The organism is Pseudomonas coleopterorum (genome assembly GCF_900105555.1).
GTDB classification, from domain to species: domain Bacteria; phylum Pseudomonadota; class Gammaproteobacteria; order Pseudomonadales; family Pseudomonadaceae; genus Aquipseudomonas; species Aquipseudomonas coleopterorum.
Window position 1 is genome coordinate 4,095,001 of the sequence record NZ_FNTZ01000001.1, and the last position, 230,686, is coordinate 4,325,686.

Genomic DNA, 230,686 nt, shown 5'->3' on the forward strand with positions numbered 1-230,686 from the left:
GGATCGAGGTAACTCTTTGACTTCTCGTGGAGTCGTTGTGATGCTGATAATCTTGCTGACTAACAGTCTTAACTCACAAGCACCCACACGAATTGCTTGATTCAATTGTTAAAGAGCGTTGGGTTGATTCTTTCGTCTCAACCGAGGCGCGCATTCTACGCTGGCCTCATATTCTGTCAAGCGTTTATTTCGAAGTATTTTTCCAGAAACCTGAACAACTTCAAACACTTGACTCGCTTCGATCACTCGTCAGCGGGAGGCGAATTCTACAGCGTTTCAAACCGCTGTCAACTTCCTTTTTCACCGCTTCCGACCTTGAAGATCGAAGCACTTCCTCACTACCTGAACGACTAACTCATTGATTAACAAGGCGTTTATCGTTTCGGCTGCGCCGGAAGTGGGGCGAATTATAGACACTTCGAATTCGCCGTCAAGCCCTTGCTTTGAATTATTCTGTTTTTAGCGTAATACGGGCGAAAGCCTTCTTGCCGGCCTGTACGACATGGGTTGCGCCCAGCGGGAAGATGAATGCGCGGTCTACCACAGCACCGTCGACGCGGACACTTCCGGCATTGAGAAGATCGCGCGCGCCTGCGGCGTTCTTGACCAGCCCTGCTTTATTAAGGATAGCCGCGATGGGCATGTCTTCAGTGGCTGCTACATCCACTTCGGGCAAATCCTCTGGCAGCTCACCCTCCTTCATGCGGTTGCCCGCCGCCTTGTGGGCGCTCTGTGCCGCTTCCTCGCCATGGAAGCGCGCAACGATCTCTTCGGCCAGCTTGATCTTGATGTCACGCGGGTTGGCGCCGGCTTCCACATCCGCCTTGAAAGCGTCGATCTCATCCATGCTGCGGAAGCTGAGCAGCTCGAAGTAACGCCACATCAGCGCATCGGGAATGGACACCAGCTTGCTGTACATGATGCCGGGCGCTTCCTGAATGCCCACGTAGTTGCCCAGCGACTTGGACATCTTCTTGACACCGTCCAGACCTTCCAGCAACGGCAAGGTGACGATGCACTGGGCATCCTGACCATAAGAGCGCTGCAGCTCACGCCCCATCAACAGGTTGAATTTCTGATCGGTACCGCCCAGCTCGACGTCTGCCCGCAGGGCGACGGAGTCATAACCCTGGACCAGGGGATAGAGGAACTCGTGAATCGCGATCGGCTGGTTGCTGCTGTAGCGCTTGTCGAAATCATCGCGCTCGAGCATGCGGGCCACGGTGTACTGGGAAGCCAGGCGAATGAAGTCAGCTGGGCTAAGGACGTCCATCCAGGTCGAGTTGAACGCCACTTCGGTTTTGGCAGGATCCAGGATCTTGAATACCTGAGCCTTGTAGGTTTCGGCATTCTCCAGCACCTGCTCACGCGTCAGCGGTGGACGTGTAGCGCTCTTGCCACTGGGGTCACCGATGGAGCCGGTGAAGTCACCTATAAGGAAGATGACCTGGTGACCCAGCTCCTGGAACTGCCGCAGCTTGTTGATCAGCACGGTGTGGCCCAAGTGCAGATCCGGGGCGGTGGGATCGAAGCCTGCCTTGATACGCAGGGGCTGACCGCGCTTGAGCTTCTCGACCAGTTCGGATTCGACCAGCACCTCTTCAGTGCCGCGCTTGATCAGCGCCAGCTGCTCTTCAACAGACTTCATATAAGGTCCTACAACGCTCGGATTCAAAAGGCTCAACGATACAAGATCACGGGTCAAATACAAGGCGCGGGCACAGATGTGACTCATTGGCGCCAAGCAAACGTCTGCGAGCTTGCTTTGGAGGGGTTTTGGTTATATTTTATACAGTTATTTCATCTTCATCATGTCATTCATCTCATCTTTCCATCTTTAAAAGTCAAAAAATCACCTATGACCAAGCAACCGCCTAAAGCGCCGCCGCTTTATCCGAAGAGCCACCTCGTGGCTGCCAGCGGCCTGGCCGCCCTCCTCAGCCTTGCCTTGCTGGTGTTTCCTTCCAGCGATGTAGAAGCAAAACGTACGAACATGAGCCTGGAGATGCCGGCTCCCGTCGAACAACTCAAGGACGCCGAACAAGACACCCCGGTTGCCCCGATCGCCGAACAGGCAGCCCCTGCACCCTTCGCCCAGATTGAAACGCCTGCCTCGACCGACACCGAGCACGCTGCACAGCCATCCGAGCATCCAGCCCCCCACGTTGCTGCAACCAAGGAAGCACCCGCTGCCAAGGAAGTCGCTGCCGCGAAGAAAGAGCCGGGACATCGTCAGGTGGTGGTTGCCAAGGGCGACACGCTTTCCACGCTGTTCGAGAAGGTCGGTTTGCCGGCGTCGACCGTGGCCGAGGTCATGGGCAGTGACAAGAAGGCCAAACAGTTCACTCAGCTCAAGCGTGGACAGCTGCTGGAATTCGAACTGTCGCCAGAAGGCGAATTGCTCAGCCTGCACAGCAAGGTCAGCGACCTGGACACCATCCGGCTGACCAAGGCGGGCACGGGTTTCGCCTTTGAGCGTGAAACCAGCAAGCCGGTGACTCGTGAAGCGTATGCCCATGGCGTGATCAAGAACTCGCTGTCGCAGTCAGCCGCGCGTGCCGGACTGTCCCATAGTCAGACCATGGATATGGCCAGCATCTTCGGATATGACGTGGACTTCGCTCAGGATATTCGCCAGGGCGATGAGTTCGACATCATCTACGAGCAGCGCGTACTCAACGGCAAGGTCATCGGTACCGGCGGCATCCTCGCTGCGCGCTTCACCAACCGCGGCAAGACCTATACCGCAGTGCGCTATACCAACAAGCAGGGCAACAGCAATTACTACACCGCCGATGGCAACAGCATGCGCAAGGCGTTCATCCGTACCCCGGTGGACTTTGCCCGCATCAGCTCGCGTTTTTCGATGGGCCGCAAGCATCCGATTCTGAACAAGATCCGTGCGCACAAGGGCGTTGACTATGCTGCGCCGCGCGGTACGCCGATCAAGGCGGCCGGTGACGGCAAGATCACCTTGGCCGGTCGTCGTGGCGGCTATGGCAACACCGTGATCATTCAGCATGGCAATAGCTACACCACGCTGTACGGACACATGCAGGGCTTCGCCAAAGGCATCAAGACCGGCGGCAGCGTCAAGCAAGGCCAGGTGATCGGTTACATCGGTACCACCGGCCTGTCGACAGGTCCGCATCTGCACTACGAGTTCCAGGTAAACGGCGTGCACGTCGATCCTCTGGGCCAGAAGCTGCCGATGGCTGACCCGATCGCCAAGTCCGAGAAACAGCGCTTCAACCAGCTGAGCCAGCCGCTGATGGCGAAGATGGACGTAGAGCGCAGCACCCTGCTGGCGAGCAAGCGCTGAGCCATGGCGTACTACCTTGGGGTCATGTCCGGCACCAGTCTCGATGGGCTGGACATCGCCCTGATCGAGCAGGATCAAGCCACTCGGCTCGTGGCAACACACTACGTGCCCATGCCCGCGGCATTGCGCAGCCAGCTACTGGAACTTTGCGCCAGCGGGCCGGATGAAATCGCTCGAGCTGCCGTCGCCGAAAACCAGTGGGTAGCACTGGCAGCCGATGGCATCTCTGCCTTGCTGGCCTCACAGCATCTTGCACCTTCCGACATCCGAGCGATTGGTAGCCACGGACAGACCGTGAGGCACGAGCCAGCTCGGGGCTTCACCGTACAGATCGGCAATCCGGCGTTGTTGGCAGAGCTGACGCAGATCACCGTCGTGGGCGATTTTCGCCGACGCGATGTGGCCGCCGGCGGTCAGGGTGCACCCTTGGTTCCGGCCTTCCACGAAGCGCTGTTCGGTGCCGAAGGCGAGGCGCGTGCAGTGCTCAATGTGGGCGGCTTCAGCAATCTCAGCCTGATCGGCGGCAATCAGCCAGTAAGCGGTTTCGACTGCGGACCTGGCAACGTGCTGATGGATGCCTGGATTCAGCTCAAGCGTGGCCAGGACTATGATCGAGCAGGCGCTTGGGCAGCGACCGGTACGCTGCAACCGCATTTGCTGAGTGCTTTGTTAAGCGATCCATTCTTCGCTGGCAGCGGCCCGAAAAGCACGGGGCGCGAGGTGTTCAACCTGAGCTGGCTGCAACGACAACTGGACAGCCTTCCTGCGTTCGATGACGCCGACGTTCAAGCAACGCTTCTCGAGCTGACCGCGCAAAGCATCGTGCAGTCGCTGGGTGTCGCCCAGCCGAGCACTCATGCACTGCTGGTGTGCGGTGGCGGCGCTCACAACCAGGCCTTGATGGCGCGACTGCAAGCCTTGCTGCCGGGAACTCGGGTCGAGAGCACGGCAGCGGCGGGTGTCGATCCGGACTGGGTCGAAGCCATGGCTTTTGCCTGGCTGGCTGATTGCTGCCTGCAAGGCGTTGCGGCCAACCGGCCTAGTGTGACCGGCGCGCGAGGCCTGCGCGTGTTGGGCGCCATCTACCCGGCGTGAAACTAGATACCTGAAACGCAAAACGCCGTGCAAATGCACGGCGTTTTTCATGGGTGCTGGATCAGATCGAGAAGGACTGACCGCAACCGCAGGTGGTGCTGGCGTTGGGGTTGTTGATCACGAATCGCGAACCTTCCAAGCCTTCCTGGTAATCGACCTGTGCACCGGCCAGGTATTGGAAGCTCATGGGATCGACCACGAGACTGACGCCTTCGCGCTCGACGATGGTGTCGTCTTCGGCGACGTCTTCATCGAAGGTGAAGCCATACTGGAAGCCCGAGCAGCCGCCACCGGTGACGAAGACGCGCAGCTTGAGACGATCGTTACCCTCTTCATCGACCAGGGTCTTGACCTTGATGGCAGCCCCTTGGGTGAATTGCAAAGCCATGGGGGTAAAGGATTCGACGCTCATGTAGAAGTTCTCCCGGCGTACGCCGTCATAATGCTCAATGGCGGCATTATCCTCTTCTCCTACGAAAATGGTCAAGAATTAGCCAGTGGCTAAAGCAAAGAGGCCCGCAATGCGGGCCTCTAGGCGATGCTGCGGAAATGGTCAGGGCAGCATGCCGGCGTGGGACAGACCGAAGCGTTCGTCCAGACCGAACAGGATGTTCATGTTCTGCACGGCCTGGCCCGACGCGCCTTTGACCAGGTTGTCGATGACCGAAAGCACGACCACCAGATCGCCACCCTGGGGGCGGTGCACGGCGATGCGGCAGACGTTGGCGCCGCGCACGCTGCGGGTTTCGGGGTGGCTGCCGGCCGGCATGACGTCGACGAAGGGTTCATCGGCGTAGCGCTCTTCATACAGGACCTGCAGATCGACCGATTTGTCGACGACCGTGGCATACAGTGTGGAGTGGATACCGCGGATCATGGGCGTGAGGTGGGGGACGAAGGTCAGACCCACATCACCACCGGCGGCGCGACGCAGGCCTTGGGTGATCTCGGGCAGGTGACGGTGGCCCTTGACCGCATAGGCCTTCATGCTTTCGCCAGCTTCGCAGAACAGTGAACCCACGCTGGCGCCGCGACCCGCGCCACTGACGCCTGACTTGCAGTCGGCGATCAGACGCGTGTTGTCGGCCAGTCCCGCCTCGAGCAGCGGCAGGAAGCCCAGCTGCGTGGCCGTCGGGTAGCAGCCTGGCACGGCGATCAGGCGGGCCTGGCGGATCTGCTCGCGGTTGACCTCGGGCAAGCCGTAGACCGCATCGGCCAGCAATTCCGGCGCACCGTGCGGCTGACCGTACCATTTGGCCCATTCATCGGCGTCCTGCAGGCGGAAGTCGGCGGACAGGTCGATGACCTTGGTACCCGCAGCCAGCAGCTCGCCGGCCAGGGCGTGGGCGACGCCGTGGGGGGTGGCGAAAAACACTACGTCGCAGGCACCCAGGGTCTTGATGTCCGGGACGCTGAACGCCAGGCCGTCGTAGTGACCGCGCAGGTTGGGGTACAGGTCGGCAACCGGCAGGCCAGCCTCGGATCGGGAGGTGATGACCTCTACCTGCGCCTGCGGATGCTGCGCCAGCAGACGTAGCAGTTCGACCCCGGTGTAACCCGTGCCGCCGACGATACCGACCTTGACCATACACTGCCCTCTTCACGATGCGACTGGAAAGCCTTCGATGATAGGGGCCTGAGGCGTGAGTCACAACCGTTGAGATGACGCGAACGCCGACAGACTCTACTATCGACGCTACCGTGAACCTGAGAAGACCGAAAATGCTTTATCTATGGATCAAGGCCCTGCATATCGTCAGCGTTGTCTGCTGGTTTGCCGGGTTGTTCTACCTGCCTCGTCTGTTCGTCTACCACGCACAGAGCGAGGACACCGTCAGCCGCGAACGCTTTGCCGTCATGGAGCGCAAGCTTTACCGCGGCATCATGACCCCGGCGATGATCGCCACGTTCGTCTTCGGTATCTGGCTGATTGCACTGTCGCCGGGCTGGATGAGCCAGGGATGGATGCATGCGAAGCTGACCCTGGTCATATTGCTGACCGGCTACCATCACGTGTGCGGTGCGCAGATGAAGCGCTTCGCACGTGGCGAGAACAAACGCAGCCATGTGTACTACCGCTGGTTCAACGAAATTCCAGTGCTGATCCTGCTGGCCGTTGTGATCCTGGTGGTGGTCAAGCCGTTCTGAGGTCACGCACAAGCTGTGAGCCCAAACGTGAACGCGCGCGGTAGAATGTCCATATGAAACCGCGCCAGCTTGGCTGGCGGGGGTATGGAGAATTCGATGACCCGTTATGCCATGATCACAGGCGCGTCGGCAGGCTTGGGCCTGGCCATGGCCGAAGCCCTGGCCAGGCGTGGGCGCAGCCTGCTTCTGGTAGCGCGCCAGCGTGACCAGCTTGAAATCATTGCCGCTGAACTGACGCAGCGCTTTGGTGTGGAAGTATTGTTTCGTGCCTGCGACCTGGGCGAACCCCTGCGGCTCTCGGGGTTTCTGTTGGAGCTTGAAGAAAGCGAACGCCAGATCGACCTGTTGGTGAACTGCGCGGCCGTGCGCTCCTATGGGCACTTTCTGGCTCAGGACTGGAGCCAGGAACAGGATCTGATCGAACTGAACGTTCTAGCCCTCACCCGCCTCTGTCACGCCTTGGGCAATGCGATGGCCGTGCAGGGTGGTGGGCAGATCCTGAATGTCGCCTCACTGGCCGCCTTCCAGCCCGGCCCATGGATGAGTAGCTATGCGGCGAGCAAGGCCTATGTGCTGCATTTTTCCGAAGGGCTGCGCGAGGAACTCAAGCAGACCGGGGTGAAGGTTTCGGTGCTGTGTCCTGGGCCGGTACGCTCCAGCCAGCGGCGCATTCCGCGCCTGGCGAACAGTTCGCAGGTGCTGGACCCTGAGCAGGTAGCGCTGCAGACGGTGCGAGCGCTGGCCCGCAATCGCGCGGTGATCGTGCCTGGGCGGCGCAATGCCTGGCTGGCCAGGGCTCCGCGCCTGGGCTCACGGTGGCTGACGCGCATCGTGAGTGGATGGATCAACAAGGCTTTCGCCCCCCATTGAAGCCGGCAAGGCTGGGCGCTGGGCACAAGCCTCAGTACACTGAACCTTCGACTGCCATGGAGATGCATTGTGGATACTTTGTTTACCAAGATCATCAACCGGGAGATTCCGGCCAAGATCATCTACGAGGATGACCAGGTACTGGCCTTCCACGATATCGCGCCACAGGCCCCGGTGCATTTTCTGGTCATCCCGAAAAAACCCATCCGCACGCTCAACGACTTGACCGAAGACGACAAGGGCCTGGCTGGACATATCCTGTTCACCGCCCAGCGGTTGGCCAAGGAGCTGGGTTGCGAAGAGGGCTTTCGAGTGGTCATGAACTGCAACGAACTGGGCGGTCAGACCGTCTACTACATACACATGCATGTACTGGGACAGCGCCAGATGAACTGGCCGCCCGGTTGAGCGGCATTCATGCAGGCCAGGTTTTCAACGGAGGTGCCCATGGCTACCCAGCGTCACTACTCGCCCATTGATCGTTTGCTGCTGCAGGCCGATACGGCCATGCGCACGCTGTTACCGTTCAGCGGCCATCCATCGCGCCCCTCGCCGGCGCTCGTCCAGCCCGAGGTGACGATGGACAAGCAGCAGAGTCGGCACGTGGCCGGCCTGATGCGCATCAATCATACCGGTGAGGTCTGCGCTCAGGCGCTGTATCAAGGACAGGCCCTGACCGCGAAGCTGCCTCAGGTGCGCAAGGCCATGGAGCATGCGGCCGAAGAGGAAGTGGACCACCTGGCGTGGTGCGAGCAGCGCATTCGGCAATTGGGCAGCCATACCAGTGTGCTCAATCCGTTGTTCTACGGCATGTCGTTCGGTATCGGCGCGGTAGCAGGCGTCATCAGTGATCGGGTGAGCCTGGGTTTCGTGGCAGCAACCGAGCATCAGGTGGTCAAGCATCTGGATGAGCACTTGCTGCAACTGCCCGCCGAAGACGTCAAGTCGCGGGCGATCCTGGGGCAGATGCGCAGTGATGAGCAAGCCCATGCCGAATCGGCGCTCGACGCAGGCGGGGCCAGGTTTCCGGCGCCGTTGCGCTTTGGCATGAGCCTGTTGGCCAAGGTCATGACCAAGAGCACCTACCGGATTTGATTGTTTGCGGCAGGTAGAACAGGGGCGCTCGATGAGCGCCCTTTTCGCATGTTCTTGAAGTCAGCCCAGCTCGACGATTTCGTAGTCATGAGTGATGTCCACGCCGGCGCGACCCAGCATGATGGATGCCGAGCAATACTTCTCTGCCGACAGCTCCACTGCACGCTTGACCTGAGCTTCTTTCAGGCCGCGGCCCTTGACCACGAAGTGCAGGTGGATCTTGGTGAAGACTTTCGGGTCTTCGCTAGCACGTTCGGCTTCCAGAAAGGCTTCGCAGCTTTCGATGGGCTGGCGCGATTTCTTGAGGATGCTGACCACGTCATAGTTGCTGCAGCCGCCCAGACCCAGCAGCAGCATTTCCATGGGGCGCACGCCGAGGTTGCGGCCGCCGCTCTCGGGAGGTCCGTCCATGACCACGACATGGCCGCTACCTGACTCGCCCAGAAACATGGCCTCGCCGGCCCACTGAATACGCGCCTTCATCTTTCCGGACTCCCGTGTTCATAAAGCGGGTGAGCTTAACACAGCGCACCTGTAACAATTCGCGAGGTCGAAACGGTCAAATCCCACGTTCTGCAGTCAAATGCCGTGTGACCCCACTATGTGTCTGATAAGCTGACGCCAATGTACTGGCGTATTGCCGTGATTCATGCAAGATCGATTGCCCTTTCCGGAACCAAGCCATGACTGCTGCCGCGCACAAGATCAAGAACCTCGAAAAGCTGCTCGCGCAAGGTCAGCGCCATCGATTTGCCGCGAAGACCACGCTGATCGCGGCCGGTGCACGGGATGACACCCTTTCGTTGATTCTCAAGGGCTCGGCAACGGTGATGATCGAGGCCGAGGAAGGCCGGGAGTTGGTGATTGCCTACCTCAATGCCGGAGACTTCTTCGGTGAGCTGGGTCTTTTTCAGTCACCCCATGGCGCACAGGCACACGATGCCTGGGTACGTGCCAGGACCGAATGCGAAGTGGTGCAGATCAGCTACACCGCGTTTCGCGAATTGGCTCAGCAGGAGCCGGACATGCTCTATGCAGTGGGTGGGCAAATGGCGCAACGTCTGCGCGACACCACGCGCAAGGTGGGCGACCTGGCGTTCTTCGATGTGACTGGGCGGGTAGCTCGTTGCTTGCTGGATCTGTGCAAGCAGCCCGACGCGATGACTCACCCCGACGGCATGCAGATCAAGATCACGCGTCAGGAAATCGGCCGCATCGTGGGCTGTTCACGGGAGATGGTCGGACGGGTTCTCAAGGACCTGGAAGAGCGCAGCGTGGTCCACGTGAAGGGCAAGACCATGGTGGTGTACGGAACCCGCTGACCCGTCAGGCTCAGGCCAGTGCTGTTAGCATTTGGGTATAGGCCACCTGTAGCTCGTCGATCAGATCCGGTGCGGGATGACGCTCGTGCAGTGCTATATGGCTGGAGGCCTTGACGCGCTGCTCCAGCCCACACTGCTGATTGAACAGATTGACGGCAGCCGCCATCGATTCGCGTTCGTCCTCCATCAACATCGCTCCGTGAACCAATACCACCGGGCGCGTGCCGCTCAGACCCTGGCGCCAGCGCTGTGCCGTGCCCACCCATTTGCGGCCGTCGAGATTGACGTTGAAGCGGCCATCGCAGAAGGCGCCTTCTATTTCGCCAAGTGACGCGCTGCCACCCAGGCGCTCGAGGGCGTCGAGCAAGGGCTGGCACAGGCGGCGGTAGGCCGTTTCGATACGGTGCTGGTCACCTTCCTGCTGCGGAGCCACGTATACCAGCGCAACGTTGATGGTCGAGGGCGACTGTGGCACCGGCTCCCCGCCAGTCTCGCGCAGCAGCACAGGCCAGCCGCCGGCAGCCGATGCGAGGCTGGCCTGCTCGAAGCCATCAAGGCGGCTCATGCGTCGCGGCATCACCAAGGTGCGATCGGTCGGGCACCAGAACAGCAGGCCCCAAGCCTGCTCGCCCTTGCAGACGCTGCCGAGCAGATCCTGCTCGGCGCGCAACCCCTGTTCCGTAGGCAAATGCTCAAGCATGAGGGGTGATACTCGTGTGAGGTGAAGGTCAGGAAGACCGTTGGCTCAGGGGAAAAACAGTCGCTGCAGCTCAAGGCCTGGATCTTCGGCCCGCATGAACGCCTCGCCGACCAGGAACGAGTAGACCCCGTTGATTTCCATTAACTGGACATCGGCGCGGTTGAAGATGCCGCTCTCGGTGATCACCACGCGATCACGGGGAATACGCGGCAGCAAGTCCAGGGTGGTTTCCAGGCTGACGTCGAAGGTGTGCAGGTTGCGGTTGTTGACGCCGACCAGCGGGGTGTCCAGGGTGTTCAACGCGCGCTCCAGTTCATCGCCGTCGTGGACTTCGACCAGCACGTCGAGGCCAACGCCCTTGGCGACAGCGGCCAGCTCGGTCATTTGCGCATCCTGCAGCGCCGAGACGATCAACAGGATGCAGTCCGCCCCCAATGCGCGCGCTTCGACCACCTGATAGGGGTCGATCATGAAGTCCTTGCGGATCACCGGCAGCTGGCAGGCAGCGCGCGCCTGTTGCAGGTACAGGTCGGCCCCTTGGAAATAGTCGATGTCGGTCAGCACCGACAGGCAGGTAGCGCCGCCTTTCTCGTAGCTGGCGGCGATGTCGGCGGGTACGAAATGCTCGCGGATGACACCTTTGCTGGGCGAGGCTTTCTTGACCTCGGCAATGACCGCTGGCTTCTTCGAAGCGGCCTGGGCGATCAAGGCCTGGGCAAAACCACGCGGCGCATCGGCTGCGGCGGCAAGGCGCTCGAGTTCGGCCAGGCCGACTCGCTCGCGACGCTCGGCCACTTCCTGCGCCTTGCGCGCCAGTATGTTCTCTAACACCGTAGGCACGCTCATGCTTCGTTCTCCTGCTTGAATACAGCGGTAAAGGCACCCAGCTCCTCGAGCTTTTCGCGGGCCAAGCCGGTGTGCAAGGCATCGTGCGCCATGGCCACGCCCTCTTTCAGGCTGCTTGCCACATCGGCCGCGTACAACGCCGCACCGGCATTGAGGACGATCATTTCGGCGGCTTTCTCGCCATGTTCGGTCTTGCGTCGACCCAGCGCATCGCGGATCAATTCGAGCGAAGCCGCCGGGCTGTCGACCACCAACCCGTGCAAGCTCTGGCTCTTGATGCCCAGGTCTTCGGGCTCGACCCAGTATTCGGTGACTTCGCCATCCTTGAGCTCGGCGACGAAGGTTGGAGCGGCCAGGCTGAACTCGTCCAGACCGTCGCGCGAATGCACCACCAGGACGTGTTTGCTGCCCAGGCGCGCCAGCACTTCGGCCAGCGGTCGGCACAGGGCCTGGGTGAACACACCGACCACCTGATGCTTGACGCCTGCCGGATTGGTCAAGGGCCCGAGCATGTTGAACAGGGTCCGCAGGCCCAGGTCACGGCGCGGGATGGCTGCGTGTTTCATGGCGCTGTGATGAGCCTGGGCGAACATGAAGCCGATGCCGACGCTGTCGATGCAGCGGGCGACCTGAGTGGCGTCCAGGTTGAGGTAGACGCCGGCAGCTTCGAGCAGGTCAGCGCTGCCGCTCTTGCCCGAGACCGCACGGTTGCCATGCTTGGCCACCGTGCAACCGGCCGCTGCGACGACCAGTGCCGAGGCAGTGGACACGTTGAAGATGTTGGCGCCATCGCCACCGGTGCCGACGATGTCGACCACCTTGTCCAAGGTCCGCAGTTCGACCTTGCTCGCCAGCTCACGCATCGCCGACACGGCGCCGACGATCTCGTCGATGGTCTCGCTTTTCATGCGCATGCCCATCATGAAGGCGCCGATCTGCGCTTCGCTGCATTGGCCGGTCATGATGTCGAGCATCACCGTGCGCATTTCCTCGGTGCTGAGGTCCAGCTGGCTGACGATACGGGTCAGCGCGCTTTTGATATCCATGGGTATTCCTTAGCCCTGGCGGCTGCCGCCGGTCTGCTTGAGAAAGTTGGCGAACAGCTCGTGGCCTTGCTCGGTCAGAATCGATTCGGGGTGGAACTGCACACCCTCGACATTCAGGGTCTTGTGCCGCAGGCCCATGATCTCGTCCACCGTGCCGTCTTCGTGTGTGGTCCAGGCCGTCAGCTCCAGGCATTCGGGCAGGGTCTGCGCCTTGACGACCAGGGAGTGATAGCGGGTGACGGTCAATGGGTGGCTGAGGCCTTCGAATACACCCAGGTCGGTGTGTGTGATCGGGCTGGTCTTGCCGTGCATGACCTGCCGAGCACGCACCACGTCACCGCCGAAGGCTTGGCCGATCGACTGATGGCCCAGGCAGACGCCGAGGATGGGCAGCTTGCCGGCGAAATGGCGAATGACGTCGAGGGACACACCGGCTTCGTTGGGCGTGCAGGGTCCGGGCGAAACGACGATGCGCTCCGGGGCCAGGGCCTCGATTTCGGCGATGGTCAGTTCATCGTTGCGGATGACCTTGACGTCGGCGCCAAGCTCGCCCAGGTACTGGACGACGTTGTAGGTAAAGGAGTCGTAATTGTCGATCATGAGCAACATGGTGCTTAACCTCTCGAATCTGCTGACGGGTCACCGGTCGTCTGGAACCGGTGAACACTGGCTTGCCGGGTCCGGTATCAGTCTGGCGATTGCTCGGCCAGGGCCACGGCCTTGAACATGGCGCGACGCTTGTTCAGCGTTTCTTCCCATTCCAGGGCAGGCACCGAGTCGGCCACGATGCCGCCGCCAGCCTGCACATGCAGTTCACCGTTCTTGATGACCGCGGTACGGATGGCGATCGCGGTGTCCATGTTGCCGTTCCAGGCGAAGTAGCCGACCGCACCGCCGTAGACACCGCGTTTGACCGGTTCCAGCTCGTCGATGATTTCCATGGCGCGGATCTTTGGGGCACCGGACAGGGTGCCAGCCGGCAGGATGGCGCGCAGGGCGTCCATGGCGGTCAGGCCCTGCTTGAGGTGGCCGGTCACGTTGGACACGATGTGCATCACGTTGGAGTAACGCTCGATGACCATCTTCTCGGTCAGCTTCACCGAGCCGACTTCCGATACCCGCCCCACGTCGTTGCGGCCCAGGTCGATCAGCATCAAGTGCTCGGCGATCTCCTTGTCATCGGACAGCAGGTCGACTTCCAGCGCATGATCGGCTTCTTCGGTCGCGCCGCGCGGGCGGGTTCCGGCAATCGGCCGTACCGTGATCAGGTCGTCCTCGACCCGCACCAGCACTTCGGGCGAGCTGCCGACCACGTGGAAATCGCCGAAATTGAAGAAGTACATGTAAGGCGTTGGGTTGAAGCAGCGCAACGCGCGGTACAGATCGATCGGCGCGGCCTTGAAGTCGATGGACATGCGCTGCGAAGGGACCACCTGCATGACGTCGCCTGCCAGGATGTATTCCTTGATGGTGTCGACGGCGCCTTCGTAGTCGGACTGGGTGAAACTGGAACGAAACACCGGGTCGGCAGCTTGCGGACGATTGAAGTCCAGCCCGCGGCGCGGCGCGATGGGCTGGCGCAGGCGGTCCATCAAGGCTTCGAGCTGGTCGCGGGCCTGCTCGTAGGCATCGGCCTGCGCAGGATCGGCCAGGACGATGGCGTGCATCTTGCCAGCCAGGTTGTCGAACACCACCACGGCATCGGAGACCATCAACAGGATGTCCGGAACGCCCAGCGGATCCGGGTTCGGGCACTGGCCCAAACGCTTCTCGACGTAACGCACGCAGTCATAGCCGAAATAGCCCACCAGGCCACCGTTGAAGCGTGGCAGGCCAGCGATGGTCGGCACGTTGTAGCGGGCCTTGAAGGTCTCGACGAAGGCCAGCGGGTCTTCGACATCGCAGGCTTCGATCTCGACGCCGTCGCAGGTCACGCTGGCATGGTACCCGTGAACACGCAGGACGGTGCGGCACGGCAGGCCGATGATCGAGTAGCGGCCCCATTTCTCGCCGCCCTGCACCGATTCCAGCAGATAGGAATTGGGCTGGTCGGCCAGTTTCAGGTAGATGGACAGGGGTGTATCGAAGTCGGCCAGGGTTTCGTGGGCCATCGGGATACGGTTGTAGCCTTCGGCGGCCAGGCGCAGAAATTCTTCGCGGGTCATGATTCAGCCTCGTGATGGAGGGGTCGAACGGTCTGTGGGCAAACGCTGGAACGGGAAAGTCAGGCGCGCCAACGCCAGCGGGCCAGGGCCTTGATGACTTTCATCCAGAGTTTGCGAGTGACCACCACGATGGAATCTCTATGAGCGGGGGAGTTGCCGTGGGCCAACGTTATCCCAGTGGCCGGATCGAAGCAACCAGGCATCAGTGCGCGCAGATCGTCGATCACCAGTGCCGGTGATTCCTCGGCGATCGGCCGGCCATGGTTGTAGCCGTAGCTGAGCGCGATACAGGCAACGCCCGCAGCCTTGGCCGCTTGCACGTCACTGCGCGAATCGCCGACAAACAAGGCGTGCTGCGTCTTGACCTTGGCCATTTTCATGACGAACAACAGGGCTGCCGGATCGGGCTTCTGCTGGGGTAGCGTATCGCCGCCGATGATCCACTTGAAATAGCGTCCCAGGCCCATCTGATCCAGCAGAGGCGCGACGAAGCGTTCCGGCTTGTTGGTGATCAGGGCCATCTTCACGCGCTTCTTGTGCAGCCATTTGAGGGTTTCGTGAACCCCCGGGTAGACCTGGGTCAGGGCATGGCTTGCAGCATAGGCTGCTGAAAACAGCTCGAGGGCGTGTTCGGTTTCCGCCTCGCCGACATGCTGGTGATCGATACCGCCCGCCAGCGCACGGCGAACCAGCACGCGGGCGCCGTTGCCGATCCATTCGCGCACGGCTTCGATTCCGGCCGGCTCACGGCCCAGCTGGGCCAGCATGGTATCGACGGCTGCGGCCAGGTCAGGCACCGAGTCCACCAGGGTGCCGTCCAGGTCGAACATCACCAAACGCGGAAGGCTGCCGGGAAACAGCCGCTCCAAGGCGCTCATGAGCGGGCCAGCGTCAGTTCCGTGCGCATTTGCTCGATCACATGGCGGTAGTCGGGCGCGTTGAAGATGGCCGAGCCGGCGACGAAGGTGTCGGCACCGGCTGCGGCGATCTCGCGAATGTTGCCCACGTTGACGCCGCCGTCGATTTCCAGGCGGATGTCGCGCCCGCTGGCGTCGATCAGAGCGCGTGCTTCACGCAGCTTGTTCAGGGTGCCGGGAATGAACTTCTGACCGCCAAAACCGGGGTTGACGCTCATCAACAGGATCATGTCGACCTTGTCCATGACGTATTCGAGCAGGTTCAGCGGGGTCGCCGGATTGAAGACCAGACCGGCCTTGCAGCCGCCTTCGCGGATCAATTGCAGCGAGCGGTCGATGTGCTGGGTCGCTTCGGGGTGGAAGGTGATGTAGCTGGCACCCGCCTCGATGAAGTCGCCGATGATGCGGTCGACCGGGCTGACCATCAGATGGACGTCGATGGGCGCACTGATGCCGTACTTGCGCAGCGCCGCGCAGACCATCGGGCCGATGGTGAGGTTGGGGACGTAGTGGTTGTCCATTACGTCAAAGTGGACGATATCGGCGCCCGCGGCGAGTACGTTATCGACTTCCTCGCCCAGGCGGGCGAAATCCGCAGAGAGGATGGACGGGGCAATTGCGAAGGGCTGCATGGCGCACCTATTCAGGCTGGAATCACGGTGGCGCGCATTGTAGCTCAGGTACGATGGGCGGGCGAATCACGCTGGAACGCATTGCAGAACCGGGGGCGGAGCAAAGGGGGAACATTCGCTGTGAACGACCTTTGCGTGGATGGCACTAAGCTATAGGCTTGGAATTTCAACCGGTGTCGAACACAAGAATCATTGATCTGGACGGAAAGTACCGATGAAAGCTGTTCACATCAGAGCGGTCTGCCTGGCATTGCTCGTTCCGCTGCACGGCTTTGCGCTGGCCGAGGACGCCGCACCAGCGAAGGATGCGGCGGATGTTCGTCAACCTTTGCCTGAGCGCAGCGTCGAGGATGCCCAGGCACTGGAACGTCAACTGCCTGCCAGCGAGCAGCAACAGTTGCAGGCCGGCAGCGACGAGTTCCTGTCGCTGTGGCGTCCGGCGAATACTGCCGATGCACAGGGTACGGCCATTATCGTGCCAGGTGCCGGGGAAACCGCAGACTGGCCACAGGGCGTGGGGCCGTTGCGGCGCAAGTTGCCGGACGCTGCGTTCAACACCTTGAGCCTCAGCTTGCCGGACCTGGTCAGCCAGATGCCTTCAGCCAGGCCAATGGAGAAGCCGCCCCTGCCGGTGACGACCGAAACCCAGGCGACGCCGCCGGACGCCGGCGCCGGGGTGGAAAAGGCTACAGCGCAGGATGCCGGAGCGGCCAGCCCCGAGGTGCAGTTGCAAGACCCGATGAAGGTGGACGCCGAGCGCATCTTTGCGCGCATCGAAGCAGGCATCGCTTTTGCACAGCAACACAACTCGCGCAGCATCGTATTGGTAGGCCATGGCAGCGGTGCCTACTGGGCGACCCGCTACATGGCCGAACGGCAACCTGCACACGTCCAGCGACTGGTGTTGGTGGACACGCGCACGCCGGACAATGCACCCCAGCAGATCGACGAGTTGGCCGCATTGCTCAAGGTGCCGACCACGGACATTTTCTACAGCGATCGTCAGGCGGCGGCCGCTGCTGCGCAACAGCGTCTGCAAGCCAGCAAGCGCAACAAGGGCGCGGCGTATTCCCAGGTTTCGCTCAAGTCGCTGCCGGACAGGGATGCACAGGCGGAGCAGTTGTTCCGCCGGGTCAAGGGAGCCTTGAGCGCGCAGTAGATGACTGCTCGCTCGCCGGCGGACCGGCCCATCAACGCAGATCGCGGCGCTCGCGGATCAGGCTGTAGGCGTTGTGCAGCTCACGGGTGCGGTCGGTCGCCTCGCGAATCTGCGCAGGTGTCGCGCCACTGCCTACCAGCTTGTCGGGATGATGTCGGCTCAAGAGGCGCCGGTAGGCGCGCTTGATCTGATCCGGCTCGGTGGTCGAGGACACTCCCAGCAAACGCATCGCTTCTTCGTAGGCACCGCCACGCTTGGCCACCGGCCTGTGGCGCGGCTCGTAGTCCTGCCCAAGCCCCTGCACGCGCGCCGACGACCAGCCCAGCCACTTGCCCCAGGTGACCACCAGCTCGCGCTCGGCGGTTCCGGCGCGACCATCGGCCCAGACCATCCGCCAGCAGGCACGCAGCATGCCTTCGGCGGAATTGGGTTGATGCTTGAGGCGCAGCAGGTGCCCGCGCAACTGATCACCCCCCGCCTTGCCCCGATTGAATGCACCGATGGCGCGGCGACGTGCCTGCTCGTTGAGGTTCAAGGAGCGCATTTCCAGGCGCGCCTGCTGGATATGCGCCGCGAGCACCTGCCCTTCGGCCTTGGCCACCCGGCCCAGCAGGACGAACAACAGCTCTTCGTCGCGCAGCACCGACTTGCCCTTGAGCCGATCCAGCAATTCCCCCCAGGTCTTTAACCTGAGATGGCGATCCAGCGCTTGACCAAGCACCAGGCCCAGCAGCGCGCCTGGGATGTCGGCAATGGCATAACCTGCCGCTGCGCCGACTACCGTTGCGGGCCACAGCATATCAACCCCGCTCGGCCAGGAGCCGATCCAGGTCGCTAAGCCGCTGCGGCGTGCCGACGTCGATCCATTGACCCCGGTAGTGCTCGCCGGTCACCTGCCCCACGTCCATCGCACGACGCAACAATGGCGCGAGCTTGAAAGCGGTTTCGCCATGGCCGTCGAACAGCTCGGGGTCGAGCACGGCGATGCCGCTGTAGGTCAACCCGGGCTGGTCGCGCACCTGGCCTTCGAGCAGGGTGAAATCACCTTGCGGATGCTGGGCCGGGTTGTCGACCAGTACCAGATGAGCCTGGCCCGCCAACGGGCCGCGCAATTGGCTGAAATCGTAGTCAGTCCAGATGTCGCCATTGACCACCAGAAACGGTGCATCACCCAGCAGCGGTAGCGCCTGACGAATGCCCCCGCCGGTTTCCAGCGGTTCGGTCTCGCGCGAATACTCGATGGCCACACCGTAGCGCGCGCCGTCACCCAGGTAGTCTTCGATCTGCTGGCCCAGCCAGGCGTGATTGATCACCACGTCGCTGAAGCCCGCCTTGGCCAAGGCGAGCAGGTGGTATTCGATCAACCGTTTGCCACCGACGCTCAGCAACGGCTTGGGCGTGGTCAGGGTCAGCGGACGCATGCGCTCGCCCTTGCCTGCCGCCAGGATCATGGCTTTCATGAGGACACTCCAAGGCTTTTGAACAGTTGACCCAGTTCAGCCAGCTCGGGACGCCGCGCCAGTACCGTTTCTATATAAGAGAAGAAACGCGGTACGTCGGCCAGGTAACGGGGTTTGCCGTCACGATGGCAGATACGGGCGAAAATGCCGATCACTTTAAGGTGGCGCTGCACGCCCATCAGGTCGCTGGCACGGCAGAACTCGGCGAAGTCCAGCTGCACCGGTATGCCCTGCTGGCCCGCCTGCTCCCAGTAGCGCTGCAGCCAGGCCTGCACACGCTCCTCTGGCCAGCTGAGAAACGCATCCTTGAACAGGCAGGTGATGTCGTAGGTAACCGGACCATAGACTGCATCCTGAAAGTCCAGCACGCCTGGATTAGGCTCGCTGACCATGAGATTGCGCGGCATGAAGTCGCGATGCACCAGTACCTTGGGCTGCGCCAGGGCGCTGTCGATCAGGCGCGTGCTCACGCGTTGCCAGGCCGCCAGTTGCTCGGCGTCCAGCTGTTTGCCCAAGGCCTTGCCAACGTACCATTCCGGAAACAGTTCCAGCTCGCGCCGCAGCAGCGCCACGTCGTAGCTGGGCAGGTCGCCGCTGGCCGGTAGTTTCTGCAGCGCCAGCAAGGCATCGATGGCGTCGGCGAACAGCGCATCGGCGTTGTCCGCATCGATCACGTCCAGGTAGGTCTGGTGGCCAAGATCGCTCAACAGCAGGAAGCCACGCTCCAGGTCCTGGGCATGAATCTGCGGCACATTGAGGCCGGCGCTCGCCAGCAATTCGTCGATTTTCACGAACGGTGCGCAGTTTTCCTGGGGCGGTGGCGCGTCCATGACGATAAAACTGCGACCCTGGCCCTGCCAGCGGAAGTATCGACGAAAACTGGCATCGCTACTGGCCGCAGTCAACGTGGCCGGGGGTACGGCGCCCCATTCACGAGCCTGGAAGAGCTTATCCAGTTGCTCGTCGAGCCATGTTTTGAGGTGTTGCAGGCGTACATCTTGATCAGGCATTGCAAGGGTCTCCGACGGCGCTAGCCGTCAAGCGGGTCATGCTTTATTATCCAGCATCTTTTTCAGACCATCGAGAGGCGTGCGGCCCCCGCGCGGGCAAGATGGCACGCAGGAAGCCCGGACTAATAAGATGGCATTGAAATCCCCCGCGTTTCGTAAAAAATTTCCGTTGCTGGTCACTGGCGGTTTGCTAGTGATGCAACCCATGGCCACCCAGTTCGTCTTTGCTGCAGAGCAATTCGACTGCCAAGTCTCCGCTGCCGGCGCCTGGGACTGCAACCCCAAGGCTCCGGCTGCGCAGTTGCCACCACGCCCCGTCCACGACGGCGCGGCGGTGGCAGGCAGTGGCGGCGGCTCTTCGCGTGAAGAGAAGACCGTCGGCCCGGTGGCCGTCACCCAGAGCAAAGGCCGTGGCCTGACCTCGCGCAGCGCCGACTACAGCCATCTGGACTGGGTGCCGCGCAGCAAGCTGACCGCCGCCCAACTGGCCGAAACCGGGCCGTACTGCTCCGGTGCATACATCGAGCCTGTACGTCCTGGCATGAACGACAGCACGCCCAAGAGCGAGTCGCCGACCTTCATCGGCGCCAAGGCTTCGCGCTACCAGACCGAAGAGCAGATCGCTTCGCTGGCCGGTGACGTGGTGATGCGCCAGGGCAGCATGCAGATCGAGGCCGACGAGGCCAGCCTGCATCAGGCCGAGAACCGTGGCGAGCTCAACGGCAACGTCAAGCTGCGCGACAACGGCGCGCTGGTCGTGGGCGACCACGCCCAGGTCCAGCTCGACACCGGCGAAGCCCAGGTCGACAACGCCGAATACGTGCTGCACAAGTCGCGCATCCGCGGCAGTGCGCTGTACGCCAAGCGTGCCGAAAACGCGATCATCCGCCTCAAGGACGGTACCTATACCACCTGTGAGCCGGACAGCAACGCCTGGCAGCTCAAGGGCAACAACATCACGCTGAACCCGGCCACCGGTTTCGGCACCGCGACCAACGTCACCCTTCGCGTGAAGGATATTCCGGTGCTGTACACGCCGTATATCTACTTCCCGATCGACGATCGTCGCCAGTCCGGCTTCCTCCCGCCGTCCTTCGCCACCGACAGCGACAGCGGCTTCACCCTCGTCACGCCGTACTACTTCAACCTGGCGCCCAACTACGACGCCACGTTGTATCCGCGCTACATGGCCAAGCGCGGCGTGATGATGGAAGGCGAGTTCCGTTACCTGACCAAGACCAGCGAAGGTCAGTTCGGCGGTGCGTACCTCAACGACGAGAACGACGATCGCCGCCTGCAGTCCGACTATGACAAGACCCGCTGGATGGTCAACTGGCAGCACAAGGGTGGCCTGGACTCGCGCCTGACCACTGAAGTCAACTACACCGACATCAGCGACCCTTACTACTTCCAGGACCTGCAATCCGACCAGATCGGTGTCGAGCGCACCGACTGGATCAACCAGCAGGGCGCCCTGACCTATCGTGGCGATACCTACACTGCACGCTTGAACGCCCAGGCGTACAAGCTGGCAACCGTGGCCGACATCACCCCGTACAACCGCATGCCGCAGATCACCTTCAACGGTGCGCTACCGTACCATCCGGGCGGTTTGGACTTTACCTACAACAGCGAGATCGTCCGTTTCGAGCGTGATCTACGCACCGGCACGTTCATCAATGAGGACGGCTTCGGCGAACGTCGCATCGACAACAACGTGACAGGTTTGGCCCGTGCCAACGGCAACCGCCTGAATCTGGAACCTGGCGTGTCGTTGCCGTTGAATTGGAATTGGGGCTTCGTACGTCCGTCGCTCAAATACATGTACACCCAGTACGATCTGGACCTGGACAGTCAAGGCAAGAACAGCCTGCTGGCCGACGAGCGCTTCAGCAGTTCGCAGAACCGCGGCGTACCAATCGCCAGCATCGACAGCGGTCTGTATTTCGACCGCAACACGCAGATGTTCGGCACCAACTTCCGCCAGACGCTGGAACCACGCCTGTTCTACCTCTATGTACCCGAGGAAGACCAGACCGACATCCCCGTGTTCGACACCTCGGAAACCACCTTCAGCTACGGCTCGCTGTTCCGTGAAAACCGCTTCACCGGCTCTGACCGCGTGGGCGACGAGAACAAGCTGTCGCTGGGTGTGACCAGCCGCTGGATCGAAGAGAACGGTTTCGAACGTCAGCGCGTGAGCGTTGGCCAGGCCGTGTACTTCAAGGATCGCGAAGTGCAGCTCCCGGGCGTTGACTTCAAGACCCGCGACGATGCACAGGCCAATGTTTCGCCGTACGCCCTGGAATACGAATACCGCTTCAACCGCGACTGGCGCTTCAGCTCGGATTTCAACTGGGATCCGGACAGCCGCAGCACTCGTTCGGGCAGCGCGATGTTCCACTACCAGCCTGAAGACAACCCCAACAAGGTGGTCAACCTGGGCTATCGCTACCGCGACGACACCGTGCACTACGATTCGGCGACCGGTCGCTGGACCTTCGGTGGCGACTACGGCCAGCCGGGCGATGCGAACTACGTGAAGGACTACTACAAGATCCAGCAGCACGACTTCTCGGTCATGTGGCCGATCGTGCCGCAGTGGACCGTCATCAGCCGCTGGCAGTTCGACTACAACCGCAATCGCACGCTGGAAGCTTTCGGCGGTTTCGAATACGACAACTGCTGCTGGAAGATGCGTTTGATCAATCGTTACTGGGTTGACTACGACGAGTACAGCCAGGCCGCCCCGCAGAACGAAAAAGGCGACCATGGCGTATTCCTGCAAATCGTGCTGAAGGGCCTCGGTGGCGTGGTAGGCAAAAAAGTCGACAGTTTCCTCGACAAAGGCATTCAAGGTTATCGTGAACGTGAAGACCAAGCTATGTGATCTGCTGCGCCCAGTCGTGCTGGGCGCCATGCTGCTGGGCACCACGGCGCACGCCGCGGTGCAACAGCTGGACCGTGTCGTGGCCATCGTCGACAACGACGTGATCATGCAAAGCCAGCTGGACCAGCGCGTCAAGGAAGTGCAGCAAACCATCGCCAAGCGTGGCGGTAGTGGTGGCGTGCCTCCAGCCAGCGTCCTGCAACAGCAGGTGCTGGAACGCCTGATCGTCGAGAACCTGCAACTGCAGATCGGCGAGCGCTCCGGTATTCGCATCACCGACGAAGAACTCAACGGTGCCATCGCCACCATCGCCCAGCGCAACAACATGTCGACCGAGCAATTTCGCGCCGCACTGGCGCATGACGGCTTGTCGTATGACGATGCGCGCGAGCAGGTGAAGCGCGAGATGATCATCAGCCGCGTGCGTCAACGTCGCGTGGCCGAGCGCATCCAGGTGTCGGAGCAGGAAGTGAAGAACTTCCTCGCCTCGGACCTGGGCAAGATGCAGCTGTCCGAGGAACTGCACCTGGCCAACATCCAGATCCAGGTTCCGGAAAGCGCCAGTTCGGCGGCTATCCAGGCAGCGGCCGCCAAGGCCGAAGACATCTATCGCCAACTCAAGCAGGGTGCCGACTTCAACAAGCTGGCCATTGCCAGCTCGTCGAGCGAAAACGCCCTCGAGGGCGGCGACATGGGCTGGCGCAAGCCGGCGCAATTGCCACCGCCTTTCGATCGCATGCTGAGCACCATGCCGGTTGGTGATGTGACGCAGCCAGTGCGCACGCCTGTGGGCTTCATCATCCTCAAGGTGCTGGACAAGCGCGGCGGCGGCGTCCAGACCGTCGACGAAGTGCACGTACGCCACATTCTGCTGAAGCCGAGCGAGATTCGCAGTCCGGCGCAGACCGAAGAGCTGGCGCGCAAACTGTACGAGCGCATCGAGAACGGCGAAGACTTCGCCACCCTGGCGAAGAATTTCTCGGAAGATCCGGGCTCGGCACTCAACGGTGGCGACCTGAACTGGGTCAACCCGCAGTCGCTGGTCCCCGAGTTCCGCGAAACCATGGCGTCGACCCCAGTGGACTCCGTCTCGCGTCCATTCCAGACGCAGTTCGGCTGGCACGTTCTGCAGGTACTCGGCCGCCGCGCGACCGATAACACCGAGCAGGCCCGCGATCAGCAGGCAATGAACGTGTTGCGTAACCGCAAATACGACGAAGAGCTGCAGACCTGGATGCGCCAGATCCGCGACGAAGCCTACGTTGAAATCAAGCTGCCTGGCGCCGACCAGGCCGCACAGTGACACCCAAGCGTTTCGCGTTGACGCCCGGCGAGCCGGCGGGCATAGGTCCTGACCTGTGCCTGCTGCTCGCCGCGCAGCCCCAGCCTCATCCCCTGATAGCCATCACCAGTCGTGACCTGCTCGCCGAGCGGGCCGCGCAACTGGGGCTGGCCGTCAGTCTGCTGGAAGTCGATGCCGACGCCCTCCCCGACCATCCTGCGCCCGCTGGCAGCCTGTACGTATGGGATACGCCGCTGGGCGCGCCTGTGCGCACAGGTGAGCTGGATGCGGCCAATGCCGCGTTCGTGCTGCAGACCCTGACCCGTGCGGCCCAAGGCTGTCTCGACGGCCGGTTCGCAGGCATGATCACCGCGCCGGTGCACAAGGGTGTCATCAACGACGGTGGCATCGCGTTTTCCGGACATACCGAATTTCTCGCCGACCTCACCGCGACCGAACAGGTAGTGATGATGCTGGCCACCGGCGATCTGCGCGTGGCGCTGGTGACCACTCACCTGCCGCTGCGCGACGTAGCCGACGCAATCACCGCCGAACGCCTGGAGCGGGTCACGCGCATTCTGCATGCCGACCTGCAGGGCAAATTCGGCCTGGCTCGCCCGCGCATCCTGGTCTGCGGCCTCAACCCGCACGCCGGCGAGGGCGGCCACCTGGGTCGCGAAGAAATAGACATCATCGAGCCCACCCTGGAGCGTCTACGCACCGAGGGCATGGATCTGCGCGGGCCGCTGCCCGCCGATACCCTCTTCACTCCCAAATACCTGCAGCATTGCGACGCGGTGCTGGCGATGTACCACGACCAGGGCCTGCCCGTACTCAAGTACAAGGGCTTTGGCGCAGCGGTCAACGTCACCCTCGGGCTGCCGATCATCCGCACCTCCGTGGACCATGGCACCGCCCTCGACCTGGCCGGGACCGGCAAGGTCGATACCGGCAGCCTGCGCGTCGCCCTCGACACCGCCTATCGAATGGCCGAGACACTTTAATGACCGAGCAATACCAACACCGGGCGCGCAAGCGCTTTGGTCAGAACTTTCTTCATGACGCCGGCGTTATCGACCGCATCCTTCGCTCGATCCATGCCAAGCCTGGTGAACACCTGCTGGAAATCGGACCGGGCCAGGGTGCGCTGACCGAAGGACTGCTGGGCAGCGGTGCGCAACTGGACGTCGTGGAACTGGACAAGGACCTGGTGCCCATTCTCAATCAGCAGTTCGCAGGCCGTGACAACTTCCGTCTGCACCAGGGCGACGCGTTGAAGTTCGACTTCACCAGTCTGGGTGCCGAGCCCGCTACCCTGCGCGTAGTCGGCAACCTGCCGTACAACATTTCCACACCGCTGATCTTCCATCTGCTGCACAACGCCCATCTGATTCGCGACATGCATTTCATGCTGCAGAAGGAAGTGGTCGAGCGCATGGCTGCAGGGCCTGGCGGTGGCGACTGGGGTCGTCTGTCGATCATGGTTCAGTACCACTGCCGCGTCGAACACCTGTTCAACGTCGGACCCGGTGCGTTCAATCCACCGCCCAAGGTCGATTCGGCCATCGTGCGACTGGTGCCTCATACCACCCTGCCTCACCCGGCCAAGGATCACCGCCTGCTCGAGCGTGTCGTCCGCGAAGCGTTCAACCAGCGCCGCAAGACCTTGCGCAATACCCTCAAGGCATTGTTGCCCAATGAGGCAATCGAAGCCGCTGGCGTCGATGGCAGTCTGCGTCCCGAACAGCTGGACCTGGCGGCTTTCGTACGTCTGGCAGACCAACTGGCCGAACGAAGCGACGCCCTCTGACCTCTAACGTGGACCACCCGGTGGTCCACAGGCCCTCTATTTGACCTAGACTGACCTGAACCGGCCGACGCCGGCTACATTCGCTCTCGCTTTCAAGGCCTTTTGCATGTCCGATCCTCGCTATCAGATCGACGTCAGCGTCGTAACCCGTTTCCTGCCCGAACAGTCTCAACCCGAGCAGCACCGCTTTGCCTTCGCCTACACCGTGACTGTGCTCAACAACGGACAACTGCCGGCTCGCCTGCTATCACGTCATTGGGTGATCACTGATGGCGACGGCAAGGTCGAAGAAGTCCGTGGGCCTGGCGTGATCGGCCAGCAACCGCTTATTGCTGCGGGTGCGAGCCACACCTACTCAAGCGGTACGGTCATGGCCACCACCGTGGGCAACATGCAGGGCAGCTACCAGATGCAGGCCGAGGACGGCAAGAAATTCGACGCTGTGATTGCGCCGTTTCGTCTTGCGGTGCCAGGAGCCCTGCACTGATGGCGGTGTACGCAGTCGGTGACTTGCAAGGCTGTCTGGAACCCCTCAAGTGCCTGCTGCAACGGGTCGCCTTCGACCCGACGAAAGACACCTTGTGGCTGGTGGGTGACCTGGTCAACCGCGGACCGAGTTCGCTGGAAACCCTGCGCTATCTGTATGCCATACGCGAGTCGGTGGTCTGCGTGCTGGGCAACCATGACCTGCACCTGCTGGCGGTAGCCCACAACGCCGAACGACTCAAGCGTGGCGATACTCTGCGCGAGATTCTCGAAGCGCCAGACGGCCCGCAACTACTGGACTGGCTGCGCCGCCAGAAGCTGCTGCACTACGATGAGCAAAGCAATACCGTTCTGGTTCATGCCGGGATTCCGCCCCAGTGGTCGCTGCGCAAGGCGCTGCGTCTGGCTGCCGAAGTCGAGGCAGCCCTGGGTGACGACAACCTGTTCCAGCCCTATCTGGATGGCATGTACGGTAACGAACCGAACAAATGGGACAAGTCATTGCAAGGCGCCGCTCGTCTGCGTGTGATCACCAATTACTTCACCCGCATGCGCTTCTGCACCGCCGACGGCAAGCTCGACCTCAAGGGCAAGGAAGGCGCCGACACCGCGCTGCCCGGTTACGCGCCCTGGTTCGCGCACAAGGAGCGCAAGACCCGCGACCTCAAGATCATCTTCGGCCATTGGGCGGCCCTGGAAGGTCGTTGCGACGCGCCGGGCGTGTTCGCGCTCGACACCGGTTGCGTATGGGGCGGCGCGATGACCCTGCTCGACGTTGACAGTGGCGTGCGCCTGTCATGCCAATGCACCGACCAGGGCGAGGCAATGGCGCCCGAATCGACGCCTGCGGTGGATTTCCCTCCCCCTGGCGACAAACGCTAGAATGGATGCCCAGCCCAGGAGCCTGCCCATGACCGAATTCCAACGCATCCCTCCGCAACAAGCCCACAGCCTGCGCGAACAGGGCGCCGTGGTGGTCGACATCCGCGATCCCCAGACCTTCGCGGCCAGCCACATCACCGACTCCACGCACCTGGACAACCACTCGCTGCACGATTTCATCAAGGCGGCCGACCTGGACAAACCGCTGGTCGTGGTCTGCTACCACGGCAACTCCAGCCAGAGCGCCGCCGCCTATCTGGTCAGCCAAGGATTCTCCGACGTCTACAGTCTGGATGGTGGCTTCGAGCTGTGGCGCACTACCTTTCCGGGCGAAACCAGCCAGGCCTGAATCCTCGGCGGCGGGCAAGGCGCGACGAATTTTTTTTCGTGCGCCGACGCCGCGCCCCACGGGCCTTCCCGGCATCAGCGCAAAGCCTTGCCGACACTTAATTGCGCATCCGCCCTTGAAGTCCCCGATTACCAACTATCCTTTAGCTCAGGCCATCCATAACAGGGGAGAGCCGGTACACCGGCGCGCGGGTCAATCGGTAAAGACTACATGGGTGTTCTGGGGGGTATACGGCCACCAAGGGGTTCAGGTGACCGCCAGCATCAACTGAGTGATCCGACGTCGGCTCCACGTATCGAGCGAGGTGACGTCATGAGTATTTTTAGCCACTTCCAACAACGCTTCGAATCCACACGCCAGGAAGAGCTCTCATTACAGGAGTACCTCGAGCTGTGCAAAAAGGACCGTAGCACCTACGCCTCCGCCGCCGAGCGGATACTGATGGCGATCGGGGAGCCCGAATTGCTCGATACATCGACCAATTCCAGGCTGTCGCGCATCTTTTCCAACAAGGTGATCCGGCGCTACCCCGCCTTCGAAGACTTCCATGGCATGGAGGAATGCATCGACCAGATCGTGTCGTACTTCCGCCATGCCGCGCAGGGTCTGGAAGAAAAGAAACAGATCCTGTACCTGCTCGGACCGGTCGGTGGCGGCAAGTCATCGCTGGCCGAGAAGCTCAAACAGTTGATCGAGAAGGTGCCGTTCTACGCCATCAAGGGCTCACCGGTGTTCGAGTCGCCCCTGGGGCTGTTCAATGCCACCGAGGACGGCGCGATCCTGGAGGAAGACTTCGGCATTCCGCAGCGCTACCTGAGCACCATCATGTCGCCTTGGGCGACCAAGCGCCTGGCTGAATTCGGCGGCGACATCAGCCAGTTCCGCGTGGTCAAGCTCTACCCTTCCATCCTCAACCAGATCGCCGTGGCCAAGACCGAGCCGGGGGACGAGAACAACCAGGACATTTCCGCGCTGGTGGGCAAGGTGGATATCCGCAAGCTCGAGGAATACCCGCAGAACGACGCCGACGCCTACAGCTACTCCGGTGCCCTGTGCCGGGCCAACCAGGGGCTGATGGAGTTCGTCGAGATGTTCAAGGCACCGATCAAGGTGCTCCATCCGTTGCTGACCGCCACTCAGGAAGGCAACTACAACAGCACCGAGGGCCTGGGCGCGATCCCCTACTCCGGCATCCTGCTGGCGCACTCCAACGAATCGGAATGGCACAGCTTCCGCAACAACAAGAACAACGAGGCGTTCATCGACCGGATCTACATCGTCAAGGTGCCGTACTGCCTGCGGGTGAGCGACGAGATCAAGATCTACGACAAGCTGCTGTTCAACAGTTCGCTGTCCAAGGCTCATTGCGCGCCCGATACCCTGAAGATGCTCGCCCAGTTCACCACCCTGTCGCGGCTCAAGGAGCCGGACAACTCCAACATCTACTCCAAGATGCGCGTATACGACGGCGAAAACCTCAAGGACACCGATCCCAAGGCCAAGTCGATCCAGGAGTACCGCGACACAGCAGGTGTGGACGAAGGGATGAATGGTCTGTCGACGCGCTTCGCGTTCAAGATCCTGTCCAAGGTGTTCAACTTCGATCCACACGAAATCGCCGCCAACCCGGTGCACCTGCTCTATGTGCTGGAGCAGCAGATCGAGCAGGAGCAGTTCCCCGCCGAGGTGCGTGAGCGCTACCTGCGTTTCCTCAAGGAATACCTGGCCCCACGCTATATCGAGTTCATTGGCAAGGAGATCCAGACCGCGTACCTGGAGTCCTACAGCGAGTACGGCCAGAACATCTTCGACCGTTATGTGCTGTACGCCGATTTCTGGATTCAGGATCAGGAATACCGCGATCCGGAAACCGGAGAAATCCTCAACCGTGTGGCTCTCAACGAAGAACTGGAGAAGATCGAGAAGCCGGCCGGCATCAGCAACCCTAAGGATTTCCGCAACGAGATCGTCAACTTCGTGTTGCGCGCCCGCGCCAATAACAATGGCAAGAACCCGACCTGGCTCAGCTACGAGAAGCTGCGCGTGGTGATCGAGAAGAAAATGTTCTCCAACACCGAGGACCTGCTTCCGGTCATCAGCTTCAACGCCAAGGCCAGCAAGGAGGACCAGCAGAAGCACAACGACTTCGTCACTCGCATGGTCGAGCGCGGCTATACCGACAAGCAGGTGCGCCTGCTGTCCGAGTGGTATCTGCGGGTCAGGAAGTCGCAGTGATCGCGCGGTAAGCTTCAGGCAGCGAAGGGCCCGGACGGACAGGACCGTCCGGGCGCCTCGCCGCTCTCGACTTGTGGCTTGCAGCCAGGCTGCCCGGAGGCCTAATGAGCTATGTGATCGACCGACGCCTCAATGGCAAGAACAAGAGCACGGTGAACCGCCAGCGATTTCTGCGGCGTTACCGTGACCACATCAAGAAGGCTGTGGAAGAAGCGGTCGGCCGCCGCTCCATCACCGACATGGAACACGGCGAGCAGATCAGCATTCCCGGTCGAGACATCGACGAACCGGTGCTGCATCACGGCCGTGGTGGCAAGCAGACCGTGGTGCACCCCGGCAACAAGGAGTTCACGGCCGGTGAACACATCGCTCGCCCCCAAGGCGGTGGCGGTGGCGGCAAAGGGCCTGGAAAGGCGGGCAACTCCGGCGAGGGCATGGACGAGTTCGTGTTCCAGATCACCCAGGAAGAATTCCTCGAATTCATGTTCGAAGACCTCGAACTGCCCAACCTGGTCAAGCGCAACCTCAGCGGTACCGACACCTACAAGACGGTGCGCGCCGGGATCAGCAACGAGGGCAACCCCTCACGCATCAACATCATCCGCACCCTGCGCTCCGCCCACGCGCGGCGCATCGCGCTCTCGGGCAGCAGCCGCGCCAAGCTCAAGGCGGCCAAGCTCGAACTCGAACGCCTGAAGATCGAAGAGCCAGACAACTTTGGTGACATCCAGGCCCTGATGGGGGAAATCGAGAAGCTCAGCGCCCGCATCCATCGAGTGCCCTTCCTCGACACCTTCGACGTGAAGTACAACCTGCTGGTCAAACACCCCAACCCAAGCTCCAAGGCGGTGATGTTCTGCCTGATGGACGTGTCCGGCTCCATGACTCAGGCAACCAAGGACATCGCCAAGCGGTTCTTCATCCTGCTGTACCTGTTCCTCAAGCGTAACTACGACAAGATCGAGGTGGTGTTCATCCGTCATCACACCAGCGCCCGCGAAGTTGACGAAGAAGAATTCTTCTACTCTCGCGAGACGGGCGGCACCATCGTTTCCAGCGCGTTGAAACTGATGCAGGAAATCATGGCGGCGCGCTACCCGACCAACGAATGGAACATCTATGCCGCCCAGGCCTCGGACGGCGACAACTGGAACGACGACTCGCCCATCTGTCGGGAAATCCTCACCAAGCAGATCATGCCGTTCGTGCAGTACTACACCTATGTGGAGATCACGCCGCGCGAACATCAGGCGCTGTGGTACGAATACGAGCGCATCAGCGAGTCGTTCGCCGATACGTTCGCCCAGCAACAGCTGGTGTCGGCCGGGGATATCTATCCGGTCTTCCGTGAACTCTTCCAGCGCAGGTTAGCGACATGACCGCCAGAGAGCAGAAGCGTCAACCCATCTCCACGGGCTCGGAATGGACGTTCGAGCTCATCCAGACCTATGACCGGGAAATCAGCCGCATCGCCGAGCGCTATGCGCTGGACACCTACCCCAACCAGATCGAGGTGATCACGGCCGAGCAGATGATGGATGCGTATGCTTCGGTCGGCATGCCGCTGGGCTATCACCACTGGTCCTACGGCAAACACTTTCTCAGTACCGAGAAGTCCTACACGCGCGGTCAGATGGGGTTGGCCTACGAGATCGTCATCAACTCCGATCCGTGCATCGCCTACCTGATGGAAGAGAACACCATCTGCATGCAAGCGCTGGTAGTGGCTCACGCCTGCTATGGGCACAACAGTTTCTTCAAGGGTAACTACCTATTCCGCACCTGGACCGACGCCAGCTCGATCATCGATTACCTGGTGTTCGCCAAGTCCTACATCATGAAGTGCGAGGAACGCCATGGGATCGATGCCGTGGAAGACCTGCTCGATTCCTGCCACGCCCTGATGAACTACGGCGTCGACCGCTACAAGCGTCCGTATCCGATTTCCGCCGAGGAGGAACGTCGCCGCCAGGCCGACCGCGAAGAACACCTGCAGCGCCAGATCAACGATCTATGGCGCACCATCCCCAAAGGCGCCGACAAGAACCGCGAGGAGGACAACGCCCGGTTCCCGGCCGAACCGCAGGAGAACATCCTGTACTTCATCGAGAAACACGCGCCGCTGCTCGAGCCGTGGCAACGCGAGATCGTCAGGATCGTGCGCAAGATCGCGCAGTACTTCTACCCCCAGCGCCAGACCCAGGTGATGAACGAAGGCTGGGCGACGTTCTGGCATTACACCCTGATGAATGACCTCTACGACGAGGGCCTGGTCACCGACGGCTTCATGATGGAATTTTTGCAGTCGCACACCAGCGTAGTGTTCCAGCCGGGTTTCGACAGCCCTTACTACAACGGTATCAACCCCTATGCGCTGGGTTTTGCCATGTACCGGGACATACGGCGCATGTGCGAACACCCGGACGACGAGGACCGCCGCTGGTTTCCCGAGATTGCCGGCAGTGACTGGTTGTCGACGATCAAGTTCGCCATGAGCAGCTTCAAGGATGAGAGTTTCATCCTGCAGTACCTGTCGCCCAAGGTCATCCGCGACCTGAAGCTGTTCAGCATCATGGACGACGACCAACGTGACGAACTGCTGGTGCCCGCGATCCACGACGAGAACGGCTATCGCACGATCCGCGAGACCCTGGCGGCGCAATACAACCTGGGCAACCGCGAGCCCAACGTGCAGATCTGGAGCATCGATCGACGCGGTGACCGCTCATTGACCCTGCGCCATCAGCAACACGACCGCAAGCCGCTGGGTGAATCCACCGAGGAAGTGCTCAAGCACCTGCACCGTTTGTGGGGCTTCGACATCCATTTGGAGACGCTGCAGGGCGATCAACTGGTCAAGACGCACCACGTGCCGCCGCGCAACGAGCACACGGACGGCAGCCATGGGCGGGCGGACCTCAACGTCGTGCACCTCTGAGGCCGGTGCACTGGGCAAACCTTCGGTGGCTAGGTGTTATCCTTCGCGGCCATCGGAGGTGTTGCAATGAAGATCTATGAAGTGGGCGGCGCGGTGCGCGATCGCCTTCTGGGTATACCCGTCACCGACATCGATCGCGTGGTCGTGGGTGCCAGCGCCGAGCGAATGCTCGCTGACGGGTACCGGCCAGTCGGCAGCGATTTCCCGGTGTTTCTGCATCCGCAGACCGGCGAAGAATATGCCCTGGCGCGTACCGAGCGCAAAAGCGGCCGCGGCTACGGTGGTTTCGTGTTCCATGCCAGCCCGGACGTCACCCTTGAAGAGGACCTGTCGCGGCGCGACCTGACCATTAATGCCATGGCCGAGGACGACGAAGGTCGGATCATCGACCCCTACGGTGGCCAGCAAGACCTGCATGACCGCCTGCTCAAGCACGTCTCCCCCGCCTTCATCGAAGATCCCCTGCGCGTACTGCGAGTCGCGCGTTTCGCTGCCCGCTATGCCGGACTGGGTTTTCGAGTGGCCGAACCGACCTTGCAACTGATGCGTCAGCTGAGCGAATCGGGCGAGTTGCTGGCCCTGACAGCCGAACGCAGCTGGAAGGAAATTTCCCGGGCGCTGTTGGAAGCGCACCCACACGTGTTCATTCAGGTGCTGCGCGACTGCGGAGCGCTGGAACAATTGCTCCCCGAAGTGGACGCGTTGTTCGGCGTACCGCAACCGCCTGCTCATCATCCGGAGATCGACACCGGGGTGCATACCTTGAGCGTGCTGGAACAGGCCGCGCGGCATGAGCAACCACTGACCGTGCGCTGGGCGTGTCTGTTGCATGATCTGGGCAAGGGCACCACGCGACCCAGCGAGTGGCCGCGGCATATCGCTCACGAGCAGCGCGGCGTGAAGTTGATCAAGGCGGTCAACGAGCGCTTCAAGGTGCCCAAGGATTGCCAGGAGCTGGCGGTGCTGGTCGGTGAATACCATACCCATGGGCATCGGGCTCTGGAGCTCAAACCGTCGACCTTGCTGGAACTGTTGCAGAACTTCGACGTGTACCGGCGTCCCCAGCGCTTCGAGGAGTTCATCATGGCGTGCGAAATGGACGCGCGTGGACGGTTGGGATTCGAGGGGCGAGAGTACCCTCAGGCGGATTATCTGCGCGGTGCGGCTGCGGCGGCGCGGGGTGTGGCGGTTCAGCCGCTAGTTGCTCAAGGGTTCAAGGGGCAGGCGCTGGGTGAGGCGTTGAAACGGGCACGGTTGGAGGTGTTGAAGGAGTATAAGGCGGGCGTTTGAATGGGGATGGTTGAGGGTGGCTTTGCGGGCCTCTTCGCGGGCAGAGACCCGCTCCCACAGGGACGTGGGATCACTTGGGGTTCCCATGGGAAAGTGGGATCACCTGTGGTTCCCATGGGGAAGTGGGATCACCTGGGGCTCCCATGGGGAAGTGGGATCACCTGGGGCTCCCATGGGGAAGTGGGATCACCTGGGGTTCTCATGGGGACGTGGGATCACCTGGGGCTCCCATGGGGACGTGGGATCACCTGGGGCTCCCATGGGGACGTGGGATCACCTGGGGCTCCCATGGGGACGTGGGATCACCTGGGGTTCTCATGGGGACGTGGGATCACCTGGGGTTCCCATGGGAAAGTGGGATCACCTGGGGTTCTCATGGGGACGTGGGATCACCTGGGAGGCCCACTCTTACAGGTAAGTGTGATCACCTGTGGGAGCGGGTCTCTGCCCGCGAAGAAGGCGCAAGCGATCTAAAGCGTGGCAGGGGTCAACTGCTGTCCGCGCCATTCGAAGGGGACAGGCGCCAATACCTGGTCGATACTCGCCTCGCGCCACAACCGGCCAAGACTCACACCTGTACCCGGATGCACCAACTCTGGTGCAATCAGCGCCAATGGCCACAGGACGAACGCGTTTTTCAGAATTTCGGCACGCGGCAATATCAGCCCATCGAAGTTGCCGACCAGGTCGGCGTACAACAATACATCGATATCCAGCGGCAGCCCCTTGCGGTCCGGGGCGTAGCGGCCATTGTCGGCCTCGATGAATTTCAGCCGGCGGTCCAGCTCCGCCAACGGCAGATCGGTCAGCGCGGTGACCACCAGGTTGAAGAACGGGCCGCTCTTGATGCCCACCGGCTGGCTTTCGAATACGGCCGAGCAACGCAGGTCCACGAGGAAGGCGGCCAACGCGTCGAGGCCGGCGCACAGATGACGCTGGCGATCGACGTTGCTGCCCAGGCCCAGATAAATTCGATTCAGCGACATCCGCGCTCGATCTCCACGCCCACACCCTTCGCCGCCGCGACGGCACCGGGCTTGGTGACTTTGAGCCGCAGCCAGGGAATACCGAATTCGCTCATCAGCAATTGGGCAAGGCGCTCGGCGAAGGTCTCGACCAGCTCGAAGCGCGCCTGGGCGGCAAAGGCCTGGATGCGCTGCGAGACGGTCGCGTAGTCCAGCGCGAGCGTCAGGTCGTCGCCCGCGGCAGCCGGACGGTTGTCCCAGGCGAATACCAGGTCCAGACGCAGGCACTGACGAATGTCACGCTCCCAATCATAGGCGCCGATCACCGTGTCGACTTCCAGGCCTTCGATAAACACTCTGTCCAAGCACTTCACTCCGCAGCACGACAAGGGCGCCTGGCGCCGTTAGAATCAAGGGTTTCCCTACCCGGAAATAAAGCATGTTCTGGTTGCTGGCGCTTGGCGCCTACCTGCTCGGCTCGCTGTCCTTCGCTATCGTGCTCAGCCGCGCGACGGGCACTCCCGACCCGCGAATGAGCGGTTCGGGCAACGCCGGCGCGACCAACATGCTACGCCTGGCCGGTAAAAAGCTCGCCATCCTCACTCTGCTGGGCGACTTGTGCAAGGGTTTGCTGCCGGTACTGATTGCCGCGCAAGCCGGGATGACGCTCGCACAGCAAGCCTGGATCGGGCTCTGCGCGGTGATCGGCCACCTGTTTCCGCTGTATTTCCGCTTCAAGGGCGGCAAGGGCGTGGCCACCTCCGCCGGCCTGCTGCTGGGCCTGTACCCGCCTGCCGCGCTGCTGGCCATGGCTGCCTGGGCGCTGACCTTTCGGCTCACGCGCACCAGTTCACTCGCAGCCCTGATCGCCACGCCACTGACTTTGCCGCTGCTGGCCTGGCAACGCCCAGAGACACTGCTGCCCCTGAGCGTGCTGACCATCCTGATCATCTGGCGTCACCGCGGCAACCTGCGCGATCTGTTCGCTGGCCGCGAGCGGCACTTCTGAGCAGGCTGGCCGGCGCGTTCAGAGCGCTGGCAATTGCTCCATCGGCCAACGTGCCTGGACACTGATGGCCAGGGTTTCCTGCTGCCCGACCAACAGACGCTGACATCCAGCATAGGCGATCATGGCACCGTTATCGGTGCAGAACTGCGGGCGGGCGTAATAGACGTTGCCACCCAGCTCGCCCAGCATCTTTTCCAGGCCCTGGCGCAACGACTGGTTGGCACTCACCCCACCGGCGATCACGAGGCGCTTGAGGCCGGTCTGCTTCAAGGCCCGGCGGCATTTGTAGGTCAGCGTATCGACCACCGCCTGCTCGAACGCCAGGGAGATATCGCAGCGAGTCTGCTCACCGTCGTCGCCAGCGCTGCGGCACTGCTGCCAGGTGTTGAGCGCGAAGGTCTTCAGACCGCTGAAACTGAAATCCAGGCCAGGGCGGTCGCACATCGGCCGCGGGAAGGTGAAGCGCCCGGCTACGCCCTGTCTGGCCAGGCGGGCAATCTCCGGGCCGCCCGGGTAGTTCAGGCCGATCAGCTTGGCAGTCTTGTCGAAGGCTTCCCCGGCCGCATCGTCCAGGGTCTCGCCGAGCAAGGCGTACTGGCCAATGCCGTCGACCTGGACCAATTGCGTATGGCCGCCGGACACCAGCAGGGCAACGAACGGAAACTGCGGCGGCTGCTCTTCCAGCATGGGTGCCAGCAGATGGCCTTCCATGTGGTGAACGCCCAACGCCGGTATGTCCCAGGCGAATGCCAGCGCCTGGGCGCAAGAGGCGCCGACCAGCAGCGCGCCGACCAGGCCGGGGCCGGCGGTATAGGCGATGGCGTCGATCTCGGTCACCGCGCAGTCGGCCTCGGCCAAGACCTGACGGATCAGCGGCAGCATGCGCTTGACGTGGTCGCGCGAGGCAAGCTCGGGCACCACCCCGCCATAGGCGCGATGCAGGTCGATCTGGCTGAACAGCGCATCGGCCAGCAAGCCGCGTTCACTGTCGTATAATGCGACACCGGTTTCGTCGCAGGACGTTTCCAATCCCAGTACTAGCATGGCCAGGCCTTGTGGAGCTGTATTCGAAGGCGCGCATGATAGTCGTCGAACAGAGCACCGACCAGCGGTTTTCGATCAGAGGCTTTGCATTCCTGCTGGGTAAGGGTTAACATCCGCAACCCTTAAAAACCGACGTACTTATGCGCGCTTTTGCCATGAGATGTCGACCCCGGTAATGAATGAAGGTAGCTCTGGATGCCAGCCGTCAAAGTTAAAGAGAACGAACCCTTCGACGTAGCTCTGCGTCGTTTCAAGCGCTCCTGCGAAAAAGCCGGTGTACTGGCTGAAGTTCGTAGCCGCGAATTTTACGAGAAGCCGACTTCGGAGCGTAAGCGCAAGGCAGCAGCCGCTGTCAAACGTCACGCCAAGAAAGTCCAGCGCGAACAGCGCCGCGCCGTTCGTCTGTACTAATACACAGACGTTCGTCGCAAGCTTCTGCCTTGCCCGGCCCACAGCCGGGCTGCCGGCAGTTGCCGCAGTACCCCGCCTCAAACGTCAGAACTGGCTTCATTGCCAGATCGTGCACGTCATCCTGACGAGCCTTGCAAGGCTGCAGACGAGCACACTTATTCCGTTGGTAACGCCCTCCTTCGACTGCTGCCCAAGGCGCCGTTGAACGCAGAGACGTTTCCGACATAGAAATCTGCGCTGCAAAACCTGCCAGACCGATTTCCAATGGGTACACTTCCGCTCCTGGGCTGCTGATAAAGAGAACGCCATGGCCGGGCTGATTCCCCAAGGCTTCATCGACGACCTGCTCAACCGTACCGACATCGTCGATGTGGTGCAGTCACGTCTGCAAATGAAGAAAGCCGGCAAGAACTACACGGCCTGCTGCCCTTTCCACAAGGAAAAGACCCCCTCTTTCAGCGTCAGCCCCGACAAGCAGTTCTATTACTGTTTCGGCTGTGGCGCCGGTGGCAACGCCCTTGGCTTCATCATGGACCATGACAACCTGGACTTTCCCCAGGCCGTCGAGGAACTGGCCAAGGCCGCCGGTATGGAAGTGCCGCGCGAAGACAGCGGGCGCAACAGCAAGCCGCGCCAGCCCACCGACTCACCGCTGTACCCACTGCTCGAAGCCGCCGCAGAATTCTATCGCCTGGCGCTCAAGGGGCACCCGCAACGCCGGGCGGCCGTCGACTACCTCAAGGGCCGCGGCCTGTCCGGCGAGATCGCGCGCGATTTTGGCCTGGGCTTCGCACCGCCGGGCTGGGATAACCTGTTCAAGCACCTGAGCAGCGACAGCCTTCAGCAGAAAGCCATGATCGATGCGGGCCTGCTGGTGGAAAACGCCGACTCGGGCAAGCGCTACGACCGTTTCCGCGACCGCGTGATGTTCCCCATCCGCGACAGCCGCGGGCGGGTCATCGCCTTCGGTGGCCGGGTGCTGGGCGACGACAAGCCCAAGTACCTGAACTCCCCGGAAACCCCGGTGTTCCACAAGGGCCAGGAGCTGTACGGTCTGTACGAAGCACGCAAGCACAACCGCAACCTTGACGAGATCATCGTCGTCGAGGGCTACATGGATGTCATTGCCCTGGCTCAGCAAGGCTTGCGCAACGCCGTCGCGACCCTGGGCACGGCCACCAGCGAGGAGCACCTCAAGCGTCTGTTTCGCGTGGTGCCCAGCGTGCTGTTCTGCTTCGACGGCGACCAGGCCGGCCGCAATGCCGCCTGGCGCGCGCTGGAAGCTGCGCTGCCGAGCCTGCAGGATGGGCGCAAGGCGCGCTTTCTGTTTCTGCCCGAAGGCGAAGATCCGGACACCCTGGTGCGCGCCGAAGGCACCGACGCCTTCCGGGCTCGCATCAACCAACACGCGCAGCCGCTGGCGGATTATTTTTTCCAGCAACTGACCGAAGAAGCCGATCCGCGCTCGCTGGAAGGCAAGGCGCACATGGCGACGCTGGCAGCGCCGCTGATCGACAAGGTACCGGGCGCGAACCTGCGCACCCTGATGCGCAATCGCCTGAGCCAGATCACCGGCTTGAGTGGCGAGGCCGTCAGCCAGCTGGTGCAAAGCGCGCCCGCAGCGCCGACGCCCAGCCACGACCCGATGGCCGATTACGATTCGATGCCGGGTTATTCGCCGGACTTCAGTGACTTTCATGCGCCGCCGGCCTTCGAACCACAGCAACAATGGACATCGGCCAAGACGTCCGGCAAGAAATGGGAAGGCAAGCCGTGGAAAGGCAAGGGCAAGCGTGATTTCGAACCGCGTCCGCAGCCGCGCACGCCGGTGACGGTGGAGCCGCCCACGCTCAGCGCACTGCGCACCCTGCTGCACTATCCGCAACTGGCGGAGAAGGTGGAGGATGTCAGTCATTTTGCCGACGAGGAACAGCTGCACGCACAACTACTGGTGGCACTGCTCGAAGCCCTGCAGAAGAATCCCAAGCTACGCTCTCTGCAGTTGATCGCGCGGTGGCACGGTACCGAACAAGGCAAGTTGCTGCGCGCATTGGCCGAGAAAGAATGGCTGATCGATGCCGATAACCTTGAACAACAGTTTTTCGACACTATAACTAGCTTGTCCGCTCGCCAACGCGAGCGTTGTCTCGAGCATTTGCTCAGGAAATCAAGACAGAGTGAACTGAGCGCAGAGGAAAAGAATCAACTGCGCGAGCTCCTCAGCCGCAATGTTCACGCACAAACCCCGACCTCAACTGGCGCGTGAGGTCCTAGCTCGGGTATAATCCTCGGCTTGTTTTTTGCCCGCCAAGACCTTCAGTGGATAGGGTGTTATGTCCGGAAAAGCGCAACAGCAATCTCGCATCAAAGAGTTGATCACCCGTGGTCGTGAGCAGGGCTACCTGACTTACGCGGAGGTCAACGATCACCTGCCCGAGGATATTTCAGATCCGGAGCAGGTGGAAGACATCATCCGCATGATCAACGACATGGGGATCAACGTATTCGAGAGTGCTCCGGATGCGGATGCCCTTTTGTTGGCCGAAGCCGATACCGACGAAGCGGCGGCCGAAGAGGCCGCTGCGGCGTTGGCAGCGGTCGAGACCGACATCGGTCGCACGACCGACCCGGTGCGCATGTACATGCGCGAAATGGGTACGGTCGAGCTGCTGACGCGTGAAGGCGAAATCGAAATCGCCAAACGTATCGAAGAGGGCATCCGTGAGGTGATGGGCGCGATCGCGCACTTCCCCGGCACGGTCGAGCATATCCTCAGCGAATACGACCGCGTGACCACCGAGGGTGGTCGCCTGTCCGACGTGCTCAGCGGCTACATCGATCCGGACGACGGCATCGCGCCGCCGGCCGAGGTGCCGCCGCCGGTCGAGAAACCGGCCGACAAGGCCGACGCCAAGGATGACGACGAAGAAGAAAGCGACAGCGACGACGAGGAAGAGACCGAGAGCGGTCCCGATCCGGTCGTGGCCCAGCAGCGCTTCGGCGCCGTGTCCGATCAACTCGCCGTTACCCTGAAAGCGCTGAAGAAGCATGGCCGTCACAGCAAGCAAGGCATCGCCGAGATGCTCGCGCTGGCCGAGCTGTTCATGCCGATCAAGCTGGTGCCCAAGCAGTTCGAAGGCCTGGTGGAGCGTGTTCGTGGTGCCCTGGATCGCCTGCGTCAGCAGGAACGCGCCATCATGCAGCTGTGCGTTCGTGATGCCCGCATGCCGCGCGCCGACTTCCTGCGCCAGTTCCCTGGCAACGAAGTCGACCAGACCTGGAGCGATGCACTGGCCAACGGCAAGGCGAAGTACGCCGAGGCCATCGGTCGCCTGCAGGCCGACATTCAGCGCTGCCAGCAGAAGCTGAGCGCGCTGGAAGCGGAAACCGGTCTGACCATCGCCGAGATCAAGGACATCAACCGTCGCATGTCGATCGGCGAAGCCAAGGCTCGCCGGGCGAAGAAGGAGATGGTCGAAGCCAACCTGCGTCTGGTGATCTCGATCGCCAAGAAGTACACCAACCGTGGCCTGCAATTCCTCGATCTGATCCAGGAAGGTAACATCGGCTTGATGAAGGCGGTGGACAAGTTCGAATACCGTCGCGGGTACAAGTTCTCGACGTACGCCACCTGGTGGATTCGTCAGGCCATCACCCGCTCGATCGCCGACCAGGCGCGCACTATCCGTATTCCGGTGCACATGATCGAGACCATCAACAAGCTGAACCGCATTTCGCGGCAGATGCTGCAGGAGATGGGTCGCGAGCCTACGCCGGAAGAGCTGGGCGAGCGCATGGAGATGCCCGAGGACAAGATCCGCAAGGTCTTGAAGATCGCCAAGGAGCCTATCTCCATGGAGACGCCGATCGGTGACGACGAAGACTCCCATCTGGGTGACTTCATCGAAGACTCGACCATGCAGTCGCCGATCGACGTGGCCACCGTGGAAAGCCTCAAGGAAGCCACGCGCGAAGTGCTGGGCGGCCTGACGGCACGTGAAGCCAAGGTGCTGCGCATGCGCTTCGGCATCGACATGAACACCGACCACACCCTTGAGGAAGTCGGCAAGCAGTTCGATGTCACCCGTGAGCGTATTCGTCAGATCGAAGCCAAGGCGCTGCGCAAGCTGCGTCATCCGACGAGAAGCGAGCACCTGCGCTCCTTCCTCGACGAATAAGCCTCAGCGACGAGCACCACCAGAACCCCCGGCCTTGCCGGGGGTTTTGCGTGATGGACCCATGACCCCAAAGTTTGTTCGCCCCCCTCTTCCCGCTGGCTGCCGCGCCCGACTACACTGGCCCTTCCTGCGATGGTCCAACGAGGCTGCCATGCATCGACTGCCGGCACTTGTGCTGCTGACTTCGCTCGCCGGGGCAGCCATCGCCGACACTTTTTCTCCCGCTGGTTACCCGTCTGGGCTGGTTGAACATCCGCCCCTGCTCGCGAGTGTGGCCGAGGCGCGCCCCCTGCTTGCCGCGCCGCCAAACGGCGGTGTGCCAGCCACGCAGCAGACCTCGTCGGCCGATGCTGCGCCCACCCGTGACTGGTACACCGCCCTGATCTACGGCCTGCCCGGCCTGGTCATGCTGGTCATTGCCCTGGGCGTGGTGATCCGCATCAACCGGCGTCTGACGTCGGAAATCAGCCAACGCATCGCTCTGGAACGTGAACTGCGCAGCAGCGAATACCATTACCGCGGCCTGATCGAGAGCCTATCGGCTATCGCCTGGGAAGCCGACACGACCGACTACACCTACAGCTACGTCTCACCCCATGCCGAGGCGTTGCTGGGCTACCCGTTGCAGAGCTGGCTGGAGCCCGGTTTCTGGCTGCGCATCCTGCACCCGAAGGACGCCAGCTGGGCGCGCGAATACTGCGCCGAGCAAACCGCTGCAGGTGTGGGGCACTCCCTCGAATACCGTGTAATTACTGCGGACGGTCGCAGCCTGTGGGTGCGCGATATCGTCAGCCTGATCAAGCATGACCAGCGACCGGTGATGCGCGGCCTGATGATCGACATCAGTGAAACCAAGAAGATCGAAGAAGCCCAGCGCCTGTCCGAACAGAAGTTCGCCTCGGTGTTTCGACAGTGCCCTGACATTCTGGTCATCGCGCGGCTCAGCGACGGCTGCCTGCTGGAGGTCAACGAAGCCTTCGAGGAACAGATCGGCCTCAAGGCGGCACAGGTGGTCGGACGGCGTGCAGCGGAGCTCGACATCTGGGGTGTGGACGGCGTCGCGCCGCGACTGCTCAAGCGCCTGCAGGGCGGCAGCATCCGCAACCTGGAGATGACCTTTCGCCGCGACAACGGCCAGCGCTTCACCGGCCTGCTCTCGGCCGAACCGCTCCAGCTGGAAACCACGGCGGCGATGGTCGTGGTGGTGCGCGACATCAGCGAGCTCAAGCAGACCCAGCAGCGCCTGCAGATTTCCGAGGAGAAGTTCGCCAAGGCGTTCCACGCTTCGCCCGATGGCATGCTGCTGACCCGTCAAAGCGATGGGCTGCTGATCGAAGTCAACGAAGGCTTCAGCATCATGACCGGGCACAAGAGCAAGACGTCCCTGGATCGCTCGACCCTCGAACTGGGCATCTGGGCCGATCCCAACGAGCGCAAGCGGCTGCTGGACAAGCTGCAGCGCCAAGGCTTCGTTCGTGACTTCGTCTGCCGCATCCGTCGTATCGATGGCCAGGTGCGCCTGTGTGAGGTGTCGGTGCGGCCGCTGCCCATCGGTGGCGATGCCTGCATGCTGACCATTGCCCGGGACATCACCGAGCGCCAGCAGATGCAGCACAAGCTGACCCTGGCCGCGACGGTGTTCGAGAGCACGGCCGAAGGCGTGCTGATCACCGACACCCAGCAACGCATCAGCATGGTCAACCGCGCCTTCACCGAGATCACTGGTTTTTCCGAACAGGAAGTGCTGGGCGAAACCCCTCGCCTGCTCGCCTCGGGCCAGCACGACAGTGCGTTCTACATTGCCATGTGGCATCGCCTGGCCGCCGAAGGGCATTGGCAGGGCGAGATCTGCAACCGGCGCAAGAACGGCGAGCTGTACCCCAGTTGGTTGACCATCAGCTCGGTACGCAACAGTGAAGAGGCCATTACCCATTTCGTCGCCGTGTTCGCCGACATCTCCAGCCTCAAGCACGCTCAGGCGCGGCTGGACTATCAGGCGCACCACGATCCGCTCACCGGCCTGCCCAACCGAACCCTGTTCGAAAGCCGTCTGGCCGCCGCCCTGGCCAACCAGACCGAAGCCGGTGGCCAAGGCGCGGTGCTGTTCCTGGATCTGGATCGCTTCAAGCACATCAACGACAGCCTCGGTCACCCCGTAGGCGACCTGCTGCTCAAAGGCATCGCCCAGCGCCTCAAGGAACAGGTGCGCGACATCGATACCGTGGCGCGCTTGGGCGGCGACGAGTTCATCATTCTGCTGCCGGGCCTGGCCCACGCCAGTGATGCGGAGCACATTGCCGCCAAGGTCCTGGCCTGCTTCGCTGCGCCCTTCCAGGCCGGTGACCATGAGTTCTTCACCAGTGCCAGCATCGGCACCAGCCTGTATCCCCAGGACGGCACCGACGTCGCCACCCTGGTGAAGAACGCCGATGCCGCCATGTACCGCTCCAAGGCCAAGGGCCGCAACCGTGTGGAGAGCTACACTCGCGACCTCACCACTCAGGCGACCATGCGCATCGCGCTGGAGCACGAGCTGCGTCGGGCGATCGAGCGCGACGAACTGAGCCTGAGCTACCAGCCCAAGTTCAGCATCGACTCGGATCTGCTGGTCGGTGCCGAAGCGTTGATCCGCTGGAAGCACCCCAACTTCGGCGACGTGCCGCCCGAGCAATTCATTCCGCTGGCCGAAGAGAACGGCATGATCCTGCAGCTCGGCGATTGGGTGCTGGAGCAGGCCTGTCGGCAGCTGCGCGAGTGGAAACAGCTCTACCACGAGTTTGGCCCGCTGTCGGTCAACCTGGCCGGCGCGCAACTGCGCCAGCCCAACCTGCTCAAGCGCATCGAAGGCCTGCTGGCCGACAGCGATCTGCGCCCGCAGTCGTTGCAGCTGGAGATCACCGAAAACTTCATCATGAGCCAGACCGAGGAAGCGCTGGTGGTGTTGCATCAGCTCAAGCGCCTGGGGGTGCAACTGGCCATCGACGACTTCGGCACTGGCTACTCATCGCTGAGCTACCTCAAGCGCCTGCCGCTGGACATCCTCAAGATCGACCAGTCCTTCGTCCGCGGCCTGCCCGACGACCCCCACGACGCCGCCATCGTACGCGCCATCATCGCCCTGGGCCGCAGCATGCAACTGACCGTCATCGCCGAAGGCGTGGAAACTGCCGCGCAGCAAGCATTCCTCGCCCGCGAAGGCTGCGAGCAGATCCAGGGCTACCTCGTCAGCCTCCCCCTGCCCCCCGACCGATTCGCCGCGACCTTTCTTCGTATGCGCCTTACGGATTTTTCGGATAGCACTCCCTGCAATCCATCGCTATAATCGGCGGCCTTCTGGGGCCTATAGCTCAGTTGGTTAGAGCAGGGGACTCATAATCCCTTGGTCGCAGGTTCGAGTCCTGCTGGGCCCACCAAGATTCGAAAGCCGCGCTTTGCGCGGCTTTTTTTATTTCTGGCGAGATCATTCCAATACGGTCCCGTAGTGCAACGCTGCAAGGTGAATTCTCGACCCCGCATGGAGGAGGATTCATGAAAGATTTTCGACTTGTGATCCCTTGATCAAATCGGCGAACGCAGCTTTCGACACGACTGAAACATCCTGAACCAATTTATCCGTTGACTCCTCTATCTGGACTGTAACGCCAGCAAATGTCCTGTTACCTCAAGGACGCGGCTGCCGATGCGATCTCATAGACCATTTGGATAAATCCCCATGACACAGACACCTCTGCTCATCGGCTTCGTCATCATGTCGCTTGCCTCCTTGGCTATCTATGCCAAAGGTGCTCACCGCGGGCCGCTGCGCGGCCATACGCTGATCCATGCAGCTGTGCCCTTCATCGCCGCTACGGCGTATCTCGCCATGTACCTGGGTGTCGGCAATCTGATCAAGCCGGACGACAGCATCACTTATGTCGCTCGCTACTTCGATTGGCTTCTGACTACGCCCTTGCTGTTGGCAGGCGTTGTCAGCTCGGCGTATCTGGGGGCTCGCGAGCGTGATGGTCAGGCCGGTTTCGTGGCGTCCATCGTGACCTTGGACGTGATGATGATAGTGACAGGCCTGGTTGCCTCCCTGGCGCTCTATGGCACCATCAAATGGGTCTTCTTCGCTTGGTCATGCGTCGCATTCGTCGGCGTGCTCTATCTGATCTGGAAGCCATTGGCGGCGCTTTCGGAAGCGTCTCCGGCAATCGGCGCGGCCTATCGTAGAAACAGTGGTTTTCTCACCGTGCTCTGGCTGATCTACCCCGTTGTCTTTGCCGTCGGACCGGAAGGCATCTGGGCGATCAGCGATGCAGCGACCCTCTGGATCATTCTGGTACTCGACGTGCTGGCCAAGGTTGTCTATGCCTTTACCTCCGAGCGCAATCTGCGCGCGGCGCTTGTTCATTCCGGCGCCTGAGAATGAACCGCAGCGGCTGGTTGGCATTGCTGTTGACCGCCGCAATGGCCAGCGTAGACGGGGGAATGGGACAGCTGACGTTTGCGCTGGCCGTAGGGCTGGGCTTGGGGCTCCTGCACGGCGTCAGCGACCTACACCTTGTGGCACCGGCCCGGCGCTGGGGTTTTTTGTGCGCTTATCTGGCGGTGGCTCTGGGCTGCCTGGTCTTTTGGCAACTCGCAAGCGGGACGGCACTGCTGCTGTTCTTGCTGCTCTCGGTCTGGCATTTTGTCCACGAGGATGAAGTGTTTTCCGATCGGCTGACTTCGCTGGCATTGGGCGTTTTCATCGTCGGTGGCCCGGCGGTGATGCACGAGGCAGAGGTCACTCGGTTGCTGGCGTTGAGCATGGGCTTGGGCGAACCCAATGCTCTTGCAGAGTGGCTGACGTGGTCACTCACCGCAGGTGGGAACGTGGCGCTGCCGATACTGCTGCTGGCTTCATGCCGACTACGCTGTCTTTGGTTGGCGATCACCTTGCTTGGGGTAGTGCTGGCACCACCGCTGGTAGGCTTTGCCCTGGGTTTCTATCTATTGCATGCCGCGCCCCAGACCCGGGTTCGTCAACGGATGCTGGGCGTACCTGATTTAGCGGCCTATCTACGGCTCACCTGGCCAATACTATTGGGCGCAGCGCTGTTCACCTTGGGTGGTGGCCTGCTCTTCCTCCTCCAGGAGCACACTGGCATCCGTGCCTTGTTCGCTGTGCTGACTGCCTTTGCAGTGCCGCACATGCTTGTCCTGCCGCGCTTTTTGCCCGCAACGGGCACTGCTGGCCAATCCGGTGAGGGAACTCGACTCGTTGGGAGATAACTTTCCGAGGAGCATTAAAGGCATCATCGACTACTTCGATCACCCCATCAAAACAGCCGATTGGCCTTTTCCCACCCCGCTCCGTAACGTAACCACCCGGTGCGACAGATGCGCGCACCGCCTGAGCTTGTCGTTCCCCCTGCTCAGCCCACGATCACGCACGAGCCCGCCATGTCTTTGAATACCCCGCAGCAAATTGCCGAAATTGCCGTTGAAAGCGGCGTCAAGAAAGCGCACCTGAGCCTCTCTTCGTTGATGATCCTTGGATTTCTGGCGGGCGCTTTCATCGCCTTCGGATTTCTTCTCGACATTCATGTGAGCACCATGATCCCCAGTGATTGGGCGTCGCTGGGTAACCTGCTGGGCGCTGTGGTGTTTCCGGTGGGGTTGATTCTCGTGGTGCTTGCCGGCGGCGAGTTGTTGACCGGCAACATGATGAGCCTGCCCATGGCGCTGTTCGCTGGGCGTATCGGTTTGAGCCGGCTGGTACGCAACTGGGCGCTGGTGACGCTGGCCAACCTGATCGGCGCGCTGTTCGTCGCCTACTGTTTCGGGCATCTGGTCGGGCTGACCGAAGGCGCCTTCATGGGCAAGACCGTGGCTATCGCCAATGCCAAGGTGTCGGCCAGCTTCGAGCAGGCGTTCATTTCCGGTATTGGCTGCAACTGGCTGGTGTGCCTGGCGGTGTGGCTCAGCTACGCGAGCAAGGATGTAGTCGGCAAGGTGGTGGGCATGTGGTTTCCGGTGATGGCTTTTGTCGCGATCGGCTTCCAGCACGTTGTTGCCAACATGTTCGTCATACCGGCGGCGATCTTTGCCGGGGCGTTGAGCTGGGCGCAGTTCGCCGATAATTTCGTGCCGGTATTCCTGGGTAACGCCGTGGGCGGCGCGGTCTTCGTCGGCTTGGCCTATCATGTGGCGTACTTCAAGACGGCAACCGGCTCCGAAGCGTCGTCCACGGCCAGTGGCGCGCAAACGCCGAAATAATCCAGCCAAGCTGGATCAGTACTGTCATCAAGGTTGAGAAATGGACTTCACACCTGTCATCGCCCAGCTCTGGGGAACGCTGAGCTGGGCGCTCCCGCTGCTGTTGCTGATCACGTTGTTCAAATCGCCATGGGCCAAGCTCCGCATCGAGAAGCGAACTACCCAAATGTTTGCCTGAAGGGATCGGCACTTTTCTGTATTGCGGTGACCACGTGCTGCGCTTGCTCCGTCACCTCACCCGAGCTCGCCAGCACCTGCTCCAACGCCTGCAGTTGCGTGCGGATAACTTCTTGCGGCTGCTCTACAGCACAGAGCTGGGCGAACTCCAGCAGCCCCTGCCGCGAGGCAAACATGGATTTGTTGCCGATCAGGTTCAGTGCCAATACATCGTCAGGGATATAGGCTGTGGTGTTGACGATGTCGTAGGCGGGTGCAAGTCGTGCATCGCCTAGGGCGGGATTGGCGTAGAGCAGTCCGAAGTTTTTCAGATGAGCATCGCCGTTGCCGACGATGCAGCTGAGAGTCACGATAGCGAATAGCTGAGACAGTGAATGCTCTATCCGGTCAGGGGCGCAGAACATCCGGATAGCTCTGGCAATGGACGAGTAGCTCTTGCTGTACTTCTGTTCGGCAGCCAGGCCCATGAGGGCTGTCATGTCCTCGAAGCCAATGGGGTGGAGCTGCTCGTCCCGATCGAAGCGGCGCATGACGAACAGTTTGGTGTTATCGGACAAGTAGAATTCCGGCACGACGATGCCGGCTGCTTTGGCCACGGACATGCAGAGAAACTCGTTGATCGCCAGGCCAGGGAATTCATCTCGGCCGCTCTTGATGATCAGTTCCGACGTTTTCGAAGTGAATCGCTGCGGAGCGTGGTTTTGATGCTCGGGTACCAGCACCTTGGGTTGCACCCCTGAGATGCCGGCACGTAGGATGTACCGATCAACCAGGCTGGCGAAGATGTCCTCGGCACCATCCCAGGCGAGGATCTCATCCAGCCTTTCTCCGGGGAACTGTTGGCGTTGCAACAGCGCATCGACTTCCGGCGATTTGACTGCGACTCGCCCGATGGGCGAACTGCTGCCTGAAAGTGCCAGGAGTAGCATTGGATCGACGTTTGTCACCTTGGCCAGGCGATTACGCAGCTGCTCCAGCACGTAACCCTCGGGCAGATTCATCTGGAAGATGGGATGAAGTTCGCGATGGCGGTATTCATCCATCCGCGGGGGCATGAGCAGACTGATCGCGGTGTGCGCGGCGGCGTCATCGCGATAGCGGAAGATGTAGTCATCTTCGCTGCGCATCACTCTTCCGCTCTCTCCTTCCGGGGTTGAAACCTGCAGTAAGGTCGGCATCAGTCGAATATCCCGTGAATTTCATCCAGCGTGGGCAGCACGGCAGGGATGACCGTAAGTTCGCAATTCAGTGCAGCGAGCACGCGTGCATAGGCGGTCATGCCGACCGAGTGGTCGCCCTTCTCGATCGCAATGACCTTCTGCCGTGTGACAAAAGCTAATGCGGCAAGCCGGGCTTGAGTCATGCCGCGATTGAGGCGGCGTTGTCGGATTTGCGCGCCCAGACGGGTAGCAATGAGATCGTAATCCATGTTCTGTATACGTGACAAATTGAGATCAATGTAACGTATACCTAACCCTCGCGAAAATAAAGCTTCGCCTGACACAAAGTGCAGCCTTTAATTTTTTCTAGAAACACTCACTTGGCCTGCAGGCGAAACCCCAGCAAATTTTCCTGCAGCCGGTACTGCTCGCCAATGTTCCCGCAAAAGCTGGTGCGTGGCAGGAACGCGCCGGCGCCGTTCAGGTAGGGCGGGATGTTGTTGCTCTGTTCGCAACCTTGCAGGATGCGGCCGCGTAGCGCGCCGTTGGCCTGGGCCGAGCGCAGGGCGCCCAGTGGGGTCGGGTCGGCGACGACCAGGGCGCCGGGGGGCACCAGGGTTTCGTAGGTGCGGGCGAACTGTTCTGCAGAGCGGTCCTGCAGATAGGGCACGAGGTAGTAGCGGATGTCGTTGCGAAACGGCAGCGCTTCGGTGTGAGTCGGCAGTTTGACCCAACCGTTGGCGTACAGCCCCCACATCGACAGCATGGCCGCCGGCCCGGCCACGACCGAAAGGTAGAGCGCGGCGACGCCGACGCGATTGCCAGGCAGGTACCTGGCCAAGTGAACGACGCCCAGGATGCTGGCCAGGGCGATGCCGGGCAGAAACAGGGTGAAGCGATCGAATACGCCGTAGGACACGGCGAACAGGAAGTTGAGCAGCAGCGCGGCCCACAGCACTTGCAGGGCGCGGGTTTTCGGCCACACGAGCGGGCCAATGAGTTGCGGGCCGATCAGTGACAAACCCAGCAGCACCACGGCGTTCTTTTCGTGCCACATGTCGTCGAATCGCCACAGCGTGTCGTTGCGGCCGCCGGGGATGATCGCCAATTGGTCGGGACCGGCCAGGTAACGGCGAGCGATGTCGAACAGGCTCATGCCGCTGTCCAGGTCGCCGATGACGGCAGGCAAAGCGGGTGCAAACCCCAGCGCAATTGCAGGCAGGACCAGCAGCAGGCGCACTCTGTCCTGCATGGCCAGATGCACGTACATCGGCAACAGCACCACCAGCGTCAGCGGGTGTATCGCCAGGGCCAGGCCACTGAGCACACCGATGGCCAGCAGGCGCGCTGTGGCGCCAAGCCGCGCGTGTGTGGCGAAGCACAGCCAGTAGGCCCCGATGATCAGCACGGCATGCAGCACATAGGGCTCGGCCTTGGTGGACGCCCAGAACACGGCGTGGGCCAATACCGTTGCCGTGGCTGACAGCAGCGCCAGGTGGCGCGCAGCGCCGACGCTGACCGCCAGGCCATGCACGACCAGCGCCAGTGGCAGCAACAGGATGGCGTTGAGCAGGCTGAGCAGGTGCATGCCCAGCAGCGCGTGGACGACACGGCTCACCAGTGCGTGGAACGGGTGGCTGACCGGCCCCAGGGAGGTGCTGAAGAACGAGCCGTGGGCGGCCTCGGCAAGCATCAGGCCGTTGTCCATCCATTGAATCGGGCCGCTGCTGGCCAGGAAGCTGGCGATCACGGCGCAGGCCAGCATCAGACCGGCCACTACGGTGGGCAGGTGCATGCCACGGGTTGAACTCATGTTCCTTGCTCTCCATGGCCGCGAGCAGCGGACTGTTTGGTCAGGGGATGAAAGGGGCGTTGTCCGGCAGGCGAACTATAGAGGGATTAATTGTTTTGCCACTTCAATTTAATCAATCCACTGCACTCGGCCTGCCGTTCGCCTGACGCCAGAAACAGCCAGTTGCAGCGGACTTTTCATCCGTTGCGTCAAACTTTCCATTCAACTAACACAACGCCGAGCAACAGCGGTTGAAAGACCTGAAGGATCGCCCTTGGCAACATTGCTTTGAGCCGGGCGTCGATAAGTGGCCTAATGCGCCGCACTGACTTGCCTATGGAGCCCCCGCCTTGTCCGACCGCCACCCGCTTGCACTGGATGCCATAGATCGCCAATTGATTGCCGCGCTGCAGCTCAATGCCCGCGAGAGTGTGGCGATGCTCGCGCGCGGATTGGGCATCGCGCGCACGACGGTCACGGCGCGGCTCGCTCGGCTGGAAAGCTCCGGGGTCATCAGCGGGTACGGTGTGCGGCTCGGCCGGCACGCGTTGGACGGGGGACTGCAGGCCTACGTCGGCATCACCGTGCAACCGCGCTCGGGCAAGGACGTGGTGCGACGCCTGAGTGGCATGGCGCAGGTGCAGCAACTGTGCGCCGTGAGTGGCGAGTTCGATTACGTGGCCTGGCTGCGCACCGACTCACCAGAGCAACTGGACCAACTGCTGGACCAGATCGGCAGCGTCGACGGGGTGGAGAAAACCACGACGTCGATCATCCTCAGCAACAAGGTCGACCGCCGGGATTGAACCCCCGATTTGCACAATGCAGCGCCGACACGTCTTTTCGACCGATAAAACGTCAGATCGACGACACTTTGTGTCTTATTAACCTCATCACCCTTGCCTAGAATGAACCTGCGTTTTCCTCGTTCAGCCAAGGTCCCGCCATGAGCCCAACTTCGCGTCACCCCGCCGACGGCAAGAAGCCCGTCACCGTATTCGGTCCGGATTTCCCCTTCGCCTTTGATGACTGGATCAAGCATCCGGCCGGGCTGGGGGTGATTCCCGAACACCACCACGGTGTCGAAGTGGCCATCGTCGGCGCCGGGATCGCCGGGCTGGTGGCGGCCTACGAGCTGATGAAGCTGGGGCTGCGGCCCGTGGTCTATGAGGCGTCGAAAATGGGCGGACGGCTGCGTTCGCAGAAGTTCGAAGGCACCGAGGATATCGTCGCCGAATTGGGCGGGATGCGTTTCCCGGTGTCGTCTACCGCGTTCTACCACTACGTCGACAAGCTCGGCCTGCAGACCAAGCCCTTCCCCAACCCGCTGACCCCGGCCTCGGGCAGCACGGTGATCGACCTGGAAGGCGAGACCTACTACGGCCAGACCTTGGCCGACCTGCCTGCGCTGTTTCAGGAGGTCGCGGACGCCTGGGCCGACGCGCTGGAAGAAGGCGCCCGGTTCGGCGATATCCAGCAGGCGATCCGCGACCGCGACGTGCCGCGCCTCAAGGAGCTGTGGAACACCCTGGTGCCGCTGTGGGACGACCGCACCTTCTATGATTTCGTGGCCACGTCCAAGGCCTTTGCCCAGCTGTCGTTTCATCACCGGGAAGTGTTTGGCCAGGTGGGTTTCGGTACCGGCGGCTGGGATTCGGACTTTCCCAATTCGATGCTGGAAATCTTCCGCGTGGTGATGACCAACTGCGACGATCACCAGCATCTGGTGGTCGGTGGCGTCGAGCAGGTGCCATTGGGTTTGTGGAAGCATGTGCCCCAGCGCTGTGCCCACTGGCCTGCCGGCACCAGCCTGGCGTCGCTGCACCGCGGCGCGCCGCGCGGCGGGGTGAAGAAGATCGCCCGGGCCGCCGATGGCCGCTTTGCGGTTACCGATCACTGGGACGACACGCGGCATTACGCGGCCGTGCTGACCACCTGCCAGAGCTGGTTGCTGACCACTCAGATCGAATGCGAGGAAACGCTGTTTTCGCAGAAGATGTGGATGGCGCTGGACCGTACCCGCTACATGCAGTCCTCGAAGACCTTCGTGATGGTCGACCGGCCGTTCTGGAAGGACAAGGACCCCGAGACCGGCCGCGATCTGATGAGCATGACCCTCACCGACCGCCTGACCCGTGGCACCTACCTGTTCGACCACGGCGACGACAAGCCGGGGGTGATCTGCCTGTCGTACGCCTGGATGAGCGATGCCCTGAAGATGCTTCCCCATCCTGTGGAGAAGCGCGTCAAGCTGGCCTTGGATGCCTTGAAGAAGATCTACCCGAAGGTCGACATCGCCGCGCGCATCATCGGTGATCCGATCACCGTGTCATGGGAAGCCGATCCGTATTTCCTCGGCGCCTTCAAGGGCGCCCTGCCCGGCCACTACCGCTACAACCAGCGCATGTATGCGCACTTTATGCAAAGCGCGTTGCCTGATGCACAACGCGGTATCTTCATCGCCGGTGACGACGTGTCATGGACGCCGGCCTGGGTCGAAGGCGCGGTGCAGACGTCGCTGAACGCGGTGTGGGGCATCATGACCCACTTCGACGGCTACACTCACCCGGAAAACCCCGGGCCTGGGGATGTTTTCGATGAACTGGGGCCCATTGCCCTGTCGGATTGACCGCTTCCTTGATCGCAACAGGAGCCCGCATGCGCATAGCCTTGTACCAATGCCCGTCCCAACCGCTCGACGTCGAGGGCAACCTTGCCCGCTTGCAGGCGCGCGCCCGTGAAGCTGCACAGTGGGATGTCGAACTCTTGGTACTGCCGGAGATGTTTCTGAGCGGCTACAACATTGGCGCGGGCGTGGCCCGCAATCTGGCCCAGGCCAGCGACGGTGCCAACGCCGAACAGGTCGCGCAGATCGCTCGGCAATTCGGCCTGGCCATTGTGTACGGCTACCCGGAGCTGGATGAACAGGGCAACGTGTACAACTCGGTGCAGTTGATCGACCGCACCGGTGAGCGCCTGGGCAACTACCGCAAGACCCACCTGTTCGGCGATGCCGACCGCGCCATGTTCAGCGCAGGCGAACAGGCCCCTGCGGTGCTCGAACTCAATGGCTGGAAGCTGGGCCTGCTGATCTGCTACGACCTGGAGTTTCCGGAAAACGCGCGTCGATTGGCGGCAGCAGGGGCGGAGCTGATTCTGGTGCCCACCGCCAATATGGTCCCCTACGGTTTCATTGCCGAGGTGACCGTGCGCAGCCGGGCATTCGAGAATCAGTGCTACGTGGCGTATGCCAACTATTGCGGTAACGAGATGGAGTTCGAGTACTGCGGACTGAGCAGCATTGCCGGTGCCGATGGGCAGCAGATTGCCAAGGCAGGTCGGGATGAGGCGTTGATCGTCGGCACCTTGGACAAGACTTCACTGACGTCGGCGCGCAGTGCGTTCACCTATCTGAACGATCGAAGACCTGATCTTTACTGAAACAGCCGATCAACGGCAGAAATGCCCGTGCCTTTGGCTGTTGCTCAGTGATGTCAATAAACCATCATAGGGACGTCTTGTGCCCCATGATGGTTTTTTTTTGACGACATTAAATAGTCAGCGCCTGTGCGAATCTTCCTGCCGCGGACGACTTGCACAACGCTTGAACCCTGTGATTCTGCGGGTTTGCGGCTTGTTCGGAGGGACAATGTCAAGAAAACCCGCAAAAGCCTGAATTTGACAGCAATATGCCAGCGCCAAAAATAAATCATTATATTAATCAATAAGTTATGAAAAATTAAGTAGGGATTTCGAGCACCTACAGAATTTTTGACGAAAGCAATTGACACTCCTCCCGCCAAAGCCGATATATCACCCCATCTGCCGCCAACACAGCAGTTGCAGCGACGCCGAAGAGTGTCGCGCAGACCCGACGACTACCCCATTGCCCTGTAAGCGCTGACCTCAATGAGCGGTCCGCGCCGTGTGCTCTGGCCTATGCAGTCCGTCATGTTCATTGCAGTACGCGAAGTTGGAAGTTGCACATTTCAAGGATCGTCGAGTACGAACCGGGCGGTAGCTTTGCCCAAACACAGAGAACGTTAGTTATGGCGTTCAATCAACCGCGTGTCCAAGGAGGGTTCTTCCTCATGTCACATTTGTTCAACCTGGATGAAAACACGTCGAACCGCCTGGCGGCCGACATGAATGAACAGGGCTATGCCGTACTGGAAAACGCTTTGGCGCCCTACGTGCTGGAAGAACTTCGTGCTTATGTGGATGACCAGGCTGCGCGCCATAACCAACAGTACTTCGCCTATCACGGCAATGCGCCGCTGGTGGGCAGCCGCTTGGCCGCCACGGCGATGTCGAGTGAGTTTCGCCAGCACCTGGCGCGCCTGCACGAGCAGGGCCAGGGCCATGCCGCACCCAGCGACCAGGTGTTCCCGGTATTGCGTTGCGTGCAAGGCCACAGCGGCCTGAAGGAATCCAACGCGTTTCACTTCGATGCCACCCTGCTGACCATGCTGGTGCCGATCTTCATCCCCGAGCAGGGCAAGCATCGCGGCGACCTGGTGCTGTTTCCCAACCTGCGCAAGGTGCGGGGCAGCGTGCTGTTCAACGCTGCCGAGAAAGCGGTGTATCAGAACCCGCTGTGCCGGCGCCTGATGGGTTGGTGCATCGAGCGCGGCTGGCTCAAGCCGCTGTTGCTGCGCATGAAGCCTGGCAACGTGTATTTCTTCTGGGGCTACCGCTCGCTGCATGCCAACCAGCCGTGCGATCCGGCGCACCGGCGTGCCACTGCGTTGTTCCACTACGGTGACCCTCACGCCGGCAGCCTGACCACACGAATGATCCTGCGGCTCAACCAGCACCGCGCCCGACGCGCAGTCGCCCGCAGCAAAAGTCAGGCGTCCTGAGCGGACAATAACGTGTTGGATACCACGGGAATGGCGAGCCGCCAGGGAGCAGCGAATGATCAACGTAACCAAGGCCTATCTGGGCGACATCGACAAGTTCAAGGCCTATGTGGACCGTATCTACGCGTCCCACTGGCTGACAAACCACGGTCCGCTGTGCTGCGAGCTGGAGGAGCGCCTCAAGGATTACCTGGGCGTGCGCCACTTGATCCTGACCAATAACGGCACGCTGGCGCTGCAAGTGGCCTACCGCGCCCTGGGCCTTTCCGGCAGCGCCGTGACCACGCCGTTCAGCTTCGTGGCCACCAGCAGCTCGCTGCACTGGGAAGGTATTCGTCCGGTGTTCGCCGACATCGATCCGCATACGTGGAACCTGGACCCGGAGCAGATCCCAGGCAGCCTGCAGGCCGACACCAGTGCCATCGTCGCCACCCATGTGTTCGGCAACCCCTGCGCGGTGGAACGCATCGAAGCGATCGCTCGTCAGTACCGCCTCAAGGTGGTGTATGACGGCGCCCACGCCTTTGCCGTGAAGCACGCTGGTCAGTCCGTGTATCACTGGGGCGATGCCAGCACCCTGAGTTTCCATGCCACCAAGTTGTTCCACACCATCGAGGGTGGCGCGATCGTCACCAACGACGATGAGGTCGCGGCGCGGGTGCGCAAGCTGTGCAACTTCGGTATCACCGACGTGGACAAGATCGAGGGCCTGGGCACCAACGCCAAGCTCAACGAATTCTGCGCCGCCATGGGGCTCAGCGTGCTCGACGACATCGACAACATCCTCGAGCGTCGCGCCGAGATGGGTCATTACTACCGTCAGCGCCTGAGCGGCTACCTCGACCTGCAACGCCAGGCCGACGACAGCCAGATCAACTACAGCTATTTCCCGGTGGCCTTGCAGAACGAAACCCAAGTGCTGGCCATGCGCACCGAACTGCAAGCCGGCGGCATCAATCCACGGCGTTATTTCTACCCTTCGCTCGACACCCTCGAATATCTGCAGCCGCAAGCGGTCCAGTACCAATCGCGCAGCCTGAGTGAGCGGGTGCTCTGCCTGCCCATCTACCCCGGCCTGGCGCGGACGACTCAGGACCAGGTCATCGACACCCTGCTGCGCGGCCACGAACTGAGTTACCCGCAATCCGTTTCATGGGCCACCGCTGTATGAAAAAGGGCATGAATTCGTTAAACCAAGGCACGCGTCGATGAAGAAGCTTTCGGTCATCCACAACACCGCCCTCAGCTACCTGGGCCAGGCCTATGCGCTGGTGATCGGCATCTTGATCATGCCGTTCTACCTCAGCCATCTGGGCGCCGAGGCCTATGGCTTGATCGGCTTCTACGCCGTGATGCAGGCCTGGCTGCTGCTGCTCGACGCCGGTGTGTCGCCCTCGCTGGTGCGCCAGATCGCTCATCACCAGGGCAGCAGCGACAGCGCGGTGGCCAAGCGGATCGGCGGCTGGTTGATGCGTTCCTTCGAGCTGGTGTTTCTGCCCATGGCACTGGTGTGCGCGCTGGGTGTGTACCTGGCCAGCGACTGGATGGCCGCCCATTGGCTGCAGGCCCAGGCACTGGCGCCGCAGACCATCGTCAACTGCGTGATTCTGATGGGGGTGATGGTTGGCCTGCGCCTGTTCGCCACGCTGTACAAGAGCGGCCTGCAAGGCCTGGAAATGCACGCCTGGTTGAACAACGCCAACGTGGTCATCGCCACGCTGCGCTATTTCGGCGGCCTGGTGCTGGTGACCTGGGTGTCGCAGGACGCGCAGGTGTTCTTCGAATTTCAACTGTTCGTGGCGCTGGTGGAGACCTTGATCTTCGCTGCCAAGGCCTACCGCCACCTGCCTGCACCGACCCTGCTGAGCGGGTTCAACTGGGCGCTGGTCAAGCCGATCCTGCCGTTCGCGGCCAGCGTATCGCTGACCGCCGTGGTGTGGATCGTGCTGACCCAGCTGGACAAGGTGCTATTGTCCAAAGTGCTGCCGCTGGCCGAATACGGTTACTTCTCGCTGGTCGCGCTGCTGACCACCGGGATCATGATGATGATCAACCCGCTGGTACAGACCCTGCTGCCGCGCATGACGGTACAGGTCGCCGAAGGCCGTGAAAGCGACATGCATGCCCTGTACCTGGGCGCCAGCCGCTTCGTCAGCACCTTCCTGTTCCCCCTGGCAGCGATCATCGCGTTCCATGCCGAGCCACTACTGTTTGCCTGGAGCGGTGATACACAGGCCGCTCAGTGGGGTGCGCCGATTCTGTTCTGGTACGCCTTGGGCAGCGCCATCCTGGCGGTCAGCGCGTTCCAGTACCACCTGCAATACGCCTACGGCGAAATGCGCCTGCACATCGGCTACAGCGTGGTGTCGGCCGTGATCAGCGTGCCGGCGATGATCATCGCGGTGTACGGCTGGGGCGCCCTGGGCGCGGCCGTGACCTGGTTCATGCTGCGCCTGGTGTCGTTCGCGCTGTGGCCACAAGTGGTGCATCGGCGTCTGGCGCCGGGCCTGCACCGGCCCTGGTTGCACGACATCCTGCGCATCAGCCTGAGCACCGTGCTCGGCGTGCTGCTGACCCATCCGTTGTTCAAGGCCATTGCCGGCGGCTCCAGCGACCGCCTGGTGATCTTCGCCGCCCTGGCCGTGTGTGGCGTGCTGACCCTGGCCCTGGTGGCCGCCACCTACAAACCACTGGCCCTGCGGGTCTTCCTCAAGTTGAGCAGAGCGAGCGCCGAACGATGAAACGGACCGAACAACAGATCATGCAGGCCTGGCCACAGGGGCAGGAGCCGTTGCTGTCGATCACTTGCCCGGCCTACAACCAGGTCGACTACATCGAGCAGACCCTGGACAGCTTTCTGGCGCAACGCACCACGTTCGCCTTCGAGATCCTGATCAACGACGACGCCTCCAGCGACGGCACGACGCAGATCATCGAGCGCTACGCCGAGCAGTACCCGAACCTCATCAAGCCGGTGATTCATCAGCACAACCAGTACCAGTTGGGGCGCTGGTGTTTTCCGGCGCTGTTCAACCGGGCCCGCGGCAAGTACATCGCCTATTGCGAGGGCGACGATTACTGGATCGACCCGCTCAAGTTGCAGAAGCAGGTGAACTTCCTCGAAGCCAACGCCGATTACGTGCTGACCTACCACGACGCCATGGCGTTCGACAGCAAAGGTGAACAGGGCATCCAGCTGACCGGCAAGTATCAGGCCGACGCCAGCGCCATGGACCTGCTCAAGGCCCGCCCGATCTCGACCTTGACCACCTGCTTTCGCAACGTGCTGCACGAGCTGCCCCGCGAGCTTGCGCAAGCGCCGGTGCTGGACCTGTGCTGGTGGTCGATGCTCGGTGCCCATGGCAAGGGCAAGTACCTGGCCGACATCGCCCCGGCACGCTACCGCCTGCACCCTGGCGGGATCTTTTCCCAGCGCCCGGGCCAGAACAAATTGCAGATGACCCTGCACACCTACGCGTGCCTGGCCAACTACTACTTCCGCCAGGGCGACCGCGTGCTCTACGAGCACTTTCTGGTGCAGGTGTCCGGCATGTGTGTGGCGGCGATCCGTCCGGTACAGAAATTCCGCGCCCTGCTGCATGTGTCGGGCAACGTCAGCCGCAACCTGATACGGCGCCTGACGCCGGCCGCAGCGAGAGGCTGAAGACGAGATGATCAACAAGGTTCTGGTGATCTGCATCGGCAACATCTGCCGCAGCCCCATGGCAGTGGCGCTGTTGCGTCACCACGCGCCGCACCTGCAGGTTGAATCGGCGGGCTTGAGGGCCTGTGTCGGCGAAGACATGGACAGCCTGACCGCACAGGTACTGGCCGACAACCAAGTGCCACGGCCGGCGCACGCCGCCTGCCAGCTGACCGACGAGCAGGTGCGTTGGGCCGATCTGATTCTGGTCATGGACCAGCGCCAGTTGCGCAGCATCACCGACACGGCCCCGCACACGCGCGGCAAAACGTTTCTGATCGGCAAGTGGCTCGACAATTTCGAAATCGACGATCCCTATCGCCGCCCCATTGCCGCCTTTCAAAGGACCTACACCGAATTGACTCGGTGTATCGAAGGCTGGCTGCCCTACCTGAGTTCCGAGGATCGACAAAGATGACCGCGATGAACCGTTCAAACCTGGAGTACTACAAGGACACCCAGATCGATCTCGCGACGATTCTTCGGACCTTGTTCGATCACAAGAAACTGATTGCCGGAGTCGTGGCCCTGTTCACGCTGCTGGGTGCTTTCTACGCCGTGGTCGCCACGCCGGTGTACCAGGCCAACGCCATGATCCAGATCGAACCGAAGAAGGTCGGTCTGGATGCTACCCCGCAGCTCAACACCAAGCCGTCCTCGGTATCGGAAGCGGTGACCGAGATCGAGCTGATCAAGTCGCGCACCGTGCTCGGCCAGGTGGTCAGCGACCTCAAGCTGGACGTGGTGGCCACGCCGCGCTACTTCCCGGCGATCGGCCGCTACATGGCGCGCGAATTCACCCCGACCGGCAACCAGACACTGGCCGCGCCGCTGTTCGGTCTGGAGGCGTTCGCCTGGGGCGGCGAGAAGATCGACGTGTTCAATCTGGACGTGCCGGCAAACCTGCTGGGCGAGCGCCTGACCCTGATCGCCGGGTCGAACGGCACGTATCGCCTCGTGGGTACCGACGGCGCGCCACTGCTCAGCGGCCGTGTCGGCGAGGTCAGCCAGGGCAACGGCGTGACCCTGCAACTGGCCGAGCTCACCGCTCGCCCCGGCACTGAATTTCGCCTGGTGAAGAACCGCCTGCTCAACACCTCGCTGGACTATCAGCAGCGTCTGCGCGTGGCCGAGTCGGGCAAGGATTCGGGCATCGTCTACCTGAGCATCAACGACACCGACCCGGTCCAGGCCAACCGCGTGCTGGATGAAGTCAGCCGCCTGTACGTGCGCCAGAACGTGGAGCGCAGTTCGGCCGAAGCCGCCCAGCGCCTGGATTTCCTGCGCTCGCAACTGCCCGTGGTACGCAAGGAACTGGAGAAGTCCGAAGAAGCCCTGCACGCCTTCCAGATGCGTACCAAGTCGGTGGACATCACCCTCGAGACCAAGGCCCTGCTCGACCAGATGGTTGCCTACGACGCCCAACTGTCGGAGCTGCGCCTCAAGCGCACCGACCTGGATCGCCTGTACACCCGTCAGCATCCCGCCTCGGCAGCGTTGAGCCAGCAGATCAGCCAGATCGAGTCGCAGAAGACCTCCCTGCAAGCGCAGATCAAGGGCCTGCCCGAGACTCAGCAGGAATTGCTGCGCCTGACCCGTGACATGCAGGTGACGACCCAGACCTACACCCTGGTTCTGAACAAGAGCCAGGAGCAGGACATCATCCGCGCCGGCAACATCGGCAACGTGCGCATCATCGACAAGGCCGACAGCAACATCGAAGAGCCGGTCAAGCCGATGCGCGCGGTCATCGTTCTGTTGGCGATGCTGTTGGGCACCCTGGTCGCCGTGGCCATCATCTTCATCCGCCAGGCGTTCTATCGCGGCGTGGAAAACCCCGAGGTGATCGAGAGCCTGGGCATGCCGGTGTACGCCTCGCTGCCGCTGTCGCGCCAGCAGGAACGTTTGCAGAAGAAGCGTGGAAAGGGTGTGACCAACCGCGAATCGCGCTTGCTCAGCGTGGCCGCGCCGAGCGAGCTGGCCATCGAGTCGTTGCGCAGCCTGCGCACCAGCCTGCACTTCGCGATGATGGAAGCACGCAACAACGTGCTGATGATCACCAGCCCCATGCCCGGCGTGGGCAAGTCGTTCGTCAGCGCCAACCTGGCGGTGATCATTGCCCAGGCCGGCAAGCGCGTGCTGCTGATCGACGGCGACATGCGCAAGGGCTACCTGCACCGGTCGTTCGGCCTGCAGCCCAAGCACGGGCTGTCCGACGCCCTGGCCGCGCGCCTGGGCAACACCGAGGTGATCAATGCCACCGAAGTGGACAACCTGCACCTGATCGCCTGCGGCTTTGCCGCGCCCAACCCTTCCGAACTGTTGATGCATGACAACTTCAGCAAGCTGCTGCGCGAGCTGTCGCCGCATTACGACCTGGTGATCATCGACACCCCGCCGGTGATTGCCGTGACCGACGCCAGCCTGATCGGGCGCCAGGCCGGGACCACCCTGCTGGTCGCTCGTTTCGGCCAGAGTTCGGTCAAGGAGATCGAGGTCAGCAAGCGTCGTCTTGCGCAGAACGGCGTGCTGGTCAAGGGCGCGATATTCAACGGCGTGATCCGCAAGGCGTCCACCGCCGAGTACGACTGCGCTGCCTACGGCTACGACTATTCGCCGAGCAAGAAGTGATCGCCGATCCAGGCAGGAGTCTCCCGATGCCCCGCACCGTTGCAATGATGCAGCCTTACTGGTTTCCCTATTTCGGCTATTTCCAGCTGATCGCCGGCGCCGATGCCTTTGTGCTCGGCGACAACCTGCAGTACGTACATCCGGGTTGGGTCAACCGCAACCGGCTGCTCAGCTGTGGCGCACCGGCCCTGTTCACCTTGCCGCTGAAGAAGGACCGCTCGGACCTGGCGATCAACCAGCGCGAGCTCAGCGACAGTGCCCCGCAGGTGCTGGGCAAGCTGCTCAAGACCATTGCCATGAGCTACTCCCGCGCGCCTTACCGCGACGACGTGCTGGCGCTGCTCGAGCCGCTGATGACCTGCCCGGAACGCAACCTGGCGCTGTACCTGGAGTACTCGCTGCGCAAAGTCTGCGAATACCTGCAGATCGACACGCCGATCCACGTTGCCTCCACCCTGCCGGTGGACGAGCGCCAGGTGCTGGACAAGCAGGACCGCGTGGTGAAGCTGGCCCGCCACTTCGGCGCGCAGCGCTACCTCAATCCTATCGGCGGCACGGCGCTGTACGACGAAGAGTACTTCGCCCGTCACGACCTGGAACTGCGTTTTCACCGCATGGACGAGCTTTGCTACACGCAGTTCAAAGACCCGTTCGTGCCCAACCTGTCGATCATCGACGTACTGATGTTCAACCCGGTATCACGGATTCGCCAATGGCTGCCGTGCTACAGCACGCTCAAGCCGAGCGCTGCACAGGACACCCGCAGGGTGGCCACCAGTCCTTCCGTCCACGCCATCGAGATGCGCTCATGAACGACTTCGACAGCAATGCCAACTGGTACCTGATCCAGACCAAACCGCGGCAGGAAGCCCGTGCCGAAGAACATCTGCTGCGTCAGCAATACGAGTGCTTTCGCCCGTTGCGCGCCGCCCCTGCCCTGACCCGCAGCCGCCGCGTGGCCGACGAGGACTTGTTCCCCGGCTACCTGTTCATCCGCCTGGACTGCAACGACAACTGGTACCCGATCCGCTCCACCCGTGGCGTGTGCCGCGTCGTCGCCTTCGGCGGCATGCCGTGCCCGGTACCGGACAGCCTGATCGCCAGCATTCGCCAGCGCACCCAGGCAAGCGCCGCGAACGCGGTGCGTTTCACCGAAGGCGAAGCGGTGCGAGTGCGCACCGGCGACAGTGAAGTGCAGGCCATTTTCCTCTGCGAGGACGGCGACGAACGCGCCGTGATCCTGCTCAACCTGCTGCAACGCGAGCAGCGTATCAGCCTGCCGCGCAGCAGCCTGCAGCGGCTTACCGCGCACGCCTGCTGAGCGGCGCACCGACATACGATGCTTCAGGAGAGCAGTTCGATGAATGCCAAGACCACCCTGGTGACACTGACGTACGGCGACCGCCTTTGTTACCTCGAAGCGCTGATCGAGCGTTCGCTGGCCTCCGCACACATCGAACGGGTGGTGGTGGTGAGCAACGCGTCGCGCGCCGATCTGAACTCGCTGCGCACGCAATGGCCGACCCGGATCACCGTGATCGAGCTGCCCAGCAACACCGGCTCGGCCAATGGCTACAAGGTCGGTATCGAGGCGGCGTTGCAGCAGGGCGCTGAATACCTGTGGCTGATGGACGACGACAATGCACCTACCCTCGGCGCTGTCGAGACCCTGCACCAGCGGCTGCACGAGTGCGAGCGCATCGTGGGCGTGGACAAGGCCGCCGTGATCGGTTTTCGACCCAACCACCAGGCCGACATCGCCGCCGGGGTGCCGCATCGCTATGCGATCCAGTTGCGCTCCAGCTGCTTCGGTTTCCACATTGCCCAATTGCCCTACAAGCTGTGGCGGCGTACGCCCTGGGGAAAACCGGCCGGGCGCAAGGCGGCCAGCAAACCCTTGGTGCAACTGCCCTTCACCACCTACGGCGGCCTGCTCGCGCACCGCAGCGTGTTCCAGCGCATCGGCCTGCCGCTCGAAGACCTGCTGCTGTATGCCGATGACACCGAATACACCTGGCGCATCACCGCCAGCGGCGGGCAGATCTTTCTGGTGACCGAGGCGCTGCTCGACGACCTGGAAGAGTCGTGGAATGCCAAGGCCCGCACCAACAACATTTTCGAGAGCTTCCTGCTCGGCAACTCGGACCTGCGCGCCTATTACACCGCGCGCAACCAGGCCTGGTTCGACAAGCACGTGTGGGCCGGCTCGACGCTGCTGTATCGGCTCAATCGCTCGGTGTTTCTGCTGTTGCTGCGCTATTTCGCAAAAAGGAGCGGTTCGGACCGACGCCTGGGTTTGCTCGAACAAGCCATGCGTGACGGGGAATCGGGTCGTCTGGGCATTCATGAATCCTACCCACTATGAAGATATTGTTCCTGAGCAGCCTGTACTCGCCGCACATCGGCGGCGGTGCTGAAATCGTCCTGCAACGCACGGTCGAGGGCATGCAGCAGCGTGGCCACCAGGTCTGCGTGCTGAGCACCGGCCCCGATGCGGGTCTCAAGCATGAATACGTCAAGGGCGTGAAGGTCTACCGCGCCGGGCTGCTCAACACCTACTGGCACTTCAGCGAGCAGCGCCCCGGCGCGCTGGCCCGGCTGGGCTGGCACCTGCGCGACAAGTACAACATGGGCATGCGCACCTACCTGCGCGAAGTGCTGGCCGCCGAGCACGTCGACCTGGTGGTGTGCCACAACCTCAGTGGCTGGTCGGTGTCGGCCTGGGACGAGATTTCCGCCTCCGGTTTGCCGCTGGTGCAGGTGCTGCACGACATGTACCTGATGTGCCCCAGCAGCAACATGTTCAAGAAGAACGCCGCCTGCAAGGTGCCCTGCACGCTGTGCAGGCACTTCCGCCAAGGCCATGCCGAACGCTCGGCCCAGGTCGACGCAGTGGTGGGGGTCAGCCAGCACCTGCTGGGCAAGCTCACCGACGCACGCTTCTTCCGCAACGCTTCGCAGCAGGTGATCTACAACGCCAGCCCGAAGATCGACCCTGCACCGTCGCGTTTCACCCGCATGGCCCAAGGCGAACCGTTGCGCTTCGGCTACCTGGGCACCTTGTCCGAGCCCAAGGGCCTGCGCTGGCTGATCGATCAGTTCAAACGGTTGCCGTTCAACGCCACCTTGCAGATCGCCGGGCGCGGGCAACTGGACTACGAGCAGGTGCTCAAGCTTGAAGCCAGCGGCGAAAACATCCACTTCGTCGGCTATCAGTCGCCGGACAGCTTCTATCGGCAGATCGACGTGGCCATCGTGCCTTCGATCTGGAACGAGCCATTCGGCCTGGTGGCGGTGGAAGCCTGCGCCCACTCGGTGCCGGTGATCGCCAGTGCCCGCGGCGGCCTGCCGGAGATCATCCAGGATGGCGTCAACGGCCTGCTGTGCAACCCCGACGAGCCACAGACCCTGGGCCTGGCGATGCTGCAGCTGTACCGCGACCCCGAGCTGCGCGAACGCCTGGGCGCCCAGGCGCGCAACAGCGTCGAGCACCTGCTCGACCAGGAACGGATGCTCGACAGTTATCAACAGCTGTTCCTCGATGTTCTGCAAAGAAGAAATGTCCATCATGAAATCAGCCCTGTCACTCAGTCGCTTTGAGGCCCCGGCGACACGACTTGCGGTGAACAAGTCGACGCTGGTGGTCTGGACCGCGATCGCCCTGCTGCTGGTCGAGACGTTTTCCGGTGCGTTGCGCTATTACTTCGATCAGGCCGGCATCTCGGCCTTGCTGTACCTGCCCAAGGTGCTGTGCGTGGTGTTGTTCGCCCTGGAATTGACCACGCTCAAGACCCACCGCCTGTTCTGGATCCTGTTGCTGGGCCTGGTCGTCTCGGCCGGGTTGGGCATGCTCCACGGCGCGGCCCTGGTGAACCCGCTGTTCGCCCTGTTCGGCTATATCCCGTTACTGTTCGGGCTGGTCTGCGGGGAGCATCTGGAACAGCGCCGCAAGCTGCTGGGCTGGGCGATCGGCCTGTGCCTGCTGGCGACCATCGTCGGCGTGTACGCCGACAGTCTGTTTTCGGTGCCGTGGAAAGGCTACAGCTACAACTTGGGCGACCAGGAGCTGACCGGCAACATGACCTGGGCAGCCGACGGTATCGACCGCCCGGCAGGATTCGCGCGGATGTCGACCACAGCCGCCACCCTGACCGCGGTCTTCACCCTGTACCTGTGTGCCTTCACCCGCTCCAAGGTGCTGCTGCTCGCTTTGCTGGGCGTGGCGTTCGTGACCATTCTGGTGACCACCAACAAGTCCACCGCCGTGGCGCTCATCGCCGTGTTGCTGGTGATGCCGTTCTACAACCAGCGCCTGCTCTGCCGAGTGGCCTTCGTCGTACTGATTGGCATGGGCGCCGTGCTGCCACTGGTTGGCCTGTGGACGCCGCTGGATCCGAGCCTGGCCGCCAGTGGCGCCGAAGGCAGCCTGGTGTCGCTGTACGACCGCATGATCAACACCTGGCCGCGCCTGGCCGATGAAGTGGCCCGCCGCGACTGGAGCTGGACGGGCGGCGGCCTGGGCATGGTCGGCAGCGCGGTGAACATGTTTCCCGTGGACAACGTCAAGTACCCGGCCGTGGCCGACAGTCTGTTCATGTACCTGTGGGCCAGTTTCGGCGTCATGGGCCCGGTGCTCTACGCGCTGCTCCTGCCGCTGCTGATGACACTGCGCAGCAAGAACAGCTGGATGGCTCGCGCCCTGTTGAGCATTTCCCTGTGCGTGGTGGTGGTGGGCTGGACGACTGACGTGCTGGAAGTGCCGGTCTGCGGGATCTTTCTGGGCATGGCCATCGCCCATGCGCTGCGCCGCAAGGCCATGCCCGTGCAGTGGTTGATTACCGAGCGACGTCGCAGCAACCGTGATGACTACCCCGATGGCCTTCAACTGACGTGAACCTTTTTATGCCCAGATTGCTGCAACGTATGGTTTGGTTACTGCTGGGGCTGTTCACCCATGCGAACACCAAGGCCGCCGACACTTTCATCGTCGGGGTCGGTACCCATCTGCTTCATTCGAGCGCGCCGGTGGCACGGCCGACCTTGCTCATGAAAGAGGCTGGCATCACCTCGGCCCGCGATGACCTGTTCTGGTCAACGGTAGAACTGGAGCCCAAGCGCCTGAACTTTCCGATGGGCTGGCAGCGCTATCTGCAGGCCCTGCGCGAACGGCAGATCGGCAACATGCTCATCCTGGGCTACGGCAACCAGTGGTATGAAAAAGATGCGAAGCCACGCAGCCCTTTCGTGCGCGATGCTTTCGCCAACTACGTGAACTTCATCAGCCGGCGCCTGCGTGGCCAGGTGGACTTCTACGAGATCTGGAACGAATGGGACCTGGAAGACCCGACCAGCGAAGCCTTCAGCCAGGACTACGCCACGCTGATCAAGGACACCAGCGCGCTGGTGCGCAGCAACGACCCAGACGTGCGCCTGGTGGCCGGCGCGGTGACCACTCAGGGTCTGCAGGAAGGCTTCGCCGACCGACTGGTAGAGGCTGGTGTGATGGACGATCTGGACGGCTTGTCGCTGCACCCGTATGTCCACTGCCGCAAGGACCATGCAGGCAACACCCCGGAAAGCTGGATCAAGTGGCTGAGCGACATCTCCAGCCGCCTCGACGCCCTGGCCGAGCGCCCAGTGCCGCTGTACCTGACGGAAATGAGCTGGCCCAGCGCCGACGAGCCTTGCGGGGTCAGCGAAACCACCCAGGCCGCGTACCTGGCGCGAGGGTTTTTCCTGGCGCGCATTCATCCGGCGATCCAGGGCATGTGGTGGTACGACCTGCTCAACGACGGTCGCGACCCCAAGGAGCGCGAACACAACTTCGGCCTGCTCGACAACGATCTGAACCCCAAGCCGGCGTACACCACGCTCAAGGCGATTGCACCGTACCTGACACAGTACCGCTACGACGCCAAGCACAGCGTGATCAGCGACACGCTGTACCAATTGCGCTTCGCCAAGGGTGATGAACAGGTGCTGGTGGTCTGGGCGGTGGGTCAGTCGCGGCCGGTACGGATCCAGTCCAGCGCCCTGCTGCAGGGCGGCGCGCGGCTGATCGACACACGCCAGGCCGGGGTGGGCATGCGCGAAAGCGAGAACCCATGGGATTGCGGGGAGCACTACTGCACCACGGTGGTGACCGCCTCCGAGTTCCCCAAGATCATCAGCCTGGGCAAAGCCAATTGGCTGTTCACCCAGTAGAAAACGCGACGCCCGCAGGAGCGGGCCGTAATTGCGGTGCATCTTGCGCCGCCTTCGACCGCGACCGTTGGACGCGGCACTACCTCTAGCAAGCGCGTGAGCCAAGGATGTTCCGATGATTGTCATCAATGCACGTTTTCTGACCCAGGAGCTGCGCGGGGTGCAACGGTTCGCCGAGCAGACCTGCCTGGCCCTCAAGCGGCAACGTGACGACCTGGTGTTCGTCACCTCACCGGGTGTGCGCATGCACGAGACCGCTCGGCTGCTGGACGCCCAGGTCGTGGGCACTCGCACTGGCCACCTGTGGGAACAACTGGACCTGCCGCGCTACCTGCGCAGCCAGGGCAACCCCTTGTTGCTGTCGTTGTGCGCCACCGCGCCGCTGTTCTATGGCAATCAGATCGCCACGCACCACGACATCACCTACGTGCGTCATCCACACAGCTATACCTGGCAGTTCCGCACGGCCTATCGGCTGATGACGCCGCTGTTGCTCAAGCGTCTGAAGACACTGATCACCGTCAGCCAGTTTTCCAAGCGCGAGATCGGCGAGTTCTACGATTTTCCGGCGCAGAAGATCCTCGTGGTGCCCAATGCCGTGGGCGAAGAATTTCAACCCGGTGAACCGTTGCAGGCCGGTCCGCGCTATCTGCTGGCAGTGTCCTCGCCCAGCGCGCACAAGAACTTCAGCCGCATGATCCAGGCGTTCCTGCAGCTCAAGGGCTTCGAGCAGGTGGAGTTGCGCATCGTCGGTGGCGGCGGCGCGGTGTTTTCCGACCCGAACCTGGAGGCTCTTGCCAACAGCGATCCACGGGTGCGCTTTCTCGGGCGCCTGACCGACGCCCAGCTGATCGAGCAGTACCAGGGCGCGGCGGCCTTCGTGTTTCCTTCGCTGTACGAAGGCTTCGGCATTCCGCCGCTCGAAGCGCAGGCCTGCGGTTGCCCGGTGCTGGCGGCCAATGCCGCCTCGATCCCCGAGGTGCTGCAGTCCAGCGCGCTGTACTTCGATCCACTGGACGTCGAACACATCAGCCGGGCCATGGCGCTGGCCTTGAACAGCCTGACCATCCGCCAGCACCTGCGCACCCTGGGCCTGCAGAATGTATCGCGGTTCAGTTGGGACGCATCGGCACGGCTGATCAGCGACCGAATCGACACGGTCCAGATGCGACGTCCGCGCAGTGCCGCATTGACCCAGCCGTCGCCCGGCAAGGAGCACTCATGACTCGCCTGGGGTATCTGGATGCCTTGCGCGGCATCGCCGCCCTGCTGGTGGTGGTCTGTCACTTGTGGCAGCCGTTGCTGGGCCCCGGTGCGCTGCCGCATTTCTGGCTGGACATCGGCAAGCTGGGCGTCATCTGGTTCTTTCTGCTCAGCGGTGTGGTAATCCCGTTCAGCCTGCAACCTGGCCCCGGCGGCGCACGTCGCTTCATCGTCTCGCGGGTGCTGCGCCTGTACCCGGCCTATTGGCTGTCGCTGGCCCTGTACATCGGCATGCTGGCACTGACCGGCGAAACCCTGCCGACCTGGCAGCGTGTGGTGGCCAACGTCACCATGCTGCAGGCGGCCATGGGCGTCGAAGACGTGATGGGGCTGTACTGGACGCTGTTCATCGAGTGGCTGTTCTATGCGCTGTGCCTGGGCCTGATGCTGATCGGTCGCCTGCGCAGTACCGGCTTCCGTGCCGCCTGCGCCCTGGCCCTGCTGGCCGCTGCGGTGGGCATGGGCATGATGCGCATGCTGCTCGAACGCAAGCTGCCGGTGGCCTTGCCGCTGGGCCTGTCGCTGATGCTGTTCGGTTCGATCTGGCGCGACTGCCTGCTCGGCCAGGCCGATTACCAGGTACGGCGCTGCGTGAAGGGCCTGCTGCTGGCCTATGCCGTGGCCCTGCCGTCGACCTTCTACGCCGCCTACGGCTTCGATGCCGGCAACGGCGAGTACTGGTTTCGCTACTGCTTCACCTACCTGTTGGCCATCAGCAGCTTCATGTTGCTGACCCAGCGCATCCGCCTGCATCAACCGTTGTTGCTGTGGCTGGGCACCATCAGTTATTCGCTGTACCTGCTGCACCCGAGCATGGAGCTGTTGTGCCGTTACCTGCTGGGCGTTCCCGGTCGTTCGTTGTCGGTCACCTTGCTTGCCACCGCGCTGTCACTGCTGGCCGCGCACGTGAGCTATCGCCTCGTCGAACTGCCTTTTATCCAGTTGAGCAAACGACTCAACACCCGTGCTCGCCCGAGCGCGCCCCTCATTCCCGAACTGCAGGTGCCCTATGAAAATAGCAATCGTCCATGATTGGCTTGTCACCTACGCCGGTGCCGAAAAGGTCCTGGCCTCGATGCTCAAGATCTGGCCCGACGCCGACCTGTTCTCGGTCATCGACTTTCTCAGCGACGAAGATCGCGTGCACCTGGGCGGCAAGCGTGCCACCACCACCTTCATCCAGCGCCTGCCCAAGGCCCGCACGCGCTACCAGAAATACCTGCCCTTGATGCCCATGGCCATCGAGCAACTGGACCTGTCCGGCTACGACCTGATCCTGTCGAGCAGCCACGCGGTGGCCAAGGGCGTGCTGACCGGCCCCAACCAGTTGCACATCAGCTACGTGCATTCGCCCATCCGCTATGCCTGGGACCTGCAGCACCAGTACCTGCGCGAGGCCAATCTGCTGGCCGGTATCAAGAGCAAGGTGGCACGGATGATCCTGCATTACATGCGCATGTGGGACCAGCGCACCGCCGCCGGTGTCGACGAGTTCATCAGCAACTCGCAGTTCATCGGCCGACGCATCGACAAGGCCTATCGCCGTCCCTCGACCGTCATCTATCCGCCGGTCGACACCACCGGCTTCAACCTGCAGACCGAGAAGCAGGACTTCTACCTGACCGCCCAGCGCATGGTGCCGTACAAGAAGGTGCCGATGATGGTCGAGGCGTTCAGCGCCATGCCCGACAAGCGCCTGATCGTCATCGGCGACGGCCCGGAAATGGACAAGTGCCGCGCGGTGTGCGGCCCCAACGTCACGCTGATGGGCTACCAGTCGTTCGAAGTGCTGCGCGAGCACATGCAGAACGCCCGCGGCTTCGTCTTCGCTGCCGAAGAGGATTTCGGCATCAGCCCGGTGGAAGCCCAGGCCTGCGGCACGCCGGTGATCGCCTTCGGCCGCGGGGGCACCCTGGAAACCGTACGCGGGCTCAACGAAGACAACCCTACCGGGGTGTTCTATTACCAGCAGACCGTGGCGGCGCTCACGGCCGCCATCGAGACGTTCGAGAGCCAGGCCTCGCGCTTCAACCCCCGCGCCTGCCGCGAGAACGCCCTGCAATTCGCGGAAAAGCGCTTCGAACGGGAAATGCGCCAGTTCGTCGAGAACCGCTGGAACGAGGCGCGCCTGGGCGATGCCTTCGATTGCAACCCGGTACTGGGCCTGGCCGACGCCGGTCTGCTGCTCGCCGCAGCCCAGAAACTCTAGGCTCCACGAAAAGACTTCACCGCCACACCGCTGTTCCGAACCTCCCAAATACCGTGTGAGAAGTCCGATTCTCCAAGGAAGATTGCAATGAAACGAACTGTATTCGTAGTCGCGTTGTTCGCCGTGCTGCTGCAAGGATGTGTGTTTTCCCCAGGGCAACACATGACGCCCGAGGATGCCGCCGATGACATCGGCGAAACCGGACCGGTCACGGTCCTGCCGATCAACGCGCAGACCGTCGCCCAGCATCAGAACCAGTACCGGCCAGAACCCGTACCGGCCGCGCTGTATGCCTACAAGCCAGGCGACTACCGCATCGGCGCCGGCGACGGTCTGCAGATCACCGTCTGGGACCACGTCGAGTTGAACTCGCCGACCAACCAGGAACCGCGCGCCCAGGGCACGCAGATCGTGCGCAACGACGGCACCGTGTACTACCCGTTCATCAACTCCATTCAGGCCGAAGGCAAGACCGTCAGCGAACTGCGCAATGACCTGCAACGCGCCCTCTCGCGCTACCTGACCGACACCCAGGTGGACGTCAACGTGCAGAACTACGCCAGCCAGCGCGTGGTGTTTTCCGGCTCGTTCAAGAACGCAGGTCCCCAGGTGCTGAACAACGTGCCGTTGTCGCTGATCGAAGCGGTCAGCCGTGCCGGTGGCGACGATGGCAGCGGCAACCTGGCCGGGCTGATCCTCAAGCGCGACGGTCACGAGTACCTGCTCGACATCGACACCCTGAACCGCAAGGATTCCAAGCTCAACGGCATCTACCTGAAGAACGGCGACCAGCTGCACCTGGGCAACAACCGGGCGAACAAGGTCTACGTGCTCGGCGAAGTCAATTCGCCCCAGGTGATGACCTACGGCACCAGCACCTTCACCCTGCTCGAAGCGCTGGGCAACGCCGGCGGCCTGTCCCAGGAAACCGCCAACGCCGAGGCCATCTACGTGATCCGCGGCGCCCAGGAGCGCGCCCAGCAACCCGCCACGGTGTTCTACCTCAACGCCAAGAAGCCAACCGCTTTCCTGCTCGCCCGCCAGTTCGACCTGCAAGCCTCGGACGTCGTGTTCGTCGGCCCTTCGGACATCACCCGCTGGAACCGCTTCATCAGCCAACTGCTGCCCTCGGCGTCCGTGGTCGCTACTGGCAATGCGCTGAGTCAGTGATCTGACCTGAAGCGGCACTGAACGCTTGGGCAAGCGCTCCACTCCAAGTCTTGCCCGGGCGCTCATTGCCAGCGTTTCGCGTCGACGGGTATTCGAATCATCTGCCCACACCAGGAATTCCCATGACTGACCCACGCAACGTTGCCCACGACAAGAAAGTCCAGCAGGAAAAGAAGAACCACGGCGAAGAGATCGCACCCAACGCCGAGCACGCGCCACAGCCAGGCATGAAGCCGGCGCTCAAGCACGACGATGAGCAGCAGGACGAGCAGGATGACAAGGCTTGAGCCTGTCTGTGAGCTGAGTTGAAGACCGTGGTCTGGCGGCGCCGATTCATGTCGGCGGCCGCCACATCGCCTCCCGAGATGTGCATTTCTCCGCAATCCGCAAAAAAGCTCGTTTTGCCTGGAAAATCCCTGTGCGAACGGCTCCCCCGCCTACCCCCAAATCCGCTACGATTACGCCCTACAGCCTGACCGCTCAAAGGGAATTGACATGCCTCAACCTTCACTGCCGGCCGCCGAACATGTGGTGCTGGACAACGGCCTGCACGTGCGCCTGCATCATGAGCCACGTCTCAAGCGTGCCGCCGCCTTCATGCGCGTTGCCGCAGGCAGCCACGACGTACCTGCCGCCTGGCCGGGTCTGGCTCATTTCCTTGAACATCTGTTCTTTCTCGGCACCGAACGCCACAGCGGCGACCACGGGCTGATGGCCTTCGTGCAGAACCACGGCGGGCAGATCAACGCCAGCACCCGCGAGCGCTGCACCGACTATTTCTTCGAAGTGCCGGTGAATGCCTTCGCCGGTGCGCTGGAACGTCTGTGCGACATGCTCGGTCATCCGCGCATGACCCAGGCCGAGCAACTGCGCGAACGCGAAGTGCTGCACGCCGAATTCGTCGCCTGGTCACGCGACCCCGAGGCACGCCACCAGCAATGGTTGACCAGCGCGCTGGACGCCGAGCATCCGCTGCGGGCCTTCCACGCCGGCAATCGCTACAGCCTGCCGGTACCGCGCGATTCGTTCCAGCAGGACCTGCGCAGCTTCTACCGGCGCTTCTACCAGACCGGACAGATGACCCTGTGCCTGGTCGGCCCGCAACCGCTGGAGCAGCTGCGTGCCATGGCAGAAAAAGCGGCGGGTGCGCTGCGCCCCGGCGACACCGCCGAACAGATCGCCCCGCCACCGCTGGTGGGCACGCCGAGCGAAGCGGTCGAGCCGCCCGACAAGGGCCGGTTCAACCTGCTGTTCGCCTGCGAAAACCTGCCCCGCGGCGCCACCCAGGCCCTGGAGTTTCTCGCCACCTGGCTGGGGGCCAGCCAGCACGGCGGCTTGTTGGCCGAGTTGCGCCGTCGGCAACTGGTGCATACCCTGGAACTGAGCACGTTCTATACCTTCGCCGACCAGGCCCTGATCAATATCGAATTCAAGCTCACGCCGGCCGGCGAAACGGCGACCGCGCTGATCGGCCAGCTGTGCTTCGATTGGCTGGAGTTCTTCCAGGCCCACGACGACTGGCAAGGCCTGCGCGAGGAATTCCGCCTGCTCAACGAGCGCCGCTTGCAGGTCGCCAGCGCCTTGGAGCTGGCTCGCCATCACAGCGATGAAACGCCGTGCGAGTTGAGCCGCCAAGCCTTGCAGGCGTTGCGCGAGATTCTCGAACACCTGCGCCCCGAGCACCTGTTGCACCCGGTGGCAGCCGGTCCGGAACGCGACCTGGCCGGTCGCTGGCGACTGCCGCCGCGCAACCGCTTTCTGCGCCCCAGCCGCCGCCCGGACCATCCCGTACCGGATCCGCAAGGTCTGGCCTATCGGGACGGCGCTTCGGCGCACAGCCATGAAGCCGCTCTGTACTTGCGCTGGCGCGTCAATGCCTCGCGCCATCAGGGGCTGTTCCGTACGTTGCGAGACAGCCTGCGCAAACTCACCGAAGAAGCACGCCAGGCCGGTGTGCAGATGGTCTTCAGCAGCCTGGGCGACGACTGGCAACTCAAGCTGAGCGGCGTGCAGGCGCCCATCCCGGCGCTGCTGGAGCAAGCCCTGGAGCTGCTGGCCATACCGGCCCCGGAGGTCTGGCACCAGGCCGGGCAGGAATCCACCAGTACCACTCTGACCCCCATCAAGGAACTGCTCAAGCGCCTGCCCGACCACAGTCTGGGCTATTTCCACAGCCGCACCTCCGACGAGGACCTGCACCCCCTGGCCTTGCAGAAGCTGTGGGGCGCGGCGCGCTGGGACGGCCTGGCCGTCGGCATCAACGACGGTGAACGCAGCGCCCTGAACAATGCCTTGCGCAAGATGCCCGGCACCGCCAGCCCGCAGCGGGCGCAACCGCATCCGGCTCAATCGGGGCGTAGCTGGAGTCATGTGCCCTGCCAGTCGAGCGAACAGGCGCTGCTGTTGTTCTGCCCGGTGCCAAGCCAGAGCATCGCCGACGAAGCCGCCTGGCGCCTGCTGGCGCAGTTGTGCCAGACCTCGTTCTACCAGCGCATGCGCGTCGAGCTGCAATTGGGCTACGCCGTGTTCAGTGGCCTGCGCCAGATGGCTGGCCGCACCGGTCTGGTGTTCGGCGTGCAGTCACCCCAGGCACCGTTGGCCGATATCCTGGGCCATGTGCAGACCTTCATCGAAACCCTGCCAACCCTGATCGAAACCCTGAAACCCGCTGCGCTGGACACTCAGCGCGAAGAACTCGCCAGTCGCCACGAGCGCTCGCAGATGGACCTGCTGCCCCTGGCCGAGCTGCTCTGGCAAGCCTGCCAGGCCGGCCATGGTGCCGACTACCTGAATGCCCTGCAGCGAGCCGTGCGCGAGCTACGCCCCGACGACCTGAACCACGCGGCGCAGCAACTGGCCAGCGGCACCGGTGGTTGGCTGTGCCTGGCAACGGGCCCTGCACTGGAGCCTTCGTGGGTGCCGGCCCAGCGATCGTTACCGGGCAGGTAACGGACTTTATCGAATAAATACCCATAGGCGGCTTTCTTATTTAGTAACATAGCGCCCCAAGGAGCATTGAACGTCCTACGGTCGGGGCGGACTAATGCTACAAGCCCATCAACCCAGAAGGAGATCTCTTATGTGGACCAAACCTGCTTACACTGATCTGCGCATCGGCTTCGAAGTCACTATGTACTTCGCCAGCCGCTAAGCTTCAGTTGCAACGCAACGCCTCGGCCAGCCAATGACCGGGGCGTTTTCATTTCCAGGCTTGATGCTGCGAGTTCTCCATGCATATCCAGATTCTCGGCTCCGCCGCCGGTGGCGGCTTTCCCCAGTGGAACTGCAACTGCACCAATTGCAGTGGCTTTCGCGATGGCAGCCTGCGTGCCCATGCGCGTACGCAGTCGTCCATTGCCCTGTCCGACGACGGGGTGAACTGGGTGCTGTGCAACGCCTCGCCGGACATCCGTGCGCAACTGCAGAGCTTTGCGCCCATGCAGCCGGGCCGTGCCCTGCGTGACACCGGGATACAAGCCATCGTCCTGCTCGACAGCCAGATCGATCACACCACCGGCCTGCTCAGCCTGCGCGAAGGCTGCCCGCATCAGGTCTGGTGTACGGACATGGTGCATCAGGACCTGAGCACCGGTTTTCCGCTGTTCAACATGCTCAGCCACTGGAATGGCGGATTGGACTGGCAACGCATCGAACTGACAGGCAGCTTCGTGATTCCGGCCTGCCCGAACCTGCGCTTCACCCCCCTGCCGTTGCGCAGCGCCGCGCCGCCCTACTCGCCCCACCGTTTCGACCCGCATCCGGGCGACAACCTGGGTTTGATCGTGGAAGACACCCGTACCGGTGGCACGCTGTTCTATGCACCGGGCCTGGGCCAGGTGGACGATGCCTTGCTCGAACGCATGGCAGGCGCGGACTGTCTATTGGTAGACGGCACCCTCTGGGATGACGATGAAATGCAACGACGCGGCGTCGGTACCCGTACCGGGCGCGAGATGGGCCACCTGGCGCAGAACGGCCCCGGCGGCATGCTCGAAGTGCTCGAAGGCCTGCCGCGCCAGCGCAAGGTGCTGATCCACATCAACAACACCAACCCGATCCTGGACGAAGACTCGCCACAGCGGGCCGAACTGGCCAGGCGCGGCGTCGAAGTGGCGTTCGATGGGATGAGCATCGAGTTGTAGTGGTGTGTCAGGGAGGGCCTCTTCGCGGGCAGAGACCCGCTCCCACAGGGTTCAATGCAGCCCTTGTGAGAGCGGGCCTCTGCCCGCGAAGAGGCCCTCACCTACAACACATTCCCCACAGGGTTCAATGCAGCCCTTGTGGGAGCGGGTCTCTGCCCGCGAAGAGGCCGGCACTGCGAACACATTCCCCGGGAGAACCACAATGTCCGACACCCCCATGACCCCCGCCGAGTTCGAGCGGGCCTTGCGTGCCAAGGGTGCGTATTACCACATCTACCACCCCTATCACGTGGCGATGTACGAAGGCCGCGCGACTCGTGAGCAAATCCAGGGCTGGGTTGCCAACCGCTTCTACTATCAGGTCAACATCCCCCTCAAAGATGCCGCCATCCTGGCCAACTGCCCGGACCGCGAGATTCGTCGCGAGTGGATCCAGCGCTTGCTCGACCACGACGGCGCCCCCGGCGAAGACGGTGGCATCGAAGCCTGGCTGCGCCTGGGCCAGGCCGTGGGCCTGGATCCCGACCAATTGCGCTCCCAGGAGTTGGTCCTGCCCGGTGTGCGTTTCGCCGTGGACGCCTACGTCAACTTCGCGCGGCGGGCCAACTGGCAGGAAGCGGCCAGCAGCTCGTTGACCGAACTGTTCGCACCACAGATCCATCAGTCGCGCCTGGACAGCTGGCCCGCCCACTACCCGTGGATCGATCCGGCCGGCTACGAATACTTCCGCACTCGCCTGGGCCAGGCCCGGCGCGATGTGGAGCACGGCTTGAGCATCACCCTGCAGCACTACACGACGGTCGAAGGCCAGCAGCGTATGCTGGAAATCCTGCAGTTCAAGCTCGACATCCTGTGGAGCATGCTCGATGCCATGAGCATGGCCTACGAGCTGAACCGCCCGCCCTATCACAGCGTCACCGACCAGCGCGTCTGGCACAAGGGGATCGCCCTATGAGTTTCGACCGTCAAAGCACCCCAAAATGGCGCCAAGGCTACCGCTTCCAGTACGAGCCCGCGCAGAAAGGCCATGTGCTCCTCTATCCCGAGGGCATGATCAAACTCAACGAGAGTGCCAGCGCCATCGGCAGGCTGATCGATGGTCAGCGCAGTGTGGCCACTATCATCGCCCAGCTCGAAGAACAGTTTCCCGGCGTGCCCGAACTGGCCGAGGACATCGAGCAATTCATGGAGGTCGCCCGTGCACAGCACTGGATCGAACTTGCCCAGCCTGCCACCCACGCCTGAAGTCGGCCTGCCGCTTTGGCTGCTGGCGGAGCTGACCTACCGGTGCCCGCTGCAATGCCCGTACTGCTCCAACCCCCTGGACTTCGCAGCCCAAGGCAAGGAATTGAGTACCGAGCAGTGGTTCAAGGTGATGGCCGAAGCCCGCGAGATGGGCGCGGCCCAGATCGGTTTTTCCGGTGGTGAACCGCTGGTGCGTCAGGATCTTGCACAACTGATCGGCGAAGCCCGGCGGCTGGGGTTCTACACCAACCTGATCACCTCGGGCATCGGCCTGACCGAGCAGAAGATCGCTGACTTCAAGACCGCCGGCCTGGATCACATCCAGATCAGCTTTCAGGCCAGCGACGAGCAGGTCAACAATTTGCTGGCCGGCTCGAAGAAAGCCTTCGCGCAGAAGCTGGAAATGGCCCGTGCGGTGAAGGCCCATGGCTATCCGATGGTGCTCAACTTCGTCACTCATCGGCACAACATCGACAAGACCGACCGCATCATCGAGCTGTGCGTGGCTCTTGAGGCCGACTTCGTCGAACTCGCCACCTGCCAGTTCTACGGCTGGGCCGAGCTGAACCGTGCGGGCCTGCTGCCTACCCGTGAGCAACTGGTACGCGCCGAGCGCATCACCAACGAGTACCGCGCCAAGCTGGAAGCGGCCGGCAGCGCCTGCAAGCTGATCTTCGTCACGCCCGACTACTACGAAGAGCGCCCCAAGGGCTGCATGAACGGTTGGGGCAGCATCTTCCTCACCGTGACCCCCGACGGCACCGCGCTGCCCTGTCACGGCGCGCGCCAGCTTCCGGTGGAGTTCCCCAACGTCCGTGATCACAGCCTGCAACACATCTGGTACGACTCCTTTGGCTTCAATCGTTTCCGTGGCTATGCTTGGATGCCCGAGCCTTGCCGCTCGTGCGACGAGAAAGAGAAGGACTTCGGCGGCTGCCGCTGCCAGGCCTTCATGCTGACCGGGGATGCTGCCAATGCCGACCCGGTGTGCAGCAAGTCACCCCACCATGGCGTGATTCTGCGGGCTCGCGAAGAAGCGGAACACGCCACCCAGACGATCGAACAACTGGCCTTCCGCAATGAACGAAACTCTCGCATCATCGCCAAAGCATGACCGCTTCAGCGCCTCCCAGGCCGTCGCCGCAGGGACCGATTTCGCCGAACTTCGGGTAGGCCCCGCCGGCGTGTTCTGGAACGAGTTCCGCCCCCAGGATGGCGCTTGCCGTGTGTGGACCGAGCGCGACGGCGTGGCAACGTGCCTGACACCCGACGGTTACAGCGTGCGCAGCCGCGTCTACGAGTACGGTGGTGGCTCGTTCTGCCTGGCGAATGACGAACTGGTGTTCGTCAACGAGGCCGACCAGCAGCTGTACCGTCAGCCGGTGACCGGTGGCCTGCCGCAGCCTTTGAGCTTCGGCCAGATGCGCTACGGGGGGCTGGAATATGCCGCAGGCCAGGTATTGGCGGTGGAGGAAGACGGCGACACGCATCGTCTGGTGGCCATCGACCTGGCCAGCGAGCGCCATCGCGTGCTGGCCGAAGGCGCCGATTTCTACGCATCACCGGCGCTGAGCCCGGACGGCACCCGCCTGGCCTGGATCGAATGGGATCGGCCCCATCAACCCTGGACGCAAACGCGCCTGATGTGCAGCGAACTGGCGGCTGTCCCGGAGTGCGTGGCCAGTGGTTTCAGCCTGCAGCAGCCGCGCTTCGACGAACAGGGGCGGCTGTACTGCCTGTCCGACGCGCACGGCTTCTGGCAACCCTGGGCCGAGGTCGACGACGACTGGGCGCCATTGCCCGCCGCCAAGGCCGATCACGCCGCGGCCCCTTGGCAATTGGGTGCCTGCACCTGGTTGCCGACGAGCGACCAAGGCTACCTGAGCAGCTGGTTCGAAGCAGGTTTTGGCCGTCTGGGCCTGTGCGATGGGCAAGGCCAATGCGTGGACTATACCGGCGAATACACTCGCTTTCGCGCGCTGGCCATGGACGCCGATCACCTCTACGCCATCGCCGGCTCGCCGGTGCAGCCATCGGCGGTAATTGCCATCGATCGCCACGACCACAGTGTACGCACCCTGGCGGGCGGCTATTCGCCATTGCCGGCCGAGCAGGTCAGCCTGCCGCACCCGCTCAGCTACCCCAGCGGCGGCGAACAGGCACACGGCTTCTTCTACACGGCACAGAGCGACGAGCGGCATCCGCCTCTGGTGGTATTCATCCACGGCGGGCCGACGTCGGCGTGCTATCCGGTGTTCGATCCGCGCATTCAATACTGGACTCAACGCGGCTTTGCCGTCGCCGACCTCAACTATCGCGGCAGCAGCAACCATGGCCGCGCCTATCGTCACGCCCTGCATCTGCGCTGGGGCGAAACCGACGTGCAGGATGCGTGTGCTGTGGTTGCGTACCTGGCCGCTCAAGGCCGCATCGATCCGCACCGTGCGTTCGTGCGTGGCGGCAGCGCGGGTGGCTATACGGTGTTGTGCGCTCTGGCGTTCGCCAAGGTGTTCCGCGCCGGCGCCAGCCAGTACGGGGTCAGCAATCCGGCTGCCCTGGGGCGCGTCACCCACAAGTTCGAGAACGATTACCTGGACTGGCTGATCGGCGACCCGGACATCGACCACCAGCGCTACGCCGACCGCACGCCGCTGCTGCATGCGGACCGAATCACCGCGCCGGTGATCTTCTTTCAGGGAGAGCTGGACGTGGTGGTCGTGCCGCAACAGACCCGCGACATGGTGGCTGCGTTGGAGGCCAATGGCATACCCGTCGAGGCGCACTACTACGCCGAAGAACGGCATGGCTTTCGCAACGCTGCGAACCTTGCACATGCGCTGGAGCATGAATGGCGGTTCTATCTGCAGGTGATGCAGGAGGATGACCGCGGACTGGTCGACCTGCTCTGAACGGGTGCCGGTGCGGTCGTCGAGTAGACGAACGCACCGGCAACAACGTCGTTACTTTCTGCTGGCGATGATGTACACCGCGTGGATGATGCCGGGGATGTAGCCCAGCAACGTGAGCAGGATGTTCAGCCAGAAAGCGCCACCGAAGCCCACTTGCATGAACACGCCGACAGGCGGCAGGAGGATGGCGAAAATGATGCGAATGATGTCCATGGTGCAGCTCCTTGAGGTCGATGCATAACAGACCTCGGGTCGCCCACGGCGTTCCGCGTGGCGCTAAAGCTTGGCGTCGAGGGCATCGAGCAGACGCTTCAACGCGCCTTGGTTGGCGCGCATCACGGCCAGCCCGGCCTCTCCGCTGCGCACCGCATCACGCGGCAGTTCTATCCACTGTCGCACTGCCGTTGCCAGACCCTGTGCGTCGTCGACCTCGACCAATGCACCAGCCTCGCGCAGCATCGCGCCGATCTCGAGAAAGTTGAACATGTGCGGCCCGCTCAGCACCGGCTTGGCCAGCGCGGCAGGCTCCAATGGGTTGTGCCCTCCATTGGCCACCAGACTGCCGCCGACGAACGCGATGTCCGCCAGGGCATAGAGGAACAGCAACTCGCCCATGGTATCGCCCAGCAGCACTTGGGTTGCCGCCGTGACCGGCTGATCGAGCGAGCGCTGCACCGTGGTGAAACCCTGAGCCCTGCACAGAGCACGCATCGAAGCGAAACGCTCCTGATGCCGCGGGACCAGAATCAGCAAGGCATCGGCATGGCTGGCGAGCAACTGGCGATGGGCGGCCAGGATCACCTCATCTTCACCCTCGTGAGTACTGGCAGCGATCCAGACCGGACGTTCGCTGGCCTGCCACTGTTCGCGCAACCGAGCGGCGCGGACAGGCACGTTAGGGTCGACGTTGAGATCGAACTTGATCGAGCCGGTCACCTGCACGCACTCGGGGCGCGCACCCAATGCCAGAAAACGCTCTGCCTCGACTTGTGTCTGCACCGCTAGCAGGCTCATTTCCGCCAGCATTGGCGCGGTCAACCGAGAGAAACGTGCATAGCCCCTGGCCGAACGCGCGGAGAGCCGGCCATTGGCCAATGCGACCGGAATGCCGCGCCGGGCGCACTGGTGAATATGGTTGGGCCACAGCTCGGTTTCGATGATCACGGCCAGGCGCGGACGTACGTGGTCGAGAAAGCGGCCAGATGCCCAAGGCAGATCGTACGGCAGGTAGCAATGCTGGATCCGCGGCTCATCGGCGAACAGCGCCTGGATGCGCTCCGACCCGGTCGGGGTCATGCAGGTCACGGTGATGGGCAGCTCGGGATGGCGCAGCAGCAACTGGCGGATCATGGGTGCGGCGGCAATGCTTTCTCCCACCGACACGGCATGCACCCAGATACCCCCCGGCTGCATCGGCGGCAGCCGGTAGGCGAAACGCTCGCCCAGGCGTTGCCCGTAGGCCGGCGCCTTGCGCGCGCGCAACCATAGACGCACGGCCAGCAACGGCAGCCCCAGGTGAAACAGCAAGGTGTAGAGAGTTCTGTTCATGGCGGCGAAGTGTACTCAGGTCATGATCCTTGACCAAGTGCCCGCCGCAGCCCTGCGAACCGATTGCCCGGCGGTCACTCGAAATGGGCGAACCCTCTGCAGCCGTGCATCGCCTAGAATGCCTGCATCGAACAGGAGCCCCACCATGAACGCCTACGCTTTTCTTGCCATCGCCATCTGCGCCGAAGTGATCGCCACTGTCTCCATGAAGGCGGTCAAAGGACTCAGTACACCGCTGCCGCTGTTTCTGGTGGTGGCCGGCTATGGCATCGCGTTCTGGATGCTGACCCTGGTGGTGCGCACGGTGCCGGTGGGCATCGCCTACGCCATCTGGGCGGGCATGGGCATCGTCATGGTCAGCATCGCCGCCCTGTTCATCTATGGGCAGAAGCTCGACCTGCCGGCCATGCTCGGCATGGCGCTGATCGTGCTGGGCGTGGTGGTGATCCAGCTGTTCTCGAAAACCACCGGGCACTGAGGCTGTATACTCCTCCGCCTGTCCTAGCCTGCGAGGTCTGCAATGCCGTCTGAACTGTCCACTGATATCGTCATCGTCGGCGCCGGTGTCGCCGGGCTCTGGCTCAACGCGCGGCTGCGCGCCCTGGGCTATTCGACGGTGCTGGTGGAGAACGCGCGCCTGGGCGGCGGGCAGACCTTCAAGGCCCAGGGGATCATTCACGGCGGTGCCAAATACGCCCTGCACGGCGCGCTGACCGGCGCCTCCGAAGCCATCGCCGACATGCCGCGCCGCTGGCGTGAAGCGCTGGCTGGCCAGGGCGAACTGGACCTTTCGGGCGTGCGCCTGCTGTCCGAGGCGCATTATCTGTGGTCGCCGGGCACCCTGGCAGGCAATCTCACCAGCTTTTTCGCCAGCAAGGCCGTGCGTGGCCGGGTCGATCAGGTCAAGGGCGAGCAACTGCCGCCCGCTCTGCAGGACCGCGCGTTCAAGGGCAAGGTCTATCGCTTGGCCGAGCTGGTGGTGGATGTGCCCAGCCTGGTCGCTCGGCTCGCCGAGCTGGCCGGCGATGGGCTGCTGGCGGGTGAGCGGATCGAGCCGCTGTATGACCAGAAGCAGCTGGCCGGACTGATCGTCGACGGTCGGGTGATTCGCGCCCAGCGCGTGGTGCTCAGCGCCGGCGAAGGCATCCAGGCCCTGCTGGCGGAACTGGGCGTCGAACAACCCACGATGCAGCGGCGGCCACTGCACATGGTGCTGGCCAAGGGCGCCAACCTGAAACCCTTGTACGCCCATTGCCTGGGCGGCGGGCCGAAGCCGCGCATCACCGTCACCACCCATCCGGGGGCCGACGGCCAATGGGTCTGGTACCTGGGTGGCGAGATCGCCGAAGCCGATGGCGTGGCTCGCGATCCGGCGCAGCAGATCGCCGCTGCCCAGAAGGAAATCGGCCAACTGTTGCCCTGGGTCGATCAAACCCAGCTGCGCTGGGCCACCCTGCGCGTCAATCGCGCCGAGCCCGCTCAATCCGGGCTGGTGCGTCCGGACAACGCATTTCTGGCCGATCAACCCGGCTTGCTGGTGGGTTGGCCGACCAAGCTGGCCCTGGCGCCGGATTTCGCCGACCGCGTCATCGCTGCCCTGCAGCGCGATGGCATTGCACCGCACAGCCATGCTCCACTGCCCGAGCTGCCCAAGCCGGCATTGGCCACACCTGTCTGGGATGAACTGCTGCCATGAGCCTGCCCACCCTGCACGATCTGCACCGCCCGCTGGGCGACACCGGCCTGCGGGTTTCCCCCCTGGGCCTGGGTACGGTGAAACTGGGTCGCGACCAAGGGGTGAAATACCCCAACGGCTTCACCATTCCCGACGACAGCGCCGCGCGCATGTTGCTGGGCCAGGCACGCCAGTTGGGCATCAACCTGATCGACACCGCGCCGGCCTATGGCATCAGCGAAGAACGCCTGGGGCCGCTGCTGCGGGGTCAGCGGCAGGACTGGGTGATCGTCAGCAAGGTCGGTGAAGAATTCGAATCGGGCCAGTCACGCTTCGACTTCAGCGCCGAGCACACGCGCTTCTCGGTGGAGCGCAGTTTGAAACGCCTGGAAACAGACTTCATCGATCTGCTGCTGGTGCATTCGGACGGCAGCGATCTGGATATTCTCCAGGGCTGTGAGGTGTATGAGACGTTGGCGGCGCTGAAGGCCGAAGGCAAGATTCGCGGCTTCGGGTTTTCTGGCAAAACCGTGCAGGGCGGGCTCAAAGCCCTGGAAACCGGAGACTGCGCCATGGTCACCTACAACCTGAACGAGCAATCCGAGCGCCCGGTGCTCGACTACGCGGCCGCCCATGGCAAGGCCATTCTGGTGAAAAAGGCGTTAGCCAGCGGTCATGCCTGCCTGGCGCCGGGCGTGGATCCGGTGCGCGCCAGCTTCGAGCTGCTGTTTGCTCACCCTGGGGTGGCCAGTGCTATTGTCGGAACGATAAATCCGCTGCACCTGTCCCACAACGTAGCGACAGCCGCTGCCGTGCTACTCAGGAATTGACGCCGCCGACGCGGCCGACCCCGACGCAAGAAGGAGCCGTAATGCCGCGTACCCTGACTCGAAAGAACCCAGGCAATTTCAAGACCCTGCCCCTTGCCGTCGATGCCACGCCCGAGGCCCTGAGCTATGAAGCCGTGGGCATGCCGTTGAATTTCGCCCAGACCCTGGAGCGGCGCAAACCGGTCGAGGTGAGTGACAGCGAACGCTTTCGCGTGGAACTGGCCAACCTCGGCGTGTCGGTCCGGCTGACCCTCAACTGGCGTGGGCGCGACTACTGGGTGCTGGTGCGCCAGCGCCGCGAAGACCGCGGCGACGTGGTGCTCAAGCTGATCTCTGGCTATGTGCCGGCCCATGAAGTGAACCTGCCGCTGCACACGGCCATTCAGGAAATTGCCGAGGAATGCCTGCTGGAGACGTCGGAAGGCTGGCTGGGTGGGCGTTTCAACGACACCTGGCTGCCGACGCCGTATGACCAGGTCTTGCGCTATCAGGAGAAGCTGCCCTTTCGCTTGAGCACCCGCTCTGGTGCAGCGCGGCCGGTGAAGTGTGGCAGCCTGAACCTGATCGAGCGGCCCCGAGCGTATGTGCACGTACCGACGGCTTCGTTGCAGCTGGTGTACGACCTGCGTCTGGAAGTGCCGCCCCAGGCCAAGGGGCTGAGCCTGTTCCACGTCGAGGAGCGGCTGGAAAAGGGTGAATTGATCACCCGCCTGAGCCGCAGCAAGCCTGACCTGTATCTGATTCCTTTGAGGGACGGGCAGCCGGTCGCAGAGCTGTACACGTTGAAGAAGGACAAGCTGCACGCCGCCAGTACACGGGGCGTTTATCTGGCCGAAAGCTTCGCCGCACAGGATGGCTGGCTGGTCCGCGACGAACGCGTGCGCTGGCGCAACTGGGTAGCGGAAAAAGGCCTCGCCATCCCGAAGAAGCCCCGCACCAGCCTGGAGAAATTCAAGGTAAAGGCGCGAGTATTGGTGCGCAAGGTGCGCAGTGGTCTGCACAAGTAATCCCATTGTCCCGACCGGCTACCGTCGTGCGGTGTGCCTGGGAAACTGCGCAATGGCCAGACACGGCTTGCGCCGCTGCTACAGGGGTGGGCGGTGGATGCGGTCTCTGTAGCAGCGGCGCGAGCCGCGTCGGCGGTGGACGCGGTGCATTTGCGGGAACGCGGTAAAACCCGACGCTCTAACGGCTGCGGATTTTCTCGACGATGGCGGTGGTTGAGCTGTTTTCCACCAGGCCCAGCACTTTCACCGTGCCGCCATAAGCACTGACGATGTCGGCGCCTACCACCTGATCCACCGAATAATCACCGCCTTTGACCAATACATCCGGACGCACATGGGTCAGCAGGTTCTCCGGTGTACCTTCGGCGAAACTGATCACCCAGTCCACCGCCCCCAGCCCCGCCAACACCGCCATGCGCCGGTCGACGCTGTTGATCGGGCGTCCCGGCCCTTTCAAGCGGCTTACCGAAGCATCATCGTTGACCGCCACGATCAAACGATCACCCTGGGCACGGGCCTGCTCCAGGTACGTCACATGACCGGCGTGAAGAATATCGAAACACCCATTGGTGAACACGATGCGCTCGTTGTGCGCCCGCGCATCGTCGATCGCCAGCAGCAACTGCTCCAGGCTCAACACGCCACGCTCCGAACCTTCCTCGCGCTGGATCGCCCGGCGCAATTCAGGCGCGCTGATCGCCGCGGTCCCCAGCTTGCCGACCACGATACCCGCCGCCAGGTTGGCCAGCGCCACGGCGTGGGGCAGTTCTTCGCCCGCTGCAATGGCCGCCGCCAGCGTGGAAATCACCGTATCCCCGGCGCCGGTCACATCGAACACTTCACGGGCCCGTGCAGGCAAGTGCAAGGCCGGATGCTCGGGGCGCAACAGGGTCATGCCGTGCTCGCCACGGGTCACCAGCAAGGCGCCCAGCTCGAGGTCGCGCATCAGCGTGGCGCCCTTGGCCACCAGGTCCGCTTCATCGGCACAGCCGCCGACGATGGTTTCGAATTCACTGAGGTTGGGCGTGATCAGGCTGGCACCGCGATAGATCGAGAAGTCCTTGCCCTTGGGGTCGGCCAGCACCGGGATATCGCGTGCACGCGCCGCCTGGATCAACGCCTGGTGGTTCCTAAGGGCGCCCTTGCCGTAGTCCGACAGGACCAGCACTTTGACGCCGTCGAGCAACGCGTCGACCTCAGCGGCCAGCGCCGCTGGGTCGGTGGCGAACGCTTCTTCGAAATCGATGCGCAGCAGTTGCTGATGGCGGCTCATGACCCGCAGCTTGACGATGGTCGGCTGGTGGGCAATGCGCTGGAACACCGCGGTGACGCCGGCGGCCTTGAGGCTGTCGCTCAGGCTGTCGGCGGCTTCGTCGGTCCCGGTCACGCCAACCAGGGAAGCCGGTGCGCCCAAGGCAGCGATGTTCAACGCGACGTTGGCAGCACCACCGGGACGGTCTTCGATCTGCTCGACCTTGACCACAGGCACCGGTGCTTCCGGGGAAATGCGCGAAGTACCGCCATGCCAGTAACGGTCGAGCATGACATCGCCGACCACCAGTACAGGGGCCGATTCGAATCGCGGCATGGATAACTTCATGGGCAACCCACATACAAAATGAACAGGGCGGCGATATTAACACGCAAGCTCCCGATAGGCCCGCCCCCGCCCTCCATGTGGGAGCGGGCTGCCCGCGAAGAAGGCGACACGGTATGGCAGGCAGATCGCGGTGAGGCCTTCGCGGGCAGAGACCCGCTCCCACAGACCGGATGCCGTGCTCCGCCCCCTCTTGTGGGAGCGGGGCGGGCGGCCGAGCCCTCTGCCCGCGAAGAAGGCAACGCGGTATGGCAGGCAGATCGCGGTGAAGCCTTCGCGGGCAGAGACCCGCTCCCACAGCTCTGGTCCCACAGACCGGATGCCGTGCCCCGCCCCCCTCTTGTGGGAGCGGGGCGGGCGGCCGAGCCCTCTGCCCGCGAAGAAGGCGACACGGTATGGCTGGCAGATCGCGGCGAGGCCTTCGCGGGCAGAGACCCGCTCCCACAGTTCCGCTCCCACAGACCGGATGCCGTGCTCCGCCCCCTCTTGTGGGAGCGGGGCGGGCGGCCGAGCCCTCTGCCCGCGAAGAAGGCGACGCGGTATGACAGGCAGATCGCGGTGAGGCCTTCGCGGGCAGAGACCCGCTCCCACAGTTCCGCTCCCACAGACCGGATGCCGTGCCCCGCCCCCCTCTTGTGGGAGCGGGGCGGGCGGCCGAGCCCTCTGCCCGCGAAGAAGACAACACGGTATGGCAGGCAGATCGCGGTGAAGCCTTCGCGGGCAGAGACCCGCTCCCACAGTTCCGCTCCCACAGACCGGATGCCGTGCTCCGCCCCCTCTTGTGGGAGCGGGGCGGGCGGCCGAGCCCTCTGCCCGCGAAGAAGGCGACGCGGTATGGCAGGCAGATCGCGGTGAGGCCTTCGCGGGCAGAGACCCGCTCCCACAGACCCGCTCCCACAGTTCCGCTTCCACAGCTCTGCTCCCACAGGCCAGATGCCGTGCCCTGCGCCGCAGAGCAGACAGGGGGTCAGGTGATGTCGGTTTTCGCCGGTTCGTCCAGGCCCATCGCGTGCAGCCGGGCGTAATAGCCATTCTGCGCCAGCAGCTGCGTGTGGGTGCCGCGCTCGACGATGCGGCCCTGATCCATCACCAGAATCTGGTCGGCCTTCTCGATGGTCGACAACCTGTGCGCAATGACCACGGTGGTACGCCCCTTCATGACATGGTCCAGCGCTGCCTGGATATGCCGCTCAGATTCGGTGTCCAGCGCCGAAGTCGCTTCGTCGAGAATCAGCACGGGCGCATTCTTGAGCAGCGCTCGAGCGATCGCCAGGCGCTGGCGCTGGCCACCGGACAACAGCACGCCGTTCTCGCCGACCTGCGTGTCAAACCCCTCGGGCAACCGGTCGACGAACTCCTTGGCGTAGGCATCGGCTGCGGCCGCCACCACGTCCTCGCGCGGCGCGCCGGCCAGATCACCGTAGGCAATGTTGTTGGCTACGCTGTCGTTGAACAGCGTCACGCTCTGGGTGACCAGCGCGATATGCCGACGCAGATTGCGCAACTGATACTCGGCGATCTCCACGCCGTCGAGCAGCACTTCACCTTCATTATGATGATAGAAGCGTGGAATCAGCCCGGCCAGGGTCGACTTGCCGCTGCCAGAACGTCCAACCAGCGCGATCATCTGCCCAGGCTTGGCGGTGAAGTTGATGTCGCTGAGCACCTGGCGCTCGGTGCCGGGGTAGGTGAAGTTCAAGTTGCGCACTTCCAGCAGGCCGCTGACGCGCTCGCGCTCCACCGTACCGGTGTCCAGCTCGGGAGCCACATCCAGCTGTTCGAAAATGCTTTCCGCACCGGCAACGCCCTTCTGCACCGTGGAGCTGACTTCGGACAGCTGGCGTATCGGCTTGGGCAGCAACCCCGCTGCGGTGATGTACGCCACCAGATCACCGGCGGTGGCATCGCCACGCATGTACAGCACCAGGAACATCAGCACGGCCATCGCGGTGTAGATCACCAGCTGCAGCATCGGTGTGTAGATCGCGCCGGTCTTGGTCATGCGCAGCTGCTTGTCGGTATTGCCTTGGCTGGCCTTGGCGAAACGGGTCTGTTCGTAGCCTTCGCCACCAAAGCTGCGGACCACCCGGTAGCCCTGGATGGTCTCGGACGCCACGTGGGTCACGTCGCCCATGGCGACCTGAATCTTCTTGCTCTGCTTGCGAAATTTCTTGCTCGTGCTGCCGACCATGACGGCGATCAGCGGCAGGATGGCGAGCATCACCAGAGTCAGTTTCCAGTTCATCCAGATCAGGTAGATGAACAGAAACACGACCGTCAGGCCCTCGCGGATCACCACCTTGATGGCATCGGTCGCAGCGCCTGTGACCATGGTCACGTTGAAGGTGATGCGCGAGATCAGGTGGCCGGAGTTGTGCGTGTCGAAGTAGCGGTTGGGCAACACCAGCAGTTTGTTGAACAGCTCCACGCGCAGGTCGTGGACCAGGCCCAGCGATACCTTGGCCAGGAAGTAGTTGCCCAGGTAGGAACCCAGCCCCTGCCATGCAGCGATCAGCACGATCAGAATCGGCACCGCCTGCAGCAGTTGCAGGTCGCGCAGGTAGGGCACGTTGGGGAACAGCACCACTTCGGGATTGCTCAGGCCGTCGACGAAATACTTCAGGATCCCGGCCAGCATGGGCTGGGTGGAAGCGAAGATCACGAAACCTAGGATACTGATCAGAAACATGCCCACGTAGGGGCGAACGTAGCTGAGCAGTCGCAAATAGATTTTCAGGCTTGAATCCTGTTCCGCTGGACGCGGTGAATCACTCATCGTCTCACTCACTGTTGGCGTAGAACGGGAACTTTATCACAGGGGCGGATCGGGGATCGCGGTGCAGCAGGAACACAGCGCCGCGCCGTTCGCGGGCAGAGCCCGCTCCCACAGCTCAGTCCCCTGTGGGAGCGGGGCGGGCGGCCGAGCCCTCTGCCCGCGAAGGGCACACCTCGGTTGGCCTGGCGGTAGAACATGCCGCCGCTTTTGGGCATCATGCCTTCCGCCCTCTTCAATCAAGGCTTTATCACGATGCGATGCACCCGCCTTCCTCAGGCCGCTTTTGACACGCTGACCGCCGGCGCCAAGGTATTGGAGGCCGACAGCCATGGCGCGAAAGTGTACCTGCTCGCGGACGGGAACATCCTCAAGCTGTTCCGCCGCAAACGTCTGTTTTCCTCGGCGCTGTTGCGTCCGTACTCGGCGCGTTTCATCGCCAATGCCCAGCGTCTTCAGCAGTTGGGCGTGCCGACCTTGAAGGTGCTGCAACACTACCGTCTGGACAAGCCTGGCATGACGGCCGTGCTGTACGAACCCTTGCCTGGCAGAAATCTGCGCCAGTTGATGGACACCGCCGAGTTCACCTGGCAACAGAGCCTGGAACCGCTGATCGCCTTGATTCGCCGCCTGCACCGGTCGGGGGTGTATTTCCGCTCGCTGCACCTGGGCAATGTGATCGTCACGCCCGAAGGGGAACTGGGCCTGATCGACATGGCCGACATGAGCTTCACCCGTGGGCCTTTGTCCAAGCGCTTGATCAAGCGCAATCTGGAACATTTTTCCCGGTACCTGGAGCGTGAGCAACTCACAGCCTGCTTTCCCCTGGCCGAATTGAACAGGGCACTGCTCAAGTAGCACAAACCCCGCGGCGGTGAACCCGACCCATCGCGGTGCGACCGGACGCGCCTCGCGATGGCAAAAGATCGCCAGGCCCGCCACATTGCGCGAAAAAAGGGGGGTTGCTATCCCTGTAGCAGCGGCGCGAGCCGCGTCGGCGGTGCAGGTGACGTCCCTGCAAGAACACGGTGCGGCCGGGCTTGGTCAGATGGGCAAGGCCAACCGCAGGCGTTGCCACGCCGTCAGTGGCGGATGCGGGCGCAGCACGGGCTGCATGGCCTGCACGATACGCTCGCCGATCCGGTCGAATCCATATTCCCCCAAGACCAGCGCCTGCCCCGCCGCCGCGATACGTTCAGCCAGGGCCGGCTCGCGGCGCAGCTGCGCCAGCTTGGCCTGCAAGGTCGCCACGCTGTCGTAGAGCACCACCGTGCGCATGTCCTCGAACCCCAGCGAACGATTTTCCGCCTCGCCCTGATCGAAGGTGAACAGCACGCAGCCGCATGCCATGGCTTCGAAGTTCTTGATCATGTACTCGCCCATGCCCACATCGGCACTGACGAAAAAGCGAATACGGTTCAATGTATCGCCATACTCCTGCCCGCTGTTGGTTCGCGTCACCAGCAGCGGCTCCACCTGAGCAATCGCATCGAGCATCTGCTTGCGGCCACTGTAGGCCACACTTTTGGTGCTGCCCACGAAGGCCAACTCGATGTCGCGCTCGCGGGTCTGCGGTGTCAGCAGCGTCTGGTCATAGCCCTTGGGCACGAAATGCGCATCGAAACCCTCGGCGCGCAGCCGCTCGCTGACCATGAACCCCGAACTGATCACCCGAACCCAAGGCAACTGCCGATAGTGCGCACTGAACTTGCCGGTGTACTTGCAGGGGATGTAATTCTGATAGGCGTCATGCTCCAGAATCACCAGATTGGGCACGGAACGGATGAACGCTACCTGACGAATTTCCTGCTTGAAGCGCAGGAAGAACAGAATGCGATCGTATTGGGCGACGTCCACTTCACGCTTGAAATACCCTTTCAGGTCACGCTGCTGAGCGCTGTCCAACCAGCGCAGGTCGCACTGGCAGTGCGCGGCAATGCCGTCATACAGACGATCGAGAATGGCGCGCTGCTCTTTCTGCACCAGGAACAGAACTTTCATCATTGTGCTTACGGCACCTTATAAGTCTTTGCGCCAGAACAGTTCATGGCGGCGCACCGCCTTGCGGAAGAATTCGTTTTCGCCCGTGGCGGGCCACCGCCGACCGGCCAGCACCCCTTGCAGCCAACGGCGCACGCGACGCTTGAGCGGTGCAGGCGGTTGCAGGTCGTGCATCATGCCAAGCGCCATGGCCTTGTCCATCTGCACTGCGGCGCTGACCGGCAGGCTGCACGGCACCAGCCGCTCACGGGCATCGAAAAACGGTGGCAGCGCTACACCCTCGCCCGCGTTGCCCATGGGCCAACGGTCGTTATCGTGCAGATGATTGGCGTACCCCAACAGGAAGCGCGGCTTGTCCACCAGCCCTTCCAGCGCCTGCAATACCGCCGCCTGGGCGCAGATATGGTCAGGGTGCGGATCGATGCTCGCGTGCGGCATCACCAGCACCTCCGGTCGCGCACGTTGCAACAGTTCGCGCAGGTCCGCCACCAGGTTGTGCCAGGTCGGCGCGCCATCGGCGTCGGCTGGCAAGACGAAAGGGTTGAGCTGGCGGAACAGGCGGATATCCGTCATGTCCGCCTCTCGCGACCCACACGGCTGCGCAGGCGCCGCCTGCATGGCAGGCAATTGCAGGCAGAAATACCCCAACTGCACGCACTGCTCGGCCGGCACTCCGGCCCAGCGCGGCACGGCCAGGCTGTCCCAGGCCCGCAGACGCCCCTTCAAACGTGCCGCCTCAGTCGACGGCAGACCCATGGCCTGATAATGCTCGGCTTCGATCTCCCCTGCGGTCACGGTCACGATCCAACTGCTCGCCGCGCGGCTGTACAAGCCATAAGCCGCCAACTCGGCGTCGTCGGCATGGGGCGCGATGACCATGACGCTGTGCCGGGTAAAATCCGGATGCTGGAAACGCCACAACCTTGGCTCGCCAACGATGCGGCAGAACCGCCCACGCACCCGCAGATGCCCTTGGTTGAGTTCGTCGGCAAAGCCGCTCAGGTTCAGATAGCGCAAACCGTCGACACCTCGCTCGAAGGTCTGCCGGTCGCTCAGCTCGGCACCGAGCAGTTGCACGCACGGATCGAGCAAACGCCCTAGCCAGGACGCCTTTATATCCACGGCCAGAATCAGCGTATCCGTCGCTTCCAGGCGCTCCGGGACCTGCAGCAGATCGCCGCTCAGGCTGACCCCTGCAAGCTCGGCATCGCTATCGAAGCTGTAGGCGTAATCGTCGCTGGGGGAGTAGAACAGATGATCGGCGAACCACGCCTCGTGGGCTACCCAGGCCAGCAACAGCAGCGGCAGCGGCAACCACCAGGCGACCAGTATCCCGGCCAGCAGCAGCATCACCAGTCCAGCCAGCAGCACGCGACGCTTGTGGCGCCGGTGCCGCGCGAGCAACGCCTGCTTGCGGCTCATGCCTGGAACACCGGGACGGGGTTGCACCAGCGGTCCTTGTACTCGCGGTCGGCCCGGCCAAACGAGAAGCGCAGCGGCTTGTCCACCGTGCGGGCCTGCTCCCAGGCACTTTGGGTATTGAGGAAACTGAGCACGCTGCCGGGGCTGAATGCACGCGACTGCGGATCCACACCACCGTTGATGTACTCCACACTGACCCATTCCGGGGCCTCGACGCGATACACCAATTGGATGGCAATGGGCGCATCGTCCAGCAGCAGCACCGACCCGATCATCAGCTCGCGCAGCAGCTCGATAACCTCGGCCATGCGCTCCGCACCGGTTGCGGCAAAACCCCAGCGCCGATGAAACAGATCGCAATAGATGGCCGCCAGCTCGCCGCTGCCGAACTCGGTGACAGGCTTCACCACCCCGCCCGCCTCTTCCAGCAAACGCGACTCGCGGCGCTGGTTGTAGCGAAATTTTTTCGACAGGTCTTCCGGCGTACGCGCCATGGCCAGGCTTTCGGCCTGCGCTTTCAGACCGCTGAAACGACCCTGATTCAGTTCGGACAGATAGCGCCCATGATGGCGTAACGGTGCCTGAGCATCGCTGGCCGCCGGCAGGATCAACTCGGCATTGCCCAGATCGTACAGGCCCTTCTTGCCCCGTTGCTTGAGCACGTCCTTGGACAACGCCAGGTGACGACCCCAGGTCGGTATGGCCGCGACCAGCTCACCCGCCTGCTCCCAACCCAGGTAGCGCACCGGTATACCGGCCAACGCGGCCAGCCGTTCGACCACCAGAGGGTGCGTCGCCACACTGCCCCCAAAGCGTGTCCAGGCCTGGGCATAGGTGGCCGCATCGACCGCTTGCCACCCCCGTTCGCGCACGCCTTGCAGCCGGTTGAGCATCATGTGTGCGCCGTCAGTGCGGTGACCATCGGCAGTTGCCAGAAGGCCTTGCGCACCGCGTAGTCACAAAAACGTGCTTCAAGACGCTCGGCCATCAGCACTTCATACTTCACTCGCTCGTAATCGTCCCGTGAGGCCACGATTTCCAGCCCCTGGGCCAGACGCTCGGCGTCACCCAACGGGAACAGGATACCGATGTTTTCCACGATCTCAGGCGCGCCGCCGCACGCGGTCGCCACCAGTGGCACGTTGGCTACCATGGCTTCGAGCAGGACCATGCCGAAAGGCTCGTGATCGGAACTCAGGGCGAACACATCGAACGCCTTGAAATACAACCGTGCCTGGGGCACCTGACCAAGGAAGCGCACACGTTCGGCGATGCCCAGCTCCACGGCCAGGTCTTTGAGGTCTTGCTCCAGGCGTCCGGAGCCGATGATGACCAGCAGGGCTTGCTCGGGCAGTCTGGCCGAGGCCAAGGCAAAGCCACGCAGCAAGGTGGCCTGATCCTTGTCAGGGTGCAGACGGCCGACGTTGCCGACGATCCACGCATCCGGCGCCAAGCCCAGGGCCTGGCGCGCCTCGGCTGCGGGCAGCAATTGTTTCTGCAGAGTGAAGGTGTTCAAGCGGTTGTACAGCGTGGCGATCCGCTCCGGCGCCCAACCGGGCAGGCAGCGGCGCATGTCGTCGCGCACCGCATCGGACACGCCCAGCAGGCTCAAGCGCTTACCGAACAGCTGCGCGAACAGCCGGCGCGACCGGCGCTGATAGTCACCGAACGCATGATGCACGCCGATCACTGGCAGCGATGTGCCCAGCAGGGCGATGTAGATGGGCTTGAACCGGTGCGCGATGCAGAAGGTGAACGTGCGCGCCGCGACGATCTTGCGCAGCGCGCGAATGGCGTCCAGCTTCAGGCCACGAATGGCCTTGGAGCTGAACTCCATGAACAGCACCTCGTCACTTTCACAGCCGGCGGCCACCTGGGCATCGGCCGCACCGGTCAGGAACACGGTGGTCACCCGGTAGCCGCGGCCCATGAACAGGCTGGCGTACTGACGGGCACAGTCGAGGAACGGCCCGTCATAGCCGTGGCAGAACTGCAGCACATGACGCTCAGTCGAGCGTGTCATAGGCTTTGGCACCCTCTTTGACCACCAGAATGTCTTCCATGATCAGGTACTGCAGATCCGAACCATAGAACATGTTCAAGGCATCGGTCGGCGAGCAGATCATCGGCTCGCCACGACGGTTGAGCGAGGTATTGAGCGACACACCGTTGCCTGTCAGTTCTTCCAGGGCCTTCATCATGTCGTAGTAGCGCGGGTTATATTCGCGCTTGAGCACCTGGGCGCGTGAAGTACCGTCTTCGTGGACCACTTCCGGCACTCGGGTCTTCCATTCTTCGGCCACCTCGAAGGTGAACGTCATGAACGGGGCCGGATGGTCGATCTTGATCATCTGCGGCGCGACGGTGTCGAGCATCGACGGGCAGAAAGGCCTCCAGCGCTCGCGGAACTTGATCTGATGGTTGATGCGGTCGGCCACGCCCGGCACGCTCGGGCAACCGATGATCGAACGACCACCCAACGCCCGCGGGCCGAACTCCATGCGCCCCTGGAACCAGGCCACCGGGTTGCCGTCGACCATGATCTGGGCGATCTGCTTGGGCATGTTGCCCAGCATGCGGCCCTTGGGTTTGTTCGGATGGCGCGCGCAGGCGGCGATCACGTCTTCGTTGGTGTAGGACGGGCCCAGGTACACGTGTTCCATTTTCTCCACGGGCACACCGCGGGCATGGGACACATAGGCCGCCGCACCCACCGCCGTACCGGCGTCGCCGGAAGCGGGCTGCACGAACAGCTCTTTCACGTCCGGGCGGGCGATGATCTTCTGGTTCAGCTTGACGTTCAGCGCACAACCGCCGGCGAAGGCCAGCTTGCCGGTCTGCTTGAGCACATCGCCCAGATAGTGGTCGATCATCTGCAAGGCGAGCTTCTCGAACAGCGCCTGCATGCTCGCCGCGTAGTGGATGTACGGCTCGTCGGCGATGTCGCCTTCGCGTTTCGGGCCCAGCCATTCGATCAGCTTGGACGAGAAATAGAAGCCCTTGCCCTTCTCTTTATAGCGGCGCAGGCCGATGACGTTGGCGTAGTCGGTGTTGATCACCAACTCGCCGTTCTCGAACGAAGCCAGACGCGAGAAATCGTACTTGCTGGCATCGCCATAGGGCGCCATGCCCATGACCTTGAACTCGCCGTCGAGCATCTCGAAACCGAGGAATTCGGTGATCGCGCCGTACAGGCCGCCCAGCGAATCCGGGTCGAAGAACTCCTTGATCTTGTGGATCTTGCCGTTCTCGCCGTAGCCGAAAAAGGTGGTGGCGTACTCACCCTTGCCATCGATGCCCAGAATCGCGGTTTTTTCCTGGAAGCCCGAGCAATGGTAGGCGCTGGAGGCGTGAGCCAGGTGATGCTCGACCGGCTCGATCTTGATCTTCTTCGCGTCGAAGCCCAGTTGCTCCAGGCAGAAGACGATCTTGTTGCGGTAGCGCTTGTAGCGGCGGTTGCCCATCAGCAGCGCGTCGAGGGCGCGGTCCGGGGCGTACCAATAGCGTTTGGCGTAGTGCCAGCGCGCCTTGCCGAACAGGCTGATAGGCGCGAACGGAATGGCCACCACGTCGACGTCCGACGGCTTGATGCCGGCTTGTTCCAGGCAGAACTTGGCCGATTCGTAGGGCATGCGGTTCTTTGCATGTTTGTCGCGCACGAAGCGCTCTTCTTCGGCGGCGGCAATCAGCTTGCCGTCGATGTACAGGGCCGCGGAAGGGTCATGGCTAAGGGCGCCGGACAGGCCAAGAATCGTCAATGCCAAGGGTCTAGCCTCTTTGAACGGAAGTAGATGCGCGGGCGGCCATCGAGGGCGGCGGGCGGCGAAAGGCCGGGATTATAGCGTAATACAGCACCACCCAACACCGGGCGAAGGACCCGCCAGCCCACGCACCCCATTGTGGGAGCGGGCTCTGCCCGCGAAGAGGCCCGCCCTGCCCACACACATCCCAGACAAGCCCCCCCAGGATCAATCCTGCGGCACCCGCAACGAAGCCACCACCGCCTGCGCATGCTCGATGCAATGCAACGTCACGCCCAGCAAACTCCGATCCGGCGCATCCCACAACTCGTTCGCCGTCAACTGAGCGCACTCCAGCAACACCCCAAGGTGCGCCAGTGCATCCTCCAGCGCAACACCGGCATTCACGCTGAACAGCGCAGGCTTATCCGACAAACAGTCCCCTACGGGCACACTGCAGGTTCGAGTGATCTCCACCATGGTCAATTTCCTTTTCAACATCGATGGCAAGCACGAGCAGCCCTTCCGCTCGTGCGCAATGACTTTCAGCCCCGTTGCAAGTCGCAAGGCTTCGGCGGTGCTGGATTCTGTGCGTTGCACCGAGCAGCCAGGGCTTCACTGTCGACACGTTCAAAGACGCCGAGCCAATGAAACCGAGAATAATCAGGCGGGAGAAGAACGATGGGCAGATCGGGGGTCGGCTTGACCATGGTGGAGCTCCTGGAATGGTGGAGCCGCCAGATGTCGCTACTAAACGAAAGGTGGCGGCTGTGACGCAGGTTAGTAGACCGGGATTCCAGGAACCCAGCGCACACGAGGTGCCCTGCGCACAGCCGCCATAACACGCCCCGACAGACACAAAAAAAGCGCCTATCGAGAAGCTATGGCGCTTTGGCGCCTGGAAGTTTGTTCAGGCTACTAAACCCGGTCGCTGATTTGGCAGCGACCGGTCAAGGCTACCCAATGCTTGGCGCAAAGACAACTACACCTGCGCAAGAACCAGTGGCAGCGTCATAGCCGAACCCGTAGTTATCTGCATCGGCCAGATGTACAGAATCATCAAGTGGGATTACCGTTCCAAGGTCACACGACCGCAGAGCTCTACTGGCACAATCAGGGCCAGTACCTGTATCACGTCGGTCTTTGGAGCAGCATCCACTAGCGTTGTCTGGGGATAGTGGAAGCCTTTGGCGTCGGCGTGCGGCTGACCGTATCGACGCGCAGACCCTCCAGGCCAAGTGGCTGGCGATCAATATCGGCCGAGCGCAGTACAAAAGCCACTCCGCAGGCATGGTGATAGGCCAGATTATTATTCAAGGGATTAGGGGCGCATGACGAGAAAACTGGGGTACGGTGAGGCGAAGTATCGGCGTCGGGATCGGTTAAAGCGTGCGGCGCTCAGGCTGCAATTACAAAGCGATGCAAAATTTTGGAGAGTTTTCGTGGGTTCGCCTCATTCTGATGATTTTTTGAAGCGGCTTAAAGCTGTGATGAAGAAATACGGTCGGCACACATTATGTATTTGATACCGGAAGAGCTAAAATCTTCGCGGCAGTACGCCGCTCCTACAGAGAAAACTTTACATCTGTGGGAGCGACAGATTGCTCTGCGTGAACCTATGCGCAGCAATAAGCGACACGCTGATTTTGTCGCTGCCATACCTCGCTTTCTAGTAATAGATTGCCATATTGTCAATCATGACACTGCCTGGCGTCCCAGAAGACGGGGTAACTATTAATTGAGTTATACGAAGGCCTGCGACCTCTGGTATGTCAAGCCATCCTATAAACTCTGTGCCCACCGGGTCGGTGACGGAAATCTCGCTGCCGTCATTGTATTTGGCTTTCATTCTGCTCCATTTCCTCAGCAGGCCAAATGTTACTTTTCGTGCAGGCGGAGTAAACTCGATCAGTGCATGACCACCTTGGTTCTGCACCGTAAGACATTTGCGGGTTATATAGGGCGGATAGCTGTGAGTTTGAGTGCCACTAATCCCAGTTCCAGAAAATCTAAATCGGGGATACACATTTGCAGGATTACTTGGCGGCGTTTCAAAGTCTTCATAATACGGCTCGCCCCCGCCCCCGCCACCGCTTCCTTCCTTCCCAAGCACCACCGGCACCGCCTTGGACGCACTGAATAGCGCGCCATCAACTCGGGCAACCTTATAGTCAAATGTCACGGCCTCACCGTTATTATTCAGCACTTCCGCTTTGCTGATAGTAAAGTCCATCGGCGTAGTAGCATCTTGGACTTCCCGCTCAGCCGTCACCTGATGAGACGCCTCCTGCCCGGTAAACTCGACATAAACCCGCTGCCCTGGTGCTCTGCCGCCAAACGCGGGTACCTGGACTATGACGCCCGTCCCTGGGACAGTTTCAGGATCCAGACGCCCATCCACCACGCCCGCCACGGTAGGCGCAATCAAGTTCAGTTCTAGTGTTTTCATCACAACCTCACCCAAAGGAAACAGTTTTGCCGAACTTTCCGTGCCTGCGCCGGCCAGGTCGACTTTTAGTTGAATCGTCACGATTGAGGCATTCTCCAACCGCAGCAGCACAGTACGGGGTACAGGACGTCGAATACCCGCCACTACTTCTGCCGTTTGTACCGTGTAAGGTTCTGGCAATCGCTCGCTGTAATCACTGCCGTCGTCACGCACTCCCTGTATCCGCAGCCAAAACATCTGCCCAGCCTGAATAAACGGCCAAGGCTCAACCATCACGGTCGCATTGCCTGTCACGGTATTGAGGTCCAGTTGCCCACCCACGGCCTCGACCACTTGCGGCCCTCTCAACAGTGCGGGCCGCAAATCCTCCAGCACGAACGCAATGACTTCAGAGCTACCAACGACTTGCCCCCCCGAAAGACCACATAGGCCACTTCCACCGTTTTCCCCAGGCTGGCAGCGAGAAAAGCTGGCGCTATGGCGATGCTTGCGTTCCCGGCGTTGGTAGTACTGTGGGGGATAGGCAGTACTTCTCCGCTGGGCAAACGCCACACCACGGCCACCACATCCCCACTCTGGATACGGGCATCGTTGACGACCACCGTGGCGGTATTGCTTTCATAGCCGGTACCCGGACGAATGGGCTGCCAGGGATTGGCTTCGGTCTGGCTGGCATCGACGATTCTGGGCAGTGGCCAGGGTTGCACGGACGGCTCGTTCACATGCAACACCAGCCGTTGCGAAGACCCCACCGGCTGGCTGTTGCGGCGGGCTTCGTACCAGACTTCCACGTAGCCGTTGATATTGCCGCTGATGTACGGTTCCTTGCCGATCGGCACTTCCAGATTGCCGGAGGCAGGAAACGGCCGATTGGTAACAGAAGTGCTGGCACCGGAGCCTTCCCAACGAATGGTCAACATGTCACCCGCAAGCAGCGTGGAATTGGGTTCCACCACGACCTTGACCGTGGCACCTACCACACCGGGATCAACCTCACCGCCTGGAAAGACCGGCTCGGTAGTCGGCTTGGGCAGGTTGCTCGGCACGCCCACCACGGTCAGTTCCAGCGCTGGCGAAACATAGGCCGTACCTTCCACGTCGATCTCGTAATACACCTTCAGGGTCGTGTTGGTGCCCAGCCCCGTTGCGAAGACCTTGTCGATCAAGAAGTCCAGGTCCTGCGGCGTATCGCTGGTCAGCCTTTTGGTCAGCTGCGTGAAGAGCCCGCTGCCACTGGCAGTCAAGCCTTGCCAGTGCAGAATCACGGTCTGCCCACTGGCCATGAAGCTGTAGGCCGGCACGATGACCTGCTGATGCGAGCCGCTGACCAGCGCCGGATTGTAGGTATCGCCTGTGACATCGGTGAGTGTGGGTTTCTCCAGGGTCACTGGCTGGCCGATCACCTGCACACTGGTGCGTTGCGAAGGGGTGCTCACGCCGTTGATGGTCGCCTCGTAAAACACCGTGCCCGCGCTGCCCACCAAAGCAGCGGCCTTGTCGTTGGGCACGTACAGCGTGATACGTGTAGCCGCCCGTTCGATCTTGAACGACGCCGTGTAGGTCAGTCGCGGCCCGATCACCGGGAGGCCGGTCCAGGTCAGTACGCCTTCGGTGCCCACGGGCAGGTTGCCGTTGACCGGGATCTGAATGGCCACGTCGGCGCCGTCCAGCTCGTCCATGTCCAATTCATCGTAGTCATTGGCATCGCGCACGGTCGGTGCGTACAGGGCGCCGGGGGGGATCACGTCGGTGCGGGCTTCGAGGCTGTAGAGCGACCAGTTCTTCACCGTGTCGTGGATGTCGTAGCGCACGATCAGCCCGATGCCCGGTGTGCTGTCGATGATGTCGGCCGGTACGCTGATGGTCAGCGGTGTGCTCGAGTTGTTGGCTTCGTCCGCGGTAAGGGTCTTGGTAATTTCCCGGTTCGACCAGTGCAGAACGATCTCGTCATGCTCGGCGATGTTCACGTAGCGCGGGATGGTCACTGTCAGTGCCTGGCCAGCGGGCACCATGTCGGGAATGCCGGTGGGCGGGGTCAGGCGTTCGTTGACATGGGGGGTGGACGGCTCCGGGTCGGGGTTTCCCGGTACGCTCTGTTTGACCAGAAAAGGGCCGACGCTTTCGGACACGCTGAACGAGGTGGAAGGCGGAACTATATGGTGATAGTGCAGCGTGACCTCGCCGTCCTGAGGAAACTGGGAGGGACTCACGAGAAAGGTGACGATGCCGCTTTGCATGTCCTCGGGGCTGATGGTGTTGACCTGAACGGGAGTGTCATTCAGGTACAGGGCGAGGTTGTCGTTTTCCAGCATGCTGGATTGCAGGACCACTTGCACGGCCACGGGTACGGTGGGGTCGTGCAGGTCGTTCTTGTTCAGGCCGTTGTGCACCAGCAGCGCCGGAACCTGCGGGGCAGGCAAGGTGGGGATGCCGGGATGATGGGGAGCGGCAGCGAACGCGCCGAAGGTGGATGACTGGCTGTGGGCGATTTGCAGCTGCAACAGCTGCAGGGTGTTGTTGAGCGTGGTCATGGCAGGGCTCTTGTGAGGTTCAGGTCGAGAGCGACTGGTATGACGCTAGATGAGGAATCGATAATTAACCGGTCTAAATTTTAGGCGTTTATTTATTGAGGTGTTGGGGTATTATAAAAGCATCGAGCAGCGTTGAAAGTAAATGTTCATGAGTTCGAATCAAGTGCTGTTTTATTCATTGTCTAATGCTAGAGCGGGTGGCGGGCGGCGCCCCGAACTTTATTCAATGGTTGATTGGAGCGAACTTGCGGGGGCGTATCAAGGCTTGTAGGGAAAAACATTTTGCGGCTAGCACTGATGTGTTCCCAGGAAAATAACAATCCGATCATCTCATAGGTGATAGCGATCAAGCTGCAGCGCAGACGTTCAGACAAGCGTCATGTCAACGCCAGACTCGCTGATATCAAAATATCTACAGGGATTACCAAGCAAAAAAGCCAGACTACCTCCCTACGGGAGGTAGTCTGGCTGTGAATTACATCAAGTTAAATACGCACCCACCGCTCAAGATGAGCGCGCCGTAAGCGTTACTGTCAAGGCGTTGGGCACACCTGCCCAACCATGGTTACCGGGGTGTAACTGGGGGGATTGGTGCTGCCCTCTCCGTGGACATTCTTGGCGGTATGACTCACCTCCGCTCTATTGCGACGCAATGGATACAGATCGGGCGCCAGGACGCTGGCCGGAATTCGGAACTCGAGGAAGCCATTGTCCAATTCCGTTTGCCCCACATCGTCCGTCGCCGTGAACAAGGTTCCAGGAAGCTCGGTATTGCCAGTGGTCCCCTCCAGACCGCGAAAATTGATCGTGATCAGATCGCCCTTGGCTGCATTTGTATAATTGAGCGGCACACGATACACCATGCCACTCACCGAGTTGCAGCGGTCGATGTACCCAGATGGGTTAAGCCCCTGGAATGCACCAATCGGTAAGCTGCTGCCGCCCCCCGGAAGCTCGCTGGGGGAAGTCACCTGCACGATCTGCTCTATAGAGCGGCTGGTATTTTCGACAGGGGGATAGCCGTTGCTTGACCCGATCCGGCGGGTCACGGTGTAGGACAGTGGAACCAGTCCCGCGCCACCCGTGGCGATTTGCGCTGGGGTCAGTGGAAAAGGTTGCAGCGTTTTGCTGGTGAACTCAGCTTGGCTAACAGGGCGGGGTGGCGTGGTGATCGCAACACCTTTCCAGAATACCGTAATGAGGTCGTTGACTGCGAAATCCTCTGCGGTAGGCCAAGGCACTGTGACGTTGGCCGGCTGGGTGTATTGACCCGCCGAGATGACGTTGACTACGGCGCCGGAGGCGGTGCTCAGCACGCTGGCCTCCAACAATTCACCGTGCTCAGGGCTGGTAGGGTCGGGATCCGGGCCGCCAGGCAACGTCACGTCCACGAACACGTTTATCAGTTTCAGTGAAGTGGTCAGGTAGACGCCGTCACGTAACACATCGTAGTCGACAACGGTGGTATAGCGCGTTGGGTTGCCTGCCCCCCCGCCATTGAGGACGGCGTTATAGGGAATCGGCAACCTGAGCAAGGGGTCCGCCGCGATGTTGGTGATGAAATCTCTGGCAACCACCTGAGTACCCCACCGAAGCACGATTTCATCATTCACATGCACTGGGGTAATCGGAGGGATCTCGGCTGTGAGCACACGCGCATCGGCTTCATCGACGATGCCGCCATCGTCAAACAGAGGGACTATCGGCGCTGGCACGTTGATAGGTATATCGTTCAGTACGAAACGTGCAGCAACCTCTAGCGACAGCGCGGAAACGTTGCCGGCCAGGTCAGTGACTCGGTAGCCGAGCAGATGCACGGTCTGATCCCCCGCCGCTTCCAGATCAGCCAAGGGAAAAACAACGGATGGCGGCAGACCGCCAATAGCGCCGGGCGGAAGACGCGTGCCAGGGGTCAGCCAGGTTTTGGTCCCGGCGGTCTCGATGTAGACTTCAATCAGATCACCTTGCCATTCCCCACTGTAGCTGGGGACCAGGCCAATCAGGTTGTCGTTGGCGTCGAGCAAATCCAGCGTGATAACCAGCGGGTCACCCGGCGGCACGCCAGGAAAAGTCAAACGGCCCAGCACAGGAGAACCCGGTGCAGTGGTGTCGACCCATGAGTCCTGATTCTCTCCGAAGCTGTCGGCGCCGGCGTCAGACCAGTCGATGATGTAACGCAAACGATGCGGCGTATGGTCAAAGTTATCCGCGGCAGTCAATGGCAAGTCCAGAATCAGCGCTACTTTGTCTAGCTCGTCCTGTGGGGTGATGGTGTAACTGGATGAGGGGATTGGACGTCCATCCCATTCGAGTGTGATGATATCGTCCGCATAGAAATCATCGTTCCAAGGCACGCTGACCTTGACCGTCGCGGGCAGCGCGGTAGTTTTTAGAATATTGTTCGGATAGCCCGTACCTGGCGGGGTGATTTTATCGACAAATTCTGCCGCAAGATAAGGCTGAATACGCGGTGTCAGGCCGTAAGATACGCGACGACCGGAGGGGGGCAAGCCTTTTTGAACAGTCATGTGCATTCTCCTGATACTGAACGGGGGAATAACAAACAGCATCTGCGTAAATATATTTCCATTATCCACACAAGGGCACGCGCTTCGAACTCTCCGCGGTTCAGCAGTGTTTTTAGTCAGTAGGGGCGCTGCTTGAACAACGCTAGCACTGCAATTAGAAATTACAAACGCTCAAAAAATTATTTCTGATCGGCGGCAATTCGCTGTGCAGATTAATTCAGGGCTGGCCAATATGAAAGTCTATTGACATACGTGTTACCGCCTTGATGGCAGCTTCAATAAGCTTGTTTTGAAAAGATACGTTCACCGCGCTTTGAAATGAATGGTTTATTACATGGACTTTTTAAGGGTGATGAACTTTATTGAATTCAATACGACTTCATTCCTCTTGCCAGTTCTAGGGCCGCGCCATGAATCTGTCGAATTCCGTTCAGCTCACTGCTCTGTATGCCGTCACCGCCGCACTGTTGAGTCAGACGGTGATCAGCGCCCAGGCTGCCACGTTGGTGGGGCCCGCCACTGCCACTGTCAATCCGGGGGATGTGCCGACCTTCTGGAACCTCAGTCAGGCGGCTACCTTGACGTTGAACCCTGGAGCACAAAGCCAGGAGATCTTCGCCGAGGCCTCTACGGTCAACTTGAACGGGGCCTCGTCGATAGCGAACACAGGGCGGGTGCTGGAATTGGACCAAGGGGCGCTGGCCACGGTGGTAGACAGCTTGCTGCTCAATACGGCCAATAGCGGTGTCACGGTCCGACGTGGCTCACTGCTTTCATTGCTCGACAGCCAGGTTACGGCGGTTCAGCGAGGCCTGAATCTGCTGGCAGGCGGCGAGGTGATTGCGCGCAATACTCAAGTCACGGTGGTGGGCCTTGGGGGCACCGTGCCACTTGTCGATGGCGCCGGTATTGTCATGCTGGGAGGTACAGCAACCTTGGCCGAGGGTTCGCAGGTGGTGGGTTCGAGCAATGGCGCTGTGTTCAGTGGTGACCGCTTTACTCCAGGTGACGATGGCCATGTATCGACCTTGATCATCGACAATTCCAGCGTGCAATCCCAGTTTGGCAGCGCGATTGCGCTGGTGCCCTTGCGTGGTGCCGAGCTGCCGGTGGCGCAGTTGCTGGTGCGCAATGGATCGACATTGTCAGGGGGCAACGGCATTGCCATGGACCTGACCGCTGGCACCACCGCGACGATGGAAGTCGACGCAAGCACAGTGCAGGGCGGTATCAATGCTGCCAGTGGGGCGGTGGCGAACGTAACCTTGAACAACGGCAGCCGCCTGACGGGCAACAGTGCGATTGCGGCCTTGGCAGCGCTGCAACTGGAGGTCGACAACAGCACGCTCAGCGGCGATATCAACCTGCAAGAGCAATCCGAAGCGGTGCTTGCCTTTCGTAATGGCGCGGCGTTGCAAGGCTCGCTGAATGCCAGTAATCCTACCAATACCACCTTGTCGCTCGATGGCAGCACCATGCAAGGCAATGTCAGCGCTACGGGGACAACCACCCAATTGGACCTGAGCAATGCCTCCACTCTGACCGGCCAAGTCATCGGAGCCAACCAGGTGACACTCGATGGCGGCTCTGTATGGAACATGACGGGGAGCTCCCGGGTCGGCGGACTGTCCATCAACGCCAGTCGAGTGAATCTTGCAGGTACTGGCGGCGCCTTCGGTACCTTGACCGTGGACAGCCTGACTGGCGCAGGTACTTTCGGGCTCAACACCGATATCGCCAGTGGCCAAGGTGATTTGTTGGTCGTGACCGGCCAGGCTGAGGGCAGTCACAGTTTACAGATCGCCAACAGTGGGGCCGAGCCACAGGCAAGCAATACCGGGCTGACTGTAGTTGAAACGGGCGGTGGGGCGGCGACCTTTGCGGTGGCAGGCGGGCAGGTGGATGCGGGCACCTTTGTGTACGAGCTGGCCCATCAGGGAAATGACTGGGCGCTGGTGCGAAGCACCGTTGGGGAGCCAGGTAAACCCGAGGAGCCAGGCGGGCCCGGCGAGCCAGAGTTACCCGGTGAACCCGAGGAGCCAAGTGGTCCAGGCGAACCTGAAGTGCCAGGTGAGCCCGAGCAGCCTGGTGGGCCAGGGGAACCGGAGCTGCCGGTCGGGCCTGGCGAACCCGAAGTGCCAGGTGAGCCAGGTGAGCCAGGTGAACCTGGTGGTCCGATTGTCAGCCCCAGCGCCAGGGCAGTGCTGGGTCTATTCAATGCGGCGCCTACGGTGTGGTATGGAGAAACCACCACCTTGCTCAGTCGCATGGGGGATCTGCGCACAGGACGCAGCATTAGTGGGCCGTGGCTGCGCGCCTTTGGCGGCAGGTCTGATCTATCCGCCGCAGGCGGGGTTGCCTACCGGCAACGTCAGCGGGGGCTGAGTTTTGGTGTGGACACTCCGCTACCGGCGGCCAATGGCCAATGGATGCTGGGGGTAATGGGAGGCTACAGCCGCTCCGACCTGGACATGGCCGCTGGCACCAACGGCCATGTAGACAGCTACTCTTTGGGCATCTATACCACCTGGCTCAGTGAATCGGGTTATTACGTGGATGCGTTGATCAAGGCCAACCGCTTCCAGAACGGATCAGACGTTCTGATGAGCGATGGCCGGCGCACAGGCGGCGACTACGATACCTACGGGGTGGGCGGCTCGGTCGAAGTCGGCAAGCATATCAAGCTGGCCGATGGCTGGTTTGTAGAGCCCTATGCACAATTATCTGCCCTGCGGGTCCAGGGTGAAAAGTACGACCTCGACAACGGGATGCAAGCGCGCGGCAATCATGCCGACTCGCTGCTGGGGAAAGTGGGCAGTCATGTCGGACGGCAGTTCGCATTGCCCGGTGGCGGGAGCGTACAGCCCTATATAAAAATTGCAGCCGCCCATGAGTTCGCCAAGTCGAACCGGGTAAAAATCAACGACACCTATTCATTCAACAATGATTTGTCGGGCAGCCGTGGTGAATTGGGCGCCGGAATTTCCGCCCAACTTACAGAGGCATTCCAACTGCATGCCGACTTCGATTACAGCAACGGTAAAAATATCGAGCAGCCCTGGGGGGGAAGTCTGGGCGTACGATACGCGTGGTGAGGTACCTTCGAATACGGAGGATACTAGGACGATTCTTACAAGTAAGCGGGACTCGTCCTACGTAAAATATTCAGCAGAGAACCTAGGATAGTCGATCCCGAATGCCAAGGCATTGCGCCCAGCATGATCACAATGTCCGAGATCCCTTGCATGAACCCGTGTTTTTCCCGAAAAGCCATCCCGCCCGCTCTTTTGAGTGTTCTGTTGTTACCCTGCCATACGCTTGCCACACCGCAATACCTCAGCGGCCCCGATGCATCCGCCGACGTCGGCCCCGCCAGTGGCCATCACTCATGGCTGATCGAGAACGGCGCCACGCTCAACGTGCTCCCGGGAGGCCAGGTGCAGGAGGTTCGTAGCTTCGATGCGAACCTCTTCATGGAAGGCTCGTCGATGGGTCAGGATCAGGAAATCTATCTGAGCAACTCAACGGCAACCATCCGCAACAGCACTTTGGACGGCGGTACTCGCACGGCCTTGAACGTCACCGACGGCAGCGTCGCGCAGGTTTATGACAGCCGTATCTCCAGCATTGGTCGTGGGGTCAATGTCCCGATGAAAGGCTCCGTTTCGCTGGCTAACACCCAGGTATACGGCGCCGACAACGGCGGTAACGGCAACATGGATGGCGGCGTGGGTATCGCCTTGGTCAATGGCAAGGCGGAGGTCGTCCAGAAGAGCCATGTCGTCGGTGACAGGTATGGCGCGGCCATCAGTTCCAATCGCCATGAGGACCCCGCGTCCTGGCGCAACAGCCTGGTGGTGGACAACGCCCACATCGAGGGTAAAGGCGCTAGCGCCATCAAGGTGGAATCCTTCTTCGACAACCGCCCCAGCCAGGCCAGCATTATCGTCAGCAACGGCGGGACCCTCACAGGTGGCAATGGTGTCATCCTCGAAGTGGCCAAGAATGCCAACGTTGATTTCGCCGTGAGCAATAGCCATTTGACTGGCGACATCGTAGTCGCCGACACGGCGCGCACGGCCGTGAGCCTGATCAACGGAGCAAGTTTGAACGGCACCATGGCGGGTGTGCAGACACTGTCCATTGAAAACGCCTCGTGGACGCTCGCCGCAAACGCCAATGTGCAAGACCTGACCCTGAGCAACGGTCGGGTGGACCTGGGCGGCGCCAATGGCAACTTTCATCAGCTCGACCTCGACACCTTGAATGGCAGCGGCACTTTCGGCCTGGGCACGGACCTGGCCGCCGGTATCGGTGACAAGGTCGTGGTCAGCGGCAACGCCAGTGGCAATCACCAACTGGCGATTCAGAATACGGGTACCGACGTCGGCAAGGGCCAAAGCCCACTCGAAGTGGTCAAGACAGGCAGTGGTGACGCGCAATTCGCCGTCTTGGGTGGCCAGGTGGACCTGGGCACCTTCGTCTACGATTTGCAACGACAGGGCAATGACTGGTTTCTGGTGCAACGTCCTGGCGAGGTCGTTACGCCTGGTACTCGATCGGTGCTCGGTTTGTTCAGCGCAGCACCCACCGTGTGGTACGGCGAATCCTCGACGCTGCGCTCACGCATGGGTGAACTGCGCATGGGCACTGGCGAAAGCGGGGTGTGGAGCCGCACTTACGGCAACCGCTATAACCTCTCCGCCGGCGGCGGAGTGGGCTACCAGCAGCGCCAGCAAGGTTTGAGCGTGGGCGCCGATGGTGCGCTGCCAGTCAGCGACGGCAAGATGCTGGTAGGCGTGATGGGCGGCTACAGCCGCTCCGACCTGGATCTTGCGGGCGGTACCACGGGCAGTGTCGACAGCTACTACGTTGGCCTGTACGGCACTTGGCTTGCCGACAACGGTTACTACATCGATGCCTTGCTGAAGCTCAACCGTTTCCAGAACAAGTCTGATGTACGCATGAGCGACGGCCAGCGCTCCCGTGGCGATTACAACAATCAGGGTCTGGGCGTTTCCTTGGAGGCAGGCAAGCGCGTCGATCTGGACAATGGTGTGTTCGTCACCCCTTTCGCCCAGCTTTCGATGCTGCAGGTACAGGGTGAGCAGTACGAATTGGACAACGGCATGCAGGCGCGCAGCAACAAGGCCGATTCGCTGCTGGGCAAGATCGGCACATACGTGGGCCAAACACGGCAAATGGCCCAGCATGGCCAGTTTGACTACTACGGCAAAATCGCCATCGCACAAGAGTTCGCCAACAACAATGAGGTGAGGGTCAATAGCAATCGTTTCACCAATGATTTGTCGGGCACCCGTGCAGAATTGGGCGTGGGGACTGCGGTTCAGGTGTCGGAACGACTGCAATTGCATGCGGACTTCGACTATGTCAAAGGCCAGAACCTAGAACAGCCTTGGGGTATTAGCCTTGGCGCCCGTTACAACTTCTGAAGATGACCTGAACAAAGTGTAGAGTTGACCCGGGCAGGGGTGAGTGGTCATTGCTACTTACCCCAAGCCTGATGCCAGGCACAAAATACAATTGACGCCCGACGTGTATAGGAATTGATATAAGGCTTGCACTCGAAAAATAGTATTCACTGTTTCACTGTCGTCAATACTACACCTTTGGTTGCTCTAATAAACGCCTGAATTTTCGACCGGTTTATTCTCCATTCATCTTCTACCGTCATACCAGTCGCTCTCGACCTGAACCTCACAAGAGCCCTGTCATGACTACTCTCAACGACACCTTGCGCCTGCTGCAACTGCAGATCAGCCAAACTCAGCCCGCCACCCCCACACCGTTCGGCGCTGCGCCCTACCACCCTGGCGCGCCGACGCTGCCTGCTCCCCATATTCCGGCCCTCATCGTGCATGGCGGCCTCAACAAGAACGACCTGGACGACCCCACCGTTCCAGTAGCGGTGCAAGTAGTGCTGCAACCCAGCATGCTGGAACACGATGAGCTGATCCTGTATCTGGACACCACCGCCGTGGCCGCCGAGACCCTGCGCCAGGAGCACTTGGACAGTGGCGTGCTCACCTTCTATCTGGTGCCATCCGTCTTTCCTCGGGAGGGCTGGATCACGCTGCATTATCACCACAGCGTTCCGCTTTCCAGCACGTTTGCCGTGTCCGAAAGCGTCGGCCCCTTTCTGGTCAAGCAGACCGTACCGGGCGATCCCGATCCGGACCCGTCCACTCCCGACGTCAACGAACGACTGACGGCCATCACCGGTATTCCGGACCCCGTGCCGCCTGGTCGGGCACTGACGGTGACCCTCCCGCGTCACGTGAACATTCGCGAACACGACAAGATGATTCTGCATTGGGCCGATAAGGAAGTTGTCAAGACCATCTCCGCCGACGAAGCTTCGAATCCCAATATACAGCTGGCTGTCACCGTACCGGCCAGCGTGATTGACAGCACTCCGGGCGTTGGCTTGATCGTACGCTATGAAATTTACGACACAGTAATGAACTGGTCGTTGTACAGCGAGCCAGCCTATGCCGACGTCGATCCTCCGGGGGTTCTGCATGCGCCCTCAGTGCGCGATGCCAACGACGACGACGAACTGGATATGGACGAGCTGGACGGTGCCGACGTGGCCATCCTGATTCCAGTCAACGGCAACCTCCCTGTGGGCACCAATGGCGTATTGACCTGGACCGGCATCCCGGTGACCGGGCCGCGGCTTACCTATACGGCGTCGTTCAAGATCGAACGGGCGGCTACACGCATCACGCTGTACGTGCCCAACGCCAAGGCTGCAGCCTTGGTCAGCAGTACCGCCATGGTGTATTACGAGGCAATCATCAACGGTGTGAGTACGCCATCGCGACGTACCAGCGTGGCGGTGATTGGTGACCCAATGACCCTGGAAAAACCCACGCTCACCGGTGTCACGGGAGATAGCTATAACCCGAACTTGATCACTGGCAGCCACCAGGAGGTGATCGTTCCCAGTTATGGCTTCATGGCCAGTGGCCAAGCCATCATCCTGCATTGGGAAGGCCGCACCGCCAGTGGCCAACCGCTTTATGTGCAGAACAGGAAGGATCTGACCAGCGACACTCCGCAGGACACCGCTTTTCTGGTGGATAAAACGTATGCCACCAGCTTGGGTATCAATACCTTGCTCAAGGTGTATTACGACATCATGGCCGATGGCACGACTTACGTCTCGCCGCCATTGGAGCTGACCGTGATGGGCGTCTCAAACAACCTGCCCAAGCCCACCACCGAACCGGTGTTTGCGAACGGTGAAATCGACCCCGATACCGTGACCGACGCCATCAAGGTCGTGGTGGAGCCCAACGCCAGCCTCGCGCCGGGGGACCTGTTGAGTGTGAAATGGCTGGGTCGATCCGGTGCCAGCATTACACTGAGCAACCAAGTCTTCCCAAATTCGGGCAACCTCGAAATCCGCATCGGCAAGACGCCCTACATCGACGGCAACACCAATGGTTATGTAGATGTCAGCTACGAAGCTCGACGCAACGGGCAGCCTGTGGGCAGTTCGCAGGTGCTGCAACTGCATGTTGGCGAAGCAGCGGCGTTACCTTGGCCACTGCCTACGTTAATCGACGCCACGGGAGGACAGGTCAGCACCTGGCAGCCCGTCAAACCGGGCACCCAGTTCGACACCAATACCGCTACCGTGGTGATCAGCGACGCACGAATTAGACCGGGGGATACAGTGGCCGTCATTTGGCGGCTACCAGATGGCTCGGACCTGACTGTTCCCTGGGTTCTAGCTACTGATGGTGAAGGAAGGGTTCCGGTGCCGCCTACCGTACTGGGGCGCAGCATGGGGCAGTTGGTGCAGGCGGGATGCGTGTTATTCAGAGGGCCGGCTTTGGATCCGGTCGGGAGTTCAGGGCTGACGAGCCTGCAGATAGGTACAGTACCTGCAAATGCGCTGAGTGAACTGCTCATTCTGGAAGCCACCAACAGTGGGGTAGGGCCAGAGTTGGACGTGAGTCAGTTGACAGGCGATGCCAACCTCAGAGTTGGTCGCTGGCCGCTGATCGAAGTAGGACAACCGGTCTGGTTGACGCTTACCGGAACCAGAATGGACGGCACGTCCTATTCAAAAGTTGTGTTGTCTCCACCTAACGCTGTGGATTCAGCTTGGGTGAGCCTGGGCTACCGCACGGCACGGATGGACCAATCCGAAGCCAAGGGGCTCAAAGATGGTAGTAACCTCACCGTACAGCTGAAGGTCGGCATAAGGAAAGAGCAGAACGAGAGCCTGGCATTGGCATTTATCTCCAAGACGTACATCGTAAGGTCCGTGGCAGACAGCCGTCCGGTTATTACCAACGTGCAGGATTCGAAGGGCGGAATCGCCAATGGCGGCGACACCTATGACGCTCAGGTGACGGTGTCAGGAACAGCCACGCCCAATCAAGACATTGAGTTGCTTGATAATGGTTCGTCCAAGGGCCGGGTATCCGTCAACGCCAGCGGGAACTGGAGCCTGCTTGTTACTGCACTGTCCACGGGCGCACATTCACTCACTGCCAAGGCCCTGTATGGCAGTGGTCAGCAATCCCTAGCTCGAACATTCACACGTCTGGCAGATGCGGCGCCAACCATCAGCAACGTAACCGACTCTCGGGGGACAGTGGCGCCAGGTGGCACTACCTATGACGCCCAGATAACTGTCAGTGGGACCGCCCTGGCTAATCAGCAGGCTGAGATCTTCGATCATTCCAGCTCCAAGGGCATGGCTACGGTCAACGCCAGCGGGAACTGGAGTCTGGGAATAGGCGGGCTGGTTATGGGCGCGCATTCCATTACAGCGAGAGCCCGTTATGGCAGCGGCCAGTCTTCTGCCGCCAGAACATTCACAAGGATCAACCTCCCGTTGGTCGTAGATACGACGCAACTGTCACTCAGCGGAAAACTGTACATCAATGTTGCAGGAGGGTTACCCAACCCAATGCCGGCAGGAACGTCCGCTCGACGCAGTGCCTCGGGTGGCACTCCGCCCTATCAATACACATCTGCAAACAGCAATGTTGCCGCTGTGGACAGTTCTGGACTGGTGCAGTCCAGAGGCGTGGGTAATACCACCATCACGGTCAGCGATTCTGCCGGCCAACGCTTGAGCTTTTCCGTAGTAGTGTCCGGCGTGTTTCTGTTTCGCTATGCAGGTACGGGGCAATGGTACCCGCCCTCCAACGCAGGCAACATCCTCACTCGCGACCTGATGGCCGAGATATGGGCGCAGTGCGCATCCCATGGCGGCGTTGCAGCATTGGGTATCCCGGGTGGTGTTTACTGGACTGGCACCAGTTCGGACGGAGTCCGCCGGTACTACACCAGAAACTTGAGCACGGGAGCCGAAGGGACTGAAGCAGGCCAGGGAATAGGCACAGCTTCGCACCATATGCTCAAGCGGCCTTGATGACAGCAACCGGCAGCCAGTCATCGCGAGAAAAACCATTTCACACGATGGCCGGATCGGTTGTTCATGTACGTAAAAAATTCTAGCATCGGGCAAGCGTAGTGTTAACGCTCGCCCGATGTTTTACATTGCGCCGTCCACCCTTGCCCCTCTTCCTGTGCACCCTCTGGTTATTATGTTTAGGGTTCTCTCGCCGCTGTTTTTTTAAATATCCTACGCTGAAGCTTCGGTCCGCCTCCATGTTTAGATTGGTCATCGCCCAATCAATTACCCTGCCCAGCCGTGAATAAAAAGAGACTTGATGCGAACGCGTGAAAGAATACTTTCAACCTCAGGCTTAGTTTAAATACTACTCCACAATCCACCTAATTAAACGCCTAAAATTTAGACCGGTTAATTATCGATTCCTCATCTAACGTCATACCAGTCGCTCTCGACCTGAACCTCACAAGAGCCCTGCCATGACTACGCTCAACAACACCCTGCAGCTGCTGCAGCTGCAAATCGCCCACAGCCAGTCATCCACCTTCGGCGCGTTCGCTGTCGCGCCCCATCATCCCGGCATCCCCACCCTGCCTGCCCCGCAGGTTCCGGCGCTGCTGGTGCACAACGGCCTGAACAAGAACGACCTGCACGACCCCACCGTACCCGTGGCCGTGCAAGTGGTCCTGCAACCCAGCATGCTGGAAAACGACAACCTCGCCCTGTACCTGAATGACACTCCCGTTCAGGTCAACACCATCAGCCCCGAGGACATGCAAAGCGGCATCGTCACCTTTCTCGTGAGTCCCTCCCAGTTTCCTCAGGACGGCGAGGTCACGCTGCACTATCACCATATAGTTCCGCCTTCCACCTCGTTCAGCGTGTCCGAAAGCGTCGGCCCTTTTCTGGTCAAACAGAGCGTACCGGGAAACCCCGACCCGGAGCCGTCCACCCCCCATGTCAACGAACGCCTGACCCCGCCCACCGGCATTCCCGACATGGTGCCCGCTGGCCAGGCACTGACAGTGACCATCCCGCGCTACGTGAACATCGCCGAGCATGACGAGATCGTTCTGCACTGGTCGAACCGGGAAATTACCAAGACCCTTACCGCGGACGAAGCCAACAACTCGAGCACACCGCTGACCATCAGCGTACCGGCCGACATCATCGACAGCACACCGGGCATCGGGCTGATCGTGCGCTACGACATCCACGACACGGTGAAGAACTGGTCGCTCTACAGCCTCGAAGCCCGCACCGACGTGATCCCCCCCGGCGCCCTGTACGCACCGACCGTGCGCGATGCCAATGACTACGATGAATTGGACATGGACGAGCTGGACGGCGCCGACGTGGCCATTCAGATCCCGGTCAACGGCAACCTGCCCGTGGGCACCGAAGGCGTACTGACCTGGACCGGCCTCCCGGTGATCGGGCCGCGACTGACCTACACGGCGTCGTTCAAGATCGAACGGGCGGCTACACGTATCACGCTGTACGTGCCCAACGACAAGGCCGCTGCTTTGGTGGGCAGCGCGGGCACGGTGTTTTACGAGGCGACCATCAACGGCGTGAGCACCCCTTCGCAACGCACCAGTGTGCAGGTGATCGGCCAGCCAGTGACCCTGGAGAAACCCACACTCACCGATGTCACAGGCGATACCTACAATCCGGCGCTGGTCAGCGGCTCGCATCAGCAGGTCATCGTGCCGGCCTACAGCTTCATGGCCAGTGGGCAGACCGTGATTCTGCACTGGCAAGGCTTGACTGCCAGTGGCAGCGGGCTCTTCACGCAGCTGACCAAAAGGCTGACCAGCGATACGCCGCAGGACCTGGACTTCTTGATCGACAAGGTCTTCGCAACGGGGCTGGGCACCAACACGACCCTGAAGGTGTATTACGAGATCGACGTGGAAGGTACGGCCTATGTTTCGCCAGCGCTGGAACTGACCGTGGTGGGCGTGCCGAGCAACCTGCCCAAGCCGACTACCGAGCCGGTCTTTCCAGGCGGTGAGGTTGATCCCGGTGTGGTAGGTGCCACGGTCAAGGTCGTGGTGGAACCCAATTCCACGCTGCTTGCGGGTGACATGTTGACCATTCGTTGGGAAGGCTCCGGTGCCAGCACTTCTGTTACCAATCGGCCGTTTCCTGCCTCCGGCAATCTGGAAGTGCCGATCGGCAAGGAACCGTACATCAGCGGCAATATCAACGGCTACGTGGAAGTCTGGTACGAAGCCCGCCGCAACAGCCAGCCGGTGGGGTCTTCGCAACGGCTGGTGTTGCATGTGAACGAGCCGTCCGTGCAACCCTGGCCACTGCCCAGAATCGTCGATGCCAGCCAGACCGAAGCCAATCCCTGGCAGCCCATTCGTCCGGGTACCGGCTATGAAAGCAATACCGCCACGGTGGTCGTCAACGATGCCCGTATCCAGAGTGGGGATGTGGTGGCCGTGGTGTGGCGTTTGCCCAGCGGAGAAGTACTGCCTATCCCCCACAGTACTACCAACGCCGGGAACGCAAGCATCGCCATAGCGCCAGCTTTTCTCGCTGCCAGCCTGGGGAAAACGGTGGAAGTGGCCTATGTGGTCTTTCGGGGGGGGCAAGTCGTTGGTAGCTCTGAAGTCATTGCGTTCGTGCTGGAGGATTTGCGGCCCGCACTGTTGAGAGGGCCGCAAGTGGTCGAGGCCGTGGGTGGGCAACTGGACCTCAATACCGTGACAGGCAATGCGACCGTGATGGTTGAGCCTTGGCCGTTTATTCAGGCTGGGCAGATGTTTTGGCTGCGGATACAGGGAGTGCGTGACGACGGCAGTGATTACAGCGAGCGATTGCCAGAACCTTACACGGTACAAACGGCAGAAGTAGTGGCGGGTATTCGACGTCCTGTACCCCGTACTGTGCTGCTGCGGTTGGAGAATGCCTCAATCGTGACGATTCAACTAAAAGTCGACCTGGCCGGCGCAGGCACGGAAAGTTCGGCAAAACTGTTTCCTTTGGGTGAGGTTGTGATGAAAACACTAGAACTGAACTTGATTGCGCCTACCGTGGCGGGCGTGGTGGATGGGCGTCTGGATCCTGAAACTGTCCCAGGGACGGGCGTCATAGTCCAGGTACCCGCGTTTGGCGGCAGAGCACCAGGGCAGCGGGTTTATGTCGAGTTTACCGGGCAGGAGGCGTCTCATCAGGTGACGGCTGAGCGGGAAGTCCAAGATGCTACTACGCCGATGGACTTTACTATCAGCAAAGCGGAAGTGCTGAATAATAACGGTGAGGCCGTGACATTTGACTATAAGGTTGCCCGAGTTGATGGCGCGCTATTCAGTGCGTCCAAGGCGGTGCCGGTGGTGCTTGGGAAGGAAGGAAGCGGTGGCGGGGGCGGGGGCGAGCCGTATTATGAAGACTTTGAAACGCCGCCAAGTAATCCTGCAAATGTGTATCCCCGATTTAGATTTTCTGGAACTGGGATTAGTGGCACTCAAACTCACAGCTATCCGCCCTATATAACCCGCAAATGTCTTACGGTGCAGAACCAAGGTGGTCATGCACTGATCGAGTTTACTCCGCCTGCACGAAAAGTAACATTTGGCCTGCTGAGGAAATGGAGCAGAATGAAAGCCAAATACAATGACGGCAGCGAGATTTCCGTCACCGACCCGGTGGGCACAGAGTTTATAGGATGGCTTGACATACCAGAGGTCGCAGGCCTTCGTATAACTCAATTAATAGTTACCCCGTCTTCTGGGACGCCAGGCAGTGTCATGATTGACAATATGGCAATCTATTACTAGAAAGCGAGGTATGGCAGCGACAAAATCAGCGTGTCGCTTATTGCTGCGCATAGGTTCACGCAGAGCAATCTGTCGCTCCCACAGATGTAAAGTTTTCTCTGTAGGAGCGGCGTACTGCCGCGAAGATTTTAGCTCTTCCGGTATCAAATACATAATGTGTGCCGACCGTATTTCTTCATCACAGCTTTAAGCCGCTTCAAAAAATCATCAGAATGAGGCGAACCCACGAAAACTCTCCAAAATTTTGCATCGCTTTGTAATTGCAGCCTGAGCGCCGCACGCTTTAACCGATCCCGACGCCGATACTTCGCCTCACCGTACCCCAGTTTTCTCGTCATGCGCCCCTAATCCCTTGAATAATAATCTGGCCTATCACCATGCCTGCGGAGTGGCTTTTGTACTGCGCTCGGCCGATATTGATCGCCAGCCACTTGGCCTGGAGGGTCTGCGCGTCGATACGGTCAGCCGCACGCCGACGCCAAAGGCTTCCACTATCCCCAGACAACGCTAGTGGATGCTGCTCCAAAGACCGACGTGATACAGGTACTGGCCCTGATTGTGCCAGTAGAGCTCTGCGGTCGTGTGACCTTGGAACGGTAATCCCACTTGATGATTCTGTACATCTGGCCGATGCAGATAACTACGGGTTCGGCTATGACGCTGCCACTGGTTCTTGCGCAGGTGTAGTTGTCTTTGCGCCAAGCATTGGGTAGCCTTGACCGGTCGCTGCCAAATCAGCGACCGGGTTTAGTAGCCTGAACAAACTTCCAGGCGCCAAAGCGCCATAGCTTCTCGATAGGCGCTTTTTTTGTGTCTGTCGGGGCGTGTTATGGCGGCTGTGCGCAGGGCACCTCGTGTGCGCTGGGTTCCTGGAATCCCGGTCTACTAACCTGCGTCACAGCCGCCACCTTTCGTTTAGTAGCGACATCTGGCGGCTCCACCATTCCAGGAGCTCCACCATGGTCAAGCCGACCCCCGATCTGCCCATCGTTCTTCTCCCGCCTGATTATTCTCGGTTTCATTGGCTCGGCGTCTTTGAACGTGTCGACAGTGAAGCCCTGGCTGCTCGGTGCAACGCACAGAATCCAGCACCGCCGAAGCCTTGCGACTTGCAACGGGGCTGAAAGTCATTGCGCACGAGCGGAAGGGCTGCTCGTGCTTGCCATCGATGTTGAAAAGGAAATTGACCATGGTGGAGATCACTCGAACCTGCAGTGTGCCCGTAGGGGACTGTTTGTCGGATAAGCCTGCGCTGTTCAGCGTGAATGCCGGTGTTGCGCTGGAGGATGCACTGGCGCACCTTGGGGTGTTGCTGGAGTGCGCTCAGTTGACGGCGAACGAGTTGTGGGATGCGCCGGATCGGAGTTTGCTGGGCGTGACGTTGCATTGCATCGAGCATGCGCAGGCGGTGGTGGCTTCGCTGCAGGTGCCGCGGGGTTGACCAAGCTCCTTTGGGAAATCTGTCTGGAATGTGTGTGGCAGGACCGGCCTATTCGCGGGCAGAGCCCGCTCCCACAAGGGGCGGGGCTTTGGCTGGAATGTTTATGGGCAGGCCGGCCTATTCGCGGGCAGAGCCCGCTCCCACAGGGGTGGGCTCTTCGCGGGCAGCCGCTCCCTCATCCCGAGGCTGGACGTCGGGCTGTTCAATCGCGTCGTTTTCTGAGTCCGGTTGGGGCTGATTCGCTCGATCCACACCGATACTCCCGCCTCCCGGAAGCCCAGTCTTCCCGTTCGGCGCCGTTGATCACCTGAATGATGGCCTTGGCCGTCACCACCCCTTCGGGATGGCGCTTGTACAGTTCAATGCCGATGTTGATTGCCAGTCGCTCGGCCGGGGTGCGCCAATGGCGCAAGGTACCGCGCTGTTCCAGTGGGGTCTGCGCGTCGATGCCGTCGAGCAGCACGCCGGGGCGAAAACCGGCCGCCATGCCCAGATAACCGTAATGGATACCGCTCCACAGACCGACGTGATACAGGTATCGCCCTTGCTTGTGCCAGGAAGAGTCCTGCAACTGCGCGACCTTGGCGCGGTAATTCCACTCGCGGTTATCGTCCATCTGCTCGGCCCACAAGGCCACGGCTTTGTCCTTGCAGGCCTTGGCCACCCGCCGTGGATCGCGCGCCCACCAGCGGGCATGCCAGGGAAGGGCTTGGTAGGTGTGGGTAGCTTGAGTGGCATCGTAGCGATTGAGTTGTCTGATCTGGCCTACGGTGGGGTGGCGGACATTGCGGTTGATCTCGTCGGCCGTGTAGGTGGTGATCGACAGCAACTGGTCCGGGTGGCCGCAGTTCGGGGAGGTAGTGGGACGTGGCACGACAGCATGCCGTGGTTTGACGCTGCGCAGCGACTCGTACTGGGTCGTGAACGAAGAAGGAATGAGCAGCGCGTTGCAGGCACAGCTGCTGGTGCTGTCGAGACTGCCAGCGACGCGACGGCCGTGGCTCTTGAGCTGGTCCACACCGCCGACGATGTGGAATTCGCCCGTGTGCTTTCCACACGACACGCGATCGCCCTCGCGCGCGCGCGGAACGCCGAGCAGGGTGACGCCCCGCTCGCCTCCCAGGACCGTGCCACCACACGATGTCTTGTCGCCCAGACGGATGAAATACCCCAGCCTCATGTCCAACCCCCTGCTCTGCCGCTGGCCCGCGAGGGGCCGCCAAGCGACAGGAGTCTCCGGGAGTACTGGAAGTACGTCTGTAGGATCGGTCCCACGCGAATGCGGGAAGTGTCCTGATTTGCGGTTGGCAGGTCTGCGCGGCGAACTTCTCTCAACGCGTGGACTTCCAGGAATGGAGATTGCCCACGACGATTTCCGCGCGGTTGGCGAAGGGGAAGTAATGCTCCACGCACGCCAGTAGGCGCAGCTCGTATTCCTCGCTGCTGATGCCCAGTGAACGCCGCAGGTCGGGGCGCAGGGCCAAGTCGTAGTAGTCGGGCCGGGTTTCACGCAGGACGTCGTCGAGCACTTGCGGGCCGGTCATCTCGAAGGTGTCCTTGATGTAGGCCCAGAAGATTTTCGTTTCCACGGCGCTGGGCGCCTGGCCCAGGGTTGGTCGGGCCTGGGCGTAGAACTGCGGCCGAGCCTTGAAGCGGCGCTGGATGGAGCGGCTCACGGCCTTGAGCACCGGGTTGCCGGGATGGCTGCCCAGGACGTGGCTGTTGTAGCCGCTGTACGGCACGTCCGCGTGGGTGACGGCATCGTCGAGCAACAGATCGTTCGGTCCGGCAGGCAGGTCGATGTGATGCGTCGCGGCCTTGAAGGTGTTGTCGACGTCGGTGTAGATACCGCCGTAGGTGTCCAGCAGCGGGTAGCGCAGCAGGTCGCTGGCGGCGGCGTAATTCTTTGCCTGCCCGGAGCGAAGCGCCCGGTACTGAGGACCGCTCGGCCCTGCGCAGAGTGTTTCGAAGAAGTCCTGTCCTGCCAGCGCTTTGACCTCGAAGTCCTTCTTGCCGGCGAACTGGCGGGTCAGTTGCTGCAGCAGCTTGGGCGTGTCCATGTCGGCGTGAATGACCGTGCGGTAGCCTTTCATGCGGGCGGCGTTGACCAGCAGGTTATCCAGCAGGGCCTGGCTGGGCAGCTCGTGACCCAACCAGAGGTAGTGCAGGTATTTGGGGATCGGCGTGGCCTGGGCAACTGGCGCTGGCAAGGGTGGCAGGGTGACGGTTTTCACGTCATGGGGCGCGGGGGTGCGTGCGGCTCCCTCCAGCCATCGGCTGCGCTCGCCGGTGTGCCAGGCGCCCTCGGGTGTGCGCCACACATAGGCGGTGTTGCCCAAGTGGTTGGCGCGCCAGGTCTTCTCGTCTGCATCGTACATGGCCAGCAGAGAACCCCGCTCGACGGTGCGGACCATGTAGCGGTCCATGACCGTCTCGACCCCGTCCAGAGGGATGTCGACCGTAATGGCCGTGGCAGGAGGTTGCAGCCTGATGTCGCCGTCCAACGGCGCACCACCCCAGTCGAAGGGCGCCTGCGACGCAGCGTCGATGCTGGAGCTGACCCTCTGCGCCGGTTGCCAGACACCTTTGGCATCCAGCGACAGGGGGATGTAGCTGTGCACGGCATAGGGGTTGAACGGATCCACCACGGCCCACTGTTTGATCTCCCCGATAAAGCGTACGCGGTACAGCGCGTCGTCGATCGGTGCGAACGTTTCCAGCCCTGCGCGCACGCACAGGCCGGCGAACCGACCCGTGCGATGCAGGGTGAAATCATTGGCCCGCAGCAGCGCCGGGCGCCACGCTGCCAGGTCTTTGGCGGCGCGGCGTGCCAGGGTTGCGGGCGTGTCGCTTTGTCCGGCGGTCGAGGTGACGGAGGTGGATGAGTCCGAATCGTCTGAGTCAATCGACGTGTCGTCGTCTGGTGGAGTCGTGGTGTCGTCGTCGCCGGATTCTCCACCGGGCAGGAGCAGGTCGGCTTCCAGGTCCAGATCAGCCGTGGCGTCGGCTTCCAGCTGCGCGTATTCGCCCACCAGGCTGGCATCACTTAGCAGAGGCAAATTCAGCATGACGCCGAGGGCCTGAAGGACCGCCCCGCGTATGGCTTGGGTGCGTTCCTGATCGCTCAGGGCATTGATCGCCTTGTCGGTGTACAAGCCGACCTCTACCAGCCCTGCGGCGATCGACACCGCTGCGATGGGCCAGCCGATCAGGCTGAAACCGCCATAGAGCTTGAGAAAACTGTCCAGATAGCCGATCCACAGGCCTTTGTCGAGCCGGGCGTTGGACATCAGCAGGTACTTGGCGTCCAGCTCCATGTCGGTCTTGAGGTTGGAGGTCAGGAAGTCGAACGCATAACCGTCGAGCACGCGCTCCCGAGTGTTGATGGGGGTCTTGCTGTTTTTCCAGGCCGACTTGGCGATGTCGGCCAAGTGGCCTTGCAAGGTTTTCCATTCGGCGTCTTGATTGTGCTCAGGCTTGACGAACTGGACGCCGAAGGCGCGCCGGGCGGCGGGAGTGTCCAGGTTTTGCTGCAGCCATTCGTAAAGTTGCTGCTTGCCGGTCAACGTCACGAACGCCGGGTGCTGCATGGCGCAATAGAGGATTTCTCGGCCCTGGCGGGTGCAGAAACGAATGACGCTCTGACAGACCATCCCGTCGATGTCCAGGGTGCGCAAGACCGTGGTCGAGCTCGAAACGACGTCTCCGTACAGCTTGTCTGGGCTGAAAGGGCTGGTGGGATCGTTGGCTACGGCGTTGTAGACCTCCATGAAATCCTCGGTGGTCATGTCGCCACGCTGGCATTGCAGCACGGCGCTGCACAACATGCTGATCTTGGACACTGAACGATAGGTCGCCTGGTTGTTGATCCAGAAACCGCGCAGGCGAGACAGGTATTGACTGGAGAAATCGATGTGCCAGAAATAGGTGAGCACTTCACGCGGGTCCAGGCGGATCTCGTTGTGCTCGTTGTAGGCATGGGTATTTTCATCGGCGGTGTAGAAGCCGCCCATCTGCGCCAGCAGGTCGCTGTTGCGCTGCTGATCCAGGTCGAAACGGCGCATCACCAGTTCGACCAGGGTCATGGATTGTCTGGGACGGCCGTAATGCTCCCAGCCGGTGTAGGTGCGCGAGCTGCTGTTGGCGGAGTCGAACCAATGCCAGTAGACCTGATACGGGTCGTCGACACCGGCCTCCAACTGTGTAAGCAAGGTGCGTGCGGCTTCGAACGCGGCGCTTTCGAGGTCGGGGTATTGAGTGGCGATCTGCTCGATACGATGTCGCCAGTAGTTCACCTGCACGGCTTTGTGCTCGTTCAGGATGTCGTTGCTGGTGACGGCTGAGTAAGGGGGCGTGGTGCTCATGGTGGGGCCTCGTGGGTGGGAGCCCACGAGGTTAGAAAGCGGCCCGCCTGCTATGGGCGTGCATAGTTAGCGCCGCAATCAGGGCAGGCGTCGATCCAGCAAGCCGTGCAAGGCGCTGGCCTGGGGCCAGTTGCGCAGCAGGCGATCACGGTCACGCTGGTGAGCGAGGGCAAAACTGCTGTCGCTGGCGTGTTGCTGCATGGCATCCAGGTCGATCAGTGCCCAGCGGCCGTTGTGCCAGAACAGGTTGTGGCCCTTGAGATCGCCATGGCTGATGCGCTCGCGCTTGAGGTCGGCGAACAGTCGATCCAGGGCCTGCAACTGCGCCTCGGGCACCTCACCGGTGTCGACGTGGGGGGCGAACGCTTCGATCAGGTCCGGGCCGCTGAGGTGCTCGGTGACCAGATAGGCCTCGCGGCGCAACCACAGCACGCGTTTCTCCAGCACGCCCAGGGGCTTGGGCGTGGCGATGCCGAGGAACAGCAGGCGATTGCCTTCGACCCAGGAGTGCCAGGCACGGCTCGGGCGCCAGAAGCGCTTGCCCCAGTGCAACAGGTTCTTGATGTTGTAGCGCTTGATCAGCAGGTCGCGGCTCTGGCTGTGAACACGGCCAACCGTGGCGGCGCCGCCGGTCTTGTAGATATGGCCTTGTTCGAGCAGGGCGTCGGCACGCTCCAGCACGGGCAGCACGGCGGCTTCTTCTTCGCGGCGCACGGCACGCAGGCTGGAGGCGTTGTCCTGGACGCTGAACAGGCTGCAGTCGCGGCCGACTTTGCCCAGATAGTCCTTGAGGCGCCAGGCGCGGACCTTGTCGATCTGCTTCTGCAGCGCTTCCATGGGCAGGCCGTGCTCGCCGTTGGCCAGCAGGTAGTACACCAGCAACTCTTCGGTAAAGGGTTCCAGGTGCTTGGGTAACTGAGCGAAGAACACACCGAGGTTTTCCAGCACCTTTTGCCGCGACAGGGGCTTGCCAGCTTCTTCGACCTGGATGCCGGCGCCGTCGATCAGGTACACCTGGCCGTTGTGGCGCAGCAGGTTGTCCAGGTGCAGGTCTTGTTGCCACAGGCCTTTGCCATGCATCTGGCCGATGATGCCGAGGGCTTCGCCGAGCACGGCGCTCTGTTCGTCGGCCAGGGGCGGCAGGGTTTCCACGCGAGCCCATTCGTCGGCCAGGCTGCGGGCGTTTTCCAGGTACTCGAACAACAGCCAGCCGCCCTCGCCTTCCTGCAGGCCGTCGGCGAGCAGTTGCGGGGTGCTCAGGCCCTGTTCGGCGAGCAGGCGCACGCCGGCCAGCTCGCGCTGGAAATGCCGAGCGGCCTTGCTGCCGACCAGGAGTTTGGCGAGCACGGTGCGGCCCCGCCAGACACCGGCACCCACGTAGCGCTGGCCAGGCAGAACGCGCAGCAAGGTCAGCAGTTGCAGCTCGGCAGGGCCTGCGGCGTCAGCCAAAGTGATGCTCAATGGCAGGGCTGGGGTGCGGCCGGCTTGGGTCAGTTCAGACAGGCGCATCGGCGGGCCTCTTGTTGGATGTAGGGTGAGGCGCGGGATGGGTGGCTGGCAGGAAGGGCCTCTTCGCGGGCAGAGCCCGCTCCCACAGAAGAATGCACGGCATGTGCTCTTTGTGGGAGCGGGGCGGGCGGCCGAGCCCTCTGCCCGCGAAGAGGCCAGCTGCAGCGACACCCATCTACCGCCCTTCCTTGTGACTGCGACGGCGGCTCAAGCGTTGAAGCCAGGCGTCGACCAAAGGGCTGGTTTCAGGCTGAGCCAGGTACGCGGCCAGCAACACCCGGATATCCGCCGCCTGCCAGCGCGGTGCCCGGCGCAGCAGCGGTTCCAGGTCCTTGGCGCGGTCGCGCTGGCCGAACAGCAATGGCCGGGTTTTTTCCAGGTCGATCAACTGCGCCTGATACCCGCTCGCCGTGGCGCGCAGGAAAATGTGCTTGGGGTAGAAACAGCCATGCACCTGTCCTGCCGAATGCAGGATGCGCCCCAGTTCGCCGACCGCCACCAGCACCGCGCGGCGCGTATCGGGGGTCAAGGTCGGCCATTGCTGCAATACCGCGTCAAGGTCGGACCAGCCGTCCAGCGCGCGAGTCATGAGCATGGCGCGGGTATCGCCCTGAACCTGCCGTTGACCGTAGAACACCGCCTGCAAGGCCGGAATCCCCTGCTTGCGATAGCGGCTGATGTTGCGAAACTCGCGGGCAAAGGTCGGCTCGCCAAACGGTCGGGCCAGGGTCCGGGTCAGGTAGTTGCTCTGGCGCTTGAGGTAGAAGCCGCGGCCTTCCAGATCCAGGCGGTACACGCTGCTCCAGCCGCCACGACCGGTGTTGGGTTCATCCACGGCGTCCAGTTGCAGGTTCCACAGTGCGTCGAACGTGGCCAGCCCGTGGCGCTCGAGCAAGGCGCGCTCCTCGCTGGCGATGAAGTCGCTCATTCGCGGCCCTCGAAGAATTTGACGATTTTGCGCACGCGCAGCTTGTCCGACGCATTGAGCCTTTCGCGGCGGCGGTACTGCAGGTAGAAGCGCAAACGCTGGGTGTTGGACAGCTCGCGCTTGCCCAGTTTGTCCAGGCAGGCGAGGTCCTTGATGATGCGATAGCGCAGCATGAAGCTGCGCCAGAACGCACCATTGGGGCAGTCGATGAAGTACAGCACGTCCTTGTCGTCGACCAGCAGGTTGCGCCACTTCAGATCGTTGTGCGTGAAGTGGTTGTCGTGCAGGGTCCGTGTGTGTTGCGCCAACTGGCGGCTGATGTGGTCGACCCAGGCACGGTTACGCAGGCGTGGATCACCGCTCAGTGCCAAGTGATGCAGATCTTGAGTGTTGGCCAGCTCGCGAGTGATCAGCGCCCCGCGGTCATAGCTGGCGCCGTTGCGCTCAAGCCCCCAGGCCACCACCTCAGCGGTGGGAATACCCCATTTGGCGAAACGCTTGAGGTTCTGCCATTCGGCCTTCACCCGTGGCTTGCCCAGATGAGCGCGCAGGCCCTTGCCTGCGCCCACGTAGCGCTTGACGTAATAGGTGACCCCGCCGCGCTGCACGCGAATCACCTCCGACAACGGGTCGCGGGTCAGACGCTCGCCGGTCAGGGCGAACACCGCTTCCAGGCTGCCGAAGTCGGTCTGCAGGTGTTCGTAGCCCGCTTCCAGATTCCAGCCGGCCATCAGAGCGCGTCCCCGTAACGTTGCTTGCGGTCGTACAACTTGTTCGCCTTGCCGTCGAGCCAGCCGAGCAGCTGCGCTTCGTCCTTGAGCACGCGGCGTAGCGGCTGCTGGAAATAGTCACGCAGGAAGCGCAGCTTGTCGCGGCGCGTCAGGCCGATGTCCAGCGCCGAGAAATACAGCGCGGCGAGGTCCTTGTCGCGCCAGCGACGGGTGATGCGCGGCCGCACCTGCGCGCGGTGCAGATCGATCACCGACAGCTTGAAATCCGTGGCCGTGACCGGCTTGTCGGTGTGCAGCAGAAAGTGGCAGATGTAGCAGTCGCGGTGATTCACCCCGGCGCGGTGCATCATGCCGACCAGGCGTGCCACCTCGGCGATCAGGGCGCGCTTGAGCGCAGGCTCGGGTGGCTGCTTGACCCAGTTCAGGCTCAGCACTTCCAGGTCGATGGTCGGCGCCAGCTCCTGGGTGATGATGAACGAATGCTGATCGGCCGGGTTACTGCCGTGCTCGCCGTAGGCCACCGCCGTCATGCTCGGCACGCCGGCTTCACGCAGGCGCTGGATGGCTTTCCATTCCTGGCCGGCGCCAAGCACCGGGAGCTTGGCGGTGAGCAGGTTCTTGGCGATCTCCGCCCAGCCGATGCCGCGGTGGATCTTGACGAAATAGCCCTTGCCATCGACTTCGGTGCGCAGCGTACGGCGCGCTTCGAGTTCGCGGAACACTTCGCCTTGCAGCGCCTCGACGGCCACGAACGGATCGCGCCCGGCCCACAGCGTCTTGAACGGCTCCTCGAGCACCAGTTTCATGGTCGCGCCTCCAGGATAACGTCGGCGGCGTGCTCGGGCATGCTGTAGATGTCGGCGCTGTCGGCGAACGCCAGGCCATTGGCCGACCAGGCGGCTCGCGCGCTGTCGTCTTCGAGCATGCGCTGCAGGTAGCGGTTGAGCTCTTCCTGCTCGAAGGGTTCGCTGAGCACCAGCCCGGCGTCGGCCTCGGCGATATAGTGGGCGTAGCCACACACCGCCGACACCAGCACCGGCAGGCCGGCCACGGCGGCTTCGAGCAGTACGGTGCCGGTGTTCTCGTTGTACGCCGGGTGGATCAGCATGTCAGCGCCAAGCAGGAAGCGCGGAATGTCGCTGCGGCCCTTGAGGAACTGCACCCGGTCGCCCAGGCCGAGCGCTGCGCTCTGCATCTGGAACAGCTTGGGGTCGTCCTGGCCGATGACCATCAGCCGCACGCGCTTGCGCAGCGCCGTCGGCAAGGCCGCCATGGCCTTGAGGCTGCGATCCACGCCCTTGGTCTTGAAGCCCGAGCCGATCTGCACCAGCAGCAGTTCGTCGTCTTCGAGCATGAATTCACCGCGGAACTCGGCGCGGATCAAGGCCGCATCCGGCGGCGCACGGCGGTCCTGGGCAATGCCCGGCGGCAGCAGGTGGAAGCGCGCCAGCGGGGTGTCGTAATGCTTGATGAACAGCGGTTGCTGGACTTCGGAAATCATCAGGATTTCGGTCTTGGCGTCGCGCCCGAACACTGCGCGTTCGTAGTCGGCGAAATGCTTGTAGCGACCCCAGTAGCGATACAGCGAATGGCGCAGGTTCTGCGCCTTGTCCTCATAGCAGCCGTCGGCGGCGTAGTAGACATCCAGGCCGGGCATCTTGTTGAAGCCGATCAGGCGGTCGACTGGACGCTTGGCCAGGTCGGCCTGCATCCAGCTCAGCAGTTTCTCGTTACGGCGATGGTTGAAGAACGCCTTGACCGGCGCGACCTGCACCTCGAAGCCTTCGGGCACCTCGCCCTCCCAGATCAGCGTGTAGACGCGGATGCTGTGGCCACGGCGCTGGCATTCCAGGGCAATGCGCATGAAGTCGCGCTGCAGGCCACCGAAGGGAAAATATTTGTAGAGCACGAATGCCAGTTGCATCAACGAAGATCCTCGGCCAGTAACACGGCGCTCAATCGGCTTGCCACGCGCTCGGGATTGAGCCGGGTGAAACACAGCGGCCACTCGCGTTTGAGATCGAACCGACGCTGGTCATCCGGCGTCGGCTGGTAGGTACATTTTTTCTGCATGCAGGGTGCGCACGACGGGTAATCGCTGGCCAGGTGGACCTGGCTGCGACCGTAGGCGCCGGTCAGGCCGACGTTGGTCGGCCCGAACAGGGAGATGGTCGGCACGTCCAGGGCGGCGGCCAGATGACCAAGGCCGGTGTCGACCGCCACGCAGGCACGGGCCTCGGCCAGGGTCTGCGCCATCCCGGCCAGATTCAACCTGGGCAGCACGACGCAGTTCTTCAGGCCGGCGGCAATGCGTTGCGCGCGCGCCTGTTCGGCTTCGTTGCCCCACGGCAAGCGCACCTGGATGTGAGCATGGCCAAGGCGTTCGGCCAGCTCGCGCCAGTAGATTTCCGGCCAGTGCTTGGTGTCCCAGGTGGTGCCGTGCAGGAACACCACGAACGCCGGGCCAGGAATCAGATCGCGCCATTGCAGACGGTTGAGGCCATAGTCGCCGGTGCCTTCGGGCAGATCATAGCCCAACGCCAGGGCGAACAGCTGGCGCACGCGTTCGACCGCATGCTGGCCACGCGCGACCGCCAGACGCCGATGATAGAACCGACTGGCCAGGCCTTCGCGCGCCGAGCCCTTGTCGAGGCCAGCCACCGGGGCCTTGACCAGGCGTGTGAGCCAGGCGCTCTTGAGCAACCCCTGGGCATCGATCACCAGGTCGTAGCGGTTGGCGCGCAGGCGCTGACGCAGTTGCTTGAATTCACCGCTCTTGTAGGCCTGCCAGAGGTTCTTGCGCCAGCGACGGATGGCCACCGGAATGACCGTGTCCACGGCCGGATGCCATTTCGGAATCTCGGCGAAGCCCTCCTCCACCACCCAGTCGAAACGGATGCCCGGCACGGCTCGGGCCGCATCGGTCAGGGCCGGAAGGGTATGAATGACGTCGCCCATGGACGAGGTCTTGATCAGCAGTACCCGCAATTCATTCCGCCTTGACTGTCAGTTCGACCGTGGCCGGCCCTTCCACCTGCTGCAACGCATCGGCAACCCGCTGGGGTTCCAGCAGGCGCAGGCAATTGTAGTGGCCGAAGCGGCAGGTGCGGTCGAAACACGGGCTGCAGTCCAGGCCCAGGCGTACCACTTCGACCTTTTCCGCCAAGGGTGGCGTGAAGCCGGGCGAGGTCGAGCCGTACACCGCCACCAGCGGTCGGTTGAGCGCGGCAGCCACGTGCATCAGGCCCGAATCGTTGGAAACCACGGCGTCGGCGCAGGACATCAGGTCGATGGCTTCGGCCAGGGCGGTCTCGCCGGACAGGTTATAGGCTTCCTCGCGCAGGCCCGGAATCAGCCGCTCGCGAATGGCCTCGCCTACCGGGAAATCCTTCTTGGAACCGAACAGCCAGACCTGCCAGCCTTCGCGAATCTTGATCTCGGCCACTTCGGCGTAGTGTTCGGACGGCCAGCGCTTGGCTTCGCCGAACTCGGCGCCGGGGCACAGGGCAAGTACCGGACGGTCCAGGGCCAGGCCGAACTTGGCCAGCGCGGCGTCGCGGCTGGCCGGGTCGATGCGCAGCTCGGGGCGCGGATACGGCTGCGGCAGCAGGGCGCCGGGCTCGAAGGCCAGGGCCATGAAGCGTTCGATCATCAACGGGTAGCGTTGCTTGTCCAGCGTGCGCACGTCGTTGAGCAGGCCATAGCGAAACTCGCCACGCCAGCCAGTGCGCTTGGGGATGCTGGCGAAGAACGGCACCAGCGCCGATTTCAGCGAGTTGGGCAGCAGGATGGCCTGGTCGTACTGACCCTTGAGGCTTTTTCCGATGCGTCGGCGCGTGGCCAGTTCGAGCGCGCCGTGGCCGAGCGGAAAGCTCAAGGCCGCGCGCACTTGCGGCATGCGCTCCAGGATCGGGCGGCTCCATTCGGGTGCCAGCACGTCGATCAGGCAATCGGGGTGCCGTTGCTTGAGGCTCTGGAACAGGGTCTGTGCCATTACCATGTCACCGACCCAGCTAGGCCCAATGATCAGAATTCTCATAGTTTTCCAGAACAGTCAGTCGGGTGGTGCTGGTTTTGCAGGTCGGGGTGTTCATGAGGGCCTCTTCGCGGGCAGAGCCCGCTCCCACCAAAGCCCGCGCCACATGCGGTCAACTGTGGAGCAGGCTCTATTGTGGTGCCCGCGAAGAGGCCCGCACAGGCACCATCGAATTCAGCTCAACCCCAGCTCACCCCAGATCCGCATCACCTCGCGCCGTTCATCGGTGAACTGGTCGCCCGGGATCACCCCGGCCTGCTTCTGCAGGGCCTGGCGATGGGCGGCCGAGCGGTAGGCTTTATAGGCTTCGCGCAGCAATCCGGCATCGGCGGCGGGCAACAATCCGGCCTCTTCCAGGCCTTCGAGAATGCGAATGTTGTCGGTATAACGCAGCAGGTCCGGGTGTTTGCCCGACCACGCCAGAGCCGCGTATTGCACCATAAATTCGATATCGACGATACCACCGGCGTCCTGCTTGACGTCAAAGCGCTGGCCAGCTTCGAAGGCATTGGCGCCGCGACCAGCCCCAGTCTGGCGCGTACCCAGGTTGTCGCGCATCTTCGCGCGCATGTCGCTGACCTCGGCGCGCAAGGTGTCCAGGTCGCGTGGCTTGGCCAGCACCGCGCCGCGCACCCGCTCGAACGCCTCACCGGTCTGGCGACAGCCCACCAGCACCCGGGCGCGCACCAGGGCCTGGTGCTCCCAGGTCCAGGCCTCGGTCTGCTGATAGCGCGAGAACGCCGCCACCGAACTGACCAGCAGCCCCGCCGCGCCAGAGGGGCGCAGGCGCATGTCGACCTCGTACAACTGGCCGGAGTTGGTCTGCGCGGTCAGCAGGTGGATGATGCGCTGTCCCAGGCGGGTGAAGAACTGGGCGCTGTCGATCGGCTTGGCGCCATCGGTTTCCAGGCTCGGGTCGCCGTCGTGGATGAACACCAGGTCCAGGTCCGAGCCGTGCCCCAGTTCGATGCCGCCGACCTTGCCATAGCCGACGATGACAAACGCCGGATCGCAGTCGCTGCCATCGGGCCGCTTGGGTACCCCGTGGCGGGCCACGGTCTGACGCCAGGCCAGCGCCAGCACCTGCTCCAGAATCGCCTCGGCCAGCCAGGTCAGGTAATCGCTGACCTTCATCAGCGGCAACCCACCGGCAATTTCCGAGGCCGCCACGCGCAGGTTGTGCGCCAGCTTGAAATGACGCAGCGCTTCCATCTGCTGTTCCAGGTCGTCCTCGGGGATGCGGGTGAGCCGTTCACGCAGCTCGGCCGCCAGCTCCGGTGCCAATGGCGGGTTGAACAGGCGCGCCTCGTTGAGCAATTCGTCGAGCAGCAAGGGGAAGCGGGCGATCTGCTCGGCGATCCATGGGCTGGCGGCGCACAGAGTCAGCAGGCGACGCAGCGCATCGGGGTTTTCCGTGAGCAGCACCAGGTACGCCGAACGCCGTGCCACGGCTTCCACCAGCGGCAAGACCCGCTCCAGGATCAGGTCCGGGTCGGCGTGTTCCACGGCCTGGGCCAGCAGCCGCGGGATGAAAGCATCCAGACGTTCGCGGCTCAGGCGCTGCATGGCGCGCAGTTGCGGGCTGGCGCGCAGGTCTCCGAGGCGCTTGAGGGCCTGGCGCGCGTCGCTGAAACCGGCTTCCTGCAGTTGTCGGCAGGCCGAATCGGCGTCGTGGGTTTCTTCCCACAACGGCAGCCATTCGCCGCCGATCACCAGAGCATCGCTGGCCTCGGCGTCTTCATCCGGGTCGGCGATCACCTGCGCGAAATGCCAGGCGGTGCGGCTGCGCCAGTGCATCAGGCGCTCATGGAAGGCTGACCAGTCGGCAAAGCCCATCATGAAGGCGATGCGCGCACGGTCCAGCTCGTCATCGGGCAGCATCTGTGTCTGCCGATCGGCGATGGCCTGGATGGCGTGCTCGGTGTAACGCAGGAATTCATAGCCCTCGCGCAACTCATCGACCACTGCAGCCGGCAGGTAGCCCTGCCCCTCCAGGGTCGCCAGCACCTTGAGCAAGGGTCGCTGCTGCAGGCTCAGGTCACGCCCGCCGTGGATCAGTTGGAACGCCTGGGCGATGAACTCGATTTCGCGGATGCCCCCGGAGCCCAGCTTGATGTTGTCGGCCATGCCCTTGCGTCGCACTTCCTGCTGGATCAACTGCTTCATGGTGCGCAACGCGTCGATGGCCGAAAAGTCCAGGTAGCGGCGGTAGACGAACGGTCGTAAAAGGTCGAGCAACTGCGCACCGGCCTGCTGGTCGCCGGCCACCACGCGCGCCTTGATCATGGCGTAGCGTTCCCAGTCGCGCCCCTGGTCCTGGTAATACTGTTCCAGCGCGTTGAAGCTGAGCACCAGAGCGCCGGATGAGCCATAGGGGCGCAGGCGCATGTCGACGCGGAAGACGAAACCGTCGACGGTGATCGGGTCCAGGGCCTTGATCAGGCGCTGGCCTAGCCGGATGAAGAACTCCTGATTGTCGAGCGGACGCTTGACCCCTTGGGTTTCGCCGCCTTCGGGGTAACCGAAGATCAGGTCGATGTCGGACGACAGGTTCAGCTCCACCGCGCCCAGCTTGCCCATGCCCAGCACGACCATGTGCTGTTGCTCGCCGCTGCGCCGGCCCATGGGCGTACCGAACTGCTGGCAGTGGCGCGGGTACAGCCATTGGTAGGCCTGGTCGATGCAGGCGTCGGCCATGTCCGACAGGTCGCGGCAGGTCTGCACCAGGTCGGCCAGACGGTTGAGGTCACGCCAGATTATGCGCACCTGTTGTCGCGCACGCTGGCGCCGCAGGGTGCGCGCCAGTTCGTCTTCACTGTCTGCCTGGGCCACGGCCTGGGCGATCTGTTCGCGCAATTCACCAGGCTTGAAGGGTCGGTCCAGATCGCCGCTGGCGATGAGGTCGAGCAGCATGGCGGGGTTCTGGATGGCTTGCTGCAGGACGAAGTCGCTGGCTGTGGTGACGCGGTCCCATTGTTGCCAGCGGTCGGTGGGCCAGTCCAAAGGTGTGGTGACTGGGAGGGCCTCTTCGCGGGCAGAGGGCTCAGCCGCCCGCCCCGCTCCCACATGGACTTCAGCAACACCACGCACACTGTGGGAGCGGGCTCTGCCCGCGAAGAGGCCCTCAGCCCCCACCACAGCAGCCTGGAACGACTCGCGATTGCGCGACACCAAAGGCATGAGAACGGCCGGAATTTCGACCAGCAAAGGCAGGTTCATGGTCTATCCTTGTGCAGCGTGAAGAGCCCAGTAAAGGTCTGTATAGACAGGTTCATCTGTCCCTGAACTGTCGAACAAAGGTGATAAATAGCTAAATCCCGACTGAACTTGGCAGAATTATCTCCAGCACAGCCTGCAGTCGAATACATTCGATCACAGGTTGCGATGCAAGCCACAACCGGACAGGGGGCCAAAAGCCTGTATCCTGTGTTTCCCCCGCTGCCCTCCACCCGCAAGGGCATGAAAAGGGCAGGGATTTGTAGTAAAACTACGGCGCGCCGGAAAAGCTGCCGGTAATCCAAGAATTCAATATCGTCTGCCCACAAGGCCAGTCGCAAACTCAGGCTTCGATTCTGGAAGCCTTTCCGCCCTGGAGCAAGCCATGCAAGACCTCGATCCCGTCGAAACCCAGGAATGGCTGGATGCCCTGGAGTCGGTCCTCGACAAAGAAGGCGAAGACCGCGCTCACTACCTGATGACCCGCATGGGTGAGTTGGCCACCCGCAGTGGCTCACAACTTCCTTACGCCATCACCACGCCGTACCGCAACACCATCCCCGTCACCCACGAAGCACGCATGCCTGGCGACCTGTTCATGGAACGCCGCATTCGCTCGTTGGTGCGTTGGAACGCACTGGCGATGGTGGTCCGGACCAACCTGCGCGACCCGGATCTGGGCGGCCACATCTCCAGCTTCGCCTCCAGCGCGACCCTGTACGACATCGGCTTCAACTACTTCTTCCAGGCGCCGACCGACGAACACGGCGGCGACCTCATCTACTTCCAGGGCCACGCCTCGCCTGGTGTCTACGCACGCGCCTTCATGGAAGGCCGCATCAGCGAAGACCAGATGAACAACTTCCGCCAGGAAGTGGACGGCAAAGGCCTGTCCTCGTACCCGCACCCTTGGCTGATGCCTGATTTCTGGCAGTTCCCGACCGTTTCCATGGGTCTGGGTCCGATCCAGGCGATCTACCAGGCACGCTTCATGAAGTACATGGAAGCGCGCGGCTACATCCCGGCCGGCAAGCAGAAGATCTGGTGCTTCATGGGCGACGGCGAGTGCGACGAGCCCGAATCCCTGGGTGCGATCTCCCTGGCAGGCCGCGAGAAGCTGGACAACCTGATCTTCGTCATCAACTGCAACCTGCAGCGCCTCGACGGCCCGGTTCGCGGCAACGGCAAGATCATCCAGGAACTCGAAGGCGTGTTCCGCGGCGGTGGCTGGAACGTCAACAAAGTGGTTTGGGGCCGTTTCTGGGACCCACTGCTGGCCAAGGACGTCGACGGTATCCTGCAGCGTCGCATGGACGAAGTCATCGACGGCGAGTACCAGAACTACAAGGCCAAGGACGGCGCGTTCGTCCGTGAGCACTTCTTCAATACTCCGGAACTCAAGGCCATGGTCGCCGACCTGTCCGACGACGAGATCTGGAAGCTCAACCGTGGTGGCCACGACCCGTACAAGGTCTATGCGGCCTACCATCAGGCGGTGAACCACAAGGAACAGCCGACCGTCATCCTGGCCAAGACCATCAAGGGCTACGGCACCGGTGCAGGCGAAGCCAAGAACACCGCGCACAACACCAAGAAGGTCGACGTCGACAGCCTGCGCAAATTCCGCGACCGCTTCGACATCCCGGTCAAGGACCAGGACCTGGAAAGCCTGCCGTTCTACAAGCCTGAAGAAGGCAGCGCCGAAGCGCGCTACCTGAGCGAGCGCCGTGCTGCCCTGGGCGGTTTCGTGCCGCAGCGCCGGGCCAAGAGCTTCAGCGTTCCGACCCCGCCACTGGAAACCCTCAAGGCGATCCTGGACGGTTCGGGCGACCGTGAAATCTCCACCACCATGGCTTTCGTGCGGATCCTGTCGCAGCTGGTCAAGGACAAGGAAATCGGTCAGCGCATCGTCCCGATCATCCCGGACGAAGCCCGCACCTTCGGTATGGAAGGCATGTTCCGCCAGCTGGGCATCTACTCTTCCGTCGGCCAGCTGTACGATCCCGTCGACAAAGACCAGGTGATGTTCTATCGCGAGGACAAGAAGGGCCAGATCCTCGAGGAAGGCATCAACGAAGCCGGCGCCATGTCGTCGTTCATCGCTGCTGGTACCTCGTACAGCAACCATAACCAGCCGATGCTGCCGTTCTACATCTTCTACTCGATGTTCGGTTTCCAGCGTATCGGCGACCTGGCCTGGGCCGCCGGCGACAGCCGTACCCGTGGCTTCCTGATCGGCGGCACCGCCGGCCGGACCACCTTGAACGGCGAAGGCCTGCAGCACGAAGACGGCCACAGCCATCTGCTTGCCGCGACCATCCCGAACTGCCGCACCTATGACCCTACCTACGGCTACGAGCTGGCGGTGATCATTCAGGACGGCATGAAGAAGATGACCGAAGAGCAACAGGACATCTTCTACTACATCACCGTGATGAACGAAGCCTACACCCAGCCTGCCATCCCGGCCGGCGCCGAGGAAGGCATCATCAAGGGCATGTACCTGCTCGAGGAAGACACCAAGGAAGCGGCGCACCACGTCCAGTTGCTGGGTTCGGGCACCATCCTGCGTGAAGTCCGCGAAGCGGCGAAGATCCTGCGCGAAGAGTTCAACGTCGCAGCCGACGTATGGAGCGTCACCAGCTTCAACGAACTGCGCCGCGACGGCCTGGCCGTGGAACGCTCGAACCGCCTGCACCCTGGGCAGAAGCCGCAGACCACCTACGTCGAAGAATGCCTGAGCGGCCGTAAAGGTCCGGTCATCGCGTCGACCGACTACATGAAACTGTTCGCCGAGCAGATTCGTCAGTGGGTTCCTTCCAAGGAATTCAAAGTCCTGGGTACCGATGGCTTCGGTCGCAGCGACAGCCGCAAGAAGCTGCGTCACTTCTTCGAAGTGGACCGCAACTTCGTCGTGCTGGCTGCCCTGGAAGCCTTGGCAGATCGCGGCGATATCGAAGCCAAGGTGGTGGCCGAGGCCATCGTCAAGTTCGGTATCGACCCTGACAAACGCAACCCACTGGACTGCTGAGGAGATTTTTTGTGAGCGAACTCATTCGCGTACCTGACATCGGCAGCGGTGAAGGTGAAGTCATTGAATTGCTGGTCAAGGTCGGCGACCGCATCGAGGCCGAGCAGAGTCTGCTGACCCTCGAGTCGGACAAGGCCAGCATGGAAGTGCCGGCGCCCAAGGCGGGCGTCGTCAAAAGCATCAAGGTCAAGCTGGGCGACCGCCTGAAAGAAGGCGACGAACTGCTGGAGCTGGACGTCGAGGGTGCTGAAGAAGCGCCCCAGGCTTCCGAGCCTGCCGCCGCGCCCAAGCTGGAAGAGAAAGCCGAGGCCACGCCTGCCGCTGCCCCGGCCGCCGCTCCCGCTGCCGCCTCTTCGAGCCAGGACATCCACGTGCCGGACATCGGTTCGTCGGGCAAGGCGCAGATCATCGAGATTTCGGTGAAGGTGGGTGACACCGTCACCGCCGATCAGTCCTTGATCACTCTGGAATCGGACAAGGCGAGCATGGAGATCCCTTCGCCTGCCGCAGGCGTGGTGGAGAGCATCAGCGTCAACCTGAACGACGAAGTCGGCACCGGTGACCTGATCCTCAAGCTGACTGTCGAAGGCGCAGCCCCCGCTGCTGCCCCGGCCGCCGCTGCTCCCGCGCCTGCCGCGGCGGCGCCTGCACCGGCTGAAAAGCCGGCCGCAGCGTCTGCCGGCGACAGCGTGCAGGACATCCATGTGCCGGACATCGGTTCGGCTGGCAAAGCCAAGATCATCGAAGTACTGGTCAAGGCCGGCGACACGGTCGAGGCCGATCAATCGCTGATCACTCTGGAATCGGACAAGGCCAGCATGGAGATTCCTTCTCCGGCTGCCGGCGTGGTCGAAAGCATCAGCGTCAAGCTGGAAGACGAAGTCGGTACCGGCGATCTGATCCTCAAGCTGAAAGTGGCTGGCGCTGCACCTGCGGCGCCTGCCCAGGCGGCAGCCCCTGCCCCTGCACCCGCCGAATCGAAACCAGCTGCCGCACCTGCACCTGCTGCTGCCGCTGAAAAGCCTGCTGCCGCACCGGCCAAGCCCGCCGGCGCCAAGGTTCATGCCGGCCCGGCCGTTCGCCAGTTGGCGCGCGAGTTCGGCGTCGAATTGAGCGCGGTGAGCCCGACAGGCCCACACGGCCGCATCCTCAAGGAAGACGTGCAGGTCTACGTCAAGGCGATGATGCAGAAGGCCAAGGAAGCACCGGCCGCTGCGGCCGGCGCTACCGGTGGTGCGGGCATTCCGCCGATTCCAGTCGTCGACTTCAGCCGCTTCGGTGAAACCGAAGAAGTGCCGATGACCCGCCTGATGCAGGCCGGTGCCACCAACCTGCACCGCAGCTGGCTGAACGTGCCGCACGTGACCCAGTTCGACCAGGCCGATATCACCGAGCTGGAAGCGTTCCGCGTGGCGCAGAAAGCCGTGGCGGAAAAGGCCGGCGTCAAGCTGACCGTGCTGCCGTTGCTGCTCAAGGCCTGCGCGCACCTGCTCAAGGAACTGCCGGACTTCAATGCTTCGCTGGCCCCTAGCGGCAAGGCGATCATCCGCAAGAAGTACGTCAACGTCGGCTTCGCGGTCGATACGCCGGATGGCCTGCTGGTACCGGTGATCAAGAACGTCGACCAGAAGAGCCTGCTGCAACTGGCAGCTGAAGCCGCGGCCCTGGCTGAAAAAGCCCGGACCAAGAAGCTCTCGGCCGACGACATGCAAGGCGCCTGCTTCACCATTTCCAGCCTCGGGCACATTGGCGGCACCGGCTTCACGCCGATCGTCAACGCGCCGGAAGTGGCGATCCTGGGTGTTTCCAAGGCCACCATCCAGCCTGTTTGGGATGGCAAGGCGTTCCAGCCCAAGCTGATGCTGCCGCTGTCGCTGTCCTACGATCACCGCGTGATCAACGGCGCCGCCGCTGCCCGCTTCACCAAGCGTCTGGGCGAGCTGCTGACCGACATCCGTACCATGCTGCTGTAAGGCTGGCCGGATAAGAAAAACCCACCTCGCGGTGGGTTTTTTTTGCCCCGAATTTGACCCCGAAGTTCATTATTCGCACGCAACCCATACGGTAGATGCCTTCATCACCCGGTATTTTCGGATCCAATTCCAGAATTTTGTGCGCCTGCCGACAACATGGAAGCACCGAGCCACTGTATCGCTTGTAAGCCCGAGCGCCATGATGCAACCTTGCCCCACGCGCGAGCCTGTAGGGACCCCAGCCTGTAGGGATTGTCGTCTCTGCGCGACCAGTACTCTTGAAGCGAGTGTTCAATGAAAAGCCAGCCCGATGCCGCCAACCGCATGGTGGCCGAGGTAGTGACGCAGTTGCCGGTGCCCTCGCGCCTGGGCATGCTGCGTTTCGAGCGGCTGAACGAGGCCAGTTGGGCCTTGCTTTTCCTGGATCCGAACTGCGAGCGCGTCTTTGGCCTGCCGGCGGCGGAGCTGTGCTCCCTGACCGGCTCGCCGTATGCGTGCCTGATGGAGCCGGCGGCCCGTCATCGTCTGCACGATGCCATTCAGGCGCAATTGGTCGACAGCACCCATTACGTCGTGCGCTATACCCTGCACAGCAACCAAGGCAGCTTGCACCTGATGGAGTTGGGCGAGGCGTTTCGCCAACGCAATCGACAGCTGTTGCGCGGCTACCTGGTGGTCGTTGACGATGCCGTCGATAGCGTGTCCGACAATGCTGCGCAGCCAAACGACGTGAGCGGTCCGTTGCAGATGGCGCTTGAACTGAACCAGTTGGCGCAACGCGAACAATTGCAACATCTTGAGCGCGCCAGCGCCCAGCAGGCCTTGATCCTGAGCCTGGCCCAGCAGCGCTACGGCACTCACAAGCCTTTGCTCGAAGCGGCGGAGCTGATCACGCGCAACGCCTGTGACATCTATGCCGTGGATTGCGCCAGCCTGTGGAATTTGCAGGGTCAGCAATTGCTGCCCATTACTGCCTACTATCGCGAGCGCCAGGCCCATGGCTGCCCGCAGGCGGTAGACCTGAGCGACTACCCGGACTATCTGACGGCGCTGCACACCAGTCGCGCTATCGACGCCAGCGATGTAGCCACCGATCGGCGCACGTGCCAGTTGGCGCCGTTGCTGGCGCTGCGCGACGTCCACTCCGTGCTCGATGCCAGTATCCGCATCGACGGTCAAGTGGTCGGTGTCCTGTGCCTGGAGCAGAGTGGCGGCGGACGTGTCTGGCGCGCCGACGAGATTGCCTTCGCCGGCGAGCTTGCCGACCAATTCGCCCAGGTGATCAACAACCATGACCGCCGCGCTGCCACCAGCGCCTTGAATCTGTTTCAACGTGCGGTGGAACAGAGTGCCAATGCCTTTTTGCTGGTCAATTGCGATGGCGTTGTGGAGTACGTCAATCCCAGCTTCACCGCGATCACCCAGTACAGCACCGAGGAAGTCCACGGCAAGCGCCTGGCGGATCTACCGGCTCTGGAAAACCTCAGTGAACTGCTGTTCGACGCACCATCGAGCCTGGCCAACGGCAACAGCTGGCAAGGCGAATTCAAGAGCCGGCGCAAGAACCTGGAGCCCTATTGGGGGCAGCTGTCGATCTCCAAGGTCTACGGCGATGACCGTGAACTGACCCACTACATCGGTATCTATGAGGACATCACCCAAAGCAAGCTGGCCCAGCAACGCATCGAGCGTCTGGCTTATACCGACAACCTGACCAATCTGGGCAACCGCCCGGCGTTCATCCGCAGCCTGGACGAAAGCTTCGCTCACGACAGCGACCGGCCGATCAGCCTGATGCTGGTGGACATCGATAATTTCAAGCGGATCAACGACAGCCTCGGCCACCAGACCGGTGACAAGCTGTTGGTCAGCCTGTCGCGTCGCCTGCGCAACAGCCTGAGCCCGGCCGGCAGCCTGGCACGCTTTGCCAGCAACGAGTTCGCCGTGCTGCTGCACGATACCGACCTGGAGGCCGGCCAGCGTATCGCCCAGCAGGTGCTGCTGACCCTCGATAAGCCGATGTTCGTGGACAACCAGTTGATCAACGTCACCGGCTCCGTGGGCCTGGCCTGTGCGCCGCTGCACGGGCGCGACCCGCAGACCCTGATGAAAAACGCCGGCCTTGCCCTGCACAAGGCCAAGGCCAACGGCAAGCACCAGGTGCAGGTGTTCACCGAAGCGCTGAACGCCGAGGCCAGCTACAAGCTGTTCGTGGAAAACAACCTGCGGCGCGCCTTGACCCAGAATGAACTGGACGTGTTCTACCAGCCCAAACTCTGCCTACGCTCGGGTCGCCTGCTAGGCATGGAGGCGCTGTTGCGCTGGAACCATCCGGAAAAAGGCATGATCCGGCCCGATCAGTTCATCAGCGTGGCCGAAGAGACCGGCTTGATCATCCCCATCGGCAAGTGGATCGCCCGGCAGGCCTGTCGCATGAGCAAGGCCATGACCGCCGCTGGCCTCGGTCGCCTGCAGGTGGCGATCAACCTGTCGCCCAAGCAGTTTTCCGACCCCGACTTGGTTGCTTCCATCGCCAATATTCTGCAAGAAGAAGCGCTGGACGCCTCGTTGCTGGAGCTGGAGTTGACCGAAGGCTTGCTGCTGGAAGCCACCGTGGACACCCATCAGCAACTCGACCAGCTCAAGCGCCTGGGCCTCACCTTGGCCATGGACGACTTCGGCACCGGCTATTCTTCGCTCAGCTACCTGAAGAAATTCCCCATCGATGTGATCAAGATCGATCGCAGCTTCATCCACGAGATCCCGGACAACCAGGACGACATGGAGATCACCTCGGCCGTGATCGCCATGGCGCACAACCTCAAGCTCAAGGTGGTGGCCGAGGGCATCGAGACCGCCGAGCAACTGGCATTCCTGCGCCGTCAGCGCTGCGATGTGGGCCAGGGCTATCTGTTCGACAAGCCGATTCCCGGCGCCGAGCTGATCGAACGGCTCAAACGCTACCCCCGCGGCCCGGCGGTCTGACGTTCTTGGCGAATTCGGGCAAACTGCAGGTCTGAGGGTTTGCCCGCACACGAGAGAGGAACAGCACGATGGTCCTGCGTTCGGAAATTCTGGTGAAGAAACAAGACTTGCCCACCGCGCAACAGGCCCTGCCCGGCCGGGACACCGCGATCAGTGTACCGGAGGCGCACTTCGTCAACGGCAAGCCGCTGCAGGGTCCCTTTCCCGAGGGACTGGAAACGGCAATTTTCGGCCTCGGATGTTTCTGGGGCGCGGAACGTCGCTTGTGGCAGCAGCCTGGCGTGTACACCACGGCGGCAGGCTACGCCGGCGGTATGACGCCCAACCCGACCTACGAGGAAACCTGCTCGGGCCTGACCGGGCACAGTGAAGTGGTGCTGGTGGTGTTCGACCCGCAGGTGACGTCCTACGAAGCGTTGCTGAAGGTCTTCTGGGAGTCGCACAACCCGACCCAGGGCATGCGCCAGGGCAACGACATCGGGACTCAGTACCGCTCGGTGATCTACTGCACAAGCCCGCAGCAACTGGCCGCCGCAGAGGCGACCCGCGAGGCTTTCCAGGCCGAGCTGACCGCAGCCGGACACGGTGAGATCACCACACAGATCGAACCGGCGCCGACCTTCTACTACGCCGAGGCGTATCACCAGCAGTACCTGGCCAAGAACCCGCAGGGCTATTGCGGGCTGGGCGGAACCGGGGTGTGCCTCACTCCCTGAGGGTCATTCGGCGATCAGCCAGTCCATCTTCCAGCCACCCTGGCTCTGGCCGAGCAGATTGGCCAACCAGGGCATCAGCGTGTTGAGCTCTTCTTCCAGCCCCCATGGTGGGTTGGAAATGACCAGGCCCGAGCCGTTCAGGCTCTGTGGCGTGTCCAGCGGGTGCACCAGCAGCTCTACGCGCAGAAGCTTGGGCGCGCCGCTGCTGGTGAGTTCCTGGTAGAAGCGCTTGAGGGCGCGCGAATCGTCCTTGATCGGGTACCAGATGGCGGCCACGGTCTGGCGCATGCGGCCGATGGTTTCCTTCATGGCCTTGGCGCAGCGCTGCAACTCGTCCAGCTGTTCGAATGGCGGATCGATCAGCATCACCGCGCGCTTTTCGGCCACGGGCAGCAAGGCTCGCGGCACGTGCCAGCCCTCGCCCAGGTGCACCGCAACCCGCGGGTCTTTCTTCATGTTGTCCTTGAGCAACTGGCCATCGTCCGGGTGCTTTTCGTTGAGCAGCACGCGGTCCTGCTGGCGCATCAGCCGCCGCGCCAGTTCGGGCGACCCTGGGTAGTAACGCAGCTCGCCTTCGGCGTTGAGGCGGTTGATCACCTTGACGTAGTCGTCCGTCAGCGCGGGGCGGTCGGTGGCTTGCCACAGGCGGGCGATGCCTTCGAGCCATTCACCGGTGCGGGTCGCCTGGTCGCCGCTCAGGTCGTACAGGCCGAGGCCGGCATGGGTGTCGATATAGGCGAACGGCTGTTCCTTGCGCGACATCAGCGCAACCAACCGGGTGAGGACGATATGTTTGAACACGTCGGCGTGATTGCCGGCGTGGAAGGCATGACGATAGTTCATGGGGACTCCTGCAGATGGGCAGGAGTCTAGCATTTCAGACAGAATTTTTGCGGTGACCCTTTGGCGGGCAGAGGGCTCAGCCGCCCGCCCCGCTCCCACAGGACGGCGGAGAACATGTGGGAGCGGGCTCTGCCCGCGAAGGCGATCGCCCAGGCACTGCATCACTTGCCTTGGTGGAAAGCCGCCTCGGCGCGTTCGAAGCGGCTGATCATGGCCGGTGACGGACCATGGCCCAGCTTGCTGACGATCACGATGGCCAGGCTGGCAAACGCGAAGCCCGGAATGATCTCGTACAACCCCAGCAGCTCGAAGTGTTTCCACAGGATCACCGTCACCGCGCCCACCAGAATGCCGGCCAGGGCGCCGTTGCGGGTCATGCCTTTCCAGACCACCGAAATCAGCACCACCGGCCCGAACGCCGCGCCGAATCCTGCCCAGGCATAGCTGACCAGACCCAGCACGCGATTGTCGGGATTGGACGCCAGCCAGATCGCGACAAGCGCCACCAGCAGCACCATCATGCGGCCGACCCAGACCAACTCGCGCTGAGACGCGCCCTTGCGCAGGAACGCTTTGTAGAAGTCCTCGGTCAGGGCACTGGAGCACACCAGCAACTGGCAGCTGAGGGTGCTCATCACTGCCGCCAGGATGGCCGACAGCAGCACGCCGGCAATCCACGGGTTGAAGAGGATCTTGGCCAGTTCGATGAACACCCGCTCGTGGTTTTCATTGACTGCACCTGCCAGCCCGGGGTTGGCAGAGAAATAGGCGATGCCGAAAAAGCCCACGGCCACGGTGCCGCCCAGGCAGAGGATCATCCAGGTCATGGAAATGCGCCGGGCCTTGGCAATGGACTTCACCGAGTCGGCGGCCATGAAGCGGGCCAGGATATGCGGTTGGCCAAAGTAGCCAAGGCCCCAACCCAACAGCGAAACGATGCCGATGAAAGTGGTGCCGCGCAGCATGTCGAAGTTGGCCGGGTTCTGCGCCTCGATGGCCAGGAACGCCGTGTCGACACCGCCGGTGGCCAGCACTACGACGATGGGCGTGAGGATCAGGGCGAAGATCATCAGGGTGGCCTGCACGGTGTCGGTCCAGCTCACCGCCAGGAAGCCGCCGACGAAGGTGTAGGCGATGGTCGCCGCGGCGCCAGCCCACAAGGCCGATTCATAGGACATGCCGAAGGTGCTTTCGAACAACCGCGCGCCGGCGACGATGCCGGATGCGCAATAGATGGTGAAGAACACCAGGATCACGACCGCAGAGATGATCCGCAACAGACCGCTGGTGTCTTCGAAGCGCCCGGCGAAATAGTCCGGCAAGGTCAGCGCGTCGCCGTTGTGTTCGGTCTGCACGCGTAGCCGGCCCGCGACGAACAACCAGTTCAGATAGGCGCCGATGATCAGGCCGATGGCGATCCAGCCCTCCGAAAGGCCGGACATGTAGATCGCCCCCGGCAGGCCCATGAGCAGCCAGCCGCTCATGTCCGAGGCACCGGCGGACAGCGCCGTGACCACGCTGCCAAGGCTGCGTCCGCCGAGAATGTAGTCGGAAAGATTGTTGGTGGATCGGTAGGCGAACAGTCCGATCAGGACCATGGCAGCGATGTAGATCACGAAGGTGATCAGCGTGGGGTTGCTGACACTCATGGGGTGTCTCCTTGATTTGTTTTTATGAGCCAGCGAGCGCGCTCAGGCGCTTCGCGTGCGGGTCGGCAGATTGCAAAACGTCTCGATTGGATGGAAGGGCCCGAACTTTAGGCCTGCTCTACGAACAGGCGCAACCCTTTTGGCAAGGTAGTTGCACCTTTGGAAACATCTGGACAAACACCCCGCATGTGCTTCCTTTCGGAGCATTTGCCTGTTTACGGCTACACATCTGCACCGGGTTTGTGCAGATTCAACCCATGCAAAAAGATTTTCCGTCGAGCGGTGCAACTTTCATCGAGATCGAGGTTGCACCTGGTTGCACCCGGCAAAGCGCACGGCTAATCTTGCCGCCGGCTTTATTGCCACGCACCGTGGCCCTGATGAGGACAAGAAATGGCAACCACCACCCTGGGCGTCAAACTGGACGACCCGACCCGCGAACGCCTCAAGGCTTGCGCGCAGTCCATCGACCGTACGCCGCACTGGTTGATCAAGCAGGCGATCTTCAACTACCTGGAGAAGCTGGAAGGTGGCGCGACGCTGAGCGAGCTGACCAGTGCCGGGGTGAGTGGCAATGACGATGCGGGCGACATCCAGCCCGACCATGCCCATCAGTGCTTCCTCGAATTCGCCGAAAGCATCCTGCCGCAGTCGGTACTGCGCGCCGCGATCACTGGCGCCTATCGTCGCCCCGAGCCTGAAGTGGTGCCGATGCTGCTGGAGCAGGCACGCCTGCCGGCCGACATGGCCGATGCCACCAACAAGCTGGCGGCGCGCATCGCCGAGAAGCTGCGCAACCAGAAAAGCGCGGGCGGTCGTGCCGGGATCGTTCAGGGCCTGCTGCAGGAATTCTCGCTCAGCTCCCAGGAAGGCGTGGCCTTGATGTGCCTGGCCGAAGCACTGCTGCGCATCCCCGACAAGGGCACCCGCGATGCGTTGATCCGCGACAAGATCAGCACCGGCAACTGGCACCCGCACCTGGGCAACAGCCCGTCGCTGTTCGTCAACGCCGCGACCTGGGGCCTGCTGCTGACCGGCAAGCTGGTGTCCACGCACAATGAATCAGGCCTGTCGTCGTCGCTCAGCCGCATCATCGGCAAGAGCGGCGAGCCGATGATTCGCAAGGGCGTCGACATGGCCATGCGCCTGATGGGCGAGCAGTTCGTCACCGGCGAAACCATCGGCGAGGCCCTGGCCAACGCCAGCAAATTCGAGAGCAAGGGTTTCCGCTACTCTTACGACATGCTGGGCGAGGCGGCGCTGACCGAGCACGACGCACAGAAATACCTGGCCTCCTACGAGCAGGCGATCCACTCGATCGGCAAGGCTTCCCACGGCCGCGGTATCTATGAAGGTCCCGGCATCTCGATCAAGCTGTCGGCGCTGCATCCGCGCTACAGCCGGGCCCAGTACGAGCGCGTAATGGAAGAGCTGTACCCGCGCCTGCTGTCGCTGACCCTGCTGGCCAAGCAATACGACATCGGCCTGAACATCGACGCCGAGGAGGCCGACCGCCTGGAGCTGTCGCTGGACCTGCTCGAACGCCTGTGCTTCGAGCCGCAGCTGACCGGCTGGAACGGTATCGGCTTCGTCATCCAGGCCTACCAGAAGCGCTGCCCGTACGTGATCGACTACGTCATCGACCTGGCTCGTCGCAGCCGTCATCGCCTGATGATCCGCCTGGTGAAAGGCGCCTACTGGGACAGCGAGATCAAGCGCGCCCAGGTCGAGGGCCTGGAAGGCTACCCGGTGTACACCCGCAAGGTGTACACCGACGTGTCCTATGTGGCCTGCGCGCGCAAGCTGCTGTCGGTGCCGGAAGTCATCTACCCGCAGTTCGCGACCCACAACGCCCATACCCTGGCCGCCATCTACCACATTGCCGGTCAGAACTATTACCCCGGCCAGTACGAATTCCAGTGCCTGCACGGCATGGGCGAACCGCTGTACGAGCAGGTCGTGGGCAAGGTCGCCGACGGCAAGCTGAACCGCCCGTGCCGTGTGTACGCACCGGTCGGCACCCATGAAACGCTGCTGGCCTACCTGGTTCGTCGCTTGCTGGAGAACGGCGCCAACACCTCGTTCGTCAACCGTATCGCCGATCAGTCCATCTCCATTCAGGAGCTGGTTGCCGACCCGGTGGCCACCATCGAGCGGATGGCGACCCAGGAAGGCCAGTTCGGCTTGCCGCACCCGCGCATCCCCCTGCCGCGCGATCTGTACGGCAGCGACCGGGCCAACTCGGCCGGCATCGACATGGCCAACGAACATCGCCTCGCATCGCTGTCGTCCGCCCTGCTGGCCACGGCTCACAACGACTGGAAAGCCCTGCCGCTGCTGGGCTGCGAGGCCAGCAACGAACCGGCCCAGCCGGTGCTGAACCCGTCCGACCTGCGCGACGTGGTCGGCCATGTCCAGGAGGCTACGGTCACCGACGTCGACAACGCCATTCAGTGTGCGCTGATCAACGGCCCGATCTGGCAGGCCACCCCGCCGGCCGAGCGTGCCGCCGTGCTGGAGCGTGCCGCGGATCTGATGGAAGCCGAGATCCAGCCGCTGATGGGCCTGCTCGCCCGCGAGGCCGGCAAGACCTTCGCCAACGCCATTGCCGAGGTGCGTGAAGCCGTGGACTTCCTGCGCTACTACGCGGTGCAGGCGCGCAATGACTTCAACAACGACGCCCATCGCCCATTGGGGCCGGTGGTGTGCATCAGCCCGTGGAACTTCCCGCTGGCGATCTTCACCGGTCAGGTGGCTGCGGCGCTGGCCGCAGGCAACCCGGTGCTGGCCAAACCTGCGGAGCAAACCCCGTTGGTGGCCGCTCAGGCCGTGCGCCTGCTGCTCGATGCCGGCATTCCGGAGGGCGTGCTGCAACTGCTGCCGGGCCGCGGTGAAACCGTCGGCGCACGGCTGGTGGGCGATGAGCGGGTCAAAGGCGTGATGTTCACCGGCTCCACCGAGGTGGCGCGGCTGCTGCAGCGGAATATTGCCGGACGTCTGGATGCGCAAGGGCGTCCGATTCCATTGATCGCCGAAACCGGTGGCCAGAACGCGATGATCGTCGATTCCTCGGCGCTGACCGAACAGGTGGTGATCGATGTGGTGTCCTCGGCATTCGACTCCGCCGGCCAGCGTTGCTCGGCCCTGCGCGTGCTCTGCCTGCAGGAAGATTCCGCTGACCGTGTGATCGAGATGCTCAAGGGCGCCATGGCCGAAGCACGCCTGGGCAACCCCGAGCGTCTGAGCGTGGACATCGGCCCGGTGATCGACGCCGAGGCCAAGGCCGGTATCGAGAAACACATCCAGGGGATGCGCGACAAAGGCCGTGACGTCTACCAGATGGCCATTGCCGACAGCGCCGAGATCAAGCGCGGCACCTTCGTCATGCCGACCCTGATCGAACTGGAAAGCTTCGATGAGCTGCAACGCGAGATCTTCGGTCCCGTGCTGCACGTGGTGCGCTACAAGCGTCGCGATCTGGATCAGTTGATCGCTCAGATCAACGCTTCCGGCTATGGCCTGACCCTGGGCGTGCACACGCGCATCGACGAGACCATCGCCAAGGTGATCGATAACGTCCATGCCGGCAACGTCTACGTCAACCGCAACATCGTCGGTGCTGTGGTGGGTGTGCAGCCGTTCGGCGGCGAAGGCTTGTCGGGTACCGGTCCCAAGGCCGGTGGTCCGCTGTACCTGTACCGCCTGCTGTCGACCCGACCCAACGATGCCATCGCGCAGTCTTTCCAGCGCAGCGACGCCGGGATCGCTCCGGATGTGCGCCTGCGCGATGCCCTGGGCAAGCCGTTGCAGGCGCTGCAAGCCTGGGCCGCGAGCACTCAGCAGGCCGAGCTGGCACAACTGTGCGGCGAATTTGCCATTCAGTCGCAGAGCGGCGTGACCCGTCTGCTCGATGGCCCGACCGGTGAACGCAACAGCTACACCATCCTGCCGCGCGAGCACGTGCTGTGCCTGGCCGAGGTGGAAGCCGACCTGCTGGTGCAACTGGCGGCGGTGATGGCCGTGGGCTCCAGCGCAGTGCTGCCGGACAATGCCTTGAGCAAGGCCGTGCGCGCCCGTCTGCCCAAGGAAGTCCAGGCACGGGTCAAGCTGGTACCGGAGTGGAACAAGGACGAAGTGCTGTTCGACGCAGTGCTGCATCACGGTGATTCCGATCAGCTGCGTGCGGTCTGCGAGCAAGTCGCCAAACGCGGTGGTGCCATCGTCGGCGTGCACGGCCTGTCCCAGGGTGAAACCGGGATCTGCCTGGAGCGTCTGGTGATCGAGCGGGCACTGAGCGTGAACACCGCTGCGGCCGGCGGCAACGCCAGCTTGATGAGCATCGGCTGATGCTGACCGATTGAAGCTGATCGGTTCGACACAACGGGCGCCTCAGGGCGCCCGTTGTGTTTGTGGACCGCGGACCCTGCGCGCTTGCCTGCGACGTATGGGCGGCGCCGGGCAAATCCTTTGACATACATGCGTTTACACGGGTTAGAATCCGTTGGCACGAGGCCTGCATGTTGCCGGTTCTGCCACTGCTTACGGAGTACTGCCCTTGGACGCCACCTTCATCAACAGCCTGTTCTTGATCGGCGCGTTGCTGGTGGGTGCAAGTATTCTGGTCAGTTCGCTGTCCTCGCGCCTGGGCATTCCCATTCTGGTGATCATCCTCGCCGTCGGCATGGCCGCCGGTGTGGATGGTGGCGGCATCATCTTCAACAACTACCCGACGGCCTACCTGGTCGGCAACTTGGCGCTGGCAGTGATTTTGCTCGACGGCGGCTTGCGCACACGGGTTTCAAGTTTTCGCGTGGCGTTGTGGCCGGCGCTGTCGCTGGCCACGGTCGGGGTGCTGATCACCACCGCGCTGACCGGCGCAGTGGCGGCCTGGCTGTTCGACCTGAGCATGATCCAAGGGCTGTTGATCGGCGCCATCGTCGGCTCCACCGACGCCGCGGCGGTGTTCTCGCTGCTGGGTGGCAAGGGCCTGAACGAGCGGGTGACCGCAACGCTCGAAATCGAATCGGGCAGCAACGATCCCATGGCGGTGTTCCTCACCGTGACCCTGATCGACATGATCGCCAGCGGCCAGACCGGCTTGCATTGGGGCCTGCTGGGCCACCTGCTGCGCGAGTTCGGCATCGGCGGCGTCATCGGCTTGGGTGGCGGCTGGGTCATGCTGCAACTGGTCAACCGCATCAACCTGGCCACCGGCCTGTACCCGATCCTGGTGGTGGCGGGCGGGCTGCTGGTGTTCGCCTTGACCAACGCCCTGCACGGCAGCGGCTTCCTCGCCGTCTACCTGTGCGGTCTGGTCATGGGCAACAAACCGATCCGTAGCCGCCACGGCATTCTGCACATGCTCGACGGCATGGCCTGGCTGGCACAGATCGGCATGTTCCTGGTATTGGGCCTGCTGGTCACGCCCCACGACCTGCTGCCCATCGCCCTGCCCGCCCTCGCCTTGGCGCTGTGGATGATCCTGGTCGCGCGGCCGTTGTCGGTGATGGTCGGGTTGCTGCCGTTCAAGGCCTTCCATGGCCGAGAAAAGGCATTCATCTCCTGGGTCGGACTGCGCGGCGCGGTACCGATCATTCTGGCGGTGTTCCCATTGATGGCCGGGCTGCCGGATGCGCAGCTGTTCTTCAACCTGGCCTTCTTCATCGTGCTGGTGTCGCTGCTGGTGCAAGGCACCAGCCTGCCGTGGGTGGCCAAGCTGCTCAAGGTCACCGTGCCGCCGGACCCGGCACCGATCTCCCGCTCGGCCCTCGAAGTGCACATCACCAGCGAGTGGGAGCTGTTCGTCTATCGCCTGGGCGCGGAAAAATGGTGCATCGGCGCCGCCCTGCGCGAACTGAAGATGCCCGAAGGCACGCGCATCGCCGCGTTGTTTCGCGGTCAGCAACTGCTCCACCCGTCGGGCAGTACCGTGCTGGAAGTGGATGACCTGCTGTGCGTGATCGGCCATGAACACAACCTGCCCGCCCTGGGCAAACTGTTCAGCCGCGCGCCGCAACGTGGTCTGGACCTGCGCTTCTTCGGCGACTTCGTGCTCGAAGGCGATGCCGAACTGGGCGCCGTTTCGGCACTCTACGGCCTCAAGCTCGACGGTCTCGACCCGCAGATGCCGCTCAGCCGCTTCATCATGCAACGGGTCGGCGGCGCACCCATCGTCGGCGACCACGTGGAGTGGAACGGCACGCTGTGGACCGTCGCGGTCATGGACGGGAACCGGATCATGAAAGTGGGCGTCAAATTCCCCGAAGGAAGTCGTCCAGCGCCTGGGCTCTTCCTCTAAACTGCCCATCTCTCTTCGAGCTGTACGACTCTTAACCTATGCGCAATTTTCTTTCCGCAGCCCTGCTGGGGCTGTGCATGGTTGTCGCCAGCGTTCAGGCTGCCGACCCGCTGAACCGCGAAACGGTGCAGCAGAACCTCGACAAGATCGCCGAACGCAAGCTGCCAGAAGCCGACCAGAAGGCTCTGCAGCAAGTGTTCGAGCAGACCCTGGGCCTGATCGGCAACCAGGAAGACAACGAACGCAAGCTGGCTGATCTCAAGCAGCAACTCACCGATGCCCCCAAGCAGACCCTGGAGGCGCAGCGCGAGCTGAGCCGCCTCAAGAGCACGCCGGTCATCCCGGTGACTCAGCGCTACGCGACCTTGAGTGTGCCGCAGCTGGAGCAGATCTTCAGCGAGCGCACCACCGAACAGGGTGAGCTGCAAAAGGCGCTGTCCGATGCCAACAGCCTGATCATTACCGCGCAGACCCGCCCGGAACGCGCGCAGACCGAGATCAGCGCCAGCCAGAACCGCATCCAGCAGATCAACGGCATCCTCAAGCTGGGCAAGAACGACGGCAAGGCGCTGACGGCCGACACTCGCAACCAGCTGGTGGCCGAACAGGCCTCCATCGGCGCCTTGATCAACCTGCGCCGCCAGGAACTGGCCGGCAACAGCACCCTGCAGGACCTGGGTAATGCCCGGCACGATCTGGTGCTGGAGAAAACCACTCGGCTGGATCAGGAAATCCAGGACCTGCAGACGCTGATCAATCAGAAGCGTCTGGCGCAGTCCCAGGAAACGGTGACCAAGCAATCGCTGGAAGCACAGAAGGCCGGTGGCAGCAGCGTGCTGGCCACTGAAAGTGCGACCAACGTCAAACTGTCCGACTACCTCCTGCGCAGCACCGACCGCCTCAACGAGCTGACCCAGCAGAACCTCAAGACCCGCCAGCAGCTCGACAGCGTGACCCAGAGCGACCAGGCCCTGGATGAGCAGATCAGCGTGCTCAAGGGCAGCCTGCTGCTCTCCAAGATTCTCTACAAGCAGAAGCAGGCCCTGCCCCACCTGAAGGTCGACCGCGACCTGGCCGATGAGATCGCCGACATCCGTTTGTACCAGTTCGAAGTCAACCAACAGCGGGAAGCCATCAGCAATCCGGCAGCCTATGTGGATAACTTGCTGGCCAATCAGGCGCAGGACCAGAACACGCCGCAGTTGCGCAAAAGCCTGCTGGAGCTGGCGGTCACCCGCAGCGACCTGCTCGAACGGCTGAACCGAGAACTGAGCGCACTGCTCAACGAATCGATCACCCTGCAGCTCAACCAGAAACAGCTGCTCAGCACCGCCCAAAGCCTGCGTGCCACGCTGGACGAGCAGATGTTCTGGATCCCCAGCAACAAGCCGCTGGATGACGAGTGGTTCAAGGCGGTGCCGCGACGCCTGGAAAACCAGGTCACCACCCTGCCCTGGGCGTCCAGCGTGAGCGAACTGACCGACGGCCTGGTGCAGCGACCCTTGCTGTTCCTGCCGCTGCTGCTGGTGATTGGCCTGCTGCAATGGAAGCGCGCGTTTCTCTACCAGAAACTCAATGCGGTGCATCAGGACATCGGCCACTTCAAGCGCGACCGCCAATGGCATACGCCTGCCGCTATCCTGATCAACATTCTGCTGGCCATGCCTATGGCCCTGGGCCTGGCCCTGTGCGGCTATGCCCTGTTGATCGATGCCCGCGGGCAGAATGCCGGGTTGGGCGCGGCCATGTTGCAGATCGCTCAGGCGTGGCTGGTGTTCTATACCGCTTACCGCATCCTCGCCCCCGGCGGCGTTGCCGAGCTGCATTTCCGCTGGGAGCGGGCGCAGGTGGCCTTTCTGCAAGGCTGGGTGCGCCGCCTGGGCTTCGTCGTGCTGGCACTGGTTTCGGTGGTGGCGGTGGCCGAACTGCAACCCTCGGCGCTGGCCGATGACGTGCTCGGCATCGCCGTGGTGCTTACCTGTTATGCATTGATGGCCTGGTTGCTGGGACGGTTGTTGATCAGCAGCCCGACGCACAAGAGCGCTTCACTGTTCCGCCGCGCCATCGGTCTGCTGTTCACCGCGTTGCCGATCGCGCTGTTCGTCGCAGTCTGCTTCGGCTACTACTACACCGCGCTCAAGCTCACCGACCGGCTGATCGACACCCTGTACCTGCTGATGATCTGGCTGGTCATCGAAGCCGCGTTCGTGCGAGGGCTGAGCGTCGCCGCCCGGCGACTGGCCTACCAACGGGCGCTGGCCAAGCGACAGCTGGCCAAGGACAGCGGCGAAGGCGAACCGGTGGCCGAAGAGCCGACCCTGGACATCGAACAGGTCAACCAGCAATCCCTGCGTCTGGTGCGCCTGGCCTTGCTGGCCGGTTTCATCGGCGCGCTGTATTGGGTCTGGAGCGATCTGATCAGCGTGTTCGCCTACCTGGACAACATCACCCTGTACGAATACACCAGCGGTACCGGCGCCGCCATGAGCATGGTGCCGATCAGCCTGAGCGACTTCATCGGGGCGGCCATGATCATCGGCATCACCATCGTGCTGGCCGGCAACCTGCCGGGGCTGCTGGAAGTGTTGGTGCTGTCCAAGCTGAACCTGGCCCAAGGCAGCGCCTACGCCACCACTACCTTGCTGTCCTACGTGATTGCCGGTGTCGGTTTCGTATCGACGCTGTCGACCCTGGGGGTGAGCTGGGACAAGCTGCAATGGCTGGTCGCGGCCTTGTCGCTGGGCATCGGTTTCGGCATGCAGGAGATTTTCGCCAACTTCATCTCCGGCATCATGATCCTGTTCGAGCGTCCGGTGCGTATCGGTGACACCATCACCATCGGCAACCTGTCGGGCACGGTGAGCAAGATCCGTATCCGCGCGACCACCATCACCGATTTCGATCGCAAGGACATCATCGTCCCCAACAAGACCTTCATCACCGGGCAACTGATCAACTGGTCGCTGACCGACACCATCACCCGGGTGACCTTGAAGCTGGGCGTGGACTACGGCTCGGACCTGGACCTGGTGCGGACCCTGCTGCTCAAAGCGGCACGGGACAATCCACGGGTGCTCAAGGAACCGGAGCCGCTGGTGTATTTCCTCAACTTCGGCGAGAGCACCCTGGACCACGAACTGCGCATGCACGTGCGTGACCTGGGCGACCGCAACCCGGTGCTGGATGAAATCAACCGGTTCATCAACAAGGAATTCAAGCGCCAGAACATCAACATTTCGTTCCGGCAGATGGAGATCTACCTGAAGAACACCACCGGCAAAGAGTACAAGCTGGTGCCCGCCGAGCCAGGCGAGAGCACCGGCACCCTGCAGCCGGCCGCCACGCCTGCACAGGCGGAGCCGCCGAGCACGCCTCGGGTCGTCGACGCACCCCAGCCGCCCCCCTCGAAACTTGACTGAGCGCACTACGCCCACGGAGAACGCACATGAAAGGCCTCGACGAACTGATTTTCGACAACCGCTTCGCCCGCCTGGGCGACGTCTTTTCCACTCACGTTCTGCCGGAGCCCATCGACAACCCACGGCTGGTGGTGGCCAGCGATGCAGCCATGAGTCTGCTGGACCTGGACCCTGCGTGTGCCCAGACGCCGCTGTTCGCCGAGCTGTTCAGCGGTCATAAGCTGTGGAGCGAAACCGAGCCGCGGGCAATGATCTATTCGGGTCATCAGTTCGGCGGCTATACCCCTCAGTTGGGCGACGGCCGCGGCGTACTGCTCGGCGAGGTGTACAACGACGCCGGCGAACACTGGGACCTGCATCTCAAGGGCGCCGGGCCCACGCCCTACTCGCGCCGAGGCGATGGCCGCGCGGTGCTGCGCTCTTCGATTCGCGAGTTCCTGGCTTCCGAAGCCTTGCATGCGTTGGGCATTCCCAGCAGCCGCGCCCTGTGCGTGATCGCGTCGGACACCCCGGTATGGCGTGAAAAGCAGGAACGCGCCGCCATGCTCCTGCGCCTTGCGCCGAGCCACGTGCGTTTCGGTCATTTCGAATACTTCTACTACACCCGCCAATCCGAACTGCAGAAACAGTTGGTCGACCATGTGCTGGCGGCGCATTTTCCCGGCTGCGCGACCCAGCCTGAGCCCTACCTGGACATGTTCCGCGAGATCGTCGAGCGCAACGCCGAGCTGATCGCGCAATGGCAGGCCTACGGCTTCTGTCACGGGGTGATGAACACCGACAACATGTCGATTCTGGGCATTACCTTCGACTTCGGACCGTTCGCCTTCCTGGATGACTTCGACGCGAACTTCATCTGCAACCACTCCGACCATGAAGGCCGCTACAGCTTCAGCAACCAGGTGCCGGTGGCGCACTGGAACCTGAGCGCCCTGGCTCAGTCGTTGACACCCTTGATCGCGGTCCCGGCGTTGCAGGAAGCATTGGGGCTGTTCCTGCCACTGTACGAGGCTGCCTATCTGGACATCATGCGGCGGCGACTGGGCTTCACCCTGGCCGAAGACGGCGACAAGCTGCTGGTCGAACGTCTGCTGGGCTTGATGCAGAACAGTGGCGTGGATTACAACCTGTTCTTCCGGCGCCTGGGCGAAGCCGGCGCGCTGTCCGAACTGCGCGATGACTTCGTCGACATCCAGAGCTTCGATACCTGGGCGGCCGATTATCAGGCGCGTATGGATCGTGATGTGAGCGACGGTCGTACCGAGCGCATGAATCAGGTCAATCCGTTGTACATTCTGCGCAATTACCTGGCGCAAAAAGCCATCGATGCCGCCGAAGACGGCGACTACTCCGAGGTGCGGCGGCTGCATCAGGTGCTCTCGAATCCGTTCGAGGCGCAACCGGGCATGGAGCGCTACGCGGAACGGCCACCGGAGTGGGGCAAGCATCTGGAGATCAGTTGTTCGTCGTGAGGGGTGGCTGACTCTCTATCATCAACGGCATGCATCGGACACCGCCTACATCGCTTTCAAGCCTGTCCAACTGTCGTTTCGTTGCAACCAGCCCATCATCGTGTGCCCCGAAACCCATGTCTGAAGCGGTACCTTTTTTTGGTACCATTTTAGAGTACGGAGCGCTACGATGAACCCTTCGAAGCTCAAACACATTGACGTGCTTGATGCGATCTAAGCTCGCCCTGTGTCAGGAACGATCCGCTGGTCACGCATCGAGCGATTGTTCATCGAATTAGGTGGCAAGGTGCAAGAGCGAGAAGGCTCCCGAGTGGCGGTAGTCCTTTTCGGGACCGTGCGGGTGTTCGATCGCCCTCATCCGTCCCCGGAAACCGACAAGGCCGCAGTGGCGAGCATCCGCAATTGGCTGGCAGTCAACGGAATCGAACCATGAACAACATCATGATCATCGACGGCCATCGGGCCGTCATCCAGTACGACCCGGAAGTCGGGACTTTTCGCGGGGAGTTCATCAATCTGAATGGCGGTGCGGACTTTCACGCCGACAGCGTCAGCGCATTGAAGACCGAAGGCGCCGAGTCGCTGCGAGTATTTCTGCAAGTGTGTGCTGAGGAAGGGATCGAGCCTGTCAAATGCTACTCAGGGAAGTTTCAGCTCCGGCTGCCTGAGACGCTGCATGCCCAGGTCACTGAAGCAGCAGCTGCGCTGGGCGTCAGCATCAATCAGTTCGTGCAGCGCAGCCTTGAGCATGAACTCAAGGCGGTGATGCCATGATTGACTCGTGCGCTATTGAGCAGTGGCATGGTCGATCGAACCTTCAGTCTTACAAGCCCCACTTGGGTGCAGCTCGACGAAACGCCACCCCATACCCGATTCACCTGTGCAACCGGAGCCCGGCATGAGCGACTCACTGGTAATCCCCTGCCCGCATTGCAACGGGCTCAACCGCATTCCTGCTTCGCGCCTCAAAGACCAGCCCAAGTGCGGGCGGTGCAAGGCGGCGGTGTTGCTCGATACACCCTTCGAGCTGACTCAAGGCGACTATGCCAGCCAGATCAAAGGCGACCTGCCATTGCTGGTGGACGTCTGGGCCGACTGGTGCGGACCGTGCAAGTCCTTCGCACCGGTATTCGAACAGGCGGCTAAGCAACTGCAGGGCCAATGCCGACTGGCCAAGCTGGACAGCCAGGCCAACCCGCAGTTGTCCACGCAATTGGGCATTCGTTCGATACCGAGCTTGATCCTGTTCAAGAATGGCCGGGAAGTCGCGCGGCAGAGCGGTGCAATGCCGCTGCCCCAGTTAGTGGGATGGCTACGCGCCCAAGGCATAGTTGATCGGTAGGAACCTGAAGAATCGCATAGCGGCCCTGACGCGGCTTGCGCCGCTGCTACAGGGATCGCGGTGTTTCTGTAGCAGCGGCGCGAGCCGCGTCGGCGGTGCATGCGGTGTACCTGGAAGGCCGCGTTGAGGCCGGACGCGGCTTGCACCGCTGCTACAGGGGATCGCAGTGTTTCTGTAGCAGCGGCGCGAGCCGCGTCGGCGGTGCATGCGGTGTACCTGGAGGACCGCGTTGAGGCCGGACGCGGCTTGCGCCGCTGCTACAGGGGCTCGCGGTGTTTCTGTAGCAGCGGCGCGAGCCGCGTCGGCGGTGCATGCGGTGTACCTGGAGGACCGCGTTGAGGCCGGACGCGGCTTGCACCGCTGCTACAGGGGATCGCGGTGTTTCTGTAGCAGCGGCGCGAGCCGCGTCGGCGGTGCATGCGGTGCATCTGGAGGACCGCGTTGAGGCCGGACGCGGCTTGCGCCGCTGCTACAGGGATCGCGGTGTTTCTGTAGCAGCGGCGCGAGCCGCGTCGGCGAGCGGTGCGGTGGGTCAGGCGGAGTGCGTTAGGCTCGGCGCAGATTCAGACTTTTTCGAGCAGGTCGTGCAACTCGACGAATTGCTGGGTCAGCTTGTGACGCGGATCCAGGTGGATCAGCGGGGTGTTCAGCTCATGGGACTCGCGCATCTTGACCGAGCTGTTCAGGTAAACCGGCAGCACGGGCAAGCCCTCCGCGATGAGTTCGTCGAGCATCTGCTGAGGCAGGCTGGCGCGAGGTTGGAACTGGTTCACCACAATGCCCTCCACTTCCAGGCCTTCGTTGTGGTCTTCTTTCAACTCTGCGATCTCTTCGAGCAGACCGTATAGCGCATGTCGGGAAAAGCTGTCGCAGTCGAAGGGAATCAACACACGGTCCGCTGCGATCAAGGCCGACACGGCATAGAAATTCAACGCCGGTGGCGTGTCGATATAGATCCGGTCGTAATCCTCACTGAGCTCGTCCAGCAATTTGCGCAGCTTGTTGATCTTGTGCTTGGCTTCGAGTTTTGGCTGCAAGTCGGCCAGTTCTGCGGAAGACGTGACCACATGCAGGTTGTCATAGGGCGTCTCGTGGATATCCACCTTGCCTTTCTTGCTGGCCGGTCCGGACGACAGGATCTGCTTGAAGAAATCCGCGATGCCCATCGGAATATCGTTACCGGTCAACCCGGTAAGATATTGGGTGGAGTTGGCCTGGGCATCGAGGTCGATCAATAACGTGCGAAAGCCCTCGTTGGCACTCACGGCCGCCAGGTTGCAGGCAATGCTGGATTTGCCCACGCCGCCTTTCTGATTGAACACCACGCGCCGCATCGATACCCCTCCATGACAGGCAAAGCCTCGAGTGTAGTGACCAGAATATTACAGTTGCTAGCGCGCCGGGATGTTCGTTCTCGGATTTTTCCTACAATCTGCTGCAACGAGCGCGCGGGGTGTTGGCAGGAATCATTAGCCAGCTATATAGTTTTCCTACTCCTGCCGCCCCAATCTCGAGGTCACCGTGAAGACTGCTGTCGCGCCTCCTGCGCAAGCTGTTGATACCCCTCATCCAAACGCCGAATCCTTCAACGAGCAGTACATCGAAAAAGGCACCCCGCAGTTCCTGCGGACCGTCCTCGCCTTGTTCAGCGGCGGCTTCGCCACCTTTGCCCTGCTGTATTGCGTGCAACCGATGATGCCGATCCTGTCCCACGAGTTCGGCATCAACGCCGCCCAGAGCAGCCTGGTGCTGTCGGTGGCGACCGGGATGCTGGCCATCGGGTTGTTGATCACCGGGCCGATCTCCGACAGCATCGGCCGCAAGCCGGTCATGGTCGCGGCCCTGTTCTGCGCTGCGGCATGCACGATCGGTAGCGCCTTGATGCCGAGCTGGGACGGCGTCCTGCTGTTGCGCGCCCTCACCGGGCTTAGCCTAAGTGGCCTCGCGGCGGTGGCCATGACCTACCTGAGCGAAGAGATACACCCCCAGCACATCGGCCTGGCCATGGGTTTGTACATTGGCGGCAATGCCATCGGTGGCATGAGCGGACGCTTGATCACCGGCGTGCTGATCGACTTCGTCAGCTGGCACACCGCTCTGCTGGTGGTGGGCGGGCTGGCACTGGTTGCAGCAGCGGTGTTCGTGAAAATCCTTCCCGAATCGCGCAACTTCCGCGCACGCAGGATGAATCCGCGCGGTTTGATCGAAGGCTTCACCATGCACTTCAAGGACGCCGGCCTGCCGTGGTTGTTCCTCGAAGCGTTCCTGTTGATGGGCAGCTTCGTCACCCTGTTCAACTACATCGGCTACCGCCTGCTGGCCGAGCCCTACAACATGAGCCAGGCGCTGGTGGGGTTGCTGTCGGTGGTGTACCTGGCCGGCATCTACAGCTCGGCGCAGGTCGGTTCACTGGCCGACAAGCACGGGCGGCGCAAGGTGTTCTGGATGAGCATCGTGCTGATGTTCGCCGGGTTGCTGGTGACCTTGTTCAGCCCGGTGCCAGTGATCCTGCTGGGGATGCTGATGTTCACCTTCGGCTTTTTCGGCGCGCATTCGGTGGCCAGCAGCTGGATCGGCCGCCGGGCGTTGACGGCCAAGGGGCAGGCGTCTTCGTTGTATCTGTTCAGTTATTACGCAGGATCGAGCGTCGCCGGGACGGCGGGGGGCATGGCCTGGCATTACGGCGGCTGGACGGGGGTGGGCGGGTTTATCGCGGGGTTGTTGACGGTGGCGTTGGTGGTGGCGGCGAAGTTGGCGAAGTTGCAGCCGGTGGGGATGTCGAAGCTCTAGAGCGGAGGCAACGCGTCAGGCCTCGACGCGGGCCGTCCGGATGCACCGCGTACACCGCCGACGCGGCTTGCGCCGCTGCTACAGGGGCGGGTGTTGCTGTAGCAGCGGTGCAAGCCGCGTCAGGAGTCGACACGGCAGGATGTCAACCGTGGTATTGCGCCGAAAACTCGTGCACGGCTCTGATGAAGGCACCGGCGTGCTCTGGATCCACTTCCGGCGTGATGCCGTGGCCGAGGTTGAACACATGGCCGGTGCCCTGGCCATAACTGGCAAGGATCCGTGCCACTTCGGCGCGGATCGCTTCGGGCTTGGCGTACAGCACGGTGGGGTCCATGTTGCCTTGCAGTGCGACCTTGTGACCCACGCGGCGGCGGGCTTCGCCGATGTCGCAGGTCCAGTCCAGACCCAACGCGTCGGCGCCGGCGTCGGCAATGCTTTCCAACCACAGGCCGCCGTTCTTGGTGAACAGAATGACCGGCACCTTGCGCCCCTCGTGCTCGCGGATCAGGCCGCTGACGATCTTGCGCATGTAGGCCAGGGAGAACTCCTGATACGCCGCCGCGGACAGGTTGCCGCCCCAGGTATCGAAGATCTGCACCGCCTGGGCGCCAGCCAGGATCTGGCCGTTGAGGTAGCTGGTGACCGACTGCGCGAGCTTGTCCAGCAGCAGGTGCATGGCCTGGGGCTGGTCGTAGAGCATGGCCTTGGTCTTGCGGAAGTCCTTGGACGAGCCGCCTTCGACCATATAGGTGGCCAGGGTCCAGGGGCTGCCGGAGAAGCCGATCAGCGGCACCCGGCCGTTGAGTTCGCGGCGGATGGTGCTGACCGCGTCCATGACGTAGCCCAGATCCTGCTGCGCGTCGGGGATCGGCAACGCTTCGATGTCGGCCAGGGTGCTGACGACTTTCTTGAAGCGCGGGCCTTCGCCGGTTTCGAAATACAGACCCTGGCCCATGGCATCGGGGATGGTAAGGATGTCGGAGAACAGGATGGCGGCGTCGAGCGGGTAACGCTCCAGTGGCTGCATCGTGACCTCGCAGGCGAACGACGGGTTCTTGCACAGGCTCATGAAGTCGCCGGCCTTGGCCCGGCTGGCGCGGTACTCGGGCAGGTAGCGACCGGCCTGGCGCATCATCCACACCGGGGTGACGTCGACGGGTTGCTTGAGCAGGGCACGCAGGAAGCGGTCGTTCTTGAGGGCAGTCATGTCAACATCCGGCAGAAAAGTGGGGGGATTTTCGCAGAGCGCAGGGCAACACGCTACCCGCGAGGGGTGGGCGGCGGACCCCAGGGGAGGACCGCCCTGCTGCCTGGGTGGATCAGTTTCCAGTGTCGCTGCAACGGCTGACCAAGGCATCGATCCGGCTTTTGCACTGGTCCATGGCCTGGGCATGGCCCTGGCTCAGTTCGACCTGGCGCTGGCACAGGTTCAACGCGGCCAGCACCAGCAGACGGTCGCCGACCAATGTCGGGTGACTGCGTTTGGTCTGTGCCAAGGTGCGTTCGAGCATGCCGAACGCCTGACGCAGCGCCTGCTGTTCGCCGGGCGGCGCTTTCACTGAATATTCGTTGCCCAGAATCGAGAAGACCTCGACCCCGTCGTCAAGGTTCATACCGCTGCCGCGGCAGCGCGCTCGACCAGAGCCTGAATGCGCGCAGTGGTCGCGCCCTGCTTCTCTTCATGTTCCAGCAGGTTGAGCTGCAACGTGTCATTGTCATCCTTGGCCTGAGCCAGCTCGCCGGCCAGTTGTGCATTGCGTTCGGCCAGTTCCCGGTTGTGCTTCACCAGCTCGTTTACCAGGCTTTCCAGTTGATTCAGAGACGCTTCCAACATTAGCTATTTCCAACACTTTTTCAGGGGGCGCGAACGATAAAGAAAAAATCTCGCTCGGGCCAGCTTTGATAGGACCTCGATGGACCTACCGATCGTCATTCGGTTCGTCCCGTTCATCGGTCTTCATGGGTCTGGCCATTTGCAATGACGCCAGCCCCTCAAGACTTTTCACGTTCGACCGATAAGCAGCGATGCTCCTTTCTGTGTCGCACGGACCGCGCCCTACCCTTCGGTATCCCTACATGTCTCTACGCAACATGAACATTGCTTCGCGTGCTTTGCTCGGCTTCTCGCTCATTGGCCTGCTGATGATCGTGCTCGGGGTGTTTTCCCTGAACCAGATGGGTCATATCCGTGCCGCCGGCCAGAACATCGAGAACAATACCGTCCCCAGCATCAGCAGCCTCAACGACCTGACCCAGCTGACCCTGCGTCTGCGCGTGCTGTCGTACCGCCTGCTGTTGAATCGCGAAGCCGATACCCAGCAGAAGACCGTGCAGCTGTTCGATCAGCGCAACCAACAGATCAACCAGGCGCAGGCACGCTACGAGAAAATGATCTCCAGTGCAGAGGAACAGGCGGCGTACGACGACTACACCCGCCTGCTGGGCCAGTACCGTCAGCTTGAGACGCGCATGAAGAATTTTTCGGCGAACGACCAGGTGGATGAACTGCGCGCAATGCTCAACAGCGACATGCTGAGCAACTCGGAGCAGGTCAATGCCGCGCTGGACAAGCTGGTCAAGATCAACAACGCGCAGACCCGCGAGATCAACCAGCAAGCCGATGACGAATACCGTTCGGCGCTCAGTTGGGTGGTAGGCATGCTGATCGTGGCCACGCTGCTGACATTTCTGTCCGCCTGGCTGCTGACCCGCAGCATCGTCAAGCCGATCGACCAAGCGCTGGTCGCCGCCGAGGCCATCGCCGAGGGCAATCTGACCCAGCCGATCCACGCAGAGGGACGCGACGAAGCCGCGCGCCTGCTGTTGGCCATGCAGAAGATGCAGGGCAAGCTGCGCGACACTCTGCAACGCATTTCCGGTTCGGCCACGCAACTGGCCTCTGCCGCCGAGGAGCTCAACAGCGTGACCGACGAGGGCGCTCGCGGCTTGACTCAGCAGAACAACGAGATCGAACAGGCCGCCACAGCGGTCAACGAGATGACCAGTGCGGTCGAAGAGGTGGCTCGCAATGCCGTGAGCACTTCCGAGGCTTCCCGGGACGCCACGACGTCGGCCAGCGATGGCCGTGATCTGGTCATGGAAACGGTCAGTGCCATCGAGCGCATGAGTGGCGACGTGCAGAGCACGGCCGAGCTGATCGGCCATCTGGCCGCCGAATCGCGGGATATCGGCAAGGTGCTGGACGTGATTCGTGGCCTGGCTGACCAGACCAACCTGCTGGCGCTCAACGCTGCCATCGAGGCGGCACGCGCTGGTGAGGCCGGCCGCGGCTTTGCCGTGGTGGCCGACGAGGTGCGTGCACTGGCCCATCGCACCCAGCAGTCGACCAGCGAGATCGAACGCATGATCGGCAGCATCCAGGGGGGCACCGAGCAGGCGGTGGATTCGATGCGCAACAGCACCGAACGCGCCGAGTCGACCCTCAACATCGCCAAGGGCGCCGGCATGGCGCTGGAGACGATCAATGGCGCCATCGTGCAGATCAACGAGCGCAACCTGGTAATCGCCAGCGCCGCCGAAGAACAGGCGCAAGTGGCACGCGAGGTGGATCGCAATCTGGTGAACATCCGCGACCTGTCGGTGCAGACCGCCGCAGGGTCGGCGCAGACCACGGCCGCCAGCGGCGAGCTGGCGCGCCTGGCGGTGGACCTGAACGCGATGGTGGCGCGCTTCAAGGTGTGACCCCTGGGCGCCTGGAAGCGGCTCGCGCCGCTGCTACAGAAGCGCCGCGATCCCCTGTAGCAGCGGTGCAAGCCGCGTCCGGCCTCGACGCGGTGGTTCAGGTACCCCGTAGAGCACGTCTCAAAACTCGATCCGCACATCCCCCTTCGGCACGCTGCAGCAGGACAGGATGTAGCCCTCGGCTTCGTCATCCTCGGTGATGCCGCCGTTGTGCTCCATCTCCACTTCGCCGCCCAGCTTCAACACCTTGCAGGTGCCGCAAATGCCCATGCCGCACGCCTTGGGGATCATCATGCCGAGCTTGGACGCCGCCGCGTGCACGGTTTCGCCCGGTGCCACGCGAATGCTCTTGCCGCTGGCGGTGAACTCCACCAGGTGCAGTTCGGAAACGTCTACCTCCGGCGCATCGGCCGCCTGCTCGGCCTGTTCCACGGCGTCGGCGCGCGCCTCCGGGGGCGTGGCGCCGAACGATTCCTCGTGGTAGCGGGTCATGTCGAAACCGGCGGATTCCAGCAAGCGCTTGACCGCGTTCATGTACGGGGTCGGCCCGCAGCAATACACCTCGCGCTCCATGAAGTCGGGCGCGATCAGTTCCAGCAGCTTGTGGTTCAGGTAGCCACGATAGCCCGACCAAGGTTCGCCCAGCCCGTGCTTCTCGCAGATGATGTGCAGGCTGAAATTGTCGACCCGCGAAGCCATGTGCTCCAGCTCGCGGTGATAGATGATGTCCTTGGGCGAGCGCGCGCTATGCACAAAGACCATGTCGACGTTGGCATTGGTGTCGTAGAACCAGCGCGCCATCGACATCACCGGCGTGATACCCACCCCGCCGCTGAGGTAGAGGATCTTCGGCGCTGGAAAATCGATCGCGTTGAACAACCCAACCGGCCCGTGCACCGCCAGCTCCTGACCTTCGTGCAGGGTGTCGTGCAACCAGTTCGACACCCGCCCGCCCGGCACCCGCTTGATGGTGATGGAAAAGCTGTACGGCACCGACGGCGCGCTGGAAATCGTGTACGAGCGCATCACCGGCTCGCCTTCGATTTCCAGCTCCAGGGTCACGAACTGGCCCGGCTTGAAGAAGAACAGAATGGGTTGGTCGGCCATGAAGCAGAAGGTGCGCACGTCCCAGGTTTCCTGGATCACCTTGACGCAACGAACGATGTGGCGCCCATTGGCCCAGGTCTGGGTATTGACGGGCATCAGGAAGGGGTTGGACATGCTGTTCTCCAAGGTCGATTACCGACGGTGCGTGCAGCGATTCTGCGGGCGCGCTGCCCCTGCCACATTCCCATCCGCGACATCCACATGCTTATGGCGACCAGGCCCATGCTGCCTAGCCTGCAGCGTCGGGAATGGATTTGGCCATGTCGCCCATGGATAAGGTTACCAGCGCGCCGAGTCGCACACTCCACCGCATCTGAACGCAGTTTCAGCCGCCTTGCGTCGACAACCGTAACCGCCACTTTTTTCGCGGCCACACTGCATGGCCATGAGGATCAACACGATGGATGCCACCACTACCCTGAGCCTGGGCGATCCACTGGAACCCGCACGCAAGGCCACCGCCCAGATGCTGCAGGAGCGCGAGCGTACCTTCTCGCTGCCGCAGCCGTTCTATAACGACGAGCGCCTGTTCCAGATCGACATGCAGGAGATCTTCAACAAGGAATGGCTGATCGCCGGCATGACGTGCGAAATCCCGGCCAAGGGTAACTACCTGACCCTGCAGATTGGCAGCAATCCGATCATCCTGGTGCGTGGTGCCGAAGGGGTGGTGCATGCCTTTCACAACGTCTGCCGCCATCGCGGTTCGCGGCTGTGCACCAAGGAAAAGGGCAAGGTCGCCAAGCTGGTCTGCCATTACCACCAATGGACCTATGAACTGGATGGCCGCCTGCTGTTCGCTGGCACCGAGATGGGCGCCGATTTCGACATGAAGCAGTACGGCCTCAAGCCCGTGCACGTGAAGACGTCCGGCGGCTACATCTTCATCAGCCTGGCCGAGAACCCGCCTGCGATCGACAACTTCCTCAGTACGCTGAACCATTACATGGAACCGTACGACATGGAAAACACCAAGGTCGCGGTGCAGACCGATCTGCTGGAAAAGGCCAACTGGAAGCTGGTGCTGGAGAACAACCGCGAGTGCTACCACTGCGGCGGCTCCCACCCCGAACTGCTCAAGACCCTGCTGGAATGGGACGACGTCACCGATCCACGCGCCGACCAGGCCTTCAAGGACCACGTGGCTGCTTCGGCCGCTGCCTGGGATGCCGAGAAGATCCCCTACGCCCACGCCAGCCACGGCCTGCGCAACCGCATCGTGCGCATGCCGCTGCTCAAGGGCACGCTGTCGATGACGATGGACGGCCAGGTCGGCTGCAAGAAACTGATGGGCCGCATCAAGAACCCGGACCTGGGCTCGATGCGCATCCTGCACTTGCCGCACTCCTGGAACCACTGCATGGGTGACCACATCATCGTCTTCACGGTGTGGCCGATCAGCGCCCAGGAAACCCTGGTCACCACCAAATGGCTGGTACACAAGGATGCCGTGGAAGGCGTGGACTACGACGTCGCCCGCATGCGCCAGGTGTGGGACGCCACCAACGACCAGGACCGGCGCCTGGCCGAGGAAAACCAGCGCGGCATCAACTCCACCGCCTACCAGCCAGGCCCGTATTCGAAAACCTACGAGTTCGGCGTGGTGAACTTCATCGACTGGTACAGCGAGCGCCTGCTGAGCAATTTGGGGGCGGAGCCTGCGGCCTATCTCAAGGGTGTGGCTGTGCACGAGTGACCCATGGCTGCGGCAAAAGCTGCGTCAGTGGCTGAAGCACCGGGCGTAACTGCAGCTGCAGCTGTGCGAAAGGTCTATACCATCGGTGTTCATGGCTGGGGGCTGATCGATCGGAGATAAAGAGGGAAATCTATCCGATCAAGGCAGGCCCCCTATGTCGCCTCACCCTCGTTTATCCGAGCAACTGACCATCCACAGTCGCACGCCAGCACTGGCGGTTTGCGACCCTCGAGGTTTAGCCGTTCGCAGTATTGGCTACTATCGCCAACAAGCCGGCACCCCGGCAGTGCCTCGTATCAATGCCCAGTGGCATGACCACGCCGGGCGTCCCGTCGCTCAATGGGATCCGCGCCTGTTCGCGCAGTTCTGCGCCGGCAACAGCGAGACACCCAACCAACGCACGACTTTCAGCCTTTCCGGCGCCACCTTGCGGCAGCACAATGTCGATTCGGGCTGGAAGATCATGCTGCATGAGCCCCAAGGGATGCCTATCTCTACGTGGGACAGTCGCGGGATTGCGACTCACTGCCACTACGATGATGTTGCGCGCCTGGTGGCCACGGTCAAATGCACCGCTGACGGCCAGCTACGCACCGCGCAGCGGGTCAGCTACGCCGCAGCGAATGCCGAGCAGGCTTCACGCAATCTATGCGGCGCCATTTACCGACACGATGACGACGCCGGTACCGTATTCACTGAAGCGCTGGATATCCAGGGCCAGACCATCAGCACTACCCGCCACTATCTGGCCGGCGAGGTCGCTGCCGATTGGCCGCAAGCCCACAGCGAACGCGACGCCTTGCTGGAATCTGGTGCTGGCTATCAAAGCACGTACCTGCATGATGCAACCGGCCAACTGCTGAGCCATGCCGATGCCCTGGGTAATGTCCAGCAGTTCGGTCATGACGTCAGCGGAGCACAGAACGCCGCCGGTCTGGTCACTGCCCAAGGCACGGAGCACGAATTACTACGAGCCACGGTACGCGATGCAGCTGACCGGGTGGTGTCGCAGACGACGGGCAACGGGGTCATTAGCCGCAATGAATATGATCCCATCGACCTGAGATTGCGACGCTCGGTCTCCAGGCGAGCCGATAACACGGTGCTGCAGGACCTGCATTACCTGTACGACCCCATTGGCAACGTCACCCAGATAAGCGATGAGGCCCAACCGGTCCGGTATTTCGCCAATCGGCGTACCGAGCCAACCAACCTGTACCGCTATGACTCCTTCTACCAACTGATCGAAGCCCGCGGCCGCGAAGCGGCCAACACCGGCGGCGACGGGCCGCTGCTACCTCCTCTACTGGCCCTGCCCCAGGATGCTTCGCTGCTGCTCAACTACACGCAACACCTGAGTTACGACGAAGCCGGCAACCTGGTCGAGCTTCGACACGTGAACGGCCAACGCAATCGGACCCAACGTATGGCTGTGGCACGCGCCAACAATCGGTCTTTGGCAGAGCGTAATGGGCAACTGCCCGACGAGACCCAATTGGCTGCCGCGTTCGACCGCAACGGCAATGCCCACGCATTGGAGGCAGGTCAGGCGTTGGCCTGGGACGAGTACAACCAGTTGCACGAGGTGGCGACCGTGCGCCGAGATGACGGGCAGAACGACTACGAGCGCTACTGCTATGACGTTTCCGGCGCTCGGGTGCGCAAGCAGTCCACAGCCCTGCAAAGCCGCGGCTCGCGCGTGTGCGAAGTGCGCTATCTACCTGGCCTGGAAATCCGTACCGATAGCCGCAGCGGCGAACAGCTGCACGTGATCATCGCCCAGGCCGGCAGTAGCGCCGTAAGAATGCTGCATTGGGCAGAGGGCAAACCTGAGGCATTGCCCAACGACCAACTGCGCTACAACCTGGGCAACCATCTAGGTTCGTGCACCCTGGAGGTCGACAAGGATGGGCATCTGCTCAGCCGTGAAGAGTATTACCCATTCGGCGGCACGGCCTGCTGGGCCGGGCGCAGCGCCTTGGAAGCCAAGTACAAGACCGTGCGTTACTCGGGCAAGGAGCGCGATGCCAGCGGCCTTTACTATTACGGCCTGCGCTACTACGCACCTTGGCTGATGCGCTGGATCAACCCCGACCCAGGCGGCGACATCGATGGTTTGAATCTGTATGCCATGGTGGGTAACAACCCGGTCTCCATGGTCGACAGCGACGGCCGAGCCAAGACCCGCTTCGACACGCTCGATGACATGATCGCTGCAGGCCCGACTGCTGAGTATCTGGAGGGTCAGCCCAGTTGGGGGCGGGGCTCGAAGGAGGAGCAGGCGCGAAAATACAACAACTGGAAAGGTCACTGCAAAACGTGGTTCAACCGCGCCAGGGACTCACGAGCACGGGTACTGCTAGCGTCGTTCGAAATCACCCATACTCGCAGCGCTGCAGTCATCCAGGCATTGAAAAACATGGAAAGCAACAGTGAGCTGGCCAAGTCGGTAGCCCTGCGCGGGGCAACGATTGCCGTCTCTAACTTGGCGTCCACAGGCGTGGGGGCGGCTACAGGTGCCGTAGTCGGAACTATGGTAATGCCCGGTCCTGGCACCATGGTCGGGACAGGCATCGGCATGGTGGTCGGCAAGCTGGCGAGTGTTGCCGCCGAAAAAGGCATGGAACATGCGGGGAACCATGCAACGCTGGATCTGCATACCGGAAGCCTGGGAGCGTCATCGATCGTCCACGATGGCAAGATCCGCAAGAACGGCTTCTTCGGCAAGGCGTACAGCAAATTCCGCGGTTTTGTACCGGACAACAAGAAGAACGGCGTAAACCTTGCGACCGAAGCCTTCAAAACCGTCGGTTCCAAAGCTTTGGGCCCCTACGGCATCCTGCTCAAGTTAGGCGTGGACGGAGGTAAGGCGGCCCTTGAAATCGTCAAGACACAGCAAGAAAAGGATCCGACCAAACTGGACCGTCTGGAAGCAGATCCAGACAAAACCTTTGCCATGCTGTACGAACGCACACTTCGTGTGGCGAAAATGTACGGCGCCAGCGAAGCGGATGACCCGCTGCCCGGACTCAATGAAACCTTATCAAGAACCATGACATTGGGTGATCTTGCTGCCAAGTTCGGTGCGGCGGTCGATAGCCTGCAAGAGGCCGGCGCAGCGGTAGCAGCGTTCCGCCAACGTCATCCAGACAAGACGCAGGCAGCTTGATTCGGACATACCCGAAAAGCCCTGGATTGCTGGAGGAAACATCCAGACACTGTGGAACATTTCACCCACAGGCTCCGTGAACTAGTGTCGCCCCCCAACAACAAAAAAGGGGCGTCACCATGTCATGCACTTCTCATCTGCCAAGCGCAGGCAATCGATCCACCGGGGGCTATCTACCCGGTATCGACGGCTTGCGCGCCATCGCGGTACTTGCCGTGATCGTCTTTCACGTCGAGTTCCTCGGGTTCCTTGCGGGGGGCTTCACCGGCGTGGACATGTTCTTTGTCATTTCCGGTTACGTCATCAGCCAGTCCCTGGCCGAACGAGGTGACCGGCCTATGCGTGAGTACCTGCTGGAGTTCTATCGCCGCAGGGCCCTGCGTATCCTTCCGGCGCTGTTGGTAGTGCTGTTGGTCAGCGTGATGCTGTCCGCCCTGTTGGTGCCGCCGGTGTGGCTCAGCAACCAGAACGACGAAACCGGCCTGGCCGCGTTTCTGGGCGTCAGCAACTTCACCCTGGCCTGGCAGAGCGACACGTATTTTTCACCCCGTGCCGAGTTCAATCCCTACCTGCACACCTGGTCACTGGGCGTGGAAGAGCAGTTCTACGTGATCTTTCCAGTGCTGTTTTTCTGCTGGCTGCGCTACCACACCACCCACCTGCTGGCCCGGATCGCATTGCCACTGCTGACCCTGGCGTCGCTGCTGTGGTGCGCGGTGCAGACCCAGGCCGCGCCGTTGTCGGCGTTCTACCTGTTGCCCAGCCGGTTCTGGGAACTTGCGGCTGGAGCGCTGCTGTTTCAGATGTTGAGTACCACCACCGGTGCTCGGCGCGAGGCAACGCGGCCGCTGGTTCTGCTGGGCACCGGACTGGGGTTGCTGGTGGCTGGGTTCATGTGGACGCCCGCGCGCAGCTTTCCCTTTCCCTGGGCGCTGGTCACGGTGGTAGGTACTGCGTCGGCGATTGCCGGCATCGTGCTCGCTGGCGGCGATCGCTCCAGCTTACTGCACCGAATCTTGAGTGCGCGGCCAGTGACCTACCTGGGGCGCTTGTCCTATTCGCTGTACTTGTGGCACTGGCCGGTGGCCGTGTTCCTGCGCTGGACCGTTGGCCTGGAGACAGTGCTCGTACAGGTGCTGTACCCGCTGGTCGTGCTGGGTCTGGCTGCCGCTTCCTACCACTGGATCGAACAACCCATACGCCGTGGCCGAAGTGTGCTTCAACGTCGTGCCAGCCTGACCCTCGGCGCGGCCCTGCTGGCCGTGGGGCTGTCTGCCTGGGCCGCCATGTGGACGGTGAACAATACCGAACGCCTGTCTTTGAGCACGGTCGCCGACAGTTACACCTGGCACGCCTACAAGCACTACCCCCGCGAACCCATCGAACCGATCGAGGACCCTGCACTGCAGGGTCGCCAATTGTTCGTGCTGGGCGACTCGCACACCGCTGCCTACCGCACGATGTTGAATATCGTCTCGCTGCGCTTGGGCATCGAGGTGGTGGAATACGAACGCGGCGGCTGCGCGGTGGTGAGTCTGCTGGCGGCCGATCCGCCCGCCTGCAGGGCCTGGCGAGACGCCGCCCTGGCCGATATTCGAGCACGTGCCAAGCCTGGGGACGTGGTGTTTCTGGCGTCATTGCGCATGCCGGAACTGGCGGGGCGCGATTGGCAGGGCGATGAGAAGGCGGTCTTTGCCCAGGCGCTCGGCGAGCACACCGCGCAAAAGGCACAAGAGGCTCGGGCTGCCGCCGACGTCGTGCTCACCCCTCTGCAGGCGGCTGGACTGACCGTGCTGATCGACGCGCCGGCGCCGGTGTTCAAGGCACCGGCAAACCGTTGCTCCGATGTGTTCAACCGCATGAACCCTGTATGCGCACCTGGATTGACAGTGGAGCGTGATCGGGTATTGCAGCTGCGTGCGCCACAGATGCATTTGCTGACGGTGTTGGCCCGTGAATACCCGATGCTGAAAGTCTGGGACCCGTTGCCGATTCTTTGCCCAGGCGCGACCTGCTCGGTATATGACACGGACGCGCAGCCGCTGTTCGCCGATGCCGACCATCTGAGCGGCCATGGCAATCGCGTGCTGGAGCCTTCGTTTACCCAGTTTTTGATACGCCTTTACCATCCGCTGTAGACGCGGCGGCAGCACAGCCTTGGCGTGTTTCTGTAGCAGCGGCGCGAGCCGCGTCGGCGGTGCGTGCGGTGTACCTGGAGGACCGCGTTGAGGCCGGACGCGGCTTGCACCGCTGCTACAGGGGATCGCAGTATTTCTGTAGCAGCGGCGCGAGCCGCATCGACGGTGCATGCGGTGTACCTGAAAGACCGCGTTGAGGCCGGACGCGGCTTGCGCCGCTGCTACAGGGGATCGCGGTGTTTCTGTAGCAGCGGCGCGAGCCGCGTCGGCGGTGCATGCGGTGTACCTGAAAGACCGCGTTGAGGCCGGACGCGGCTTGCACCGCTGCTACAGGGGATCGTGGTGTTTCTGTAGCAGCGGCGCGAGCCGCGTCGGCGGTGCATGCGGTGTACCTGGAGGACCGCGTCCGGAGTCGGCGCGTTGGCACTGCAGCAACGCGCGATGATCTCAACGCACCACACCTTCCTCGATCAACGCCTTGAGCACCGCCTGCGCGCCCTCCTCGGCGCTCAGGCCCTTGAGCACCTGCCCCCCGCCGCCGCTGGCCTTGGCCGTGGCGGCTTTCATGCGGTCGGCGCCGCTTTTGGCCTTGATCACCTTGAGCCGTTTGGGCCGGGGCTTGGCCGGTTGCAGTTCGGCGCTGTCGAACAGCTCGTCGTTTATCACTTCCACCTCATCGACCGCCAGCCTACCCCGTTGAGCGGGGCCATAGGCGCTTTGCCGGGGTTTGGGCGCCGCGTTGTCGACCGTGGCCAGCAAGGGCAGGCGCACGCTCAACCGACGTCGCTGACCACGGGGCAAAGCTTGCAACACCTGCGCTACCCCATTGTCGATGGACTCCACCTCCGCCAAACCCACGATCATCGGCCAGCCGAGCTTTTCGGCCAACAGAAACGGCAACATGCCCGAACCTTCGCCGGTTTCGGCCTGGGTCCCGGTCAGCACCAGCTGGGCGCCGGCGCCTTGCAGGTAGTCGCACAGTACCGGCAGCGCATCGGCGCCCTGCGGCTGCTCGAGCACGTGCAACTGTTGCAGGCCCATGCCCAGATAGGCGCGCAGGGCTGGCTCGGCGACGTCACCGGCATGCAGCACCTGCAAGTCGTCGCCCGCCAATTGCAGGCCCAGCTCCACGGCGCGCGAGTCCTGGTCGGCGCGCCGAGGCCGGCCGGAGGTCGGGTGGGCGCCGATGGAAACCAGACTGATGACCTTGGTGTTCATGGTTGAGCCTCTCTCATCGAGTCGTGCCTCAGGCAGCGTCGCGTTTGGCCGGGTTGCGGTAGGCCTGGATGGCGTCGATCAAGGCCAGCATGATCGCCTGGCTGTCGCCGATCACCGACAGGTCCGCGCGCTTGATCATGTCGCAGCCGGGATCCAGGTTGATGGCAATGACCTTGTCGCAGCCGCCGATGCCCTGCAAATGCTGGATCGCACCGGAGATACCCACGGCCACATAGACCCGTGCGGTCACCCAGGTACCACTGGCGCCCACCTGCCGGTCGCGAAGCATGAAGCCATCGTCCACCGCTACCCGCGAAGCCCCTTCGGTCGCGCCCAGCGCCTGGGCGGTGCGGTGGAACAATTCCCAATCCTTCACCCCGTTGCCGCCGGAGAAGATGAATTCGGATTCGGCCATCGGGATGGCCGCAGGGTCGACCGCCACGGCACCCAGGTCCTCGATGCGCGGCAGGCTGCGCGCCACGGCGGTGGACAACGCCACCGGCAGCATTTCGTGACGGGTTTCATCCACCGGTTCGGCGCATTCGGCGGCCGCCAGCATCAAGCGCGGCAGCGGCCGGGCAATGTCCTGCTGGCCGGCACCGGCACGGCTGACGCACTGGCCATCCTTGACCTGCCATACCCGTGTCGCGGGGCGCTCACCCAGACGAGCGGCAAAACGCCGTCCCAGTTCGCCACCGCCAGTGCGGCTGTCCGGCAGCAGCCAGTGCCGCGGGGCGAACTGGTTATCCACAGCCTGCAGGCCCTGAATGCGCTGCTCGGGTGCATAGCCTTCGAATTCGTTGCCATCGAGCACCAGCAAACGATCCACGCCGGCTGTGTCGAAGGAAGTTTCCTTGTGCTCGCCGAAAACGATGGCCAGTACCGCACCGCCCTCTGCGGCGAGTCGATGCGCCAGGCCCAGCAGATCGCGATCGTGACTGCTCAGGCGGCCACCGACCATGTCCGGTACCACTGCAACATAGAACGCTGGCGCCGCTACTTGATGCAGCGGCAGTTGCACGGTCGTCGTCGCCGAACGCTTGCTGCCACCGCCCTGTTGAGCACCGCTGCGATCGATTCGCTTGACGCCGTTGGGACCGAGGAAACCGATGCCATGGGGGTTCTTGCGCATCACCCCGTTGGGTCCCATCCACGCACTGGCCTGTGGCTGCATGGCACTGTGCAACGGGTGCAGCCGGTTGCGGGCGATCCACTCGGCCCGCGGATCGCGGCGAATAATGTCGCTCATCAGTTCACCTCCGCGGCGACTTCACGTTTGACCGGAACCGGCTTTACTGGCGCGACAGGCTCTTCCTGCAATGCCTCGGCCACTAGTTCGGCGATGTCCTTGATCAAGGGCCGCGGTTCGACCACGCCTTCGAGCATGGCCGTGCATTGCGGGCAGCCGACGGCGACCAGTTCGGCCTGAGTCTCGCGAATGTCTTCCATGCGCATATCAGGAATCCGCTGCTTGCCGGGAATGTCGGTGATCGGCGCGCCGCCGCCACCACCGCAGCAACGGGAACGGAAGCCCGAGCGCTGCATTTCCCTGACCTCGATGCCCAAGGCCTTGAGCACGTCGCGTGGCGCCTGGTACTCGCCGTTGTAGCGGCCCAGGTAGCACGGGTCGTGGTAGGTGACGCTACCCCCCTTGTGTTGGCCGAGCTTGAGCTTGCCCGCAGTGACCAGTTCAGCCATGAAGGTGCTGTGGTGCAGTACTTCGTAGTGACCGCCCAAGGCACCGTATTCGTTCTTCAAGACATGAAAGCTGTGCGGATCGCAGGTGACGATGCGCTTGAAGCTGTACTTGCCCAAGGTGCCGATATTGCGCTTGGCCAGCAGCTGGAAGGTCGCCTCGTCGCCTAGTCGCCGGGCCACGTCGCCGCTGTCGCGTTCTTCGAGACCCAGCACGGCGAAATCGACCTTGGCGGCTTTCAGCACCTTGACGAAGGCGCGCAGGGTGCGCTGGTTGCGCATGTCGAAAGCGCCGTCGCCAACCCAGAACAGCACATCGGCGTTTTTCTTGTCGCCGAACAGCTGCAGATTCAGGTCTGCGGCCCAGTTCATGCGGCCGCCGGGGTTGAAGCCGCCGGGGTTGTCGGTGGCGATCAGGTTGTCCAGCACTTCGGCGCCCTTGTTGGGGGTGGCGCCTTTTTCCAGCGTCAGGTGGCGGCGCATGTCGACGATGGCGTCGACGTGCTCGATCATCATCGGGCACTCTTCCACACAGGCGCGGCAGGTGGTGCACGACCACAGCGTGTCGGCATCGACCAGCCCGTTGACGATCGGCTGATGGGGATTGCCGCCGTGCTCGCCGATGGCCTTGCCAGGGTACGGGCTGCCAGCGAACCTGGCATCGGTGCCACCGGCCAGGCCCACGACCATGTCCTGAATGAGCTTCTTGGGGTTCAGCGGCTGGCCAGCGGCGAACGCCGGGCAGGCGGCCTCGCACTTACCGCACTGCACGCAGGCATCGAAGCCCAGCAACTGGTTCCAGGTGAAGTCCTTGGGCTTTTCCACACCCAGCGGTGCCGTGGGGTCATTCAGATCCAGCGGCTTCAGGCCGGTCGAGCGACCGCCGCCGAAGCGCTCGGCGCGGCGGTGCCAGGCCAGGTGCAAGGCGCCGGCGAAGGCGTGCTTCATCGGGCCGCCCCAGGTCAGCCCGAGAAACAACTCGGATACGCCCCAGGCCACGCCGATGCCCAGTACCACGGCCAGCACCCAGCCGCCGAAGTTCATCGGCAGGATACCGGCCACCGGCAAGGTAGCGATGAAGAAGGTCGCCGAGAACATCAGCAGGCTTTTCGGCAGGCGCATCCACGGGCCCTTGGACAAGCGCGCGGGCGGGTTGAGGCGGCGGGCGTAGACGAAGCAGGCCCCGACGAACATCAGCGCCGTGGCCAACAGCAGCGCGTAGCCAAGAATACGGTTGTGCAGGCCGAAGCCGTGCACCAACACCGCCAGCACCGCCGCCAACACCGCGCCACCGGCCGTGGCCACGTGGGTATTGGCGATGTATTTGTCGCGGGCGACCACATGGTGCAAGTCGACCATGTAGCGCTTGGGCATGGCCAGCAGGCCGCCCAGCAGATCGACCTGTGAAGGCCGGCCGCGGCGCCACATATTGATTCGCCGCACCGCGCCCAGGACAGCCAGGGCCAGGGCGGCGAACAGCAGGATGGGAAGCAGTGTATTGAGCATGGTGAAGCCCCTGCGGACCAATAGGTCCCAATAACGGGAAGCCGACGCGGACTCTGTGGGAGCGGGCTCTGTGAGAGCGGGTCGGCCGGCGTTCCGGTCTGCCCGCGAAAGAGGCACCGCGGGGGTCCAATTCGCGGGCAAAGCCCGCTCCCACAGAGATCACAGTGCACCGGGACGGCGTCAAAAATCCTTGCACAGGCGCAGCGCGTCGTAGATCGCGGCGTGGGTGTTGCGCTGGGCCACGCAGTCGCCGATGCGAAACAGCAGATAGTCGTCGCCCGTGGTACTCAACGACGGCTGCGGCTGAATCGCGAACAGGGCATCGATGTCCATCTGGCCCTTGTTGCGCGAACCCTGCTTGAGTTCGTAATAGAGCCTCTCGTCGGGCCGCACGCCGTTCTCCACCACCACCTGATCGACCACCCGTTCTTCCTTGGCGCCGGTGTATTCGTTCTCCAGCACCGCCACCAGCTTGTCGCCTTCGCGGTAGACCTTTTCCAGCATGAGGTCGCCGGTCATGATCACCTCCTTGGGGTACATGCTGCGGTAGTAGGTAGGGAACGACGTACCGCCGATGGCCACGCCCGGCTTGATGTCGTCGGTGACGATCTCGACCTGGCTGCCCTTGTCGGCCAGGAAGTCGGCCACCGACATGCCGGTGAACTCGCAGATGGTGTCGTACACCAGGACGTTCTTGCCCGGCGCGACCTTGCCGTCGAGCACGTCCCAGCTGCTGACCACCAGACCCTCGGCGGCGCCCCAGTGCTCGCCCTGCTCCAGAAACGGATGACCGCCCACGGCCAGCACGACGATGTCCGGGCGCAGGTCCATGATGGTGTCGGCATCGGCGGCAGTGCCCAGGCGCAGATCGACTTTCAAGCGTGCCAGCTCCAACTGGAACCAGCGGGTGATGCCAGCGATCTGGTCACGCTGCGGCGCCTTGGAGGCCGTGGTGATCTGACCGCCGATGAATTCCTTCTTCTCGAACAGGGTCACGTCGTGGCCGCGTTCGGCCGACACCCGTGCCGCTTCCATGCCGGCCGGACCGGCACCGACGATCACCACCTTGCGCTTGACGCCGGTGGACTTCTCGATGATGTGCGGCACGCCCATGTATTCCCGCGACGTGGCGGCGTTCTGAATGCACAGTACGTCCAGGCCTTGATACTGCCGGTCGATGCAGTAGTTGGCGCCCACGCACTGCTTGATCTGATCGACCTGGCCCATCTTGATCTTGGCGATCAGGTGCGGGTCGGCGATGTGCGCGCGGGTCATGCCGACCATGTCCACGTAGCCGCCTTCCAGAATGCGCGTGGCCTGATTCGGGTCCTTGATGTTCTGCGCGTGCAGCACCGGGATGTTCACCACTTCCTTGATGCCGGCCGCCAGGTGCAGGAACGGCTCCGGCGGATAACTCATGTTGGGAATGACGTTGGCCAGGGTGTTGTGGGTGTCGCAACCCGAGCCCACCACGCCGAGGAAATCGAGCATGCCGGTGTCGCTGTAGTACTTGGCGATTTCCTTCATGTCCTCGTGGCTGAGACCGTCGGGATGGAACTCGTCGCCGCAGATGCGCAGGCCCACGCAGAAGTCGTCGCCGACTTCCTTGCGCACGGCCTTGATCACCTCGATGCCGAAGCGCATGCGGTTTTCGAAGCTGCCGCCCCACTCGTCGGTACGCTTGTTGACCCGTGGGCTCCAGAACTGGTCGATCATGTGCTGGTGCACCGCCGACAGCTCCACGCCGTCCAGGCCACCGGCCTTGGCCCGCGCCGCGGCACTGGCGTAGTTGCCGATCACCCGCCAGATCTCTTCGGGCTCAATGGTCTTGCAGGTGGCGCGGTGCACCGGCTCGCGAATGCCCGAAGGCGACATCAGCGTCGGCCAGTGCTCGCCGTCCCAGCGCGAACGACGGCCCATGTGGGTGATCTGGATCATGATCTTGGCGCCATGCTTGTGCATGGCATCGGCCAGGTTCTGGAAGTGCGGAATGATCTTGTCGGTGGCCAGGTTCACCGATTTCCACCAGCCCTGAGGGCTGTCGATGGCCACGCTGGAGGAGCCGCCGCAGATGGCCAGGCCTATCCCGCCTTTTGCTTTCTCTTCGTAGTATTTGACGTAACGATCGGTGGTCATGCCGCCATCGGTGGCGTAGACCTCGGCGTGCGCGGTGCTGAGCACGCGGTTGCGGATCGTCAGCTTGCCGATCTGGATCGGCTGGAACATCGCTTCGAAAGCCATGGCGGCGTCTTCCTCGACTTACAACGGTTTCACGGTGAAGAGGCCATCTTCGTGACCTTCTTCGGAGCCGCCGTAGACTTGCTCGGCGACGGTACGAATGCTGCTGCCGCGGGCGGCGAGAATCTGGTCCATGGCCCCGGCGAACCAGCCGGTGAACATGTAGTCGACCTTGCGCCCGACCTTGCCGTACACGTAGACGAAGCAGGAGTGTTCCAGCTTGACGCTGCAGGTGCCTTTATCCAGATCGATGTCCTGGATCTTGAACAGCCCCCAGCCGCGCTGCGACAGACGCTTCATGTAGTGCTCGAACACCGCGACGCCTTCCAGGCCATGGCATTCGGCTTCTTTCTCGCACCAGTGCCAGGCGGATTTGTAGCCGGCCTTGTAGAGGATCTCCGCATAGGCGTCGGCGCCCAGCACTTCCTCGATGCCCATGTGGTTGTTGACGAAGAAGTGGCGTGGTACGTACAGCATCGGCAGGGCGTCGGAAGTCCAGACGCCGGTTTCGCTATCGACTTCGATGGGCAGTTGCGGGGCGATCTTGGCCATGTGCTTGAACTCCGGAATCAGTAGTTGGCTGCCACGAGCAAACACCGGGTTGCGGCGTTCGCGGGCAGAGCCCGCTCCCACAGGGGTGAGCGGCTGGAATAAGAAATGCGGCGTGTCAGGTCGGGCGTTATTCGCCCCAGACGTCCTTGAGGACGTTGACCCAGTTCTCGCCCATGATCTTGCGCACCACGCGTTCGCTGTGGCCGCGCTTGAGCAGGGTTTCGGTGAGGTTGGGGAATTCGCCCACGGTGCGGATGCCCAGCGGGTTGATGATCTTGCCGAAGCTGGTCAGGCGGCGGGCGTAGCCCTTGTCGTGGGTCAGGTATTCGAAGAAGTCCTGGCCATGGCCCTGGGTGAAGTCGGTACCGATGCCGATGGCGTCTTCGCCGACGATGTTCATGGTGTATTCGATGGCTTCGGCGTAGTCGTCGATGGTCGAATCGATGCCCTTGGCCAGGAACGGCGCGAACATGGTCACGCCGACGAAGCCGCCATGGTCGGCGATGAACTTCAGCTCTTCATCGGACTTGTTGCGCGGGTGCTCCTTGAGGCCCGAAGGCAGGCAGTGGGAGTAGCACACCGGCTTCTTGGATTCGAGAATGACTTCTTCACTGGTTTTCGAGCCAACGTGGGACAGGTCGCACATCACCCCCACACGGTTCATCTCGGCGACGATTTCGCGGCCGAACCCGGACAGCCCGCCATCGCGCTCGTAGCAGCCGGTCCCGACCAGGTTCTGGGTGTTGTAGCACATCTGCACGATGCCCACGCCCAGCTGCTTGAACACTTCCACGTAGCCGATCTGGTCCTCGTAGGCATGGGCGTTCTGAAAGCCGAAAAGGATGCCGGTCTTGCCGATTTCCTTGGCCTTGCGAATGTCGGCGGTGGTGCGCACGGGCATCACCAGGTCGCTGTTCTCGCGCATCAGCTTCTGGCTCTTGCAGATGCTGTCGACGGTGGCCTGGAAGCCTTCCCACACCGACACCGTGCAGTTGGCCATGGTCAGACCGCCCTTGCGCATGTCCTCGAACAGCTCGCGGTTCCATTTGGCAATGATCAGCCCGTCGATAACGATGCTGTCGGCGTGCAATTCGGCTGGGCTCATCAGGCGGTCCCCATCAGGCAAGTCAGGCGCCGAATCGTATGCCGGCGCTTCATGGGGCCAGCATATGCCTGCGCGACACGGCGACCGGATGCAAAAACGACAGGGGAATTGCCGAAAGCGTCAACGCCCGACGCAAAACGGAACCGCGTCCGGCCACTCCATGAAAAATGCTGCCTGCCATCGCTCTGCCCCTATGCTTTACCCCGCCCCTGAGACAGAATCACCGGTAATCATCACTGTTCAACGGGTTAGGTAGATCCTCATGAGATTCACGCTGCTGATGCTTGCCCTGCTGTCCTTCGCCGCCCAGGCCGAAGAGTCCGATGGCCCCACCCCGTGCGACAACGTGGAGACCGATCAGCAGAGCTACGATTGCTCGGCCTACAACCGCAAGACGTCGGAAACAGAAATGAGCGAGTCGTACACCGACCTGCTCGACCGTATCAATTCCCAGTTCCCCAAAGGCTCGCCCGAACTCAAGGCGTTCACCGACAAGCTCAAGGCGGCTCAGGACCTGTGGACCAAGTCGCGTGATGCCGATTGCGACGTGTACACGGTCAATGCCGGCAAAGGCACCAAGGCCTATGAAATTGCCCAGAACGACTGCCGCGCGCAGAAGAGCGACGAACGTTCCGAGTTCCTGCAATCGGTGGGCCTGGAGTGAGCGTGAAAATAGCCGGGGTCGAGATCAAGGGCAGCGAAGCGATCTTCGCGGTGGTGGAATACGGTGATGCCGCGTTGGCGCATCTGCCCACCTCCCTGAAGAAGATTGCCCTGGAAGACGATGACATCGCCGCGAACGTGCGGCAGTTCCAGGGACAGGTAGCCGCTTTCGTCCGCGATAACGGGTTGAAGATGCTCGCCGTCAAGAAGCGCGGCAAGAAAGGCGAGTTCGCCGGCGGGCCGACCACCTTCAAGATCGAAGGCGTGCTGCAGCTGCTCGAAGGCTGCGAGGCGGTGCTGGTATCGCCGCAGACCATCAGCGCCCAGGCCAAGAAGCTGGCCGAGCTGCCGGGTACCTTGAACAAGTACCAGCACGAGGCCTACAAGGCCGCCTGCGCAGTATTGCTCAAGGCCCGGTGATCAAGCGCCAGTGATCAAGGGAGCATCAGCCACCCTTCACTCCTCCTCGTTTACCCGGCAATTCAGGCTGATGTCGGTGGGATTGCCAGGGTCCTGCGCCATGAAGGCGCGGGTCTTGCCCTCGGCATCCGCCAGGTTGTCGGCCTCCACAGGCAGGTCCACCAGCGTGTTGTCCCAGGCGTCGGTCGCTTGATTGTCGATGACGCGACAGTCGTACCAGGCGGCCGATGCCGGCCCGGCCAAGGTCAGAAGCGCTGCGGTAACCAGGCTCGATGCAATGACGTGCTTGCCCATTTCGATGATTCCTTTATCAATGAATGAGCGCGCAGGTTAGCGGCCGCATGGCGTGCAGGAACGGTACATATGCATTGGCTTTACTGGCGCCGATCCTCCCGCGGACAGCGGGCAAAGCGCGCCCGATAGCTGCGGGTGAAATACGACGGTGAATCGAAACCGCAGGCGATGCTCACCTCCAGTACACTCATCGGCGTCTGGCGCAGCAGTTGCCGGGCTTTCTCCAGACGCAGGCGCAGGTAGAAGTTGCTTGGCGTGTCGTTCAAGTGCAGCCGGAACAAGCGCTCCAACTGGCGTCGCGTGACCTTGGCCAGCTCGGCCAGTTGCAGCGTGCTCAACGGTGGCTCGGTGTGCTGTTCCATCTCGCCGATCACTTGCACCAGCTTCCTGTTGTCGATGCCGTAGCGCGAGGCGATCTGCATGCGCTGATGGTCCTTGCGCGGCCGGATGCGGCCGACCACGAATTGCTCCGACACCTGGATCGCCAGCTCGCTGCCGTGGGCCTGGCCGATCAGATCGAGCATCAGATCGATGCAGGCGGTACCACCGGCGCAGGTGATGCGCGCGCTGTCGGTTTCGAACAGTTCCTGGCTGGCGCTCAGCGCCGGATAGGACTCGCGGAAGGCATCCAGAGCCTCCCAGTGCAACGCGACCCGGTGGCGCTCGAGCAGGCCCGCTTCGGCCAGGACAAAGCTGCCGGTGTCGATGCCGCCCAGGGTCACCCCTTCGCGATCCAGACGGCGCAGCCAGTCGCGCAATGCCACATCGAAGGTCGCCAACGGCTCGAAGCCGGCCACCACCAGCAATGTCGCGCCTTTGGCCAGCGACCCGAGCGCGCTGTCGGCATTCACCGACATGCCGTTGCTGGCCAGCACCGCGCCGCCATCCAGGCTGACCACCTGCCAGCGATACAGCTCGCCACGAAAGCGGTTCGCCACCCGCAGCGGCTCGATCGCCGAGATGAAGCCGAGTGCGGAGAAACCGGGCAGCAGCAGAAAGTGGAAGTCTTGGGCCATGGCGTGCTCGGTGATTTCTGCGGCGCGATCCTGTGGGCGCGGGGCGGGCGGCGAGCCCTCTGCCCGCGAAGAGGGCTTTGTGAAACACCACTAATACCCAGCACGTCGCCACTGTGCAAGCGCCGGTCGCCGCAGTGCGATTTTTCCCGCAGCAGGCTGCGTACCTTATGCAAACGGTGCGTAGACACCGCCCCCATAACAATTCGAACTGCCGCTTGAGGGAGCCATCATGAACAGACTGATCAGCTGCTGCCTGCTGATGCTTACCGGTACCGCGCTGTTGACCGGCACCGCCAGCGCTGCGGAACCGGCCAGCTGCAAGAACGTGCGCCTGGGCGTGGTCAACTGGACCGATGTGATCGCCACCAGCGCCATGACTCAAGTGCTGCTTGAAGACCTGGGCTACAACGTCAAACAGACCAGCGCTTCGCAGCAGATCATCTTCGCCGGGATTCGCGACCAGCGCCTGGACATGTTCCTGGGCTACTGGAACCCGCTGATGACCCAGACCATCACCCCCTTCGTGGAGCAGAAGCAGGTGCGCGTGCTCGACCAACCGAGCCTCAAGGACGCCCGCGCCACCCTGGCCGTACCGACCTACCTGGCCGACAAGGGCCTGAAAAGCTTCGCCGACATCGCCAGATTCAAGAAGGATCTGGGCGGCAAGATCTACGGCATCGAGCCGGGGTCCGGCGCCAATACCCAGATCAAGGACATGATCGCCAGGAACCGCTTCGGCCTGGGCGACTTTCAACTGGTGGAGTCCAGCGAGGCCGGGATGCTGTCGGCGGTGACTCGCGCGGTGAAGCGCAACGAGGCCATCGTGTTCTTCGGCTGGGCGCCGCACCCGATGAACGTCAACCAGGACATGACCTACCTGACCGGCAGCGAAGACGCCCTGGGCCCGAACGAAGGCATGGCCACGGTGTGGACGGTGACCGCGCCGGACTACGCCAGCCGCTGCCCGAACGCGGACAAGCTGCTGAGCAACCTGACCTTCACGGCCGCAGACGAGAGCCGAATGATGCAACCGTTGCTGGAGCACAAGGACGCCTTCGACTCGGCCCGACAATGGCTCAAGGACCACCCGCAAGACCGTCAGCGCTGGCTGCGGGGCGTGACCACCTTCGACGGCAAACCCGCCTCCTGAGCAATCCCTGTAACAGCGGCGCCTCTGGGAGCGGGTTCTGCCCGCGAACGGTTGACCACCGTAGACGGAAGACCGCGCCGCACCTGTGGGAGCGGGTTCTACCCGCGAAGGGTTCACCACCGTAGACGGAGGACCACGCCGCACCTGTGGGAGCGGGTTCTACCCGCGAACGGTTCACCACCGTAGACGGAGGACCGCGCCGCACCTGTGGGAGCGGGTTCTACCCGCGAAGGGTTCACCACCGTAGATGGACAAGACCGCGCAGCACCAGCCACACAGCTCAGACCCATAAGGATCCCTGCAATGAATCACGACGTCATCATCACCTGCGCCTTGACCGGTGCCGGCGATACCACCGCCAAAAGCCCTCACGTTCCTGTTACGCCGAAGCAGATCGCCGCTGCGGCCGTGGAAGCCGCCAAGGCCGGGGCCACCGTGGTGCACTGCCACGTACGCGACCCACAGACCGGCCGCTTCAGCCGCGACGTGGCGCTGTACCGGGAAGTGATGGAGCGCATCCGCGAAGCCGACATCGACATCATCGTCAACCTCACCGCCGGCATGGGCGGCGACCTGGAAATCGGCCCCGGAGAAACGCCGATGGCCTTCGGTGCTGGCACCGACCTGATCGGTCCTCTGGCACGCCTGGCCCATGTCGAAGCGCTGCTGCCGGAGATCTGCACCCTGGACTGCGGCACCCTGAATTTCGGTGACGGCAACAGCATCTACGTATCCACTCCCGAGCAACTACGTGCAGGCGCCCGGCGCATTACCGAGCTGGGGGTGAAGGCGGAGCTGGAAATCTTCGACACCGGCCACCTGTGGTTCGCCAAGCAGATGATCAAGGAAGGGCTGCTGCACGAGCCGCTGTTCCAGCTGTGCCTGGGCATCCCCTGGGGCGCGCCGGCCGATACCACCACCATGAAGGCCATGGTCGACAACCTGCCGGCGGAGGCGGTGTGGGCCGGCTTCGGCATTGGCCGCATGCAGATGCCCATGGCCGCGCAGGCCGTGCTGCTCGGCGGCAACGTGCGGGTCGGGCTGGAGGACAACATCTGGCTGGAGAAAGGCGTGCTGGCCACCAACGGTCAACTGGTGGAACGGGCCGGCGAGATTCTGACCCGGCTGGGGGCACGGGTGCTGACGCCGGCCGAGGGGCGGCAAAAGATGAACCTCGTTCGGCGGTGATTTTTTTGTGCCCTCAAAGGCCTCTTCGCGGGCAGAGACCCGCTCCCACACGGTTCGTGCGGGCGCGAGCCCTCTGCCCGCGAAGAGGGCCTCACCCCACACACTTCTCCAGGAACAACCAATGACCTACATCACCCACATCAACACCTTCGCCGCCTTGGGCAGCGGAGTCATTGGCAGCGGCTGGGTTGCCCGCGCCCTCGCCCATGGCCTGGACGTCGTCGCCTGGGACCCGGCGCCCGGCGCCGAAGCTGCCTTGCGCCAGCGCATTGCCAATGCCTGGCCTGCCCTGGTCAAGCAAGGTCTGGCAGCGGGTGCGGCGCAATCGCGGCTGCGCTTCGTGGCCACCATCGAGGACTGCGTGCGCGACGCCGACTTCATCCAGGAAAGCGCGCCGGAGCGGCTGGAACTGAAGCTGGAACTGCACGCCCGCATCAGCGCCGCCGCCAAGCCTGACGCCTTGATCGGCTCCAGCACCTCAGGCCTGCTGCCCAGCGAATTCTACGAGGGCGCCACACACCCGGAACGCTGCGTGGTCGGGCACCCGTTCAACCCGGTCTACCTGCTGCCGTTGGTGGAGGTGGTCGGCGGCCGACACACCGCACCCGAGGCAGTCCAGGCGGCCATCAGCGTTTACGAAAGCCTGGGTATGCGCCCGCTGCACGTGCGCAAGGAAGTGCCCGGCTTCATCGCCGACCGCCTGCTCGAAGCGCTGTGGCGCGAAGCCTTGCACCTGGTCAACGACGGCGTGGCCACCACCGGCGAGATCGACGACGCCATTCGTTTCGGCGCCGGCTTGCGCTGGTCGTTCATCGGCACCTTTCTGACCTACACCCTGGCGGGCGGCGACGCCGGCATGCGGCACTTCATGAACCAGTTCGGCCCAGCCCTGAAGCTGCCCTGGACCTACCTGCCCGCGCCGGAGCTGACCGACACGCTGATCGACGATGTCGTCGCCGGGACCTCGGCGCAACTGGGGGAACACAGTATCGGCGCCCTGGAGCGTTACCGCGACGATTGCCTGCTGGCAGTGCTGGACGCGGTACGGATGACCAAGGCCCGTCACGGCATGAGTTTCGCCGAATGATCACCTACCAGACGCCCGTGCTCGCGGAGTGGGTGGACTACAACGGCCATCTGCGCGATGCGTTCTACCTGTTGATCTTCAGCTACGCCACCGACGCATTCATGGCCCGCATCGGCGTCGATCCGCAGCGTGACCAGCACTCGCTGTTCACCCTGGAATGTCACCTCAACTATCTGCACGAGGTGAAACGGGGGGCCGAGGTGCAGGTGCGCACGCGGGTGCTGGCCCATGACCGCAAGCGGGTGCAGGTGTACCACACGCTGCACTTGCAAGGCGCAGACGAGGTACTGGCAGCCAGCGAGCAGATGCTCTTGCATGTGGATCTGCAGGGGCCGAGGTCGGCGGTGTTCGGGGAGGCTTCGCTGGCGGTGCTGGGCGAGGCTTTCGAGGCGCAGCGGCATCAGCCTGCAGCCGAGTATGCCGGACGACGGATTGCGTTGCCTGGCTGAATACCGTGTCGCGCCCTTCGCGGGCAGAGTCCCGCTCCCACAAGACAACCTTGCCTTCCAAGGCGAGTACCCTCTTGTGGGAGCGGGGCGGGCGGCAAGCCCTCTGCCCGGGAAGAGGCCAACACTGCCCTTCCAGTTCAATCAACCATCCCGCCGCTCCACCGCCCCGGCAATCAGCGGCGCCATCTCGCGCAGCCCTTCGAGCCCGATCTTGCCCTCCTCATACAAGCGCAACCACTGCCGTCGCACGCGCATCACGCGCTCGTCGTCGCGTAGTGGCAGGTGCTTGAGGGTGTACTCGGCCCGCGCCCGGACCGCTTCGGGCACCTTGTCGGTCAGCACCAGTTGCAGCGACGGCAGCAACACCTCGAACCAGCCCTCGCGCACCTCGAACGGATCGAGAAAGTCCTCGGCTTTCTTGCTGCCCTTGGCACTGTTCATCCAGGCATCGACATAGCGGTAGTTGCTCCACTCGTAGGCCATGCCGCGGTCTTCGTCACAGCTGATGAAATGCTCCACGGTGCCGCTGGGAATGTACATCGCGCCGAAGGCACAGCGGTTGGCAAAGCCTTCGCCCAGCTGCGGACGAAACGGCGACCAGTAGTCCCGCGGCCTGCCAACGTCGGGATTATCCTGCAACCAGGCATTACCGCGCTGGCGGCAGCGCTCGTCGAAGCCGTGGGGCTCGGGCAGTGGATGAACGAGCTCGATCATGCCGGCAGGCCTCTTTTGGCGACGACCCACGCCGGCCAGAAATGATCCCCGGCGGGCAAGGTTAGCAACAACTGCGACTGGATTGCGTCCTCGCTGTCCAGCCCCTCCGGCAGGTCCGATCGCTCGCCGCGCATCCAGGCCTCGGCGGCGCCGATCGCGGCTTCCGCTTCCACCGAGCGCGCCTGGCGCAGACCGAAGCTCTGGGACACCAGCCAGTTCACCGCATCGCCCTGAGCCGCCCAGATTTGCTGGTGCAGCTGCACCTGGCCTTCCTCCACGCTCAGGGTAAACAGCGCATCGCGCGCCTCGACGAACTGTGCCTCCATGGAAGCCAGCACCAGCGGCGAATGGGTGGCCACGATCATCTGCACTGCCAGGCGCTGGCGAGTCAGCGCGCCGACCACGTCCATCAGCGCAGGCACGATGCGACGCTGCCACTGAGCATGCAGATGGCACTCGACTTCATCCACCAGAAACACCAACTCATCGCTCGGCCGTACACCGGCCAGGCGGCAAGCTCGACGGTGCCCTTCCCAAGTCCAGACCAGCATGTAGGCCAGGGCCACCACGCGGCGAATCGCACTGGAGGTTTCGGGCAAGGGCACTTGTCCCTGGGGCCGCTGCAGGGTCGGGTATTCGATCTCATCGAGCAGGCCGATGTGGCACGGCCGGCCGGGCAGCAGCAACTCCTCGCGCGACGGCGACAATGCGCGCAGGACCTGCTTCAGGGCAGCGAACGCCTTGCAGCCGTGGGTTCGCTGCCAGCGTACCCAGTCGTTGATCAAGCCGTTGCACAGGCGCCCCTGCCCCGCCATCGACGTACCGTGCCACAGCTGGGTTTCATCGAAGTGATAGGCCGCCAGCTCACCCGCGTTGCGCACCGGATCCCAGGCACTGAAGGTGCCATTGGCATGGGCATACACCACCAGCGAACGGTTCGGCGTGGCGTCGCCTACTGGTGTCCAGCGGTCTCGCTGCCAGGCCCATTGCCCGGGGCTGCGGTCCGCGCCGGTGAAACGATAATCGATGACCGGCAGCGCCGACGACTGGCGCGCCTTGATCGGCTTGCCTGCGGCCCAGGTGCGGGTCAGCACCCACCATGCCGTATCGAGCACGAAGCTCTTGCCCAGGCCGTTGTCGCCGGTGATGAAGTTGAGGCGTGGCGCCAGTCCGATCGGGCCCAGGGCTGGAGAGGGGCCGACGCCTTGAAAGGAGAGAAAGTCGAGCATTTCCATTGCCGTCCATTGAAAGTGAACGGCAAGGGTATTCAGGCCCGCCCCGCCAGGTGCCATACCCGGTTGCTACATGGCTGGCTTACAGCCGCTGCGAACACGGCGAAAAACGACCTGTTCGTGTGCAATCCGGCCATGCTGACCACCGCCTCTTGCCCAGCGCGTGCGCGGCTACCAGAATCCGGACAACGTCACGCCACCCATAAAAAGGATCAGCATCATGATGCATGCGGACTTGATTGATCAGGAGGACCTGCTGGGCCAGCTGCGCGCACTGGGTTTCGAGATGCCCGCAGGCGCCACGGCCGAGCAGGCCTGTGAATGCGCAGTGCGCGGCCTGGACAGCGGCCGTGCCCAGGCCCTGCGCAAGATGGTGGAACAGATGCTGACGGGCAGCGCGACCATCCTGCCGGCGGTCCGCCAGGCGATCGACCGGACCTTGCTGCCGGCATTGGCCCAGCATTCGAAGCGGGCCTGAATTTCAATCCGGCCCCAGCTGAGCCCATTGTGGGAGCGTGGCGGGTAGTCTGACCTATCGCGGCGCGCTCTTCGCGGGCAGAGCCCGCTCCCACAGATGTGATGCAAGCTCTGTGTGATGTAAACCCTGTGGGAGCGGGGCTCTGCCCGCGAAGAGCGCGCCGCGGTATCAGATCCTCACACTGGCAAAGGTCGATTCGTTGCGCGCCTGGCTCAACGCCGACAACGGTCCGGCCAGGACCATGGCTTGCGGGATGGGCAGCATCGCCACCTGCTGGGTGGTATTGGAGCCGACGCGTTCGTCACGCGGCGGAATGCCGAAATACTCGCGATAGCACTTGGAGAAATGCGGCGTGGACACAAAGCCGCACACCGACGCCACCTCGATGATCGACATGGGCGTCTGCTTGAGCAACTGTCGGGCGCGAATCAGGCGCAACTTGAGGTAGTAGCGCGACGGCGAACAATGCAGGTACTTCTGGAACAGCCGCTCCAGCTGGCGTCGCGACACCGCCACATACACCGCCAACTCGTCCAGGTCGATCGGCTCTTCCAGGTTCGCCTCCATCAACGCGACGATCTCCTGCAGCTTGGGCTGGTTGGTGCCCAGCATGTGCTTGAGCGGCACCCGCTGGTGATCCTGTTCGTTGCGAATGCGCTCGTAGACGAACATCTCGGAAATCGCTGCGGACAACTCGCGGCCGTGATCGCGGCTGATCAGGTGCAGCATCATGTCCAGCGGCGCCGTGCCGCCCGAACTGGTGAAACGATTGCGGTCCAGGGTAAACAGGCGCGTGCTCATGGCCACGCGGGGAAAGGCCTCTTGCATCGAGGCCAGGCATTCCCAGTGCACGCTGCACTCGAAACCATCGAGCAGACCGGCGCAGGCCAGCGCCCAACTGCCGGTACAGACCGCACCCAGGCGCTTGGACTGCCGTGCCTGGCTCTGCAGCCAGCTGACGTGGTCGCGACCCACCGCTCGCTGGATACCGACACCGCCACAGACGATCACCGTGTCCATCGGCGCGGCCTTGTGCATGGCCGAATCCGGAGTGATCTGCAGACCATCGCTGGCCCATACCTGGCCACCGTCCGCGCTCAGGGTGGTCCATCGATACAGCTCGCGCCCGGACAACTGGTTGGCCATGCGCAGCGGTTCGACTGCCGAGGCCAGGGAGATGAGGGTGAAGTTGTCGAGCAACAGGAAGCCGATGGACTGAGGACTGCGAGTCTGCGGCTGAGCGCCGGTGGTGAAGGATGTCATTGCGGTATCTCCTTACGCGAAGCGGATGGTGGCCTCAGGCAGGCTCTTGTTATTGCCCTCTGTTTAACAGGGGCTTTGTAATCACCACGCAAACCTCATGCCTAAAAACTGAGGACGCACCCGATAAATCCTGAAAACGACGTCGCTAAGGGTGATTGCAGGCTACTGTCGCCGGCATGTGTCATGCGCAAAGGAAGGCACTATAGGTATAGCAGGGAGGAATTTGAGCAGATCCGTAGCAACACCTACGGGCACTGTAGGAAGACTGTCACCGCAAGCACGGGCAATCAGCGGTCTTGGCTTGTACTGCCGTGCGAGAGGTACCTGCAGGCACACACGCGCAAAAAGGATGCAAGACTTACAAAGCGTGTACGAAAACGGCGCGGGCATCAGGACTTCTCACCGTAGGCGCAATCGCGAAAAGTCCTGAATGTTGGGTATGGCCGCGCCCAACGGGCCTCGCACCCCTCAGATTGACCAGTATGCTTTTATCGGAAGAACCACCCAGTGTTCGAAGACCTTCTCACCTGACGGAAATCAAGCTTTGTTAGGAGGTGATGAGAAGAATCCAGAAGAGATAGTTATCCTGGGCCCCATTTTGATTTCGACCACGACATTTTCCAATCTACCCTGCACATGCCTATTGGTCAGGTCAAACACTTCCAAAATCACATCGCCACTCTGGACGAAACCCGTTTCTGGAGCGTCAACATCATCACGTATTGTGATTTCCATGAAAGCCGGAAAATCGTTGGGGCCCAAGGGGTATGTCCCAGGCACGATATGACTATCAAAGTAGAGCCCGAATCTTTCTACCTTAAATTTTTCTTGCCCCCCGTGGAATATCGTCATTTTCAGCGGGCTTTCAATGACCTTCAGCTTACTGTCGGGCAGTACCAACTGTCCGCCAAAGTAGTCGGAACTCAAGTGTACGGTTGCGGGAAACGACACGGCATGGCCGGTGTCATTTGTCTTGCCTGCTAGCTGCACAGCAGCTTCACGGGTTAAGCCATGATTTTTCATATTACACCTCAAATTTTGTAGTGGCTGGTAATAGGTACAGGTAAGGCTTGGCCAAGCAGACAAACTCGATATTGGTCCTTTGAACGTCTTCGGACCTGTAGCCGCTGGCATTGACGTACGGCTGCAGGCTTACATCTGCTGATAAGTTAACGAGATGTAGTCACCTGCAGAGATAAGCGTAGCGTTCAATAAAACGAGCGCAAATCGATTAAAAACCGAATAACCTTTGGCATTTCGTGCAACTGCCTGATAACACGACAAAACCTTTATCAGCTCCGAAAAAACATCTTCGCCAGGTAATTTAATAAAATTATTTTAACAGGCGTTAAAGAATAGAAAACTGAACGCATCACTACATACCGACAACCGCTATGAAACCCTCGCCTTTCTCTGACACCGAAAAATCATATGGAAAAATATTTACCGATTAACGGTGAAACTACAGTGAAAGCATTACTAGCACGGAATTGACTCTTAGCCCCCCTTCGAAGGGTATCGAATCGAGCAAATATGCCGTTACCGGAATGCGACTGTCGAATCAACCGTCTCCGCCGCTGACCCACCGAGCCCATCATCATCTCAGTGTTGCCATCCTGGAGAATGCACATGACCAAAACGAGCCCGACGTAGATACTACGAGGCGACATACCTACTTCAGGCCCCGAACTCGATTTGGGCATGCAACTGGTAACTACGCGAAATCGACACAGGCCCGGCGTGCGCGGTACCTGCAGTTTTGGGTATGCTCGCCAGCGCCTGGGCACTGCTACGCTGACAGATACCTTTTCCCGGCCAAGGCTTTCCCACATCCGCACCACGACTGCCTGCGATGTGATCATGCTTAACTGCGCCTGCTGGAAATAGCGATGTCTCAACCAGCGAGCACGCTGAAAAGCACGTTCGATGACAGCAAAAAATCTGTAAGCGACGTCACCGACACTGGATGCGACTCTGCCCGCACTGGATACGACGCACCCGGTAGGCGGCTGATTTGCGCTGGTACATGATCACTCACGGCCCGATCGCCTGGCACCTTGGCGGCGCACCCGTCGCGGACGCGGCGATCGAGCATTCAAACAAGCGTGGCATGCCCTTGCGCCCCACGCCGAGAAAACCAGGAGCACACCATGAAAGGTCCAACATCGATTCTGCTGGCCACCCTGCTGGGCCTGCCTGTACTGGCTCACGCAGCGGAACCGGCGCGATGCGCCACTGTGAATTTCTCCGATGTCGGCTGGACCGACATCACCGTCACCACCGCCGTCACCAGTGCGGTGCTGCAGTCACTGGGCTACAAGACCAAGACCACGATGATTTCCGTGCCGGTGACCTACAAGTCCCTGGCCGATGGCAAGAACATGGACGTTTTCCTGGGCAACTGGATGCCGACCATGGAAAACGACATCAAGCCCTACCGCGACGCCGGCACTGTGGAAACAGTACGGGCCAACCTGGAAAACGCCAAGTACACCCTGGCCGTCCCCCAGGCGCTGTACGACAAGGGCCTGAAGGATTTCGCCGACATCGTCAAATTCAAGAAGGAGCTGGACGGCAAGATCTACGGCATCGAACCGGGCAACGACGGCAATCGCCTGATCCAGAGCATGATCGACAAGAACGCCTTCGGCCTCAAGGACGCCGGTTTCAAAGTGGTCGAATCGAGCGAGGCCGGCATGCTGTCCCAGGTCGACCGCGCCCAGCGGCGCAACACCGACGTGGTGTTCCTGGGCTGGGAACCGCACCCGATGAACACCCGCTTCAAGCTGCAGTACCTGACCGGCGGCGATGACTTCTTCGGCCCCAACTTCGGCCAGGCCACCATCTATACCAACACACGCAAGGGCTACACCCAGGAGTGCAGCAACGTTGGCCAGTTGCTGAAGAACCTGCAGTTCAGCCTGGCCATGGAAAGCACGCTGATGGGCAACGTCCTGGACGACAAGCAGAAACCCGACGTCGCTGCTCGGGCCTGGCTGAAAAACAATCCACAGGTGCTCGACACCTGGCTCGCGGGCGTCACCACCGTCGATGGCAAGCCGGGTCTTGAAGCCGTCAAGGCCAAGCTCGCGCAATAACGCTGGCAGGCGGGCCGGCGGTTGCCGGCCTCACCGGCCGGCCCTTCGTTTCCTCGCATGCGGACACTCACTACCATGCTGACAGACCACAAGATCCCCCTGGGCGAGTACATCGCGGCTTTCGTCGACTGGCTCACCCAACACGGGGCTTCGACGTTCGATGCCATCGCGTCCACGCTCGAAGCGATCATTCATGGTTTCACCGCCGGTCTGACCTGGTTCAACCCCTACGTACTGACCGCCCTGATCGCTGCGCTGGCGCATTTCATCCAGCGCAAATGGGGCCTGACGCTGTTCGTGGCGCTGTCGTTCCTGCTGATCCTCAACCTGGGGTACTGGCAGGAAACCATGGAGACCCTGGCGCAGGTGCTGTTCGCCACCCTGGTCTGCGTGATCATCGGCGTGCCGCTGGGCATAGTCGCCGCGCACAAGCCGATGTTCTACACCATGATGCGGCCGGTCCTCGACCTGATGCAGACGGTACCGACCTTCGTCTACCTGATCCCCACGCTCACCCTGTTCGGGCTGGGCGTGGTACCGGGCCTGATTTCCACGGTGGTGTTCGCCATCGCCGCGCCCATTCGCCTGACCTACCTGGGCATCCGCGACGTGCCGCAGGAACTGATGGACGCCGGCAAGGCCTTCGGCTGCTCGCGCCGCCAGCTGCTGTCGCGCATCGAATTGCCGCACGCCATGCCGAGCATCGCCGCCGGCATCACCCAGTGCATCATGCTGTCGCTGTCGATGGTGGTAATCGCCGCCCTGGTCGGCGCCGATGGCCTGGGCAAGCCGGTGGTCAACGCACTGAACACCGCCGATATCGCGCTGGGCTTCGAAGCCGGTCTGGCCATCGTGTTGCTGGCGATCATGCTCGACCGTATCTGCAAACAACCCGACGTCAAGATAGGGGGTGATGCATGAGCATTATTCGATTCGACAACGTCGATGTGATCTTCGCCAAGGACCCACGCGAAGCGCTGAAACTGCTCGACCAAGGGCTGACCCGCAACGAGATCCTGAAGAAGACCGGGCAGATCGTCGGCGTGGAAAAGGCCAGCCTGGACATCAACAAGGGCGAGATCTGCGTGCTGATGGGGTTGTCCGGTTCGGGCAAGTCGAGCCTGCTGCGCTGCATCAACGGGCTGAACACGGTGAGCCGCGGCAAGCTGTTCGTCGAGCATGAAGACCGCCAGATCGACATCGCCTCGTGCACGCCGGCAGAACTGAAGATGATGCGCACCAAGCGCATCGCCATGGTGTTCCAGAAGTTCGCCCTGATGCCCTGGCTGACGGTGCGCGAGAACATCAGCTTCGGCCTGGAGATGCAGGGCCGTCCGGAAAAGGAACGGCGCAAGCTGGTCGACGAGAAGCTCGAACTGGTGGGCCTGACCCAGTGGCGCAACAAGAAGCCCGACGAGCTGTCCGGCGGCATGCAGCAGCGTGTGGGCCTGGCCCGGGCGCTGGCGATGGACGCCGACATCCTGCTGATGGATGAACCCTTTTCGGCGCTCGACCCGTTGATCCGTCAAGGCCTGCAGGACGAGTTGCTGGAGCTGCAACGCAAATTGAGCAAGACCATCGTCTTCGTCAGCCATGACCTGGACGAAGCGCTGAAGTTGGGCAGCCGCATCGCCATCATGAAAGACGGGCGGATCGTCCAGTACAGCGTACCCGAGGAAATCGTCCTCAACCCGGCCGACGATTACGTGCGGACCTTCGTCGCCCACACCAACCCACTCAACGTGCTGTGCGGGCGCAGCCTGATGCGCACGCTGGACAAGTGCACCCGCGTCAACGGTTCGGTATGCCTGGATCCGGGCGTGGATTCATGGCTGAACCTGGGCGCCGGCAATTCGCTGACCAGCGCACGCCAGGGCGACACCGTGCTCGACGTGCAGGGCTGGGCGCCCGGGCAGGCGATGGAAGGACTGGGCCGCCGGCCGACACTGGTCAGTGCCGACATCGGCATGCGCGACGCCTTGCAGATCCGCTATCAGACGGGCCACAAACTGGTCCTGCAGGACAGTGACAAACAGGTGGTGGGCATTCTGGGGGATACCGAGCTGTACCATGCTCTGCTGGGCAAGAACCTGGGCTGATCCTCGCTGGCAGGAGCCCTGATGCGGTTGGTCTGATACACCGCGGCGTCTTTTTCGCGGGCAGAGACCCGCTCCCACAGGTTGATGAAGCCGTGTGGGAGCGGGTCTCTGCCCGCGAACGCCTCACCGCAATCTCCCTGATACCCCCCCGCTCAAACCTTATTGCCTTCCCCTCCCCGATCCTCTAAAAACCCTGCACACATTCCCCCATCCTTTTTTATTGATTGATCGTTCAATCAAAATAAACTAGACTGGCTTCAGTCGGCTGTCACTCACTGCCCGTACTGCAGGTCCAAGGAGATTCGCGCAATGCCCAAGGTCGGTATGCAACCCATCCGCCGCCAACAGTTGATCGAAGCCACGCTCCAGGCTGTCGACCAGGTCGGCATGAGTGACGCCAGCATTGCTCTGATCGCCCGCCTGGCGGGTGTGTCGAACGGCATCATCAGTCACTACTTTCAGGACAAGAACGGCCTGATCGCAGCGACCATGCGTCACTTGATGAACATGCTGATCGACAACGTCGCCACGCGCCGACAGGCCTTGACCGACGACAGCGCCAGGGCGCACCTGCAGGTGATCATCGAAGGCAACTTCGACGCCAGCCAGGTCAACGCTCCGGCCATGAAGACCTGGCTGGCCTTCTGGGCCACCAGCATGCATCAGCCGTCCTTGCACAGGTTGCAGCGGATCAACGACCACCGCCTGTATTCCAACCTGTGTTGCCAGTTCCGCCGTGAATTGCCGGTGGAACAGGCGCGCAGCGCCGCACGCGGCCTGGCTGCACTGATCGACGGTCTGTGGTTGCGCGGCGCCCTGTCGGGCGATGCTTTCGATACCGCGCAGGCACATCGCATCGCCTGCGAATACATGGACATGCAACTGGCAAAACAGCAGCGCTGAAGCTTCGCGCCTCGCCTGCTGCCACCTTAACTGCACCGCGAGGATCTTATGGCCCGTTTCCCAACGCAAAAACTCTACATCGATGGCGGCTACGTGGACGCCAGCGGCAGCGGCACCTTCGATGCCGTCAACCCGGCCACCGGTGAAGTGCTGGCGCAGGTCCAGCGCGCCACCGCCGAAGACGTCGAAAAAGCCGTCGCCAGCGCCGAAAAGGGCCAGAAGATCTGGGCCGCGATGACCGCCATGGAGCGCTCGCGCGTGCTGCGCAAAGCCGTCGACATCCTGCGTGAACGCAACGACGAACTGGCCCTGCTGGAAACCCTGGACACCGGCAAGGCCTACTCGGAAACCCGCTACGTCGACATCGTCACCGGCGCCGACGTGCTCGAATACTACGCCGGCCTGGTGCCTGCCATCGAAGGCGAGCAGATCCCGCTGCGCGACACTTCCTTCGTCTACACCCGCCGCGAGCCCCTGGGCGTGACCGCCGGTATCGGTGCCTGGAACTACCCGATCCAGATCGCTCTGTGGAAGTCCGCTCCAGCGCTGGCAGCCGGCAACGCGATGATCTTCAAGCCCAGCGAAGTCACCTCGCTGACCACCCTCAAGCTGGCCGAAATCTACACCGAGGCCGGCCTGCCCGCTGGCGTGTTCAATGTGCTGACCGGTAGCGGCAGCGAAGTCGGCGCCTGGCTCACCGAGCATCCTGGCATCGAGAAAGTCTCGTTCACCGGCGGCGTCAGCACCGGCAAGAAAGTCATGGCCAGCGCCTCGAGTTCCTCGCTCAAGGAAGTAACCATGGAACTGGGCGGCAAGTCGCCGCTGATCATCTTCGACGATGCAGACCTCGACAAGGCCGCCGACATTGCCATGATGGCCAACTTCTACAGCTCCGGTCAGGTCTGCACCAACGGCACTCGGGTGTTCGTGCCCAATGCCCTCAAGGCGCAACTCGAAGCCAAGATCCTGGAGCGCGTGCAGCGCATCCGCATCGGCGACCCTGAAGACGAAAACACCAATTTCGGCCCGCTGGTGAGCTTCGCCCACATGGAAAACGTGCTGGGCCATATCGCCAAGGGCAAGGCCGAAGGCGCGCGCCTGCTGTGCGGCGGCGAGCGGCTGACCAACGGTGAGCTGGGCCAGGGCGCGTTCGTCGCACCGACCGTGTTCACCGATTGCAGCGACGAGATGACCATCGTGCGCGAAGAAATCTTCGGCCCGGTGATGAGCATCCTCGGCTACGACAGCGAAGACGAAGTGATCCGCCGCGCCAATGCCACCGAGATGGGCCTGGCCGCCGGCGTGGTCACCCGCGACCTGAACCGTGCGCACCGCGTGATCCATCAGCTCGAAGCAGGCATCTGCTGGATCAACGCCTGGGGCGAATCCGACGCGAAGATGCCGGTGGGTGGCTACAAGCAATCCGGCGTGGGCCGCGAAAACGGCATCAGCTCGCTGGCGCAATACACCCGGATCAAATCGGTACAAGTGGAACTGGGCGATTACGTTTCGGTGTTCTGAGCCTGAATCCCGTGTGGGGCGGGCGGTGAGCCCACTGCCCAAGAAGGGGCCTTGAGCAACACTGCGGCGCCTTCTTCGCGGGCAGAGCCCGCTCCCACAAGGATCAGCTGTGTCGGGCTTTTTTGTGGGAGCGGGCTCTGCCCGCGAATAGGCCAGACCTGACACCCTGCCCACCTTGCCATTTTTCAAAGAGGGAACCTACATGTCCCAGGAATTCGACTACATCATCATTGGCGCCGGTTCGGCCGGTAACACCCTGGCTACGCGCCTGACCGAAGATCCAGGCGTCACCGTCCTGCTGCTCGAAGCCGGCGGCCCGGACTATCGCCTGGACTTCCGTACCCAGATGCCCGCCGCCCTCGCCTTCCCCCTGCAAGGCCGCCGCTACAACTGGGCCTACGAGACCGAGCCCGAGCCGCACATGAACAACCGGCGCATGGAGTGCGGCCGCGGCAAGGGCCTGGGTGGCTCTTCGCTGATCAACGGCATGTGCTACATCCGCGGCAACGCCATGGACTACGACGGCTGGGCCAAGCTGCCCGGCCTTGAAGACTGGAGCTACCTGGACTGCCTGCCGTATTTCCGCAAGGCCGAAACCCGTGACATCGGCCCCAACAATTACCACGGTGGCGAAGGTCCGGTCAGCGTCACCACGCCCAAGCCCGGCAACAACCCACTGTTCGCCGCCATGGTCGAAGCTGGCGTGCAGGCAGGCTTTCCGCGCACCGACGACCTCAATGGCTACCAGCAGGAAGGCTTCGGCCCCATGGACCGCACCGTGACGCCCAAAGGCCGCCGCGCCAGCACCGCACGTGGCTATCTGGACCAGGCCAAGCAACGCGACACCCTGACCATCGTCACCCACGCCTTGACCGACAAGATCGTCTTCGAAGGCAAGCGCGCGGTCGGCGTCAGCTACCTGGTCGGTGACAGCGACGAGCGCATCCAGGCCCGTGCCCGCAAGGAAGTCCTGCTGTGCGGCGGTGCGATCGCCTCGCCACAGATTCTCCAGCGCTCCGGTGTGGGCCCTGCCGAAGTGCTGCAGCCGCTGGGCATCGACGTCGTGCACGACCTGCCAGGCGTCGGCCAGAACCTGCAGGACCACCTGGAAATGTACCTGCAATACAGCTGCACCCAGCCGGTCTCGCTGTACCCGTCGCTGAAGTGGTGGAACCAGCCGCAGATCGGCGCCGAATGGATGTTCCTGGGCACCGGTATCGGCGCCAGCAATCAGTTCGAGGCCGGTGGTTTCATCCGTTCGCGCCCTGAGTTCGAATGGCCGAACATCCAGTACCACTTCCTGCCGGTGGCGATCAATTACAACGGCACCAAGGGTGTTCAGGAGCATGGTTTCCAGGCCCACGTCGGCTCCATGCGCTCGCCGAGCCGCGGCCGGGTCAACGTCAAGTCGAAGAATCCGCGCGACTACCCGAGCATCCTGTTCAACTACATGGCCAGCGAGCAGGATTGGCAGGAATTCCGCGACGGCATCCGCCTGACCCGCGAAATCATGCAGCAACCCGCGCTGGACCAGTACCGCGGCCGCGAAATCAGCCCCGGCATCGAGGTGCAGACGGACGAGCAGTTGGATCAGTTCATCCGCGAGCACGCCGAAACCGCCTATCACCCGTCGTGCTCGTGCAAGATGGGCACCGATGAGATGGCCGTGGTCGATGGTCAGGGCCGCGTGCATGGCCTGCAAGGCCTGCGTGTGGTCGACGCCTCGATCATGCCGATCATCACCACCGGCAACCTGAACGCGCCGACCATCATGATCGCCGAGAAGATCGCCGACCGCATTCGTGGCCGCAAGCCCGAAGCACGCTCGACCGCGGCCTACTACGTGGCAGGCGATGCGCCGGTGCGTGGCAAGCCGATGCGCGAAGTGGGTGCGCCTCACAGCTGATATGGATTTGCCCCATGGCGGCGGTGGGGCCTAAGCTGTGGGCCTGCTCAACTCGGCTCGGCATGCCGGCCCCTTCGCGGCTGCTAGCCGCTCCTACGTGGGATCGCGTTTCCTCTGTAGGAGCGGCTAGCCGCCGCGAAGGGGCCGAAACTGCCCCACCACAGAGGCCTTTGAATGTTCGATTCCACCGCGCTGTTGCAACAACGCTTCGCCGCGCTGCGCACTCGCGCCGAATTCTTCTCCCTGCGCCATGTGCGCCAATCCAGCCAACACCTGGCGGTGCGCAAGAACATCGCCGAGCCGCCCAGCCTGAGCAGCGACGAAGGCGTGATGATCACCGTGCGCGTCAACGGCGTGGAAGCCTATGCCGCGACGGGCAACCTGTCCCAAACCGGTCTGCAACAGGCCCTTGAGCATGCCGAGAGCCAGGCCCGCGGCATCTCCGCTCATGCCCTGCTCGACCTGCGCGAGCAGCCCGTGGCCGATGCCCGTTTCGACTACCTCTCGCCTGACCTGCAGCAACCCTTTCCCAACCTCGCCGACTGCTACCAATTGCTCGCCGACGAGTCCGCACGCGTGCCGGGCGATCCGCGGCTGGTCAGCTGGTATGCCGGCCTGGGCATCACCGATGTCGAACAGATCTACCTCAACAACGCCGGCGCGCAGATTCGCCAGGCGCAGCGCTTCGTCTTCCCCGGCCTGAGCGTGACGGCCTTCGATGGCAGTGACAGCCAGACCCGCAGCCTGGGCCGCGACAACTTCGGCCAGCAAGGCGGTGTCGACGTGATCGAGCGCTGCGGCATTGTCGGCGCCGGCCGCCAGGTCGCCGACCAGGCCCTTCAGTTGCTGTTGGCGCCCAATGCCCCGCAAGGCCCGCGTGACCTGCTGCTGACACCCGACCAGATGATGCTGCAGATCCACGAATCCATCGGTCACCCCCTGGAGCTGGACCGTATTCTGGGCGACGAGCGCAACTACGCAGGCACCAGCTTCGTCAAGGTCGAGGACTTCGGCCACCTGCGCTATGGCTCGCCGTTGCTCAACGTGACCTTCGACCCCGATATCCCGCACGAACTGGCCAGCTACGCGCACGACGACGATGGCACTCCAGCCAGCAAGCAGTGGCTGATTCGCGATGGCGTGCTCGTGCGCCCACTGGGCGGCGCCATGTCGCAATACCGCAGCGGCATGGACGGCGTCGCCAACAGCCGTGCCAGCAGCTGGAACCGGGCCCCGATCGATCGCATGGCCAATCTGAACATCGAGCCGGGCGAGCACAGCCAGGCGCAGCTGATCGCCGGCATCGAGCACGGCATCCTGATGTCCACCAACCGCTCCTGGTCGATCGATGACGCACGCAACAAATTCCAGTTCGGCTGCGAGTGGGGCCAACTGATCGAGAACGGCGAACTCAAGGGCGTGGTCAAGAACCCCAACTATCGGGGTATCTCCGCCAGCTTCTGGAAAAACCTGCGGGCGGTCGGCGACGCCAGCACCCTGCAGGTGCTGGGTACGCCCAACTGCGGCAAGGGTGAACCCAACCAGGTGATCCGTGTGGGGCATGCATCGCCCAGCTGCGTGTTCAGCCAGATCGACGTGTTCGGAGGTGACGCATGAGCCATCACGCCGAGCATTTCCAGGCACTGGTGCATGGGTTGCAACACACCGTCGCCCCGAGCCAGCGCTTCACCCTGAGCTACAACGCCGAAGCCTCGGATTTCATCCGCTTCAACCATGCCAAGGTGCGCCAGGCGGGACAGGTGGCCCAGGCCACGGTGTCGCTGAAGCTGATCGAAAACGGCCGCCAGGCCGAGTTGCAGCTGACCTTGTCCGAGGATCTGGAGGTGGACCGACAGCGTCTGACCCAGGCCGTGCACCAGCTGAGCCAGACGCTGCCGCTGCTGCAACCGGACCCTTACCTGCAACTCAACACCTCGCAGTGGCAGACGCACCATGTCGACGACACACCATTGCCCGATGCGGCTGAAGTCGTCGAGCAGATCGGCGCGGCAGCCCGTGGTCTGGACCTGGTCGGTATCTATGCCGCGGGCACGATCTGCCGGGGTTTTGCCAGCAGCGACGGGGCCACTGGCTGGCATCAGGCCAACAGCTTCAATTTCGATTTCAGCCTGTTCCATGCCAATGGCGAAGCGGTCAAGGCCAACTACGCCGGCCAGCAGTGGCAGGCACAAGCCTTCGCCAACCGCCTGGCCCAGGCCCGCGAGCAACTGGACCACCTGAGCCGTCCGCTCAAGGTGCTGCCACCGGGCGCCTATCGCGCCTACCTGGCACCGGCTGCGCTGGATGAAATCATCGGTATGCTGGGCTGGGGCGGTTTCTCGGCGCAGGCCATTGCCAGCAAAAACAGCCCGTTGCAACGACTGTATGCAGGCGAGGCCCGGTTGAGCGCACAGGTGAGCTTCGAGGAGCGCGTCAGCGGTTCGTTGACCCCGGCGTTTTCCCAGGAAGGCTATCCGCGCAAGGACCTTTCGCTGGTCAGCCACGGGCTCGCCGCCGAGCGCCTGGTGGACTCGCGCAGCGCGGCCGAGTACGGCTTGCAGGGCAACGGCGCGGACAACTCGGAGATGCCGGGCGCGCTGCAGATGGCAGCGGGCGATCTGCCCCTGGCCGACGTGCTGCAACGCCTCGGAACCGGGCTGTACATCAGCAACCTGTGGTACCTGAACTACTCCGACATGCCAGCGGCGCGCATGACCGGGCTGACCCGCTTTGCCACTTTCTGGGTGGAGGACGGTCACATCGTTGCACCGGTCAATACCATGCGTTTCGACGACAGCGTCTACAGTGTCCTGGGTGACCAGCTGGAAGCCTTGACGACCGAGCGCGAGCTGATTCTCTCGACCAGCACCTACGGCGAGCGCCAGACCCATTCCAGTTTGCTCCCCGGCGCGTTGGTGAAGCGGTTGCTGTTGACGCTGTAGGAACCGTCTCTGGTCGCGAAAACCACACCGCGGTGGATCAGGCTCACCGCAGTGCATGTTTCGCGGCCGCTGACCGCTCCTGCCGGCTGGCCATGAACATTCATCATCAACCTCAAACAACAAGAGGCCCCATGTCCACGCGCCCAACACTGGATCCCGTTACCGCTCGCTGGCTGCCCTGGGTCATCGCCATCGCCTTCTTCATGCAGGCCCTGGACGGCACTATCCTCAACACCGCGCTGCCGGCCATGGCCAGCGACCTGGCGGAAAACCCGTTGCGCATGCAGTCGGTGATCATCGCCTACATGCTGACGGTCGCGCTGCTGATTCCGGCATCCGGGTGGATTTCCGACCGCTTCGGCACGCGCAAGGTGTTCTTCAGCGCCATCATGCTGTTCAGCATCGGCTCGCTGTTGTGCGCGCTGTCCCAAAGCCTGGCGATGCTGGTGGTGGCCCGGGTGATCCAAGGCCTGGGCGGTGCCCTGATGCTCCCGGTGGGGCGGCTGGTGGTGCTGCGCGCCTACCCGCGTTCGGAGCTGGTGCGCATCCTCAGCTTCATCACCGTGCCAGCGCTGCTCGGCCCCCTGCTCGGGCCGACCCTGGGCGGCTGGATGGTGGAATGGTTGAGCTGGCACTGGATCTTCCTCATCAACCTGCCGGTGGGCGCACTGGGTTGCTGGGCGGTCTGGAACCTGGTGCCCGACCTGCGCGGTGCCGAACGCACGCGCTTCGACGGTATCGGCTTCCTGCTGTTCGGTGCCGCCATGGTGCTCATCACCATCGCCATGGAAGGCCTGGGCGAGCTGCACCTGCCGCACTTGCGGGTGATGCTGCTGCTGTTCGTCGGCATGGCTTGCCTGGCCGCCTACTGGCTGCGTGCAGGCAAGATCGACAACCCGCTGTTCTCGCCGAAACTGTTCCACACGCGCACTTTCGCCATCGGCATTCTGGGCAACCTGTTCGCGCGCCTGGGCAGCGGCGCCCTGCCCTTCATGGTGCCCTTGCTGCTGCAAGTGGCGCTGGGGCACTCGCCCTCCGAAGCCGGCATGAGCATGATCCCGCTGGCGGCGGCGGCCATGGTGGCCAAATCGTTTTCCCGGCCAATCATCGAGCGCTTCGGCTATCGCATCGTGCTCACCGGCAACACCTTGCTGCTGGGCCTCTTGCTGGCCAGCCTCGGCCTGGTGTCGGAAACCACCCCCTACTGGCTGCTGCTGACCCAGCTGGGCCTGCTCGGCGCGGTGAACTCGTTGCAGTTCGCGGCGATGAACACCGTGACCCTGATCGACCTGGATGACGAAAGCGCCAGCAGCGGCAACGGTCTGCTCTCCGTGGTGGCGCAGCTTTCCCTGGGCTTGGGCGTGGCCTGCGCCGGTGCTCTGCTGGGCGGTTTCACCGCGTCGTTGGGCAACGAGGGCGTGGACACGGTGCTGGGCGCCTTCCAGGCGACCTTCCTGACCATCGGCCTGATGGCAATGCTGGCCGCCGGGATCTTCGTGCAGCTGTCCGACAGCGATGGACGGCGCGCACCTCGTCAGGAACCTCCGGTTGAACACTAAGGAGGCTTAGGGCGAAAGGTCACGGGGCTGATACACTGCGCGACATTTTGTTTTGCAGGCCCGTCCCGTGACCACCATTGCCACTGCTTTCAACACGCTGCCCCTGTCCGCCGCCATGCTGGCCAACCTGGAATCCCTCGGGTATGCCCAGATGACGCCGATCCAGGCGCAGAGCCTGCCGGTGATTCTCAAGGGCATGGACCTGATCGCCCAGGCCAAGACCGGCAGCGGCAAGACGGCCGCGTTCGGCATCGGCCTGCTGAACCCGATCAATCCGCGCTATTTCGGCTGCCAGGCGCTGATCATGTGCCCCACCCGCGAGCTGGCTGACCAAGTGGCCAAGGAGATCCGCCGCCTGGCGCGCGCCGAAGACAACATCAAGGTGCTGACCCTGTGCGGCGGCGTCTCGTTCGGCCCGCAGATCGCTTCGCTGGAGCACGGCGCGCACATCATCGTCGGCACCCCGGGACGCATCCAGCAACACTTGCGCAAGGGGTCGCTGGTGCTCGACGGGCTCAACACCCTGGTGCTCGACGAAGCCGATCGCATGCTCGACATGGGCTTCTACGACGCTATCGCCGACATCATCGAGCAGACCCCGGAGCGGCGCCAGACTCTGCTGTTCTCGGCCACCTACCCGGTCGGGATCAAGCAGCTGTCGTCCAAGTTCATGCGCGATCCGCAGCAGGTGAAAGCCGAGGCCCTGCACGCCGACAGTCAGATCGAGCAGCGTTTCTACGAGATTTCGCCGGATGACCGCATGGCCGCCGTGGTGCGTGCCCTGGGTCACTTCCGCCCGCAGTCGTGCGTGGCGTTCTGCTACACCAAGCAGCAGTGCCAGGAAGTGGTCGATCACCTGACCAGCAAAGGCATCAGCGCCGTGGCGCTGCATGGCGACCTGGAGCAGCGTGACCGTGATCAGGTCCTGGCGATGTTCGCCAACCGCAGTACGTCGGTGCTGGTGGCGACCGACGTGGCTGCCCGTGGCCTGGACATCGATGCCCTGGACATGGTGATCAACGTCGAACTGGCGCGCGATTCGGAAATTCACATCCACCGTGTGGGCCGTACCGGTCGCGCCGGGGAGAAAGGTTTGGCGATCAGCTTCGTCGCTCCGGCCGAGGCGCACCGTGCGCAGGCCATCGAGCAGTTGCAGAAATCGCCACTGGCCTGGGCCGAGCTCGACAGCCTGACGTCCAAGGGCGGCGAGCCGCTGCTGCCACCGATGAGCACCCTGTGCATCGGCGCCGGACGCAAGGACAAGGTGCGTCCGGGCGACATCCTCGGCGCACTGACCGGCGATGCGGGCATTCCCGGCACCCAGGTCGGCAAGATCGCCATTTTCGATTTCCAGGCCTACGTGGCCGTGGAACGCGGGATCGCCAAGCAGGCGCTGCAGCGTCTGAACAGCGGCAAGATCAAGGGCCGTTCGCTGCGCGTGCGGATTCTCTGACTGCAGGTCAGGCCCTTTCGCGGGCAGAGCCCCCCGCTATCGTGTGGGAGCGGGCTCTGCCCGCGAAGAGGCCATCCCTGACACCCCACGAAGCAAGAGGACCCAGCAGTGCGCTCTACCCCCGTCATCATCATCGGCGCCGGCGCTGCCGGTCTTATGTGTGCCCTGAGCGCCGCACAGCGAGGCCGTGAAGTGCTGCTGATCGACCACGCCAACAAACCGGGCAAGAAGATCCTCATGTCCGGCGGCGGTCGCTGCAACTTCACCAACATGTACACCGAACCTGCCAACTTCCTCTCGCAGAACCCGCATTTCTGCAAGTCGGCCCTGGCCCGCTACACCCAATGGGATTTCATCGCCCTGGTGGCCAAGCACGGCGTGCCCTATCACGAGAAGAAACTGGGTCAACTGTTCTGCGACAACAAGTCCAGCGACATCCTGGGCCTGCTCCTGGCCGAGTGTGAAAGCGCAGGGGTCGAGCTGCGCATGGACACCTCGGTGCAGGCCATCGAGAAAACCGCCGAAGGCTATCGCTTGCAGACTTCAATGGGGCCGTTGGCGTGCCAGTCCTTGGTGGTGGCCACCGGTGGCCTGTCGATTCCGACCCTGGGTGCCACCGGTTTCGGCTACCAGATCGCTCGCCAGTTCGGCCACAGCGTCCTGCCCACCCGCGCCGGCCTGGTGCCGTTCACCATCACCGACCAGCTCAAGGAGATCTGCGCCGAGCTGTCCGGGACCTCGGTGGATTGCCTGGTGAGCTGCAACGATCAGGCGTTTCGCGAGAACCTGCTGTTCACCCATCGCGGCCTGAGCGGCCCGGCGATCTTGCAGATTTCCTCCTTCTGGCAGCCTGGCGACAGCGTCGAGATCAACCTGCTGCCCGATCACGATGCACTGGCCTGGTTGCAGCAACAGCAGGCCGAACGACCCAATTCGGAGCTCAAGACCCTGCTGGGTGAAGTCTTCACCAAGAAAATGGCTAACCTGCTGGCCGAGCACTGGTTCGTGTCCAAGCCGATGAAGCAGTACACCCCGGCCGAGCTGCAGGCGGTGGCGAACGCGTTGGGCGCCTGGCAACTGGTGCCCGCCGGCACCGAAGGCTATCGCACTGCCGAGGTGACCCTGGGCGGGGTCGACACCCGCGAGGTATCGTCCAAGACGATGGAATCGTTGAAGAGCCCGGGCCTGTATTTCATCGGCGAAGTGCTCGACGTCAGCGGGCACCTGGGCGGGTTCAATTTCCAGTGGGCCTGGGCCTCAGGCTACGCAGCCGCGCAGTACGTGTAGCCCAGCACGAGGTGTCGGACGAATCGCGGTACAGGTGGGAGCGGGGCTCTGCCCGCGAAGAACACAGCGCGGTGTCTCAGGTAAATCGCAATGCAGTCAAAACCGCCCCACCTCCACGCAGTACCCGTCCACCGCCGACAATGATAAATTGGCGCCGTTCATCAGCTCCCTTGCCTACAGGTCGATCCCCTCTTCATGGCATCCAGGTCGTTCCGCCAATCCATGCGCCGCTTGTGGGCGCTGGACAAGTTCAGCTACAGCGTCCGGGTGTTCATCGCCCTGTCCGGCAGCATGGCGCTGTGCTGGTATGAAAACGAGATGCGCCTGCTGGTCCCGCTGTTCCTGGGCATCATCGCCTGCGCCCTGGCCGAAACCGACGACAACTGGCAAGGCCGCATCCGCGCCCTCGCGGCCACGCTGACCTGCTTCACCGTCGCTGCCTTCTCCGTCGAGCTGCTGTTCCCCTACCCCTATGTGTTCGTCACGGCCCTGGCCGTGGCCAGCTTCGCCCTGACCATGCTCGGCGCGCTGGGCGAACGCTACGGAGCGATCGCCTACGCCACGCTGATCCTCTCGGTCTACACCATGATCGGCGTCGACCAGCGCGGTGGCGAGGTCAGCAACCTGTGGCGCGAGCCGTTGCTGCTGGTCGCCGGTGCCGCCTGGTATGGCCTGTTGTCGGTGCTGTGGCAGGTGCTGTTTTCCAACCAGCCGGTGCAACAGGCCCTGGCGCGGCTGTTCAGCGAACTGGGGCAGTACCTCAAGCTCAAGGCAAGCCTGTTCGAACCGATTCGCCAACTGGATGTGGAGGCCCGCCGCCTGGAGCTGGCCAAGCAGAACGGTCGAGTCGTGGCGGCGCTCAATGCTGCCAAGGAAATCATCCTGCACCGGGTCGGCAACGGCCGCCCCGGCTCCAAGGTCAGCCGCTACCTGAAGCTGTATTTCCTCGCCCAGGACATTCACGAACGCGCCAGCTCTTCGCACTACCCGTACAACGCCCTGGCCGAGGCGTTCTTCCACAGCGACGTCCTGTTCCGCTGCCAGCGCCTGCTGCGCCAGCAAGGTGTCGCCTGCCAGCGCTTGGGCGAGTCGATCCAGTTGCGTCAGCCGTTCATCTACGACGACAGCTTCGCCGAAGCACTGAGCGACCTGCACGCCTCGCTCGAACACCTGCGCATCCAGAGCAACCCCGCCTGGCGCGGTCTGCTGCGATCGCTGCGCGCGCTGGCCGCCAACCTCGGCACCCTCGACCGACTGCTCAGCGACGCCGGCAACCCCGACCGTCTCGCCGACGCCCGCGACAGCAGCCTGCTGGACCGCTCGCCGCATACCCTCAAGGACTTCTGGGGCCGCATTCGGCAGAACCTCACGCCCACCTCGCTGCTGTTCCGCCACGCCCTGCGCCTGCCTCTGGCGCTGGTGATCTGCTATGCCATGGTCCATCTGATCCACCCCAGCCAAGGCTACTGGATCATGCTGACCACCCTGTTCGTGTGCCAGCCCAGCTACGGCGCCACCCGACGCAAGCTGGGCCAGCGCATCATCGGCACCGCCATCGGCCTGACCGTGGGCTGGGCGTTGTTCGATCTGTTCCCCAGCCCCATCGTGCAATCGCTGTTCGCCATCGGCGCCGGGCTGGTGTTCTTCGTCAACCGCACCACGCGCTACACCTTGGCCACGGCAGCCATCACGCTGATGGTGCTGTTCTGCTTCAACCAGACCGGCGACGGCTACGGCCTCTTTCTGCCGCGCCTGTTCGACACCCTGCTCGGCAGCCTGATCGCCGGCCTTGCAGTGTTCCTGTTCCTGCCCGACTGGCAGGGCCGCAAACTGAACAAGGTGCTGGCCAACACCCTGACCTGCAACAGCATCTACCTGCGCCAGATCATGCAGCAATACGCCAACGGCAAGAGCGACGACCTCGCCTACCGCCTGGCCCGGCGCAACGCGCACAACGCCGACGCCGCGCTCTCCACCACCCTGGCCAACATGCTCATGGAGCCGGGGCACTTCCGCAAGGAAGCCGACGTCGGCTTCCGCTTCCTGGTGCTGTCGCACACCCTGCTCAGCTACCTGTCCGGACTGGGCGCGCACCGTGGCACCGAGTTGCCAGCCGAGGCGCGTGAGCAACTGATCGGCGAGGCCGGCGAAAGCCTGGCGCGCAGCATCGATGAAATAGCCACCGGCCTGGCCACGCGTGAACCGGTGCAGGTGCAAAGCGACAGCGAGGAAGCGCTGGCCGACACGCTGGAGCAGATGCCCGACGAGGTCGACGAAGGCCAGCGCCTGGTGCAGACCCAACTGGCGCTGATCTGTCGTCAATTGGGGCCGTTGCGCACCCTGGCCGCGCATCTGATCAAAGGGCCGACCGCAGTCGTCACCTGATGGCGCTGCGGCTTGCCGGAATCGAAACACCGAACGAGGTAAACATGGCCATTGAATGGACGTGCATGCACCACCGCGAGCTGGATATCCACCAGCTATACGAAATCCTGCGCCTGCGCAGCGAGGTCTTCGTGGTCGAGCAGCAATGCCCCTATCAGGACGTCGACGGGCAGGATCTGCACGCCGACACCTGCCATCTGCTGGGCCGGGACAACGGCCAACTGGTGGCCTACCTGCGCCTGCTGGACCCTTCGACCCAGGGCGGCGACGTGGTGATCGGCCGGGTGATCACCGCCGCATCGGCTCGCGGCACCGGACTGGGCCACGCGCTGCTGACCCACGCACTGGAGCAGGCCGCCCAACGCTGGCCGCAGGTGCCGATCCAGCTATCGGCCCAGGCCCACCTGCAGGGCTATTACGGCCGCTACGGTTTCATCGCCCAGGGCCAGGAATACCTGGAGGACAACATCCCGCACATCGCCATGCGGCGCGAGGTCGGGGCCGCTCAGGGGTAGCCGAGCACCTGGCGGATCTGGCCCAGGTTCTGGCCGATCCATTCGCGATCGATCGCACCCCACTGCCTGATCACATAGCGACCGATGTGGTTGCGCTCGCCGTCCTGCTGCTCGAACTCGCAGGCAATGTCCAGATCGGCGAGGGCCGCAATGGTGTCCTGAGCGGTACGCCGAGGCATGCCGGTCGCCTCGATGAGGGCCGGCACGGTGGCCGCCTGGCCACTGTCGATCAGCCACGCCACGTAGAGCCGGCGGTAGAAACTGCTGCGGGTCTTGCTGACTTGCATGGGAGTATCCTTCACGTCGCAGGGGGCAGATCACGGTAGGTCAGGTAGACGCGCAGGTCGAATTCCAACTGGTGATAACCGGGCAGCATGTGCTCGCACAGTTGGTAGAACGCCTTGTTGTGGTCACTCTCGCGAAAGTGCGCCAGCTCGTGCACCACGATCATTTCGAGAAACTGCGGCGCCGCGTCCTTGAACAATGAAGCGATGCGGATTTCCTTCTTGGCCTTGAGCTTGCCGCCCTGCACCCGCGACACCGCCGTGTGCAGGCCCAGCGCGCGGTGCGTGAGGTCCAGCCGGTTGTCGAACAGCACCTTGTCGATGGCCGGTGCGTTGCGCAAGTGCGCCTGCTTCAAGGCCACGGCATAGTTGTACAGCGCCTTGTCGCTCTGCACGGCGTGACGATCGGGGTAACGCTGGCCGAGATAGTCCGCCAGCTGCCCGCGCTCGATCAGTTGCCGTACCTGCTCCTGCAGTGCGGGTGGGTAGGCTTGCAGGTACTTCAGCGCGATCATGGTGCCCGTTTCGACTTGAGAAAGGCGCCCAGTGTAACGCCTGCCCGGTGCCGGCGTCACACCGCCGCCGGCTGCACGCCCGCGCTGACCAATGGAAAATCGCTGGCGGCCTGCGCGGTCAACGGCCGGGCAATGACAAAGCCCTGGATCCACTCGCAGCCAGCAGCGCGCAGCCACCGACACTGCTCGGCGGTCTCCACCCCTTCGGCGATCACCGTGATGTCGAAAGCGTTGCAGGCCTGGATCACGCTGCGTGCGAACACACCATCAGGGTGAGAGTCAGGCAACTTGGCAATCAGGTGACGGTCCAGCTTGAGCGTGTCGATGGGCAGATCGCGCAGCAGCTTCAGCGAACACGGGCCGGTGCCGAAATCGTCCAGGGCGATGCGCACGCCCAGGTTGCGCAGCTGGTGCAGCTGTGCGGTGGCCTGGGCCAGGTTGTGCATCAGGGAAGACTCCACCACTTCCACTTCGAGCTGCTGCGGGCGCAACCCGTGCAAGGCGATGGCGCGCTGCAGCTCGGAGACCAGATTGGGCATGGCGAACTGGGCGTTGCTGAGGCTGATGCTGAGTACCAGCTCGTCGGGAAAGAGGTTGAACCAGGCGCGACGCTGGGCGGCGCCCTCGGTGTAGATCCAGCTCGACAGGCGGCTGATCAACCGCGCTTGTTCGAGCAGGGGAATGAACAGCCCCGGCTGCACGTCGCCGACACTGGGATGGCACCAGCGCAACAGCGCTTCGAAACCGCGCAGACGACCGTCGAGCAGCGACACCTGCGGCTGGTAGACCAGGCTGAAATCGCGGTTCTCGATGGCTTCGCCGACACTGGTTTCCAGCAGCAGACGCGATCGCGCCCGACCGTTCAAATCCTGGTCGTAGTAACGGTATTGCTGACGGCCCGCCTGCTTTGCGGCATACATGGCAATGTCGGCGGCGCGCAGCAGGCTGTCCAGGTTGGCGCCGCACTCGGGATAGGTGGCGATGCCGATGCTCACGCCCAGATTGATGTCCACCCCGTCCACGGTCTGTTCCATGGCGATGCGTTCCATGAGTTTTTCCGCCACCTTGGCGGCCTGCTCGGGGTAGTCGAGGTTGTCCAGCAGCGCGGTGAATTCGTCACCGCCCAGGCGGGCCACCACATCGAAGGGGCGCAGCACGGCCTTGATCTGTTCGGCCACCCAGCGCAAGGCCCGGTCGCCCGCGTCATGGCCATGACGGTCGTTGATCCGCTTGAAACCGTCCATGTCCAGATACAGCAAGGCCTGGGCCTTTTCCGCGCGCTCGTTGCGCACCAGGGCGCTCTCCACTGCCTGATAGAAGCCACGGCGGTTGAGCAGCCCGGTCAACGGGTCTGTGACGGCCTGGTATTCGAGTTGCTGGTGCAGGCTGCGCACCACCGACATGTCCAGGATCGTCACCACCATCGCACGCTGCTCGCCGGGCAACGGCGCGCATGACAAGGCCACCGGCAGTTGCTGGCCATTGGCCGTGCGCATCAGCCCATCGTGAACGCGGTACGTCGTGCGCGTGCTGTAGGCGCGATAGAAGTCGGACTCGAACCACACGGGGATCTGCGGCTTGTGCAGATGGTTGGCCAAGGCACCACCCTGCAGTTGCTCGACACTGGCACCGAGCAGGCGCGAGATGGCCGGGTTGGCAAAGGTGATCAGGCCCTGTTCATTGACCACGAGAATGCCTTCCCCGGCGTTTTCGAGCACCGATGCGTTGAAGGCGCGTGCCGCTTCCAGGTCCCGGCTCAGGCGCTGCAGGTCGCGTCGGTTGCGCTGCTGCTCGAGCAGGGCCTGGACCTTGGGCCGCAGAATCTGCGGATCGAACGGCTTGAACAGATAGTCCACCGCGCCCGTGGCATAGCCCTTGAGCACGGCAGCCTGCGACTGCTCGTTGGCGGTCAGGAAGATGATCGGAGTCAGGCGCGTACGCTGGCTGCCGCGCATCAGGCGCGCCACTTCGAAACCGTCCATGCCGGGCATCTGCACGTCCAGCAGAACCAGATCGACCTCATGCTCCAGGAGCTTGCCCAACGCTTCCACACCGGAAGCGGCAGTGATCACCTGCCAGTCCTGGCGCTCGAGCAGAGCTCTCATGCTCAGCAGGTTTTCCGGGTAATCATCGACCACCAACAACGTAGAACCGCCGTCCGTGGACGGATAAAGGGCGCATTCCATGCTACTACTCGTTCAGACGGGGCTTGATCCGGAGGCATCCGGAAAATTCATGCATCACTTTAGACGGGCCCCGCACAAAGCTGTAGGACAATTTCCAGGTGTTTGCGGCATGGACCGATATCGGCCGATGGACGGCGCGTTTGGTGCAGGGACCGTGGAGCTTGCGAAACACCCGGCCAAAACGAAAGAACCCGCCAATAGGCGGGTTCTCTGGTCGCGATGACGCTTAGTTGACCTTGGCGTTCAACTCGCCGCTGGCGTAGCGCTGGAACATGCCTTCCAGGGAGATCGGCTTGATCTTCGAGGCGTTGCCCGCGGTGCCGAACGCTTCGTAGCGCGCGATGCACACGTCACGCATGGCTTTCACGGTTTCGGCGAAATACTTGCGTGGGTCGAACTCGGCCGGGTTCTGCGCCATGAAGCGGCGAATCGCACCGGTGGAGGCCAGGCGCAGGTCGGTATCGATATTGACCTTGCGCACGCCGTACTTGATGCCCTCGACGATTTCCTCGACCGGCACGCCGTAGGTTTCCTTGATGGCGCCACCGTACTCGTTGATGATCGCCAGCCATTCCTGCGGTACCGAGGAGGAGCCGTGCATCACCAAGTGAGTATTGGGGATCCGCGCATGGATTGCCTTGATGCGGTCGATGGCCAGGATGTCGCCAGTAGGCGGCTTGGTGAACTTGTAGGCGCCGTGGCTGGTGCCGATGGCGATGGCCAGGGCGTCGACCTGGGTCTTGGCGACGAAATCAGCCGCTTCTTCCGGGTCGGTCAGCATCTGGCTGTGATCCAGGATGCCCTCGGCACCCACGCCGTCTTCTTCACCGGCCTGGCCGGTTTCCAGCGAACCCAGGCAGCCCAGCTCGCCTTCTACCGACACGCCGCAGGCGTGGGCGAAGGAAACGGTCTGCGAGGTCACGCGCACGTTGTAGTCGTAATCGGTCGGGGTTTTGCCGTCGGTGCCCAGCGAGCCGTCCATCATCACCGAGCTGAAGCCCAGTTGAATCGAACGCTGGCAGATGTCCGGGCTGGTGCCGTGGTCCTGGTGCATGCACACCGGGATGTGCGGGAATTCCTCGATCGCCGCGAGGATCAGGTGGCGCAGGAACGGGGCACCGGCGTATTTGCGGGCGCCGGCCGACGCCTGGACGATGACGGGGGAGTCGGTCTTGTCGGCCGCTTCCATGATGGCGCGCATTTGCTCGAGGTTGTTGACGTTGAAAGCTGGTACGCCGTAGCCGAATTCGGCGGCGTGATCCAGCATCTGCCGCATGCTGATAAGTGCCATTATTATGTGTCTCCCGGTTCAGGGTCGTTGATCGTTGCAGCTCACCGCAGGCGGCCGCTATTGAAGTAATGCCTATCATCGGGCAGGCCCTGGGGCCCAGCCGTCACGGAGCCTTGCAACCCCGGCCAATCAAATCGTCGGTAGCGACCCAGTACACCAGGCCTTCGTCACCTTTCTTGTGGAACGCCAGCACACCATCGCTGAACAATTCACCCTCGGCACCGGCCTGAGGGGTCAACGCATACTCCTTGTCGCTGCCCGCCAGGCGCACTTGCATCGCGCTCTTGTCGGCGGCGCTGTAGCGCCATTGCACATCGACTTGGCTGTCACATTGCCAGCGTGTCCAATTAGGAGACACCGGCATCTGTTTGTCCATATAGGCGCAGCCGGACAGCAGCGCCAAGACCATTATCGCCATACCGCCTTTCATTCATATACCTCGAAGCGCGGGGCACTGCTGCCCCATGCAGCACTGGCTCAGGCCCCACAATCCTGCGCCGTGTTCTGAGTACTGGCCGGCGCGCCCGTGGAGTTGGTCTGCACGCGCTGATCATCTTGTGTGGTCGGCGTGACCACTGCCGCCGGGCTGAACACTTCACAGGCGCTGCCTGCGCCGGAACTCATGCAACCGCTGGATAGCACTGCTGCCAGCAGGGTGACCAAGCCGAGTGTTGCGGAACCGATCTTCATGGTGAACTCCTTGTGCCAAAGGCGGTGATAATCGTGAAACTCACCACAGAAGACCGCTGGCGAGCACTATTGGTTGCCCTCAAGGACAACCGGGTGCCTGCGCCTGCTGTTCCGGCTCGTAGCGCTCCAGCGCCTCGGGCCCCATGCGTTTGCCCACCACCGGGATGCTTTCGGCTTGCCACTGCGACTGCGAACAGCCTCCAGGGGTCGCTGACGGCTCGTCGTCAATCGAGGTTGCCGGCGCACCGGAACAACCGGCCAGCAGGCCGACCAGCAACGCCAGAGTGGCAGCCTTGAGCATCCGTCTCTCCTCGAAACTCACAGGGCGTCAGGCCTTGGCACGCTGTTCCAGCATTTCCACGGCCGGCAGGACCTTGCCCTCGACGAATTCGAGAAACGCACCGCCACCGGTCGAAATGTAGGAAATGTCTTCAGCGACGCCGTACTTGTCGATGGCCGCCAGGGTGTCACCGCCACCGGCGATGGAAAAGGCTGGGCTCTGCGCGATCGCCTTGGCCAGCACTTGGGTACCGTTGCCGAACTGATCGAACTCGAAGACGCCTACCGGGCCGTTCCACAGGATGGTCTTGGACGATTTGAGCAACTCGGCGAACTGTTCGGCGGTCTGTGGGCCGATGTCGAGGATCATGTCGTCATCGGCCACATCGGCGATGAGCTTGACCGTGGCTTCGGCGCTTTCGGCGAACTCCTTGGCCACCACCACGTCGACCGGCAACGGGACGCTGACCTTGGCAGCGATGGCGCGCGCGGTGTCCAGCAGGTCAGGCTCGTACAGCGACTTGCCGACCTTGTGCCCGGCCGCGGCCAGGAAGGTGTTGGCGATGCCACCGCCGACGATCAACTGATCGCAGATGGCGCTGAGGCTGTTGAGCACGTCCAGCTTGGTCGACACCTTGGAACCGGCGACGATGGCCGCCATCGGCTTGGCCGGGGCACCCAGTGCCTTGCCCAGTGCCTCCAGTTCGGCGGCCAGCAGCGGACCGGCAGCGGCCACCTTGGCGAACTTGGCCACGCCATGGGTGGAGCCCTCGGCGCGATGCGCGGTGCCGAACGCGTCCATCACGAACACGTCGCACAGGTCGGCGTACTTCTGCGCCAGCTCATCGGCGTTCTTTTTTTCGCCCTTGTTGAAGCGCACATTCTCGAACAGCACGACAGAGCCGGGCTCGACCTGAACGCCGCCCAGATAGTCGGCCACCAGCGGCACGTCGCGGCCCAGTGCCTTGCTCAGGTACTCGGCGACCGGCTTGAGGCTGTTCTCGGCCGAGAACTCGCCTTCGGTGGGCCGGCCCAAGTGCGAGCAGACCATTACCGCTGCGCCCTTCTCCAGAGCCAGCTTGATGGTGGGCAACGAGGCGACGATGCGCGCGTCGCTGGTTACCTTGCCATCCTTGACGGGCACGTTGAGGTCTTCGCGAATCAATACGCGCTTACCTTGCAGGTCGAGGTCGGTCATCTTCAACACGGTCATTGCGTTCAGTCCTTTCAAGCTCGTTTGGAATTGTTCATGACGCGCAGGTAGTGCCCCGCGACGTCGAGCATACGATTGGCGAAGCCCCATTCGTTGTCGAACCAGGCCAGCAGGTTCACCAGGCGCGGCCCGGATACACGGGTCTGGCTGGCATCGACGATGGCCGAATGGGGGTCGTGGTTGAAATCACAACTGGCGTGCGGCAGCTCAGTGTAGGCCAGCAGACCTTGCAGCGGGCCGCTGCCTGCGGCTTCACGCAGGATCCGGTTGACCTCGACGGCACAGGTGTCGCGCGCCATCTGCAGGGTAATGTCCAGGCATGACACGTTGACGGTCGGCACGCGCACAGCTTTGGCCTGGATCCGGCCGGCAAGTTCCGGCAACAGGCGTTCGATACCGCGGGCCAGGCCGGTGGAAACCGGAATGACCGACTGGAAGGCCGAGCGCGTGCGGCGCAGGTCTTCGTGGTGATAGGCATCGATCACCGGCTGGTCGTTCATGGCCGAGTGAATGGTGGTGATGGACACGTATTCCAGGCCAATGGCCTGATCCAGCAGGCGCAGCAGCGGCACGCCGCAGTTGGTGGTGCAGGACGCGTTGGACACCAGCTTTTCGTGCCCGGTGAGGCAGTCCTGGTTGATGCCGAACACGATGGTGGCATCGACATCGGCCTCGCTGGCCATGGGCTGGGAAAACAGCACGGCCGGTGCGCCGGCAGCCAGAAAACGCTGGCCGTCGGCGCGGGTGTTGTAGGCCCCGGAGCATTCGAGCACCAGGTCGATGTCCAGCGCAGCCCAGTCGATCGCCTCGGGCGTGGCGCTGCGGATGACCCGTATGGGGCGCCCGTTGATCAACAGATGGTCGGCTTCGACCGTGACTTCACCGGGAAAACGTCCGTGGGTCGAGTCGAAGCGCGTGAGGTATTCGAGACTGGCCATGTCGGCCAGGTCGTTTATCGCCACTACCTCGAAGTCAGCCTGCGCGCCGCGCTCGCACAACGCACGCAGCACGCAACGGCCAATCCGGCCGTAACCGTTGAGGGCGACTCTGTAGGGGCGTTTCTGAGACATGGAGAGTTACGCCTGAAGTCATTCAGATCATGTGGGAGCGGGTTCTACCCGCGAAGAGGACACTGCGGCAGCACATGACTGCGTGTTGTGTTCTTCGCGGGTAGAACCCGCTCCCACAGGGGTGTGGATCAGTCTTCGAGCAATTCTTCGGCGGTGGCCAGGATGTTCTCCAGGGTGAAGCCGAACTCTTCGAACAGCGCCGGTGCCGGTGCCGACTCGCCAAAGCTGGTCATGCCGATCACCCGACCTTCAAGGCCCACGTACTTGTACCAGTAGTCGGCGTGCGCTGCCTCGATGGCGATGCGCGCGCTGACCTGCAGCGGCAGCACCGATTGCTTGTAGCCGGCGTCCTGCGCGTCGAACACGCTGGTGCACGGCATCGACACGACGCGCACATTGCGGCCCTGTTCGGTCAGCTTGTCGAAGGCTTTGACGGCCAGGCCCACTTCGGAACCGGTGGCGATCAGAATCAGCTCAGGCTCGCCAGCGCAATCCTTGAGCACGTAACCGCCACGAGTGATGTCGGCCAACTGGGCCTGATCGCGTGCCTGGTGATCGAGGTTCTGACGCGAGAAGATCAGCGCCGACGGACCGTCGTTGCGCTCCAGGGCGAATTTCCATGCTACCGCCGACTCGACCGCATCGGCAGGACGCCAGGTGTCGAGGTTCGGGGTGCAGCGCAGGCTCGCCAGCTGTTCGATCGGCTGGTGGGTCGGACCATCTTCGCCCAGACCGATGGAGTCGTGGGTGAACACGTAGATCACGCGCTTCTTCATCAGCGCCGACATGCGTACCGCGTTACGGGCGTATTCCATGAAGATCAGGAAGGTCGCGCCGTATGGCACGAAGCCGCCGTGCAGGGCGATCCCGTTCATGATCGCGCTCATGCCGAATTCGCGTACGCCATAATAGATGTAGTTGCCAGCGGCGTCATCCGCTTCGACACCCTTGCAGCCTTTCCACAGGGTCAGGTTGGAACCGGCCAGGTCGGCCGAGCCGCCGAGGATCTCCGGCAGCAACGGACCGAAGGCATTCAAAGCGTTCTGGCTGGCCTTGCGGCTGGCGATGGTCTCGCCCTTGGCAGCCACTTCGGCGATGTAGGCGCTGGCCTTTTCGGAGAAGTCGGCAGGCAGCTCGCCACTCATGCGGCGCACGAATTCGTTGGCCAATTCAGGGTAGGCAGCAGAGTAGGCGGCGAAGCGCTGATTCCACTCGGCTTCCAGGGCCACGCCGGCTTCCTTGGCGTCCCATTCCTTGTAGATGTCGGCCGGGATTTCGAACGGGCCGTGGTTCCACTTCAATGCTGCGCGGGTCAGGGCGATTTCCTCGGCACCCAGTGGCGCGCCGTGGCAGTCTTCCTTGCCCTGCTTGTTCGGCGAGCCGAAACCGATGGTGGTCTTGCAGCAGATCAGCGTCGGCTGCTCGCTCTTGCGGGCGGTTTCGATGGCGGTCTTGATTTCGTCCGCATCGTGGCCGTCGACGTTGCGAATCACCTGCCAGCCGTAGGCTTCGAAGCGTTTCGGCGTGTCGTCGGTGAACCAGCCTTCGACTTCGCCGTCGATGGAAATGCCGTTGTCATCGTAGAAGGCGATCAGCTTGCCCAGGCCCAGGGTACCGGCCAGCGCGCTCACCTCGTGGGAGATGCCTTCCATCATGCAGCCGTCGCCCAGGAACACGTAGGTGTTGTGGTCGACGATCTTGTGGCCGTCGCGGTTGAACTGCGCTGCCAGCACTTTCTCCGCGAGCGCAAAGCCCACCGCGTTGGCCAGGCCCTGGCCCAGAGGACCGGTGGTGGTCTCGACGCCTGGGGTGTAGCCGTACTCGGGGTGACCCGGCGTGCGGCTGTGCAGCTGGCGGAAGTTCTTCAGGTCTTCGATGCCCAGGTCATAGCCGGTGAGGTGCAGCAGCGAATAGACCAGCATCGAGCCATGACCGTTGGACATGACGAAACGGTCGCGGTTGGCGAACGCCGGGTTGGCCGGGTTGTGCTTGAGGAAGTCACGCCACAGTACTTCGGCGATATCCGCCATACCCATGGGGGCACCTGGGTGACCGCTGTTGGCTTTTTGCACGGCATCCATGCTCAGTGCACGAATGGCATTGGCGCGCTCACGACGGCTGGGCATCGCTTATCTCCTGGGGTCTGTGTAGGCAGGGATACAACAAAGGAGGGCATTTTCCCCCACCGGCAGGGGGTTGGGCAATCGGACATTTACCCTGAGCGGCAATTGCCGGCCAATGAACCTGCCGAAGCAATATCAAAACTTTTTGATATTGGTCTTGCGACGCCGCCCGTCGCTCTCTAGACTGCCAAGCCTATGAACCTTCGTGCCCCTGCGTTCGACCATCAGGCAAGTGACGATCTGGCTGCCCTGTGCAAAGCCGGTGGCGACCCCCTGCGCCTGAACGTGCTACGCGCGCTGGCCAGCGATTCGTTCGGCGTGCTGGAACTGGCGCAGATCTTCGCGGTGGGCCAGTCGGGGATGAGTCATCACCTCAAGGTGCTCGCGCAGGCCGACCTGGTGGCCACGCGACGCGAAGGCAACGCGATTTTCTATCGTCGCGCCCTGCCCAACGGTCGTGTGCTGGGCGGACGCCTGCACAGCGCCCTGCTCGAGGAAGTCGACGGGCTGAGCCTGCCGGCCGAGGCCCAGGCGCGCATGGCCGTGGTGCAGCGCCAGCGCGCGGCGGCCAGCGAAGACTTTTTCTCGCGCATGGAAGAGAAGTTCCGCGCTCAGCAGGACCTTATCGCTGGCCTGCCGCAGTACCGCGAAAGCCTGCTGGCCCTGCTCGACAAACTGAGCTTCGCCCACCAGGCCAGCGCTCTGGAAGTGGGTCCGGGCGATGGCGGCTTCCTGCCCGAACTGGCCCGACGCTTTGCCCAGGTCACGGCGCAGGACAACAGCCCGGCGATGCTCGAACTGGCCCGCCAGGTCTGCCTGCGCGAGCAGTTGAGCAACGTGCGCCTGGAACTGGCCGATGCCTTGGCCCCCACCAGCCTGCGCGCCGACTGCGTGGTGCTGAACATGGTCCTGCACCATTTCAGCGACCCGGCTCAGGCGCTTGGCCATCTGGCGCAGCGGGTGCAGCCAGGCGGCAGTCTTTTGGTAACAGAATTGTGCAGCCACAATCAGAGTTGGGCCAAAGAGGCCTGCGGTGATCTCTGGTTGGGGTTCGAACAGGAAGATCTGGCCCGTTGGGCCATCGCTGCGGGGCTCGTTCCCGGAGAGAGCCTCTACGTGGGCTTACGTAATGGTTTCCAGATTCAGGTCCGCCATTTCTCGCGGCCGGCTGGCGACACTCACCATCGGTCAATTTAGGAAACCGTCGAGATGAGCGAATACTCCCTTTTCACCTCCGAGTCCGTCTCCGAAGGACACCCGGACAAGATCGCCGACCAGATTTCCGACGCGGTGCTGGACGCCATCATCACCCAGGACAAGTTCGCCCGCGTGGCCTGCGAAACCCTGGTCAAGACCGGCGTGGCGATCATCGCCGGCGAAGTCAGCACGTCGGCCTGGGTCGACCTGGAAGACATCGTGCGCAAGGTCATCGTCGACATCGGCTACAACAGCTCCGATGTCGGCTTCGACGGTGCCACCTGTGCGGTCATGAACATCATCGGCAAGCAGTCGGTGGACATCGCCCAGGGCGTGGACCGCAGCAAGCCGGAAGACCAGGGCGCTGGCGACCAGGGCCTGATGTTCGGTTATGCCAGCAACGAAACCGACGTGCTGATGCCTGCACCTATCTGCTTCTCGCACCGTCTGGTCGAGCGCCAGGCCGAAGCGCGCAAGTCCGGCCTGCTGCCGTGGCTGCGCCCCGATGCCAAGTCCCAGGTCACCTGCCAGTACGAAGGCGGCAAGGTCGTGGGTATCGACGCCGTGGTGCTGTCGACCCAGCACAACCCGGACGTGTCCTACGCCGACCTGCGCGAAGGCGTCATGGAGCTGATCGTCAAGCACGTGCTGCCGGCCGAACTGCTGCACAAGGACACCCAGTTCCACATCAACCCGACCGGCAACTTCATCATCGGTGGCCCGGTGGGTGACTGCGGACTGACCGGACGCAAGATCATCGTCGACAGCTACGGCGGCATGGCTCGCCACGGCGGCGGCGCCTTCTCCGGCAAGGACCCGTCCAAGGTCGACCGCTCGGCCGCCTACGCTGGTCGCTATGTGGCCAAGAACATCGTCGCCGCCGGTCTGGCCGAGCGTTGCGAGATCCAGGTGTCCTACGCCATCGGCGTAGCCCAGCCCACGTCGATCTCGATCAACACCTTCGGCACCGGCAAGATCAGCGACGAGCAGATCGTCAAGCTGGTGCGCGCGCACTTCGACCTGCGTCCGTATGCCATCACCACCATGCTCGACCTGCTGCACCCGATGTATCAGGCCACCGCTGCCTATGGCCACTTCGGTCGTGCACCGGTGGAAATGACCGTCGGCGACGACACCTTCACCGCGTTCACCTGGGAGCGCACCGACCGTGCCGCCGCCCTGCGCGATGCCGCCGGCCTGAAATAAGCGCCTTGCAGCACCCCGTAAAAAGCCCCGGCCGGGTGACTGGCCGGGGCTTTTTTTCGTGTCGGCGCCAACGTTCCGGAACTGGCCAGGACGCGATCGCTTTGACCTGGCGGGCAAAAGGTCCTTCAATAGGTGGATCTCGTCGCCGGCGACTGCACCCTCTCGATCTATCCAGCCGTGAATAAGACGCGTCCTACAGACAGCCACTTCAATTCATCGTCAACTATTCAGAATCATCTTCTCGGAGTCACCATGAACACGTTTTCCTCGCTGTGCGCCGTACTGGTCGCCGGTGTGCTGGCCGGCCAGGCGATCGCAGCGCCCGCCGCTCCCGCCTCGGCCCCTGCAGCCACCGGCTGCGCCGCCAAGCAGCAGCATGTACAGGCGCAGATCGACATCGCCGAGGCCAACGGCAATCAGAACCAGGTCGACGGGCTGAGCACCGCGCTACGGGAGATCCAGAACAACTGCACCGAAAACGGACTGCGCAAGGAGCGTGAGGGCAAGGTGCTCGATGCCAAGCGCGAAGTCAGCAAGCGTCAAAGCGATCTGGACAAGGCCATGAAGAAAGGCGATTCGGAGAAGATCAACAAGCGCAAGGACAAACTTGCCGAAGCCCGCAAGGAGCTGCAAGACGCCATGGATGAGTTGGACAAGTAACGAGCATCCGGCGGCGCGTCATATCGATGACCCGTCGCCACTGCCGCACCCTGTTGGCTACATCGAAACGAAGAAGTAACTGACGATGATCGCAAATCCGGCGAACCATACCAGCGATCGCAACGTCGCCCAGTCGGCCAGATAGCAAATGATGTACAGCAGACGCGAAGTGATGAACACCACCGCCAGTACATCCAGCGTCACCTGCTGCGCATTGCCGACGATATCGGAAATCACCACGGCGGCAATGAAGCCGGGGAGAATCTCGAAACTGTTCAACTGAGCCGCGTGCGCCCGCTTGGGCAGGCCCTCCAACGCATCCAGATACGTGCGCGGATCATGGTTCTGCTTGAGGCCGAACTTGCCGCCCGTGAACTTGGCGATATACGCGCAACCGTAGGGCAATATCAAAGCGATCAAGACACACCAGAAGGCGACGGTCATACAGAGTTCCTTGTGCAAGTAGTCCACAGCGATGTGCCCATGCACGGCCGGTACGGAGTAAGAGGACAGGTGCCGGGAAAGGTTCGCTGGCGCAGAGTTCCATTGCAATTATCAATTTTGCCGACTTAAGTGGCCTCCCTATAATAAGCGTCGCTGTATCGTTACAGCTTTTTGCGCACCCATTCCAATAAATCGTGTTCTCTGCAGCTCATGCGGAGGCTGGCGCATGCCCTCTTCGGGCAACTCACCTCCTACTCGAGAGAATCCGTATGCCACTTGCATTGTTTGCATTGGCCGTCGCCGCATTCGGCATCGGCACCACCGAATTCGTCATCATGGGCCTGTTGACCGATGTGGCCAAGGACCTGTCCGTCAGCATCCCGGACGCTGGCCTGCTCATCACCGGCTACGCGCTGGGCGTGGTGTTCGGCGCGCCGGTGCTGGCGGTGCTCACTGCCAACCTGCCACGCAAGGCTACCCTGCTGGGCATGACCCTGATATTCATCCTCGGCAACGTGCTGTGCGCGATGGCGCCCAACTACGCCACGCTGATGGGTGCACGGGTCATCACGGCCCTGTGCCACGGGGCCTTCTTCGGGATCGGCTCGGTGGTCGCCGCAGGGCTGGTGGCGCCGACCAAGCGAGCCCAGGCCATCGCCCTGATGTTCACCGGACTGACCCTGGCCAACGTGCTGGGTGTACCGCTGGGGACCGCTCTGGGGCAGTTCGCGGGCTGGCGCTCCACGTTCTGGGCGGTTTCGGTCATCGGCGTCATCGCCCTGCTGGCGCAGATCGTCTGGCTGCCCAAGGCCATTCCCATGGAGCGCGGCAACCTGGCGCGCGAGTTCCGCGTGTTGCGCAAACCCAACGTGTTGCTGCCGCTGGCGATGAGCGCGATGGCCTCCTGCAGCCTGTTCAGCGTGTTCACCTACATCGCGCCGATCCTGCAGGACGTTACCGGTGTCAGCGCCCACGGCATCACCGTGATGCTTCTGCTGTTCGGCGTCGGCCTGACCATCGGCAGCATGCTTGGAGGTCGTCTGGCCGACTCACGCCTGTTGCCTTCGTTGCTGGGCATGGCGATCGCGGTGGTGTTGATCCTGGCCCTGTTCACGCAGACCAGCGGCTCGCTGATCCCGGCCGCGATCACCTTGCTGGCCTGGGGCGTGTTCGCCTTCGCGCTGTGCCCGATTCTGCAATTGCTCATCATCGACCAGGCGCACGAGGCGCCGAACCTGGGATCGACGCTGAACCAGAGCGCCTTCAACCTCGGCAACGCAGCAGGCGCCTGGGTCGGCGGCCTGGTCGTGGCCAGTGGTGCGCCGCTGGTGGACCTGCCCTGGACCGGCGCCATCACCGGTCTGGGCACGCTTGCCTTGGCATTGGTGTTCATCTATTGGCAGCGACGGCCGGTGGCGGTCAACGCTGCGGGATAAATGAAGTGTGCCGTGCGGGCATGCGGCAACATCCAACCATAGCAGGGCGCCTGATAGGCGCCCTCTATCGATAGATCTTCACCACCTGAACCAGGGAGCCCGGATGCTCGAGATAGTCGCGACATTCATTTGCCTCACCACACTGCTCACCTACGTGAACTTCCGCTTCATCGGCCTGCCCCCGACCATCGGCGTGATGGTCACTGCCCTGATGTTCTCGCTGATCCTGCAAGGCCTGAGTTTCATCGGCTACCCAGGCCTCGAGGATCGCGTCGAAGCACTGATGAACCAGATCGACTTCGGCGACCTGCTGATGAACTGGATGCTCTCGTTCCTGCTGTTCGCCGGCGCGCTGCACGTGAACCTGGCTGACCTGCGCAACTACCGCTGGCCCATCGGTCTGCTGGCCACCTTCGGCGTACTGATCGCCACCTTCGTGATCGGCACCCTGGCCTTCTGGATCTTCGGCCTGTTCGGCTGGCACGTCAGCTTCCTGTATTGCCTGCTGTTCGGCGCCCTGATTTCACCGACCGACCCTATCGCGGTGCTGGGCGTGCTGCGAACGGCCAACGCCTCCAAGCCGCTGAAGACCACCATCGTCGGCGAATCGCTGTTCAATGACGGCACGGCAGTCGTGGTGTTCACCGTCCTGCTGGGCATCGCCCAACTTGGCGAAACCCCCACGGTTGGCGCGACGGCCATGCTGTTTCTGCATGAAGCCGTGGGCGGCGTGCTGTTCGGTGGGCTGATCGGCTACATCGTCTACCGCATGATCAAGAGCATCGAGCAGTACCAGGTCGAAGTCATGCTGACCCTGGCGCTGGTCATCGGCGGCTCGGCCATGGCTTCCGAGCTGCATGTCTCGGCGCCGATCGCGATGGTGGTGGCCGGGCTGATCATCGGCAACCTGGGACGCAACCTGGCGATGAACGACATGACCCGGCGCTATATGGACGGCTTCTGGGAGCTGCTCGACGACATCCTCAACGCCCTGCTGTTCGCCTTGATCGGGCTGGAGCTGTTGCTGCTGCCGTTCTCCTGGCTGCACCTGTTGGCAGCCTCCCTGCTCGCCGTGGCGATCCTGCTGTCGCGGTTGCTCACCGTGGCCCCGGCGATTCTGCTGCTGCGGCGCTTTCGTAGCGTGCCGCGCGGCACGATTCGCGTGCTCACCTGGGGCGGCCTGCGCGGCGGCGTCTCGGTCGCCCTGGCCCTGGCTCTGCCCATCGGCCCGGAGCGCGACCTGCTGCTGAGCATCACCTACATCGTCGTGCTGTCCTCGATCCTGCTGCAAGGCCTGAGCATCGGCAAGCTGGTCAAGGCCGTCACCCGCGAACCCGACCCGCAGGCAGTGCGCGAGCACTGATCACTGCCCTTCTGCGCAAAACAAAAAACCCCGCGAATGCGGGGTTCTTGTTCAGTGCCGGGTCGACATCAGAAGATGTTGATCGGGTACTCGACGAAGGCGCGTACTTCGTTGCCGTCGTCGTTGTAGCCCGAGGCACGGACGTTGTCCGAAGTGCGCAGCCACGAGCCGCGCAGGCGCAGGGTCAGGTCCTTGGCCGGGCCGTTCTGTACCACGTACTGGAGCTGGTTGAAGATCTCGCGCTCCTGACCGTCGCCGGTCGGGGTGCGGATGTTGTCGCCACGCACGTAGGCCACCTTGTAGGTCAGGCCCGGCACGCCAAATGTGCGGAAGTCGATGCCGTAGCCCAACTGCCAGGAGACTTCGTCTTCGGCGTTGAAGTCCGACCAGTACGAGTTGGCCAGGAAGATGGTCGAGCCACCGTCACCCACACCGCCGGCGTTCTGGTAGAAACCGTAGTTGTAGCCGGTGTCACCGGTGCTGCGCTGATGCGCCAGAGTCAGCGAGTGCGGACCGAAGGCCCAGGTAGCGGCCAGGCTCCAGATCTTGTTGTCGCGACCGGTGCCCAAGGTGCTGGCGTAGTCCTTGTCCAAGTGGGAGCGGTAGCCGTTGAAGTCGAACGTCAGCGATTGCTCGCTCGGCAGGGCCAGCACGTAGTTGAGGTTGATGTACTGCTTCTTCAGTCGATCTTCGACATCCGAGGCATACAAGGCGCCGGTCAGGCTGTCGGTGAACTGATAGCTGCCGCCGTACACGTCGATCTTCTTCAGGCCGCCACTGTCGCGGGCTTCGGCGCTCTTGCGCGCTTCCTGGGTGAAGCGCCCGGCGTTGAGCACCAGGCCGTCGATTTCCTTGGAAGTGATCAGGGTGCCGGTGAAGCTTTCCGGCAACAGGCGTGAATCGTCGAAGTTGAGCACCGGCAGTGCTGGCATCTGATCGCCGTACTTGATCACGGTGTTGGAAATACGCACCTTCACCGCTGCCCCGGCGCGGGCCAGGTCGTGGGGCGCGCTGCTCGGATCATCCGAAGTACCGCCACGCTTGAAGAAGTCGATGCCGCCAGCACCGGCGCGACCGGTACCGCCATCCAGGCGCAGAGCATACAGACCGAAGGCATCGACGCCGACGCCGACCGTGCCCTGAGTAAAACCGGAGTTGAACTTGGCGATCACGCCCTGGCCCCACTCGGCCTTGTCCTGCCCGCCATGCTTGTAGTCACGGCTGATATAGGCATTGCGCAGCAGTACATTGAGGTGGCTGTCTTCGACGAAACCCTTGGCATCGGCCTGCTCGTTGGCCATGGCTTGGGTAGCCGCCATCACGCCCAAGGCGAGGACAGCCCATTTCTTGTTCAACATCTTGTTTTCCCTAATCACCAGTGAGGACGCTACACGACCACCCGCTTGTTTTCCGTCGTTCGTGCGACCTGCGCAGCGCTCTGCAACAGGCGTTCGAACGGTGGGGCAGGGTCTATGAGGATCCGTGTGCGGGGTCGGATCCTAGCGATGGGGGACAACGAAAGTCAAAATTTCGTGAAACTTTGTGGCTATAAGAGGGTCGCGCGATGGAATAACGCCCATGAAAAAGCCCGGCATCAGGCCGGGCTTTTCAGGACGTCTCAGGCCGACTCAACCGCGCAGAGGTGCCGGCTGCTGCTGGGTGAGGCAGTGGATGTTGCCGCCGCCGAGCAGCAGTTCGCGGCCCGGCACCATGACCACTTCATGCTCTGGAAACAGCTTCTGCAGCAAGGCCTGCGCCTCGCCGTCGAGCGGATCGTCGAAGCTTGGGGCGATGATGCCGCCGTTGACGATCAGGAAGTTCACGTAGGAACCGGCCAGACGCACGGACGGATGACGCTCCTGGCTGCCGGCAACTAGATCGACGCCGTCGCATTCCTCCTGAGTGGCGTACAGAGGCCCGGGGATCGGCATCTTGTGCACCACCAGCGCCCGTCCCTTGGCATCGACGCTGTTTTCCAGCACCTGCAAAGCGGCCTGGCAACGCGGATAGTTCGGGTCGCTGGCGTCGTCGGTCCAGGCCAGCAGCACTTCACCGGGGCGCACGTAGCAGCAGAAGTTGTCGACGTGGCCGTCGGTCTCGTCGTTGAACAGGCCGTCGGGCAGCCAGATGATCTTCTCCACCGCCAGATGATCGGCCAGGATGCGTTCGATCTGCCCGCGGTCCAGGTGTGGGTTGCGATTGCGGTTGAGCAGGCACTCTTCGGTGGTGATCAGCGTGCCTTCGCCGTCAACGTGGATGGAGCCACCCTCGAGCACGAAACCCTGGGTGTGATAACGCTGGCAACGTTCCATGTCCAAGACCTTGCTGGCGACCTGCTCGTCGCGGTTCCAGGGCGCGTAGAGCCCGCCCAGAAAGCCACCCCAGGCGTTGAAGGCCCAGTCCACGCCACGGACTTCGCCACCGTGGTCGACGACGAAGGTCGGCCCGGTATCGCGCATCCAGGCATCGTCGCTGCTGATCTCGACCACGCGAATGTTGGGCACGTCCAAGCGTGCGCGCGCGTTGTCGTATTGCCCGGCAGACACACCGACCGTGACCGGTTCGAAACGCGCGATGGCCTTGGCCAGGGCGACATGCGCCGCCTGCACCGGCTTGCCACCCAGGCGCCAGTTGTCCGGGCGCTCGGGCCACAGCATCCAGGTCTGGGTATGGGGTGCCCATTCGGCCGGCATGTGGAAACCGTCGGCGCGAGGGGTACTGTCGAGCGTGGTCATGGGTCAGGGCTCCGGTGGTCCATGAAAAGGTATGGGCGCACTCTACAGGTGTCGGGCGGATCGTGAAACACGCCCGCCGTAGGACGCGCCAGCGGCGGTTTCAGCAGGTCATTTCGCCCAGCACCTGCGCCACGCTGTCGACGAAGAAATCCACGCTCTGCCGGGTAGTCACCATCGGTGGCTTGATCTTGAGGATGTTCAGATAGTCACCGGTGGGTTGCATGAAGATGCCCAGTTCCCGCAGCCGCTCGCACAACAGCGCCGTCTCCTGGGTCGCCGGCTCCAGGCTGTGGCGGTCGCGCACCAGTTCCAGACCCAGATAGAAGCCGGAACCGTGCACGGCACCTACCAGCGGATGCTCATCGAGCAAGGCCAGCAGGCGGGCCTGGAAATGCCCGCCGATCACCCGTGCATTCTCCCAGAGACCTTCCTCGGCCATGACGTCGAGCACTGCCAGGCCAATGCGACAGCTCACCGGGCTGCCACCGGCCGACGAGAAGAAATAACCCTCGGATTCCAGCGCTTCGGCAATCTCGCGGCGGGTGATCACCGCACCCAATGGATGACCATTGCCCATGCCCTTGGCCATGGTGATGATGTCCGGCACGACGCCTTGCTGTTCGAACCCCCAGAAATACTCGCCGAGTCGCCCATACCCGACCTGCACTTCGTCGGCGATGCACACGCCTCCGCGGGCGCGGACCCGTTCGTAGACCTGTTGCAGATACCCCTCGGGCAGGGCAATGCCACCGGCGTTGCCGTAAACCGGCTCGCAGATGAAACCGGCCAGTTGACGCCCCTGCGCATCCAACCGATGCAAGGCATCGTCGACACTGCGCACGTAGCCCGCAGTGCTGTCGGCGCCGCGGAACGTGCCCCGATAACTGTTGGCCGCAAGCACCGGATGGACCCAGTCCGGACGCGTGCTCAGGGCCTGGGGAT

180 protein-coding genes, 1 tRNA gene and 3 pseudogenes (1 of these 184 cut by a window edge) are annotated in these 230,686 nt (G+C 62.5%); 108 read left to right on the forward strand and 76 right to left on the reverse strand.

From position 1 onward, the window contains the following. Positions 1-448 precede the first annotated feature (448 nt). A complete protein-coding gene (gene tyrS / locus BLV18_RS18535) occupies positions 449-1,648 on the reverse strand; it encodes a tyrosine--tRNA ligase (protein WP_090360689.1) in 1,200 nt (399 codons plus the stop codon). Positions 1,649-1,858: 210 nt separating this feature from the next. Between tyrS and BLV18_RS18540 the strand changes: the two genes are divergently transcribed. Both BLV18_RS18540 and BLV18_RS18545 read left to right on the forward strand, forming a co-directional pair. Next, a complete protein-coding gene (locus BLV18_RS18540; RefSeq protein ID WP_090360691.1) occupies positions 1,859-3,322 on the forward strand; it encodes a peptidoglycan DD-metalloendopeptidase family protein in 1,464 nt (487 codons plus the stop codon). Between the two features lie 3 nt (positions 3,323-3,325). After that, positions 3,326-4,417: an anhydro-N-acetylmuramic acid kinase gene (locus BLV18_RS18545; RefSeq protein WP_090360694.1), complete on the forward strand. Its 1,092-nt coding sequence runs from the start codon at positions 3,326-3,328 to the stop codon at positions 4,415-4,417. 61 nt (positions 4,418-4,478) lie between these two features. Here BLV18_RS18545 and erpA read toward each other — a convergent pair whose 3' ends face one another. Then, the gene (erpA, locus tag BLV18_RS18550; RefSeq protein ID WP_043192502.1) at positions 4,479-4,829 is read right to left on the reverse strand and encodes an iron-sulfur cluster insertion protein ErpA; all 351 of its coding nucleotides are present in this window, start codon (positions 4,827-4,829) and stop codon (positions 4,479-4,481) included. Between the two features lie 141 nt (positions 4,830-4,970). Then, a complete protein-coding gene (argC, locus tag BLV18_RS18555; protein WP_090360696.1) occupies positions 4,971-6,005 on the reverse strand; it encodes an N-acetyl-gamma-glutamyl-phosphate reductase in 1,035 nt (344 codons plus the stop codon). A 134-nt stretch (positions 6,006-6,139) separates the two neighbouring features. Here argC and hemJ point away from each other — a divergent pair, with 134 nt between their 5' ends. From hemJ to coq7, 4 genes are all read left to right on the forward strand, one after another. Then, positions 6,140-6,565 carry a protoporphyrinogen oxidase HemJ gene (hemJ, locus tag BLV18_RS18560; RefSeq protein ID WP_043192500.1) on the forward strand — a complete coding sequence of 142 codons (426 nt, stop codon included), beginning with the start codon at positions 6,140-6,142 and terminating at the stop codon, positions 6,563-6,565. A 96-nt stretch (positions 6,566-6,661) separates the two neighbouring features. Next, complete coding sequence (locus BLV18_RS18565; protein ID WP_090360699.1) at positions 6,662-7,435, forward strand: SDR family NAD(P)-dependent oxidoreductase; 774 nt, start codon at positions 6,662-6,664, stop codon at positions 7,433-7,435. Between the two features lie 69 nt (positions 7,436-7,504). Next, entirely contained in the window at positions 7,505-7,843 is a 339-nt protein-coding gene (locus BLV18_RS18570; RefSeq protein ID WP_090360701.1) for a histidine triad nucleotide-binding protein, read from the forward strand. Between the two features lie 39 nt (positions 7,844-7,882). Then, entirely contained in the window at positions 7,883-8,530 is a 648-nt protein-coding gene (gene coq7, locus BLV18_RS18575) for a 2-polyprenyl-3-methyl-6-methoxy-1,4-benzoquinone monooxygenase (RefSeq protein ID WP_090360704.1), read from the forward strand. Positions 8,531-8,590: 60 nt separating this feature from the next. Here coq7 and BLV18_RS18580 read toward each other — a convergent pair whose 3' ends face one another. Continuing rightward, positions 8,591-9,013, reverse strand: a complete 423-nt coding sequence (locus BLV18_RS18580) for an OsmC family protein (RefSeq protein ID WP_090360707.1) — start codon at positions 9,011-9,013, stop codon at positions 8,591-8,593. 200 nt (positions 9,014-9,213) lie between these two features. On the opposite strand from BLV18_RS18580, the gene crp reads away from it, so the two are divergent. Beyond that, positions 9,214-9,852, forward strand: coding sequence for a cAMP-activated global transcriptional regulator CRP (crp, locus tag BLV18_RS18585; RefSeq protein ID WP_090360710.1), 639 nt, complete (start codon positions 9,214-9,216; stop codon positions 9,850-9,852). Between the two features lie 10 nt (positions 9,853-9,862). Here crp and BLV18_RS18590 read toward each other — a convergent pair whose 3' ends face one another. The 7 genes from BLV18_RS18590 to rpe all read right to left on the reverse strand — a co-directional run bounded on the left by BLV18_RS18590 (position 9,863) and on the right by rpe (position 16,158). Next, the gene (locus tag BLV18_RS18590; RefSeq protein WP_090360712.1) at positions 9,863-10,552 is read right to left on the reverse strand and encodes a lipoate--protein ligase family protein; all 690 of its coding nucleotides are present in this window, start codon (positions 10,550-10,552) and stop codon (positions 9,863-9,865) included. Positions 10,553-10,597: 45 nt separating this feature from the next. Continuing rightward, entirely contained in the window at positions 10,598-11,398 is an 801-nt protein-coding gene (gene trpC / locus BLV18_RS18595; protein WP_090360715.1) for an indole-3-glycerol phosphate synthase TrpC, read from the reverse strand. Beyond that, complete coding sequence (gene trpD, locus BLV18_RS18600) at positions 11,395-12,444, reverse strand: anthranilate phosphoribosyltransferase (protein ID WP_049862396.1); 1,050 nt, start codon at positions 12,442-12,444, stop codon at positions 11,395-11,397. The genes trpC and trpD overlap by 4 nt, the downstream gene beginning before the upstream one ends. Before the next feature lie 9 nt (positions 12,445-12,453). Then, positions 12,454-13,053, reverse strand: coding sequence for an aminodeoxychorismate/anthranilate synthase component II (locus tag BLV18_RS18605; RefSeq protein WP_049862397.1), 600 nt, complete (start codon positions 13,051-13,053; stop codon positions 12,454-12,456). Positions 13,054-13,130: 77 nt separating this feature from the next. Next, complete coding sequence (gene trpE / locus BLV18_RS18610) at positions 13,131-14,609, reverse strand: anthranilate synthase component I (protein WP_049862398.1); 1,479 nt, start codon at positions 14,607-14,609, stop codon at positions 13,131-13,133. 59 nt (positions 14,610-14,668) lie between these two features. Further along, positions 14,669-15,487, reverse strand: coding sequence for a phosphoglycolate phosphatase (locus BLV18_RS18615; RefSeq protein ID WP_090360717.1), 819 nt, complete (start codon positions 15,485-15,487; stop codon positions 14,669-14,671). Next, on the reverse strand, positions 15,484-16,158 hold the full coding sequence (rpe, locus tag BLV18_RS18620) for a ribulose-phosphate 3-epimerase (protein ID WP_056845321.1): 675 nt from the start codon (positions 16,156-16,158) through the stop codon (positions 15,484-15,486). Before rpe ends, BLV18_RS18615 begins: the two co-directional genes overlap by 4 nt. A 214-nt stretch (positions 16,159-16,372) precedes the next feature. Between rpe and BLV18_RS18625 the strand changes: the two genes are divergently transcribed. Then, positions 16,373-17,317 (forward strand): alpha/beta hydrolase family protein, encoded by a 945-nt coding sequence (locus BLV18_RS18625; protein ID WP_090360720.1) that lies wholly within the window; start codon positions 16,373-16,375, stop codon positions 17,315-17,317. 31 nt (positions 17,318-17,348) lie between these two features. Here BLV18_RS18625 and BLV18_RS18630 read toward each other — a convergent pair whose 3' ends face one another. The 3 genes from BLV18_RS18630 to BLV18_RS18640 are packed head-to-tail and all read right to left on the reverse strand — an operon-like array spanning position 17,349 to position 19,787. Then, positions 17,349-18,116, reverse strand: a complete 768-nt coding sequence (locus tag BLV18_RS18630) for a DnaJ domain-containing protein (protein ID WP_090360722.1) — start codon at positions 18,114-18,116, stop codon at positions 17,349-17,351. Between the two features lies 1 nt (position 18,117). Further along, the gene (gene murU / locus BLV18_RS18635; RefSeq protein WP_090360725.1) at positions 18,118-18,777 is read right to left on the reverse strand and encodes an N-acetylmuramate alpha-1-phosphate uridylyltransferase MurU; all 660 of its coding nucleotides are present in this window, start codon (positions 18,775-18,777) and stop codon (positions 18,118-18,120) included. Next, on the reverse strand, positions 18,774-19,787 hold the full coding sequence (locus BLV18_RS18640; protein WP_090360727.1) for an aminoglycoside phosphotransferase family protein: 1,014 nt from the start codon (positions 19,785-19,787) through the stop codon (positions 18,774-18,776). The genes murU and BLV18_RS18640 overlap by 4 nt, the downstream gene beginning before the upstream one ends. A 130-nt stretch (positions 19,788-19,917) precedes the next feature. Here BLV18_RS18640 and BLV18_RS18645 point away from each other — a divergent pair, with 130 nt between their 5' ends. The 11 genes from BLV18_RS18645 to BLV18_RS18695 all read left to right on the forward strand — a co-directional run bounded on the left by BLV18_RS18645 (position 19,918) and on the right by BLV18_RS18695 (position 33,949). After that, positions 19,918-22,677: an LPS-assembly protein LptD gene (locus BLV18_RS18645; protein WP_090360728.1), complete on the forward strand. Its 2,760-nt coding sequence runs from the start codon at positions 19,918-19,920 to the stop codon at positions 22,675-22,677. Continuing rightward, a complete protein-coding gene (gene surA, locus BLV18_RS18650) occupies positions 22,652-23,980 on the forward strand; it encodes a peptidylprolyl isomerase SurA (RefSeq protein WP_208598868.1) in 1,329 nt (442 codons plus the stop codon). The genes BLV18_RS18645 and surA overlap by 26 nt, the downstream gene beginning before the upstream one ends. Further along, complete coding sequence (pdxA, locus tag BLV18_RS18655; protein WP_090360731.1) at positions 23,977-24,963, forward strand: 4-hydroxythreonine-4-phosphate dehydrogenase PdxA; 987 nt, start codon at positions 23,977-23,979, stop codon at positions 24,961-24,963. Before surA ends, pdxA begins: the two co-directional genes overlap by 4 nt. Then, the gene (gene rsmA, locus BLV18_RS18660; protein WP_056845315.1) at positions 24,963-25,769 is read left to right on the forward strand and encodes a 16S rRNA (adenine(1518)-N(6)/adenine(1519)-N(6))-dimethyltransferase RsmA; all 807 of its coding nucleotides are present in this window, start codon (positions 24,963-24,965) and stop codon (positions 25,767-25,769) included. Before pdxA ends, rsmA begins: the two co-directional genes overlap by 1 nt. Positions 25,770-25,875: 106 nt before the next feature. Further along, positions 25,876-26,256 (forward strand): Co2+/Mg2+ efflux facilitator ApaG/CorD, encoded by a 381-nt coding sequence (gene apaG, locus BLV18_RS18665; protein WP_090360735.1) that lies wholly within the window; start codon positions 25,876-25,878, stop codon positions 26,254-26,256. Next, positions 26,256-27,137: a symmetrical bis(5'-nucleosyl)-tetraphosphatase gene (locus tag BLV18_RS18670; protein ID WP_090360738.1), complete on the forward strand. Its 882-nt coding sequence runs from the start codon at positions 26,256-26,258 to the stop codon at positions 27,135-27,137. Before apaG ends, BLV18_RS18670 begins: the two co-directional genes overlap by 1 nt. Positions 27,138-27,165: 28 nt before the next feature. Then, positions 27,166-27,486: a thiosulfate sulfurtransferase GlpE gene (glpE, locus tag BLV18_RS18675; protein WP_090360741.1), complete on the forward strand. Its 321-nt coding sequence runs from the start codon at positions 27,166-27,168 to the stop codon at positions 27,484-27,486. A gap of 312 nt (positions 27,487-27,798) precedes the next feature. Beyond that, positions 27,799-29,721 carry a PrkA family serine protein kinase gene (locus BLV18_RS18680; protein ID WP_049862413.1) on the forward strand — a complete coding sequence of 641 codons (1,923 nt, stop codon included), beginning with the start codon at positions 27,799-27,801 and terminating at the stop codon, positions 29,719-29,721. 104 nt (positions 29,722-29,825) lie between these two features. Beyond that, positions 29,826-31,100 (forward strand): YeaH/YhbH family protein, encoded by a 1,275-nt coding sequence (locus BLV18_RS18685; RefSeq protein ID WP_043192463.1) that lies wholly within the window; start codon positions 29,826-29,828, stop codon positions 31,098-31,100. After that, the gene (locus BLV18_RS18690; protein ID WP_056845313.1) at positions 31,097-32,659 is read left to right on the forward strand and encodes a SpoVR family protein; all 1,563 of its coding nucleotides are present in this window, start codon (positions 31,097-31,099) and stop codon (positions 32,657-32,659) included. Before BLV18_RS18685 ends, BLV18_RS18690 begins: the two co-directional genes overlap by 4 nt. A 66-nt stretch (positions 32,660-32,725) precedes the next feature. Continuing rightward, positions 32,726-33,949, forward strand: coding sequence for a multifunctional CCA addition/repair protein (locus BLV18_RS18695; RefSeq protein ID WP_090360743.1), 1,224 nt, complete (start codon positions 32,726-32,728; stop codon positions 33,947-33,949). Positions 33,950-34,419: 470 nt separating this feature from the next. Here BLV18_RS18695 and folK read toward each other — a convergent pair whose 3' ends face one another. Both folK and folB read right to left on the reverse strand, forming a co-directional pair. Next, positions 34,420-34,935 carry a 2-amino-4-hydroxy-6-hydroxymethyldihydropteridine diphosphokinase gene (folK, locus tag BLV18_RS18700; RefSeq protein WP_090360746.1) on the reverse strand — a complete coding sequence of 172 codons (516 nt, stop codon included), beginning with the start codon at positions 34,933-34,935 and terminating at the stop codon, positions 34,420-34,422. Further along, positions 34,926-35,279 carry a dihydroneopterin aldolase gene (folB, locus tag BLV18_RS18705; RefSeq protein ID WP_090360749.1) on the reverse strand — a complete coding sequence of 118 codons (354 nt, stop codon included), beginning with the start codon at positions 35,277-35,279 and terminating at the stop codon, positions 34,926-34,928. The genes folK and folB overlap by 10 nt, the downstream gene beginning before the upstream one ends. A gap of 74 nt (positions 35,280-35,353) precedes the next feature. Here folB and plsY point away from each other — a divergent pair, with 74 nt between their 5' ends. Next, the gene (plsY, locus tag BLV18_RS18710) at positions 35,354-35,923 is read left to right on the forward strand and encodes a glycerol-3-phosphate 1-O-acyltransferase PlsY (RefSeq protein ID WP_049862419.1); all 570 of its coding nucleotides are present in this window, start codon (positions 35,354-35,356) and stop codon (positions 35,921-35,923) included. 18 nt (positions 35,924-35,941) lie between these two features. Here the strand turns inward: plsY and tsaD are convergent, their stop codons facing one another. After that, a complete protein-coding gene (tsaD, locus tag BLV18_RS18715; protein WP_090360751.1) occupies positions 35,942-36,967 on the reverse strand; it encodes a tRNA (adenosine(37)-N6)-threonylcarbamoyltransferase complex transferase subunit TsaD in 1,026 nt (341 codons plus the stop codon). 195 nt (positions 36,968-37,162) lie between these two features. On the opposite strand from tsaD, the gene rpsU reads away from it, so the two are divergent. From rpsU to BLV18_RS22420, 9 genes and pseudogenes are all read left to right on the forward strand, one after another. Continuing rightward, complete coding sequence (gene rpsU, locus BLV18_RS18720; protein ID WP_002551877.1) at positions 37,163-37,378, forward strand: 30S ribosomal protein S21; 216 nt, start codon at positions 37,163-37,165, stop codon at positions 37,376-37,378. 307 nt (positions 37,379-37,685) lie between these two features. Beyond that, positions 37,686-39,644, forward strand: coding sequence for a DNA primase (dnaG, locus tag BLV18_RS18725; RefSeq protein WP_090360755.1), 1,959 nt, complete (start codon positions 37,686-37,688; stop codon positions 39,642-39,644). A gap of 67 nt (positions 39,645-39,711) precedes the next feature. Further along, positions 39,712-41,556 (forward strand): RNA polymerase sigma factor RpoD, encoded by a 1,845-nt coding sequence (gene rpoD, locus BLV18_RS18730; RefSeq protein ID WP_049862422.1) that lies wholly within the window; start codon positions 39,712-39,714, stop codon positions 41,554-41,556. A 367-nt stretch (positions 41,557-41,923) separates the two neighbouring features. Then, positions 41,924-44,878, forward strand: a pseudogene (locus BLV18_RS18735) (sensor domain-containing protein); the annotation flags it as partial. Between the two features lie 14 nt (positions 44,879-44,892). Then, positions 44,893-44,969: transfer RNA gene (locus tag BLV18_RS18740), tRNA-Ile, on the forward strand. A gap of 299 nt (positions 44,970-45,268) precedes the next feature. Then, positions 45,269-45,961, forward strand: a complete 693-nt coding sequence (locus tag BLV18_RS18745) for a bacteriorhodopsin (RefSeq protein ID WP_090360757.1) — start codon at positions 45,269-45,271, stop codon at positions 45,959-45,961. Between the two features lie 2 nt (positions 45,962-45,963). Beyond that, positions 45,964-46,812 carry a Brp/Blh family beta-carotene 15,15'-dioxygenase gene (locus BLV18_RS18750; protein ID WP_090360760.1) on the forward strand — a complete coding sequence of 283 codons (849 nt, stop codon included), beginning with the start codon at positions 45,964-45,966 and terminating at the stop codon, positions 46,810-46,812. A gap of 171 nt (positions 46,813-46,983) precedes the next feature. Continuing rightward, on the forward strand, positions 46,984-47,799 hold the full coding sequence (locus tag BLV18_RS18755) for a formate/nitrite transporter family protein (RefSeq protein WP_090360763.1): 816 nt from the start codon (positions 46,984-46,986) through the stop codon (positions 47,797-47,799). Positions 47,800-47,839: 40 nt separating this feature from the next. Next, positions 47,840-47,977, forward strand: a complete 138-nt coding sequence (locus BLV18_RS22420; RefSeq protein WP_167375958.1) for a hypothetical protein — start codon at positions 47,840-47,842, stop codon at positions 47,975-47,977. Here BLV18_RS22420 and BLV18_RS18760 read toward each other — a convergent pair. The 3 genes from BLV18_RS18760 to BLV18_RS18770 form a co-directional block, all read right to left on the reverse strand. Continuing rightward, on the reverse strand, positions 47,958-49,154 hold the full coding sequence (locus BLV18_RS18760; RefSeq protein WP_090360765.1) for a type II toxin-antitoxin system HipA family toxin: 1,197 nt from the start codon (positions 49,152-49,154) through the stop codon (positions 47,958-47,960). The two genes, BLV18_RS22420 and BLV18_RS18760, sit on opposite strands and share 20 nt — an antisense overlap. Next, positions 49,154-49,405 (reverse strand): helix-turn-helix transcriptional regulator, encoded by a 252-nt coding sequence (locus BLV18_RS18765; protein ID WP_090360768.1) that lies wholly within the window; start codon positions 49,403-49,405, stop codon positions 49,154-49,156. The genes BLV18_RS18760 and BLV18_RS18765 overlap by 1 nt, the downstream gene beginning before the upstream one ends. Before the next feature lie 107 nt (positions 49,406-49,512). Continuing rightward, positions 49,513-50,949, reverse strand: coding sequence for a DUF2723 domain-containing protein (locus BLV18_RS18770; RefSeq protein WP_090360772.1), 1,437 nt, complete (start codon positions 50,947-50,949; stop codon positions 49,513-49,515). Positions 50,950-51,278: 329 nt separating this feature from the next. Here BLV18_RS18770 and BLV18_RS18775 point away from each other — a divergent pair, with 329 nt between their 5' ends. The 27 genes from BLV18_RS18775 to BLV18_RS18905 all read left to right on the forward strand — a co-directional run bounded on the left by BLV18_RS18775 (position 51,279) and on the right by BLV18_RS18905 (position 81,266). Further along, positions 51,279-51,734, forward strand: coding sequence for an Lrp/AsnC family transcriptional regulator (locus tag BLV18_RS18775; RefSeq protein ID WP_090360775.1), 456 nt, complete (start codon positions 51,279-51,281; stop codon positions 51,732-51,734). Positions 51,735-51,874: 140 nt separating this feature from the next. Beyond that, on the forward strand, positions 51,875-53,557 hold the full coding sequence (locus tag BLV18_RS18780) for a flavin monoamine oxidase family protein (RefSeq protein WP_090360777.1): 1,683 nt from the start codon (positions 51,875-51,877) through the stop codon (positions 53,555-53,557). 29 nt (positions 53,558-53,586) lie between these two features. Continuing rightward, positions 53,587-54,369, forward strand: a complete 783-nt coding sequence (locus BLV18_RS18785) for a carbon-nitrogen hydrolase family protein (protein WP_090360780.1) — start codon at positions 53,587-53,589, stop codon at positions 54,367-54,369. Positions 54,370-55,019: 650 nt separating this feature from the next. Continuing rightward, positions 55,020-55,790 (forward strand): hypothetical protein, encoded by a 771-nt coding sequence (locus BLV18_RS18790; RefSeq protein ID WP_090360783.1) that lies wholly within the window; start codon positions 55,020-55,022, stop codon positions 55,788-55,790. A gap of 55 nt (positions 55,791-55,845) precedes the next feature. Beyond that, positions 55,846-56,961 (forward strand): DegT/DnrJ/EryC1/StrS family aminotransferase, encoded by a 1,116-nt coding sequence (locus tag BLV18_RS18795; RefSeq protein ID WP_090360785.1) that lies wholly within the window; start codon positions 55,846-55,848, stop codon positions 56,959-56,961. Positions 56,962-56,998: 37 nt separating this feature from the next. Beyond that, a complete protein-coding gene (locus tag BLV18_RS18800) occupies positions 56,999-58,531 on the forward strand; it encodes a lipopolysaccharide biosynthesis protein (protein ID WP_090360788.1) in 1,533 nt (510 codons plus the stop codon). Then, positions 58,528-59,454, forward strand: coding sequence for a glycosyltransferase family 2 protein (locus BLV18_RS18805; RefSeq protein ID WP_090360790.1), 927 nt, complete (start codon positions 58,528-58,530; stop codon positions 59,452-59,454). Before BLV18_RS18800 ends, BLV18_RS18805 begins: the two co-directional genes overlap by 4 nt. Before the next feature lie 7 nt (positions 59,455-59,461). Further along, the gene (locus tag BLV18_RS18810; protein WP_090360793.1) at positions 59,462-59,911 is read left to right on the forward strand and encodes a low molecular weight protein-tyrosine-phosphatase; all 450 of its coding nucleotides are present in this window, start codon (positions 59,462-59,464) and stop codon (positions 59,909-59,911) included. Beyond that, on the forward strand, positions 59,908-62,124 hold the full coding sequence (locus BLV18_RS18815) for a polysaccharide biosynthesis tyrosine autokinase (protein ID WP_090360796.1): 2,217 nt from the start codon (positions 59,908-59,910) through the stop codon (positions 62,122-62,124). The genes BLV18_RS18810 and BLV18_RS18815 overlap by 4 nt, the downstream gene beginning before the upstream one ends. A 26-nt stretch (positions 62,125-62,150) precedes the next feature. After that, positions 62,151-62,936, forward strand: coding sequence for a WbqC family protein (locus BLV18_RS18820; protein WP_090360798.1), 786 nt, complete (start codon positions 62,151-62,153; stop codon positions 62,934-62,936). After that, a complete protein-coding gene (rfaH, locus tag BLV18_RS18825; protein WP_056845295.1) occupies positions 62,933-63,445 on the forward strand; it encodes a transcription/translation regulatory transformer protein RfaH in 513 nt (170 codons plus the stop codon). Before BLV18_RS18820 ends, rfaH begins: the two co-directional genes overlap by 4 nt. A gap of 39 nt (positions 63,446-63,484) precedes the next feature. Then, positions 63,485-64,489, forward strand: coding sequence for a glycosyltransferase (locus BLV18_RS18830; RefSeq protein WP_090360802.1), 1,005 nt, complete (start codon positions 63,485-63,487; stop codon positions 64,487-64,489). After that, complete coding sequence (locus BLV18_RS18835) at positions 64,486-65,724, forward strand: glycosyltransferase family 4 protein (RefSeq protein ID WP_090360803.1); 1,239 nt, start codon at positions 64,486-64,488, stop codon at positions 65,722-65,724. Before BLV18_RS18830 ends, BLV18_RS18835 begins: the two co-directional genes overlap by 4 nt. After that, positions 65,693-67,018: a hypothetical protein gene (locus BLV18_RS18840; protein ID WP_139211032.1), complete on the forward strand. Its 1,326-nt coding sequence runs from the start codon at positions 65,693-65,695 to the stop codon at positions 67,016-67,018. The genes BLV18_RS18835 and BLV18_RS18840 overlap by 32 nt, the downstream gene beginning before the upstream one ends. 29 nt (positions 67,019-67,047) lie before the next feature. Beyond that, positions 67,048-68,328 (forward strand): glycoside hydrolase family protein, encoded by a 1,281-nt coding sequence (locus BLV18_RS18845; RefSeq protein ID WP_244156894.1) that lies wholly within the window; start codon positions 67,048-67,050, stop codon positions 68,326-68,328. A gap of 115 nt (positions 68,329-68,443) precedes the next feature. Then, a complete protein-coding gene (locus BLV18_RS18850; RefSeq protein WP_090360813.1) occupies positions 68,444-69,553 on the forward strand; it encodes a glycosyltransferase family 4 protein in 1,110 nt (369 codons plus the stop codon). Next, complete coding sequence (locus tag BLV18_RS18855) at positions 69,550-70,623, forward strand: acyltransferase family protein (RefSeq protein ID WP_090360816.1); 1,074 nt, start codon at positions 69,550-69,552, stop codon at positions 70,621-70,623. The genes BLV18_RS18850 and BLV18_RS18855 overlap by 4 nt, the downstream gene beginning before the upstream one ends. Further along, positions 70,601-71,800: a glycosyltransferase family 4 protein gene (locus BLV18_RS18860; protein ID WP_056845288.1), complete on the forward strand. Its 1,200-nt coding sequence runs from the start codon at positions 70,601-70,603 to the stop codon at positions 71,798-71,800. Before BLV18_RS18855 ends, BLV18_RS18860 begins: the two co-directional genes overlap by 23 nt. 87 nt (positions 71,801-71,887) lie before the next feature. Continuing rightward, entirely contained in the window at positions 71,888-72,970 is a 1,083-nt protein-coding gene (locus BLV18_RS18865) for a polysaccharide biosynthesis/export family protein (RefSeq protein ID WP_049862447.1), read from the forward strand. A gap of 122 nt (positions 72,971-73,092) precedes the next feature. After that, positions 73,093-73,257 (forward strand): hypothetical protein, encoded by a 165-nt coding sequence (locus BLV18_RS18870; RefSeq protein ID WP_090360818.1) that lies wholly within the window; start codon positions 73,093-73,095, stop codon positions 73,255-73,257. 208 nt (positions 73,258-73,465) lie between these two features. Next, entirely contained in the window at positions 73,466-75,919 is a 2,454-nt protein-coding gene (gene pqqF / locus BLV18_RS18875) for a pyrroloquinoline quinone biosynthesis protein PqqF (RefSeq protein ID WP_090360821.1), read from the forward strand. A gap of 130 nt (positions 75,920-76,049) precedes the next feature. Next, positions 76,050-76,121, forward strand: coding sequence for a pyrroloquinoline quinone precursor peptide PqqA (gene pqqA, locus BLV18_RS18880; RefSeq protein WP_008365141.1), 72 nt, complete (start codon positions 76,050-76,052; stop codon positions 76,119-76,121). 79 nt (positions 76,122-76,200) lie between these two features. Continuing rightward, positions 76,201-77,112 (forward strand): pyrroloquinoline quinone biosynthesis protein PqqB, encoded by a 912-nt coding sequence (gene pqqB, locus BLV18_RS18885; RefSeq protein WP_056845285.1) that lies wholly within the window; start codon positions 76,201-76,203, stop codon positions 77,110-77,112. Between the two features lie 202 nt (positions 77,113-77,314). Further along, positions 77,315-78,067 carry a pyrroloquinoline-quinone synthase PqqC gene (gene pqqC, locus BLV18_RS18890; protein ID WP_090360823.1) on the forward strand — a complete coding sequence of 251 codons (753 nt, stop codon included), beginning with the start codon at positions 77,315-77,317 and terminating at the stop codon, positions 78,065-78,067. Further along, positions 78,064-78,357 (forward strand): pyrroloquinoline quinone biosynthesis peptide chaperone PqqD, encoded by a 294-nt coding sequence (gene pqqD / locus BLV18_RS18895; protein ID WP_090360826.1) that lies wholly within the window; start codon positions 78,064-78,066, stop codon positions 78,355-78,357. The genes pqqC and pqqD overlap by 4 nt, the downstream gene beginning before the upstream one ends. Then, on the forward strand, positions 78,311-79,471 hold the full coding sequence (pqqE, locus tag BLV18_RS18900) for a pyrroloquinoline quinone biosynthesis protein PqqE (RefSeq protein ID WP_090360828.1): 1,161 nt from the start codon (positions 78,311-78,313) through the stop codon (positions 79,469-79,471). The genes pqqD and pqqE overlap by 47 nt, the downstream gene beginning before the upstream one ends. Continuing rightward, entirely contained in the window at positions 79,437-81,266 is a 1,830-nt protein-coding gene (locus BLV18_RS18905) for a S9 family peptidase (RefSeq protein ID WP_090360831.1), read from the forward strand. The genes pqqE and BLV18_RS18905 overlap by 35 nt, the downstream gene beginning before the upstream one ends. A 51-nt stretch (positions 81,267-81,317) precedes the next feature. Here the strand turns inward: BLV18_RS18905 and BLV18_RS18910 are convergent, their stop codons facing one another. Both BLV18_RS18910 and waaA read right to left on the reverse strand, forming a co-directional pair. Beyond that, complete coding sequence (locus BLV18_RS18910) at positions 81,318-81,479, reverse strand: YqaE/Pmp3 family membrane protein (RefSeq protein ID WP_082223739.1); 162 nt, start codon at positions 81,477-81,479, stop codon at positions 81,318-81,320. Positions 81,480-81,542: 63 nt separating this feature from the next. Next, a complete protein-coding gene (gene waaA / locus BLV18_RS18915) occupies positions 81,543-82,814 on the reverse strand; it encodes a lipid IV(A) 3-deoxy-D-manno-octulosonic acid transferase (RefSeq protein WP_090360836.1) in 1,272 nt (423 codons plus the stop codon). A gap of 145 nt (positions 82,815-82,959) precedes the next feature. Between waaA and BLV18_RS18920 the strand changes: the two genes are divergently transcribed. Genes BLV18_RS18920 through BLV18_RS18935 form a run of 4 tightly spaced genes read left to right on the forward strand, consistent with a single transcriptional unit; the run spans position 82,960 to position 86,326 of the window. After that, positions 82,960-83,292 (forward strand): DMT family transporter, encoded by a 333-nt coding sequence (locus tag BLV18_RS18920; protein WP_049862455.1) that lies wholly within the window; start codon positions 82,960-82,962, stop codon positions 83,290-83,292. Positions 83,293-83,334: 42 nt separating this feature from the next. Continuing rightward, complete coding sequence (locus BLV18_RS18925) at positions 83,335-84,510, forward strand: NAD(P)/FAD-dependent oxidoreductase (protein WP_090360839.1); 1,176 nt, start codon at positions 83,335-83,337, stop codon at positions 84,508-84,510. Next, positions 84,507-85,319 carry an aldo/keto reductase gene (locus BLV18_RS18930; RefSeq protein WP_090360841.1) on the forward strand — a complete coding sequence of 271 codons (813 nt, stop codon included), beginning with the start codon at positions 84,507-84,509 and terminating at the stop codon, positions 85,317-85,319. Before BLV18_RS18925 ends, BLV18_RS18930 begins: the two co-directional genes overlap by 4 nt. A gap of 41 nt (positions 85,320-85,360) precedes the next feature. Then, positions 85,361-86,326: a metal ABC transporter ATPase gene (locus tag BLV18_RS18935; RefSeq protein WP_090360844.1), complete on the forward strand. Its 966-nt coding sequence runs from the start codon at positions 85,361-85,363 to the stop codon at positions 86,324-86,326. A 178-nt stretch (positions 86,327-86,504) separates the two neighbouring features. On the opposite strand, the gene hldE is transcribed toward BLV18_RS18935, so the two are convergent. Beyond that, the gene (gene hldE, locus BLV18_RS18940; protein ID WP_049862459.1) at positions 86,505-87,926 is read right to left on the reverse strand and encodes a bifunctional D-glycero-beta-D-manno-heptose-7-phosphate kinase/D-glycero-beta-D-manno-heptose 1-phosphate adenylyltransferase HldE; all 1,422 of its coding nucleotides are present in this window, start codon (positions 87,924-87,926) and stop codon (positions 86,505-86,507) included. Positions 87,927-88,890: 964 nt separating this feature from the next. Next, positions 88,891-90,699, reverse strand: a complete 1,809-nt coding sequence (msbA, locus tag BLV18_RS18950) for a lipid A export permease/ATP-binding protein MsbA (RefSeq protein WP_090360851.1) — start codon at positions 90,697-90,699, stop codon at positions 88,891-88,893. Between the two features lie 252 nt (positions 90,700-90,951). On the opposite strand from msbA, the gene BLV18_RS18955 reads away from it, so the two are divergent. Further along, positions 90,952-91,554 carry a lipopolysaccharide kinase InaA family protein gene (locus BLV18_RS18955; RefSeq protein WP_090362414.1) on the forward strand — a complete coding sequence of 201 codons (603 nt, stop codon included), beginning with the start codon at positions 90,952-90,954 and terminating at the stop codon, positions 91,552-91,554. A 186-nt stretch (positions 91,555-91,740) separates the two neighbouring features. On the opposite strand, the gene BLV18_RS18960 is transcribed toward BLV18_RS18955, so the two are convergent. The 9 genes from BLV18_RS18960 to BLV18_RS19000 form a co-directional block, all read right to left on the reverse strand. Beyond that, complete coding sequence (locus tag BLV18_RS18960) at positions 91,741-92,697, reverse strand: glycosyltransferase family protein (protein ID WP_090362417.1); 957 nt, start codon at positions 92,695-92,697, stop codon at positions 91,741-91,743. An 18-nt stretch (positions 92,698-92,715) separates the two neighbouring features. Beyond that, positions 92,716-94,119 (reverse strand): PIG-L deacetylase family protein, encoded by a 1,404-nt coding sequence (locus BLV18_RS18965; RefSeq protein ID WP_090360854.1) that lies wholly within the window; start codon positions 94,117-94,119, stop codon positions 92,716-92,718. Beyond that, positions 94,116-95,012 (reverse strand): antimicrobial resistance protein Mig-14, encoded by an 897-nt coding sequence (locus BLV18_RS18970; protein WP_090362420.1) that lies wholly within the window; start codon positions 95,010-95,012, stop codon positions 94,116-94,118. The genes BLV18_RS18965 and BLV18_RS18970 overlap by 4 nt, the downstream gene beginning before the upstream one ends. Then, positions 95,012-96,142 carry a glycosyltransferase gene (locus BLV18_RS18975; protein ID WP_090360858.1) on the reverse strand — a complete coding sequence of 377 codons (1,131 nt, stop codon included), beginning with the start codon at positions 96,140-96,142 and terminating at the stop codon, positions 95,012-95,014. Before BLV18_RS18975 ends, BLV18_RS18970 begins: the two co-directional genes overlap by 1 nt. Next, complete coding sequence (locus BLV18_RS18980) at positions 96,126-97,883, reverse strand: carbamoyltransferase family protein (protein WP_090360861.1); 1,758 nt, start codon at positions 97,881-97,883, stop codon at positions 96,126-96,128. The genes BLV18_RS18975 and BLV18_RS18980 overlap by 17 nt, the downstream gene beginning before the upstream one ends. Before the next feature lie 204 nt (positions 97,884-98,087). Next, the gene (locus BLV18_RS18985; RefSeq protein WP_244156895.1) at positions 98,088-98,294 is read right to left on the reverse strand and encodes a DUF3077 domain-containing protein; all 207 of its coding nucleotides are present in this window, start codon (positions 98,292-98,294) and stop codon (positions 98,088-98,090) included. Between the two features lie 1,234 nt (positions 98,295-99,528). Then, positions 99,529-100,683 carry a hypothetical protein gene (locus tag BLV18_RS18990; RefSeq protein ID WP_139211033.1) on the reverse strand — a complete coding sequence of 385 codons (1,155 nt, stop codon included), beginning with the start codon at positions 100,681-100,683 and terminating at the stop codon, positions 99,529-99,531. After that, positions 100,653-102,839, reverse strand: a complete 2,187-nt coding sequence (locus tag BLV18_RS18995) for a hypothetical protein (RefSeq protein WP_090360868.1) — start codon at positions 102,837-102,839, stop codon at positions 100,653-100,655. The genes BLV18_RS18990 and BLV18_RS18995 overlap by 31 nt, the downstream gene beginning before the upstream one ends. A 533-nt stretch (positions 102,840-103,372) precedes the next feature. Then, positions 103,373-105,367, reverse strand: coding sequence for a hypothetical protein (locus BLV18_RS19000; RefSeq protein ID WP_090360870.1), 1,995 nt, complete (start codon positions 105,365-105,367; stop codon positions 103,373-103,375). Between the two features lie 719 nt (positions 105,368-106,086). On the opposite strand from BLV18_RS19000, the gene BLV18_RS19005 reads away from it, so the two are divergent. The 5 genes from BLV18_RS19005 (at position 106,087) to BLV18_RS19025 (ending at position 120,002) form a co-directional block, all read left to right on the forward strand. Next, positions 106,087-108,462: an autotransporter outer membrane beta-barrel domain-containing protein gene (locus BLV18_RS19005; protein WP_167375959.1), complete on the forward strand. Its 2,376-nt coding sequence runs from the start codon at positions 106,087-106,089 to the stop codon at positions 108,460-108,462. Between the two features lie 204 nt (positions 108,463-108,666). Then, positions 108,667-110,820, forward strand: coding sequence for an autotransporter outer membrane beta-barrel domain-containing protein (locus tag BLV18_RS19010; protein ID WP_167375960.1), 2,154 nt, complete (start codon positions 108,667-108,669; stop codon positions 110,818-110,820). A gap of 281 nt (positions 110,821-111,101) precedes the next feature. Further along, on the forward strand, positions 111,102-114,788 hold the full coding sequence (locus BLV18_RS19015; RefSeq protein WP_090360879.1) for an immunoglobulin-like domain-containing protein: 3,687 nt from the start codon (positions 111,102-111,104) through the stop codon (positions 114,786-114,788). Between the two features lie 461 nt (positions 114,789-115,249). Further along, positions 115,250-118,561, forward strand: coding sequence for a hypothetical protein (locus BLV18_RS19020; RefSeq protein ID WP_090360882.1), 3,312 nt, complete (start codon positions 115,250-115,252; stop codon positions 118,559-118,561). A 1,234-nt stretch (positions 118,562-119,795) separates the two neighbouring features. Continuing rightward, the gene (locus tag BLV18_RS19025) at positions 119,796-120,002 is read left to right on the forward strand and encodes a DUF3077 domain-containing protein (protein WP_244156896.1); all 207 of its coding nucleotides are present in this window, start codon (positions 119,796-119,798) and stop codon (positions 120,000-120,002) included. Positions 120,003-120,204: 202 nt separating this feature from the next. Here BLV18_RS19025 and BLV18_RS19030 read toward each other — a convergent pair whose 3' ends face one another. From BLV18_RS19030 to glnE, 10 genes are all read right to left on the reverse strand, one after another. Continuing rightward, on the reverse strand, positions 120,205-121,182 hold the full coding sequence (locus BLV18_RS19030) for a polymorphic toxin type 44 domain-containing protein (RefSeq protein ID WP_090360888.1): 978 nt from the start codon (positions 121,180-121,182) through the stop codon (positions 120,205-120,207). Positions 121,183-121,333: 151 nt separating this feature from the next. Further along, the gene (locus BLV18_RS19035) at positions 121,334-124,366 is read right to left on the reverse strand and encodes a dermonecrotic toxin domain-containing protein (RefSeq protein ID WP_090360892.1); all 3,033 of its coding nucleotides are present in this window, start codon (positions 124,364-124,366) and stop codon (positions 121,334-121,336) included. Positions 124,367-124,444: 78 nt separating this feature from the next. Next, positions 124,445-125,875 carry a lipopolysaccharide kinase InaA family protein gene (locus BLV18_RS19040; RefSeq protein ID WP_090360895.1) on the reverse strand — a complete coding sequence of 477 codons (1,431 nt, stop codon included), beginning with the start codon at positions 125,873-125,875 and terminating at the stop codon, positions 124,445-124,447. Positions 125,876-126,050: 175 nt separating this feature from the next. Next, a complete protein-coding gene (locus BLV18_RS19050; RefSeq protein WP_090360901.1) occupies positions 126,051-126,803 on the reverse strand; it encodes a lipopolysaccharide kinase InaA family protein in 753 nt (250 codons plus the stop codon). After that, positions 126,800-127,534, reverse strand: a complete 735-nt coding sequence (locus BLV18_RS19055) for a lipopolysaccharide kinase InaA family protein (protein ID WP_090360906.1) — start codon at positions 127,532-127,534, stop codon at positions 126,800-126,802. Before BLV18_RS19055 ends, BLV18_RS19050 begins: the two co-directional genes overlap by 4 nt. Continuing rightward, positions 127,534-128,340 carry a lipopolysaccharide core heptose(I) kinase RfaP gene (rfaP, locus tag BLV18_RS19060; RefSeq protein ID WP_090360909.1) on the reverse strand — a complete coding sequence of 269 codons (807 nt, stop codon included), beginning with the start codon at positions 128,338-128,340 and terminating at the stop codon, positions 127,534-127,536. Before rfaP ends, BLV18_RS19055 begins: the two co-directional genes overlap by 1 nt. Next, a complete protein-coding gene (locus BLV18_RS19065; RefSeq protein WP_090360912.1) occupies positions 128,337-129,458 on the reverse strand; it encodes a glycosyltransferase family 4 protein in 1,122 nt (373 codons plus the stop codon). Before BLV18_RS19065 ends, rfaP begins: the two co-directional genes overlap by 4 nt. Next, on the reverse strand, positions 129,458-130,522 hold the full coding sequence (waaC, locus tag BLV18_RS19070) for a lipopolysaccharide heptosyltransferase I (RefSeq protein WP_049861449.1): 1,065 nt from the start codon (positions 130,520-130,522) through the stop codon (positions 129,458-129,460). Before waaC ends, BLV18_RS19065 begins: the two co-directional genes overlap by 1 nt. A gap of 1 nt (position 130,523) precedes the next feature. After that, positions 130,524-131,573, reverse strand: coding sequence for a lipopolysaccharide heptosyltransferase II (gene waaF / locus BLV18_RS19075; RefSeq protein WP_090360914.1), 1,050 nt, complete (start codon positions 131,571-131,573; stop codon positions 130,524-130,526). Positions 131,574-131,744: 171 nt separating this feature from the next. Further along, a complete protein-coding gene (gene glnE / locus BLV18_RS19080) occupies positions 131,745-134,789 on the reverse strand; it encodes a bifunctional [glutamate--ammonia ligase]-adenylyl-L-tyrosine phosphorylase/[glutamate--ammonia-ligase] adenylyltransferase (protein WP_244156898.1) in 3,045 nt (1,014 codons plus the stop codon). A gap of 382 nt (positions 134,790-135,171) precedes the next feature. On the opposite strand from glnE, the gene aceE reads away from it, so the two are divergent. From aceE to msrA, 4 genes are all read left to right on the forward strand, one after another. Continuing rightward, on the forward strand, positions 135,172-137,817 hold the full coding sequence (gene aceE / locus BLV18_RS19085; RefSeq protein WP_056844631.1) for a pyruvate dehydrogenase (acetyl-transferring), homodimeric type: 2,646 nt from the start codon (positions 135,172-135,174) through the stop codon (positions 137,815-137,817). 11 nt (positions 137,818-137,828) lie between these two features. Further along, the gene (gene aceF / locus BLV18_RS19090; RefSeq protein WP_090360917.1) at positions 137,829-139,790 is read left to right on the forward strand and encodes a dihydrolipoyllysine-residue acetyltransferase; all 1,962 of its coding nucleotides are present in this window, start codon (positions 137,829-137,831) and stop codon (positions 139,788-139,790) included. Between the two features lie 294 nt (positions 139,791-140,084). Then, positions 140,085-142,775 carry a sensor domain-containing phosphodiesterase gene (locus BLV18_RS19095; RefSeq protein WP_090360920.1) on the forward strand — a complete coding sequence of 897 codons (2,691 nt, stop codon included), beginning with the start codon at positions 140,085-140,087 and terminating at the stop codon, positions 142,773-142,775. Between the two features lie 68 nt (positions 142,776-142,843). Continuing rightward, positions 142,844-143,491 carry a peptide-methionine (S)-S-oxide reductase MsrA gene (gene msrA / locus BLV18_RS19100; RefSeq protein ID WP_090360923.1) on the forward strand — a complete coding sequence of 216 codons (648 nt, stop codon included), beginning with the start codon at positions 142,844-142,846 and terminating at the stop codon, positions 143,489-143,491. Positions 143,492-143,494: 3 nt separating this feature from the next. Here msrA and BLV18_RS19105 read toward each other — a convergent pair whose 3' ends face one another. Continuing rightward, positions 143,495-144,334: a 23S rRNA (adenine(2030)-N(6))-methyltransferase RlmJ gene (locus BLV18_RS19105; RefSeq protein ID WP_090360925.1), complete on the reverse strand. Its 840-nt coding sequence runs from the start codon at positions 144,332-144,334 to the stop codon at positions 143,495-143,497. A 161-nt stretch (positions 144,335-144,495) separates the two neighbouring features. Then, a complete protein-coding gene (gene putP / locus BLV18_RS19110; protein ID WP_090360928.1) occupies positions 144,496-145,983 on the reverse strand; it encodes a sodium/proline symporter PutP in 1,488 nt (495 codons plus the stop codon). Between the two features lie 393 nt (positions 145,984-146,376). On the opposite strand from putP, the gene putA reads away from it, so the two are divergent. The 7 genes from putA to trxC all read left to right on the forward strand — a co-directional run bounded on the left by putA (position 146,377) and on the right by trxC (position 158,514). Next, a complete protein-coding gene (gene putA, locus BLV18_RS19115; protein WP_090360931.1) occupies positions 146,377-150,330 on the forward strand; it encodes a trifunctional transcriptional regulator/proline dehydrogenase/L-glutamate gamma-semialdehyde dehydrogenase in 3,954 nt (1,317 codons plus the stop codon). A 208-nt stretch (positions 150,331-150,538) separates the two neighbouring features. Further along, positions 150,539-152,281 carry a potassium/proton antiporter gene (locus BLV18_RS19120; protein WP_056844638.1) on the forward strand — a complete coding sequence of 581 codons (1,743 nt, stop codon included), beginning with the start codon at positions 150,539-150,541 and terminating at the stop codon, positions 152,279-152,281. 38 nt (positions 152,282-152,319) lie between these two features. Then, positions 152,320-155,700 carry a mechanosensitive channel MscK gene (mscK, locus tag BLV18_RS19125; RefSeq protein WP_090360934.1) on the forward strand — a complete coding sequence of 1,127 codons (3,381 nt, stop codon included), beginning with the start codon at positions 152,320-152,322 and terminating at the stop codon, positions 155,698-155,700. Between the two features lie 26 nt (positions 155,701-155,726). After that, positions 155,727-157,172: a protein adenylyltransferase SelO gene (selO, locus tag BLV18_RS19130; RefSeq protein ID WP_090360937.1), complete on the forward strand. Its 1,446-nt coding sequence runs from the start codon at positions 155,727-155,729 to the stop codon at positions 157,170-157,172. Between the two features lie 226 nt (positions 157,173-157,398). Beyond that, a complete protein-coding gene (locus tag BLV18_RS22795; RefSeq protein WP_208598869.1) occupies positions 157,399-157,605 on the forward strand; it encodes a type II toxin-antitoxin system HicA family toxin in 207 nt (68 codons plus the stop codon). Then, positions 157,602-157,946 (forward strand): type II toxin-antitoxin system HicB family antitoxin, encoded by a 345-nt coding sequence (locus BLV18_RS19140; protein ID WP_090360940.1) that lies wholly within the window; start codon positions 157,602-157,604, stop codon positions 157,944-157,946. The genes BLV18_RS22795 and BLV18_RS19140 overlap by 4 nt, the downstream gene beginning before the upstream one ends. Before the next feature lie 124 nt (positions 157,947-158,070). Further along, complete coding sequence (trxC, locus tag BLV18_RS19145; RefSeq protein ID WP_090360943.1) at positions 158,071-158,514, forward strand: thioredoxin TrxC; 444 nt, start codon at positions 158,071-158,073, stop codon at positions 158,512-158,514. Positions 158,515-159,077: 563 nt separating this feature from the next. Here the strand turns inward: trxC and BLV18_RS19150 are convergent. Further along, positions 159,078-159,848, reverse strand: a complete 771-nt coding sequence (locus BLV18_RS19150; RefSeq protein ID WP_090360946.1) for a ParA family protein — start codon at positions 159,846-159,848, stop codon at positions 159,078-159,080. Positions 159,849-160,035: 187 nt separating this feature from the next. Here BLV18_RS19150 and BLV18_RS19155 point away from each other — a divergent pair, with 187 nt between their 5' ends. Continuing rightward, positions 160,036-161,304 carry an MFS transporter gene (locus BLV18_RS19155; RefSeq protein WP_090360949.1) on the forward strand — a complete coding sequence of 423 codons (1,269 nt, stop codon included), beginning with the start codon at positions 160,036-160,038 and terminating at the stop codon, positions 161,302-161,304. Between the two features lie 142 nt (positions 161,305-161,446). Here BLV18_RS19155 and hemE read toward each other — a convergent pair whose 3' ends face one another. The 3 genes from hemE to BLV18_RS19170 form a co-directional block, all read right to left on the reverse strand. Next, positions 161,447-162,511 carry a uroporphyrinogen decarboxylase gene (hemE, locus tag BLV18_RS19160; RefSeq protein WP_049861374.1) on the reverse strand — a complete coding sequence of 355 codons (1,065 nt, stop codon included), beginning with the start codon at positions 162,509-162,511 and terminating at the stop codon, positions 161,447-161,449. A gap of 112 nt (positions 162,512-162,623) precedes the next feature. Continuing rightward, a complete protein-coding gene (locus BLV18_RS19165) occupies positions 162,624-162,917 on the reverse strand; it encodes a cell division protein ZapA (RefSeq protein ID WP_043192387.1) in 294 nt (97 codons plus the stop codon). Further along, complete coding sequence (locus BLV18_RS19170) at positions 162,914-163,138, reverse strand: hypothetical protein (protein ID WP_090360952.1); 225 nt, start codon at positions 163,136-163,138, stop codon at positions 162,914-162,916. The genes BLV18_RS19165 and BLV18_RS19170 overlap by 4 nt, the downstream gene beginning before the upstream one ends. A gap of 308 nt (positions 163,139-163,446) precedes the next feature. Between BLV18_RS19170 and BLV18_RS22800 the strand changes: the two are divergent. Beyond that, positions 163,447-164,103: pseudogene (locus BLV18_RS22800) on the forward strand (MCP four helix bundle domain-containing protein); the annotation flags it as partial. 303 nt (positions 164,104-164,406) lie between these two features. Further along, positions 164,407-165,006: pseudogene (locus BLV18_RS22805) on the forward strand (methyl-accepting chemotaxis protein); the annotation flags it as partial. Positions 165,007-165,126: 120 nt separating this feature from the next. On the opposite strand, the gene gbcB reads toward BLV18_RS22805, so the two are convergent. Further along, positions 165,127-166,227: a glycine betaine monooxygenase reductase subunit gene (gbcB, locus tag BLV18_RS19180; RefSeq protein WP_090360957.1), complete on the reverse strand. Its 1,101-nt coding sequence runs from the start codon at positions 166,225-166,227 to the stop codon at positions 165,127-165,129. A gap of 286 nt (positions 166,228-166,513) precedes the next feature. Here gbcB and gbcA point away from each other — a divergent pair, with 286 nt between their 5' ends. The 3 genes from gbcA (at position 166,514) to BLV18_RS19200 (ending at position 173,116) form a co-directional block, all read left to right on the forward strand. After that, a complete protein-coding gene (gene gbcA / locus BLV18_RS19190) occupies positions 166,514-167,809 on the forward strand; it encodes a glycine betaine monooxygenase oxygenase subunit (protein WP_049861378.1) in 1,296 nt (431 codons plus the stop codon). Between the two features lie 286 nt (positions 167,810-168,095). Further along, a complete protein-coding gene (locus BLV18_RS19195; RefSeq protein ID WP_167375961.1) occupies positions 168,096-170,978 on the forward strand; it encodes an RHS repeat domain-containing protein in 2,883 nt (960 codons plus the stop codon). Positions 170,979-171,097: 119 nt separating this feature from the next. Then, positions 171,098-173,116, forward strand: coding sequence for an acyltransferase family protein (locus BLV18_RS19200; protein ID WP_090360962.1), 2,019 nt, complete (start codon positions 171,098-171,100; stop codon positions 173,114-173,116). Positions 173,117-173,563: 447 nt separating this feature from the next. Here BLV18_RS19200 and etfB read toward each other — a convergent pair whose 3' ends face one another. The 6 genes from etfB to BLV18_RS19230 form a co-directional block, all read right to left on the reverse strand. Beyond that, entirely contained in the window at positions 173,564-174,334 is a 771-nt protein-coding gene (etfB, locus tag BLV18_RS19205) for an electron transfer flavoprotein subunit beta (protein ID WP_049861383.1), read from the reverse strand. A 28-nt stretch (positions 174,335-174,362) separates the two neighbouring features. Further along, positions 174,363-175,583, reverse strand: a complete 1,221-nt coding sequence (gene etfA / locus BLV18_RS19210) for an electron transfer flavoprotein subunit alpha (RefSeq protein WP_090360965.1) — start codon at positions 175,581-175,583, stop codon at positions 174,363-174,365. Then, the gene (gene dgcB, locus BLV18_RS19215; RefSeq protein WP_090360969.1) at positions 175,583-177,535 is read right to left on the reverse strand and encodes a dimethylglycine demethylation protein DgcB; all 1,953 of its coding nucleotides are present in this window, start codon (positions 177,533-177,535) and stop codon (positions 175,583-175,585) included. Before dgcB ends, etfA begins: the two co-directional genes overlap by 1 nt. Positions 177,536-177,715: 180 nt before the next feature. After that, positions 177,716-179,776: a dimethylglycine demethylation protein DgcA gene (gene dgcA / locus BLV18_RS19220; protein ID WP_090360972.1), complete on the reverse strand. Its 2,061-nt coding sequence runs from the start codon at positions 179,774-179,776 to the stop codon at positions 177,716-177,718. An 18-nt stretch (positions 179,777-179,794) separates the two neighbouring features. Next, on the reverse strand, positions 179,795-180,325 hold the full coding sequence (locus tag BLV18_RS19225) for a DUF5943 domain-containing protein (RefSeq protein WP_049861387.1): 531 nt from the start codon (positions 180,323-180,325) through the stop codon (positions 179,795-179,797). A 127-nt stretch (positions 180,326-180,452) separates the two neighbouring features. After that, entirely contained in the window at positions 180,453-181,430 is a 978-nt protein-coding gene (locus BLV18_RS19230) for a dipeptidase (RefSeq protein ID WP_049861388.1), read from the reverse strand. A 262-nt stretch (positions 181,431-181,692) separates the two neighbouring features. Here BLV18_RS19230 and BLV18_RS19235 point away from each other — a divergent pair, with 262 nt between their 5' ends. Continuing rightward, positions 181,693-182,094, forward strand: a complete 402-nt coding sequence (locus BLV18_RS19235; protein WP_090360975.1) for a lysozyme inhibitor LprI family protein — start codon at positions 181,693-181,695, stop codon at positions 182,092-182,094. Positions 182,095-182,096: 2 nt separating this feature from the next. After that, on the forward strand, positions 182,097-182,513 hold the full coding sequence (locus tag BLV18_RS19240; protein WP_056844656.1) for a DUF3010 family protein: 417 nt from the start codon (positions 182,097-182,099) through the stop codon (positions 182,511-182,513). A 36-nt stretch (positions 182,514-182,549) separates the two neighbouring features. Here BLV18_RS19240 and BLV18_RS19245 read toward each other — a convergent pair whose 3' ends face one another. Together BLV18_RS19245 and BLV18_RS19250 are read right to left on the reverse strand one after the other, a co-directional pair. After that, positions 182,550-182,807, reverse strand: coding sequence for a hypothetical protein (locus BLV18_RS19245; protein WP_090360978.1), 258 nt, complete (start codon positions 182,805-182,807; stop codon positions 182,550-182,552). Between the two features lie 80 nt (positions 182,808-182,887). Further along, positions 182,888-183,823: a GlxA family transcriptional regulator gene (locus tag BLV18_RS19250; RefSeq protein ID WP_090360981.1), complete on the reverse strand. Its 936-nt coding sequence runs from the start codon at positions 183,821-183,823 to the stop codon at positions 182,888-182,890. A gap of 229 nt (positions 183,824-184,052) precedes the next feature. Between BLV18_RS19250 and choX the strand changes: the two genes are divergently transcribed. The 4 genes from choX to BLV18_RS19270 all read left to right on the forward strand — a co-directional run bounded on the left by choX (position 184,053) and on the right by BLV18_RS19270 (position 187,697). Next, on the forward strand, positions 184,053-184,973 hold the full coding sequence (gene choX, locus BLV18_RS19255; protein ID WP_090360984.1) for a choline ABC transporter substrate-binding protein: 921 nt from the start codon (positions 184,053-184,055) through the stop codon (positions 184,971-184,973). A gap of 303 nt (positions 184,974-185,276) precedes the next feature. Further along, entirely contained in the window at positions 185,277-186,161 is an 885-nt protein-coding gene (gene cdhC, locus BLV18_RS19260) for a 3-dehydrocarnitine:acetyl-CoA trimethylamine transferase CdhC (RefSeq protein WP_090360987.1), read from the forward strand. A 121-nt stretch (positions 186,162-186,282) separates the two neighbouring features. Further along, entirely contained in the window at positions 186,283-187,248 is a 966-nt protein-coding gene (locus BLV18_RS19265; protein WP_090360990.1) for an L-carnitine dehydrogenase, read from the forward strand. After that, the gene (locus BLV18_RS19270) at positions 187,245-187,697 is read left to right on the forward strand and encodes a thioesterase family protein (protein ID WP_090360993.1); all 453 of its coding nucleotides are present in this window, start codon (positions 187,245-187,247) and stop codon (positions 187,695-187,697) included. Before BLV18_RS19265 ends, BLV18_RS19270 begins: the two co-directional genes overlap by 4 nt. Positions 187,698-187,838: 141 nt before the next feature. Here the strand turns inward: BLV18_RS19270 and BLV18_RS19275 are convergent, their stop codons facing one another. Beyond that, positions 187,839-188,411, reverse strand: coding sequence for a hypothetical protein (locus BLV18_RS19275; protein WP_090360995.1), 573 nt, complete (start codon positions 188,409-188,411; stop codon positions 187,839-187,841). Further along, a complete protein-coding gene (locus tag BLV18_RS19280; RefSeq protein ID WP_244156901.1) occupies positions 188,408-189,646 on the reverse strand; it encodes an AAA family ATPase in 1,239 nt (412 codons plus the stop codon). Before BLV18_RS19280 ends, BLV18_RS19275 begins: the two co-directional genes overlap by 4 nt. 217 nt (positions 189,647-189,863) lie before the next feature. Between BLV18_RS19280 and BLV18_RS19285 the strand changes: the two genes are divergently transcribed. Then, positions 189,864-190,121 (forward strand): hypothetical protein, encoded by a 258-nt coding sequence (locus BLV18_RS19285; protein WP_056844664.1) that lies wholly within the window; start codon positions 189,864-189,866, stop codon positions 190,119-190,121. A gap of 168 nt (positions 190,122-190,289) precedes the next feature. Here the strand turns inward: BLV18_RS19285 and gbdR are convergent, their stop codons facing one another. Both gbdR and BLV18_RS19295 read right to left on the reverse strand, forming a co-directional pair. Then, a complete protein-coding gene (gene gbdR / locus BLV18_RS19290; RefSeq protein WP_049861400.1) occupies positions 190,290-191,384 on the reverse strand; it encodes a choline metabolism transcriptional regulator GbdR in 1,095 nt (364 codons plus the stop codon). A 537-nt stretch (positions 191,385-191,921) separates the two neighbouring features. Further along, entirely contained in the window at positions 191,922-192,407 is a 486-nt protein-coding gene (locus tag BLV18_RS19295; protein ID WP_090360997.1) for a hypothetical protein, read from the reverse strand. Positions 192,408-193,534: 1,127 nt separating this feature from the next. Here BLV18_RS19295 and BLV18_RS19300 point away from each other — a divergent pair. From BLV18_RS19300 to BLV18_RS19360, 13 genes are all read left to right on the forward strand, one after another. Continuing rightward, positions 193,535-194,482 carry a choline ABC transporter substrate-binding protein gene (locus tag BLV18_RS19300; protein ID WP_090360999.1) on the forward strand — a complete coding sequence of 316 codons (948 nt, stop codon included), beginning with the start codon at positions 193,535-193,537 and terminating at the stop codon, positions 194,480-194,482. Positions 194,483-194,557: 75 nt separating this feature from the next. After that, on the forward strand, positions 194,558-195,403 hold the full coding sequence (gene choW / locus BLV18_RS19305; protein ID WP_043192362.1) for a choline ABC transporter permease subunit: 846 nt from the start codon (positions 194,558-194,560) through the stop codon (positions 195,401-195,403). Continuing rightward, positions 195,400-196,581, forward strand: a complete 1,182-nt coding sequence (gene choV, locus BLV18_RS19310; RefSeq protein ID WP_056844666.1) for a choline ABC transporter ATP-binding protein — start codon at positions 195,400-195,402, stop codon at positions 196,579-196,581. Before choW ends, choV begins: the two co-directional genes overlap by 4 nt. A 309-nt stretch (positions 196,582-196,890) precedes the next feature. Beyond that, on the forward strand, positions 196,891-197,484 hold the full coding sequence (betI, locus tag BLV18_RS19315; RefSeq protein ID WP_043192360.1) for a transcriptional regulator BetI: 594 nt from the start codon (positions 196,891-196,893) through the stop codon (positions 197,482-197,484). Between the two features lie 48 nt (positions 197,485-197,532). After that, positions 197,533-199,005, forward strand: a complete 1,473-nt coding sequence (gene betB, locus BLV18_RS19320) for a betaine-aldehyde dehydrogenase (protein ID WP_090361001.1) — start codon at positions 197,533-197,535, stop codon at positions 199,003-199,005. A 202-nt stretch (positions 199,006-199,207) separates the two neighbouring features. Then, positions 199,208-200,911, forward strand: a complete 1,704-nt coding sequence (betA, locus tag BLV18_RS19325) for a choline dehydrogenase (RefSeq protein WP_090361004.1) — start codon at positions 199,208-199,210, stop codon at positions 200,909-200,911. A 174-nt stretch (positions 200,912-201,085) separates the two neighbouring features. Then, positions 201,086-202,528, forward strand: coding sequence for a TldD/PmbA family protein (locus BLV18_RS19330; protein WP_090361007.1), 1,443 nt, complete (start codon positions 201,086-201,088; stop codon positions 202,526-202,528). After that, positions 202,525-203,853, forward strand: coding sequence for a TldD/PmbA family protein (locus BLV18_RS19335; RefSeq protein WP_090361010.1), 1,329 nt, complete (start codon positions 202,525-202,527; stop codon positions 203,851-203,853). The genes BLV18_RS19330 and BLV18_RS19335 overlap by 4 nt, the downstream gene beginning before the upstream one ends. A gap of 92 nt (positions 203,854-203,945) precedes the next feature. Beyond that, positions 203,946-205,412, forward strand: a complete 1,467-nt coding sequence (mdtD, locus tag BLV18_RS19340; RefSeq protein WP_139211034.1) for a multidrug transporter subunit MdtD — start codon at positions 203,946-203,948, stop codon at positions 205,410-205,412. A gap of 115 nt (positions 205,413-205,527) precedes the next feature. Next, entirely contained in the window at positions 205,528-206,865 is a 1,338-nt protein-coding gene (dbpA, locus tag BLV18_RS19345) for an ATP-dependent RNA helicase DbpA (protein ID WP_236690533.1), read from the forward strand. Positions 206,866-206,973: 108 nt separating this feature from the next. Then, positions 206,974-208,152, forward strand: a complete 1,179-nt coding sequence (locus tag BLV18_RS19350) for a BaiN/RdsA family NAD(P)/FAD-dependent oxidoreductase (protein WP_090361013.1) — start codon at positions 206,974-206,976, stop codon at positions 208,150-208,152. Positions 208,153-208,347: 195 nt separating this feature from the next. Next, positions 208,348-210,537 (forward strand): YccS family putative transporter, encoded by a 2,190-nt coding sequence (yccS, locus tag BLV18_RS19355; protein WP_090361016.1) that lies wholly within the window; start codon positions 208,348-208,350, stop codon positions 210,535-210,537. 44 nt (positions 210,538-210,581) lie between these two features. Then, positions 210,582-211,052 (forward strand): GNAT family N-acetyltransferase, encoded by a 471-nt coding sequence (locus BLV18_RS19360; protein ID WP_090361019.1) that lies wholly within the window; start codon positions 210,582-210,584, stop codon positions 211,050-211,052. Here BLV18_RS19360 and BLV18_RS19365 read toward each other — a convergent pair. From BLV18_RS19365 to tkt, 10 genes are all read right to left on the reverse strand, one after another. Then, on the reverse strand, positions 211,043-211,339 hold the full coding sequence (locus BLV18_RS19365) for a winged helix-turn-helix domain-containing protein (RefSeq protein ID WP_049861413.1): 297 nt from the start codon (positions 211,337-211,339) through the stop codon (positions 211,043-211,045). The two genes, BLV18_RS19360 and BLV18_RS19365, sit on opposite strands and share 10 nt — an antisense overlap. A gap of 11 nt (positions 211,340-211,350) precedes the next feature. After that, a complete protein-coding gene (locus BLV18_RS19370; RefSeq protein WP_090361022.1) occupies positions 211,351-211,851 on the reverse strand; it encodes a M48 family metallopeptidase in 501 nt (166 codons plus the stop codon). 56 nt (positions 211,852-211,907) lie between these two features. Then, positions 211,908-214,037, reverse strand: coding sequence for a putative bifunctional diguanylate cyclase/phosphodiesterase (locus tag BLV18_RS19375; protein ID WP_090361025.1), 2,130 nt, complete (start codon positions 214,035-214,037; stop codon positions 211,908-211,910). A gap of 226 nt (positions 214,038-214,263) precedes the next feature. Next, positions 214,264-215,328 (reverse strand): class II fructose-bisphosphate aldolase, encoded by a 1,065-nt coding sequence (fba, locus tag BLV18_RS19380; RefSeq protein ID WP_049861417.1) that lies wholly within the window; start codon positions 215,326-215,328, stop codon positions 214,264-214,266. Between the two features lie 103 nt (positions 215,329-215,431). Beyond that, positions 215,432-215,758, reverse strand: coding sequence for an MliC family protein (locus tag BLV18_RS19385; protein ID WP_090361028.1), 327 nt, complete (start codon positions 215,756-215,758; stop codon positions 215,432-215,434). A 47-nt stretch (positions 215,759-215,805) separates the two neighbouring features. Further along, entirely contained in the window at positions 215,806-216,018 is a 213-nt protein-coding gene (locus tag BLV18_RS19390) for a hypothetical protein (RefSeq protein ID WP_090361031.1), read from the reverse strand. Positions 216,019-216,097: 79 nt separating this feature from the next. Then, a complete protein-coding gene (locus BLV18_RS19395; RefSeq protein ID WP_090361034.1) occupies positions 216,098-216,319 on the reverse strand; it encodes a hypothetical protein in 222 nt (73 codons plus the stop codon). A gap of 27 nt (positions 216,320-216,346) precedes the next feature. After that, entirely contained in the window at positions 216,347-217,510 is a 1,164-nt protein-coding gene (locus BLV18_RS19400) for a phosphoglycerate kinase (RefSeq protein ID WP_090361041.1), read from the reverse strand. A 14-nt stretch (positions 217,511-217,524) separates the two neighbouring features. Continuing rightward, on the reverse strand, positions 217,525-218,580 hold the full coding sequence (epd, locus tag BLV18_RS19405; RefSeq protein WP_090361044.1) for an erythrose-4-phosphate dehydrogenase: 1,056 nt from the start codon (positions 218,578-218,580) through the stop codon (positions 217,525-217,527). A gap of 128 nt (positions 218,581-218,708) precedes the next feature. Then, positions 218,709-220,706: a transketolase gene (gene tkt / locus BLV18_RS19410; RefSeq protein WP_049861423.1), complete on the reverse strand. Its 1,998-nt coding sequence runs from the start codon at positions 220,704-220,706 to the stop codon at positions 218,709-218,711. A gap of 192 nt (positions 220,707-220,898) precedes the next feature. Between tkt and BLV18_RS19415 the strand changes: the two genes are divergently transcribed. The 3 genes from BLV18_RS19415 to BLV18_RS19425 all read left to right on the forward strand — a co-directional run bounded on the left by BLV18_RS19415 (position 220,899) and on the right by BLV18_RS19425 (position 223,766). Next, positions 220,899-221,900, forward strand: a complete 1,002-nt coding sequence (locus tag BLV18_RS19415; protein ID WP_090361047.1) for an ArsR/SmtB family transcription factor — start codon at positions 220,899-220,901, stop codon at positions 221,898-221,900. Between the two features lie 12 nt (positions 221,901-221,912). Further along, positions 221,913-223,106, forward strand: coding sequence for a methionine adenosyltransferase (gene metK / locus BLV18_RS19420; protein ID WP_049861425.1), 1,194 nt, complete (start codon positions 221,913-221,915; stop codon positions 223,104-223,106). Positions 223,107-223,358: 252 nt separating this feature from the next. Further along, positions 223,359-223,766, forward strand: a complete 408-nt coding sequence (locus BLV18_RS19425) for a DUF1090 domain-containing protein (protein ID WP_090361050.1) — start codon at positions 223,359-223,361, stop codon at positions 223,764-223,766. A gap of 57 nt (positions 223,767-223,823) precedes the next feature. Here BLV18_RS19425 and BLV18_RS19430 read toward each other — a convergent pair whose 3' ends face one another. Next, positions 223,824-224,210 carry an MAPEG family protein gene (locus BLV18_RS19430; RefSeq protein WP_090361053.1) on the reverse strand — a complete coding sequence of 129 codons (387 nt, stop codon included), beginning with the start codon at positions 224,208-224,210 and terminating at the stop codon, positions 223,824-223,826. Positions 224,211-224,479: 269 nt separating this feature from the next. Between BLV18_RS19430 and BLV18_RS19435 the strand changes: the two genes are divergently transcribed. Further along, positions 224,480-225,646, forward strand: a complete 1,167-nt coding sequence (locus tag BLV18_RS19435) for an MFS transporter (protein WP_090361056.1) — start codon at positions 224,480-224,482, stop codon at positions 225,644-225,646. Between the two features lie 103 nt (positions 225,647-225,749). After that, positions 225,750-227,009: a cation:proton antiporter gene (locus BLV18_RS19440; protein ID WP_090361062.1), complete on the forward strand. Its 1,260-nt coding sequence runs from the start codon at positions 225,750-225,752 to the stop codon at positions 227,007-227,009. Positions 227,010-227,077: 68 nt separating this feature from the next. On the opposite strand, the gene BLV18_RS19445 is transcribed toward BLV18_RS19440, so the two are convergent. From BLV18_RS19445 to BLV18_RS19455, 3 genes are all read right to left on the reverse strand, one after another. Continuing rightward, positions 227,078-228,367 (reverse strand): OprD family porin, encoded by a 1,290-nt coding sequence (locus tag BLV18_RS19445; protein ID WP_049861430.1) that lies wholly within the window; start codon positions 228,365-228,367, stop codon positions 227,078-227,080. A 270-nt stretch (positions 228,368-228,637) separates the two neighbouring features. Next, positions 228,638-229,744: an agmatine deiminase gene (aguA, locus tag BLV18_RS19450; RefSeq protein WP_090361069.1), complete on the reverse strand. Its 1,107-nt coding sequence runs from the start codon at positions 229,742-229,744 to the stop codon at positions 228,638-228,640. A gap of 100 nt (positions 229,745-229,844) precedes the next feature. After that, on the reverse strand, positions 229,845-230,686 hold the final stretch of the coding sequence (locus BLV18_RS19455) for an aminotransferase (RefSeq protein WP_090361073.1). 2,071 nt of this gene lie beyond the right edge of the window; 842 of the gene's 2,913 nt are visible here — the last part of the coding sequence; the start codon falls outside the window, past its right edge; the stop codon is at positions 229,845-229,847.

Excerpts from the sequence above, each read along its gene's own strand:
- BLV18_RS18870 (WP_090360818.1), top strand. The coding sequence starts at position 73,093 with ATGACTGACCCACGCAACGTTGCCCACGACAAGAAAGTCCAGCAGGAA.
- putA (WP_090360931.1), top strand. The coding sequence starts at position 146,377 with ATGGCAACCACCACCCTGGGCGTCAAACTGGACGACCCGACCCGCGAA.
- BLV18_RS19375 (WP_090361025.1), bottom strand. The coding sequence starts at position 214,037 with ATGGAATGCGCCCTTTATCCGTCCACGGACGGCGGTTCTACGTTGTTG.
- BLV18_RS18925 (WP_090360839.1), top strand. The coding sequence starts at position 83,335 with ATGCCGTCTGAACTGTCCACTGATATCGTCATCGTCGGCGCCGGTGTC.
- BLV18_RS18790 (WP_090360783.1), top strand. The coding sequence starts at position 55,020 with ATGTCACATTTGTTCAACCTGGATGAAAACACGTCGAACCGCCTGGCG.
- BLV18_RS18855 (WP_090360816.1), top strand. The coding sequence starts at position 69,550 with ATGACTCGCCTGGGGTATCTGGATGCCTTGCGCGGCATCGCCGCCCTG.
- BLV18_RS19285 (WP_056844664.1), top strand. The coding sequence starts at position 189,864 with ATGATGCATGCGGACTTGATTGATCAGGAGGACCTGCTGGGCCAGCTG.
- BLV18_RS18630 (WP_090360722.1), bottom strand. The coding sequence starts at position 18,116 with ATGCTGTGGCCCGCAACGGTAGTCGGCGCAGCGGCAGGTTATGCCATT.
- coq7 (WP_090360704.1), top strand. The coding sequence starts at position 7,883 with ATGGCTACCCAGCGTCACTACTCGCCCATTGATCGTTTGCTGCTGCAG.
- trpC (WP_090360715.1), bottom strand. The coding sequence starts at position 11,398 with ATGAGCGTGCCTACGGTGTTAGAGAACATACTGGCGCGCAAGGCGCAG.
- etfA (WP_090360965.1), bottom strand. The coding sequence starts at position 175,583 with ATGAGCGACATTATTCGCCGCGATCCGCGGGCCGAGTGGATCGCCCGC.
- rpsU (WP_002551877.1), top strand. The coding sequence starts at position 37,163 with ATGCCAGCCGTCAAAGTTAAAGAGAACGAACCCTTCGACGTAGCTCTG.
- BLV18_RS19105 (WP_090360925.1), bottom strand. The coding sequence starts at position 144,334 with ATGAACTATCGTCATGCCTTCCACGCCGGCAATCACGCCGACGTGTTC.
- BLV18_RS19035 (WP_090360892.1), bottom strand. The coding sequence starts at position 124,366 with ATGAGCACCACGCCCCCTTACTCAGCCGTCACCAGCAACGACATCCTG.
- BLV18_RS19430 (WP_090361053.1), bottom strand. The coding sequence starts at position 224,210 with ATGACCGTCGCCTTCTGGTGTGTCTTGATCGCTTTGATATTGCCCTAC.
- betI (WP_043192360.1), top strand. The coding sequence starts at position 196,891 with ATGCCCAAGGTCGGTATGCAACCCATCCGCCGCCAACAGTTGATCGAA.
- erpA (WP_043192502.1), bottom strand. The coding sequence starts at position 4,829 with ATGAGCGTCGAATCCTTTACCCCCATGGCTTTGCAATTCACCCAAGGG.
- BLV18_RS19020 (WP_090360882.1), top strand. The coding sequence starts at position 115,250 with ATGACTACGCTCAACAACACCCTGCAGCTGCTGCAGCTGCAAATCGCC.
- hemE (WP_049861374.1), bottom strand. The coding sequence starts at position 162,511 with ATGACTGCCCTCAAGAACGACCGCTTCCTGCGTGCCCTGCTCAAGCAA.
- BLV18_RS19330 (WP_090361007.1), top strand. The coding sequence starts at position 201,086 with ATGTTCGATTCCACCGCGCTGTTGCAACAACGCTTCGCCGCGCTGCGC.
- waaF (WP_090360914.1), bottom strand. The coding sequence starts at position 131,573 with ATGAGAATTCTGATCATTGGGCCTAGCTGGGTCGGTGACATGGTAATG.
- mscK (WP_090360934.1), top strand. The coding sequence starts at position 152,320 with ATGCGCAATTTTCTTTCCGCAGCCCTGCTGGGGCTGTGCATGGTTGTC.
- cdhC (WP_090360987.1), top strand. The coding sequence starts at position 185,277 with ATGAATCACGACGTCATCATCACCTGCGCCTTGACCGGTGCCGGCGAT.
- yccS (WP_090361016.1), top strand. The coding sequence starts at position 208,348 with ATGGCATCCAGGTCGTTCCGCCAATCCATGCGCCGCTTGTGGGCGCTG.
- putP (WP_090360928.1), bottom strand. The coding sequence starts at position 145,983 with ATGAGTGTCAGCAACCCCACGCTGATCACCTTCGTGATCTACATCGCT.
- gbcB (WP_090360957.1), bottom strand. The coding sequence starts at position 166,227 with ATGTCCAACCCCTTCCTGATGCCCGTCAATACCCAGACCTGGGCCAAT.
- tsaD (WP_090360751.1), bottom strand. The coding sequence starts at position 36,967 with ATGCTAGTACTGGGATTGGAAACGTCCTGCGACGAAACCGGTGTCGCA.
- BLV18_RS18580 (WP_090360707.1), bottom strand. The coding sequence starts at position 9,013 with ATGAAGGCGCGTATTCAGTGGGCCGGCGAGGCCATGTTTCTGGGCGAG.
- BLV18_RS19445 (WP_049861430.1), bottom strand. The coding sequence starts at position 228,367 with ATGTTGAACAAGAAATGGGCTGTCCTCGCCTTGGGCGTGATGGCGGCT.
- crp (WP_090360710.1), top strand. The coding sequence starts at position 9,214 with ATGACTGCTGCCGCGCACAAGATCAAGAACCTCGAAAAGCTGCTCGCG.
- plsY (WP_049862419.1), top strand. The coding sequence starts at position 35,354 with ATGTTCTGGTTGCTGGCGCTTGGCGCCTACCTGCTCGGCTCGCTGTCC.
- BLV18_RS19225 (WP_049861387.1), bottom strand. The coding sequence starts at position 180,325 with ATGGCCAAGATCGCCCCGCAACTGCCCATCGAAGTCGATAGCGAAACC.
- BLV18_RS19095 (WP_090360920.1), top strand. The coding sequence starts at position 140,085 with ATGAAAAGCCAGCCCGATGCCGCCAACCGCATGGTGGCCGAGGTAGTG.
- BLV18_RS19370 (WP_090361022.1), bottom strand. The coding sequence starts at position 211,851 with ATGATCGCGCTGAAGTACCTGCAAGCCTACCCACCCGCACTGCAGGAG.
- betB (WP_090361001.1), top strand. The coding sequence starts at position 197,533 with ATGGCCCGTTTCCCAACGCAAAAACTCTACATCGATGGCGGCTACGTG.
- dnaG (WP_090360755.1), top strand. The coding sequence starts at position 37,686 with ATGGCCGGGCTGATTCCCCAAGGCTTCATCGACGACCTGCTCAACCGT.
- BLV18_RS18845 (WP_244156894.1), top strand. The coding sequence starts at position 67,048 with ATGGTTTGGTTACTGCTGGGGCTGTTCACCCATGCGAACACCAAGGCC.
- BLV18_RS19425 (WP_090361050.1), top strand. The coding sequence starts at position 223,359 with ATGAACACGTTTTCCTCGCTGTGCGCCGTACTGGTCGCCGGTGTGCTG.
- BLV18_RS18800 (WP_090360788.1), top strand. The coding sequence starts at position 56,999 with ATGAAGAAGCTTTCGGTCATCCACAACACCGCCCTCAGCTACCTGGGC.
- hemJ (WP_043192500.1), top strand. The coding sequence starts at position 6,140 with ATGCTTTATCTATGGATCAAGGCCCTGCATATCGTCAGCGTTGTCTGC.
- rsmA (WP_056845315.1), top strand. The coding sequence starts at position 24,963 with ATGACCGAGCAATACCAACACCGGGCGCGCAAGCGCTTTGGTCAGAAC.
- argC (WP_090360696.1), bottom strand. The coding sequence starts at position 6,005 with ATGGTCAAGGTCGGTATCGTCGGCGGCACGGGTTACACCGGGGTCGAA.
- BLV18_RS19295 (WP_090360997.1), bottom strand. The coding sequence starts at position 192,407 with ATGAAAAATCATGGCTTAACCCGTGAAGCTGCTGTGCAGCTAGCAGGC.
- waaA (WP_090360836.1), bottom strand. The coding sequence starts at position 82,814 with ATGAACAGAACTCTCTACACCTTGCTGTTTCACCTGGGGCTGCCGTTG.
- BLV18_RS18910 (WP_082223739.1), bottom strand. The coding sequence starts at position 81,479 with ATGGACATCATTCGCATCATTTTCGCCATCCTCCTGCCGCCTGTCGGC.
- BLV18_RS18815 (WP_090360796.1), top strand. The coding sequence starts at position 59,908 with ATGACCGCGATGAACCGTTCAAACCTGGAGTACTACAAGGACACCCAG.
- BLV18_RS18565 (WP_090360699.1), top strand. The coding sequence starts at position 6,662 with ATGACCCGTTATGCCATGATCACAGGCGCGTCGGCAGGCTTGGGCCTG.
- BLV18_RS18930 (WP_090360841.1), top strand. The coding sequence starts at position 84,507 with ATGAGCCTGCCCACCCTGCACGATCTGCACCGCCCGCTGGGCGACACC.
- BLV18_RS18810 (WP_090360793.1), top strand. The coding sequence starts at position 59,462 with ATGATCAACAAGGTTCTGGTGATCTGCATCGGCAACATCTGCCGCAGC.
- trxC (WP_090360943.1), top strand. The coding sequence starts at position 158,071 with ATGAGCGACTCACTGGTAATCCCCTGCCCGCATTGCAACGGGCTCAAC.
- BLV18_RS18960 (WP_090362417.1), bottom strand. The coding sequence starts at position 92,697 with ATGAAAGTTCTGTTCCTGGTGCAGAAAGAGCAGCGCGCCATTCTCGAT.
- BLV18_RS19040 (WP_090360895.1), bottom strand. The coding sequence starts at position 125,875 with ATGCGCCTGTCTGAACTGACCCAAGCCGGCCGCACCCCAGCCCTGCCA.
- BLV18_RS18640 (WP_090360727.1), bottom strand. The coding sequence starts at position 19,787 with ATGCCTGATCAAGATGTACGCCTGCAACACCTCAAAACATGGCTCGAC.
- BLV18_RS18905 (WP_090360831.1), top strand. The coding sequence starts at position 79,437 with ATGAACGAAACTCTCGCATCATCGCCAAAGCATGACCGCTTCAGCGCC.
- BLV18_RS18765 (WP_090360768.1), bottom strand. The coding sequence starts at position 49,405 with ATGGATTACGATCTCATTGCTACCCGTCTGGGCGCGCAAATCCGACAA.
- BLV18_RS18850 (WP_090360813.1), top strand. The coding sequence starts at position 68,444 with ATGATTGTCATCAATGCACGTTTTCTGACCCAGGAGCTGCGCGGGGTG.
- aguA (WP_090361069.1), bottom strand. The coding sequence starts at position 229,744 with ATGACCACGCTCGACAGTACCCCTCGCGCCGACGGTTTCCACATGCCG.
- BLV18_RS19140 (WP_090360940.1), top strand. The coding sequence starts at position 157,602 with ATGAACAACATCATGATCATCGACGGCCATCGGGCCGTCATCCAGTAC.
- BLV18_RS19250 (WP_090360981.1), bottom strand. The coding sequence starts at position 183,823 with ATGGCCCAAGACTTCCACTTTCTGCTGCTGCCCGGTTTCTCCGCACTC.
- BLV18_RS19165 (WP_043192387.1), bottom strand. The coding sequence starts at position 162,917 with ATGAACCTTGACGACGGGGTCGAGGTCTTCTCGATTCTGGGCAACGAA.
- BLV18_RS18935 (WP_090360844.1), top strand. The coding sequence starts at position 85,361 with ATGCCGCGTACCCTGACTCGAAAGAACCCAGGCAATTTCAAGACCCTG.
- aceE (WP_056844631.1), top strand. The coding sequence starts at position 135,172 with ATGCAAGACCTCGATCCCGTCGAAACCCAGGAATGGCTGGATGCCCTG.
- BLV18_RS19300 (WP_090360999.1), top strand. The coding sequence starts at position 193,535 with ATGAAAGGTCCAACATCGATTCTGCTGGCCACCCTGCTGGGCCTGCCT.
- rfaH (WP_056845295.1), top strand. The coding sequence starts at position 62,933 with ATGAACGACTTCGACAGCAATGCCAACTGGTACCTGATCCAGACCAAA.
- msbA (WP_090360851.1), bottom strand. The coding sequence starts at position 90,699 with ATGAGTGATTCACCGCGTCCAGCGGAACAGGATTCAAGCCTGAAAATC.
- BLV18_RS18785 (WP_090360780.1), top strand. The coding sequence starts at position 53,587 with ATGCGCATAGCCTTGTACCAATGCCCGTCCCAACCGCTCGACGTCGAG.
- BLV18_RS19270 (WP_090360993.1), top strand. The coding sequence starts at position 187,245 with ATGATCACCTACCAGACGCCCGTGCTCGCGGAGTGGGTGGACTACAAC.
- BLV18_RS18780 (WP_090360777.1), top strand. The coding sequence starts at position 51,875 with ATGAGCCCAACTTCGCGTCACCCCGCCGACGGCAAGAAGCCCGTCACC.
- tkt (WP_049861423.1), bottom strand. The coding sequence starts at position 220,706 with ATGCCCAGCCGTCGTGAGCGCGCCAATGCCATTCGTGCACTGAGCATG.
- BLV18_RS18695 (WP_090360743.1), top strand. The coding sequence starts at position 32,726 with ATGAAGATCTATGAAGTGGGCGGCGCGGTGCGCGATCGCCTTCTGGGT.
- BLV18_RS18645 (WP_090360728.1), top strand. The coding sequence starts at position 19,918 with ATGGCATTGAAATCCCCCGCGTTTCGTAAAAAATTTCCGTTGCTGGTC.
- choW (WP_043192362.1), top strand. The coding sequence starts at position 194,558 with ATGCTGACAGACCACAAGATCCCCCTGGGCGAGTACATCGCGGCTTTC.
- BLV18_RS19170 (WP_090360952.1), bottom strand. The coding sequence starts at position 163,138 with ATGTTGGAAGCGTCTCTGAATCAACTGGAAAGCCTGGTAAACGAGCTG.
- choX (WP_090360984.1), top strand. The coding sequence starts at position 184,053 with ATGAACAGACTGATCAGCTGCTGCCTGCTGATGCTTACCGGTACCGCG.
- BLV18_RS19400 (WP_090361041.1), bottom strand. The coding sequence starts at position 217,510 with ATGACCGTGTTGAAGATGACCGACCTCGACCTGCAAGGTAAGCGCGTA.
- BLV18_RS18690 (WP_056845313.1), top strand. The coding sequence starts at position 31,097 with ATGACCGCCAGAGAGCAGAAGCGTCAACCCATCTCCACGGGCTCGGAA.
- etfB (WP_049861383.1), bottom strand. The coding sequence starts at position 174,334 with ATGAACACCAAGGTCATCAGTCTGGTTTCCATCGGCGCCCACCCGACC.
- BLV18_RS19015 (WP_090360879.1), top strand. The coding sequence starts at position 111,102 with ATGACTACTCTCAACGACACCTTGCGCCTGCTGCAACTGCAGATCAGC.
- gbcA (WP_049861378.1), top strand. The coding sequence starts at position 166,514 with ATGGATGCCACCACTACCCTGAGCCTGGGCGATCCACTGGAACCCGCA.
- BLV18_RS18755 (WP_090360763.1), top strand. The coding sequence starts at position 46,984 with ATGTCTTTGAATACCCCGCAGCAAATTGCCGAAATTGCCGTTGAAAGC.
- pqqD (WP_090360826.1), top strand. The coding sequence starts at position 78,064 with ATGAGTTTCGACCGTCAAAGCACCCCAAAATGGCGCCAAGGCTACCGC.
- glnE (WP_244156898.1), bottom strand. The coding sequence starts at position 134,789 with ATGAACCTGCCTTTGCTGGTCGAAATTCCGGCCGTTCTCATGCCTTTG.
- BLV18_RS18590 (WP_090360712.1), bottom strand. The coding sequence starts at position 10,552 with ATGCTTGAGCATTTGCCTACGGAACAGGGGTTGCGCGCCGAGCAGGAT.
- BLV18_RS18750 (WP_090360760.1), top strand. The coding sequence starts at position 45,964 with ATGAACCGCAGCGGCTGGTTGGCATTGCTGTTGACCGCCGCAATGGCC.
- betA (WP_090361004.1), top strand. The coding sequence starts at position 199,208 with ATGTCCCAGGAATTCGACTACATCATCATTGGCGCCGGTTCGGCCGGT.
- murU (WP_090360725.1), bottom strand. The coding sequence starts at position 18,777 with ATGAAAGCCATGATCCTGGCGGCAGGCAAGGGCGAGCGCATGCGTCCG.
- BLV18_RS18835 (WP_090360803.1), top strand. The coding sequence starts at position 64,486 with ATGAAGATATTGTTCCTGAGCAGCCTGTACTCGCCGCACATCGGCGGC.
- trpE (WP_049862398.1), bottom strand. The coding sequence starts at position 14,609 with ATGACCCGCGAAGAATTTCTGCGCCTGGCCGCCGAAGGCTACAACCGT.
- msrA (WP_090360923.1), top strand. The coding sequence starts at position 142,844 with ATGGTCCTGCGTTCGGAAATTCTGGTGAAGAAACAAGACTTGCCCACC.
- BLV18_RS18670 (WP_090360738.1), top strand. The coding sequence starts at position 26,256 with ATGGCGGTGTACGCAGTCGGTGACTTGCAAGGCTGTCTGGAACCCCTC.
- BLV18_RS18745 (WP_090360757.1), top strand. The coding sequence starts at position 45,269 with ATGACACAGACACCTCTGCTCATCGGCTTCGTCATCATGTCGCTTGCC.
- dgcA (WP_090360972.1), bottom strand. The coding sequence starts at position 179,776 with ATGGCTTTCGAAGCGATGTTCCAGCCGATCCAGATCGGCAAGCTGACG.
- BLV18_RS19385 (WP_090361028.1), bottom strand. The coding sequence starts at position 215,758 with ATGAAAGGCGGTATGGCGATAATGGTCTTGGCGCTGCTGTCCGGCTGC.
- BLV18_RS19390 (WP_090361031.1), bottom strand. The coding sequence starts at position 216,018 with ATGAAGATCGGTTCCGCAACACTCGGCTTGGTCACCCTGCTGGCAGCA.
- BLV18_RS18625 (WP_090360720.1), top strand. The coding sequence starts at position 16,373 with ATGAAAGCTGTTCACATCAGAGCGGTCTGCCTGGCATTGCTCGTTCCG.
- glpE (WP_090360741.1), top strand. The coding sequence starts at position 27,166 with ATGACCGAATTCCAACGCATCCCTCCGCAACAAGCCCACAGCCTGCGC.
- BLV18_RS19150 (WP_090360946.1), bottom strand. The coding sequence starts at position 159,848 with ATGCGGCGCGTGGTGTTCAATCAGAAAGGCGGCGTGGGCAAATCCAGC.
- BLV18_RS19415 (WP_090361047.1), top strand. The coding sequence starts at position 220,899 with ATGAACCTTCGTGCCCCTGCGTTCGACCATCAGGCAAGTGACGATCTG.
- BLV18_RS18860 (WP_056845288.1), top strand. The coding sequence starts at position 70,601 with ATGAAAATAGCAATCGTCCATGATTGGCTTGTCACCTACGCCGGTGCC.
- BLV18_RS19440 (WP_090361062.1), top strand. The coding sequence starts at position 225,750 with ATGCTCGAGATAGTCGCGACATTCATTTGCCTCACCACACTGCTCACC.
- BLV18_RS19050 (WP_090360901.1), bottom strand. The coding sequence starts at position 126,803 with ATGAGCGACTTCATCGCCAGCGAGGAGCGCGCCTTGCTCGAGCGCCAC.
- rpe (WP_056845321.1), bottom strand. The coding sequence starts at position 16,158 with ATGCAGCCCTTCGCAATTGCCCCGTCCATCCTCTCTGCGGATTTCGCC.
- BLV18_RS19200 (WP_090360962.1), top strand. The coding sequence starts at position 171,098 with ATGTCATGCACTTCTCATCTGCCAAGCGCAGGCAATCGATCCACCGGG.
- dgcB (WP_090360969.1), bottom strand. The coding sequence starts at position 177,535 with ATGCTCAATACACTGCTTCCCATCCTGCTGTTCGCCGCCCTGGCCCTG.
- BLV18_RS18760 (WP_090360765.1), bottom strand. The coding sequence starts at position 49,154 with ATGCCGACCTTACTGCAGGTTTCAACCCCGGAAGGAGAGAGCGGAAGA.
- BLV18_RS18975 (WP_090360858.1), bottom strand. The coding sequence starts at position 96,142 with ATGACACGCTCGACTGAGCGTCATGTGCTGCAGTTCTGCCACGGCTAT.
- BLV18_RS18540 (WP_090360691.1), top strand. The coding sequence starts at position 1,859 with ATGACCAAGCAACCGCCTAAAGCGCCGCCGCTTTATCCGAAGAGCCAC.
- BLV18_RS18545 (WP_090360694.1), top strand. The coding sequence starts at position 3,326 with ATGGCGTACTACCTTGGGGTCATGTCCGGCACCAGTCTCGATGGGCTG.
- BLV18_RS18795 (WP_090360785.1), top strand. The coding sequence starts at position 55,846 with ATGATCAACGTAACCAAGGCCTATCTGGGCGACATCGACAAGTTCAAG.
- pqqC (WP_090360823.1), top strand. The coding sequence starts at position 77,315 with ATGTCCGACACCCCCATGACCCCCGCCGAGTTCGAGCGGGCCTTGCGT.
- BLV18_RS19030 (WP_090360888.1), bottom strand. The coding sequence starts at position 121,182 with ATGAGGCTGGGGTATTTCATCCGTCTGGGCGACAAGACATCGTGTGGT.
- BLV18_RS19365 (WP_049861413.1), bottom strand. The coding sequence starts at position 211,339 with ATGCAAGTCAGCAAGACCCGCAGCAGTTTCTACCGCCGGCTCTACGTG.
- BLV18_RS22420 (WP_167375958.1), top strand. The coding sequence starts at position 47,840 with ATGGACTTCACACCTGTCATCGCCCAGCTCTGGGGAACGCTGAGCTGG.
- tyrS (WP_090360689.1), bottom strand. The coding sequence starts at position 1,648 with ATGAAGTCTGTTGAAGAGCAGCTGGCGCTGATCAAGCGCGGCACTGAA.
- mdtD (WP_139211034.1), top strand. The coding sequence starts at position 203,946 with ATGAACATTCATCATCAACCTCAAACAACAAGAGGCCCCATGTCCACG.
- trpD (WP_049862396.1), bottom strand. The coding sequence starts at position 12,444 with ATGGATATCAAAAGCGCGCTGACCCGTATCGTCAGCCAGCTGGACCTC.
- choV (WP_056844666.1), top strand. The coding sequence starts at position 195,400 with ATGAGCATTATTCGATTCGACAACGTCGATGTGATCTTCGCCAAGGAC.
- pqqB (WP_056845285.1), top strand. The coding sequence starts at position 76,201 with ATGCATATCCAGATTCTCGGCTCCGCCGCCGGTGGCGGCTTTCCCCAG.
- BLV18_RS18970 (WP_090362420.1), bottom strand. The coding sequence starts at position 95,012 with ATGCTCAACCGGCTGCAAGGCGTGCGCGAACGGGGGTGGCAAGCGGTC.
- BLV18_RS19360 (WP_090361019.1), top strand. The coding sequence starts at position 210,582 with ATGGCCATTGAATGGACGTGCATGCACCACCGCGAGCTGGATATCCAC.
- BLV18_RS19335 (WP_090361010.1), top strand. The coding sequence starts at position 202,525 with ATGAGCCATCACGCCGAGCATTTCCAGGCACTGGTGCATGGGTTGCAA.
- rpoD (WP_049862422.1), top strand. The coding sequence starts at position 39,712 with ATGTCCGGAAAAGCGCAACAGCAATCTCGCATCAAAGAGTTGATCACC.
- BLV18_RS18965 (WP_090360854.1), bottom strand. The coding sequence starts at position 94,119 with ATGAGCCGCAAGCAGGCGTTGCTCGCGCGGCACCGGCGCCACAAGCGT.
- hldE (WP_049862459.1), bottom strand. The coding sequence starts at position 87,926 with ATGAAGTTATCCATGCCGCGATTCGAATCGGCCCCTGTACTGGTGGTC.
- BLV18_RS18680 (WP_049862413.1), top strand. The coding sequence starts at position 27,799 with ATGAGTATTTTTAGCCACTTCCAACAACGCTTCGAATCCACACGCCAG.
- BLV18_RS18615 (WP_090360717.1), bottom strand. The coding sequence starts at position 15,487 with ATGAGCGCCTTGGAGCGGCTGTTTCCCGGCAGCCTTCCGCGTTTGGTG.
- epd (WP_090361044.1), bottom strand. The coding sequence starts at position 218,580 with ATGTCTCAGAAACGCCCCTACAGAGTCGCCCTCAACGGTTACGGCCGG.
- BLV18_RS19230 (WP_049861388.1), bottom strand. The coding sequence starts at position 181,430 with ATGAGCCCAGCCGAATTGCACGCCGACAGCATCGTTATCGACGGGCTG.
- BLV18_RS19065 (WP_090360912.1), bottom strand. The coding sequence starts at position 129,458 with ATGCAACTGGCATTCGTGCTCTACAAATATTTTCCCTTCGGTGGCCTG.
- BLV18_RS19275 (WP_090360995.1), bottom strand. The coding sequence starts at position 188,411 with ATGATCGAGCTCGTTCATCCACTGCCCGAGCCCCACGGCTTCGACGAG.
- BLV18_RS19055 (WP_090360906.1), bottom strand. The coding sequence starts at position 127,534 with ATGGCCGGCTGGAATCTGGAAGCGGGCTACGAACACCTGCAGACCGAC.
- BLV18_RS18820 (WP_090360798.1), top strand. The coding sequence starts at position 62,151 with ATGCCCCGCACCGTTGCAATGATGCAGCCTTACTGGTTTCCCTATTTC.
- dbpA (WP_236690533.1), top strand. The coding sequence starts at position 205,528 with ATGCTGGCCAACCTGGAATCCCTCGGGTATGCCCAGATGACGCCGATC.
- BLV18_RS18955 (WP_090362414.1), top strand. The coding sequence starts at position 90,952 with ATGCGATGCACCCGCCTTCCTCAGGCCGCTTTTGACACGCTGACCGCC.
- metK (WP_049861425.1), top strand. The coding sequence starts at position 221,913 with ATGAGCGAATACTCCCTTTTCACCTCCGAGTCCGTCTCCGAAGGACAC.
- BLV18_RS18805 (WP_090360790.1), top strand. The coding sequence starts at position 58,528 with ATGAAACGGACCGAACAACAGATCATGCAGGCCTGGCCACAGGGGCAG.
- selO (WP_090360937.1), top strand. The coding sequence starts at position 155,727 with ATGAAAGGCCTCGACGAACTGATTTTCGACAACCGCTTCGCCCGCCTG.
- BLV18_RS19000 (WP_090360870.1), bottom strand. The coding sequence starts at position 105,367 with ATGACTGTTCAAAAAGGCTTGCCCCCCTCCGGTCGTCGCGTATCTTAC.
- BLV18_RS18830 (WP_090360802.1), top strand. The coding sequence starts at position 63,485 with ATGAATGCCAAGACCACCCTGGTGACACTGACGTACGGCGACCGCCTT.
- BLV18_RS19235 (WP_090360975.1), top strand. The coding sequence starts at position 181,693 with ATGAGATTCACGCTGCTGATGCTTGCCCTGCTGTCCTTCGCCGCCCAG.
- pqqF (WP_090360821.1), top strand. The coding sequence starts at position 73,466 with ATGCCTCAACCTTCACTGCCGGCCGCCGAACATGTGGTGCTGGACAAC.
- BLV18_RS19395 (WP_090361034.1), bottom strand. The coding sequence starts at position 216,319 with ATGCTCAAGGCTGCCACTCTGGCGTTGCTGGTCGGCCTGCTGGCCGGT.
- BLV18_RS18995 (WP_090360868.1), bottom strand. The coding sequence starts at position 102,839 with ATGACCACGCTCAACAACACCCTGCAGCTGTTGCAGCTGCAAATCGCC.
- BLV18_RS19435 (WP_090361056.1), top strand. The coding sequence starts at position 224,480 with ATGCCACTTGCATTGTTTGCATTGGCCGTCGCCGCATTCGGCATCGGC.
- rfaP (WP_090360909.1), bottom strand. The coding sequence starts at position 128,340 with ATGAAACTGGTGCTCGAGGAGCCGTTCAAGACGCTGTGGGCCGGGCGC.
- BLV18_RS18840 (WP_139211032.1), top strand. The coding sequence starts at position 65,693 with ATGAAATCAGCCCTGTCACTCAGTCGCTTTGAGGCCCCGGCGACACGA.
- gbdR (WP_049861400.1), bottom strand. The coding sequence starts at position 191,384 with ATGACATCCTTCACCACCGGCGCTCAGCCGCAGACTCGCAGTCCTCAG.
- BLV18_RS18920 (WP_049862455.1), top strand. The coding sequence starts at position 82,960 with ATGAACGCCTACGCTTTTCTTGCCATCGCCATCTGCGCCGAAGTGATC.
- BLV18_RS18685 (WP_043192463.1), top strand. The coding sequence starts at position 29,826 with ATGAGCTATGTGATCGACCGACGCCTCAATGGCAAGAACAAGAGCACG.
- BLV18_RS19280 (WP_244156901.1), bottom strand. The coding sequence starts at position 189,646 with ATGGAAATGCTCGACTTTCTCTCCTTTCAAGGCGTCGGCCCCTCTCCA.
- BLV18_RS19265 (WP_090360990.1), top strand. The coding sequence starts at position 186,283 with ATGACCTACATCACCCACATCAACACCTTCGCCGCCTTGGGCAGCGGA.
- BLV18_RS18770 (WP_090360772.1), bottom strand. The coding sequence starts at position 50,949 with ATGAGTTCAACCCGTGGCATGCACCTGCCCACCGTAGTGGCCGGTCTG.
- apaG (WP_090360735.1), top strand. The coding sequence starts at position 25,876 with ATGTCCGATCCTCGCTATCAGATCGACGTCAGCGTCGTAACCCGTTTC.
- BLV18_RS18865 (WP_049862447.1), top strand. The coding sequence starts at position 71,888 with ATGAAACGAACTGTATTCGTAGTCGCGTTGTTCGCCGTGCTGCTGCAA.
- BLV18_RS18605 (WP_049862397.1), bottom strand. The coding sequence starts at position 13,053 with ATGTTGCTCATGATCGACAATTACGACTCCTTTACCTACAACGTCGTC.
- folK (WP_090360746.1), bottom strand. The coding sequence starts at position 34,935 with ATGTCGCTGAATCGAATTTATCTGGGCCTGGGCAGCAACGTCGATCGC.
- BLV18_RS19245 (WP_090360978.1), bottom strand. The coding sequence starts at position 182,807 with ATGGGCAAGCACGTCATTGCATCGAGCCTGGTTACCGCAGCGCTTCTG.
- fba (WP_049861417.1), bottom strand. The coding sequence starts at position 215,328 with ATGGCACTTATCAGCATGCGGCAGATGCTGGATCACGCCGCCGAATTC.